The 230,686-nt window shown below is 39.5% G+C and carries 220 protein-coding genes and 1 tRNA gene (1 of these 221 running past the window's edge); 74 read left to right on the top strand and 147 right to left on the bottom strand.

The features are described 5' to 3' along the window. Positions 1-780, bottom strand: partial view of an LptF/LptG family permease gene (locus tag KA713_00250; GenBank protein ID UXE67070.1) — the 5' portion only. Its footprint begins 315 nt before the window's first position; 780 of the gene's 1,095 nt are visible here — the first part of the coding sequence; the start codon lies at positions 778-780; its stop codon lies off the left edge, out of view. Positions 781-855: 75 nt separating this feature from the next. After that, positions 856-1,986: a tRNA guanosine(34) transglycosylase Tgt gene (gene tgt, locus KA713_00255; GenBank protein UXE67071.1), complete on the bottom strand. Its 1,131-nt coding sequence runs from the start codon at positions 1,984-1,986 to the stop codon at positions 856-858. 212 nt (positions 1,987-2,198) lie between these two features. Here tgt and KA713_00260 point away from each other — a divergent pair, with 212 nt between their 5' ends. After that, positions 2,199-4,439, top strand: a complete 2,241-nt coding sequence (locus KA713_00260) for a carbohydrate binding family 9 domain-containing protein (GenBank protein ID UXE67072.1) — start codon at positions 2,199-2,201, stop codon at positions 4,437-4,439. A gap of 65 nt (positions 4,440-4,504) precedes the next feature. Then, positions 4,505-5,632, top strand: a complete 1,128-nt coding sequence (locus KA713_00265) for a ferredoxin--NADP reductase (protein UXE67073.1) — start codon at positions 4,505-4,507, stop codon at positions 5,630-5,632. Between the two features lie 9 nt (positions 5,633-5,641). Here KA713_00265 and KA713_00270 read toward each other — a convergent pair whose 3' ends face one another. The 6 genes from KA713_00270 to KA713_00295 form a co-directional block, all read right to left on the bottom strand. Further along, the gene (locus KA713_00270; protein UXE67074.1) at positions 5,642-7,249 is read right to left on the bottom strand and encodes an AAA family ATPase; all 1,608 of its coding nucleotides are present in this window, start codon (positions 7,247-7,249) and stop codon (positions 5,642-5,644) included. A 26-nt stretch (positions 7,250-7,275) separates the two neighbouring features. Further along, the gene (locus tag KA713_00275; protein ID UXE67075.1) at positions 7,276-8,769 is read right to left on the bottom strand and encodes a serine hydrolase; all 1,494 of its coding nucleotides are present in this window, start codon (positions 8,767-8,769) and stop codon (positions 7,276-7,278) included. Between the two features lie 28 nt (positions 8,770-8,797). Further along, positions 8,798-9,895 (bottom strand): beta-lactamase family protein, encoded by a 1,098-nt coding sequence (locus KA713_00280; protein UXE67076.1) that lies wholly within the window; start codon positions 9,893-9,895, stop codon positions 8,798-8,800. Between the two features lie 34 nt (positions 9,896-9,929). Further along, positions 9,930-10,610 (bottom strand): methyltransferase domain-containing protein, encoded by a 681-nt coding sequence (locus KA713_00285; protein UXE67077.1) that lies wholly within the window; start codon positions 10,608-10,610, stop codon positions 9,930-9,932. Continuing rightward, positions 10,610-10,855 carry a hypothetical protein gene (locus KA713_00290; protein ID UXE67078.1) on the bottom strand — a complete coding sequence of 82 codons (246 nt, stop codon included), beginning with the start codon at positions 10,853-10,855 and terminating at the stop codon, positions 10,610-10,612. The genes KA713_00285 and KA713_00290 overlap by 1 nt, the downstream gene beginning before the upstream one ends. A 100-nt stretch (positions 10,856-10,955) precedes the next feature. Then, complete coding sequence (locus tag KA713_00295) at positions 10,956-11,960, bottom strand: SMP-30/gluconolactonase/LRE family protein (protein UXE67079.1); 1,005 nt, start codon at positions 11,958-11,960, stop codon at positions 10,956-10,958. A 106-nt stretch (positions 11,961-12,066) separates the two neighbouring features. On the opposite strand from KA713_00295, the gene KA713_00300 reads away from it, so the two are divergent. Continuing rightward, complete coding sequence (locus tag KA713_00300) at positions 12,067-13,794, top strand: M3 family oligoendopeptidase (GenBank protein UXE67080.1); 1,728 nt, start codon at positions 12,067-12,069, stop codon at positions 13,792-13,794. 22 nt (positions 13,795-13,816) lie between these two features. Then, positions 13,817-14,236, top strand: a complete 420-nt coding sequence (locus tag KA713_00305) for a hypothetical protein (protein ID UXE67081.1) — start codon at positions 13,817-13,819, stop codon at positions 14,234-14,236. Positions 14,237-14,344: 108 nt separating this feature from the next. On the opposite strand, the gene KA713_00310 is transcribed toward KA713_00305, so the two are convergent. From KA713_00310 to KA713_00330, 5 genes are all read right to left on the bottom strand, one after another. Continuing rightward, a complete protein-coding gene (locus KA713_00310; GenBank protein UXE67082.1) occupies positions 14,345-14,794 on the bottom strand; it encodes a MarR family transcriptional regulator in 450 nt (149 codons plus the stop codon). Between the two features lie 58 nt (positions 14,795-14,852). Beyond that, complete coding sequence (locus KA713_00315) at positions 14,853-15,422, bottom strand: YceI family protein (protein UXE67083.1); 570 nt, start codon at positions 15,420-15,422, stop codon at positions 14,853-14,855. Between the two features lie 92 nt (positions 15,423-15,514). Further along, positions 15,515-17,740 (bottom strand): carbohydrate binding family 9 domain-containing protein, encoded by a 2,226-nt coding sequence (locus KA713_00320; protein UXE67084.1) that lies wholly within the window; start codon positions 17,738-17,740, stop codon positions 15,515-15,517. Positions 17,741-17,834: 94 nt separating this feature from the next. Next, positions 17,835-18,290 (bottom strand): hypothetical protein, encoded by a 456-nt coding sequence (locus tag KA713_00325; protein UXE67085.1) that lies wholly within the window; start codon positions 18,288-18,290, stop codon positions 17,835-17,837. A 114-nt stretch (positions 18,291-18,404) separates the two neighbouring features. Continuing rightward, positions 18,405-19,847 (bottom strand): redoxin domain-containing protein, encoded by a 1,443-nt coding sequence (locus tag KA713_00330; protein UXE67086.1) that lies wholly within the window; start codon positions 19,845-19,847, stop codon positions 18,405-18,407. A 118-nt stretch (positions 19,848-19,965) separates the two neighbouring features. On the opposite strand from KA713_00330, the gene miaA reads away from it, so the two are divergent. The 6 genes from miaA to KA713_00360 all read left to right on the top strand — a co-directional run bounded on the left by miaA (position 19,966) and on the right by KA713_00360 (position 26,482). Continuing rightward, positions 19,966-20,868, top strand: coding sequence for a tRNA (adenosine(37)-N6)-dimethylallyltransferase MiaA (miaA, locus tag KA713_00335; protein UXE67087.1), 903 nt, complete (start codon positions 19,966-19,968; stop codon positions 20,866-20,868). A gap of 170 nt (positions 20,869-21,038) precedes the next feature. Then, positions 21,039-22,325, top strand: a complete 1,287-nt coding sequence (locus KA713_00340) for a glycosyl transferase (GenBank protein UXE67088.1) — start codon at positions 21,039-21,041, stop codon at positions 22,323-22,325. Between the two features lie 26 nt (positions 22,326-22,351). Continuing rightward, positions 22,352-23,761: a lipopolysaccharide biosynthesis protein gene (locus KA713_00345; protein ID UXE67089.1), complete on the top strand. Its 1,410-nt coding sequence runs from the start codon at positions 22,352-22,354 to the stop codon at positions 23,759-23,761. Between the two features lie 26 nt (positions 23,762-23,787). After that, positions 23,788-24,549 carry a class I SAM-dependent methyltransferase gene (locus KA713_00350; GenBank protein ID UXE67090.1) on the top strand — a complete coding sequence of 254 codons (762 nt, stop codon included), beginning with the start codon at positions 23,788-23,790 and terminating at the stop codon, positions 24,547-24,549. A 17-nt stretch (positions 24,550-24,566) separates the two neighbouring features. Next, positions 24,567-25,430 carry a hypothetical protein gene (locus tag KA713_00355; GenBank protein ID UXE67091.1) on the top strand — a complete coding sequence of 288 codons (864 nt, stop codon included), beginning with the start codon at positions 24,567-24,569 and terminating at the stop codon, positions 25,428-25,430. A gap of 77 nt (positions 25,431-25,507) precedes the next feature. Next, positions 25,508-26,482 carry an FkbM family methyltransferase gene (locus tag KA713_00360; protein UXE67092.1) on the top strand — a complete coding sequence of 325 codons (975 nt, stop codon included), beginning with the start codon at positions 25,508-25,510 and terminating at the stop codon, positions 26,480-26,482. Here KA713_00360 and KA713_00365 read toward each other — a convergent pair. Both KA713_00365 and ruvC read right to left on the bottom strand, forming a co-directional pair. Beyond that, the gene (locus KA713_00365; GenBank protein ID UXE67093.1) at positions 26,479-27,639 is read right to left on the bottom strand and encodes a hypothetical protein; all 1,161 of its coding nucleotides are present in this window, start codon (positions 27,637-27,639) and stop codon (positions 26,479-26,481) included. The genes KA713_00360 and KA713_00365 overlap by 4 nt on opposite strands. Then, positions 27,636-28,235, bottom strand: a complete 600-nt coding sequence (ruvC, locus tag KA713_00370; protein ID UXE67094.1) for a crossover junction endodeoxyribonuclease RuvC — start codon at positions 28,233-28,235, stop codon at positions 27,636-27,638. The genes KA713_00365 and ruvC overlap by 4 nt, the downstream gene beginning before the upstream one ends. Positions 28,236-28,344: 109 nt before the next feature. On the opposite strand from ruvC, the gene KA713_00375 reads away from it, so the two are divergent. From KA713_00375 to KA713_00415, 9 genes are all read left to right on the top strand, one after another. Then, complete coding sequence (locus KA713_00375; protein ID UXE67095.1) at positions 28,345-29,454, top strand: glycosyltransferase; 1,110 nt, start codon at positions 28,345-28,347, stop codon at positions 29,452-29,454. Positions 29,455-29,505: 51 nt separating this feature from the next. Next, on the top strand, positions 29,506-29,865 hold the full coding sequence (locus KA713_00380; GenBank protein UXE67096.1) for a hypothetical protein: 360 nt from the start codon (positions 29,506-29,508) through the stop codon (positions 29,863-29,865). Between the two features lie 55 nt (positions 29,866-29,920). Then, a complete protein-coding gene (locus tag KA713_00385; GenBank protein ID UXE67097.1) occupies positions 29,921-31,141 on the top strand; it encodes a PP2C family protein-serine/threonine phosphatase in 1,221 nt (406 codons plus the stop codon). Beyond that, entirely contained in the window at positions 31,141-31,599 is a 459-nt protein-coding gene (locus KA713_00390) for a hypothetical protein (GenBank protein UXE67098.1), read from the top strand. Before KA713_00385 ends, KA713_00390 begins: the two co-directional genes overlap by 1 nt. Beyond that, a complete protein-coding gene (locus KA713_00395; GenBank protein ID UXE67099.1) occupies positions 31,600-32,280 on the top strand; it encodes a polysaccharide deacetylase family protein in 681 nt (226 codons plus the stop codon). A gap of 88 nt (positions 32,281-32,368) precedes the next feature. After that, a complete protein-coding gene (locus KA713_00400) occupies positions 32,369-33,427 on the top strand; it encodes a hypothetical protein (GenBank protein UXE67100.1) in 1,059 nt (352 codons plus the stop codon). A gap of 104 nt (positions 33,428-33,531) precedes the next feature. Beyond that, the gene (locus KA713_00405; protein ID UXE67101.1) at positions 33,532-33,885 is read left to right on the top strand and encodes a diacylglycerol kinase family protein; all 354 of its coding nucleotides are present in this window, start codon (positions 33,532-33,534) and stop codon (positions 33,883-33,885) included. Then, positions 33,885-34,664, top strand: a complete 780-nt coding sequence (locus KA713_00410) for a TatD family hydrolase (GenBank protein ID UXE67102.1) — start codon at positions 33,885-33,887, stop codon at positions 34,662-34,664. Before KA713_00405 ends, KA713_00410 begins: the two co-directional genes overlap by 1 nt. Positions 34,665-34,706: 42 nt before the next feature. After that, positions 34,707-35,771 carry an asparaginase gene (locus KA713_00415; GenBank protein ID UXE67103.1) on the top strand — a complete coding sequence of 355 codons (1,065 nt, stop codon included), beginning with the start codon at positions 34,707-34,709 and terminating at the stop codon, positions 35,769-35,771. A 143-nt stretch (positions 35,772-35,914) separates the two neighbouring features. On the opposite strand, the gene KA713_00420 is transcribed toward KA713_00415, so the two are convergent. Both KA713_00420 and KA713_00425 read right to left on the bottom strand, forming a co-directional pair. Continuing rightward, positions 35,915-36,193, bottom strand: a complete 279-nt coding sequence (locus tag KA713_00420) for a GIY-YIG nuclease family protein (protein UXE67104.1) — start codon at positions 36,191-36,193, stop codon at positions 35,915-35,917. A gap of 98 nt (positions 36,194-36,291) precedes the next feature. Continuing rightward, a tRNA-Ser gene (locus KA713_00425) sits at positions 36,292-36,376 on the bottom strand. Between the two features lie 218 nt (positions 36,377-36,594). On the opposite strand from KA713_00425, the gene KA713_00430 reads away from it, so the two are divergent. From KA713_00430 to KA713_00465, 8 genes are all read left to right on the top strand, one after another. Continuing rightward, positions 36,595-37,389 carry a MotA/TolQ/ExbB proton channel family protein gene (locus KA713_00430; protein ID UXE67105.1) on the top strand — a complete coding sequence of 265 codons (795 nt, stop codon included), beginning with the start codon at positions 36,595-36,597 and terminating at the stop codon, positions 37,387-37,389. A gap of 4 nt (positions 37,390-37,393) precedes the next feature. Then, complete coding sequence (locus tag KA713_00435; protein ID UXE67106.1) at positions 37,394-37,723, top strand: hypothetical protein; 330 nt, start codon at positions 37,394-37,396, stop codon at positions 37,721-37,723. Positions 37,724-37,744: 21 nt separating this feature from the next. Further along, positions 37,745-38,305 (top strand): biopolymer transporter ExbD, encoded by a 561-nt coding sequence (locus tag KA713_00440; GenBank protein ID UXE67107.1) that lies wholly within the window; start codon positions 37,745-37,747, stop codon positions 38,303-38,305. Between the two features lie 12 nt (positions 38,306-38,317). Continuing rightward, on the top strand, positions 38,318-38,788 hold the full coding sequence (locus KA713_00445) for a biopolymer transporter ExbD (protein ID UXE67108.1): 471 nt from the start codon (positions 38,318-38,320) through the stop codon (positions 38,786-38,788). Positions 38,789-39,008: 220 nt separating this feature from the next. After that, positions 39,009-40,310 carry an MFS transporter gene (locus KA713_00450; GenBank protein UXE67109.1) on the top strand — a complete coding sequence of 434 codons (1,302 nt, stop codon included), beginning with the start codon at positions 39,009-39,011 and terminating at the stop codon, positions 40,308-40,310. Beyond that, a complete protein-coding gene (locus KA713_00455; protein ID UXE67110.1) occupies positions 40,303-40,950 on the top strand; it encodes an ABC transporter ATP-binding protein in 648 nt (215 codons plus the stop codon). The genes KA713_00450 and KA713_00455 overlap by 8 nt, the downstream gene beginning before the upstream one ends. Further along, a complete protein-coding gene (locus KA713_00460) occupies positions 40,947-42,182 on the top strand; it encodes an ABC transporter permease (GenBank protein UXE67111.1) in 1,236 nt (411 codons plus the stop codon). The genes KA713_00455 and KA713_00460 overlap by 4 nt, the downstream gene beginning before the upstream one ends. Positions 42,183-42,219: 37 nt before the next feature. Then, positions 42,220-42,663 carry a hypothetical protein gene (locus tag KA713_00465; protein ID UXE67112.1) on the top strand — a complete coding sequence of 148 codons (444 nt, stop codon included), beginning with the start codon at positions 42,220-42,222 and terminating at the stop codon, positions 42,661-42,663. Between the two features lie 47 nt (positions 42,664-42,710). On the opposite strand, the gene KA713_00470 is transcribed toward KA713_00465, so the two are convergent. Next, positions 42,711-44,936 carry a TonB-dependent receptor gene (locus KA713_00470; protein ID UXE67113.1) on the bottom strand — a complete coding sequence of 742 codons (2,226 nt, stop codon included), beginning with the start codon at positions 44,934-44,936 and terminating at the stop codon, positions 42,711-42,713. 115 nt (positions 44,937-45,051) lie between these two features. On the opposite strand from KA713_00470, the gene KA713_00475 reads away from it, so the two are divergent. Beyond that, entirely contained in the window at positions 45,052-45,366 is a 315-nt protein-coding gene (locus KA713_00475) for a nucleotidyltransferase domain-containing protein (GenBank protein UXE67114.1), read from the top strand. Continuing rightward, the gene (locus KA713_00480) at positions 45,363-45,758 is read left to right on the top strand and encodes a HEPN domain-containing protein (protein ID UXE67115.1); all 396 of its coding nucleotides are present in this window, start codon (positions 45,363-45,365) and stop codon (positions 45,756-45,758) included. Before KA713_00475 ends, KA713_00480 begins: the two co-directional genes overlap by 4 nt. 34 nt (positions 45,759-45,792) lie before the next feature. On the opposite strand, the gene KA713_00485 is transcribed toward KA713_00480, so the two are convergent. From KA713_00485 to KA713_00500, 4 genes are all read right to left on the bottom strand, one after another. Further along, entirely contained in the window at positions 45,793-48,801 is a 3,009-nt protein-coding gene (locus KA713_00485; protein ID UXE67116.1) for a hypothetical protein, read from the bottom strand. A 32-nt stretch (positions 48,802-48,833) separates the two neighbouring features. Next, positions 48,834-49,121 (bottom strand): Asp-tRNA(Asn)/Glu-tRNA(Gln) amidotransferase subunit GatC, encoded by a 288-nt coding sequence (gatC, locus tag KA713_00490; GenBank protein ID UXE68983.1) that lies wholly within the window; start codon positions 49,119-49,121, stop codon positions 48,834-48,836. An 84-nt stretch (positions 49,122-49,205) separates the two neighbouring features. Next, complete coding sequence (locus tag KA713_00495) at positions 49,206-49,931, bottom strand: 1-acyl-sn-glycerol-3-phosphate acyltransferase (protein UXE67117.1); 726 nt, start codon at positions 49,929-49,931, stop codon at positions 49,206-49,208. 87 nt (positions 49,932-50,018) lie between these two features. Then, complete coding sequence (locus KA713_00500) at positions 50,019-51,743, bottom strand: ABC transporter ATP-binding protein (protein UXE67118.1); 1,725 nt, start codon at positions 51,741-51,743, stop codon at positions 50,019-50,021. A 155-nt stretch (positions 51,744-51,898) separates the two neighbouring features. Between KA713_00500 and KA713_00505 the strand changes: the two genes are divergently transcribed. Then, complete coding sequence (locus tag KA713_00505; protein ID UXE67119.1) at positions 51,899-54,088, top strand: penicillin acylase family protein; 2,190 nt, start codon at positions 51,899-51,901, stop codon at positions 54,086-54,088. A gap of 21 nt (positions 54,089-54,109) precedes the next feature. On the opposite strand, the gene KA713_00510 is transcribed toward KA713_00505, so the two are convergent. From KA713_00510 to KA713_00550, 9 genes are all read right to left on the bottom strand, one after another. Then, on the bottom strand, positions 54,110-54,430 hold the full coding sequence (locus KA713_00510; GenBank protein UXE67120.1) for a hypothetical protein: 321 nt from the start codon (positions 54,428-54,430) through the stop codon (positions 54,110-54,112). 63 nt (positions 54,431-54,493) lie between these two features. Then, complete coding sequence (locus KA713_00515; protein UXE67121.1) at positions 54,494-56,113, bottom strand: ATP-binding cassette domain-containing protein; 1,620 nt, start codon at positions 56,111-56,113, stop codon at positions 54,494-54,496. A 168-nt stretch (positions 56,114-56,281) separates the two neighbouring features. Continuing rightward, positions 56,282-57,151 (bottom strand): hypothetical protein, encoded by an 870-nt coding sequence (locus KA713_00520; protein UXE67122.1) that lies wholly within the window; start codon positions 57,149-57,151, stop codon positions 56,282-56,284. 6 nt (positions 57,152-57,157) lie between these two features. Next, on the bottom strand, positions 57,158-57,697 hold the full coding sequence (locus tag KA713_00525) for a sigma-70 family RNA polymerase sigma factor (GenBank protein UXE68984.1): 540 nt from the start codon (positions 57,695-57,697) through the stop codon (positions 57,158-57,160). Between the two features lie 106 nt (positions 57,698-57,803). Next, positions 57,804-58,232, bottom strand: coding sequence for a DUF2147 domain-containing protein (locus KA713_00530; protein UXE67123.1), 429 nt, complete (start codon positions 58,230-58,232; stop codon positions 57,804-57,806). A 7-nt stretch (positions 58,233-58,239) separates the two neighbouring features. After that, a complete protein-coding gene (locus tag KA713_00535) occupies positions 58,240-59,121 on the bottom strand; it encodes a hypothetical protein (GenBank protein UXE67124.1) in 882 nt (293 codons plus the stop codon). Positions 59,122-59,210: 89 nt separating this feature from the next. Beyond that, a complete protein-coding gene (locus tag KA713_00540; protein UXE67125.1) occupies positions 59,211-61,505 on the bottom strand; it encodes a sodium-translocating pyrophosphatase in 2,295 nt (764 codons plus the stop codon). A 242-nt stretch (positions 61,506-61,747) separates the two neighbouring features. Next, complete coding sequence (locus KA713_00545) at positions 61,748-62,452, bottom strand: T9SS type A sorting domain-containing protein (protein UXE67126.1); 705 nt, start codon at positions 62,450-62,452, stop codon at positions 61,748-61,750. 134 nt (positions 62,453-62,586) lie between these two features. Continuing rightward, positions 62,587-64,149, bottom strand: coding sequence for an Organic solvent tolerance protein OstA (locus KA713_00550; protein UXE67127.1), 1,563 nt, complete (start codon positions 64,147-64,149; stop codon positions 62,587-62,589). Between the two features lie 137 nt (positions 64,150-64,286). Between KA713_00550 and tilS the strand changes: the two genes are divergently transcribed. The 3 genes from tilS (at position 64,287) to KA713_00565 (ending at position 68,780) form a co-directional block, all read left to right on the top strand. Then, positions 64,287-65,600, top strand: coding sequence for a tRNA lysidine(34) synthetase TilS (gene tilS, locus KA713_00555; GenBank protein UXE67128.1), 1,314 nt, complete (start codon positions 64,287-64,289; stop codon positions 65,598-65,600). Positions 65,601-65,679: 79 nt separating this feature from the next. After that, the gene (gene mdh / locus KA713_00560) at positions 65,680-66,612 is read left to right on the top strand and encodes a malate dehydrogenase (protein UXE67129.1); all 933 of its coding nucleotides are present in this window, start codon (positions 65,680-65,682) and stop codon (positions 66,610-66,612) included. 137 nt (positions 66,613-66,749) lie between these two features. After that, on the top strand, positions 66,750-68,780 hold the full coding sequence (locus KA713_00565) for a serine hydrolase (protein ID UXE67130.1): 2,031 nt from the start codon (positions 66,750-66,752) through the stop codon (positions 68,778-68,780). Between the two features lie 14 nt (positions 68,781-68,794). On the opposite strand, the gene KA713_00570 is transcribed toward KA713_00565, so the two are convergent. The 3 genes from KA713_00570 to KA713_00580 form a co-directional block, all read right to left on the bottom strand. Beyond that, on the bottom strand, positions 68,795-69,229 hold the full coding sequence (locus KA713_00570) for a M23 family metallopeptidase (GenBank protein ID UXE68985.1): 435 nt from the start codon (positions 69,227-69,229) through the stop codon (positions 68,795-68,797). A 90-nt stretch (positions 69,230-69,319) separates the two neighbouring features. Next, positions 69,320-70,090: a class I SAM-dependent methyltransferase gene (locus KA713_00575; GenBank protein ID UXE67131.1), complete on the bottom strand. Its 771-nt coding sequence runs from the start codon at positions 70,088-70,090 to the stop codon at positions 69,320-69,322. Between the two features lie 55 nt (positions 70,091-70,145). Then, positions 70,146-70,469, bottom strand: a complete 324-nt coding sequence (locus KA713_00580; protein ID UXE67132.1) for a hypothetical protein — start codon at positions 70,467-70,469, stop codon at positions 70,146-70,148. A 93-nt stretch (positions 70,470-70,562) separates the two neighbouring features. On the opposite strand from KA713_00580, the gene KA713_00585 reads away from it, so the two are divergent. Further along, positions 70,563-71,603 carry an IS5 family transposase gene (locus KA713_00585; protein UXE67133.1) on the top strand — a complete coding sequence of 347 codons (1,041 nt, stop codon included), beginning with the start codon at positions 70,563-70,565 and terminating at the stop codon, positions 71,601-71,603. Positions 71,604-72,085: 482 nt separating this feature from the next. Here KA713_00585 and KA713_00590 read toward each other — a convergent pair whose 3' ends face one another. The 10 genes from KA713_00590 to KA713_00635 all read right to left on the bottom strand — a co-directional run bounded on the left by KA713_00590 (position 72,086) and on the right by KA713_00635 (position 84,580). Then, positions 72,086-72,880, bottom strand: coding sequence for a tetratricopeptide repeat protein (locus tag KA713_00590; GenBank protein UXE67134.1), 795 nt, complete (start codon positions 72,878-72,880; stop codon positions 72,086-72,088). Beyond that, positions 72,772-73,164: a hypothetical protein gene (locus KA713_00595; protein UXE67135.1), complete on the bottom strand. Its 393-nt coding sequence runs from the start codon at positions 73,162-73,164 to the stop codon at positions 72,772-72,774. Before KA713_00595 ends, KA713_00590 begins: the two co-directional genes overlap by 109 nt. A gap of 172 nt (positions 73,165-73,336) precedes the next feature. Continuing rightward, on the bottom strand, positions 73,337-73,513 hold the full coding sequence (locus tag KA713_00600) for a hypothetical protein (GenBank protein UXE67136.1): 177 nt from the start codon (positions 73,511-73,513) through the stop codon (positions 73,337-73,339). 3 nt (positions 73,514-73,516) lie between these two features. Continuing rightward, positions 73,517-74,041: a hypothetical protein gene (locus KA713_00605; protein ID UXE67137.1), complete on the bottom strand. Its 525-nt coding sequence runs from the start codon at positions 74,039-74,041 to the stop codon at positions 73,517-73,519. Positions 74,042-74,237: 196 nt separating this feature from the next. After that, positions 74,238-74,756 carry a hypothetical protein gene (locus KA713_00610; GenBank protein ID UXE67138.1) on the bottom strand — a complete coding sequence of 173 codons (519 nt, stop codon included), beginning with the start codon at positions 74,754-74,756 and terminating at the stop codon, positions 74,238-74,240. Between the two features lie 379 nt (positions 74,757-75,135). After that, complete coding sequence (locus KA713_00615; GenBank protein UXE67139.1) at positions 75,136-77,115, bottom strand: Dyp-type peroxidase; 1,980 nt, start codon at positions 77,113-77,115, stop codon at positions 75,136-75,138. Positions 77,116-77,124: 9 nt separating this feature from the next. Further along, entirely contained in the window at positions 77,125-79,638 is a 2,514-nt protein-coding gene (locus tag KA713_00620; protein ID UXE67140.1) for a pyruvate formate lyase family protein, read from the bottom strand. A gap of 12 nt (positions 79,639-79,650) precedes the next feature. After that, a complete protein-coding gene (locus KA713_00625) occupies positions 79,651-80,001 on the bottom strand; it encodes a nuclear transport factor 2 family protein (protein ID UXE67141.1) in 351 nt (116 codons plus the stop codon). A gap of 20 nt (positions 80,002-80,021) precedes the next feature. Then, positions 80,022-81,812: a hypothetical protein gene (locus KA713_00630; protein UXE67142.1), complete on the bottom strand. Its 1,791-nt coding sequence runs from the start codon at positions 81,810-81,812 to the stop codon at positions 80,022-80,024. Between the two features lie 92 nt (positions 81,813-81,904). Then, on the bottom strand, positions 81,905-84,580 hold the full coding sequence (locus KA713_00635) for a PHP domain-containing protein (GenBank protein UXE67143.1): 2,676 nt from the start codon (positions 84,578-84,580) through the stop codon (positions 81,905-81,907). A gap of 174 nt (positions 84,581-84,754) precedes the next feature. Between KA713_00635 and KA713_00640 the strand changes: the two genes are divergently transcribed. Continuing rightward, positions 84,755-86,077, top strand: a complete 1,323-nt coding sequence (locus tag KA713_00640; GenBank protein ID UXE67144.1) for an IS1380 family transposase — start codon at positions 84,755-84,757, stop codon at positions 86,075-86,077. 282 nt (positions 86,078-86,359) lie between these two features. On the opposite strand, the gene KA713_00645 is transcribed toward KA713_00640, so the two are convergent. From KA713_00645 to KA713_00775, 27 genes are all read right to left on the bottom strand, one after another. Next, positions 86,360-86,512 (bottom strand): hypothetical protein, encoded by a 153-nt coding sequence (locus KA713_00645; protein ID UXE67145.1) that lies wholly within the window; start codon positions 86,510-86,512, stop codon positions 86,360-86,362. Beyond that, positions 86,499-86,837, bottom strand: a complete 339-nt coding sequence (locus tag KA713_00650) for a hypothetical protein (GenBank protein UXE67146.1) — start codon at positions 86,835-86,837, stop codon at positions 86,499-86,501. The genes KA713_00645 and KA713_00650 overlap by 14 nt, the downstream gene beginning before the upstream one ends. A gap of 407 nt (positions 86,838-87,244) precedes the next feature. Beyond that, on the bottom strand, positions 87,245-88,786 hold the full coding sequence (locus KA713_00655) for an alpha/beta hydrolase (protein UXE67147.1): 1,542 nt from the start codon (positions 88,784-88,786) through the stop codon (positions 87,245-87,247). A gap of 740 nt (positions 88,787-89,526) precedes the next feature. Beyond that, the gene (locus KA713_00660; GenBank protein UXE67148.1) at positions 89,527-89,976 is read right to left on the bottom strand and encodes a DUF4375 domain-containing protein; all 450 of its coding nucleotides are present in this window, start codon (positions 89,974-89,976) and stop codon (positions 89,527-89,529) included. Positions 89,977-90,633: 657 nt separating this feature from the next. Then, a complete protein-coding gene (locus tag KA713_00665) occupies positions 90,634-91,245 on the bottom strand; it encodes a hypothetical protein (GenBank protein UXE67149.1) in 612 nt (203 codons plus the stop codon). A gap of 188 nt (positions 91,246-91,433) precedes the next feature. Continuing rightward, positions 91,434-92,117, bottom strand: a complete 684-nt coding sequence (locus KA713_00670) for an HAD family phosphatase (GenBank protein ID UXE67150.1) — start codon at positions 92,115-92,117, stop codon at positions 91,434-91,436. Between the two features lie 216 nt (positions 92,118-92,333). Further along, the gene (locus KA713_00675; protein ID UXE67151.1) at positions 92,334-93,137 is read right to left on the bottom strand and encodes a hypothetical protein; all 804 of its coding nucleotides are present in this window, start codon (positions 93,135-93,137) and stop codon (positions 92,334-92,336) included. Between the two features lie 160 nt (positions 93,138-93,297). Beyond that, the gene (locus KA713_00680; protein UXE67152.1) at positions 93,298-93,753 is read right to left on the bottom strand and encodes a hypothetical protein; all 456 of its coding nucleotides are present in this window, start codon (positions 93,751-93,753) and stop codon (positions 93,298-93,300) included. Between the two features lie 186 nt (positions 93,754-93,939). Next, on the bottom strand, positions 93,940-94,509 hold the full coding sequence (locus KA713_00685) for a hypothetical protein (protein UXE67153.1): 570 nt from the start codon (positions 94,507-94,509) through the stop codon (positions 93,940-93,942). A gap of 183 nt (positions 94,510-94,692) precedes the next feature. After that, positions 94,693-95,118, bottom strand: a complete 426-nt coding sequence (locus tag KA713_00690; protein UXE67154.1) for a hypothetical protein — start codon at positions 95,116-95,118, stop codon at positions 94,693-94,695. 517 nt (positions 95,119-95,635) lie between these two features. Continuing rightward, positions 95,636-95,812 carry a hypothetical protein gene (locus KA713_00695; protein UXE67155.1) on the bottom strand — a complete coding sequence of 59 codons (177 nt, stop codon included), beginning with the start codon at positions 95,810-95,812 and terminating at the stop codon, positions 95,636-95,638. 656 nt (positions 95,813-96,468) lie between these two features. Next, a complete protein-coding gene (locus KA713_00700) occupies positions 96,469-97,482 on the bottom strand; it encodes a nucleotidyl transferase AbiEii/AbiGii toxin family protein (GenBank protein ID UXE67156.1) in 1,014 nt (337 codons plus the stop codon). Then, positions 97,475-98,071, bottom strand: coding sequence for a type IV toxin-antitoxin system AbiEi family antitoxin domain-containing protein (locus KA713_00705; protein ID UXE67157.1), 597 nt, complete (start codon positions 98,069-98,071; stop codon positions 97,475-97,477). Before KA713_00705 ends, KA713_00700 begins: the two co-directional genes overlap by 8 nt. A gap of 88 nt (positions 98,072-98,159) precedes the next feature. After that, positions 98,160-100,817: an IS66 family transposase gene (locus KA713_00710; GenBank protein UXE67158.1), complete on the bottom strand. Its 2,658-nt coding sequence runs from the start codon at positions 100,815-100,817 to the stop codon at positions 98,160-98,162. Positions 100,818-101,247: 430 nt separating this feature from the next. After that, positions 101,248-102,897, bottom strand: coding sequence for a beta-lactamase family protein (locus KA713_00715; protein UXE67159.1), 1,650 nt, complete (start codon positions 102,895-102,897; stop codon positions 101,248-101,250). 68 nt (positions 102,898-102,965) lie between these two features. Beyond that, complete coding sequence (locus KA713_00720) at positions 102,966-104,180, bottom strand: AraC family transcriptional regulator (protein ID UXE67160.1); 1,215 nt, start codon at positions 104,178-104,180, stop codon at positions 102,966-102,968. 830 nt (positions 104,181-105,010) lie between these two features. After that, positions 105,011-105,472 carry a hypothetical protein gene (locus tag KA713_00725; GenBank protein UXE67161.1) on the bottom strand — a complete coding sequence of 154 codons (462 nt, stop codon included), beginning with the start codon at positions 105,470-105,472 and terminating at the stop codon, positions 105,011-105,013. A gap of 169 nt (positions 105,473-105,641) precedes the next feature. Then, positions 105,642-106,337: a hypothetical protein gene (locus KA713_00730; protein UXE67162.1), complete on the bottom strand. Its 696-nt coding sequence runs from the start codon at positions 106,335-106,337 to the stop codon at positions 105,642-105,644. Positions 106,338-107,613: 1,276 nt separating this feature from the next. Continuing rightward, positions 107,614-107,790, bottom strand: a complete 177-nt coding sequence (locus KA713_00735) for a hypothetical protein (protein ID UXE67163.1) — start codon at positions 107,788-107,790, stop codon at positions 107,614-107,616. Between the two features lie 322 nt (positions 107,791-108,112). After that, complete coding sequence (locus KA713_00740) at positions 108,113-108,511, bottom strand: hypothetical protein (protein UXE67164.1); 399 nt, start codon at positions 108,509-108,511, stop codon at positions 108,113-108,115. 338 nt (positions 108,512-108,849) lie between these two features. Beyond that, positions 108,850-110,280, bottom strand: coding sequence for a TlpA family protein disulfide reductase (locus KA713_00745; GenBank protein UXE67165.1), 1,431 nt, complete (start codon positions 110,278-110,280; stop codon positions 108,850-108,852). Positions 110,281-110,559: 279 nt separating this feature from the next. Then, positions 110,560-110,976, bottom strand: a complete 417-nt coding sequence (locus tag KA713_00750) for a hypothetical protein (protein ID UXE67166.1) — start codon at positions 110,974-110,976, stop codon at positions 110,560-110,562. A gap of 436 nt (positions 110,977-111,412) precedes the next feature. Beyond that, positions 111,413-111,928: a hypothetical protein gene (locus tag KA713_00755; protein UXE67167.1), complete on the bottom strand. Its 516-nt coding sequence runs from the start codon at positions 111,926-111,928 to the stop codon at positions 111,413-111,415. Positions 111,929-112,370: 442 nt separating this feature from the next. Further along, a complete protein-coding gene (locus KA713_00760) occupies positions 112,371-113,555 on the bottom strand; it encodes a hypothetical protein (GenBank protein ID UXE67168.1) in 1,185 nt (394 codons plus the stop codon). 733 nt (positions 113,556-114,288) lie between these two features. Then, a complete protein-coding gene (locus tag KA713_00765; GenBank protein UXE67169.1) occupies positions 114,289-114,837 on the bottom strand; it encodes a hypothetical protein in 549 nt (182 codons plus the stop codon). Between the two features lie 190 nt (positions 114,838-115,027). Further along, a complete protein-coding gene (locus KA713_00770) occupies positions 115,028-115,342 on the bottom strand; it encodes a hypothetical protein (protein ID UXE67170.1) in 315 nt (104 codons plus the stop codon). A gap of 262 nt (positions 115,343-115,604) precedes the next feature. Next, positions 115,605-116,117, bottom strand: a complete 513-nt coding sequence (locus KA713_00775; GenBank protein ID UXE67171.1) for an SHOCT domain-containing protein — start codon at positions 116,115-116,117, stop codon at positions 115,605-115,607. Between KA713_00775 and KA713_00780 the strand changes: the two genes are divergently transcribed. Continuing rightward, the gene (locus KA713_00780; protein UXE67172.1) at positions 116,116-117,393 is read left to right on the top strand and encodes an IS4 family transposase; all 1,278 of its coding nucleotides are present in this window, start codon (positions 116,116-116,118) and stop codon (positions 117,391-117,393) included. The genes KA713_00775 and KA713_00780 overlap by 2 nt on opposite strands. Here the strand turns inward: KA713_00780 and KA713_00785 are convergent. The 7 genes from KA713_00785 to KA713_00815 form a co-directional block, all read right to left on the bottom strand. Next, positions 117,387-117,992 carry a hypothetical protein gene (locus KA713_00785; GenBank protein UXE67173.1) on the bottom strand — a complete coding sequence of 202 codons (606 nt, stop codon included), beginning with the start codon at positions 117,990-117,992 and terminating at the stop codon, positions 117,387-117,389. The two genes, KA713_00780 and KA713_00785, sit on opposite strands and share 7 nt — an antisense overlap. A gap of 209 nt (positions 117,993-118,201) precedes the next feature. After that, the gene (locus KA713_00790; protein ID UXE67174.1) at positions 118,202-118,867 is read right to left on the bottom strand and encodes a hypothetical protein; all 666 of its coding nucleotides are present in this window, start codon (positions 118,865-118,867) and stop codon (positions 118,202-118,204) included. 163 nt (positions 118,868-119,030) lie between these two features. Next, complete coding sequence (locus tag KA713_00795; protein ID UXE67175.1) at positions 119,031-119,459, bottom strand: hypothetical protein; 429 nt, start codon at positions 119,457-119,459, stop codon at positions 119,031-119,033. Positions 119,460-119,802: 343 nt separating this feature from the next. Beyond that, complete coding sequence (locus KA713_00800; protein ID UXE67176.1) at positions 119,803-120,210, bottom strand: hypothetical protein; 408 nt, start codon at positions 120,208-120,210, stop codon at positions 119,803-119,805. Positions 120,211-120,448: 238 nt separating this feature from the next. Then, complete coding sequence (locus KA713_00805; GenBank protein UXE67177.1) at positions 120,449-120,673, bottom strand: hypothetical protein; 225 nt, start codon at positions 120,671-120,673, stop codon at positions 120,449-120,451. Between the two features lie 236 nt (positions 120,674-120,909). Further along, entirely contained in the window at positions 120,910-122,007 is a 1,098-nt protein-coding gene (locus KA713_00810; protein UXE67178.1) for an ionic transporter y4hA, read from the bottom strand. Positions 122,008-122,088: 81 nt separating this feature from the next. Then, positions 122,089-123,318 (bottom strand): amidohydrolase, encoded by a 1,230-nt coding sequence (locus KA713_00815; protein UXE68986.1) that lies wholly within the window; start codon positions 123,316-123,318, stop codon positions 122,089-122,091. A 297-nt stretch (positions 123,319-123,615) separates the two neighbouring features. On the opposite strand from KA713_00815, the gene KA713_00820 reads away from it, so the two are divergent. Continuing rightward, positions 123,616-123,834, top strand: a complete 219-nt coding sequence (locus KA713_00820) for a DUF308 domain-containing protein (protein ID UXE67179.1) — start codon at positions 123,616-123,618, stop codon at positions 123,832-123,834. A gap of 9 nt (positions 123,835-123,843) precedes the next feature. Further along, complete coding sequence (locus KA713_00825) at positions 123,844-124,200, top strand: DUF308 domain-containing protein (protein UXE67180.1); 357 nt, start codon at positions 123,844-123,846, stop codon at positions 124,198-124,200. Positions 124,201-124,413: 213 nt separating this feature from the next. Here KA713_00825 and KA713_00830 read toward each other — a convergent pair whose 3' ends face one another. Next, the gene (locus KA713_00830) at positions 124,414-125,613 is read right to left on the bottom strand and encodes an IS4 family transposase (GenBank protein UXE67181.1); all 1,200 of its coding nucleotides are present in this window, start codon (positions 125,611-125,613) and stop codon (positions 124,414-124,416) included. A gap of 206 nt (positions 125,614-125,819) precedes the next feature. Here KA713_00830 and KA713_00835 point away from each other — a divergent pair, with 206 nt between their 5' ends. The 21 genes from KA713_00835 to KA713_00935 all read left to right on the top strand — a co-directional run bounded on the left by KA713_00835 (position 125,820) and on the right by KA713_00935 (position 147,418). Continuing rightward, complete coding sequence (locus KA713_00835; protein ID UXE67182.1) at positions 125,820-126,302, top strand: hypothetical protein; 483 nt, start codon at positions 125,820-125,822, stop codon at positions 126,300-126,302. A gap of 182 nt (positions 126,303-126,484) precedes the next feature. Beyond that, positions 126,485-127,591, top strand: a complete 1,107-nt coding sequence (locus tag KA713_00840) for a carboxypeptidase-like regulatory domain-containing protein (GenBank protein ID UXE67183.1) — start codon at positions 126,485-126,487, stop codon at positions 127,589-127,591. A 176-nt stretch (positions 127,592-127,767) separates the two neighbouring features. After that, complete coding sequence (locus KA713_00845) at positions 127,768-128,259, top strand: hypothetical protein (protein ID UXE67184.1); 492 nt, start codon at positions 127,768-127,770, stop codon at positions 128,257-128,259. Between the two features lie 522 nt (positions 128,260-128,781). Next, the gene (locus KA713_00850; GenBank protein UXE67185.1) at positions 128,782-130,185 is read left to right on the top strand and encodes a site-specific DNA-methyltransferase; all 1,404 of its coding nucleotides are present in this window, start codon (positions 128,782-128,784) and stop codon (positions 130,183-130,185) included. Between the two features lie 76 nt (positions 130,186-130,261). Then, entirely contained in the window at positions 130,262-130,789 is a 528-nt protein-coding gene (locus KA713_00855; GenBank protein ID UXE68987.1) for a site-specific DNA-methyltransferase, read from the top strand. 4 nt (positions 130,790-130,793) lie between these two features. After that, positions 130,794-133,346: a DEAD/DEAH box helicase family protein gene (locus tag KA713_00860; protein UXE67186.1), complete on the top strand. Its 2,553-nt coding sequence runs from the start codon at positions 130,794-130,796 to the stop codon at positions 133,344-133,346. Positions 133,347-133,730: 384 nt separating this feature from the next. Next, complete coding sequence (locus KA713_00865; protein ID UXE67187.1) at positions 133,731-134,096, top strand: hypothetical protein; 366 nt, start codon at positions 133,731-133,733, stop codon at positions 134,094-134,096. A gap of 173 nt (positions 134,097-134,269) precedes the next feature. Further along, positions 134,270-134,686: a hypothetical protein gene (locus KA713_00870; GenBank protein UXE67188.1), complete on the top strand. Its 417-nt coding sequence runs from the start codon at positions 134,270-134,272 to the stop codon at positions 134,684-134,686. Positions 134,687-134,887: 201 nt separating this feature from the next. Next, positions 134,888-135,244 carry a type II toxin-antitoxin system RelE/ParE family toxin gene (locus KA713_00875; GenBank protein UXE67189.1) on the top strand — a complete coding sequence of 119 codons (357 nt, stop codon included), beginning with the start codon at positions 134,888-134,890 and terminating at the stop codon, positions 135,242-135,244. Next, positions 135,213-135,512 carry a helix-turn-helix transcriptional regulator gene (locus KA713_00880; GenBank protein ID UXE67190.1) on the top strand — a complete coding sequence of 100 codons (300 nt, stop codon included), beginning with the start codon at positions 135,213-135,215 and terminating at the stop codon, positions 135,510-135,512. The genes KA713_00875 and KA713_00880 overlap by 32 nt, the downstream gene beginning before the upstream one ends. Before the next feature lie 207 nt (positions 135,513-135,719). Further along, complete coding sequence (locus KA713_00885; GenBank protein ID UXE67191.1) at positions 135,720-136,127, top strand: hypothetical protein; 408 nt, start codon at positions 135,720-135,722, stop codon at positions 136,125-136,127. 860 nt (positions 136,128-136,987) lie between these two features. After that, a complete protein-coding gene (locus KA713_00890; protein UXE67192.1) occupies positions 136,988-137,386 on the top strand; it encodes a hypothetical protein in 399 nt (132 codons plus the stop codon). A 255-nt stretch (positions 137,387-137,641) separates the two neighbouring features. Beyond that, positions 137,642-138,103, top strand: a complete 462-nt coding sequence (locus tag KA713_00895) for a hypothetical protein (GenBank protein UXE67193.1) — start codon at positions 137,642-137,644, stop codon at positions 138,101-138,103. Positions 138,104-138,392: 289 nt separating this feature from the next. After that, positions 138,393-139,520 carry an FAD-dependent monooxygenase gene (locus KA713_00900; GenBank protein UXE67194.1) on the top strand — a complete coding sequence of 376 codons (1,128 nt, stop codon included), beginning with the start codon at positions 138,393-138,395 and terminating at the stop codon, positions 139,518-139,520. 242 nt (positions 139,521-139,762) lie between these two features. Continuing rightward, the gene (locus KA713_00905) at positions 139,763-141,304 is read left to right on the top strand and encodes an alpha/beta hydrolase (protein UXE67195.1); all 1,542 of its coding nucleotides are present in this window, start codon (positions 139,763-139,765) and stop codon (positions 141,302-141,304) included. A gap of 241 nt (positions 141,305-141,545) precedes the next feature. Further along, positions 141,546-142,331: a type I restriction enzyme HsdR N-terminal domain-containing protein gene (locus KA713_00910; GenBank protein ID UXE67196.1), complete on the top strand. Its 786-nt coding sequence runs from the start codon at positions 141,546-141,548 to the stop codon at positions 142,329-142,331. Between the two features lie 163 nt (positions 142,332-142,494). Continuing rightward, positions 142,495-143,082 carry a hypothetical protein gene (locus KA713_00915; protein ID UXE67197.1) on the top strand — a complete coding sequence of 196 codons (588 nt, stop codon included), beginning with the start codon at positions 142,495-142,497 and terminating at the stop codon, positions 143,080-143,082. 315 nt (positions 143,083-143,397) lie between these two features. After that, a complete protein-coding gene (locus KA713_00920; GenBank protein UXE67198.1) occupies positions 143,398-143,754 on the top strand; it encodes a hypothetical protein in 357 nt (118 codons plus the stop codon). A 180-nt stretch (positions 143,755-143,934) separates the two neighbouring features. Further along, entirely contained in the window at positions 143,935-144,456 is a 522-nt protein-coding gene (locus KA713_00925; protein UXE67199.1) for a hypothetical protein, read from the top strand. 1,243 nt (positions 144,457-145,699) lie between these two features. Then, positions 145,700-146,212, top strand: a complete 513-nt coding sequence (locus tag KA713_00930) for a hypothetical protein (GenBank protein UXE67200.1) — start codon at positions 145,700-145,702, stop codon at positions 146,210-146,212. Between the two features lie 684 nt (positions 146,213-146,896). Beyond that, positions 146,897-147,418: a hypothetical protein gene (locus KA713_00935; protein ID UXE67201.1), complete on the top strand. Its 522-nt coding sequence runs from the start codon at positions 146,897-146,899 to the stop codon at positions 147,416-147,418. Between the two features lie 928 nt (positions 147,419-148,346). Here the strand turns inward: KA713_00935 and KA713_00940 are convergent. Continuing rightward, positions 148,347-149,669, bottom strand: coding sequence for an IS1380 family transposase (locus KA713_00940; protein UXE67202.1), 1,323 nt, complete (start codon positions 149,667-149,669; stop codon positions 148,347-148,349). A gap of 55 nt (positions 149,670-149,724) precedes the next feature. On the opposite strand from KA713_00940, the gene KA713_00945 reads away from it, so the two are divergent. The 12 genes from KA713_00945 (at position 149,725) to KA713_01000 (ending at position 163,743) form a co-directional block, all read left to right on the top strand. Next, positions 149,725-150,123 carry a hypothetical protein gene (locus KA713_00945; protein UXE67203.1) on the top strand — a complete coding sequence of 133 codons (399 nt, stop codon included), beginning with the start codon at positions 149,725-149,727 and terminating at the stop codon, positions 150,121-150,123. 409 nt (positions 150,124-150,532) lie between these two features. Continuing rightward, positions 150,533-151,165: a hypothetical protein gene (locus tag KA713_00950; GenBank protein UXE67204.1), complete on the top strand. Its 633-nt coding sequence runs from the start codon at positions 150,533-150,535 to the stop codon at positions 151,163-151,165. A gap of 216 nt (positions 151,166-151,381) precedes the next feature. Further along, a complete protein-coding gene (locus tag KA713_00955; protein ID UXE67205.1) occupies positions 151,382-153,121 on the top strand; it encodes a carboxypeptidase-like regulatory domain-containing protein in 1,740 nt (579 codons plus the stop codon). A gap of 734 nt (positions 153,122-153,855) precedes the next feature. Further along, positions 153,856-154,752 carry a DUF4349 domain-containing protein gene (locus KA713_00960; protein UXE68988.1) on the top strand — a complete coding sequence of 299 codons (897 nt, stop codon included), beginning with the start codon at positions 153,856-153,858 and terminating at the stop codon, positions 154,750-154,752. Between the two features lie 427 nt (positions 154,753-155,179). Further along, on the top strand, positions 155,180-155,485 hold the full coding sequence (locus KA713_00965) for a helix-turn-helix transcriptional regulator (GenBank protein ID UXE68989.1): 306 nt from the start codon (positions 155,180-155,182) through the stop codon (positions 155,483-155,485). Further along, complete coding sequence (locus KA713_00970; GenBank protein ID UXE67206.1) at positions 155,482-158,577, top strand: N-6 DNA methylase; 3,096 nt, start codon at positions 155,482-155,484, stop codon at positions 158,575-158,577. The genes KA713_00965 and KA713_00970 overlap by 4 nt, the downstream gene beginning before the upstream one ends. A gap of 3 nt (positions 158,578-158,580) precedes the next feature. Further along, positions 158,581-160,422 (top strand): N-6 DNA methylase, encoded by a 1,842-nt coding sequence (locus tag KA713_00975; protein ID UXE67207.1) that lies wholly within the window; start codon positions 158,581-158,583, stop codon positions 160,420-160,422. 269 nt (positions 160,423-160,691) lie between these two features. Then, positions 160,692-160,889, top strand: coding sequence for a hypothetical protein (locus KA713_00980; protein ID UXE67208.1), 198 nt, complete (start codon positions 160,692-160,694; stop codon positions 160,887-160,889). A 56-nt stretch (positions 160,890-160,945) separates the two neighbouring features. Next, a complete protein-coding gene (locus tag KA713_00985; GenBank protein UXE67209.1) occupies positions 160,946-161,275 on the top strand; it encodes a hypothetical protein in 330 nt (109 codons plus the stop codon). Positions 161,276-161,595: 320 nt separating this feature from the next. Further along, positions 161,596-161,910: a hypothetical protein gene (locus KA713_00990; GenBank protein ID UXE67210.1), complete on the top strand. Its 315-nt coding sequence runs from the start codon at positions 161,596-161,598 to the stop codon at positions 161,908-161,910. A gap of 224 nt (positions 161,911-162,134) precedes the next feature. Further along, positions 162,135-163,301, top strand: a complete 1,167-nt coding sequence (locus KA713_00995) for an amidohydrolase family protein (GenBank protein ID UXE68990.1) — start codon at positions 162,135-162,137, stop codon at positions 163,299-163,301. Positions 163,302-163,602: 301 nt separating this feature from the next. Then, complete coding sequence (locus tag KA713_01000) at positions 163,603-163,743, top strand: hypothetical protein (protein ID UXE67211.1); 141 nt, start codon at positions 163,603-163,605, stop codon at positions 163,741-163,743. Here the strand turns inward: KA713_01000 and KA713_01005 are convergent. Further along, complete coding sequence (locus KA713_01005; GenBank protein ID UXE67212.1) at positions 163,732-164,916, bottom strand: hypothetical protein; 1,185 nt, start codon at positions 164,914-164,916, stop codon at positions 163,732-163,734. The genes KA713_01000 and KA713_01005 overlap by 12 nt on opposite strands. Positions 164,917-164,927: 11 nt before the next feature. Beyond that, complete coding sequence (locus tag KA713_01010) at positions 164,928-165,974, bottom strand: asparaginase (protein ID UXE67213.1); 1,047 nt, start codon at positions 165,972-165,974, stop codon at positions 164,928-164,930. 112 nt (positions 165,975-166,086) lie between these two features. Between KA713_01010 and KA713_01015 the strand changes: the two genes are divergently transcribed. Next, positions 166,087-167,286, top strand: a complete 1,200-nt coding sequence (locus KA713_01015; GenBank protein UXE67214.1) for an IS4 family transposase — start codon at positions 166,087-166,089, stop codon at positions 167,284-167,286. A gap of 162 nt (positions 167,287-167,448) precedes the next feature. Here the strand turns inward: KA713_01015 and KA713_01020 are convergent, their stop codons facing one another. From KA713_01020 to KA713_01125, 22 genes are all read right to left on the bottom strand, one after another. Beyond that, the gene (locus KA713_01020) at positions 167,449-168,198 is read right to left on the bottom strand and encodes a DUF4279 domain-containing protein (GenBank protein ID UXE67215.1); all 750 of its coding nucleotides are present in this window, start codon (positions 168,196-168,198) and stop codon (positions 167,449-167,451) included. Positions 168,199-168,791: 593 nt separating this feature from the next. Beyond that, positions 168,792-169,673 (bottom strand): CPBP family intramembrane metalloprotease, encoded by an 882-nt coding sequence (locus tag KA713_01025; protein UXE67216.1) that lies wholly within the window; start codon positions 169,671-169,673, stop codon positions 168,792-168,794. A 244-nt stretch (positions 169,674-169,917) separates the two neighbouring features. Next, complete coding sequence (locus tag KA713_01030) at positions 169,918-170,502, bottom strand: hypothetical protein (protein ID UXE67217.1); 585 nt, start codon at positions 170,500-170,502, stop codon at positions 169,918-169,920. Positions 170,503-170,640: 138 nt separating this feature from the next. After that, the gene (locus KA713_01035; protein ID UXE67218.1) at positions 170,641-171,057 is read right to left on the bottom strand and encodes a hypothetical protein; all 417 of its coding nucleotides are present in this window, start codon (positions 171,055-171,057) and stop codon (positions 170,641-170,643) included. Between the two features lie 930 nt (positions 171,058-171,987). Beyond that, on the bottom strand, positions 171,988-172,491 hold the full coding sequence (locus KA713_01040) for a hypothetical protein (protein ID UXE67219.1): 504 nt from the start codon (positions 172,489-172,491) through the stop codon (positions 171,988-171,990). A 62-nt stretch (positions 172,492-172,553) separates the two neighbouring features. Next, a complete protein-coding gene (locus tag KA713_01045; protein UXE67220.1) occupies positions 172,554-173,876 on the bottom strand; it encodes an IS1380 family transposase in 1,323 nt (440 codons plus the stop codon). Between the two features lie 34 nt (positions 173,877-173,910). Further along, on the bottom strand, positions 173,911-175,692 hold the full coding sequence (locus KA713_01050; protein ID UXE67221.1) for an ABC transporter permease: 1,782 nt from the start codon (positions 175,690-175,692) through the stop codon (positions 173,911-173,913). 635 nt (positions 175,693-176,327) lie between these two features. Next, positions 176,328-176,930: a hypothetical protein gene (locus tag KA713_01055; protein UXE67222.1), complete on the bottom strand. Its 603-nt coding sequence runs from the start codon at positions 176,928-176,930 to the stop codon at positions 176,328-176,330. Positions 176,931-177,270: 340 nt separating this feature from the next. Further along, complete coding sequence (locus tag KA713_01060) at positions 177,271-177,792, bottom strand: hypothetical protein (GenBank protein UXE67223.1); 522 nt, start codon at positions 177,790-177,792, stop codon at positions 177,271-177,273. A gap of 195 nt (positions 177,793-177,987) precedes the next feature. Continuing rightward, the gene (locus KA713_01065) at positions 177,988-179,685 is read right to left on the bottom strand and encodes a hypothetical protein (GenBank protein UXE67224.1); all 1,698 of its coding nucleotides are present in this window, start codon (positions 179,683-179,685) and stop codon (positions 177,988-177,990) included. Positions 179,686-179,776: 91 nt separating this feature from the next. Continuing rightward, entirely contained in the window at positions 179,777-179,941 is a 165-nt protein-coding gene (locus KA713_01070) for a DUF2367 domain-containing protein (protein ID UXE67225.1), read from the bottom strand. Between the two features lie 12 nt (positions 179,942-179,953). Then, positions 179,954-180,391, bottom strand: a complete 438-nt coding sequence (locus KA713_01075) for a DUF2752 domain-containing protein (GenBank protein ID UXE67226.1) — start codon at positions 180,389-180,391, stop codon at positions 179,954-179,956. A 169-nt stretch (positions 180,392-180,560) separates the two neighbouring features. Further along, a complete protein-coding gene (locus tag KA713_01080) occupies positions 180,561-181,364 on the bottom strand; it encodes an alpha/beta fold hydrolase (protein UXE67227.1) in 804 nt (267 codons plus the stop codon). A 156-nt stretch (positions 181,365-181,520) separates the two neighbouring features. Next, a complete protein-coding gene (locus KA713_01085; GenBank protein ID UXE67228.1) occupies positions 181,521-182,075 on the bottom strand; it encodes a DUF3096 domain-containing protein in 555 nt (184 codons plus the stop codon). Positions 182,076-182,239: 164 nt separating this feature from the next. Further along, positions 182,240-183,127, bottom strand: coding sequence for a DUF1669 domain-containing protein (locus KA713_01090; GenBank protein ID UXE67229.1), 888 nt, complete (start codon positions 183,125-183,127; stop codon positions 182,240-182,242). Positions 183,128-183,299: 172 nt separating this feature from the next. Next, a complete protein-coding gene (locus KA713_01095; GenBank protein UXE67230.1) occupies positions 183,300-183,869 on the bottom strand; it encodes a hypothetical protein in 570 nt (189 codons plus the stop codon). 159 nt (positions 183,870-184,028) lie between these two features. Then, positions 184,029-184,589: a hypothetical protein gene (locus KA713_01100; GenBank protein ID UXE67231.1), complete on the bottom strand. Its 561-nt coding sequence runs from the start codon at positions 184,587-184,589 to the stop codon at positions 184,029-184,031. Beyond that, entirely contained in the window at positions 184,579-184,971 is a 393-nt protein-coding gene (locus KA713_01105) for a hypothetical protein (protein UXE67232.1), read from the bottom strand. The genes KA713_01100 and KA713_01105 overlap by 11 nt, the downstream gene beginning before the upstream one ends. Then, on the bottom strand, positions 184,968-187,481 hold the full coding sequence (locus KA713_01110) for a DEAD/DEAH box helicase family protein (protein ID UXE67233.1): 2,514 nt from the start codon (positions 187,479-187,481) through the stop codon (positions 184,968-184,970). The genes KA713_01105 and KA713_01110 overlap by 4 nt, the downstream gene beginning before the upstream one ends. Further along, on the bottom strand, positions 187,478-189,073 hold the full coding sequence (locus KA713_01115; protein ID UXE67234.1) for a site-specific DNA-methyltransferase: 1,596 nt from the start codon (positions 189,071-189,073) through the stop codon (positions 187,478-187,480). The genes KA713_01110 and KA713_01115 overlap by 4 nt, the downstream gene beginning before the upstream one ends. Positions 189,074-189,077: 4 nt before the next feature. Further along, complete coding sequence (locus KA713_01120) at positions 189,078-190,916, bottom strand: AAA family ATPase (protein ID UXE67235.1); 1,839 nt, start codon at positions 190,914-190,916, stop codon at positions 189,078-189,080. Then, positions 190,913-191,218, bottom strand: a complete 306-nt coding sequence (locus KA713_01125) for a helix-turn-helix transcriptional regulator (GenBank protein UXE67236.1) — start codon at positions 191,216-191,218, stop codon at positions 190,913-190,915. Before KA713_01125 ends, KA713_01120 begins: the two co-directional genes overlap by 4 nt. Before the next feature lie 660 nt (positions 191,219-191,878). Between KA713_01125 and KA713_01130 the strand changes: the two genes are divergently transcribed. Then, the gene (locus KA713_01130; GenBank protein ID UXE67237.1) at positions 191,879-192,289 is read left to right on the top strand and encodes a hypothetical protein; all 411 of its coding nucleotides are present in this window, start codon (positions 191,879-191,881) and stop codon (positions 192,287-192,289) included. Positions 192,290-192,323: 34 nt separating this feature from the next. On the opposite strand, the gene KA713_01135 is transcribed toward KA713_01130, so the two are convergent. The 24 genes from KA713_01135 to KA713_01250 form a co-directional block, all read right to left on the bottom strand. Further along, on the bottom strand, positions 192,324-192,800 hold the full coding sequence (locus KA713_01135; GenBank protein UXE67238.1) for a DNA starvation/stationary phase protection protein: 477 nt from the start codon (positions 192,798-192,800) through the stop codon (positions 192,324-192,326). 494 nt (positions 192,801-193,294) lie between these two features. Beyond that, on the bottom strand, positions 193,295-193,708 hold the full coding sequence (locus KA713_01140) for a hypothetical protein (GenBank protein ID UXE67239.1): 414 nt from the start codon (positions 193,706-193,708) through the stop codon (positions 193,295-193,297). Between the two features lie 174 nt (positions 193,709-193,882). Continuing rightward, positions 193,883-194,323 carry a hypothetical protein gene (locus KA713_01145; protein ID UXE67240.1) on the bottom strand — a complete coding sequence of 147 codons (441 nt, stop codon included), beginning with the start codon at positions 194,321-194,323 and terminating at the stop codon, positions 193,883-193,885. Between the two features lie 195 nt (positions 194,324-194,518). After that, positions 194,519-195,121: an isoprenylcysteine carboxylmethyltransferase family protein gene (locus KA713_01150; GenBank protein ID UXE67241.1), complete on the bottom strand. Its 603-nt coding sequence runs from the start codon at positions 195,119-195,121 to the stop codon at positions 194,519-194,521. 684 nt (positions 195,122-195,805) lie between these two features. Then, a complete protein-coding gene (locus KA713_01155) occupies positions 195,806-196,273 on the bottom strand; it encodes an HIT domain-containing protein (protein UXE67242.1) in 468 nt (155 codons plus the stop codon). 230 nt (positions 196,274-196,503) lie between these two features. Next, positions 196,504-197,046 carry a hypothetical protein gene (locus tag KA713_01160; GenBank protein ID UXE67243.1) on the bottom strand — a complete coding sequence of 181 codons (543 nt, stop codon included), beginning with the start codon at positions 197,044-197,046 and terminating at the stop codon, positions 196,504-196,506. A gap of 229 nt (positions 197,047-197,275) precedes the next feature. Continuing rightward, positions 197,276-197,854: a hypothetical protein gene (locus tag KA713_01165; protein ID UXE67244.1), complete on the bottom strand. Its 579-nt coding sequence runs from the start codon at positions 197,852-197,854 to the stop codon at positions 197,276-197,278. A gap of 244 nt (positions 197,855-198,098) precedes the next feature. Next, the gene (locus KA713_01170) at positions 198,099-198,407 is read right to left on the bottom strand and encodes a hypothetical protein (protein ID UXE67245.1); all 309 of its coding nucleotides are present in this window, start codon (positions 198,405-198,407) and stop codon (positions 198,099-198,101) included. Positions 198,408-198,549: 142 nt separating this feature from the next. Next, the gene (locus KA713_01175) at positions 198,550-198,924 is read right to left on the bottom strand and encodes a hypothetical protein (GenBank protein UXE67246.1); all 375 of its coding nucleotides are present in this window, start codon (positions 198,922-198,924) and stop codon (positions 198,550-198,552) included. A 174-nt stretch (positions 198,925-199,098) separates the two neighbouring features. Continuing rightward, complete coding sequence (locus KA713_01180) at positions 199,099-199,542, bottom strand: hypothetical protein (GenBank protein UXE67247.1); 444 nt, start codon at positions 199,540-199,542, stop codon at positions 199,099-199,101. Positions 199,543-199,718: 176 nt separating this feature from the next. Beyond that, positions 199,719-200,390 (bottom strand): hypothetical protein, encoded by a 672-nt coding sequence (locus KA713_01185; GenBank protein ID UXE67248.1) that lies wholly within the window; start codon positions 200,388-200,390, stop codon positions 199,719-199,721. 200 nt (positions 200,391-200,590) lie between these two features. Then, complete coding sequence (locus KA713_01190) at positions 200,591-201,190, bottom strand: hypothetical protein (protein UXE67249.1); 600 nt, start codon at positions 201,188-201,190, stop codon at positions 200,591-200,593. Positions 201,191-201,967: 777 nt separating this feature from the next. Continuing rightward, positions 201,968-202,735 (bottom strand): hypothetical protein, encoded by a 768-nt coding sequence (locus tag KA713_01195; protein UXE67250.1) that lies wholly within the window; start codon positions 202,733-202,735, stop codon positions 201,968-201,970. 222 nt (positions 202,736-202,957) lie between these two features. Further along, positions 202,958-203,470, bottom strand: coding sequence for a hypothetical protein (locus KA713_01200; GenBank protein ID UXE67251.1), 513 nt, complete (start codon positions 203,468-203,470; stop codon positions 202,958-202,960). A 184-nt stretch (positions 203,471-203,654) separates the two neighbouring features. Further along, entirely contained in the window at positions 203,655-204,560 is a 906-nt protein-coding gene (locus KA713_01205) for an energy transducer TonB (protein ID UXE67252.1), read from the bottom strand. A 174-nt stretch (positions 204,561-204,734) separates the two neighbouring features. Beyond that, positions 204,735-205,361: a DMP19 family protein gene (locus tag KA713_01210; protein ID UXE68991.1), complete on the bottom strand. Its 627-nt coding sequence runs from the start codon at positions 205,359-205,361 to the stop codon at positions 204,735-204,737. A 184-nt stretch (positions 205,362-205,545) separates the two neighbouring features. Next, positions 205,546-206,544, bottom strand: a complete 999-nt coding sequence (locus KA713_01215) for an alpha/beta hydrolase fold domain-containing protein (protein UXE67253.1) — start codon at positions 206,542-206,544, stop codon at positions 205,546-205,548. Between the two features lie 255 nt (positions 206,545-206,799). After that, entirely contained in the window at positions 206,800-207,153 is a 354-nt protein-coding gene (locus KA713_01220) for a hypothetical protein (protein ID UXE67254.1), read from the bottom strand. A gap of 678 nt (positions 207,154-207,831) precedes the next feature. Further along, positions 207,832-208,410 carry a hypothetical protein gene (locus KA713_01225; protein UXE67255.1) on the bottom strand — a complete coding sequence of 193 codons (579 nt, stop codon included), beginning with the start codon at positions 208,408-208,410 and terminating at the stop codon, positions 207,832-207,834. 416 nt (positions 208,411-208,826) lie between these two features. Then, positions 208,827-209,471, bottom strand: coding sequence for a VOC family protein (locus tag KA713_01230; GenBank protein ID UXE67256.1), 645 nt, complete (start codon positions 209,469-209,471; stop codon positions 208,827-208,829). Positions 209,472-209,652: 181 nt separating this feature from the next. Next, the gene (locus KA713_01235; GenBank protein ID UXE67257.1) at positions 209,653-210,333 is read right to left on the bottom strand and encodes a hypothetical protein; all 681 of its coding nucleotides are present in this window, start codon (positions 210,331-210,333) and stop codon (positions 209,653-209,655) included. A 170-nt stretch (positions 210,334-210,503) separates the two neighbouring features. After that, positions 210,504-210,995 carry a hypothetical protein gene (locus KA713_01240; GenBank protein UXE67258.1) on the bottom strand — a complete coding sequence of 164 codons (492 nt, stop codon included), beginning with the start codon at positions 210,993-210,995 and terminating at the stop codon, positions 210,504-210,506. Between the two features lie 788 nt (positions 210,996-211,783). Then, on the bottom strand, positions 211,784-212,467 hold the full coding sequence (locus KA713_01245; GenBank protein ID UXE67259.1) for a hypothetical protein: 684 nt from the start codon (positions 212,465-212,467) through the stop codon (positions 211,784-211,786). Between the two features lie 237 nt (positions 212,468-212,704). Beyond that, entirely contained in the window at positions 212,705-213,160 is a 456-nt protein-coding gene (locus tag KA713_01250; GenBank protein UXE67260.1) for a hypothetical protein, read from the bottom strand. A gap of 94 nt (positions 213,161-213,254) precedes the next feature. On the opposite strand from KA713_01250, the gene KA713_01255 reads away from it, so the two are divergent. Beyond that, entirely contained in the window at positions 213,255-213,614 is a 360-nt protein-coding gene (locus KA713_01255) for a hypothetical protein (protein ID UXE67261.1), read from the top strand. Here KA713_01255 and KA713_01260 read toward each other — a convergent pair. From KA713_01260 to KA713_01350, 19 genes are all read right to left on the bottom strand, one after another. Beyond that, positions 213,532-214,014 (bottom strand): hypothetical protein, encoded by a 483-nt coding sequence (locus KA713_01260; GenBank protein ID UXE67262.1) that lies wholly within the window; start codon positions 214,012-214,014, stop codon positions 213,532-213,534. The two genes, KA713_01255 and KA713_01260, sit on opposite strands and share 83 nt — an antisense overlap. 347 nt (positions 214,015-214,361) lie before the next feature. Continuing rightward, positions 214,362-215,141 carry an alpha/beta hydrolase gene (locus KA713_01265; protein UXE67263.1) on the bottom strand — a complete coding sequence of 260 codons (780 nt, stop codon included), beginning with the start codon at positions 215,139-215,141 and terminating at the stop codon, positions 214,362-214,364. A gap of 206 nt (positions 215,142-215,347) precedes the next feature. Next, the gene (locus KA713_01270) at positions 215,348-215,761 is read right to left on the bottom strand and encodes a hypothetical protein (GenBank protein ID UXE67264.1); all 414 of its coding nucleotides are present in this window, start codon (positions 215,759-215,761) and stop codon (positions 215,348-215,350) included. A 161-nt stretch (positions 215,762-215,922) separates the two neighbouring features. Then, entirely contained in the window at positions 215,923-216,540 is a 618-nt protein-coding gene (locus KA713_01275) for a hypothetical protein (protein ID UXE67265.1), read from the bottom strand. 132 nt (positions 216,541-216,672) lie between these two features. Continuing rightward, positions 216,673-217,530: a hypothetical protein gene (locus KA713_01280; GenBank protein ID UXE67266.1), complete on the bottom strand. Its 858-nt coding sequence runs from the start codon at positions 217,528-217,530 to the stop codon at positions 216,673-216,675. Positions 217,531-217,709: 179 nt separating this feature from the next. Further along, entirely contained in the window at positions 217,710-218,288 is a 579-nt protein-coding gene (locus KA713_01285) for an RDD family protein (protein UXE67267.1), read from the bottom strand. A 182-nt stretch (positions 218,289-218,470) separates the two neighbouring features. Further along, positions 218,471-218,905, bottom strand: coding sequence for a hypothetical protein (locus KA713_01290; protein ID UXE67268.1), 435 nt, complete (start codon positions 218,903-218,905; stop codon positions 218,471-218,473). A gap of 191 nt (positions 218,906-219,096) precedes the next feature. Then, complete coding sequence (locus KA713_01295; protein UXE67269.1) at positions 219,097-219,651, bottom strand: DUF3096 domain-containing protein; 555 nt, start codon at positions 219,649-219,651, stop codon at positions 219,097-219,099. Between the two features lie 161 nt (positions 219,652-219,812). Then, on the bottom strand, positions 219,813-220,142 hold the full coding sequence (locus tag KA713_01300) for a hypothetical protein (protein UXE67270.1): 330 nt from the start codon (positions 220,140-220,142) through the stop codon (positions 219,813-219,815). Between the two features lie 168 nt (positions 220,143-220,310). Next, the gene (locus KA713_01305; GenBank protein ID UXE67271.1) at positions 220,311-221,054 is read right to left on the bottom strand and encodes a hypothetical protein; all 744 of its coding nucleotides are present in this window, start codon (positions 221,052-221,054) and stop codon (positions 220,311-220,313) included. Positions 221,055-222,193: 1,139 nt separating this feature from the next. Continuing rightward, positions 222,194-222,757 (bottom strand): hypothetical protein, encoded by a 564-nt coding sequence (locus KA713_01310; GenBank protein ID UXE67272.1) that lies wholly within the window; start codon positions 222,755-222,757, stop codon positions 222,194-222,196. A gap of 181 nt (positions 222,758-222,938) precedes the next feature. Then, a complete protein-coding gene (locus KA713_01315; GenBank protein ID UXE67273.1) occupies positions 222,939-224,600 on the bottom strand; it encodes an AAA family ATPase in 1,662 nt (553 codons plus the stop codon). 644 nt (positions 224,601-225,244) lie between these two features. Next, positions 225,245-225,622 carry a hypothetical protein gene (locus KA713_01320; protein ID UXE67274.1) on the bottom strand — a complete coding sequence of 126 codons (378 nt, stop codon included), beginning with the start codon at positions 225,620-225,622 and terminating at the stop codon, positions 225,245-225,247. Positions 225,623-225,799: 177 nt separating this feature from the next. Next, positions 225,800-226,279 carry a hypothetical protein gene (locus KA713_01325; protein ID UXE67275.1) on the bottom strand — a complete coding sequence of 160 codons (480 nt, stop codon included), beginning with the start codon at positions 226,277-226,279 and terminating at the stop codon, positions 225,800-225,802. A gap of 262 nt (positions 226,280-226,541) precedes the next feature. Further along, positions 226,542-227,201, bottom strand: coding sequence for a hypothetical protein (locus KA713_01330; protein UXE67276.1), 660 nt, complete (start codon positions 227,199-227,201; stop codon positions 226,542-226,544). Between the two features lie 178 nt (positions 227,202-227,379). After that, positions 227,380-227,883, bottom strand: coding sequence for a hypothetical protein (locus KA713_01335; protein ID UXE67277.1), 504 nt, complete (start codon positions 227,881-227,883; stop codon positions 227,380-227,382). A 310-nt stretch (positions 227,884-228,193) separates the two neighbouring features. Further along, on the bottom strand, positions 228,194-228,619 hold the full coding sequence (locus KA713_01340; GenBank protein UXE67278.1) for a hypothetical protein: 426 nt from the start codon (positions 228,617-228,619) through the stop codon (positions 228,194-228,196). A gap of 227 nt (positions 228,620-228,846) precedes the next feature. Continuing rightward, complete coding sequence (locus KA713_01345; protein UXE67279.1) at positions 228,847-229,359, bottom strand: hypothetical protein; 513 nt, start codon at positions 229,357-229,359, stop codon at positions 228,847-228,849. A gap of 261 nt (positions 229,360-229,620) precedes the next feature. Then, positions 229,621-230,214 carry a hypothetical protein gene (locus KA713_01350; GenBank protein UXE67280.1) on the bottom strand — a complete coding sequence of 198 codons (594 nt, stop codon included), beginning with the start codon at positions 230,212-230,214 and terminating at the stop codon, positions 229,621-229,623. Positions 230,215-230,686: the final 472 nt, after the last annotated feature.

The following is a 230,686-nucleotide window of genomic DNA, read 5'->3' on the forward strand; positions in this document are numbered from 1 at the left end:
TTTTTCATTTAGTTCGGTGATGGTCATGCCCGCATACATCTTGCTGTCGTTCTCAAAATCTTTTGGGGTAATCACCAAAGTGGTATCTAAATTTTCTCCTTTTTCGAGCGAACTGATTTGGTTGGGTTTCAATTGAAAGAGTTCGTCAATTTTTTTTCGTTTCCAAATGCGCAGTGTCCACTTGTGCTTGGTAGAATCCCATTGAATATTCTCGGCAGAAAGTTTCTCTGTCAATAAGCCATTATTAAAACGCTCCAATGAGAATTGATATCCGGTGTTGGATTGATTGTTGTAATTCTGAATGAACAAATAAACATTGGGTGCTACCTGCATGTGCACATTTCGTTTATCGTAATAATATTTATTTTGAAAATAGGTCATTTCAAAAACCAATCGATTGTTGTTTGACCTTGGGATGACCCATCCGTTTAGAAAAAAGCTAATGACAGCCAAAATGGTGGCGGCATAAAAGTAAGGTCTTAAAAATCTTCGGAAACTTGCACCACTGCTTAAGATGGCAATGATTTCGGTGCGTGAGGCCAAACGGGAGGTAACAAAAATTACGGCAATGAAAATGGTGATAGGAGAGAGGAACCCCGCAATCCAAACGATGAAATCAAAATAATAAACAAGAATAGCCTTGGTGCTGAGTTTGAACTGAACGAACTTATCAATCTTCTCGGTAACGTCAATCACACAAATAATGGCCTCAAGAATCAATACCACAAAGAAAAACGTGGACAGGATTTTTTTGAGGATATAGCGATCGAGGATGGTCATTTAGTGGGACTTGGGTAGTAGGGCATTTGGGGCATTAGGGATTGGGCATTAGGGATTAGGACGTAGGTTTCAAAATCATAGTCGGGTGGTTACACGTTTTACCATTTCGTTTTTCCATTCTGCAAATGTGCCTTCTTCAATTTTTACCCTTGCTTTTCGCACCAGCCAAAGATAGAAGGTAAGGTTGTGGATAGAAGCAATTTGCGCGCCTAAAATCTCTTTGGAGATAATTAAGTGGCGCAAGTAAGCCTTGGAGTAGAAAGTACTGGCATATCCACCGATGGCCGGGTCGATAGGGGTAAGATCATCTTTCCATTTTTCATTTCGGATGTTGATGATGCCTTCGCTGGTGAACAACATGCCGTTGCGCGCATTCCGGGTGGGCATAACACAATCAAACATATCAATGCCCAAAGCAATGCACTCCAAAATATTTTCAGGTGTGCCCACGCCCATCAAGTAGCGGGGTTTATCAGTCGGTAAAATGCCACAAACCAAATCGGTCATTTCATACATCATTTCGTGTGGTTCCCCCACCGACAGTCCGCCAATAGCGTTGCCTTGTTGTTGTTGGTTGGCGATAAATTCAGCCGATTCTTTTCGCAGGTCTTTGTACACACTTCCTTGCACGATGGGAAAAAGAACTTGCTTGTATCCATACTTTGGTTGTGTGCTATTTACCCGATCTACACAACGCTTCAACCATCGATGCGTAAGATGCATGGATTTTTTGGCGTACTCGTATTCGCAAGGGTAAGGCGTACATTCGTCAAACGCCATGATGATGTCTGCCCCAATGGTGCGTTCAATGTCCATTACTCCCTCGGGCGTAAACGTGTGCTTCGATCCATCGATATGCGATTTAAAGATTACACCCTCTTCGGTGATCTTCCGGTTGGCACCTAACGAGTACACTTGGTAGCCACCGCTATCGGTAAGAATGGGCCTGTCCCAACCATTGAATTTATGTAGTCCGCCAGCTTGCTCCAGTATTTCCAAACCCGGACGCAAGTACAGGTGATAGGTATTCCCCAAAATTATTTTGGCATCGATGTCCTCTTTCAATTCTCGCTGGTGTACTGCCTTTACCGATCCGGCTGTGCCCACGGGCATAAAGATGGGAGTGGGGATTTCCCCATGATCGGTAATGAGTTTTCCGCTCCGGGCTTTTGAGCGTGGATCTACTTTAGATAGTTGGAATTGCATGTGGGTGCAAAGGTAATGGATTGCACTATTTTTAAATGGATGTGTTTTTTGATTTGCGGTGAGCGTTTTGCCTGATTTGGCGACAGTTTCAATTCATTGGTCTTAACAACTTCTTAACTTCTTGATGTCGCACAAAAAACGGTTGGAAAGTTTAGTTTGAATATCTTTGCGCTCTTCTTATGCGCGGTGTTATAGCTTTTAGTCTCTTATTGATGTCTTTGTCTTCTCTAGGGCAAAAGAACAAACCTGGTTTGCCCTTGTTGATAGGCAAAGCGAGCGAGCCTATTGTACTTGATGGGCAACTTAGCGAGCCCACTTGGCAAAAGGCCGATGTGGCTAAGAATTTTTATTTGAACTTTCCGGTAGATTCACTTCCGCCCACGTATCAATCAGAAGCGAGATTAGCCTACGATGATCACTTTTTGTATGTATCGTTTGTGTGTTATGATGATGCCAAGCCCAACATTATGCAATCGCTGCGTAGAGACGTGGATTGGGAATTAAACGATAACATTGGTATTTTCTTAGATTCTTATAACGACTATACCAACGGGTTTTATTTTACCATTACTCCTTTTGGTGTGCAGTCAGAAGGGGTGATGTCGGGTGGAGGACAAGATGATGATTCGTTCAACGGAAGTTGGGACAACAAATGGTATTCAGAAGTGAAGCGCTCGCCCGATAAATGGGTGGCTGAGTTGGCCATTCCGTTAAAGTCGTTTCGCTACAATCACCACTCAAAAGAGTGGAACGTAACCTTTCTTCGCCAAGATTTAAAACACAATCAGGTAAGCAGTTGGATCGCCACTCCTATTCAATTTATACCTGCTTCATTCGCTTACTCGGGCAAGTTGGTTTTTGAAAATCTGCCTCCCCATGCCGGTGCAAATGTTTCACTCATTCCCTATGCTGCCAGTGTTAACCAGCAAGACCTGGAGAATAACAAACCTATTAGCTCCAGTGGCGCTATTGGTATGGACGCCAAGGTCGCCATTAGCCCTTCCCTAAATTTAGATCTAACCGTAAACCCAGATTTCTCTAATGTGGAGGTCGATCAGCAAGTAATTAATCTTACACGATTTGAATTTCAATTTCCAGAAAGGAGACAATTCTTTTTAGAGAACAGCGATTTGTTTTCAACCCCAGGCTTTCCTGATACGCGGCCTTTTTTTTCGCGGAGAATTGGTTTAGTACTTGACTCTACAGGTTCTGCTCGACAAGTGCCCATTCAATATGGAGCGCGCATCAGCGGCAAGATTGGTAAGGATTGGCGAATTGGTATTTTAAACATGCGTACAGCCGAAAAGGAATCGATTGGTTTACCCTCTCAAATGTATTCGATGGCCATCGTACAAAAGCAGATTTTTTCCCGCTCGAATATTGACTTTTTTATTGTCGACAAACAATCGCTGGGGCTGGGGTCTTATAACAAGAGTAAGCGGTATGCTCCAGGCATCGTGCGCGATGTGATTAATGGAACGGATACCACCAAGCGGTTGAATCTCTACAACCGCGTCATTGGTTTTGATTTTAATCTGATTACCAAAAGCAACCGATGGAGTGGAGATGTTTATTATCACCATTCGTTAGATGATTTCAGCTCGGACAAAAACTATTCAACAGGCGCATTTATCGGTTACAATACAAGGCACTTCAATGCTTTTGTGGGAAACAATGCGGTAGGCAAAAACTATAATGCTGAAACAGGTTTTGTTCCAGCACTTAGTGTTTATCCGGGATACCTCAATGGATTTGGCAGGGTAGAAGGAAGGTTCTATCCGAAGAATTCTCCCATTGCTGTAATGGGTCCAGGTGCCGAAATCAATTATGTGTTTGTGCCAGGAGGCAAGCTCACCGACAGAACGTATTCGGTTGATTATCTTTTCAATTTCTTAAATACATCTTTTTTGGCAGTGTCTGCCACACACATTTTTCAGCTTTTACCTAAAGAGTTTAATCCGCTCTCGCCACGCGTTGGTGTTCCATATGCGGCTGGCAAAGAATTTCAGTGGACCGAGTTTGAATTGAATTATAATTCGAACACACGGAAAATTTTTAATTTTTCAGCGCAAGCAAGTGGTGGGCAATTTTACTCTGGCACACGGCTTACCGCAGGGGGTACACTCAATTATCGCTATCAACCGTATGGAAGCTTGAGCCTCACCGTTAACTACAATGATTTACAATTGGGGCAACCGTATGGCAGTGCTGATTTTTTGTTGATTCGCCCGCGATTGGATTTAACGTTGTCTACCAAACTATTTTTCACCAGTGTGTGGCAATACAATACACGCTTTGAATCGACCAGTTTCAACGCGCGCTTGCAGTGGAGGTTTAAGCCTGCATCGGACATTTTTTTGGTATATAACCATAACAATAATCTCTTGCCAACCGATGGCCGTGCCAACGACCAAGCCTTGGTACTCAAGTTTACGTATTGGCTTAACCTATAAAATTTTTTCACCGTTTTATAAGTACATTTGCGTTTTGATTTGTTATAGTACGATAAATTGTTTTTATGGCGTTTGGACTGTTCCGCAAAAGCGAAAAGAAAGAAGAGAAAAAAGGGGAGGGCAAAGAGGAATCTGGCTCTCATTATCATGAGTTGTTGGTTAAGAATATCATCCAAGAAACGAAGGATGCCATTTCCATTGTGTTCGAGCAGCCTGTTGCCAAACTTCACTATAAATCAGGTCAATTTTTAACGCTCATTGTGCCTGTTCAAGGCAAAGAAGTGCGCAGAGCCTATTCACTTTGCAGCTCACCTTTTATAGATGCTGATTTGGCCGTAAGCGTAAAGCGAGTTGAAAAAGGATTGATGTCAAATTGGTTACCCGATAATTTGAAAGTGGGCGCCAAGGTAAAGGTGATGGAGCCGATGGGGCAATTCACCACCGAATTTGCGAAAGACAAAAAGCGCCACTTGGTGATGTTTGCGGGTGGCTCAGGCATTACTCCGATGATGTCCATCATTAAAAGTTTGCTGACGCAAGAGCCAGATAGTATTTGTTCATTAATTTATTGCAACCGCGATATCGACAGCATCATTTTCAAAACGCAGTTTGAGCAACTGCAAACCCAGTACGAAGGTCGGTTGCACGTGATCCATATATTAGACAATGCCCCCATGAACTGGCAAGGCTTGTCAGGATTGTTGAACAAAGAAATGTTGGTAAAACTTTTTGAGCGGATTCCTGATTGGGGATTGGACAAAACAACCTACCTGATGTGCGGCCCAGAGGGCATGATGAAAAATGTGGACAGTCTATTGGCGGAACATCAAATCCCCAAAGAAAAAATTTTTAAAGAGAGCTTTGTAGCGGGTGTGTTGGATAAACCAAAGAAGGAAGACGAAAAAGGAACTGAAAAGAAAACGCGCGATGTTGTCATTCGTTATGATGGCAATGAACACACCATCGCTGTTCCGCACAATAAAACAATTTTAGAAACTGCTCTCGACCAAGGCATCGACTTGCCTTACTCGTGCCAAAGTGGCTTGTGTACCGCTTGCCGCGGAAAGGCATTGTCGGGCCAAGTGAAGTTGGATGAGGAAGAAGGTTTATCCAAAAGTGAACGTGCGGAAGGCTATGTGCTCACGTGCGTAGGCCACCCGATGACGGATGATGTAGTGATTGAGATTGGGTAATCTGGATTTTTAGCCTTTCCCTACTATTTCTTCTATTTTTTTCTTAAACCAGCTTGTTTGACTCAAAGTGGCTTTGCTTATGTTAAATTTTTCTAAGTACGTTTTATTAAATTTTTTCATGTCAAAAAACTTGTAAAAAGTTTCAAAATCCTCACTTTTAAGCGATTGAGTTATTTCATCTTCATTTTTAGACTTGATTTCGTCAGTTTTAAACTCCTCATAATTATTTCTAGTTGCCTTCAAATTAAGTAATACGCTCTCGTACTTTCCTTCCTTATGTTTTCTAATTTCTTGGATGTAAGCAGGTTTGTCAAAACTGTCTAGGTTAAGTTCAGCTATATTTTCAGGATGGTATAAGTAGTTTTCAAAATTGTAATAGTTAAGTATGTATAGATTTGGATAGAGATTTTTAAGTTTTTGAATTTCAGAACTCATCAAATAGTCCCTATCCCTTAGTGCATAGGAGTTTTTGTCTCTTTTTATTTGAAGAAAAACTTCCCGGGAACCGTCAAGCCCAACGAAGAGGCAGTCCTTTATATTCAATAGTTGATAATATTCATCATTTTGGTTTTCGCAAAATATTACCCTCTTGCCTTTCAAAATGTCGAATAGCAAGTTCTTAGGAACAGCTATTTCATATAACTCAAGACTTTCTTTAGATTGAGGAACAACAACTTGTGGCTCATCAAAGTTGAGTTGATCTAGGTCAATTACCGAAGCTTCTTTAGATTTCCTAGCGTAGTCAATGAAACCAAGGGCGTGAGATGCAGTCCACAGTTGAGAGTTGTGAGGAATCCATTTGGTTACAATTTCATTTAGAAGATTGTATTGTAGCGATGTATTTAAATGACAATCCATTTCATCAATAAAAATTATTGTGTTTTCATAGAATTTCTTTCTTACAATAAAATTTAGCAAAAGAATAATTACCTGCTTTTCTCCATGACTTAAAAGTTCATAATTGATCTTGGACTGCCCTTTTTTAAAAATTAACTTAGCTGGTGAAGACGAGGTAGAATTTTCAAATTGGGCAATTTGAAGCTGGGTGGTTTGGTCACCACCAAAAATATTAATTAATGAATCATTTAATGGCTTAATTAAATCCTGAAAAATCTTTAACACGTCAACTTGTTCTCCTCTAAAAACAGGTTCCCTAAGAGCCATGTCGATTTGATTAATGTAAAGATTAATGTCATTTAAAAACCGGACATCGTTATCAATATACGTGCTAGGACTATCGTTATCTGTCGATACAGAAGAAACATCAGATTGATTTGATATCCTCGGCACTATCCTAATGCTACTTCTACCAATGAATCTTTTTACTAATTCCCTAGGACCAAATAGGGTCATATCTATCTTCCTAAGCTGTATACTATCAGAAAATTCAAGGAATATGGTTGACTCTTTGCTAGGGTCTTTTCGATAATATGAATTCTCAGTTGGCACTCCCTTAAAAATTCCCTTAGAAAGCCAATCAAATCCATCGAAAATGCTGCTTTTCCCACTGCCATTGGCTCCAATAAGAAGAATCAATCTTGATGATTCTGGTATGCCGCTAATTGAGAGGTTAGTGAACCTCTTAAAGTTGATTATTTCTAGTTTTGAGATTTTCATTCCGTAAAGTTAGCTAATTTGGAATTCTAACGAGCCTTCTCCTTCACAAACTCCATACCCTCAAAATTTAATTTTTCAATCTCCCCTGTTGCATTCAAACTAAATAATGCGACCGCTTTTCCGTACCAACCTTTTTCATAATCACCACGGAAGACATCGAAATGCCAGTGCTGGACTGTGGCCGTCAAAAAATTGTTGGTGGTGATTTTTAGACTTCCATCCACGATTCTCACTTCAGCTTCTCCATAGAGTTTATCTGTGTATTTGCCTTCGTAGGATGATAGCGGTAAAGATAGTTTTGTGTTGGCCACACGCTTCGCTTCAAAATCTTTTTCTGCTTTCTCACCTTGGGCTTTTAAGTCACTATACAATTTCAAAAACTCTTTGCTCCAATCGCGGTTGCCACCAAGCGCAAACAAGTCAAAAGTTTTATAGACCAATGCATGGCGCACTTCGGCATGATCGTAGTTGCCAAAAAAATAAACACCCAATTTGGCATCAGGCAGTTGAGCATGAATGGCTACTTCACCCGCCAAACTTCCGGTGTGGTAATTAATTTTCTTTCCTTTGTAATCGTGCTGAAACCACCCCAATCCATAGGTCGTCCAATTGGGTTTTATCAATTGCATGGTGGGGTAAAACTGTGAAGCGGGTACAATGGTTTGAGGTCTAAGCATTTCCGCCCATGTGTTGGGTTTTAACAAACGGCCACCAGCATATTTGCTGCTATCAATCATCGACTGCATCCATAAACTGATATCGTCAATACATGAATAAATACTTCCGGCCGCGCCCACTTTGTCGGCACTGGTGGGTGTGATGGCGCGAATGGCATTGTTGTAAAAATAATGTGGTTTCGATTGATTGACTTCTTTTACGTTCGCTAGCAGAGAAAAAGTGCGGTTCATTTTTAATGGATTGAAAATCCGCTCAACAATGAATTGTTCCCACTTTTGGCCGGAAACTTTTTCAATCACCTTACCCGCAACCACATAGAAAATGTTTTGGTAAATAAAGCTAGAGCGGAGCGAGTAACTTGGCTCGACTAACTCCATTTTCTTCAGAATTTCCTCAGATGAAATATCCATCACGCTCCACAAAAAGTCAGCATTGCCCACGCCACTGTTGTGGATGAACAAATCCCGAATTTTCAATTCACGCGTTGCGTGTATGTCATAGAGTTTAAAATCGGGAAGGTATTTTGTTACGGGATCATTCCAATTTACTTTTCCTTCATCTACTAACATGCCCATGCATACAGCTGTCATCGCTTTGGTGGTGGATCCGCAACCAAAAATGGTTTGCGTATCAACTAAATTAGTTGTCCCGATTTCACGCACACCATACCCTTTCTTAAAAATGATTTTTCCGTCTTTCACTACCGCTACGGCCAATCCCGGTACTTGCCATTCTTTGCGGGCATTTTCCACATAGGTGTCAAATTCTTTGAGTTGTTTGGTAAGGTCTTGGCCAAAACCAATGTTTGCGTTGAGGAGAAGGAGTAGAAAAATCTTTTTCATATGTTTCTTAGTAACTTAATGGTAAAAATTATTCCATCCAATTATACTTCTTTAACGAAGCTAAAACTTTCTTTCTTAAATCCATGATGGGTTCTGGTCGGTTGCAAAGCAGAACATAAATTATTTCCTTTTCTGGGATGCTTACATAATCGCTGCTGAATCCCCCTTGCGAACCTGTGTGTGATACAATTTTTACAGAATCACTAGGCTGCGACAAAAACCAACTGAAGCCAATGAACGGTGGCTCTTTCGATTTCCAGTTTTCATAAGCGGTGATGGTGCGTGAGCGTTCGATCGTTTCTTTTTTCAAGAATACCGATTTGCGCAACGCGATTTCATACTTGGCCAATTCTTCTACCGAACTCCACACTCCGCCATTGCCAGAAGCGGCAAAAGTAGGCTCTTCACCATAATCTAGTTCTTTCCACTGACCATCTTTGTTGACATAAGCATGCGATACACCCTTGTCGGGGAACGAACTATCGGTAATCAAGCTATTAACTATGCCCGCGGGTTTGAATATTTTTTCAGCAATGACCGATTGCCATTTTTTGCCTTTTATTTTTTCGATGATTAATGCTAGGCCATTGAAGGCGGGATTTGAATACTCAAACTGAGAACCGGGCTCAAATAGCAGTGAATCATTCTGTTTGATAGGGGCAAAGTTCTCTTCATCTTTGGCTGTAATCAAAAATTCCTCACTCAGCAACTTCCACCGATTATCGGGTAAACCCGAAGTGTGCGTAAGCAAATGATGAATCTGTACTTTTTGGGCAATGGACTTGTTTTTAAAATCAGGGAAATATTTACCCAAACTATCCAGCAATGAAAGTTTCCCTTCATCTACCAATTGTAAAATCGCATTCGATACAAAGGTTTTGGAAATAGAGCCGGTATTGAAAAGTGTTTGGGTGGTGATTTTTTCTTTTGTGTTTAAATCGGCCAAGCCGTATCCTTTTGAGAAGATGATTTTTTCTCCTTTCATGATGAGAATGGCGCTACCGGGTTCGGTTTCTTTAAACTCTTCGCTAAAGAGCAAATCAACTTCTTTGGCGAGTTTGCTTTCTGGTTTTGGTTGGCAACAAAATAGAAGCATTGTAATGACTAACGGAAGTACTATTTTCATGATATTGAAGTAATTTATTTGACCTCTTTTCCATTCATTTTTTTACACCCACTAACTTTACCAACCGATTTTGCTTTAATCCGTAATCTGCAATCCCTATCTCTTCTGAATAACGAACAATGGATAACCCACCAGCTTTTAGTATTATCTTTTTAACAGAATTTGAGATGCATCCAAAATCGGGACGGTTAATTTGCAGCCCAGCCTCTCGATGGAAAAACTCGAATACAAAAATACCTCTAGGTTTTAGGGACATTATGATTTTCTGAATCCTTTTCTCATCGTCTAAACACCCTTCATAAACATGCACAATCAAATCCCATTTGTTTACACCAAACTGAAATTGTTCTATTGGAATAAGTTCTGTAGCAATATTTATTTTTTCTTCTTTCGCTCTAGTGTTCGCAAAATCAACGGCTTCATTTGCAATGTCAATTCCGGTAACATCCCATCCCACCTTTGCCAAGTAAATGGTATTTCTACCTTGTCCCATGCCTAGGTCAAGCGCCTTGCCTGGTCTTTTCCCTTTTATTGATTCGACTAAAAGCTGATTCGGATTTTTATTGAATTTATAAGCGGTATCTTTTGTCAACGACCTGTTCCAGCGAATTCTTTCTCGTTCGAGTTGAGTAGAATCAATTTGTTCAACTTGAGCATAACCACTTTTGCTCAGCAGAAGTAGGAATAGATAAAATAGACACTTTCTAATCTCCATTAGTCTTTTGGTTTCCCATTTCGCAATAATGAACTAATCGCAATTACCACCCATACCGAATTGATAAATGTAAAGGGGTATGCTTCTTTGTAAACACTATTGATGATGAGCAAGATTCCACCAATCAAGTTTATTAATTGAAAAGGTAGTGAATCTGATTTTATTTTTTGATAACTGTTGAGAGCGTAAGCACCAATCACTAGGACTGAGCCAATCCAACCAATTGTTTCTATTAGAAGTTTCATGTTTTTAGTTCCTAGTTGCCTGTTCCTTGTTCCTAGTTGCCTGTTCCTTGTTCCTAGTTCTTGTTTCCCGTAACCAGCAAACGGCAACTGGTAACCGATTTCAATCCCTTAACTTTATTTTCAGCACCAACATGTCATTGGTAACGAACAGCGTCTTTCCATCAGCAGTAAGCGCGCAGTTGCTGGTCGCCTCTTCCAATTTTATTTTACCAAGCAGTTTTCCATCTCCACTAAAAATCCAAATACCACCCGGGCCAGTCGCAAAAATGTTTCCTTGCGCATCTACTTTCAAGCCATCAGGCAATCCTTTTTCTGTTTTGGCTTGCTCGGTGGCGTCCCACACAATTTTTCCACTGGTAATTTTTAACGAATCGTTGATGGAGTATTCATACCAACGTGCCTTTTCTGAATCTGAATTGGCGACATACATTTTTTTTCCATTTGGTGAAAAGCCGATGCCATTCGGGCGAGTCAAGGAATCAATCATTAACTGTACTTGGCCTTCGGCAGGAATGCGGTACATACCTTGAAAGGGTAATTCTTTTTTCGGGTCATCCATCTGTTTTTCCAAGCCATAAGCAGGGTCGGTAAAATAAATGTCGTAATTGTGGAATACTAAGTCGTTGGGACTGTTGAATCTTTTTCCATTGTATGTATCGGAAATAGTAGTGAAATCAGAAGCAGGTTCAGCAAGCGAAGTGTTCATCATGGCGATGCGCCTATCGCCATGCTGGCACAAGAGCAAATTGCCCTCGACATCCAACGTCAATCCATTCGAACCAGGTTCCCCACCGCGTGGTGCTTCTCCCGTGTAGCCGCTGGGTGTTAAATAAATCGAAGAGCCTTTTTCTTCCGTCCATTGATAGATGGTATTGGTGGGCACATCCGAGAACAATAATTTTTTGTCTCCTTCCAGCCAAAGTGCACCTTCCGTCCATTCGTAACCGCTGGCGATGACAGAAACGGTCAGTTGGTTTCCCACAATCGCATTTAATGCTGGGTCAAGCTTTTCTACGGAAACAGTTAGGCTGGTTTGTTGGGTTTCTTTTTTAGAGCCACACGCGATGGCAAGAGCAATGAAAAGAATTAATAATACTTTTTTCATTTTGGTGGAGTTAGGTTGGAACTGTTGAATACTTACGGTCAATTACCAGCAACCAGTATCAAGTATCCATCATCTCTATTATCTTTCGCCTTTAAATATACAAAACATGAGCGAAGTGATTGAGATACCCAAGCGGCCTGCAAGAACTTTTTTACCAGAAAACTTCAGCGTTACCAATTGGTCGGATTTAAAACCCTATTTCGATAAATTGTTAGAGCAGCCCATTACTTCGGCTGCCGATTTGAAGACATGGCTTCAGCACCGCAGCGAACTAGAGTCCGTCATCAGCGAAGAAGGAGGCTGGCGCTACATCCGCATGACATGCTATACTGACAATGAAGATTACACCAAAAGTTACCAAGATTTTGTTCAGCAAATTCAGCCAGAGATTGCACCCTATTCAGATTCATTGAATAAAAAAGTGTTGGAGTCTGCATGCTTAAAAGACTTGGAGCATGAGTCGGGCTATGGTATCATGATTCGCAATTTGAAAAAGGAAGTGGAGTTGTTTCGGGAAGAGAATATTCCGTTGGTGACCGAAATTACCACCGAAACGCAAAAGTATGCAGCAATCTCTGGTGCGATGATGGTGGAGCTAAACGGACAAGAGCTCACCCTCCAACAAGCGGGCGTTATTTTACAATCGACTGATAGATCCAAGCGAGAGGAAGTGTATCACAAAATATCTGAGCGAAGACGAACGGACAAAACGACCTTAGATGATTTGTTTACGAAACTGATTGGACTTCGCCATCAGGTTGCGTGCAATGCTGATTTTGAAAACTTCCGCGATTATATGTTTAAAGCATACGGGCGTTTTGATTATACCCCAAAAGATTGTTTTGCGTTTCACGAAGCCATTGCATCAGAAGTGGTGCCGATTTTGAATGAACTGTCCATCGATAGAAAAGAAAAATTGAAGGTAAGTCAACTTCGCCCGTGGGACAAGGCTGTGGATGCCGAAGGGCGCGAGGCGCTCAAAGCATTTACCGATGGAAGCGACCTTACTGAAAAGTCGATTCAGTGTTTTCAAAAGTTAGATCCATACTTGGGCAATTGCCTTTCAGTGATGAAAGAAATGGGGCACTTGGATTTGGAATCGCGGAAGGGAAAAGCTCCTGGCGGCTACAATTATCCTTTGGCGGAAATTGGCGTGCCGTTTATTTTCATGAACGCCACCAGCACCATGCGCGACATGACGACTATCATGCACGAAGGCGGCCATGCAGTGCATAATTTCCTGACCAAAGACTTAGAACTCAACGATTTTAAGTCTCCCCCGATGGAAGTGGCCGAGTTGGCGTCCATGTCGATGGAATTAATTTCGATGGATCAGTGGCAAATTTTCTTTTCGAACGATGACGAACTAAAGCGAGCCAAGCGCGACCAACTGGAAGATATTATTGAGACTTTGCCATGGGTAGCCACGATTGACAAATTTCAACATTGGATTTACGAAAACCCTGCACACACCACCGAGCAACGCAAAGAAAACTGGAACCGAATATTTGACGAGTTTGCTGATACTGTTACCGATTGGAGCGGATTGCAAGAAGCCAAGGATTACTTATGGCAAAAGCAGTTACACTTGTATGAAGTGCCATTCTACTACATTGAGTATGGCATGGCACAGTTGGGTGCTATTGCTGTATGGCGCAATTTCAAACAAAACAAAGCGAAGGGATTGGAAGGGTATATGAATGCGTTAAAGCTTGGTTACTTGAAATCAATACCAGAGATTTATCAAGCCGCGGGAGTCAAATTTGATTTTAGCAAGAGTTATATAGAGGAGTTGATGGAGTTTGTAAGGGCAGAGCTAAAAAAGCTTGATTAGCATAAGTTTAATAGTTTAGTCGATGGCAATGATTAAAGGCGAGTATAAAGTTGATACTGAGCGAATCCGCATTTTCTATAGGAAAGGTTTACTTAGAGCCATCAAAATTAGTGGGGCTGTTTGTTTGATTTTTATTTCATCTATTCTATTAATAATTGAAGATGGGCGTGTAGTAAAGATAGGCAAGGGTTTAAGAACTGTAACTATTAATTACAGTGATATTGGCAGAGTAATTAAATTGTCAAACGGAATTGTAATTGTAAAACGAGGTTTTTGGCCAGTTTTTAACCTCTACTTTAGGTATAGTAGGGCTACAGATCCATTAACTTTTTTGAAGAATGTTATTTTTATCCCGATTATGATTCAAAATTATGAAAGAATCAAAGGATACTTTATAAACAAAGAATATCTTTTGTCAAGAGAGGATAAAAACCAAATTTGAGGAATTTTAGATGATTTAAAATGCTCAGGCGACTGCATAAGCAAGGAGAGGTCTTTAATTGAATTCTTGTCTACTGCTTACTGCTAACTGGCTACTGCCTACTCTTAACTACCCTCTACTCTTATCCAATAACTGACTCAACTGCTCTGCCTCTTTTGCGCTCAGGTTCATCACATCGTTATCTGTCTGGTCCATTTTTTTGTCGATTTCGGCAAGCAAATCAAGGCCAGATTGAGTAATGATAACATCGGCTGCTCGCTTGTCATTGGGGCACTGACTTTTTTCTATCAGTTTTTTGACAATCAGTCGATCCAATAGTCGGGAGACGTCCGAGTTTTTATCAATCATACGGTTTTTGATTTCGGCACCCGAAATTTTGGTCGGATGTTGTCCACGTAAAATCCGGAGGATGTTGAATTGTTGGTTGGTTATGCGGTACGATTTAAAGAAGGCATTGTTTTTATCGATAAGCCAATTGGCTGTATAAAGCAGATTGATGACTGCCTTTTGGTGGGCGTTACGAAATTTTGGTTGCTTTATTTCGTCTTCTATTTTCATTTCCTAAAAAAAATCCACGGCTAAAAGATAGCCGTGGATCTATTTTGTTTTATTTCGATTAGTCTTTTGTAAACTCTGCGTTAGCTGTGATAACCACTTCTTCACTTAACATTGCACTGCCATATTTTGCTCCGAAATTGAAATCAGATCTTTTAATTGTTCCTGAAACTTTAAAGCCCGCCACTGTCTTTTTGTTATAGGGGTGAGCTACAGGGCCATTTACTACCACATCTAAAGTTACCGGCTTGGTTACACCGTGCATAGTAAGGTCGCCAGCCAATTTGTATTTTTTTCCGTCAACTTTAGTTAAAGATTTACTTTTGAAAGTAAGGTTTCCGAATTTCGGTGCATCAAAGAAATCCTCATTCTTTAAATGCTTATCACGGTTTTCGTTGTTGGTATTAACGCTATTTACGTCTGCAGAAAATTCCACTACTGCATCACTGAAATCTTCTTTTGCCGATGTTAGTTTTGCATCGAACGAGTTAAATGAACCCTCTACATCAGAGATCAATAGGTGGGTAATGCTAAATCCAACTTTTGCGTGAGCTTTATCAAGCGTCCAGGTTTGTGCCATTGCGGTGCTCGCTACGAACAGGGCAATGATTAGAGTATTTAATTTTTTCATAGTTATTTGATTTTTGTGCAATGATAAACGAAGTTGATAAATATATGTTTAAACATATATTATTTTTTTGTTAACATACTGATTATCAATAACTATAAATTTAGCCAATAAGTAAACTTAAGAACAATGGCCCTAAGTTTTGGCTGCCAACTTTGGTATTGAACACCATCTTTGAACTCATCGCTAGCGAAATAATTATCGGTGTAAGAGATAAAAAGATCGGAAACGGGTCTAAAGCGCCACTGCAACCTTGAGTTAATATTGATGTTATTAATCTGATTATTATACTGCACAAATGTTGTCCAGAATAAGCTACGCGAAAAAGTAAAGTCAAAGCGAGGGCCAATCAAAATAAGGTCAGCGCTTTTGTAAGGTGCCGGCAAGTTTATCTTGTTATAACTAAAATTGAGCGAAAGCACAGCATAGGGTTGCGCACGATAGTTAAGGGTGCCCACCAAATTCAATCGTGTTCCATTAAAGTATTCTCCTGAACGAGTAGAGAGATCAAAAAATAATTTCTTGCGAGCATCCGAAGTGAAATTAGCGACAATTACTTTGTTGGTATAATCAGTTCCCTTTTCTAATTCAAGTCCTTTGGTGTTGGTAGGGTCGAAAGCCGAAAATAAGTACACATACTCTTGCCGAAGCCGAATACTGAATTGGGCAGTATTTTGAAATCGGATTCGGTACATGAAGTTAAAATCGTAGTCTGTAGTACCATACTTTTTGTTTCCAATCACATCAAAATCCAAACCAGGGCCGTGGCTATTGACTACTTTTGATTTTGGATAGAAGTTATACCAAATGGTGGGAGCCAATCGGAGATAATCTTTTCTACGCGCGAATCCAACCTCAGGATTGTAATTCGCACCAATGTTCATAGCCGTTCCAGAGATATCCCAGCGAAGGGTATTGTAGGCGAGCCTTGTCGACATTGCAAATGCAGAGTCAGTTTGTTCGTTACTTATTGACCTGTGATAATAAAACTTCCCATTCCAACGGTTGTCTTTACTCGCCAGGTTATAATCAAGGCCAATAACCCGGTTGTATTTTTGTGGACTGATTAAGAAATCGCCTTTGACGGAGTCTTGAAAGGCTTGTTTGTTAATGAAAATCATTCCAATGTTTGATCGGGCAAAAACTTTGCGTTGAAAGGTAGCAACAGTGTAATTGGTGGATGGAAGCTTGTTTGCCTTATCCTCGCCTCCCTGCATTGAAAGCAAGCCTACACGCAAATTGTTGTTTACCTTACCACTGAGCCGCGCACCAAAATAGATTGGATTTTCAATGTTCTGCCCGGTGTTCTGATCGCGCGTAACTCCAATCCTACGGGAGAAGAAGGGCCGCATCCCTTCTCCACCAAAATCAGAAAACAGGTCTGCGTTTTCTAAGAAAAATTGCCTTCGCTCGGGAAAGAAAATTTCAAAGCGATCCAAGTTTGTTACCTGCTGATCGACTTCTACTTGAGAAAAATCTGGATTAACAGTGAGGTCTAAGTTTAGCGCTGGGCCGATGGCAACCTTTGCATCACCGCCAATAGCACTTGCTTGGTCAGGTGGTTTCCCCACTACAAAATCTTGGTTGTTGCGCGTGGCCAAATAGGGAATGATCGAAACATTTCTTCCGGGCTTATCTAAGGGCTTGTCCCAAATTAACTGCCGCATAAATGCCAATGCAATCAACGGAAAATTTCGAGGGATTGGAGACCATGTTGACCGTTCGGCATTTTGGCTATCAATACGATAAAAATTGATGTTCCATGAGCTTAGCCCATCTTTATACCGAATTGATTGGAATGGAATCGCGAACTCGCATACCCAGCGGTCTTCCAACATCTGGGCTTCCGAAAACCATTTGTTATCCCAATTCAACGACAGGTCACTTTGGTTGGTGCTGCCCCCGTTGGCGACTAAGCCTTCGCGCTGCACCCCAAACGGATTGATACCAAATTGAAACGAGTTGGTATTGTCTTTAAACGTATCGAACTGCACCACAAACGAGTCGTTGGCTTCGCCTCGAAAATCTCTGCGCAGCGAGGGGGTCACATATTTGCGTGGCCCCAAATTGTGCATGGTAGCGAACACATAGATGAAATTTTCATCGTAGGTCATGCGCACTTCCGTTTGTGATTTGGCATACGAAGAATCGAACGGAAAAAACTGCTTGAACTTGGTGGCCACTTCCGAATCTTTCCACACGGCCTCATTCATCTCCGCATCGATGGTCATTTTTTCGCTTGTCTTTTTAATGTGCAGGCCTGGCAATTGTGCCGAAGAAACCAATGAGCAAAAAAGAAAGCCGATCAGTAGATATTTCACAAATTCGAATGACTACGAATCTACAAAAGTGCTAAAAAAGAATTTGTGCAAGGAATGAATTTGATAGAAGGGTGATTTTTAATGTGGTACGCAGCTACTTTACGCGTCCCCGTCCTGCCTCCATCACCGCATAATCGCGAGCTATCTGAAATGAATCTGAAGCTAAGTGCTCAGCGGCAGGGCCTGTTTGTTCAGGTACAAACCCACCTTCGCTGGCCCACCATTTTTTCGCATTCTCGCGAGCCACGGTTTTGTCTACTTCAAAGTAGTTGATGATGGAATCAGAAACTATCCACGGCTTGGCAATGGTGGCATATTTATCAAAAATCATGGACCGCATTTGCGTGCCGCTCGGTTGGTTCTTAAAATGTGAAACTGTGTACGACATGGTTTCGGGTTCGGTCATCACCATGTCCCAATACTTTTTAGATGTAATCACATCTTTGGTCGTCAATAAATAGCCAAATCCATTTTCAATGGGTTCTTTGGTAATCTGGCAAGTGGCCTTTAATTCTTTCTTTTTTTTACCAAACAATGACATCAGTGACATGGGTAGTAGGTTTTATCTAGTAGATACTCCAAAGTAACCAAATAGTTGCACTAAAGGATGTAAAAAGTTGTAACGAATGACATTAAATGTTACTATAAAGCCTTGAAGTGTAGATTACGACCCCTTACCCTGGGCCTTTTTCAACTTCTCAATTTTCTCATGTTTGCTCAAAAACTCATCCAATTGCTTTACCGGCAGTTTTTTGGCAATGATTTTCTTTTTGTCATCTAAAATGTAAATGGTAGGCGTGGTTTCGGCATGATAGAGCTTCATATAATGCTCTTTAATATAGGTGCGAGGCCCGTTTACGGTAATCCAAGGGGTTTTAAATTCTTTGATAAAGTTCTTCATTTTAGCCAAAGAACTATCCTGTGCTACAGCAAACACTTCAAAATTGTATTTTGCTTTGCTCTTGGTGTAAAACTCTACCAGCTTGGGTGTTTCTTCTCGGCAGTGGCCACAATCCGGATCAAAGATGTATAAAATGGTGTACTTATTTTTGATGTCATACATCGAGCGTGGCTGCAGGTTTTGATCTTGCATGATCAGATTGGCACCCGTGCGGCCAATCATGCTTGAACGGATTTTATCGGCATGATCTTTTAAATTTTTCTTCACAGGCGAGGTAATCCAAAAATCCATTTCGCCAGAAGCATAATATTTGTCATACAGGTTGACAAACACTTCATCGAGTCCCATAATTTCGGGCTGTTGGTACATTACCATACAGTTGTAGATAAAGTATTTGTAGGTCTCTTGATTTTTTTTGGTAATCGCTGCCAATTGGTTGATCACTTTGGTGATGGTATCGGGGGCGGGCAAAAAGAGTTTTTCTAAGTATTCTTTTACTTTTTCTTGATAAAAAGGGCTAGGCATACGGATGAGTGCATCATCAGCTAAATCGAAGTTATCAAAGAAGTGCTGACGGTAATATTTCAATTGAAAAGTGGAGTCTATGCTGCCATCGGCTTTTTTAGGTGGGGCGGGAACATCGATTTGTTTGGTGGCTTTCAATAAACGGGCAGTAAGAGAAGTGGGGTGCTTTTCAATGACGGCCGATTGATACGCCATTACCTTATCATTGATTTTAGAAAATTCTTCGCGGGCTGCTTTTTTCTGTTCATCTTTAAGTAGGCTATCTTGAAGGATTTTGATAAAGGGCTCTGCTTCTTGCCTTCGGTCACCCAGAAATAGCAGGTTATCAAAGTACAGTTTATTGTCTTCATCATTTTTAACCACCATATTTTTGATGTAATCATCAGCGTTGGTCTCTAAAGCAAAGAAGGTATTTTTCCCGACTACAAAATCAAACAGCTTCGTTTTGTTCAATACCAAAAAGTAAACGCCTTGCGCCAATGGTTTTTTGCCATCAAAAACAAACTGCCCACCTTTTACTTGGGCAGTATCACGCAGGTGCGTGCTTTCTCCATAATAATTGCCCAAATAGGCCGTGGTATCTTTCCAACCCTTTATCTTAAACTCGATTTTGTATAAATTCTGCGCGTAACCGACACTTGAAAAAGCAATTAACAGAGACATGAATGCACTTCTTCTCATAATTTTCAGATTAACGTACAAATTTCAGCAATAAGTTGATTCAATACAATCGCAATTAATAGGCCAAGATAGGGGGTGGTAACAGATAAAATTCTTAATGGTTTGTTAATTTATATTTTTGTGTGTGCAGAACAGAAAGTTGATTGTTATCGTTGGTCCCACTGCCGTGGGTAAAACCGCTTTGGCCATTCGCGTGGCTAAACAGTTGAAAACGGAAATTCTATCGGCCGACTCAAGGCAAATTTATAAAGAGTTGGAAATTGGTACAGCCAAACCTACCGCAGCTGAGTTGGCCGAGGTGAGTCACCATTTTATCAATTCACATTCTATTCAAGAGACTTTCAACGCAGCCAATTTTGGAATACAAGCATCAAAATTATTGGAAGAACTGTTTCATCAGCATGAATATGTAGTGGTATGTGGAGGTTCAGGATTGTACATAAAAGGATTGTTAGAAGGGTTTGATGAGATGCCGCAAATGCAGAATGGAGTAAGGGAAAAAATTATTCACGCATATCAGCAAAACGGGTTGGCTTGGCTCCAAGATCAAGTAAAGAAACTGGATCCTGCTTATTTTGAAATCGTAGATGTACAAAATCCGCAGCGGTTGATGCGCGCATTGGAGGTGATTGAATCAACGGACAAACCATTTACGGCTTGGCAGCTAAAATCTAAGAGAATATTGCCCTATCAGGTGATCAAGATCGGCTTAGAATTGGAGCGAGATCAGTTGTATGCCCGGATTGATGCCCGGATGGATGCCATGATTGAGGGTGGGTTGTTTGAAGAGGCAGCCAAATTTTATCCGCAAAAGCAATTGAATGCATTGCAGACGGTTGGCTATAAAGAGATCTTTGATTTTATGGATGGATTGTATGATAAGGCAGAAGCAGTCCGGTTATTGAAAAGAAATTCAAGGCACTATGCGAAGCGACAACTTACTTGGTTTAAACGCGATGAGGAAATTAAATGGTTTGGTTCTGCTGATGCTGCTTGGGAGTTCTTGGTAAGTGGTAACTAGTAAGTGGTGGTTGGTAAGTGGTATTCGGTCATCGGTATTCAGTTTTCAGTTTTCAGTTTAGTGGTAGGTAGGCCGCGTAACGTACTCCTTAATCCTTACTACTATCTCCTAACTCCAAATATTCTGACTTCTGACTTCTTTTTAACAACTTTGAGATTCTAATTATTCACGTGAACAAAGTTTTAATTGTAACTTATTACTGGCCTCCCTTTGGCGGAAGCGGTGTGCAGCGCTGGCTAAAGTTTGTCAAGTATTTGCCTTCATTTGGCTATCAGCCATTTGTCTATACCCCTGAAAATCCATTTGTGGAAATTCAAGATGCGTCTTTATTGAAAGATGTTCCAGCGGAGGCGGAGGTTATCAAACTTCCGATTTGGGAGCCCTATCAATTATTTCATAAATTCAGCGGCAAAAAGAAGCAAACTGATTTTGTGAGTACGGGCAAAACCTCCTTCTTCCAGAAAGCGGCCTTGTTCGTTCGCGGTAATTTTTTTATTCCCGATGCCAGAAAGTTTTGGGTGAAGCCATCGGTATTATTCTTAGATGATTTTTTAAAGAGCAATCAAATTAACACCATCATTACCACGGGGCCACCGCACAGCATGCACTTGATTGGACTGAAATTAAGGCAGAAAAACCCAACCCTAAAATGGGTTGCAGACTTTCGTGATCCGTGGAGTGAATGGGATCTGCTGGACACTTTCTCGCTCACCGATTGGGCAAGAAAACGACACCAGTTGTTGGAAAGAAAAGTATTGACTACAGCCGATGAAGTAATCACCATTGCGCCTTATCATCAACAACGGTTGGAGACTCTAAGCGGACGAAAAGTGAATCTGATTACCAACGGTTTTGATGAAGATGATTTTAAAGACATCGCACATCAACCTACTGTAAAATTTACTCTCCGACACATTGGTGTGGTTGATGAACTGCGCGATCCACGGCCAATAATGGAGGTGCTCAGAGAATTAATCAATCAAGGTCAACTATCAAAAGACGAGATTATGGTGGAGTTCATTGGTAACGTCAACTCCCGATTTGTAAATGACATACAACAAGACCAAGTATTGCATTCAATTACTTCATTTGTTCCACATCTTCCGCACAGCGAAGTATTGAAACGATACGGGACTACAGATGTTCAGTTGTTGGTATTGGCACACACCGCCATTGCCCCTGGCAATTTGCCCGGGAAATTTTTTGAGTACTTAGCTTCTGGCAATTTCATCATTGGCATCGGCCCGGAAGATGGGGATGCAGCAGCAATACTTAAACAAGTAGGCGCGGGGTCGATTATGGAACGGACCAACAAAAAAGATCTGAAGAAAATTATTTTAGAGAGATATGTCCAATGGAGAAATCCAGTTACTAAAAATAAGCTCCATGCTTCGGTTTTTTCTCGTAAGAGCCTAACGCAGCAGTTGGCAAAAATCTTAGCATCTTTGCGCGCGTGATCACCAAAAATTTCATTAAGAGCTCTATGATTTATACACTGGCGGGGGCATTGCCCATGGCCAGCGCGATCATCTTGATGCCTTTTTATGGGAGTTTACCACCCGATGTGTATGGTTCGTTCTCCATTTACCTCGGGTTTTCGTTACTGGTGCAAATTGTTGTTACCTATAGTTTTGACGCGTCTATTTATTTAAATTATCACGAGCACAAAAGCGACCCGAAATCACTCGGCATATTTGTCAGCAGTGCTTTCTTGTTCATTCTTTTGCTCAGCGCGGGCGTAGGGTTGTTGCTTGCACTGCTCGGTAATTGGATTTTTGATTTCGTATATGGAGCTGGTAAAATTCCGTTTTTACCATTTGGTGTACTTTCCGTAGCAACGGGTATATTTCAAGCAGTGTTTAAGGTGAACAATAGTCTTCTGCAAACACAGGGCAAAGCATCTACTTTTTTGTGGATTAATGTGTTCTCTTTTTCCGTCATTGCGGGTCTCACTATTCTTGGTTTGACTTTTTTACCGAATACCCTTTGGGGACCGGTGGGGGGTAAGTTGTTAGGTGCATTGATTTCGGCAGCATGGGTTTTGGGCAGTGTTTTTCGACAATTTGGTTTTCATTTTCATTGGAAGTCGTTGAAGCCAACTTTTGAGTTCAACAACTCTTCGCTGATTTATCAGATTCAGCAATGGTTTATTAACTACTATGATCGCATCATTATTTTGATGGTTATCTCAAAAGCAACCGTGGGCTATTACGATGTAGCCCTCAAATTTTTGCTTGCCATTGATTTTGTGCTAACGGGTCTAAACGCCACCATTCATCCAAAGGTGCTTGGTAAAGTTTACGACCAATCAAAAAAGTCAAGTACGGTCGAAATCAACCGATATTATAATGGGTTAACAGGTGTTGCAATTTTGGCCGTGACGGGCAGCATTTTACTTTTTCCGCCCGTGATTGAAATCTTCTTCACCAAGCCATACCAGGCGGCTATTCCGCTTATTCCATTTGCTGCATTGGTTTACTTGCTTCGGCCATTGCGCTTATGGGTGGCCATGCCCTACGCAGCGTTGAAGTATTCAAAGCCGTTGCCGTACTTTTACTTGTTGGTAGCTATTGTTAAGATCGCGTTGTTATATTGGCTGGTGCAGCAGTGGGGAGTGTGGGGAGCGATTATTTCAACAATAGTGAGTTATATGGTGGAGATTTTAATTTTGTTTTGGGGTATAAGAAATCGGTTTCATTATAAGTTTAATGCCTTTAAGTTGATAGTTGCTCCCTTATTGCTAGGGGTAAGCATTTTATTATTGGAGCCATGGTTGGGTGTTGACTACCCTTGGCAGCTTCACGCATTCTATGTTATTTTGAGTGGCTTCGTATTGTTGTGGGCGTATAGAAATGAGTTGAAAATTTTTATTACAGGTCAAATAGTAAAATAGAACCTACATATAATTGATTAATCTGCATGAATGATCTTGAATCATATTTTGTTAATAATTCTGGAAGGCAAATCTTTAAGTGGCATCATTATTTCGAAATCTATGATCGCCACTTCAAAAGATTTAGAGGTAAGGAAATCGTAGTTGTAGAGATTGGGGTTTTTCAAGGAGGCAGTTTACAAATGTGGAAAAATTATTTTGGATCTGCCGCAAAGATTTATGGCATTGACATTAATCCACGGGTAGAAGAATTACGTGAGGAAAACATTGACATTATTATTGGGTCTCAATCCGATAAGAATTTTCTGAGAAAACTGAAAAATGAACTTCCGCCAATTGATATTTTGATAGACGATGGAGGCCATAAGATGAAACAACAAATTTTTACCTTTCAAGAGTTGTTTAGCAAAGTAAAACCAAATGGTGTTTATGTGTGTGAGGATTTAGCCACCTCTTACCACTTGGGTTATGGAGGAGGATATAAGAGAAGAGGCACATTTATTGAATTCTCAAAGAACTTGATTGATAAACTAAATGCATTTCATTCTGAGCAAAAATCATTTCAGGTGAATCAATTGACAACGTCAATTGATTCCCTTCACTATTATGATAATGTGTTGGTGATTGAAAAACGACTAAGAGACAAACCGATAGCAACAAAAACAGGCGTACCTGTTTTGGGCGATGATACAACCTTTCCCACAAAAGGTTTTGCCTATGATGTTTTGTATTTCGTTAACAAGATTTTGCAATTCTTGAGGTTGCCAAGTTTTAAGCTTAACAAATAGTATTTATTGAGTTTAAAATGAATTTTTCACACTTCTTACTCACTCAATTCAACCTAAAATATTCCCCCAAACTTTCAGAGGAATCATACAAGGAATGGATAAGTTGGACAAGAAATCGGATTGAACTATTCAAGAATTATTGCCTTCCTTCAATTTTAAATCAATCAAACAAGGAGTTTATGTGGATTATCTTTTTCGATAAAGATACCCCATCCGAATTTTTTTCATTCAAGAAGGAGCTTGAACGCTATGATTTTATCAGAATCTGCTATTTGAATGGAATGGAGGATTTCTTTCTTAATTATATAAAGGAGGTAAAGAACTACGCAGAGCCCTCGGATCAATGGATAATGACCACTCGACTGGATAATGACGATATGCTTCATCGCGATGCCATGAAACTAATCCGGGAGAATTTTATTCCAAAAGATAAATTCATGATTTCATTGGCGTCAGGCTATGTATTGGACATAGACCGAAAAGTGTTATCACATTATTTTTATCCAATGTCTCCTTTTATCTCCTTGGTTGAGTCTCTGTCAAATTCTCCTGTTGGTATTTTTGTAAAGCCGCATACTCAATGGAATAACCTCCGACTGTTTGTATTTAACGAAATCTATTTGGATATACTTAATCCAACGAAGAGATTAGCCCGATTTATTTTGGAAAAACCAATGTGGATCCAAACGTTTCATGGAAAGAATGTTAGTAATAGTTTTTACCGGGGCCTCCCGGTGCGTAAGGACAAAGTGCTAAATGATTTTGGAATTGGCCTAACTTCCGTGGGAATGAAATTGAGGGAGTTGCCAAAGTTTGCCAATTATGTAATATGGAAACGATATTTGAAATCATTCATAGTTAAACTCATTCTTCAAAAGTAGATATGTCATTTATAGGCCGAATTTTACAGTCAAATTTCCCAAAAGTTTATACAATTGTAACTTCTGGTATAAACAAAATGATCTTACGCTCTCGGCCTTACTCGATATATATTACAGATGGGTTGGGAGGTAGCTTCAAAGATTATCTTGTGAAGTACGATATGCCTCTTAAAATCAACTTGCTTAAACGCGACCTTGATCCGGAATCAATTGATCTTGTTGATGTGATAACAAAAAGGGTAATGAACTATCCCGATGAAGGTAATAAGCAACGCATACAAAAGAATGCTCCGATTATTGGTGGGTTATTGCCGGTAGAGACAAAATCTTCTCAGCAATCTATGCGACAGCAAATTCATATAGAGACAAAGGAAATTCGTTTACCAACTCAAATGATGGAAGAGTCAGTTTTTTATTTTTATCATGGCTTGCGGCTACTGCCAACCAAGGTAATTGAGTCCATTAGAGGTCAGCATTTTATTGATGTGGGGGCGTATATTGGGGATTCTGCCATTGCGTTATATAAATATCAATACAGCAAAATATTTTCCTTAGAGATTTCTCAAAAGTCAATCGATAGATTTCAATTGAACCTGCGCAATAACAAAATCCCATCAGAAAGATTTTTGGTTATTAATACAGGAGTGGCATCTTCTGATAAAGAACCACCCATTCAAATGTTTGATACGGGTTCCGCTGGATTTAGTCCCTATCGGATAACGGGTAGGTATGATAAGATAGAAGTGCAAAGGAAATCAATTGATTCAATAGTCAATCAATATTCAATCGAGCCGAAATTCATAAAAGTAGATATTGAAGGAGCGGCCATGGACTTTGTGAAAGGAGCTCAGAAAACGTTGTCAAAATTTCGTCCTGTTTTATCAGTTGCCATTTATCATAACCCTATCGAATTCTTTGAAGTTAAGCCAGCGCTGGAACAATTACTTATGAATTATACTTTTTTGATCAGGAAGTTATCATCGCAGGTAAAGTTTAATCAGATTCATTCAGAAGTTGTGCTTTTAGCTTATCCTAATGAGTTACTAAATTAGTCTTTTGTAATTTTTTGGTCAATTAAACTTGCCACAACTGATAAGAACAAATTTCTGTTCTTTTCGGCCGTAAGTTCTATAGCTGCTGTTCTTGTTTGTTGCTTTAAATAGCGTAGCTTTTCTGCGGTAAGAGTATTTAGCTTTGCCGCTAATGTCATCGGTGTGAAGTCTTCTGATACAACTCCAATATCATACTTGTTCACAATCTCTGCCATTTCGGGTGTTGGGCCAATCGCAATGGCCAACTGCGCCTGAATGAAGTCAAATAGCTTATTCGGCAACGTGTTGGCGTAGTTGAAATTAACAGGTGGCAATAAAAAAACGCCAATGTCATACTGATTGATGAATGGCACAATCTCGCTGCTTTTGAGGGCAGGCAAAAAACGAATTCGTTTATCGTTACTTGCCAGCGATTTTAGGTAGTCGATATACCCTTTTGTTTTGTTCGAAGCACTGGGCGGCACTATCAGCATTAAATCAAGCTCAAAGCGTTCGTCCAAGTGTTTCATCATCTCAATCATCAACTCCAATTTGCGAGAGGGTGTGGAACCACCGTGATGGATCATCCGTATTTTTTCGGTTACGGGGCTTGGTTGAATAGCATAGTACCAATTCGCATTCGTAATAACGGTAGGTTTTACGCCAAAATTCTTTTCGTATTCAACGGCCAATCCTTTTCCAACGGTGGTCATGGCCGCTACTTTGGGAATATATTTCTTGCACAGATAAGTATTGAACCCTTTGAAAAAAATCCGCCAACTTAGGCGATCCTCGAAATGCCGGGGGGCATATTCGTGGGCGTCAAATAAAACTGGAGTACTTGAATAAAATTGAAATGCCCAAGGCAACGATTCAATATCGTTGGCAATGACCAAATCAAACTTTTTATTTAGTAGCAAACTTTGTGCTTGCTTGGATGGGTGTAAGATTCGGAAAGCCAGATTATAAAATCGGGCAACTAATAAAAAAGCAGAAACAATTTTCTTGAAAAGACCTAGTACCGGTTTACTGATTTTTATAAACTCGTATCCATCATTTTCTTTTCCACCAAAAGCCAAAACATACAGTTTGTAATTTTCTTTAAGAAAAGCAATTTGCCTGGCTACTCGGGCATCGTGCTGAATATCTGAAAAGACGATAATGAGTATCCGCTTCATTTCACAACAGCTTTTAATCTCTTAGGATTCTCCTTCAAAAAGGCACCCCACGATGCAACTTTTTTTCGATTGCTGGCTGCAATCCCTTTGGAATAGTGATGGCAAACCGCTACCGCCAGTGCATCGCTGGCGTCTAATAGTTTGGGCAATTCTTTGATTGAAAAAATCTGCATCAGCATTCTGGCTACTTGCTCTTTGCTGGCATTTCCATTTCCGGTTACGGATTGCTTTACTTTTTTAGGTGCGTATTCAGTAATGGGCACTTCTCGGTAAAGTGCGGCAGACATCGCCACCCCTTGCGCGCGCCCAAGCTTGAGCATAGATTGAACATTTTTCCCGAAGAAAGGAGCTTCTAGCGCTACTTCATCCGGCTTGTATTCGTCTACCAGCCCGAGCACACGGTCAAATATTTTTTTAAGCTTCAGCGCATGGTCGCCATACTTGCCCATGTTGATAACACCATATTGTAAAAGCGTTAATTGATTGCCTTTGATAAGAATGATGGCATAACCCATTACATTCGTGCCGGGGTCGAGCCCTAAAACAATTCGCTCCTTTGCAGACTTCAGGTTTTCTTTGATTGTTTTTTTCTCCATTTTGCTGGGCAAGTTATAGTTATATGACGCTTTTACAAAACAAGGTTAGCCAAAACAGGCGAGTAGGTTGCCCTGCCAACGGCCAACTGCCAACTGCCGACTATTTCCAATGACTCTCTACTTTTTAATCATATTCGGAATCTACTTCGTGCTCGTGCTTGCCTTTCTGGTTGGCTGGTTTATAGCGATTCAATCCGATACCAAAAATTTAGTTGAGGGGCGTTTCATCACCGTCATTGTGCCGTTTAGAAACGAGGAGAAATGTATTTTAGATTTACTTAACTCCATTGCCAAACAAACCTATCCTCCAAATTTATTTGAAGTGATTTGTATAGATGATGATTCTACTGATGCTTCGAAATCAAAAGTAGAACTCTTCTGCCAGCAACATTCAAATTTTAAATGTATCCAGTTGGGTGATGGAATGGTTGGGAAAAAGAAAGCCATCACGCTGGGCATACTACAAAGTAAGGGAGAGCTTATCGTCACAACAGATGCAGACTGTACGGTAAGTCCTCAATGGTTGGAAAAGATAAATTCAAAATTTTCAAATCAAACCCAGCTATTGATAGGTGCCGTTAAAATTGAATCGAACGGTACTTTCTTTTCGAAATTGCAGGCCACGGAGTTTGCCAGTTTGATTGGGTCAGGTTTTGCCACATCGGCCTACCAATTACCCACCATGGCCAATGGTGCCAACCTAGCCTTTCGAAAGCAAGCATTTGATGAAGTAAATGGCTATGCGGGAAGTTTTGAGATTGCTTCGGGAGATGACGAGCATCTGATGCGTAAAATTAAAATGGCTTTCCCTAATTCCATTCAGGTATTGGCACAACCTGAAGCAATTGTTTCAACCCAGCCACAACCTTCTTTGAATGACTTTGTTCAACAACGTGTTCGGTGGGCTGGTAAGTGGAAGTTCAATCAATCGGTCTTTACTCGACTTTTGGCGGTATTTGTTCTACTATTTCAAGTTAGTTGGTTGGCACTGATTTTATTTTTTGCTTTTGGAAAAACGAACTCACAAGTGAGCATGGGATTGATTCTTACCAAAATATTTCTGGAGTTTCTTTTTTTATATGCCGTTCAGTTGTTTCTGAAAATGAAATGGCAGTGGATGCCTTTTTTTGCGTTGCAACTTCTTTACCCGATGTATGTTGTGTTTGTGGCGGTTAGATCTAATTTCCTCCATCCAAATTGGAAAGACCGAACGGTTTAGGTTGTATTTTTTTCATTCAAATTGTTTACCTTCGATAAAATTTCAATTCCTATGAAATCTGAGGAGAGAATCATTGAGCTTTTGGCAGAATGTCTGAAAAAAACTGATCAACTTCTTGATAGGATGGATCGTACTGACAAAAGCGTTGAAATAATGAGCAGAGCGCTTGCGGAAGACGGCATAAAATTTAATCAGATGAACGAAAAGTTCAATGAGATGAACGAGAAGTTCAATGAGATGAATCAGAGATTTGATGAGAGGAATCAAAGATTCGAAGAAAAGTTCACGCAAATGAATAGCAAATTTGATACGATGAACGAAAAATTCGACATCATAAATCAAGACATCAAGATTATGCTTGGCGAACTTATCTCTCTTTCAAAAAGAGTGTCTGTTATAGAAGAGAAGTAGCAAAGAACATCAAATTACCCTTTCTCGTACCAACTTCGCTTCGTATTTTTACACCATGCCCGAAGCTGCCCTACGTAAAAAATTAGAAAAGAAAGAACTGGAACTCAATTCTTTGCTGGAGATAACACAGGCTATTAATAATAACGTTTCAGAAGATTCCCTTTATAAGATTTTTAAGTTCACCCTCCGTTCAAATTTGCAACTTACCAAGTTGGCTCTTTTTGTGCGCGATCAAATTTGGAATTGTAAAGTAAACTTTGGCACCACGGCCAACTTTATGAAATCGAAGCTGGACAGCCGTTTTGAAATGGTGAAGCGCATCCACCAGATGACGGAGTTTGAACAATGCCCATTCCACGAGTTTGACATGGTCATCCCCATCGCGCATAAAGGCGAAACACTTGCATTGGTTTTTGTGGGTGGATTAAACCATCAACCCAATTCACCAGAGTTGGAAGAGAACGTGAAGTTTATTCAGGCACTAAGTAATATCATTGTGGTGGCCATCGAGAATATGAAGTTGGCCAATCAACAACTACAACAAGAAGCCTTTCGCAAAGAATTGGAGATCGCCAGCGATGTACAGCAGTTTCTTTTTCCAGAAAAATTACCAAATACCGAACACCTAAAAATTGAAGCCAGTTATTTGCCTCATGATATTATTGGTGGCGATTATTACGACTACATCCCCATCAACAAGAATCAATTTTTGATTTGCGTTGCCGATGTCAGTGGTAAGGGAATTCCTGCCGCACTGATGATGAGTAATTTTCAAGCTTCGTTGCGAACACTATTGCGACAAACACCTAACCTCACTGAAATTGTGGAAGCACTTAATTACCAAGTGTTCGACAATGCGAAAGGCGAAAAGTTCATTACTTTTTTTGGGGCGATTTACGATATCAATTTGCGAACAATGGTCTATGTCAATGCTGGCCATAATCCGCCCCTATTATTCGATAAGAAAAACGGTGTGCGATTGCTTGAAGACGGCAGCACGGTGCTTGGTGCCATGCAGTCGTTGCCTTTTATCAACGAAGGTTTTATTACAGATTTGGCTGAATTTACGCTATTGGCCTATACCGATGGTGTAACAGAAACTAGCAACGATGAGGGAGTCGAATTTGGCCAACAGGCTTTGATTGATTATTTTGAAATGAATAACCAAAAAGAGTTGAGCACCATCCACCAAGACATTATTGTACAGCTAGATGGCTTCAAGGGCCGTAATAGCTACCGCGATGATATCACCTTGTTGACTTGTCGAGTTGAGTGATGAACAAAGCCCCCTTAAGCAGAAACCAAAAACTAATTCTACTGATCCCGCCTTTGTGGGCAAGCCTATTTGATATTGTTGTTACCATTGTTCATCAGCCTCAGGAATATTGGAGTGGCAAACTAACTGCCGCCAACGAAGGCAATCCCATTGGTAAATTTATGATGACCAATCATGTCAGTGGTATTTTTATCATATCTATATTCTGGTTAGCACTTATTGCTGTGTTGGGATATTACCTATCAAGAATGCTGTCACGAATCTTTCTTGTTTTTGTTTTGATTGTTCATTGTTGGGCTGCCTCCACTTGGATAAGTCCTCGATATGGATTTTGGTCGGTCATTGTTTTAATGGCTTTCAATTCGATTTTGTTTTGTTGGATGGATGCGTTAGTAGCTAAGAATCACAAATCACCAATCCCTGCCCAGCGCCTCGCAGGGACAAATCAACAATCATAAATGCTTATATACCGCACCCCTTCCTTCCTTCCATGGATATTCTCCAATCTTCTATGGCGAGTGGAAACCAAAGCCAAAGAAATTTATCTCACGTTCGATGATGGCCCCATACCCGGCCCAACTGAATTTGTGTTGGATACATTGAAGCAGTTCAATGCCAAAGCAACTTTTTTTTGCATTGGTGAAAACATTAGTAAGCATCCAGAAATATTTCAACAAGTTATTATCGAAGGCCATGCCGTAGGCAATCACACCTTCAATCACATGAAAGGATGGAGTACTTCTACAGAGAAATATGTTTCCAATGTGGAGCTGTGTGCCAATGAAATCAGAGAGAAGTTACCAATTGCTGGTTACCAATTGCCTGTAACCAGCAACAAGCAACTTGAAACTAGCCTTCTCTTCCGTCCTCCTTACGGTCGAATTCGCCCAAAGCAAATTAAAATGTTGAAAGGGAAATATCAGATTGTGATGTGGGATGTGTTGACTTCCGATTACAATATATCACAATCGCCAGAAGGATGTTTGAAAGGCAGCATCAAAGCCACCCGACCTGGGTCAATCGTTGTGTTTCATGATAGCCTAAAAGCGGAGCGAAATATGAAATACGCATTGCCGAGATATTTGGAGTATTTCGTGAGGCAGGGTTATATTTTTAAGGAATTAGCAGACAGGAGATAGTAGGTAGGAGATTTTTGCTACTGAATACGCTTACCAACCACCACTTACCAATGACTACTGACCACGTACCAACAACAATTCATCGACCTTGAAAACCCTAATCACTCCACTCGACTGGGGCCTCGGCCATGCCACACGCTGTGTACCTGTTATTCGTGCACTGATGGATAAGGGGCATGAGGTGTTTGTTGCATCGAGCGGAAGTGCATTGATATTGTTAAAGCAAGAATTTCCTACGCTTCAATTTTTTGAATTACCATCTTATAATCCAATCTATTCTTCCAAGAGTTGGTTAGTTATAAAGTTGTTGAGTCAAGTATTCAAATTTGTTAATGCGATAAAGAAGGAGCATCGGCAAATTCAACACTTAGTAAATGAACATCATTTTGGTTTGATTATCTCCGACCATCGATATGGTTGCTATTCGAAAAATGTAAAAAGTATTTTTATCACCCATCAAGTTAACTTTTTGTTTTCTGGATTTTGGAAATGGGGAGGATGGTTAGTGAATCGATGGCATCATACAAAAATGAAAAATTTCCATTCAATTTGGATTCCTGATTTAGCCGATAGCTTTCTTTCGGGTGGTCTATCAAAATCGAACTTAGAAATGGTTACGTTCATTGGGCCGCTCTCCAGATTTTCTATTCCTGTAGAAAACTCTCAAAAAAAATACGATTTGTTGGTTTTGATTTCAGGGCCAGAACCACAGCGAACTATTTTTGAAAGGTTAGTTAAAAAGCAATTAGAAAAGAAAACCTTGAGGAGTTTAATCGTTAAAGGTAAACCTAACGGTCGAGAAGAGTTATCACCGGAAGCGAGTATAACAGAAGCAAACCATCTTTCTGCGGCTCAACTTCAACAAACTATTGAGCAATCGGAGTTTATTTTGTGCCGCTCGGGTTATAGCACCGTGATGGACTTAGCAAATCTTAAGAAAAAGAATGTCATTTTTGTTCCAACACCCGGCCAGCCCGAGCAAGAATATTTGGCTTGGAAGTTTAAGTCAGAGGGAATTGCCCATTCGATAGAACAAAGGGATTTAGCGATTGAGAAGGATATGAAACTGGCAAGGGGTTTTAAGGGTTTTTGTTTTTCGAGTAGCAATGACACGCTAATTAAAGCAATAGAGAAATTGGGGAGTTAGTGGGAAGCATATAGGAGTTAGTAATCAATAGACTCATTACCGCTTACTACTTACCGCTTATCGAACACCGAATACTGATTACCACTTACCAACCACCTCTCACTATGAACCACTTCTTCAAAAGTTTTCAGTATGCCTGGCAGGGATTAAAACTTGCCATGGCCGAGCAGCGGAACTTGCGCTTTCATTTGGTTATTGCTTTGCTGGTAATCGTTCTAAGTTTTGTTCTTCAAATTTCCTTTATTGAATGGTGTATCATTATTGTCTGTATAGGAATGGTCATCTCAGCAGAGCTTTTTAACTCTGCCATCGAAAAGTGGGTTGATGTGGTCAGCCCGGAGCGAAATAAAAAAGCAGGCGACATCAAAGACATTTCCGCGGCAGCGGTTTTGATATTAGCCATCATGGCAGTTATTATCGGCTGCATTATCTTTGGCAAACAGTTACTTTTGCCATAATGGACTTGAAAAACATTTGGATTGACACCCATGCTCATATTTATTTAGACGAGTTTAGAGTTGATAGAGACGATATGCTCCATCGAGCAGACGCGTTGGGTGTAAAAAGAATCTATATGCCCAACATCGACCACACCTCCATTGATGGCATGTTGGAATTGGAAGAAAAAACCAAAGGTACCTGTATTGCCATGATGGGCTTGCATCCATGTTATATCAAAAAAGGTTTTGAACGCGAACTTTACTTGGTGGAAGAATGGCTGGCGAAAAGAAAATTTTCGGCCGTGGGAGAGATTGGCACAGACTTGTATTGGGATAAGACTTTTTGGGAGCAGCAGCAGGAAGCATTTAACTTGCAGGTTACTTGGGCAAAAAAATACCAACTGCCAATTGTCATTCATTGCAGAGAATCCATTGACGAAACCATTGCCCTGCTCGAACCACTTTTGGATGGAAAATTGAAAGGCGTATTCCATTGCTTTTCAGGAACGATTGAGCAAGCAAGGAAAATTACATCCATGGGTTTTTACTTGGGATTGGGAGGAGTGGCCACTTTTAAAAATGGTGGCATGGATAAAGTGATTCCGGATTTGGACTTGGATAATATAGTGTTGGAAACGGATAGTCCGTACTTGGCGCCCGTTCCGCATCGTGGTAAACGCAACGAACCTTCCTTCATCCCATTGATTGCCCAAAAAATTTGTGAGTTGAAGAAGGTAACAACAAATGAATTGGCATCCATCACTACTTTAAATGCTACCCGACTTTTTGAACCATGATCCCGTAACTAGTATCCAGCATCCAGTAACCAACATCTAGCAATGTCCTACAAGAAAATCAATATCAACACGGCATCACCAGGTCAAGCACAAGCCAAGGTAATGATAGTGTACACGGGTGGCACGTTTGGCATGGTGCGAAACAAAGAAGGTGCACTGATGCCATTTGACTTTGCCTTGATTTTAGAACACCTGCCCACCTTGCGAAATCTGTATTTGGATTTGACAGTGGTGTCTTTTGATGAACCGATTGACTCGTCCAATATCCAACCATCGCATTGGCAAACCATCGGGCAAATCATTTTTGATCATTATGTTGAGCAAGATGGTTTTGTAGTGTTGCATGGAACCGATACGATGTCGTTCACCGCTTCGGCATTAAGTTTTATGCTACAAGGGTTAGCAAAGCCAGTGGTGCTCACGGGTGCTCAACTGCCCATCAGCGAGCCGCGTTCGGACGCGCGCGAGAATTTGATAACATCATTGGAGATAGCAGCCGCAAAAAAAAACGGACGCCCGGTTGTGCCAGAAGTCTGCTTGTTTTTTGATTATGAATTGTTGCGCGGCAACCGAAGCAAGAAAGTGGAGAGCCGCCATTTCGATGCCTTTGAATCGAGCAATTACCCTCCGCTGGCCAAAGCTGGAGTAATGATTGACTATAATAATGGACAAATACACGTTCCACAAAAAGAAAGACCATTCAAACTTCGCACCCATTTCGATACCAACGTGGCCATTCTTAAATTCTTTCCGGGGATTAGTGAAAACGTAGTCAATTCAATTTTAAAAACAGAAGGATTAAAGGCATTGGTAATTGAAACCTATGGTTCGGGCAATGCTCCAGCGATTCATTGGCTAAAGAAATTGTTAAAGACTTCAATCGACAACGGTTTGTTAATACTTAATATTACCCAATGCCCGGGCGGTCGAGTAGAACAAGGAAAGTATGAAACCAGTCAGTGGTTAAAGGAGATTGGCGTTGTCAGTGGTGCCGACATGACCCTAGAAGCTGCGGTAACCAAGTTGATGATTCTATTGGGCGAACAAGGAGTGGAAAAAGCAAAGGAGTTGATTGGGAAACCAATAGCGGGAGAGATTACTATTTAAGTAATTTTGGTATTCGGTATTCAGTGTTCAGTATTCTGATTACCGCTTACCGACCACCGCTTACCTACAATCAAGCGCCATCAAGCGGAGAGGGAGGGATTCGACTCGTCCTCCGTAGTTTAAGCGAAGGAGGACATTTTCAATTAATCTTTGTTTCCATCTAATGAGGGTGTAGGATTCAGTTGAGATAGGAAGTGTTTATTTCTAAAAGCTATTCCAGAACCAGACTTTAGGTACTTTTCAAAAGCAAAAGCATTTTCTTTGGTCTTAAAGCCGCAATAGAAAACCAATTCGATAGGAAGCCTTGTTTTGGTGTATTCAACATATCCCTTACTATGTCTTTCTAGACGTGCATCTAAATTATGTGTGCATCCAGTGTAGTAGGTGTTGTCAGAGCATTTTAGAATGTAAACGATTTGCATTAAGATAGAAAAGGTTAAGCTAAGCTAAAGCATCTAGTTAGTATGATCACTCATAAGTAATGTATAACCCTCCTTCGCTGAAGCTACGGAGGGTGAAGCGGAGAGGGAGGGATTCGAACCCTCGTTACCTTGCGGTAAACACGCTTTCCAAGCGTGCTCGATCGGCCACTCTGACACCTCTCCGAAAAAAAGCCCACAAAGAAATGGATTAATCCCAGCAAAACATCCCTTTTGTTCAATTTCTATCACTTTTTCCGTGACTTCACGTCCAATTTGGTATTGTAGACCCAGATGTTGAAAAATAAGTGCACTGTTTTTCAGTTTTTTTTTCAAAATCTTGCTAAGAAATCGGTAAAACCTTTAATTTTGGCCACTTCAAGTTTTATCATAAACCTTAAACCATGAAAAAATTAGTAACGATTTTAGCTTTTATTGGAGTGCTGGCATTTGGCGCTACCAAATCAATGGCACAAGTAACAGACAGTGCCTCTCAAACAGCCGCTCCTGCTGCAACTGTAACTGAAGCAGCTTCTGACGCAGTACCGGCAGAAGAAGGAGAACGCACATTTCATCAAGAACTCAAAAAGCAATTCATTGATGGCGATCCAAGATACATGTGGCCAATTTTGATTGTGTTTATTCTTGGTTTGGCCATAGCAATTGAGCGTATTATTATGCTTAACCTAGCTACTACTAACACTAAAAAATTATTGGGCCAAATTGAGGATGCATTGTCGAAAGGTGGAATAGAAGCTGCCAAGGAAATTACTAAAAATACACGTGGCCCTGTGGCCTCTATCTTTACGCAAGGTTTGATGCGCTCAAGCGAAGGTGTGGAAATGGTAGAGAAATCAGTTGTTTCTTATGGCGGTGTGGAAATGGGTCGCTTGGAGTCTGGTTTGATCTGGATTTCATTGTGTATCTCATTGGGCCCTATGCTTGGTTTCTTCGGAACAGTTGTTGGGATGGTGGGCGCTTTTGAGGCTATTGAAGCGGCTGGTGACATGTCACCATCTATTGTAGCCGGTGGTATGAAAGTGGCCTTGATCACAACTGTGGGCGGTCTAGTAGTAGGTATGGTGCTGCAAGTATTGTATAACTATTGTGTATCAAAAATTGATAGTTTGGTGAATACTATGGAGAATGCCTCAATTTCATTGATTGATATTTTAGTGAAACATAAGTTAACAAAATAAATTTATGACTGAAATGATTTCCCCAGGTTTATACCTGATGTATGGTTTAATGGTGGTGGCCTTGATAGCTTCTGTTGGAATGCCGATTTATTATGCTATCAAACATCCAGCCGAACTAATTAAATCTTTGGTCGGTATTGCAGTGCTTGTAATTTTGTTTGGTGTATCATATGCCTTTTCTGGATCTGAGGTATCTATCAAAGCAGCATCTATGGGCATAACTCCACAAAGTTCTAAGTTAATTGGAGCCGGTATGATTATGTTTTACATAACGATGCTAGTTGCTACTGTTTTGATTGTTTTTTCTATGATACGAGATGTTATTAAAAATTAATTAAAGTAATAATAAATAACGATGCCACGCGCTACTCCAGAAATACCTAATGCATCCATGGCCGATATCGCTTTTTTGTTGTTGACCTTCTTTTTGGTTACCACAACAATCAATAACGATAAGGGCTTGAGCATTGGTTTACCTCCTCCTCCTGATCCTAACCAGAATCAGGAAGTGAAAATGCAGGAGAAGAATATTTTTAAAATCCAAGTCAACTCTTCTGACAACTTGCTGGTGGAAGGCGAGCCCATGACGGACGTGACGGATTTGAAGGAAATGATAAAGAAATTCATCACCAACAATGGTGCTGACCCCGCCAGCTCAGAAAACCCTGAGAAGGCTATCATCTCTTTTAAAACGGATCGCGGTACCAGTCACAAGCGATTTGTGGAAATATTGGATATCTGCCAAGGTGCCTATTATGACATCTATGCCGAGCAAGCTGGTGTTTCAAACAAAGAGTTTAGAGACGCAGCTTCTCTTATATCATCTGACCCTGAAAAGAAAGCTTTGTACGAGAAAGGCAAAGCAGGCTATCCAATGAACATTTCTATTGCGGAGCCAACCAAAGTTGGAAATTAAACCAAATACGATATGTCAAAGTTTAAGAAAAAAGCAGAAGTAAAGCAGGACATCCCTACCTCATCAATGCCCGATGTGGTGTTCATTTTGCTATTCTTCTTCATGGTGACCACCGAAATGCGCGAAACCACCATTAACGTGAAGCAACAATTGCCGCGAGCTGCTCAGCTCCGAAAATTGGAGCGAAAGACATTGGTGGCCAGTTTGTACATCGGTCAACCAACCAAAGCCAGCGATGGTACTGACGAAAAAATTCAAGCCAACGATGTTTTTATTGATACCCGCGATATCATTAAGTGGGTAAATGAGGAGAAAGCAAAGTTGGATGAAGTAGAGCGTGAAGCAATCACCATTTCCCTTAAAGTGGATAGTGAGGCCAAGCGCGGCATTATCGCTGACGTGGAAACGGAACTGCGAAAAGGAAATGCACGCAAGGTTCTTTACACGGCATCCGAGAATGCAGCAAAAAAACTACTGAACTAATTTTTCAAGGTTATTCTATAACAAAAGCCCTGACGCACACCGTTGGGGCTTTTGCTTTTAGTGCCTACTGTGTAGCTTGCTTTTCCGATTACTTGAACTTCGTTAGTATTAGCTATGTCAGTGTAAAAAGGGTTTAAAAAAGAAGGACATGAAAAGTAAATGTAACGTTAATAGATTCAGTCACCCCCTCGCCTTTGGAGAGGGGGCAAGGGTGTGAGGTATGACCGCAATCAAAAATAATCCCCGTATTATCCGTGCTTGGTGTGCCTATGATTGGGCAAATTCAGTGTATTCATTGGTCATCACCTCGGCTATTTTCCCAATCTATTATCAGGCCATGGCCAAAGGGGAGAATGGCAGCGATATCGTGTCTTTTTTGTTTTGGTCAGATATCCCAAACTCTGCATTGTATTCCTATTCGCTTTCTTTTTCCTTTCTCATCATCACACCTTTGCTCCCCTTGTTATCAGGCCTGGCAGATTTTGCTGGCAAGAAAAAATTTTTCATGAAAATGTTTTGTACCATTGGCAGCATGGCCTGTGTGGGAATGTTCTTCTTTGATAAAACAAATTTGGGTTGGGGCATTGCTTGTATCATTTTTGCAAGCATCGGTTATTCCGGCAGCTTGGTTTTTTACGATGCTTTTTTGCCTGAGATTGCCACCGAAGACCAATTCGATCGGATCAGCGCCAAAGGGTACAGTTGGGGGTATTATGGTGGAGTGGTGTTGTTGGTAATGTGTTTGGCACTCATCCAATTTCACGAAGCCATTGGTTTTAAAGATAAACAAGATACAATGGTTCGTTTTTCATTTTTGTTGGTAGGTGTTTGGTGGATTGGTTTTGCACAAATTCCGTTTGCCTTATTGCCAGAAGAGATGCGAAAGGCAAAAGCCACCATTGGACAAGGTTACCGAGAGCTTGCCAACGTATGGAAAAGCTTTGCTGAAAATCAGGATTTAAAGAAATATATTTTAGCGTTTTTCTTTTTCAACATGGGTGTGCAAACGGTAATGTACATGGCCGCTACCTTTGGTGCGAAAGAATTAAAACTAGCGGACAACAAATTGATTTTAACTGTTTTGCTAATCCAATTGGTAGCGGCAGTAGGCGCCCATGTGTTTGCACGATTGTCGGGGAGCATGGGGAACAAAAAGGTTTTGATCATGATGATCGTCTTTTGGGTTTTTATTTGCATTGATGCCTACTTCGTTTACACCGAATGGCAATTTTATGCCTTGGCTTGTGCGGTAGGAGTGGTGATGGGCGGCATCCAGTCGCTTTCGCGAGCAACTTACACCAAACTAATTCCCAAGGGCTCCATCGATACGGCATCGTACTTTAGTTTTTTTGATGTCACCTTTAATCTTTCGATTGTGGTAGGCACATTTACCTATGGGTTTATTGAACACCTTACGGGAAGTATGCGAAACAGTACCCTGGCGATAGCCGTCTTTTTTGTGTTGGGTTTGTTGCTGTTGACTCAGGTAAGGTCTCCATCAATTATGAAAAAGAATGATTAAAGTTTCCAATTTGCTGTATCAATACAAAGGTGCCGATAAGCAAATACGGTTTCCTGATTTTGAAGTGCCCACAGGCGAAACCTCTTTGTTGCTGGGTGAATCGGGCAGCGGTAAAACGACTTTGTTGCATCTGATCGGTGGGCTTTTGCGTTCGCAAGTAGGAAACATTTTAATAGCAGGTAGTAACATCGCCCAGCTAACTGAATCAGCGTTGGATCGCTTTCGCGCCAAGCACATAGGGTTTATTTTTCAAAGGAATCATTTGATCAATGCCTTATCGGTGAAGAAGAATGTGGCCATGGCTCCTTACTTGGCAGGCGAAAAATCAATGGACCAGCGAATAGAGGAAGTATTGCTTCAATTAGGTTTGGCAGATAAGCAACACGCTAAAATCAATCAGTTGAGCGTAGGGCAAGCACAACGTGTGGCCATCGCTCGAGCGATGGTAAACAAACCCAATCTGATTTTGGCCGATGAACCAACTTCGGCCTTAGATGATACCAATTGCGAACGTGCCATTCATTTGTTGATAGACTTGGCAAAGGAAAATAATGCAACGCTTTTGGTGGCCACCCACGATCAGCGCTTGAAGTCGATTATACCCAAACAGATAGTCTTACCTCAAATCAGTAGCACGTGAATTTAGTTGTACTTGTTTGGAATTACTTAAAAGCAAAACCGCTCAATACATTGTTGAATGTTTTGCTGTTGGCATTGGGTATTGGCGTGATCATCGTGTTGCTGCTTTTTAAGAATCAGCTATCAGAAAAAATTGGAGGTGCCACCAAGGGTATCGATTTGGTAGTGGGTGCGAAGGGTAGTCCACTTCAACTAATTCTGTGCAATGTTTTTCACATCGATTTCCCTACCGGCAATATCAATTTACAAGAGGCTGAAAGATTGGCAAAACACCGATTGATTAAGCAAGCTATTCCCTTGGCACTGGGCGACAGCTATCAAAATTTTCGGATTGTGGGAACCACGCAAGCGTATCCAGATTTATACAATATCAAATTAAGTCAAGGTAAGTGGTGGAAAAGTGATTTAGAAGTAACGGTAGGAGCAACGGTTGCAGCGCTCATTCCATTGAAGGTAGGCGATACTTTTGCCAGTGCGCATGGCCTTTCAAAAGAGGGGCATGCGCATGATGAAAATCGGTATCGTGTGGTAGGTGTATTACAATCTTCAGGTACGGTAGTAGACAATCTGATCTTAACAAACGTGCCGAGCATTTGGAAAGTGCACGAAGAGGATGCTGCAAACGAAACGGATGCTTTACCTCAAGTAATCTCCAAGCTATTGGGTGGCGATGTTAGGGTGGATAGCACCAAGGAAATTACTTCGGTGTTGATTAAATATAAAAATCCAATGGCAGCCATTCAACTTCCTCGTTTGGTAAATGGACAAACCAACATGCAAGCCGCTTCTCCCGCTTTTGAAACAGCAAGATTGTTCACGTTATTGGGCGTAGGCACCGAAGTGCTGATGGGCTTTGGTTATGTGTTGATTTTTATTTCGGCCTTGAGCATTTTTATTGCCCTCTACAATTCCCTGAAAGAGCGCAAATACGATTTGGCCATCATGCGCAGCATGGGTGCGAGCAGAAGCAAATTGGTTTTTTCTGTTTTGTTGGAAGGAATTATACTTACGTTGATTGGGGCCTTGGTGGGTTTGTGCTTAGGCCATGCCGTGCTTTGGATTTTTACGCTTACCGTGGAAGAAAGTTCGCGAACCGGTATGACTGCCTTAGTTTTTTATACGGAAGAGTGGATGGTATTGAGCGGCAGTTGCCTGTTGGGCGTAATCTGTGCCTTGCTTCCCGCTTGGCAGGCCTACCGAACTGATATTCATAGAGTGTTAGCGGGTGGTTGACTGTTTAGTTAAACGTTTCAAGTTTGTATCTTGCAATATGAAAAAGTTAAAAGGGATTATTTTTGTTGGACTGTTTCTTTTAGTTCAAACATCGTATGCCCAAACAGAGGGCTGGAGCTTGTTTGCCAAAACAAAGTTTGAAACGAAATACAATGAAAAGGCAGCCGAGTATTTTTTGATGCCTAATTTTCCAGCCGAACTAAAAGCAATGGTAGGAAAAGAAGTTGATCTGGAAGGCTATTATCTTCCCATCGATGTAGCAGGTAATGCCTACATTGTATTGTCAAAATTTCCATACAGCCAATGTTTTTTTTGTGGCGGTGCCGGCCCAGAAACCATTGCTGAAGTTTCCTTCAAAGTAAAGCCCGAAAAATTTGATGCCGATCAGTTCATTCGAGTGAAAGGAAAATTGAAACTCAACGAATCGGATATTGACCATGTAAATTTTATGGTAGTGGATGCGGTGTTGGTGAAAAAGTAGATTTTAGCTAGAACTTATACGTTGAACTCTGAACCAGAATCTAGAAACTATTTAATCGTCCACCTTACACCAAGCATCCCTCTAATTCCCTGCATCGGTGCATAATTGTAACTCGCGTCAAACGTATATCCGTTTGGATTGTCAATAGCCACATTTTTATCGAAAGGATCGAAGGGGCGCAACAGCGGATTTTGGGGTAAAAAAATCAGCAGGTTCTTTACACCCAAATACATTTCCAAGTTTTTGTTGATGGGCTTGCTCACCTGAATATTTATAATGCTGAACCAAGGAGATTCAGGAGGCCGAAAGTCGTTGGGCACAGTTGGCAACAGCATCGGTCCATTCACTCTACCCGTTAGGTCAAATGCCCAACCCGATTTGGGCAAAGCATAACTGATGGCGAACGTTCCGGAAAAACGCGGAGCGAGAAGCTGCGGGATTTTTTGGTTGGTTTCATTCATTAAAAATACATCCATCCACGTTCCTCCGGCCAAAATTTTCAGCCCATTGGTGAACGCCACATCAGCATTAATAGTGATCCCTTGCGATACGGCATATCCTATTAAGTTATCGTAAATGATTTTATTAGGGTCGGTCAAAAAATCGCCCACAATCTTGTTGGTGAAATAAGTGTAAAAAATACTGCCATCCAGATTTACATACCCATGTTGAAAGGTCATGTTTTTGGCATAGTTCAGATTTACATTCCATGAACGCTCGGGCAGTAAATCATTTTTTACTTGCACTTGCCGAAAGCCCGATAGCGCAGCGTGTTCTTCGGTAAATAGATTGACTACGCGGTAACCACTTCCACTGGTTAACCGAAGGGTATTGGTACTGTTGTGAGAATATTTGAAACTGACGCGCGGTGTTATAATTGAACCGTGTACATTGTGATGATCGTAACGAACGCCAAACAAAGTGGTCACTTGTTTTGAGATTTTGATTTCATCTTGTAGGAATATGCCTGGTAGGATAGTCTGTGTGGGTTTGTTTGATCCATCGATAGCAGCCGTGCCTGCGGTGTTGTCGTCATAAGTAGAAAAACGAAATGGCAATCCGGTGAGTAACTCATGTCGCCCTATTTTCTTGTTCCATCGTGCTTGCAGGAATGAAGTGTGTTGGTCGCCAACAAAATAGGTTTTCCCATAGTACGAATCTTGAAAATGATGATTGTAGGAGAAATCCAGTTGAATATCTTCTTTGGTGTTGAGTTGATAGGTGCCAATCAATTCACTTCGATTGGTCCGAATCGATTCTCCGTAGTAAATATCCGTTCCACGGTATGCTTCGGTCCATTGCAGTTCTCCGCCCCAGCGATCTTCCAAAATATACCGTCCTGCCACTGAAAACTTTTTGCCCGAAGGCCGATAAAAGTTCCATTTATTGAAAAGCGAGATTCTGTTTTGAAGTGTTACATCCGTAAAGTTATCGTTGTTCACATCCCACTTTTGATTGAAGTTAAAATAGTTGACACCTACCATTGCGTACGATTGCCCTAATTTGAATGCTGTAGAAACATCGGCATTGTATTCGCCCATACTGGTGCCAAATACATCTACTTTTAATGTCGGGGCGGTGCTCGGGTCTTGTGTGATGATGTTGATCACACCGGCCACTGCTTCCGATCCGTACAGTGTAGAGCCTGGTCCTTTCACTACTTCAATGCGTTTGACCAGACTATTGGGAATACCGAATAATCCATACACGGTTGCCAAGCTGCTCACGATTGGCATGCCATCGATCAAAATCATGGTATAAGGACCTTCCAGGCCATTGATGTGTATATCACCTGTATTGCACACATTGCAATTGATTTGAGGCTGCACCCCGTTGATCATGCTGAGCGATTCAAAAATATTGGGTGTCGGATTTTTGGTGAAGAGGGAAGGGGCATACACTTCTACCGGAATGGGTGAATTCATTTTTGTCACTTCTTTCATCGTGCCGGTGATTACCACCTCGTGGAGCTGCTGCGCATCTTCTTCCAGTTCAATAGAGAGGTTTGCAATATCTGCGGTAACTGTAATTTGTTTGGTAAGAGCGATGTATCCAATCGAAGTAACCTTTAGTTGATACGTTCCCAAGGGGATGTTCTTTAACAAAAATTTCCCTTCGGCATCTGCATTGGTGCCAAGGGAAGTGCCGTCCAATTGAACGTTAGCAAACTCAATGGGGTGTTTTCGATGGGTAATATGGCCTGCGAGCGATGCCGTTTGGCCAAAGCCATTCCAGCCCACTAACAAAAGCCCATAGAGTACCCATTTACCCATTTTTATTATTTAGATGGGCAAATTTAATAAATTAGTTCAATAAAAATAAAAATTTAGATTAATCTAAAAAAACAATGAGTGAAATGAACCCGAAAATTGATAAATTTGACTTCATATGAATCGAAAAATAGTTCTTGATAGAATAAAAGGAATCGTATTGGATAAATACCCAGAGGCCAAAGTGTACCTCTATGGATCTCGAGCGCGGGGAACAATGAAAGCGGATTCTGATTGGGATTTGCTGATTCTTTTGAATAAAGATAAAATTACTACCGAAGTTGAGCGAAGCATTACTTATCCTTTATATGATTTAGAATTTGAAATTGGTGAGGTAATTAGTCCGTTGGTCTACTCTGAAAAAGACTGGAACTCTAAATACAGCGTAACTCCATTCTACTCGAATGTGATGAAAGAAGGTAAATTGTTATGACCAACTTCAATGCAAATGATTATGTAAGCTATCGTATACGAAGGGCTAAGGAAACGATTCCCAAAACCAAGATTTTAATAGATAACAAACTTTGGAACACAGCCATTAACAGAATGTACTATGCTTGTTTTTATGCAGTTGGAGCACTGCTCGTTAAAAACGGGGTCGAGACTTCAAGCCACTCAGGTAGCCGCCAAAAATTTGGGCAATTGTTTATTCAAACTGGAATGATAAGTAAGGAACTTGGTAAACATTATTCAGAATTATTTGAAAAAAGACAGAAAGGTGACTATGATGATTTTTTTGACTTTGATGAAGAAGCAGTAGTAAAACTATATCAACCATCGGTTGATTTTATTAACGCGATTGAAGAACAAGTGCTTCAAAAGTAGCTAGTGATTTACATCTGATTTTGATTGTGTGGAATTAATTGTGGCTTATCTCCCTACTCACCTCAAAAAAATCCGGATTCTCACGAACATATTGATTGAATGCAATAGGTGACAGTAGTTTCTTCAGTTTTTCCAAGGCTTGTTCAGATTCTTCGTCAAAGCCTAAGATGGCAGCTTCCTTAACATAGACTTTCAACAGTTTTATTGAGTTTGGCTTCGCTAGCAAACCATTTAAGATAATGGAATAGGGTTTCAACCGATCGGTGCTGTCCCTCAAAAAATACCGAGCTGCACCCAACGCAATTTCTTCGTCTTGCACGGTAGCGCGACTGAGGTAATCAAATTTTTTTGCTGCCTCGGCCAGGTTGCCCTCCGCTTCGGCCACCAAGGCTTCAAAATAGATTTTGTTGTTGGGGCGCCCTTCAAAATGTACGTTTGCCATTTGTGGCTTCAGCGCATTCCAGTTTTCTAGCTTGGCAGTTAGTTGCAAACTGAAATGTTGAATTTGTTCATAGATTTTTTTATCGGTAAGGGGCAACCCTTTAATGCGCTGCAAGAGTTTTACAGATTGATCGATTTGATCTTGCGTAAAATATTTTTTGCTTCTTGCTAACAGCGATGCCGCCCGAAGATCAGGTGTTTGCAATTTGTCGAGCAAACGATTAAAAGTAAGTGTATCCGTTAGTTTTACTCTGTAGCGGAGGTAAGTGCTTATGTTTGTTTCATTTTCTTTCGGCACTTCGGTCGCTGTCAAATTTAATATCCTCCCTAGCTGAAATGCTTTCTTGGCTTGGATTGTATCGGGTTGATTGGCCAGTTCTGTTAGTAACGGCATCGCTTTTTGTATGCTGTCCGCCTCCAGCCAACTTAGGGCTTGGTACCACAAGGCATTCGCAATACTTTTTTCGGCTGCTATTTTAAAATACCGCGCTGCAGTTGCTGGGTTCTCTTGTTCCAAAAGCCAAACCCCCAGCAAATGAAAATATTTTCCATTAGCCGTTCCGTAGGCTACCTCCCTACCTATCTCGCCCGCCAGCTTGGTCATGCCCTTTTCGTAGTAGCACGAAGCGACTGCCATCAATAACTCATGCTTAAATGTTTCGTTGCTCGACTTGTGCGCCAGCGAAATGGCTTGACTCAACATTGTGGTGTCGATTCGGCTTAGTTGATTGTGGAGGTAGTTGATCAATAACACTGCTTGCTTTACGGAAAGTGTAGTGTCAATTGGTAGTTGATACGTAATCGAGAGGGGAAGTTGCTGCACGTTGGCCAACGCGAGCGCATTGCTTTTGGCCGATTCTTTATCTGACTTCAACAATGCCAGTAAGGAATCAGCTGGAAAAGAGAAAGAGAACTTTGCACTGGCTGCAAGCAAATTTGTTTCCGCCATTTCTTTCATTTCTCCGGCTGCTCTCGATTTTTCAAAAAATACTAAAGCAGAATCTTGCCGACCTAGCTTAACGTACGATAAACCTTGTGCATTGAGTAGACGTGCACTTTGCGGAAATTTCTTTATACCCTCACGCATGATCAGTGAAGTGGAAAGATGATTTCCATTGGCTCCGTATAGTTCCCCCAAATTGATGAAAGCCATTTCGGAGGGACTGTTTTCGCACGCACTAGCCAATTCATAGCGTGCTTTTGCCGGATCTAACTGTCGGGTGTAGAGAGCGCCCAAGGCATAGTGCGCATGAAGGTTTTGATTTCGGTACACCACCGATTTTTTATAGTATCCTTCGGCTGCAACAAGATCACCTTGTCCCCAATACAAGTCACCATGCGCATTGTAGTAGGCTGCATAGGCTTGATTGACATACGCGCCCCACGTAGAGGCAAATGACAAAAATGCAAACGCAGCAATGGCGGCTCCAAACCGAAACGTGAAAAATAGCATAGTATCGGGTTTGTATAAAATTTTATACACCGGCAAATTGGCCAAAAGCATTGGAGAAAAATTGGCGGTAACGTATACAATGAAAATCAAGCCGTAGCCCATGTGCGCATACAGTGTGATGTCCACAAAGGTTTCCGTCATCGTAGTGTTGCCCGTAGCAATAAAAAGCGCACAAACTGAAAAGCAGATGGCCATCAAACCCAAACAAGCAAACACCGCTAGGGCAGGGGATGAAAGAAAATCTCGGTACAACGGTTCTCGTCTATTGAAGCCCCAAATGCCCAGCACCGCAGAAATGGTTAACAACAAAAACGAATTGATAACCCAGAAAGGGATGTTCAAATAACCTTCCTTAATTAAGTACGATAGAAATAAATTGATAAAGTAGATAGCCGATAGCACATAAAAATGTTGCGCGCTTTTGCTTGGGTTTTTTGTTTGCGTAACAATGTCAATGAAAGAAGCCACAATTTCGTGGGCAACCAATAAAATAAAAACGATGCCCAGCACCATGCCTGCAGTAATGCCGTTAACCGCTAAATGTAGAAACGGATTCGCCACCTGACTTCCAACAGCAAATGTTAGTGCCAGTAAAAGCCCAATAGCCAAAAAGGTAACTAGCCTTACTGCGAAGGTGGTTTCGGTTCGAAACGATTGAAAGTAAAATGCCGTTCCGCACAAAAGTACCAAAATGGAAATGGTGGCTATTTTGTTGGTCAGTCCAAAAAGTTGCAGTGTTTCTAGGTTAAAGCTGATGACGCACAAGATTAATAAGCTCATGCCTATGAAAAACGAGAATCGTTTTAATGTGCTGATGATTGTGAGCAAGGTGAAGATGCCCAACGTCAAGCAAACCAAAAAAAAGTAATAGAAGAAATTCACCGGATGATAATCTCCACCTATCAGTGCCTCAAACAACACTAAGCTATTGGAAGGAACGTTTATAGCAAATGAGCCAACAGAAAAAGTGCGTGCGGTACTGTCAATGGCTTCTAGTTGTTGCATCGTTAGCCACGGAAATACGAACGCGGCATCTTGAAAGTAGGTGAACCAAAGTAGCCCCACAGAAACAAAGGCTATGGCACTGAACAACCAAAAAATGTATTGATAGGGTCTTGGCCAATTTTTCCAAAAAGAAAGTGATTGCATAATGTGGATACTTGATGAAGGATACAGGTGTGCTATTCTAAAACCTTTGGAACTCTAAAATAATGAGCGTCTCTTTTAGGGGCGCCTTCCAAAGCTCGCTCATGATCCAAGTGTGGTTTCAGGTCATCTTCGCGCAAGGCATTTATTTCATGGCTCATGGTGGTGAGTGGTTCTACGTCTTCCGTATTCACCTCTTTCAACTTTTCTACAAATTGCAGCATGTTGTTCATATCGCTCAGCATCTTGTCGGTATCTTCCTCTTTTAGTTCAAGCCGTGAGAGGTGTGCAATTTTTTGTAGTGTTTCTTTGTCGATCATTATTTTAAGGGAGATAGGAGTTAGTAGAAATGCTGAATACTGGACACCGAATACTGATTACCGACCTTACCACTTACCACTTACCACTCACCTATTCCACGTCCTAAGTTCATTATCAATCACATTAAACACACGCTCTTTCAATTCATTCACCTGTTCCAGCTTCATTCCTGTGGTTTCAATGGGTTCATGAAAGATTACATGCACGCTGCCACGTTGTAGTATCAGTTTGTCGTCCGGTAAAATTATCCAATTATTGGGTATCGTCACGGGCACAACTGCAATTTGTTTTTCAATGGCTGCGCGAAAAGCGCCATCTTTGAAAGGCACCATCGCGGGAGGCTGTTTGGTGATAATCCCACCTTCGGGATAGATCACCAAGCTCTTGCCTTCTTCTAACGCCTTCATGCTTGCAATTAGTGTAGTCGAGCGGCTCTTTAAACTTTTGCGATCCACCGTAATATGTAGTTTATGATACATAAATCCAAAGAGTGGAATTTTCTCCATGTCGTTCTTTCCCACAAAAATAGTATTGATTGGACTCAGCCCCATCGTGGGAATATCCAAGTATGAAAAGTGATTCGGGCAGAAAACGTATTGCTTTCGTTTGTCTAACGGTGCACGGCAAGCTATTCTAACCGGCAGCAAACAAAGCGCAAACATGGCCTTCGCCCACCACCGGTTGAAGACGCCCACTAACCGAAACTGACTTGGCAGTGCGATGGGTATGAGCAAGAGTGGAAAAAACAACAGAAACAGGAGCGAGAAAACAACAAATCCGTAAGTGGTGTGAACGATTCGTACCCAGTGCATAAACAATAATCAGCAACTTACTACTTGCAAGTTTTTGATACAAGTGACCAGCCTGTAAAATTGATGTAAGCGAAGCACCAAAATTTACTAAATCCTTGCCTGATACGTGTACAATTCAAAGTACCGTCCTTTCTTTTCAATTAATTCTTCGTGCTTGCCGCGCTCCACAATTTCGCCATCTTCCACTACCAAAATCTGATCAGCTTGGCGGATGGTGCTCAGTCGGTGGGCAATCACAAAGGTGGTGCGGCCTTGCATAAGCGTCCGTAGACTATTTTGAATGTAGCTTTCGCTTTGCGTATCTAAGTTGGAGGTAGCTTCATCCAAAATTAAGATCCGCGGGTTCGCCAAAATGGCACGGGCAATGGCAATGCGTTGACGCTGCCCGCCTGATAGTTTGACGCCTCGCTCACCAATTACAGTATCAAGACCCAATTCAAAGCGATCGGTAAACTCATGGACAAACGCAGCTTTCACTGCTTGTTGCAATTCGTTTTCGGTAGCGTTTGGTCGAGGGAATAGAATATTTTCACGGATGGTGCCTTCAAACAGAAAATCATCTTGCAACACCACACCCAACTGACTGCGGTAGCTATCCAATGAAACTTTGCTTTGGTCAATGCCATCGATCGATATCAAACCAGAATCGGGATTTAAAAAAGTGGCGGCCAATCCGGCAATAGTAGTCTTGCCTGAGCCGGAGGTGCCCACCAAAGCAGTGACTGAACCAGACGGGGCCAGGAAGCTTATATTTTTCAATACTGGTTTTCCTTCTTCGTAGGCAAACGTAACATCGTTGAAAGCGACATCACCTTTCATTTTATCGAGCTTTACAGTGCGGATAGTGCCATCGTCTTCGATAGGTGTGTTCATCAATTCTTCCGTGCGATCCAATCCCGCAAAGGCTTCTGTCAATTGACTGCCAATGTTGCTCATTTGCACAATGGGCGCAATCATGAATACCATAAACATAGTGAACTGTAAAAAATCTCCGGCCGTTAAATTAAAATAGCCGCTGAGGCCCATGATGCCTACACTTGCCAAGCCCACTAAAAATGTTCCGGAGCTGGTAACCAAACTGGTAGAAGTCAAACTCTTTTTTACATTTTGAAATAATTGGTCAACACCTTTTTCAAAAACTTTTATTTCTTGAGGTTCGGCATTGAACCCTTTGATAACACGAACGCCATTCAGTGTTTCGGTCAGTCGGCCAGTGACTTCCGCAGTTATCTTTCCACGCTCTCTAAACACGGGGCGGATGATCGAGAAGGCTTTCAAGGTAATCACACCGAAAATTGACATCGGCAGCAAAATAAAGAGCGTCATCCACGGATTGATGTGGATCAGAAACCCAACTGAAATGATGGCTGTTAAAATTCCACCAATTAATTGCACCAAGCCCGTGCCTACTAAATTTCGCACGCCTTCTACATCGTTCATTACCCGCGACACTAGCGCGCCCGATTTTTGGTTATCAAAAAAACGAATCGGCAACCGGAGTAAATGCTTTTGTACTTTCGAGCGAAGCTGAGAAATTAAGTGTTGTGCTTCTACGCTAAGTATTTTTGTTAACAAAAAGGAGGTGACCGCTTGCAATAAAATGGAGGCTGTCACCAGGATGAGCAAGTTGGGCAATTTAGATAGATCATGGTTGACTAAAATGTCGTCCATAAAAGGCTTGGTGGCCCAGGGTGGTACTAAACCAGCTGCTCGGCTGATGATGATTAAGATTAATCCAACGAGCAACAGATTTTTGCGAGGCCAGATGATGGTTTTGAAGACGTGGCCAATGGTCACTTTTGATTTAGGCATAGAAGTGGTAGAAATGATGCAATACTATTTTCAGGAGATTTTAATCCAATTTTAACCCTATGGACGTAAAGTAAGTTCATTTTAGTGTAAGTAGTTTGTATTTTGTTACTTTGAATGATTAAAGAATTCTAATTCATTTTAAGCCTTTATTTTCTATGTCCCTGTCAAATCAACTAGTAAGGATAATCGCTTTTGCATTGGTTACAACAACCGGTTTTTGCCAATCTTTCGCACCAGCGGAAATAGCAGCCTGGAAAAAACAAGCAAATAACATCACTATCCTTCGCGATAAGTGGGGTATTCCACACGTGTATGGAAAAACGGATGCCGATGCAGTGTTTGGTTTGCTCTATGCACAATGCGAAGATGATTTTGAACGCGTGGAGATGAATTACATCACCGCGCTGGGCAGGCAAGCAGAGGTAGAGGGTGAGGCAAAGTTGTATCATGATTTGAGGATGAGATTGTTTCAAGACAGCACAGTGGCGATAGCTATTTACAAGGAAGTGAAAGGAGAAATGCGCGAGCTCATGCAGGCCTTTGCCGATGGACTGAATTATTTTTTATACACGCATCCTCAAGTACGACCAAAGCTGATTAAACGGTATCAGCCGTGGATGCCGCTGCTTTTTAGTGAAGGAAGCATTGGTGGAGACATAGAAGCAGTTTCGTTAACAAAGCTGCGTGATTTTTATGGTGATGGCTCAAAAGCAAAAATCGATGAACTGAATACAGATGATGGCATTGAACCAGAACCAAAAGGAAGTAATGGTTTTGCTATCGCACCTTCGCGCAGTGCATCGGGCAACGCACTGTTTTTAATCAATCCGCATACATCGTTTTACTTTCGGCCGGAAGTGCACGTAAATAGTGAGCAAGGTTTGAATGCATACGGGGCCGTTACCTGGGGCCAATTTTTTGTCTATCAAGGCTTCAATCAATATTGTGGATGGATGCACACCACCAGTCAGGCAGATGCCATTGATGAATATTTGGAAACCATTGTGAAGAAAAAGGATTCGTTGTTTTACCAGTTTGGAAAAGTAGCGAAACCTTTAAAGATAAAAACTATTACGTTAAAAATAAAAAAGGAAAATGGCTTGGAAGAAAAGACGTTTACCGTCTATCATACCCATCGAGGGCCGGTCATTTCAAAGTCAGGCGACAAGTGGGTCAGCATCCGTATGATGCAAGAACCATTGAAGGCATTGACACAATCCTACCAACGCACAAAATCAAAAGGCTTAGTCGATTTCAAAAAAGTAATGGACTTGCGCACCAATACATCGAACAATACCGTCTATGCTGATGCCCAAGGAAACATTGCCTACTTCCATGGCAATTTTATGCCCAAGCGAAACATACAGTTCGATTACAGTAAACCCGTTGACGGAAGCAATCCAGAAGTAGATTGGAAAGGCCTCCATGCCGCCACCGAAACCGTGCAATTGGTTAACCCGTCTAGCGGCTGGTTGCAAAATTGTAATTCAACGCCCGTTACCGCTGCTGGCCCGAATAGCATCGACAAGAAAAAATATCCAGCCTATATGTGCCCGGATATTGAGAACCCACGAGGTATTAATGCCGTGCGAGTGCTTTCGCGCGAAAAATCATTTACATTAGATAAGCTCATTACGGCAGCATATGATCCGTACTTATCTGCATTCGAGAAATTGATTCCTCCGTTGTTGGCGGCCTATGCGCAACAATCGAAAGGAAATGAAATGATGAAGTTAAAATTGAAGGATGCTATTTCCATTTTGCAAAGTTGGGATAAAAGCTATGCCCTTAATTCAGTAGCAACCACAGTCGCCATTTTTTGGGCGATGGAATTGCGCCAACAAGTTTCATCTACTGGTAGTCAATGGGACCCCATCGAGGCGATGACCAATACAACACCGGAAACAAAAGTGAATGCCTTGGTAAAAACTCTTGATGATTTGAAGCGCGACTTTGTCACGTGGCAAATGCCATGGGGAGAAGTCAATCGCTTCCAGCGTTTGACTGGAAAAATCAACGAAACATTTGATGACAATAAGCCAAGTTTGCCTGTTCCCATGGCATCTTCCTCTTGGGGATCGTTGGCTTCCTTTGGCAGTCGCAGGTTTGAAGGCACTAAAAAAATGTATGGCTATGTGGGCAATAGTTTTGTGGCCGTGGTAGAGTTTGGTAAAAACAAAGTGACAGCTAAATCACTATTGGCAGGAGGAGAGAGCAGCAATCCAAAGTCGCCTCACTTTGTGGATCAAGCTGCTTTCTATTGCCAAGCAAAGTTTAAAGAGGTGCTGTTTTATAAAGAAGATGTGCTCAAAAACCTGGAGCGGCAATATCAGCCAGGAAATTAGTCAACGGCCATTCAGAATGCCTCAAGCACTTCTCCGCAACCGTTCCCACTCTTCCATCTTTTTTACTTTTTTTTCTTCGTCAAGGGTAAACGAGTTGCGGGCATAGCTCTTTTCCTCTGCTTCTTCAATGCTCAAAAAGAATCGCAATCGATAGGTGAAGATGGTTTTGCTGCCAATAGCCATTTTGAATTCGCGTAGTTTTGCCAAATTATCTACCCAAAAAAGTGATAAACCCTGTTCTTCTGTTCCGGGCAAGAACGAAAATCCAGATTTTTCTAGTTGATGAATGACTTCGCGCTCAAATCCTTCTTTTCCTTTAATATAAACAGTACTCCAAATCATAGTGCTAGAGAGAACGAGTACACATTAAAAATAGTTGCAAAAAAATAGTGATGGGCGTATTCGTTATGCGTAAAGAGCTTCCTTCTGTTGTGCCACCTTATCATTTTCAATGTATTCATCATACGTCATCAATTTATCAATAAACCCATTGGGTGTGATTTCGATGATTCGATTTGCAACGGTGTGGGTAAACTCATGATCGTGCGAAGTGAACAAAACTGTTCCCGGGAAATCTTTTAATGCATTGTTGAACGAAGTTATGGATTCAAGATCTAAATGGTTGGTGGGCTCATCAAGCACCAGCAAATTGGCGCCAGGCATCATCATGCGCGAAATCATGCAGCGCATTTTTTCACCACCCGATAGCACTGTACATTTTTTAAAAACCTCTTCGCCACTAAAAAGCATTTTGCCTAAAAATCCCCGGATGTACACCTCGTCTTTATTTTCATCATCGGCAAACTGGCGCAGCCAATCAATCAAATTATCGTTCGATTGAAAAAAGCTCTCATTGTTCAAAGGCAGATAGGCATTGGTAATCGTTTGCCCGAAAGTAAATTTTCCGCTAGTGGCTTTTAACTCACCCACCAAAATCTGAAACAACGAAGTAATCGCTAAACTTTCTTTGCTCAGGAAAGCAATCTTATCTCCTTTATTTACAAAAAAATCGAGACCTTTAAAAAGCGTGCTTCCATTTTGTACACACGAAAGATTTTCTACGTGCAAAATCTGGTCGCCTGCTGTTCTTTTTTGCTGAAAAATAATGGCAGGATATTTTCGGTTCGATGGTTGGATGTCATCCACATTAATTTTCTCCAACAATTTTTTACGACTGGTAGCTTGCCGCGATTTAGAAACGTTTGCGCTGAAGCGTAAAATGAATTCTGTTAACTCTTTCTTCTTTTCCTCTGCTTTTTTGTTGGCCGATGCACGCTGTGATGCTGCTAATTGACTGGATTGATACCAAAACGAATAATTGCCTGTGTATAATTTAATGGCACTAAAATCCACATCCACAATGTGCGTACAAACAGTATCCAAAAAGTGCCTATCGTGCGAAACCACAATCACTGTATTCTTGAAATCCAATAAGTAATCTTCTAGCCATCCCACCGTTTGCAAATCCAAGTCGTTGGTAGGCTCGTCCAAAATCAAAATATCAGGATTGCCATAAATCGCTTGAGCCAACAGCACGCGCACCTTTTGGTTACCACTAAGTTCTTTCACCAATTTGTAATGGTCTTCTTCTACAATGCCCAAACCACTTAGCAATGCAGCCGCATCCGATTGAGCGTTCCATCCATTCATTTCGGCAAACTCGGCTTCCATTTCCGATGCCTTCACGCCATCTTCTTCCGAAAAATCAGGCTTGGCATATATAGCATCTTTGTCCTGCATCAACTTCCACAATTTTTGATGGCCCATCATCACCGTATCCAACACCGGGATATCATCAAACTCGTAGTGATTTTGTTTTAGCACTGCCATGCGCTTGCCGGTGTCTACACTGATATGCCCGCTGGTGGGATCAATTTCCCCGGAAAGGATTTTCAAAAAGGTAGATTTGCCCGCCCCGTTAGCACCAATTACCCCGTAGCAATTGCCCTCGGTAAATCGTAAATTAACGGAATCAAATAAAATGCGTTTGCCAAAGCGAAGCGAGATGTTGTTAGCTGCAATCATGATTTTTGAAAATGAGCCGCAAAGATAAGAGAAAGAGTTGATACGGATCGATATAAATCAAGGAGGGTGGTGCCATTATAAAACTTCCAAAAAAAGAAACCCTCTCTGGCAGGAGAGGGTTTCAACCCGAAAACATAAACCCAAAAAATCCTTTCAAGAAATTGACAATCAGCGGCCGCGATACTCCTTCAGCTTCGAAAGTAATTTCTTGTCTTTGATTGGCTCTAACAAGGTAATGGCCAATTGTTTTTCATCTAGTAGGTAATACAATTCTTTGTAATACATAAACACGGTGTGGCTATCTCCATTCACTTCTAAGATCTCGTATAGTCCTTTATCAAAATTTCCATACAGGTGTAGCTTCCCTTGGCTAAACTGATAGTGAAATCCATATTTTTTATTGGTCGCATCGGTTTCTACCAATATATGAGAAACGGACACAAGTGCCTTTTTATTTTCACCCGCTGTATTTTTTTCTGCTGTAGAATTTTCAGCCAATTCTTGTGTAGGGTCTACCATCTCAATTTTTGGCTTTACCGCTTCCGCGGAATGATTGTTTGCTTTTTTCTCTGTCTCTTTTTTTTCTGCTTTTTCTTTTGCAGCCTCTTTCTTTGGCTCTTCTCCTGGAGAAATGTTTTCTTGATTTGGTTGAGAAGGCGTTTCTTCAGGTGCGTTGGTAGTGTTATCAGGTTGGTTTAATGAATCTTCAATAGAGGAAGAAAAATTGGTGGGGTTTAAAGCTTGATTACTTTTAAAGTAAAAAGTCAAACCGGCAACCAAAATACCTGCACCCACAATGCCGGCAGCAATCTTTAATGCAGACCACTCCATGGAAACACTTGCGCCCAAAGGCAAATTGTTCAACATGGCTTTTAATTCTGCTGCACGTGCTTTTTTCACGCCTTCAATCGCCAACTTTTGTATGGCCACCTCGGCTTTAAGTGCCGTATTGGTGTCCAACTCTTTTTCAAAAGCAGCTTTCTCTGGCGCGCCTAGGCGGTTGGTTAAAAAATCATCTATTGATTCAAAATTGTTCATGCCTGTTTAATCTAAAAAATCCTGTTCACTATACTGCGCTTTCACCAATTCATCCAGCTTTTGTTTGCACTTATACTTTTTTGTTTTGGCGGTATCGGTGTTCGCAAAGCCCAGTTTCTCGGCTATCTCTTGCATTGACATCTCATCAAAATAATAATACATCAATACTTTTCGGCAGGTTTCGCCCAATTGATCGAGGCACTTGGCCATTATCTTTTCTCGTTCGGGGCTATCCATGTCAATGGAAGTAGGCGTATCCTTTTCTTCGTTTGACAACCGCTTTTTTCTATCCAATTCTTTCCGCCACAGATTTTGGCAAATACTGTAGATGAAAGTGCTCATTTTGGAGGTGAGAACCAAGTTGCCGGATCGTGCCTTTTGCCAGAATACAACTAGTGCATCTTGGTAAACATCGCGAGCCTCCTCTTCCGTTCCACTATTGGTGATTACCAGTTTGGTCATCATCCGATAGTACTTCTTATAGATAATTTCTAGGGCTTTTTCGTCCCCTTTTTGTATCCGATCGAAGATTTCCTTCTCGTCTATTTGCGAACTTGTTTTGAATACTCGTAGTGCCACGTGTGGTAACCTTAGATTAACGTTTAGATAATTAATGAAGGGTTGAATGTCGGAATTTTTCCGATGAAACGTGCTATGGCACTCGTTGCCAAGTTTGAGTACGAAAAAAGGGGCCTAAGTAACCCCTTACCTTAAGGGTTCCTTCCTCAATCCATAACTTGCACCGATAGATTTTGCCGACTTCCGGATCTAGGATGTGGCCTCCCGTATACTCATCATCGTCCTTTTTCATATCCCGAATGATTTCCATGCCCAGTATTTTTTTGTTGTAGCGATCATCTTCGGTTGGACATTTAGTACACACCGGGTCTTGATCTTCATTGGGCTTGGGGAAAATTTTAATGATTTTACCGAATAGCTTTGCACCTCGTTCTGTAATTTCTACGATGGATTTTACTTCGCCCGTCTTATCATCAATGCTTTTCCATTTGCCCGTAATGGTCTGGGCAGGTAAGGAGGTCACCAATAGGATAGAAAACAGTCCAAAAAGATATTGCTTCATGGGTTGGTTAAATTTGGGAAGGGAAAGTTAGGGTATTTTTGAGATTTAAAAATGCTTCCGCAAATCGTTCTGCTGCCCCTTGGCTGTAGTGAAAAAACAACTCGGGTTCAATCAGCTCTAATTCCATCAAAATAAATTCGCCATCACGGATAACTCCATCGACCCGCGCATAAAGCAAATCTTCTTTTATGTACGATAGGATACGTTGTGCGGTGGCAATCATGGATGGATCTGGGCTAAAAGGAAGGGTAGTCCCTCCATGATCGGCCTGTACTCGAAAATCCCCATGGGCAGCTTTTTTCAATACTGCGTGAGAATATTTTTTATCAAAAAAGATCAATGAGACTTCACCAGTGGTTTGTATTTCTGACATAAAGCATTGAACCAATAAGTCTCTCTCTTTGGCAATTGGCTTGTACTTGGCTTCTATTTGGTTGATTTCATTGATCGAGAAAGATTCCGTCAAGAAAGCATTGGCAGACACAGCAGGCTTAATAACGATTTTGTCCCAACCCTTGATGGCTAATTCTTTCAAGGAGAAGCTGTTCGTCTTTTTGATAAAAATGGTAGGAATAATTCTAACGCCTTGTTTCTCCAATTCTTCCAGATAGAACTTGTGCCGATTCCAGTTGACAATTGAAAGTGGGTTGAATATTGGCACTTGAATTTTCCCTACCATCTCCAACCATTCAAAAAAAATTTCAACATGCAAGTGATAATCCCAAATGGAGCGGAGCAAAAGGCAGTCAAAGTTTTTCCAGTCGATCGAGGTGTCATTCCATACCAGGGGTACGGCTTCTATACCGTGATTTGCCAAAAGTGAAATCAACGTTTTTTCGGGCTCGGTAAGGTGAGGGTAATCGCTGCAGGTGACGATGCCAATTTTCATTTTTTTGGTATTACTTCGGTGTTGTCAATAATGAAAAAGAGACTGCCCTTATCAGACAGTCTCTCTTTTTTTGTATCTAAGCAAAACGATTAGTGAGCAGGAGCGGAAGGCTCCTCCACTTTGATTACAGATTCAATGGTTGGTTTCACTTCATTTTTAGCAGTTGGTTTTTCTGATTTAACCAACAATGGGGCTATCACCAATGCCACAATAGACATCAACTTGATCAAAATATTCAACGAAGGGCCAGAAGTATCCTTGAATGGATCGCCTACCGTATCGCCAGTAACGGCTGCTTTGTGTGGCTCCGATTTTTTGTAGTACATCTTGCCGTTGATTTCCACGCCTTCTTCAAAGCTCTTCTTGGCATTGTCCCATGCACCGCCCGCATTTGATTGGAAAATTGCCATCAAAACACCCGATACGGTTACACCTGCCAACATCCCGCCAAGGGCTTCCACCCCGAAACCAGGAAGGAAAGCAATCACCACTGGTACAATCACGGCCATCAAACCTGGAAGCACCATTTCTTTCAACGCAGCTTTGGTAGAAATTTCCACGCACTTGCCATACTCGGCAGAACCGTCTGCATCATGGAAAGTTTTTTGGTCTTCTGATGACCAATCTTTCATGTCTTTATCACCATTTCTCTTCATTACGGCAAGGGCCGCTTTCAGAAGAGGAATGTCATTGAATTGTCTCCTCACTTCTTCAATCATAGCCATGGCTGCACGACCTACCGCGCCCATTGCCATGGCCGAGAATACAAATGGCAACATACCGCCAATGAACAATCCTGCCATTACGTTTGCCTTCGATATGTCAATCGAATTGATTTGAGCCGTAGTCATAAATGCACCGAACAAAGCCAACGCGGTAAGCGCAGCAGATGCAATCGCGAAACCTTTACCAATGGCAGCAGTAGTATTACCAACAGCATCTAATTTATCGGTGCGTTGACGAACTTCTTTGGGAAGCTCAGACATTTCCGCAATACCACCGGCATTGTCTGATATAGGGCCGTATGCATCCACTGCCAATTGAATACCTAAATTTGAAAGCATACCTACCGCTGCAATAGCGATACCGTACAATCCACCAAAGTAGAAAGCACCGATGATAGAGAATGCAATCACTAACGTTGGCAGCATGGTTGACATCATGCCTACTCCCAAGCCTGCGATGATGTTAGTAGCCGCACCGGTAGAAGATTGTCTGACAATGGAAAGCACCGGTTTCTTGCCCATAGCTGTGTAATATTCAGTAATCAAGCCAACGAGCACACCGCCCACAAGGCCGATGATGGTTGCCCAAAATACACCCAACGCGGTCATGGTTCGAACAGTTGGATTACCGGCTGCGTCTCTGTAAAGCAAATCGTTATACGTCCACTCTGCCGGAAGCATCCACGTGATAATAAAATACGAAGCAATGATCATCACAATAGACGAAGAAAACTCGCCCATGTTTAATGCTCTTTGCGGATCGCCACCTTCTTTTACTTTTACGAAGAACGTTCCTACGAACGACATGATAATACCAACTCCTGCCAGTACTAATGGCAGCAACACAGCAGAAAGTCCATTGAAATTATCGCTGAAGCCAGGTACCATAAACGCAGCTCCCAATACCATCGTACCAACAATAGAACCTACATACGATTCGAATAAATCGGCACCCATACCCGCCACATCACCCACATTGTCACCCACGTTATCGGCAATCGTTGCAGGGTTCAATGGGTGATCTTCAGGGATGCCAGCTTCTACTTTACCCACTAAGTCTGCACCTACATCAGCAGCTTTTGTATAAATACCTCCACCCACACGTGCAAACAATGCGATAGAGGATGCTCCAAATGAAAATCCTGTAATGATGGTGATTACTCTCGTTACATTTTCTTGCGTATCCAAGCCAAACATATTTCCATACACAATCAAAAGAATGCTTAAACCCAACACGCCAATACCAACTACACCCATGCCCATTACCGAGCCACCCACAAAGGCTATTTCCAACGCTTTGCCTAAACTTGTTCTAGCCGCATTGGTGGTGCGTACGTTAGCTTTGGTAGCCACCCTCATACCTATAAATCCTGCTAAAGCCGAGCTAAACGCACCCAACGCAAATGACACACCTACCAAGGGAGATGAAGTGGTGCCGTTGGCCGTAACGGCCAGAAGAACTGCCACACAAGCTACAAAGATGATCAGCACTTTGTATTCTGCTTTTAAGAAAGCCATAGCGCCTTCGGCAATGTGACCGGCTATTTTTTTCATTTTGTCCGTGCCGGCATCTTGATTGGCTACCCAGGCACTTTTCCAAATAACATACAACAAGCCCAGCACTCCGAAGAAGGGCAATACATACAATAGGTTTTGCATACAGGTTTTTAGGTTTATAATTCTCGCCCCATTACCAAACAGGGGCTTAAAAAAGTGTCGCAAAGATAGAAGAACTTGGCCATTGGGCAAATCCAGAAAGTCATTATGGAATTAGGGCTAGGGGCTCTTTATTTTAGCCATAAAGGGCTACTGATACGGAACTTTAGCAACAAACCAAAAGCAGACTTTAATCACAGTAGATTGTTCCGATACTACTAAAAATAATAGCGCATTGGACCGGGCTATTTCCTCACCACTAATTTGCGGGTAAGGATGCCGCTGTTGTTTAAGTAAACAGTATAGAAATAAATCCCAGGCACCAATTCATCGGCAGAGATTTTTACCCTGGTTTCCGTGCTCGGAAGTTCGTAATCCCCCATGGGCTTGCCTAGCACATTGTGCAAAACAATCTTTGCTTTGGAGGTTTCGTGGTGAAGCTTGTATTCAATAATGGCCTGGTCTTGCACAGGGTTGGGGTACACATCTTGTATGGTGATTTCTTTCGATTGAAAGATGAATGATCTCCCTGGTTTTTCTTCTACTACCAAAGAGACAGGTCGCTCAACCACTTCGGTATGGGATCCTTTCGGGAAAACTTCGATTTTAATAGCAGACTGCATTGCTTGCATGCCACTTTCAAAAGAATAGCTAAGGTCGGCAAGGGTTTCGCTAGGTTCTAGGCGTCTAGAAAATTCTTCTACAGTAGCGTCCAAACAATTATTACCGAAGCAGAAATACCCTTTTTGCGTATCACCTAAGTCATTTTTTGTTACCCGTACCGTGTAAATCTGCGCTTTGTCGCTTGTATTCTTTAAGCGGAGCGGAATGCGGAGAATTTGGTTGGGCGAAATTTGATAATGTTCGGCAGTTTCAGATAATTCGAAGCTCTGTGAGAAAGCTTGGCATCCCCACACTAAAAAAAAACCAAAAAAGGTCAATCGCTTCATTTGTGTTTCAACATGTTTCCAGATTTTTTGATTGAATACACTTTTCAATTGAAAAGTATCAAAAAAAACTGAAATTCTACACAAAAGAATTAAAAAAGTTCAGATGTGATACAATTTTGGATGTTATCATATCGTTATGCCTTCCTTTTTTTCACCACCTCATTCCTTCTGGGTCTATCTTTAATTCGCCAGACAAAGCCTTTTAGCGTCTCGTCATCGGGCTTCAGTTCATGCACCGGTATGAGCTTGGCATCGGGCTTTACATAAAAGCTCACATTGTTCACTTTGCCTTGCTTGAAATTGATGCGCATGTTGCTGCAAATCATTTTGTTCATGCCCATCGTAATGAGCAGTTTTACTAATAGACTATCAGTTTTTAAAACGTCTTTTTCTTCCAACGCATAATAGAGGCTTTCGCCATTGCCCTTTACAACTACATGATGAATACTTTTCCCCTCAAAGTAAGAAGTCATGAGTCTGCCCTTGATTTGGTTAAAGTTCCGCATCGAGTCTTGCGAAATCACAAACGAGTTGTTGACCATGTAAATGCGGTTTATCTTTTTGTTTTTGAGCAGCACCCGAATGGAGTCGGCTGTCATCTGGTTTCCATCGCTCCATAAAACGGGATCTCGATAAAAATAGAGTGTGGAGTCTGAATTGACATACACGAGCGAATCGGCCGAGCCTTGCATGTTGCTTTTGAAAATCTTTACGTGATGATAAGCCAACAGGCGTTTCTTTTTGGGGTCAACACTTTCTACCGAAGTGAGTGTATCGGCAGACAAAAAAAGTGTATCGCCATCGTCATCCACCTTTGCGAGGTATGCATGACCGTACACTTTTGAGATGCCCTTCTTCTTATCATAAAAGGCATCGTCACCATAAATCGTCATGTTATCTTCTTTGGAGGTCATGGCCACACGCCCCTTGGACCGGTAGAGTTTTCGTTTGTCGTCTAAAAAATTTTGGTCGCCCTTCATCCGGTAGGTAGGTGTTTCAAACAGCCCTCTCTCTAACTGTGATACTTTTTGGATAGTGTTGTATTCACCACTTACGTAGATTGCTGTTTTTCCGTCTTTGGCCGTAACGGTGGTAGAGTCTCTAAAATAAACAATGCGTGTTTTGGAATTGTACTGCAGCGTGTCGGAGGCTAGGGTATTGTCTTCGTTGACACCCACTACATTTTTTTTGAAAGAAGCCAAATTGGTGTTTACATCATAATAGCCCTTCCAACTGGTAAGCGTGTTGGTAGTGTCTACCAGTTTGCCACCGTTAAAATAGCGGGCCTCATTTTGTAAGCGGTAGTAATCCAAAAAATCGGTGTAAAGAGTGGCCAGCCCTTTTTTTACAAACACTACATTTTTTCTGAGCTTGGCGATTTTGGTATTGCCATCGTAGGCGAGGCCCTTTGCCGTAATATCAACTGAATCGCCATCCACAATATGAACATTGCCAAAGGCATTCAATTCATTTTTTACTTTGTAAAAATGTGCAGAGTCGCAATAGATGGTGGTATTATTTTGTTCAAACACCACATCGCCCACCAACCGATCGAACCGCTGGCCGTCTTTTAAACTACCGTAGGCGGTGTTGGCTTTCTTGAGGTTGATTTTCTTTTGGGAGAAAGCTGGCAATGCCAACAGCGCTGCCACCATTAGTAAGCCCAGTTTTTTGTACCCGCATCGCTGGTTAGGCATAAATACTCGAAGGCATCTGAATATTGTGTGAATAGAGGTAGCCACTATCATTTCATCAAAATCGTAAAATTCAAAATAGCACCTACAAAAATCATGGTAATCAAGTCAATCATTCTAATCATCGTTTACCTTTGTGTGTGCTTCAAGCCTTTCAGCAACATATTGAGCAAAAAAAACTGTGCAAAGCTACCGATAAAATTCTTGTGGCCGTAAGCGGAGGATTGGATTCGATGGTGCTGATGCATTTGTTTCAAGAAGCGGGTTATCAAATACGTGTTGCCCACGCCAATTTTCAATTGCGCGGTATTGAATCGGATGGAGATGAAGAATTTGTTCGCCATTGGTGTAGCCGATTAGGGCTCTATTTTTATAGCCAGCGCTTTGAAACCAATAACTATGCCACCAGAAAGGGCATCTCTACCCAAATGGCTGCCCGCGAGCTGCGGTACCACTGGTTTGAACAGGTGGCGAACCAAGAAAAGTTTGATTGGATTGCCACCGCCCATCATGCAGATGATTCCGTGGAAACGGTGCTGTTAAACCTAACAAAAGGTGCGGGCATCGAAGGGCTAACGGGTATTGAGGTTCAGAACCAAAATATCATCCGTCCACTCTTATTTGCTTCACGCGAAAGCATTGAAGAATTCGCAGCTGCGAAAGGCATCGCTTGGCGCGAAGATCAGAGCAACGCATCCGATGACTATCAACGCAACTTTATCCGACACCAGGTAGTGCCTCGATTAAAACAACTCAATCCTTCTTTTGCGGAGTCTATTGTTCGGTCGATTACAAAATTGCAAGGCACCGAAGTGCTTTCGCAGATTGGGTTAAGGCAATGGAAGCAGCAATATGAAGTGGTTAAGGGCAATGAAATTCACCTTTCTAAATTGGGATTAAAAACACTGGCGCATCCTGAATCGGTTTTGTATGCGCTCATCAAAGAGTATGGGTTTAACCTCGCCCAATGCGAAGACATTATAAAATCGCTGGATGGGCAATCGGGCAAGAAATTCAGTGCCGAAAGGTATGGCCTCGTGATCGATCGAACAGAAATCATCCTTTATAAGTTCTTTAACGCAGAAGAAGTTTTTATCACGAATGAAGCCAACCATTACCAACTGGGAAGTTTGAATCTTTCGGTTTGGTCCGAATCTCTACCTAACATTTCGAAAGCAAAAAATGCTGCGAGCTTGGATGTTTCTAAGTTAACCTTCCCATTGAAATGGAGAAAATGGAAGCCGGGAGATTCTTTTCAACCGCTTGGCATGAAGCAGAAAAAGAAGCTGAGCGATTACTTTATTGACGAAAAATTGACCTTGGCTGATAAAGAACAGGCTACCGTTATTGAAAGCAGGGGAGAGATTGTTTGGGTGGTAGGCCAACGCATTGACGACCGCTATAAAATTACCGATGAAACTACCAATTCTTTCATTTTAGATTGTGGATTTTAAATTTAGATTTGCACCCTGAATTTGCCCGGATAGCATTAGATACTTTTCAAACAACTCCCATAACTTAACAGATCATTTCATGAAAATTACTGTAGTAGGTGCTGGTAATGTAGGCGCCACCTGTGCCGATGTATTGGCGTACAAAGAAATTGCCAACGAAATTGTGTTGGTAGACATTCGCGAAGGCTTTGCTGAAGGCAAGGCATTGGATATTTGGCAAAAAGCGCCCATTGATTTGTACGATACCCGTACCATTGGCTCGACCAACGATTATGCAAAAACTGCCAATTCAGAAGTGGTGGTGATCACTTCTGGTTTGCCGCGCAAGCCCGGCATGACGCGCGATGACTTGATCGGCACCAATGCAGGAATTGTAAAGTCGGTAACCGAAAATGTGGTGAAGTACTCACCCAATGCCATCATTATTGTAGTGTCCAATCCATTGGATGTGATGACGTACCAAGCACACATTACTTCCAAACTTCCACGCACACGCGTGATGGGTATGGCGGGTATTTTGGATACGGCCCGTTATCGTGCTTTTTTGGCCGAGGCGTTGAACGTTTCCCCTAAAGATATTCAAGCGATGTTGTTGGGTGGCCATGGCGATACAATGGTGCCACTTCCTCGCTACACTACTGTGGGCGGCATTCCGGTAACGGAATTGATTGCGAAAGATAAATTGAACGCCATTATTGAGCGCACCAAAGTAGGCGGTGGTGAGTTGGTAAAACTGATGGGCACGTCTGCGTGGTATGCCCCGGGCTCGGCTGCCGCACAAATGGTGGAAGCAATTGTGCGCGATCAACGCAGAGTGTTGCCTGTATGTATGCAACTAGATGGCGAATACGGGATCAAAAATTGTTACTTGGGCGTGCCCGTAATCTTGGGCAAAAACGGTATCGAAAAAGTGATTGAATTGGAGTTGAATGCCGAAGAGAAAGCGCTCTTGGAAACCAGCCGCCAGCATGTGACGGAGGTGATGGAAGTATTGGAGAAGTTGGGGAAATAACGAATTAGTTTTTTAGCAAAAAGGCACAAAGACGTCAACGTTTTTGTGCCTTTGTTTTTTTATGTGATTTTTCTTCGAGATCAAAGAACTATTTGGTATGCTTTCCTCATCCCACTAATCAGTAAACTCCAGGTAAAATGTTCAAAATCGCCTTTACGATACTTCTCAGCATTCAACTGGGGTATTCACAAATTACCGTAAAAGGAAAAGTAGTCAGTCAAACGGATCAGAAGCCTATTGCCTACGTCAATGTTGGAATAGTAAACACCGGGTTCGGGACGATTTCCAACGAAGATGGTTCGTTCTCACTGCAAGTGCCCCAACTCAATTTGAAAGACACGCTTCGTTTTTCTGGAATTGGGTATGGTAAAAGAAGTATTCCGATTCAATCATTTCTCACAAAAGACGTCATCGTTTATTTGAAGGAACACGTTACACAATTGAACGAAGTCACCGTCACCTCAAAAAAAGAAAAGAACAAAACGTTTGAATTGGGAAATAGAAAGTCGCGAGGGGGAACACTTGAAACCGACACGATTTATGCAGGTTCGGCAACGGCTCTCTTGATTGAAAACAAAAATCCCGTACAAAAAGGCTTTTCATTTCCAGTTTACTTACAAAGTGCAAGCATCCGGATTTTCAGAAACAATTTGCCAGCCTTCAAAATGCGCGTTCGGCTGTATTCAGTTGATAAAATTACAAAATCGCCTGATGAAGACCTTCTAAAAAAAAGCGTTGTAGTTGAATCGACCATGCGAAATGGTTGGTTGACGTTTGACCTTTCTGAATTTCAGTATCTAATCAAGGAACCTTTCTTTATCGCCTTTGAGCAAATTCTTACCAAAACCGATAGAGCCCAGGTTGCAAAAGGCTACCAAGACTTTATCAAAAAGCACCCCGACCGGTTGCGCATTGACACGGTTGTCTTTGAGGGTAAAAAGCAAGTGCGGCAGCGAGTGGGGATGAGTGGTATTGACTTGCCCGGAACATTTATTGGAATAGCTCCGGGCGAAGCGGCCAGCAAATTATATAGCTGCTTTACTCGAAACACGAGCTTTGACAAGTGGGAAAAAGTGCGCGGGACTTTAGCTGCCACTGTAACGGTGAGCAACCAGCCTCCAGCCTCCCAAGCAGTTTCCACTATCGCGCCAGAAAAGCCTTGCCAAGAAAGCAGTGCGGCATGTGCCGCCATAGAAGATTGCAACAATTTTTTAGGCGAATCAAACGTAAATGGTTTGCAGCTTTGCGTAAGCATAAAAGGCAAAATAAAACTATCGCGAGGGTTTGGATTGGCTGACGTTGAAAACAAACTGCCAGTAACCCCTAACACTCGCTTTCGCATCAACAGTGTATCAAAAGCGGTAACCTCGGCCGCGCTGATAAAACTGTTATCTGAAAATAAATTGGATTTGGATGCGCCTATACAAAAATACATTCCTTCATTTCCATTGAAGAAATATTCATTTACTACTCGCCAACTGGCTGGACACTTGGCTGGTATTCGAGATTACCACGAAAATGACTTGAGCGACTTAGTTCGTACCGAACATTATGAAACGGCCACTCAAGCTATCAAGATTTTTGAAAATGATAGCTTGCTGTTTAAGCCTGGCTCACAATTCCACTATTCTACATTTGGTTGGAATTTGATTGGAGCCGTGATTGAAGGCGCGAGCGGCCAAAACTATTTGGATTACATGCAGGAACATATATGGAAGCCAATGGCAATGATGAATACGGGTGGTGATGACAACACCAAAAACATTTCCGAAAGAAGTAAGTTTTATGACGCCACGGGAGAAGAGAATAACTATGGTGATTTTAGCTACAAGTACCCAGGCGGTGGACTTTTATCAACAGCCGAAGATTTAGTAAAATTTGGCAATGAATTATTATATGGTAATACGCTCAATCCCACGCTGACCAAAAAGCTATTTGAAACACAATTTACTTCATGGAATAAGGTAACTGACTATGGAATGGGTTGGTACATTGGGAAGGATAAGAATGGCCATCGCATTTGGTACCACGCAGGCGATATGTTGAGCAGCAGTTCATATTTAATTATCTATCCGGACGATGACATCGTTATTGCTTTCTTGGCCAATTCACAAGAAGGAGTTTTGTTTGATATGGAGAAGATTGGGGAGATGTTTTATACCAGATAACGGAAATATCTTTTTCATCTTTTAAAAGAATCAATTGGGTTAAGATAAAACATTTTCTTCCAACCCTGCTGAGATCCATCAATTCTCCAAACATAAGGTATCAAAGTCACGATTGAATAATGGAGATGTGGCTGTTTTCCTATTGCATTGCCAGTAGTGCCTACCGTTCCCAACTTCTCACCAACGCTTAAACACGAAAACGAACTCGTAGATATATTCTCCAGATGTGCAAAGTAATGCACCTTCCACTTTGGCCCGAGCAGCAACACCACATTGCCGCCAAGCAGAATATTGCCTGTGTACAAAACTATACCAGAAGTTGAGGCTATTACTGGCGTTCCCTGCTTAGCAAAGATATCAACCCCTTTGTGCGTGCCCGACTTTCCCCACGGATAATACCAATACGAATTAGGGTGATAGCTTTTGGAATTCGCTCCTTCCACCGGCATGTTAAAATTTTCTGGAATCAAAAAGCCAATGGCGAGAAATAAGATCAGTGAAAAAATAAGCTTATGTCTGGTCTTAAATCTTGACATCGCTCAACCTTTCTTCCCCACATACAAAACCTCCTTGCGCTCTACGCCAAAATACGTTGCCTTTTCTTCCGTGAGGTCGGCTGCGAATGTATTTTGTGTAGCATGCAGTCCGGCTTGTTCTATTCTTTTGGAATAGTCTTTTCCAAACTTGCGCACATGGTCATCTTGGCCGAAGGCTTTTTCGCGGGCGCGTGGGTCGGTGATGGAGTTGTCTTCGAATGTCACTTCTGGAATGGGATGAAAAAAAGGAACTTGCAAAATGGCCCAGCCACCTGGCTTTAGCACACGGTTGATTTCGCTCATGGCTTTGATGTCGTTTTGCACATGCTCCAACACGTGGTTGCACAGCACGGCATCAAAATGATTTTCACCAAACGGTATTTGATGGATGTCCATCTTTACTTTGGCTAGAGGAGATTCTATATCTGCTGTGATGTAGCCCTCACCATGCAGCTTCTCGAAAGGTTTCATAAAGCAAGGTTCGGGTGCGATGTGCAGCACCTTCAATTTTGCAGAAAAGAAATTCGTTTTATCGCGCAGGTAAAGCCAAATCAACCGGTGGCGCTCTAAACTTAAACAATTAGGACAAAGTGCGTTTGGTCGGGGATTGATTCTGCCATACGGCAAGAACGAGCGGTATGGATGGTTGCAGATGGGGCACTCTACATTTTTGCCTGCATAAAAAATACCCAATACTTTTAGGCCAATACCACTGAGCCGCTGCAAATATTTTCGGGGCACAAAGCGAATGACCCACGCGATAACTTTTTTCATTGGGGGCAAAGATAGTGGTTATGGGAAGTAAGAAGGAATGTAAATTGGGAGATGCCTAAATTTTTGTAGGAATTCCTTCAGTGTTGTCCATGATATCAAGATTAAGCTTACTTGCTATTTTTTTCATTTCGTGAATCAAATCATTCTTGTTCTCTTTGGTCATCAAATGTATTTTATCGTTCTCAGAAAATTTCAAATATCCATCAAAAACTTCTTTTTGAATAGTGGTTGACCTTGCTCGCGAGTTCATGGTTTGAGTCACTTTACTTTTTATGATGGATAGATAATCGATGGATTCAAACTTTTCTTTTTCACCGTGCTTCATTCCCAAAATCCACAAATAATCATGATAAAGCTTATCATCAAAATCAATTGTCAATCGATAATGAGTGGTGAATATTATTAAGGGTATCTCTAAAAACCCTACGAAATTATCTATAAATTTTGTTTCTTGAGAAAAAGGAGAAAATAGATGAAAAATAAATCGAGAGGATTATTTGATGAGCAGTTTCGGTTGGATAAAATCGGTAAGCAAAACGATCCATTGTTAAAATTGCAAGCCCACATTGACTTTGGGATTTTCCGCAAACCCTTGGAGGCACATTTTGAATCGGGAAAAGACAGAAGCCAAGGCGGTCGCCCTTCCTTTGATTATCTGATGATGTTCAAAATATTGATTTTGCAGCGCTATTATAATTTAAGCGATGACGGCACGGAATATGCGATTTTAGATCGTTTATCGTTCATGCGTTTTTTAGGGTTGACCATATCTGATACGGTGCCCGATGCCAAAACAATCTGGAACTTTAAAAATGAACTTGCCAAAGGCAAGATGGTGGAGAAATTGTTTTCCTTGCTGGATAAAACCTTGAGCCAACGGGGTGTAATTCTTAACAAAGGCCGAATGATAGATGCCTCCATTGTGGAAGTCCCTATTCAACGAAACAGCCGCGATGAGAACCAACAACTCAATGAGGGGATTATTCCCCCAGATTGGAAAGATAAAGAAAACAAGCTACGCCAGAAAGATATTGATGCCAAATGGGTTACGCACAATGGAAAAAGTTACTATGGGTATAAAGACCATGTGAAAGCCGATGCGCGCACCAAACTCATTACGGGTTATAAGGTAACCCCTGCCAATGTTCACGATAGTGAAATGATTGGACCATTGATTGACAAAAGGGATCGCGGACAAAAAGTATATGCTGATAGTGCTTATCGGAGTGAGAAAATTGAAAAAGAGTTGAACGGAAAAAATATGACCTCCATGATCCATGAAAAAGGATACCGCAATAAACCCCTTACCAATGCGCAGCAAAAGCGCAACAAGAAGAAATCAAAGACAAGGGCAAGAGTGGAGCACATTTTTGGGTTCATGACCAACTCGATGAACCGAATGTATATCCGATGCCGAAACTTTGTGAGGGCCAAAGCAACGATTGGTTTAATGAACCTCACCTACAATTTGTTCAGGCTAACGCAGATAAAAGTGAACTTGAATGGCCGATAGTTTGACCAAATGGTCAATCATCATCCTGCCAAGGGTGAAAAGAAAAAGTCAAAAGAGCCCTTAATCACTATTTTTTAAGATTGCAAAGAAAAAATTCGATAAACTAGGAAGTGAAAAAATTTAAAACGGGTTTTTAGAGATGCCCTTAATTGACTCGTAATCTTAACCCTCATTACTAACACGCATCTATAAAGATAATATTTTTTATTAATTGGACACATTAATTCAATATAAAGTTGGAATGCAGATTGGCTCTTTTGCTTGCTTTGGTCTCGCGTGGAAAGTGCGGCAAGCAAATGTGCCAATGTTCGAAGCGCTGAATCTGTCCCGCGGCATTGTGCATAACGTTTCATGCTTAAGTCAGTAGCGGGATTTTGAAACTGCGTCCTGTCCCGCAAGCACAACTAAATTTAAGTAAACGAAACGAACTTGCCAACACGTCACCCCGCTATTGCATAAGCATAGTGTTGTGGGTAGTGCTTTCACTCACAATATTTTTTTAAGGCATCTAATATCATCGGTTTATTGTCGCCAAGCTCTAAACCTTTCTTTAGGTCAGAGCATATTTTTATTTTCTCCTCTTGAGGTATTTCTACTTTGTCCTTTGCTGCTAAAACTGTAACTCCACTATTTTTACTCAAAGTTCTTCTGTCTTTGAATTCATACTTCCTAAGTCTCGCAAAAGCTCGGTTGCTCAACGATTCCATGTACATTGGTTCGAGATCAACCGCTTTATCATAATCCTTTATCGCTTCGTCAAACTTGAAATTGTATAGATATGCTGTCCCACGATGAAAATATGCGTCACTATAATTTGGATTAATTTCAATTGCTTTCTCATAAGACTTTATTGCGCCTTGATAATTCTCCTCGTTAAACATTTTAATTCCGCTCGACAAATATTTGTGAAACTTGTCATCTTCCTTGGTCGCGCCTATTACTTCGCCTAGTTTAAAACTTGTCTGCCGCTTGAGTTGGCCTGTCGAATACCACTCTTTCCAAAGCCCATCGTCTTTTCCATTCACGAAATTTCCTTCCTGATGAAGTGTCCCGTTCATAAAGTACTCTTTAGATTCTCCTGTTTCACCGCCATTGACATAATGAGTAAAATAACTCAAATTTCCATTTGGGTAATAAACATTTCTTCGACCTTCAAGTACACCATCTTTCAGCGTTCCGTCCCCTTGTTTTTTTCCATTGAAAAAATAGTCAATGAATTGTCCAGAATAAGGAGAAGCCGATTTGGAGAGATACCATTTTCCGCCTTTCCTCTCCATTTGCTTCGTGTCGGAATTCTCTTTACTTCCTCTGGTCGCTTGAAGAACTCCTTAGTTATAATGAAAATAATTTTGTCAATGTCGTTGTAACCGTGCTTTGCAATTTCTTCCTTTTTTGTCACGACCGTCAGAGTTTCAATATCCGTCTCGGCAAGTGTTCCTTCTTTCGGGTCAGGATCTTTTAGCACGGGAATAGAGTCCACGATATACAAGACCTTCTCTGACCCTTGGCCATAAGTTGTCAAGGTGAAAATTGTCAAAGTAAAAATTATTAGTCCCTTCATTAGATGTCTACATTTTCTTGAAAGCATTACCCACAACGTGAGTATTTGCGTTCGAGCGGGGCTTTCGAAGCCGCGTGGTGTCCCCGACACTGAACGCATTAAAGATACGAAAACGTTGGATTACGCGTCAACCCCGCTTGAAGCAAATACAGTTGTTGTGTGTAGTGCCGCATTAACTCACTTTTATTCGTGGACGTCTCTTTTGACTTTTTTTAATTCGGTCAATCATGTTTGCTTTTTTTAATTTGTCCGCCTTAATAAAGTCGCTAATCATTTTTCTTTCTTTCTCTGTCAGTGGTCTAGGGTCAACTACAAAGTCTACGTTTAAAGGTTCTTTAATCAGTCCCATATGTCAGTCGTTAAAGTATTTGTCAATAAGTCTTAATGAAGTCTCGGGTGTAATAACCATAAGAGTCCCTCCAAAGTGAACGGCACCTAATGATTTAATGTAATGCTCGATTAATTGAGTTTTAGAGTTAAACGAAAGGTATCCACCGCCACCTCTTTGGTATGAAACCCTACAAGCAAAGGCAACTAAATTGCCAGGCACACCTAAATATGCCTTGTCTTTTCCTTTATTGAATGGGGCACTTTCAATTAAGTGCATGTAAACATGGTCGTCTCTGAAGGTTATGCTAATCAGTCCTTGGATATTAGTACTTCCCGAAATTGTCAGTTTATAGACCTCTTTTTCCGGAGCCTTAAGTTCTGATTTCCAGTCAAATAACCACCCACTTTTCTTGGTTATTCCTTTTATTTCGTCTCTCGTCAATAAGGAAACGTCAGTTTTAAAGCTGTCGCCTGTTTTTACGTTTTCAATCGAATTTGTTAGCTTATCTATAACAAAGTCGAGATGGTTAACTTTTACTTTTTTCACTCCACAATTTACAAAATTTTCTCCTCTTTTTCGATAGGACTTAATTGTCCCGCGGCATTACACACAACGTAAATATTTGCGATCGGGCGGGAATTTAAAACTGCGTCCTGTCCCCAGCGCGAAACGGAATAAAGATAACAAAACTTTGAACTGCACGTCAACCCCGCCTGGCGCAAATATATTGTTGGGCGTTCGTTTACTTTCTCAACCTAAACGTGTTTAAAATTTCCTCTCCGATTTTTTTATAGCTGTCGTACTTTTCAATTTCAGAAGTGAATGTCACCAAAAAGGCTTTGTCATTTTTTATAAAGCATTTTGAAGAAATTTTTAGTTTCAGTTTACCTTGAGTCATTGCGTAAGTTGTCCTATAAAAGCTTTCGTTGCCAGTCTTTACAATTTCAGACTCCGAGACTTTAGCGTCAAGGGCAGCATTCTCCAACTGCTTGTCTGTAATTAGCTTATATTTTTCAAGGTCGATGTTTTGTCCGGCCAAGTTTTGAATAATAATGTTCACATTCTCCCTAAATTTGTCTGATTCGTTTTCTAATGGCGCAAAAAGAAGCAAGTCAGTGCCCATTGTCTTTGAGCTGTCCAACTGCCAATTTTTTGGGTACTTAATTTGATAAATTTTATTAACAAATTCGATGTCCTGAATTGTCTGCGAATAGCTAAGAGTCGTAAGTGCAAGAAGTAATGTTACCAAAATTATTTTCATATCGTGTCTTTAAATGACGCCCAACGGTTTGCGGCTTTGCGAAGAAGCGGATTTCGGAGTACAAAACTGTCAATATACCACAAAAGTTGATGCGAGGTAGGATGTTCAATTAATCACTGAACCCGCTTTTTTGCAAAACCGCTGTTACCTGCTGGCCTTCTGATCACCGTGTCGCTGTATGCCTTGTAAATATTGAGTTTCTGTCTCATTGTCTGCTGTGTATGTCGGGCTGTGTGTTGGAGTATTTTTATTTTTTTGAAGCGTTGGGAAATTTTTTAAAAACAATTTTTGTTTGCGTTTGCAAACCAAGCTCTTTTGCAATTTTTGGTCTGTGCGTTGGCTTGTGCGAATTGCAAATGTGCTTGCTTTTAGGGTTGGCTTATTCTTTTCCTATCAATTTCATTTCTCCTTTATGGTTTACATGATAAGCATAGAATTCTATTGGATCTGTTAAGTCATCCAAGAAATGGTTTTTTTTGATTAGCTCAATAAGACCCGAATCTAATGACCTTTTAATAGTTAGGAATTCATCAAGATTGGCTTGATTATCATCAATTAGTCTAACCCTTCTATATTTACCATCTTTCAAGTAATCCAATACGATTTTCTTCTTTTTCTCAGCAACAGTTCCTGTCAGGAGATTTCCTGACCTTTCAACATACATTCTTGAAGAATCTATATCAATACCGTACTTACGGAAAGTATTCAAAAACTTTTCCTTATTATCAAAATCGCTACGTGCCGTCAAAAACACAATTCGACTTCCTTCTGAATTTGAGGAAATTATATTGAGTATCTTTTTAATCTCCGAAACTATCGTAATAATGGGTTTCGATGTTTTTAAAAAGGTATCAGAGTCTCTAAACTCGCCAAAATCAAAAGATTCTCCTTCTTGCAATTTGTAATCATTAAACTCTCTATTATCTAATAATTTTATAACAACGCTATCTTTTATTACTCTGATATTGGCGAAAGTATTAAAAATTGTTTCGTCAATATCAACAAATGTTATTCCGTAGCCATAAATATGTTGTGGTATTTTATAGGGAGTTTTTACATATTCTTCAAACAAACCCGATCCAACAAAATCATCTTTTGTTTTTCTTGCTGGGGGACAGAAGTAGTAGCCTCCATCTATACTTTTCAAAACATCTTTTGCATACAAAGCATCTATACCTGTTCCTTCTACAGGAAAATTTGGATTCATTTGCCACATATTCGTTACATGCTCAAATTGATTTTGAATACTTTTCATAAATGCTAAGAAGTGAAGTCCATTGATTGATTTTCCACTTTCGTCAACTCCGTCAAAAAAAGGATATGGCCTTCTTAAGAATCTTCTGTTTAAATCATTTTCTCCAAATAGGTCGGGAGTTGGTCTCCTTGGTTGAACCTTTCTAATGTGAGAATTCAATGGACCATCTTTGGGGTCTGTAGGATTAGGATAAACAGGTGTTAAGTTATTTATCCCTTCTTTATTTCTGGAAATAGGTAAACTACTATCTTTTTCTCTTCCGATAATACCTTCTTGGGTTGATTTCGAAAATGCCTCCCATACTGGCATCATTTCTCTAATCTTTTTATAAACCAAATAGGAGCCCCCGATACACCATTCAGGTTCATTGCAATTTTCATCTACATATACTAATTTTTCTAGGTCGATATTTGCTCTAAGATTGTCTATGCCATCATTGAACTTTAGAAACTCCTTAGAATCGGGACGACCAAAACCCTGTTGTACACATATTACTTGAAAAACATTCTCTATTTGGTTATTGCTGATTTTAGCTGCAAATTTCTTGTTGACATATTCGGCAAGGGTTCTAGTAATTGCTACATTGACGTAAGGATGATCGCTAGACACCAATATAAGTAAGTCAGAAACTGAGTTAAATGGGTCAAATTCGTCCCCAGGAAATTTCGGTATGATTTTTAAGTTTTTCGGTTTTCTAAAACTTAAACCGAATCTATCATTACCGAATTTATCAACAAATAGAGAATGACCGTATGCAATAGTGAATGTCACACGCCACGATTCAGGTATCTGTGCTAATGAATTTGGAATTCTTGCTAAATCTTCCTTTTTATCAGATTGCGGTGTTCTAGTCATTTCATAATAAGCTATATCTGATAATAACTGAAGTAAAATTCCTAACTCAGATTTATTTTTAACTGCAACATTTGCCTTCAGTATTGCTGCAAAACCCTGTTTGTCTACCCGCCCACGGAACAATTCATAGTCTTTATCATCATCCAATTCTTTAGGAGAAAGCAGTGGAAACTGAGGATCAGAAATACCACTTTGGTATGGACTATCTAATATTGGCAGTGGTCTTGGTATAAATTTATTTTTTTCCATGATATAATTTTATTTAAACAATGGCCTTCTTTTATGTTGTTCTTGTAGGGCTGGGAATAATGAAATAAAAAATTCCGTCCATCCGCCCATTCTTACTCTTAGCAAATTGTAATCATCAGGATTATCCTGAGCATTTTTAAAAGATTCAGGATCACTAACAGTTATCGTAAGCATATTGCCTCCATGACCTTCGGCAAAGGACTTTATTATTTTGGTCAAAGCAACCTCATCAAAGTCTTCTTTTATATTAAAATCAGGTGGAGCACCATCTGAAAGTAGATTTATTGAGGAATCAGAAAAGCTTTCCAAACCATCCATAAATTTTATTGTTGGTGTTTGAGGAATTGGTTGGTCAGAATGGTGGGGTGCCGGGGATAAATCGGAAGCTATAGAGTCAAAGGCATATCTACCGTCTGGTGTTGCCCCAACAAACGAACCTGAAAAGTTATACTGCTCAAATGTTCCTACTCCTGGAGCTAGTAAAATTTCAAATTCTTTACCTTCTATGTGATACAGATTGTGAATTCGTTTCCAATTTTCTTCATGTACTTTATCTGTTCTTGCCACTTGAAGAGAATCATAAAAAGATGTTATTAATTTATGTGCAATTTCATCTACATGCTTATTTCCTTGCCCAAACTTAGGTTGATTAATGCACAGGTTTCTAATTTCAATAATTCTTTCATCTGATATCTTGAGTCCAACTACCTCTTTATTTCTTCCCCAGTTTGTTCTCAAACATGAAACTAATTCCTCAAGCGAAAACAGTTTATCTCCAAAAACAAGATTCTTAATTACGAATAAGGAATCTGTTGCTGTACTTATTCCAGTCATTAGAGGCGAAAACAAATGATACTTCGAACCACCGCCAGCAAGGTCTCGTCCAGTTTCAATGCAGCCATTAATCATGGCAGACAATAATGGGGATGGAGATACACCTTCTTTGCTTCCATAAGCAGAAAGAATACCATGTAAAAATTTGTGACACCCTAATAAAAGATGTTGCTCAAATATTGACCAAAAATCTTCATAAGTAGAAATATCTTTGGCTTGTTGGGATCTAATACTTCCTTTGCTACCTCTTAAAAAAGTTCCACCTGAAAAAGCAAAACCCGCCCCACTATTTAAAGTTTTTTCTAGGACATCTAATGCACCAACAAAACCAAAACTAAACTCTGTTTCACCAGCAAATAGAGTTTCGTAACATCCATCACATGCATAATTCCTTGCACTCTTAAGTTCAACTGTACCCCCAGTTTTATTTTGCAGTGCCGGAATAATTTTGTCATCATTCATTAGAATTGGATGTGCCCCACCACTTAATATGGTTTTTGCAGCTGCGGAAAATAATTTATCATTGCTTTTAGAATGAACCCTTAAATCAAGAGTTGGGCTATTCAAAGGCAATCGTCTTGCAGATTCCATGCACATAAAAGTAATTTCATTTACAGCATCTGTTGCAATGTCTTTATTATCGGCTATTACTCCACCAATAGTAACTTGCTGCATCCACTGGTTGACCAATGCACCTTGGTCAAAGTTACTTGGGCCTCCTGTTCCTAGTAATGCTCCATCTGATGAAGTAAATCTATCTTCGATAAATCTTCTGTTGTGAACTACTTTTTCATCCAGTTTTATCCAAAAGCAATCAAGGATTTCTTGTGCTTTAGCTTTAGTAACAATTCCCCTTTCTAAATCTCTTATGTAAAACTCATTAAGTAATTGGTCAAGTCTACCTATGGGTACAATTTCACCAGAAAAATGAAGTGCACAATGCATTATGTAAATAGATTGCAATGCATCTGTAAAAGTTTCGCATGGCTTGGCTGGATATTCTCTAAGTCCTTCTGAAATTGATTTTAGACTAATAGCCTTTTCGTCATTTGGATGAAATGATTTTGAAAGTTCAAACGCATAATCTGCATAAGCATTAATGTAAAACAGGACTCCTTCTAACGAATCAATAACTGATTGATAAAACTGCTTCTGCTTTGTTTGTTGATTTGATAGAAGATCTTGCTTTGTTTGACATTCTGTTATTATCCCTAATATTCCCTTCTTTAAAACCACTTCATGGTCAGGTACTATATGACCGAATGGCGACCACTCGTTGAAATACCTCAATTCCCAATATAGCCTTTCTTCTTCTGTTAAATACTTTACTAATTCCTTACCTTGACCCACAGAATATGGAGGAAGTGTTCCTACAATTAATTCTAATGGATTAATCTCCATTGTCCCCTTCGATTCTCTGTTTATTGGGTCAGAAATAAATTCAAAAAGTTTTTTTACAGCTAATCCTTTTCGTTCAGCCACAGACAAAGATTTGACTTTGGAAAGTTCATCATTCTTGTAATAATCGAAAAGATGACCCATTTCACCAAAGCCAATCCATTTTGGTTTTGTATGCCATTTTTCAAACGCTTCTTGCAAAAGAATGCAAACTCTTGGTGTAAGTCTATCTGTGTGACCATCTGGTAAGGATTCCAAATGTTGCCAAAATGAAAGAATATTTTTATGCATAGTTTCTATTTATTATTTTACCTTACTAATTACTGTGCCTCTCACCGTCTGAGCAACAATAAATCCATCTCTAATTACAAACGTATCAACTCCATCTGCGATATAAATTGATGGTGTGTCTGCAGTCCATTCAAAGAATACGATTTCCCCTTCAATAGTTTCGCTAACTATTTTTGATGTTGAACCTACCTCTAATGATTTGAAGTGGTTGTCGTATTGCTTATAAATATTTTCTTTCCCTTTAATGACTTTATTTGTTGTTACGTAAATAGCATCATCAGCAAAATCAAACATTACGTCATCAATATTGGCATTGGCAAAAGCAATACAATGATGTTCCCATACTTCTTTAGTTGTTCTCATATATTTATATTAAATGTAAATTAGAAAATGAACCTATCCCGATTTATAAACCCGGTTTCATCGAAATAGTAATCCATCCATTCATCACTTTCACTAAGATCGTTCCATTCCTTTTTAAGGACAACCTCTTTTTGTGCAAGAGTTTTTGCTCCTGCCTTAAGTATTTTATCTTGAAGTTTATACCGCCATTTAAAATGATTGACTATATCCAATACATGTGTTGCATAAGCTTGTGCAATAGCTTTATCTTTCTTAATTATTAGCATATTCTCATCATTTTTATAAGAAGCTGCATAACCTAAATTATGACTACCTGTTATAACAACACAATCATCACTAAAAGGGTCAATAACCAATAGCTTATCATGTATTGTAGAAAAACCAAGTTTTAAAAGTTCTCCCTCAAAGTAGCTAAATGGGCCAGGAATTGCTGCTACACCTGTGACCCTATCAAAATAATATGTAGCAGGTTTCTCAAGTATATCACTTGATACAATATTTGTAGTAACACTCTTTGCTATCTTTGCGTCAGATACCGCTCCTCTTACAAATAGGGGTTTCCCTTCGGGTCTTTTGGAAGCTACTTCCTTGATTTTATCAATTATACTTGGGCTTCCTGGATTAAATACTAAATATAAAACGGATTCTTTGGCTTTTTCAATTAGATCAAATACTGCCTGCATATCAATGGGAGTAGCAGGATTTTTTGGTTTGGACTTCTGCACAGTATTGGGAGAGAACCAAAGAGTTAAATTCGCATTTTTATTCATTTTATTTGTTGTGCTATTGGAGGCACACCACTCTCGAAAATCGGCTCCCTGTTTTTCATCTCTCTCATATTCTAATTTCATTTGATCCCAATAATCTTTGTACTGAGTTGCAATTTTCTCAGAATTAATGATTATCATGTTATTTGTTTGACCGCATAAACCAGTTGGAGTCCAATTTGTGCTACCTGTAAGTATAGATTGTGGAGTTCCTTCATTATCTACATAAATCACAAACTTATTGTGTCCAATATGTGAACCCAACATCCTATCATATACTTTTATTTTTTTGTTTGAATGAAGATTCATTCTGGTTGTTTCATTGGTTCCATCATTAATCGTGATTGTCTTTTCCTTACCATTTACAATTTTAGTCTCTGACTTATTTGCATTGCTCAAGATGATTTCGGTTCCTTTATTTTTCGTCAACTCCTTTATTAAAACATCATCTGTAAGTTCATACAAAGCGGCATAATATTTACCGCCATTTTCTGATGCTTTTTTGAAAAATGAATTTACATTGAATAGCATCTGCCCACCCAATCTCTTTCTCCATATGCTTGAAGGGTTTGTTATAAACTCTTTAGCTTCCGCTTTCGTTACGGTTTTACCTTTTTTTCCTGATTTAGCAAATGCTTGCGTAGATAATATTCCTCTATTAAAGATTACTTTAGCTTCTCCATATTCTTGGGTTCTTTTTGTAGATTCTGTTATTATGCTATTTATTTCATCCTTCTCTAAATTATCCCAAGTACCAATCATAGGATAGATTTTATACTTTATTTCTTTATTATGTGGGGCATATAAATCCTTCCAATTAAAGCTTTGTATTGGCCATTCATCTGTTGTTTGAGGTGATTTTCGAGAATCCTCTTCTTTATTGAATCCAACGGTTGCGTATAAACCTGTTGGTTCTTCAACATTATCAACTATCCTGTGAATACTGAATCCCAAACAATTATCTATCTTTTTGGGTAAACTCCACCACAGATAAATCAGGTCATTATTTGCCAGAACTACAGATTTTGTTTTTGCTTTTGCCATGATAATTACTTTTAAATTTGCCTACTCTAATATGGATTTTCGGCTTACTCCATTTGAATATTATTTGGAAATTCCTTTTTCAATATTGTTAATTATACTCCATATATTTCCTTCCTTTTAATGAATGCCTTTTCTCCCCCTTCTAATATGGCACAAGTAACTTTCTTCGTTGCAGAATTATCAATTGAACCTCGGTCAATTACATGTGTTTTATCACTGGTACTTTTCAAGGGAACAATTAATTCTGCATCTCCCAAAACTGCTATGTTTGCGTTGTGTGTTACAATTATTACTTGCCTGTGTTCTTTAATCCTTCTTAGATTTTTCACAAGTGTTTTGTAAATAAATTCACTATCCAAATTATCCTCGGGTTGGTCAATTAGCAATGGACAATTCCTATTTGAGAAAAGCAATATTGACAAAAGAATTGATTGTTGCTGCCCAAGAGATAGCTTTGAAAAATCCTTTTTTATGTAAGCATCTTTACCGTCTTTGTCAGTGTATTTCCTAGTCAAGGTAATTGTAGAAACATCTTCAAACGAACATCTTTCAATTTGTGATAGAATAGAAGGAGAAGATAGAACCGAAATAATTTGGTCTGCATCCGACTTAGAAAAAACAAATGAGCCGTCTGATTTAATTGCTTGAAGTAAAGTTGAGTTTTTCTTTTTTATTGAATCTAAAAAATCGTTGTATGAAATGCTACTAACAATAATATCAGCCTTCGGAACTTGAGATGTTCGCCAACCCATTGAATCTTTAATTATAGTTGAAAGTGACGGAGAATACAAGCCTTGATAAATCTTTATGTCAATGTTGAAATCAACTACAGTTGCCTTCAAATTTTCATTAACCCTATAAACGAATTCATATCGCTTTCTAAATACATTCTGTTTTATTTCTTTCCTTTTTTCTAAAAGTCCTTTTCTTTCCTCTGTCAATTTTAAAAGCTCCGCTTTCTTCAAATTCAACTCGCTCAACTTCATTGCATAATCACTCGCATCTTTGGTTACTTTTCTAATGAACGCTAGGTCTAATTTACCACCTTTAGCTTCAATCTCTTTTCTTATTTCTTCAATTTTATTTTGAGAAGTGCTTTCCTTTTCCTTCCAAGTATTTAGTTTTTCATTTATCAGATTTACAACGGCTGTTGAATCAGTTGTAATAGTTGCTGAATGGTTATCAATATCCTTTGAGAATTTTTCCACTATGCTTTTTACGTCCTTAAATTCTTCCTTTCCTATGATTATTTTGTCCTCCTTAAAACTAATGACTAAATCAAAAACTGTTTTATCTGCTAGACTTTTTGTGATGCCTTTTATTAAAGTATTAAGGTGTGTCACAAGTTCACTTCTTAATGATTTTTCATTTGCAAGTCCTTCTTCAAGCTCTACAACTTCTTTAGCATTTTTTGCTTTCAATGCTTTAACTTGTTCGTCAGCATTGTTCTTTGCCTTTTCAATTTGCGGGATAGTATTAATGTCAATTGTTAATCTTTCTATTGATGTTTGATTATCCAAAAGTTCTTGGCATATTTCATCATCTTCATCTTTTAGATTTCCAAAATCAACAAAGCCATCAAAAAAGTTTATCAATACGCCCGGGTCTTTATCACAATGCTGAATTGTTTCTGCTGTTTCGCCTTGGCCAAAACTTTCAATTTGAATTTCAGTTATTCCATTTGCAGGGTCGGTTGCATTAATTACATCCTTTTGTTTGTCCTTTACCAGTATTTGTTGACGACCGCTTTCATCTTCATACAACAATGAGATCCTTTCGGGCCAAACTTCATTGTCTACTAAGCTTGCTCTGCAAGTATTGCCAGATGCTGCTCTTATTGATTCCAAAACTGTTGATTTGCCCGCACCTCTTCCGCCTATAATGCAAGTTAGGTTCTTGCTCAATTTTACCGTTTGAGTGTCGAGAAAACCACCATCAAATTTTAATCCGACAAAATGAGGAACAGTAGGTGGGATCAAATCTTCTATCCTAACTCTTGCTGTAGAATCAATTAAAGCAATTTTGAATGAAAGAAAATTCAATTCATCCATTTTTAATCGGGTAATTTTTTTATTGCCTACTGCATTTTTTCCTAGTGCAGTCAATACATGAGAATCAGAAGACATCAACTTTGCAATATCATAAGTGTGGTCTTCGTTAATCGCTGTTCTTCTGATGTTGATTAATCCTTTTCTTTCAGGCGATGTGTCCCTATCAGTAAACCAATTTTCATTAGCTGCTAATGAAATTTCTAGTCCAAGTAAACTCGGATGCTTTAATACAGCTTCTTTGAAAGGTGTGTAGCCTTTCATGTATAATTCAAATCCACTGTCCAAATCAATGTGTGCTGCAACTCCAAAACCGCCCAATGCTTGGGCGAAGCCCAAACATTGGGTTATTGTATGGTTGCACATTTTTTTGTCGGCAGTAATGTTTAACTGTCCATAAAAAGTTCGTAACGATTGAAAGTCGGGAAGATAAACTAACAAGTGTCCTTCAGTTGTCGAAAGTTCAACACCTGATAAAACAAGAATTGGTTTGCCAACTGCATAGTCAATTGTCGGTTTAACGTTGTTGATTTCATTATGGTCTGTAATACTTATGACTTGAATATTCTCTTGTATAGCTAAGTCAACAATATTTTGAGGCGTCATTGTCGTGTCCTTCACATCATAAGAACCATTTTCACCAAAAGTGTGAATATGTAAATCAGCACGAACAAATTTTGCTCCGTCAGAATTAATGTCTATTTCTTCTTTTAAACTCATGCTGTCAGTTGTATTGGTATAGCGTTGGCAAAAAATGGCTCTTTTGGTTTTGCGAAGGGTCGGCTTGTGTGGCGGGCAAATCCAAATGTGCCATTTGTGCGGCTGGCTAAAATTGTTTTTAAACCCAGATTTTGCAGTAGAATGAAATAGTGACAAGGTGTCTTATATTTGAATATGGAACACCACTATACCGATAAATTAGTAACAGCGTGGGGCGGGATGAAAGAGATGAAAATATTGATTGACCAAACTGGGATCAGCAAGAAGTTGGCCGAGCTTGGTTTGCCTGAGAGCAAGAGTAACAACCGGATAGATGCCGTGGGTATAATAGAGAGTTTTTGGGTGGGCATCTGGATTGGTTGCTTTCGTTTTAGTCACACAGCGGTGGTGCGGGTTGATGAAGTGTTGCGCCAGATATTTGGATGGAAGCGGGTTGCTTCGGGGACCACCTTCGGGCGTTTCTTTAAAAAGTTTACGCCCTCAATGAACCACCAAATTTTCATTGAACTGTACACGTGGTTTTTTGAGCAGATCCAATTCGACAATTACACGTTGGATATGGACAGCAGTGTGATCACCCGTTACGGGGAACAGGAAGGCAGCAAAAAAGGGTACAACCCCAAGAAGCCTGGCCGTGGCAGCCATCATCCCTTGTTTGCTTTTGTCAATGACATACGCATGGTGGCCAATTGCTGGAACCGCAGCGGCAATACAGGGAGCAACAGCAACTGCATCCATTTTTTAGAAGAGACCTTTGCCATCCTCAAAAACAAAACAGTAGGGTTGTTCAGGGCCGATAGTGGGTTTTGTACCGGTACAGTCTTGGATTTCATTGAGCAGAGAAATATCCCCTACGTCATTGCCTGTAAGCTGTATGCCAATTTACAAGCCAGCATTTATGGTATCACCCAATGGAATGCGATAGGCGAAGGCTTATGGGTATCGGAAATAAACTACCAGCAAGGCGGCTGGGGCAAAGCCCGTAGGATTGTGGTCATCAAACAAAGTGAAGAAATCAGGGCCAGGGCAACGGGTAAGAAGCTCAAGACATTATTCAGCAGCGTGGGCATAGCGGACGAAAAAGTGTACCGCAAAAGGTACCATGCCTTTGTCACTAACCAAGCCCTGCCGGCAACAGAAATATGGGAACAATATAAGCGCAGGGGTGATGCCGAAAACAGGATCAAGGAGTTGAAAGAAGATTTCGGTACAGAAGGCTTTTGCATGGATAGTTTTTGTGCTACTGAAACAGCTATGCGCTTTGTGATGGTAGCCTATAATTTGATGAGCCTGTTCCGCCAAATAACCCATCAAAAACAGCCACAGCCCAAGCTTTCCACATTAAGGTTCAACTGCTTTGCAGTTGGAAGTTGGGTGGAGCAGGAAGCCCAAAAATGGGTACTGAAAATGTCCGTCCCACTCAAAAGAAGGCAATGGTATGATGGATTATTCTCAAATGTCCAAAAAATAAACCTGCCACTAAGTCTGACTGGATAGTTCTACTGCAAAATCTGGGTTAAAAAATGTGCGGTGGGAAAAAATAAAAATACAGAAGCGTTGGCTTTCGGGTCGGCTGTCTGATGGTTCATTTGTCCAGTCACTTGTTTATGTTTTATTTTGTCGTTCATTGTTGCACTGTCGTCTTTTAGGCTTGCAGGTAACGGTTAGCTTATTGCTGGCGGGCAATTAAAACCTGCGCCCTGTCCAACGTGATAAAGATAAATAAAGAACTACAAACTTCAATGACGCACTGTCCCGCCCGCTTGCAATAAGCTTTTGTTATGCACAGGGCTTATTGGTCGTCTCTAATTTACGTCTTTTGAAGTATTCAATGATTTCATCCTTTGTCATCTTCGATAACTTCTCGCTTAATTTGTCGCGTTGCTGTCTCATAAAATCTACAGCGTCAAATTGTTTCTCAATCGTCTTCATATTTTTCAAATTCTCTAGGTGAACGTATCTCAATTTGTCGATAACCATTCTTTATGTTAATGGAATTGTACCCACGAATTCTTTGCACATTAACAATGTGTTTGAAATTCCAACTTATCAAAAAGTCAGCTCGATTTATTGTCGCCAGAGCAATGTGCAAACAATCAGCAAAACTGGTTTGACCTACCACTTTTTCTGTAATATACTCTGTTGCCAATTCTACTGCTTCGGCTGTCGTGTCCAAAAACTCAGTCGACCCGATTTTAAGGCCTCTTACAAGTTCTTTTACTTTGGCAGGAGCATTTTCAAGCTCATCTTGCGTCACTGTCTAAAATAACAAAGTGAACTCCTCGTCTCTTAGTCGGTCAAAGAGGGGAATTGTATGATCGGAAAACTCCTCGTCAAAGTAACCACCAAAAACAGATGTGTCGATATATATTCTTTGTTTCACGGCTCGAATTTACGAAAAATAGTCCTAAGTCGCCTAGCAGATAAATACTGGTCTTGATGCTTGAAGTTTTCCCTATCAGATGAGGAAAATCTGTCCCCAAGCCTTGTGCATAACGTGAGTATTTGCGTTCGAGCGGGGCTTCCGAAGCCGCGCGGTGTCCCCGACACCGAACGCATTAATGATACGAAAACGTTGGATTACGCGTCAACCCCGCTTGACGCAAATACATTGTTGTAGGCAGCCCCATTAACCTGCACTTTTTTCGAACACCATAATCGTTGTCATTTCTGTCCCAATTTCCTAAGCTTCTCAATAGCATTTTGGTTTTGAGGATCTAATTTAAGCGAGAGGTTAAAATTCTTCTTAGCCAATTCGTTGTTACCCTGAACTAAATACCCCTCTGCAAGACTATCAAAGCCGTTTGCGGAATTTGGGTAGAGAATAGTATTTAAACTTAGAATATTTACTCCCTCTTGGACTTTTCCCTTGAATAAAAGTTGAAGTCCAAGATTGTTTAATTTCCATTCTTGAAGTTCAAAGTCAGTATTGTTCCGCTTTAGAGTTTTGACTAACCCTTCTAAATCTTTATAATCTTGTTCCTGAGCAGCTACATTGAAATCTTGAAAACTCAAACTTCTTTTTGTTGGAATTTTCGATTTAATCGTAATTGAATTCCCGGGGACTCCATTTGAGGTTGGGTCGTTGTCCAAAAATTGTTTGGATAACTTGTCATTTTTTAGGAATGCATTTAGGAAATGCAATGTGTAATTAGTCATCCAACCATAAGAGGAAATTATTTCCTTGTCGCTTTTATCTTGCCTTGGGTCGCGGTCTTGGAAAAGAACGCCCATCGAACTAAAATAAGAATGAGTCAAGTCATTAAATTTTAAGTAATATGCTTGACTGTGTTTCAATGAGTCGTAGAAGTCGAATCGTTTGTTCAATGTTGTATCTATTTTGTCCGCAATCATTACAGGCAAAGGTATGTCCTTTTGTGACATGAAAATGAATGGGACATTGACCCTTGATAAATTAGCGTAGCTCGATGTTAAAATTTTTTCAAATTGATATTTTATACTACCATCTAGACATACTAACGCTTTTATTCGCTCATTTTTCATTTGTGCTAACACATTTGAAATGCCGCCAAAACTAAAACCGATCACGGATAACTTGTCCAAGTCAGCATTTACTAAAGTCGAAGCTTCACCGATTAAAAACTCTATGTCGCTAGCTTGCGTCTCAATATCTCTAGTTGTTCCACCATCAAGAAACCTGTTTTCTGTTCCACGGCTGGGACAAGAAAGGACTATGTATCCATGACTGGCCAGAAATTCACAGAGAGCAAAGTTCTCCACGGACGATGCTTGATAGCTTGGAGCATAGATGACCACAGGAAATTTCCCGGTGATTAGTCGAGTATTAAAATTTGCTTTTGTTTCTAATTCTAATTGTCCTCTGTTATGCTCATTGTCTGAGTAATAGAACCAACTTAGTATCCTCTCATCTGGCAAGCTTTCCCATTCCTCTTCTTGCTTTAAGATGGTCATGTAGTTCTTAACTTTCAAAATAGTCTTTGTTGAAGTCTTTTCGGTAGGATACCAAATACTGATAGAAATTGGTCTGGCTAAAACTTTGTTGTCCCAGTCGTAGATACGTCTGTATGATCTGGTATTGTCGTCTTTTTTATAGTTTCTAAAACCAACTTTATATTTACCATAGACCAAATTTAAATTGTCCCCAAAGACCTGAGCCATTGTCACGTCTCCAAAATGGATAAATATTATTGTCGTAAGTGCCGTAAGAAAGTTAATTTTGCTCATTGTTGGTTGCTTTATTAAAAGACAACTAAGTTCAGGTTTGCCCCCATTGTCCCTTTACACAGTACCCTTTGTTTCGATAGGCAAAAATGTCGAAATGGGGTTGCCTACAACGATTTGGCTTGCAGAAGGCGGGCAATTAAAAACTTGCGCTTTCTCCCACGTGATAAAATAAATAAAACGCACTGAACTTTCCTAACGCACACTCCGCCCGCTTTTCTGCAAGCTAGTGTTATGGCCAGTTTGCAACCGAGCTTAGGTTTTTAATGTCGACCGAGCAAAAGGAAAAATGTCCACCGATAAGTTTTGCGAACAAGTCGTCCAGCGCAAGAACTTTGTCGTCCGCCAGAAAGTGTCGTTAAGAGTTGTCGCGCGAGAATGGGTCGTCCGATTGCTGCAAATGTTTCCGAGGCGAGTCGTTAATGAGCAAAAAATGTCCACAAGGAAAAAAGTTTAAACAAGTGTGGCTTTGACTTTTTAAATTTCCTGTCTGTCGTTTGAAGCAAAGTCCGCGGAATATTGATGAATTGTCAACTAGCAGAAGTCAGTCGTATACAAATTAGTCGTCAGCGAAATTGGGGACGCACACTCGTCCCGCAAATTGGCCATAACGTTTAGCTTATTGCTGGCGGGCAATTAAAACCTGCGCTCTGTCCAACGAGATAAAGATAAATAAAGAACTACAAACTTCAATGACGCACAGTCCCGCCCGCTTGCAATAAGCTTTTGTTAGCGGGCGTTTTTTAGTCCATAAACTTTTCAATATTGTCAAACACGAATTTTTGTCTTAAGGGATCAATGTCGTCCAGTTCATAATACTTATCGTCACAGGGCGTCAAGTTAGGATTTCTTTCTTCAACGAATTGTTCCTTCTGTTCATTAAAAATCTTTATTGCTTCATTTAATATGTCTAGGTGTTTGTCCGCCCTAATTTCCTTAAGACCGACTAAGGCTGAATCGGTTAAGTCGTCTGAATTTAAAAAAAATTGGTCAAACCCACCATTTCTAACTTCAGCGTCCAACACGGATGTCGCAAGTACAGCTTTTAACAAATTGTCGTTTTCTGTGTCTTTAAATTTCTCACCAAATGTCCCTAAGTAAATGTCGCTCGCTTTGTTATAAACAAGCTCGTCTAATTGTCCTATGTCCAAATTCTTAATGGTGTCAGGATTTATTTTTGTCTTGATTATCATGTAGGTCTATCTTTAAAATGCCCGCTAACGGTTTGGCTTGCAGAAGGCGGGCAATTAAAACCTACGCCTTCTCCCACGAGATAAAATAAATGAAACGCACTGAACTTTCCTAACGCACGTTCCGCCCGCTTTTCTGCAAGCCTGTGTTATGGCCAGTTTGCAACCGAGCTTAAGGTTTGAGTGTCGACCGTGCAAAAGGAAAAATGTCCACCGAGAAGTCTCGCGAGCCAGTCGTCCAGCGCAAGAGTTTTGGTCGTCCGCCATAAAATGTCGTTAAGAGTTGTCGTGTGCGAACAGGTCGACCGATTGTAAATGTTTCGGAGTCGAGTCGTTAACGAGCAAAAAATGTCGACAAGGAAAAAAGTTTAAACAAGTGCGGCTTTGATTTTTAAATTTCCCGTCAGTCGTTTGAAGCAAAGTCCGCGCAATGTTTATGGATTTGTCAGCGGGTCGAAGTCAGCCGTCTATTAATTTGTCGTCACCGAAATTATGGAGTAGCACTCGTCCCGCAAATTGGCCATAACGTTTGGCTTGTGGCAGGCGGGCAATTTAATACCTGCGCTTTGTCCCACACGCCAAGATAAATAAAGAACTGCACACTTCAATGGCGCACAGTCCCGCCCGCTTGCCACAAGCTTTTGTTAGCAGCTGGTGCATTTAGTCCTCACTTTTTACTCCAGTCCAAAGCAACTTGTCAATGAATCTATTTAGTCGAATTGTTTCAAGGTCTCGAAGGTCGTTCTTATAACTCGATTCAATGTCGTTTAAATAGGTTTTCATCGACTCAAATGTCTCGATAGCAAAGTCCAAATTCTCTTTCTTGAATTTTTCCATCCTCGGAATGTAGTCGGAGTAAATATTAGTCCTCTGTCCCAAAGATTTCTTAGCTAAGTTGTCGAAAGGGAAGATTGTCCAAGGGTCATTAAGGAATGATATTTTTGATGACAACGAAGTCATGATTTTTTCATGAGTCAGTCCACGGTCGCAAAGATGTCGAGCAAATTTGTCCACGTTAATGGCGGCCGAGCCAGCAATCCATGTTTTCGTCTCAGTCAAAAGTTCTCCAACCTTTTCTTTTTTTACATTTCTCATTACTCGAAATTCAATCAAGAACTGATAAAAAGTCCCCGTTGACTTTTTTAAATAGTCAGCCGTTGTCAGCCTGTCGCTCTTAAAGTTTTGAAATTGTCGAATGTAGTTTAAATCCGAGTTGTAAGTCGATAAAAAGTTTCCAATGCTTTTAATTCTCTTATTTCTGTCTGTCGTCATTGTCCAAATGCGCTTGCTGCTAACGTTTGTGTTTCTTCAGTGGTGCGCTTCCGAAGCCGCGCCCTGTCCCCGACACAAAACGTTGAACGAAGATATAAACTTTGGATTACACCTCACCGCACCATTGAAGAAACATTTTGTTGGCGGTTCGTGCTTTTTCCACTCTGTCTGGCGCATTTGCTTTTACGTCAGCCAAAGTTTGACGTGGCAATAAAGCTAAAGTGTCTCGCGTTTAATATTTTTGGTAGCTCTTCAAAGTCGTAAAAGACTATCGCTCCTTCGTCCGCCAATAATTTTGAATTGTTTTGGTTGGCAAAACCAAAAACGTTAAAACCACCTTGCTTTGCTGCAACGACCCCCGCTTTACTGTCTTCAATTACAATACATTCGGCTGGCGAAAATCCCATTTCTCTAGCCGCATAAAGAAATATATCGGGTTCAGGCTTCCAACTATTGATTTGATAAGAACTAAAGACATTGTCACCGAACCTTTTATAAAGTCCAGTTACGGTTAAATTATTTTTAATTTTTTCTACTGGTCCACTTGACGCCACGCAATACGGAATTGATAAATCCTCAATGAATTTCTTTACACCTTTAATTGGTTTTAATTCCGTCTTAAAGGCAGAATAAGTTCGAATTCGATATTCCTTTTCAAAGTCCGAAGTCAATTTCCCATCAATTTTACTTTCGATTTGTTGGAGAATGTCTTTAAAACTCCTACCGCTAAAATTCCTTATTGCTTCTTGCATTGACATAACAAGTCCGAATTCTTTTGTCATTTCAAGCAGGATTCTGTTACTAATTTCTTCGCTGTCAACTAAGACACCATCGCAGTCGAAAATTATCAAGTTAATTTTCTTATTCTTCATTTCATCTGTCTTCCCGAGTTGCTAGTCGTGCTAGTCGTTGTGATGTCCCGTGAAGCATGACCGCCAACGTGAGTATTTGCGTTCGAGCGGGGCTTCCGAAGCCACGCCTTGTCCCCGACAACGAACGCATTAAAGATACGAAAACGTTGGATTACGCGTCAACCCCGCTTGACGCAAATACATTGTTGGCTGCCGTATCTACATGCGTGTCTTCGGCTACTTTAATCCGTACATTATTTCAATATCTTCAACTTCAGTATCTGTCAACCATAAAGGAAACGAGTCTATGAACTCTCGAATTCTATTTTTTTGATTTTCGTCCAGATTAAAAAGGGAATTGGCGTTGACATGTTCGAAGCGAGCTGAATCATTTATTCTTAGTTTTAATAGAATCGGTCCACGCGCTAATTTATTTTTTAGTCCTGTGAAATTGGAAGCATAAAACAAGTAAAGTCCCAAGTCACTAGGCAAAATAAATGGGACGTTATTGTCATCCTTCCACTTTATCGTTGAATAATAGTTTGAATTACCGGTGTATAGCATGGAATTACTTGCATTATTTGTTGATATTAAATTTCCAATACCAACTTTGTACACTTCGTCTTTATTGATTTCATGCGGTACCCGTTCAGCGAGTTCTATGGCCAGATTCTGATTTGTTAATTCTCTGTCAATGAAAACTTTCCTAAATTCTTGATCAATGTAGTGGATTCCGTCCTGTGTTCTAATCGTGATGGTAACCGCAGGAAATTGTGCAGGAAATTGATATACAAAAAAGTCCACCAAAAGAATATCTCCGGTAGACTGTATCTTGGTCACAATTTCAAATCCCTTTTTCTCAAAGACTTCGCTTACTTTGACTTCAATGTCCCTTGCGGATGTCCTAGCTGTCACGAACCTCTCGCCTCGAAGAATATTTGCCTTAATAAGGACTTTTGATGTCCCGTATGAGCTTAAATATGACAAGCTAAGAATTAGAACTAAGAATTTTTTTGTTACTACTAAATTTAAGTCTCTCATCTTTGTCGTTTGATATGGCAGCCAACGTTTAGCTTATTGCTGGCGGGCAATTAAAACCTACGCCCTGTCCAACGAGATAAAGATAAATAAAGAACCACAAACTTCAATGACGCACAGTCCCGCCCGCTTGCAATAAGCTTTTGTTGGGCGCTGGCCATTATCACTTGGTCTTTATTCCTTGTCCAATCTGAAATGATTCAAAGTGAGCAATATAAATTATCCAGTCCCAGTTCTTATGAATAACAACAAGGTCGTCCGATGAAGGATAAAAGAAGTCGTCCCAATTGTCTGTAAATGTTTTCAAGTCGATTAAAAGAGTATGTTGCGCTGAAAACCAAGTCAACACAATGTTGTCATTTGTTTGCGCTAATTCTTTCAATCTTTTAGTTACCGAGTCGTAATTGTCGGCAAACTCTATTGTTTCAAAAGTATCGAACCTGTCCTTGTTAAGTGCGTAGTCCGTAATAAAATTGCCCGTATTAAGTCTGTCCCAAATTAAACTCGCTGCTGCTTCGTCAATGACTTTGATTTTGTTTAGGACGTCTAACTTGTCGTCAAAACGCCAGTAAATGTGCGGCTTGTCAAAGGTTATATGTTTCTCTAAATCGTTTATCACTTGTCTGTCCTTAACGGCTTGCGCCCAACGGTTAGCTTATTGCTGGCGGGCAATTAAAACCTGCGCCCTGTCCAACGAGATAAAGATAAGTAAAGAACCACAAACTTCAATGACCCACAGTCCCGCCCGCTTGCAATAAGCTTTTGTTGTGCGCTGGCCTACTATTAAGTCCTGTGGTTATTAAAGTCATATTTTTTTGAAATTAATCTTTCCACAATGAATTTCTTTGTCGTTAATTCTATAAAAAAGATTTTCCCCTTTTAAAGTAAACCCTGTTCGTAATGTACCATCTACCCCTCTATTGAAGAGTGTCACGATATAAAATGCATTTGATTCCTTTGGATTAATAGTTTTCTTTAATGAAGATTTTTTTCTTATATTTTTATTTAAAAAGAATTCTAAATCTGATAGACCATAATTAAATAATTTTTCTTTCTCAAGTGTCATTGTATCAGAAGGAAGCAAAAGTTTAAAGTATCGTCCTGCTGAAGATGCAAGCTCAAGTGAATCTGCAGGAAAATCAATCGTTAATGTAAAAGGATTATCTGTTTCATTTATTATACGAGTCCAAAATACAGCATAAATGTACACCTTACCTTTTTCGTCAGTATATTTTAGTCCACCTTTTGGTAAGCTGTTTTGAATTATTACTCCTTTTACGTCCGAACGAGTGTACTTTGATTCAGTGTCAATAGAAGTTTGTCCTATTGCAGTCAACCAAACCGTCAATAGCGTGATAGTAATCAATATTCTCATAAGTCTGTTGTTAATCTGTCCTGAAGGCTTGCGCACAACGTTAATATTTGCGATCGGGCGGGAATTTGGAACCGCGTCCTGTCCCCGACACCGAATGGAATAAAGATAACAAAACTTTGAACTACACGTCAACCCCGCCTGGCGCAAATATATTGTTGGGCGTTCGTGCATTTCTCCGCGCAATTAATCGTAGTCAATAACTTTCGTTATGTCTTTATACAAAAAATAAGTGTCGATTGAATCTCTTTCTAATGAAAATTTTAGTCCAACTAGCTCCGCTCCCGAATAAGCATGTCCTTGTGTTTTTTGAATTCCTTCCATTTTTGTCCAGTCGGTCACACGAACAAGTGCGTTAGCACAGACTTTGTCGCCTGAAATTTGTATGTCGATAAATTCTCCTTTTTCATTTTTTAAGTATTTATTAAGCCAAAAGTCTATTTTATCATATTCTAACTCCATTAATTTTACGATTTCGTTTTGATATTCAATTTGGTCAGGCTTATACTCCTTAAAAATCTGATTTGTATTCACGCAGTCAGGTTTTCCACAACGCACAATTGTCAAAATACATAAAGTTATTAAAATCGGTGCTCTGAAAACAATTCTCATTATTCTGGTTTTTTTTATCAATAATTCATTTAATGTGCGTCTCTAGGCGCATGACGCCCAACGGCTACGTGTGGGCGCAGGTTGATAAAAACATTCACACCCCTCCCACGAAATAAATTAACTAAATAAATTCAAACTTTCCAACAGCAAACCCCACAACTTGCGCCCACACAATGTTAGGGGCGGTTTCTCGTCTTCCCACGTGCGGGAGGAGCGCACTAGACCGTGGCTTCGTCAGGATGAACGGAGGACGCCAGAAGTCGTGATCGTTGATGAGTTTTTTTTCCTGCGAGGCCTGCGGGCCGCGCGGTCGGCCGTGCGATGGGTTGCCACCTGCACATTTTCAAGAACGATCTTAATTCCCAAATCGCCCCTAACGTGAGGCTTGCAGAAGGCGGGCAATTAAAACCTGCGCCTTCTCCCACGTGATAAAATAAATGAAACGCACTGAACTTTCCTAGCGCACACTCCGCCCGCTTTTCTGCAAGCTAGTGTTATGGCCAGTTTGCAACCAAGCTCAGGTTTTAATGTCGACCGAGCAAAAGAAAATATCGTCTACCGAAAAGTCTGCGAGTAAGTCGTCCAGCGAAAGAGTTTGGTCGTCCGCCAGAAAGTGTCGCTGAGAGTTGTCGTGTGAAAGGTCGTCTGATTGCAAATGATTCCGAGGCGAGTCGTCCACGAAGAAAAATGTCACCGAAGGAAAAAAGTTTAAACAAGTGCGGCTTCAATTTTTAGATTTAATTCAGTCGTTTGAAGCAAAGTCCGCGGAATATTGATGAATTGTCAACGAACAGAAGTCAGTCGTCTACTAACTAATCGTCAGCGAAATTGGGGACGCACACTCGTCCCGCAAATTGGCCATAACGGCTACGTGTGGGCGCAGGTTGATAAAAACATTCACACCCCTCCCACGAAATAAATTAACTAAATAAATTCAAACTTTCCAACAGCAAACCCCACAACTTGCGCCCACACAATGTTAGGGGCGGTTTCTCGTCTTCCCACGTGCGGGAGGAGCGCACTAGACCGTGGCTTCGTCAGGATGAACGGAGGACGCCAGAAGTCGTGATCGTTGATGAGTTTTTTTTCCTGCGAGGCCTGCGGGCCGCGCGGTCGGCCGTGCGGTGGGTTGCCACCTGCACATTTTCAAGAACGATCTTAATTCCCAAATCGCCCCTAACGGTTTGGCGCTTGGCGAAGAAGCGGATTTCGAAGAACTAAACTGTCTGTCAGCACTGAACTTGACACGAAGCACAAAGCTTCAATTAAGCACTAAACCCGCTTTTTTGCCAAACGCCTGTTATGCCTTCGTTCTTCTTTCGTCAGTATCATCGTCAGTTAAGGTTATCGTTATATTGCATTTATTCGCTTTTGCAATTCAGTCAGTCTGTTTATAAGTTGATCAAAATCTAATGGGTTATCGTAAATCATACTCCCTTTCATTTCTTCATAGTCAGCTTTCCACATTTTTATGATGGAGTCGGGCGGAATAAATTTAATGTTTTCAGGATTATGTTTTGCATAATCAATTCCTGAAATAGCTGTGAATTTACTACGATGTCTTACGATTGTGTTGTATAGTTCCCTATCTTGCAATGCAATTTCTGCGTATTCAGTTTGGCAAAGTTTTTCAATGTCGTAAAGGTGTCTACTAAGACGTTCAACTCGTATTTTACCAAACGGTTTCTGAAATTCTTCGTGCAATAAAAATATCTTTTCTAAAAATGTCCGTTCAGGATTTACAATAGGAATTGTTATTGGTTTGTCTGTAAAAGGATTATCTGTGTAGATTTCAGAAATAAATGTTCCGAAAGTTCTTTGCGTAAACGGTTCTTTTAATGAACGGCTACCCACCTCAACTAAAACACCGGGTTTCAGATATGTGTCTGTTTCCGTGAGTTTGTTGTAATAGATTTCAATAATTAAAGGGTCTTGGTCGTGATTTTCTACTTCTCGAGGTTTTACGGTTAGATCTTTGAAACCCAATTCGACAAATTTATTTTTCAATTCTTCGGTAAAAACTTCCGAGATAAATTGAAACGATTTTCTTCTAAGTTTTCTGATTTCGCCTTTTGTGAGTTCGCCCGAAAAACCAAGAAATTCTCTATCTAATGCCAAATCAATATCTTCTGAAAATCTGTGTATAACGTTCCAACCTTTGCTTAGCGAAGTTCCACCTTTGAAAATCAAGGCGTTTGCACAATCCATTGAGAAAATCACGGATAAGGTATGTACTACCCACCAATCTTTTTCTGCGGCTGATGAAGAAGGCAAGCCGATTTGTCGGCTTGTTTCTGTAAACAATCTGATTTTGGTTTCATCGGGTAGCTGAAACCATTCTTGTAAATGTGTGAACTTATTCATTGTCTGTCATCAATTTTCGAATCCAAACAGGTGCTAATTGCAAATCGTGTTGCAAGTGTTTTGGATTTTCATTTTTCAAAATCTTCTTTATCTGTTTTATTTCTTCGGCTGTTGCTTGGTCTTTGCCGATTGTCCGCAATGCCTGAATTGTCAATGTGCTGATTTCGCCAACAAACGCCAAGTTTTTAGAGCTCGCTTTTTTAAATGTAATGGTTTGTTTCCCGATTTTGATTTTTCGTGCTGAAGTGTCGGAATAAAAAACAATATTTAAAGGAACTTGCATTGTCAAACCCAATTTATACATTGCATAACTGCCTGTCGGTATTACGGTTGCTCTGTCCCTTTTCGCAATGGCAAACGCAATTTGCTCAATGCTCGGAAATACTTTTCCAATGTAATTATCAATTACAGGTCGAACATAAATACCTTGTGCAACTCGTTCTATTTCTCCCGATTTTACTAAGCGTTCCAATGCCTTGTTTGCCGATTTGGTGTTGGCAATTTTGGTAAAACTGTCCACAAAGAAAAGTGTTCCTCTTGGGCTTCGCTTTATCTGGTCTAATACTTGTATTTCAATGCTTTTTGACATTTTTACTCTTTAATCTTGTCGCAAATTTAGTAAATATTTGCGACAAGGAAACGAATTGAGAATGATGTTTCTATAAATGTTGAAACGGTTACTTTTCTGAATATTCATAAATGCTTTTCTCGCCAGATTTTAAAAACTCAAAGAAATTTAGCCCTTGATATTTGCAGGTTTGAAGTATAGAAAGTAAAATCAAGTGATGTTCTATATTTTTCTTTGTAAGGCTTTTACTGATTTTTTTTCTCCATTTAGCAAATGGCTTTATAGAGTGTTCTGCATTATTGTTGTTCCAAGGAATGCCATCGTGATTTAAAAACAAAAATAATTTTTCTTTATATTTGATAAATCGTTTTTGATATGAAATGGCTAAGTCAGATTCAAATTCTTGTAAGATGACTTTCTTGTAAAATTTTTCTACCTCTTTTTTATGCTTGTTCAAATGAATTTTTTTCAAACCATATTTGTCAATAGTTGCAATTATATTCCTTAGAAGGTTTCCAAATTCTGATATTATCTGTTTAAATTCTTCATCCAATTGATGTTTCATAAAATCTTCATTCAAATCACGAATCAGATGAACTAAACATTTTTGTTGTTCGCACTCCATAGAATCATATCCTGTATAAAAATCAGAAACTAAAACACCTTTAAAATCTTGTAATAATTCTTTCAAAAAATTAGGTTCTCGTGTTTCCCTGAATTGATAATAAACGCTATCATAATTTGCAAAAACCCATACATATCCATCAATTTCATTAATTCGGGCAATGGTTTCATCAATATGAATAAGTTTTGACTGGCTCATTTTCTTGATAATTTCATTGTACGTTTCTTCATATTTTGTGGCAATAATTTCTTTGAAACGTGTCATTTGGGTTGCAGATGACTTTATAGAGAAAGAGTCTTTTAACACATTTACAATACTCTCTGTACTTAGTTTATATTGTATTTTTTGATTCACCGACCACAACATTAAATTATGTCCATAGGTTGGCAATCTTCTCATATCCTCTACCATAAAGTTTTTTCTGCATTTTTTGCAAAAGTATGCTCCACCTTGATATTCTATGACTTGTTTCTTTATTCCCGACTTCATAAATACCAAATCGATTTGTGGCTTTTTGCTACTTCTGATTATTTTAATGTCTTTGTTATTGCATTTTATACATTTATCAGGAAATAGGTTGATTCGTTTGTCAATGCGATTGTATTGCTTTGAAGTTTGTTTGGTTTTAGAAATGGCTGTATAAACTTTTCGTTCGGTTCGTAGAAAAATATGTTGTCTTTGGTAGTCGAAATACGCTTTTGCATTGATTTCGTTAAAATGTTCAAGAGCAAAAACAGTTACACCCCATTTGAAAATATTTTGCTGTTTAATACTATTTGCTAAAACCGTTTTGTCATTATTTTCGGAAAGTGAAATAAGCCATTCCTGAACTTTTATCAATGCCTTGCAATCTTCAATATTATAGGTCGTCAATTTTTCTTTCAGGTTGCTTGTTGGATTCAATTCCCAATTATACCTCCAAATAATGCTTAGCAGTCCCGATGCTTTTTCGTCTGTCCAATTAAATTCCAAATAGTTTGCTATATCTTTTAATCCGTTGGTGTATGTTGGAATGTATATATCGTTAGAAAATAGTGTAAGCACATTGAACGAGTTTTCAATGATTTTATTTATTCTGTTTTGATAGAGCGAAGGAAGTTTCTTGGCAATTCGTTTTAAAGTCTGAATTTCATAAGAACCGTAATGATAAAGAATAAAATCATTTTGAGTGTTCATCAAATCAATGAATTGTATGAAAATATCTTGTTGTTCGGTAGCATCATTTGCCCAAAACGAGTATTCTGTTGCTAAATTTTCCGTTTTGACGATTACTCCAATCAAGTAATAAAAATCTCTGTCTGGAATTCCCTCAATATCAAAAAATATTTTAGTTGTTTTTTTCTCTAGTTCAGGCAACTTTTGGATAAAAATTTTTTGTTCCCGAATTGCCAATGCCTTCAATTCAGGAAGAAACTTACGTCTTCGGTATGGATTTTTTTTTGGTCGAAAAGTATACGATAACTGCTTTACTGAAAAAATACCTCTGTTGTTTTTCTGTTCAATTTCTTTGGGTTTTAAATTTCCTAAAAGGCTCAAATCATCTCTTTCTTTTAACTTTTCCGAACATATAGGGTTAAACTCACAAATTTGACAATGGCTGATTTTATAAAATAAGAGAGGTGTTTTACTTTTTTTGATTTGTTCAATCGTAGTAATGGCTCTCTTTATATCTTTTGCTAGGTTGCTCAATTTTACTTTTGTGCTTTTCTGCTGATTGCCAAATATTATTTTGGCTTCCTCAATTTTGAAATTGAAGTTTTGTTTTAGATAATGGGATTCTAACGCAATGAATAGTTTATCAGATTTTTGGACTTTCTCAAACGGAGAAATAAGAATAGGTGTAAAACTGTTTCTCTGGTTGTAATAAATTCCGTCCAATCTTAAATCTACTTCCGTGTTTTTGAATGAAATTTGAAGTTGTATTTTCCCTTTTTCAAACTTTAAATCAGACGAATAATCAATATTGTGGAAATTTGAATCTAATGAAAGCTTTGTTTGGATTACCGATTGTTGTTTTTGTTTTAGTGTTTCAAAAACAGTTTGAAATTCTGTTTTAGGTAATAGATTTTCCTGAACCTTTTTTAAAAAGGCTTTTTGGTTGCAATGAATAATGGCGTGTAGAATTTCATTGGTTATTTTCATTAAGCCAAGTGTTTACATTTTGGTTAGCCTTTTGCTTTATGTTATTGAATTCGGGTCGGTCATTATAGAATGAGGCATAACGTGAGTATTTGCGTTCGAGCGGGGCTTCCGAAGCCGCGTGGTGTCCCCGACACCGAACGCACTAAAGATACGAAAACGTTGGATTACGCGTCAACCCCGCTTGACGCAAATACATTGTTGGCAGTAGTAGAGCCTTTCTCCTCACTTCATTCGAAGCTGTGTCTTTCGTCACACGTTAATGTTACACCACTCTTCATTAGTCAGTCGTGCGGTGGGGCATTTTTCATTGACAACATTTTCCACTTACACGACACTGAGCACACTCTTTGGCTGGCTTGGATGCGGGTCGGACGTGTGGCCTGCCAAAGTGTGTGCGATTTAGGTCTTATCATTTCACGAGGGCTCTGTTTTAGTCCTGTCTGAGGAATTTAACTCTTTCAATCCTGTCGGCACTCAACAAAAACATTTTTGGTGCACTCGCATTGTCAATGTCAAGCACATAATTGTCAACTAGTAACTTTGTTGGTGAGATTAAAAGCCCCTTGGTACTTCTTTGACTGCCAGCTTTAATATTATAACTTTTGTCGCCTACAAATTTAATTTTTATTGCTACGTTAGTTTCTGAATTTATAAATTTCCCATTTAGTGCCTGATAATTGTAACCTGTCCAGTCGCTATTGGACTTTGTCAAGGTATAGGGTGAGTGAGAAGTATAGTAGGCAGTGACTGTCATTTCTCCTTTCTCATTTCTGTTAAACTCTTGCTTAAAGTCCGGGTCATAAGTTTGATGCAAAATGTTATCTGCTTCTCGTTCTAGTTGTACATCGTTGCGTCCAATACGCTTCAAATATAAATTCCCCTCTCGTTTCTCAAATTGAAAAGTAAAATTATCCTCCGTTAGATATATTCCAATCATATCTTCATCACTTACAAAACTGCCCACTTTGTCTGGTTTGGTTATAACATAGGTTGCATCAGCGTTTAGATTAAAAATGACATCAGCCATTTGGCGTGTCTGTGTGTTTGGTGTTGATTTACCTGTATTTGTGAGTGTTATAATAGAAGTCTCTTTGTTGGGAAACCTAATAACCGTGGCTTTCCATGCTCCTGTAGCTCCTTCGTGGAATTTATAATCGAGTCCTTTGTATGTGCCAAATTCTAGTCCATAACCATAATTCTTGATTGTTGAGTTGTCAGTCAATTGTTGGCTCCTTTCTAATATCTGTCTTTTGATATTGTTATCTGTACTTCCCTGAAGAATTTGTTCCCATTGAAGTTGATCCGCCAATGTTGAGAAAATATTCCCATCACCGCAGGCATTCCAAATCCAATTATAAGTTGTCCATTTGTTAAAATTGAAATAAGCTTTTGCTAATGGTCCACGAATATTTTTATAGTTGTCTTCAAAGGACGTGTTGGGCATATTTAGTTTTTTGAACAAGTCATTCGTGTAGGCAACAAAAGATATTCCTGTAACTTTTTCTATAATTGCCGTTAATAGAATATAATTAGTGTTACTATATGAATATTTTGAGCCGGGATCAAAGTTTAATTCCTGCTGTTTCTCTATTAGTTCCAAAGCATCTTTATTGGTAAATGAATGTTCCCACCAAGTCAATCCCTTCAATGACCATAAATCATAAACGTCTCTGATGCCGCTTGTATGATTAAGTAAGTTTTCAACTGTAATCTTTGAATTCTGTCTAGGATAGATAGTCGGCAGATACTTTCTTATATCGTCTGTTAGGCTAATTTTTTTCTCGTCAATCAAAACAAGAATTGCTAATGCTGTGAACTGTTTGCCGTTGGACGCTATGTTAAACCGTGTGTTTCTTGTAATCAAAGTGCTGTCAACCAAATTGGCATATCCCGCGACCCTTTCGTAAACTATTTTTCCATTATTAACAATCCCAGTTGCAATTCCAGGTGCGCCCTTCGGGACGTCCTGTGTCGCAATGGAGTCAAGTCGCTTTATTTGGTTTAGTGTATAAGTGTTTTCGGTTTGCGCAGGGGAAACACTATAGCAACAAATTAAAAGTAGCATTAATAGCAATCTCATTTTCTTTCTTTTTTGCGCAAATCTGCACTTTGGCAAAGTTCAATTCGCCCTAAATCCTGATTTGACACCTACTTTGGGTAGTGTTTTTGAATATATTCCTTTGGACTCAAGGTTGTGTAACGTTTAAAAGCCCTGTTAAATGTTGATTTTGAGTTAAAACCACATTCAAAAGCAAGGCTCAATAATGTTTGAATATCATGTTCTCTCTCTTCAAGTTTTTGCATTAATGCCTTTATTCTATAGAGATTTACAAAGTCGTTGAAGTTCAAATTGAATCCTTGGTTTATTACTTGCGATACTTTCTTGGAGTGAGTACCTAATTTGTTACTTAGGTCTGATATCACAAGTTCCGGATTCTTATACATCTGGTCAACAAGCATTAGTTTTTCAACCTTTTCTTTCCAATTATTTAAGTCCGGTATTTCAACTTTTTCTTCTGATGGCTTATCACTATCTCTGTTAGGTAACTGGTTGTAAGTTTTTATGTCTTCAATGAGCTCAGATTTTAGACTGGAATCAGAATTTGCTTTCAACCCATTAAAAGCGGTGATTGAAAATATATAGTTTGCATAACCACTTATTGATATGTAGTAGAATAGTACTGAAAAGCATAAATAATACCAGAACTTTTTTCCAAATTCATCCCACTCGGGGTTTAGGATAAAGAATAAAATTCTGATGGCTATCAGTATCAAGAATGCTATTAAAAATCGTTGAGCCCATTTAAACATAACAGACTCTGCAAAGCTTATACTATTGTATGTTAGCGTCTTATATTCATTATAAGTTTTGAGACTTTTTATCAAATAGTAAGTTAATGATAGTAGCCCCGCAATTTGATACCAGATTGAAAAATCTTTGTCTTTGCCATCATCATAGAAATAGTATTCATTATAAATTACTTTGTCAGTCAGAAAAACGACAATAGAGTAAATTAGATAGAGTGTAGCTGGTACAAAATGTAAGTAATCACGCCTAGTGAAAATGAACGATTTGTCAAGCAGCGTTTTATAATAAAAATATAGAATAGGTGGTAGCAAAAATAATTGCTGAAATGGGGTGTAAAATAGAATGTCTCTATAAACATCTCTTGAGTACCAACCTGCATATCCCAACATAAAAGGCGCGATATACAGAGAGCATAGCAGTGTAAATAAGCTGAGCCAAGTGCTTGGTTTGTCTTCTGCTTTTAAACCCTTTAAAAAAAGTAAAATAGAGAAGATTAGCCCATGCAAAAAAAATAATAATAGTACGGAGCTTTTAGGGCTGAATGAAAAAAACATTATTTCTTACTTGATTTAGGATTTTCTTTATCTGGTATTTATCTACCTTCTCTATGAATTAGGTTTCTAAAATACCGAAAATATCCTTGTCTCTTATTTTTTAGTGTCCTTGGTGTGGTAGGATTTGGCTCTTGCCATAGCTTTGGTGTCGCGGTGGGCTTGAGCGGCTATGGCATGTGCCAAATGAGAGTGAACTTTCGGAGGTCGACTCTTCTTAAAAATGCGAAGGGTCGGCTGTATTATTTTTGTTCTATCCCACGTTTTTTCAAAGTCCAAGTTGTCCCGAAATCGTTCACTGTCCACGTGGGGAATCTTTGTTAGTAAAATGTCACCCGTTAGATGACAAAAATGTCCGGGCCCTATTACTGCCAACGGCTACGTGTGGGCGCAGGTTGATAAAAACATTCACACCCCTCCCACGAAATAAATTAACTAAATAAATTCAAACTTTCCAACAGCAAACCCCACAACTTGCGCCCACACAATGTTAGGGGCGGTTTCTCGTCTTCCCACGTGCGGGAGGAGCGCACTAGACCGTGGCTTCGTCAGGATGAACGGAGGACGCCAGAAGTCGTGATCGTTGATGAGTTTTTTTCCTGCGAGGCCTGCGGGCCGCGCGGTCGGCCGTGCGGTGGGTTGCCACCTGCACATTTTCAAGAACGATCTTAATTCCCAAATCGCCCCTAACGTGAGTATTTGCGTTCGAGCGGGGCTTCCGAAGCCGCGTGGTGTCCCCGACACCGAACGCACTAAAGATACGAAAACGTTGGATTACGCGTCAACCCCGCTTGACGCAAATACATTGTTGTGGGCTGTGCGACTGTCAACCGTTACTTTGTTCGTTTACACTCCGTATTCATAATCCAGATTGTCGATGCTTCTCTGTCGAGTTCAATTGTCTCCTCGTCCACCATTTTAAGAATACTTTCGTTCTTCAACGAGTCAAAGAAGTCTTTATACGAATAGTAAAACTTCAATCGAAACTTATCATTCAACTTAGTCCATTGTCCTGAAGCATTAATGTTCCCAGGTACTTTGGTAAAAAACCCCAACTTGTCCTCAAAAAAAGATTTTATTGCAAACTTGTTTGATTTGTCAAGGTACAACGCCCAAGTCACTGAGTCGGAATTTGTTCCAATCCATTTTATATAGTCGCCATAAACTGAGTCGTATGATAAAATGTCTCTTTCTGCAAAGTCTAATGAGTCAAATGGTTTATTTCTCCACGTGTCGGTTTTTGTCCCACATGAAAAAGTAATAATGAAAAGTCCAAGGGTTAATATTCTTGTCATCTGTCTCGGAGCATTGCCCACAACGTTTAGCTTGTGGCAGGTGGGCAAATAAAAACCTTCGTCCTGTCCACAGTGATAAAGATAAATAAAGAACTACGCACTTCAATGACGCACAGTCCCGCCCGCTTGCCACAAGCTTTTGTTGGCTGCAGGTTTTCTTTCTCTGTACTTAATAATTAGTCCTGTCAATTATAGTCCTGAAAAAACTTTCGATGTCGTTGCGCCATAAAAAATTCGGATGATACGTTCTGAATGCAAAGTCCACGTTTGGTATTTGTAGTTGAGATAACCACCTTTCAGAATATGGCGCAAGTGCTTCATATTTTATTTGTCCAAAATTGTCTTTGACAATGCTGTCGTAATTAGGTCCACTAAAGAAGAGAACAAGGTTAGGTTTAAGAATTTGTAACTCGTCATTGACTACAGAAAAATAATTTCTTTCTATCTCGTAGATATAGTCGGGGGGAAATCCTTTGTCGCCTGACTTACCGATCTTCACAATATTATTCCAAATGAAACGAATTTTCTTCTCAGGGTATTTTGCTTCGAGCATTTTCCAAAATTTGCTGAATCCAAGCCAAAATTGTCCACCGTAGCTCCAACATTCTCCCCTGTTAAAGAATTTGTCGTAACAATCTAAGATTGGATTAATGTCAGCTATAAAGTCACCATACCAACCATTTGTCTCTTGGCCATAAATCACCACACGGATGTCTGCCATTACAAAATCTTCTTCTTTATCAACCTGAAGGAGCAATGGATTTGCTGGCTTTATTTCGAGTCCATCTTCGTCATTGATTTGTTTCACTGCCGAACATAGGTTGTGCCACTTGGAAGAATATAGCTCGAAAAGTTTATCATTCATATTTACAATTTTGTCCACTGGTGCGTACCGCTTGAAGGGCAATTAAATGATGACGGGGAGTTTTTCGATTTAATTAGGATGCCGCATTTTTTGCACTGATAATTATTTACTCCGACTTCTCCAAGGTCTGTCCATTGATGCATGCCACCGTCAGGGCAGTTAAAACTGCTTGGTGATTTGTCACTTGTTAAATGAGTTCCGCATTTTTTACATTGATAATTTTTCATAGTTAGTTTTTGGTTTATAGTTTACTCTCCGTGTTGTCCAGGAAAACTTGCAGCCAACGTTTAGGCTTGCAGAAGGCGGGCAATTAAAAACCTGCGCCTTCTCCCACGAGATAAAATAAATGAAACGCACTGAACTTTCCTAACGCACACTCCGCCCGCTTTTCTGCAAGCCTGTGTTATGGCCAGTTTGCAACCGAGCTTAAGGTGTTAATGTCGACCGTGCAAAAGAAAAAATGTCAACCGAGAAGTCTCGCGAGCAAGTCGTCCAGCGCAAGAGTTTTGGCCGTCCGCCATAAAGTGTCGCTAAGAGTTGTCCCGCGAGAATGGGTCGTCCAATTGCAGATAATTCCGAGGCGGGTTGTTAACGAGCAAAAAATGTCCACAAGGAAAAAAGTTTAAACAAGTGCGCTTTGATTTTTAAATTTCCCGCCAGTCGTTTGAAGCAAAGTCCGCGGAAAGTTGATGAATTGTCAGCGAGCAAAAGTCAGTCGTCAACTAATTTGTCGTCACCGAAATTTCAGATGCACACTCGTCCCGCAAATTGGCCATAACGGCTAAGTTTGTGACGGCTGCGGTCTTCGGAGCGTGTCCCTGTCGCACGTGGCCGAGCTAAATTAAGAAAAACAAACCGAATAACCACAACCACCCCGCAGCTGGCATAAACTTTTTGTTATGCGAACAGCCCCAGAAACTGTTCAGGGGACGAAAAACCGTCCAACGTGGCGGGTGCGCCTGCGTCCCTGTCCCGGAGCGGTGAAGCGTGGCGCAGTGAAGAAATTGTCGACCGCGTCACCGTCCCCACGCAATGCTGAACCAATTTGAAAAGCTGCAAAACAAGTAAGCAAAGGCGCGGGATGAATTTCATTTTGCGGTTTCAAAATCCTGCGCGTTCGCGGGGCTTGCGCATAACGTGAGGCTTGCAGAAGGCGGGCAATTAAAACCTGCGCCTTCTCCCACGTGATAAAATAAATGAAACGCACTGAACTTTCCTAGCGCACACTCCGCCCGCTTTTCTGCAAGCTAGTGTTATGGCCAGTTTGCAACCAAGCTCAGGTTTTAATGTCGACCGAGCAAAAGAAAATATCGTCTACCGAAAAGTCTGCGAGTAAGTCGTCCAGCGAAAGAGTTTGGTCGTCCGCCAGAAAGTGTCGCTGAGAGTTGTCGTGTGAAAGGTCGTCTGATTGCAAATGATTCCGAGGCGAGTCGTCCACGAAGAAAAATGTCACCGAAGGAAAAAAGTTTAAACAAGTGCGGCTTCAATTTTTAGATTTCATTCAGTCGTTTGAAGCAAAGTCCGCGGAATATTGATGAATTGTCAACGAACAGAAGTCAGTCGTCTACTAACTAATCGTCAGCGAAATTGGGGACGCACACTCGTCCCGCAAATTGGCCATAACGTTTAGCTTATTGCTGGCGGGCAATTAAAACCTGCGCCCTGTCAAACGAGATAAAGATAAATAAAGAACTACAAACTTCAATGACGCACAGTCCCGCCCGCTTGCAATAAGCTTTTGTTATGCACAGTACCAATCCCTAAACTGTTCTTCGTCACAAAATCAATACTCGTAGTTTAGTCCGTCCCCTGATCTTTATCTTATTGCTTATCAACAATTTTGCAAGAAGTCCAACGCCAACAATAGATCCGCTCACCGCCATTGTGTTCCGGTTTAATTTTCCCGTATTGATGATGTCCAACGCTAGATAACCCGTCCCAGTTATAAATGATAGTTGAGCAATTTTATATCTTAACCACCATTTTGTCTTTTCGTCAATGTAAAGGCATTTGATTTCAGAAACTTTAACCTCGTAGCCTTGAAATACGATAACACTGTCTTTGAAATCAATGATTTGTCCAGTAATTTTTAATCTCCGTCCCTTTACTTGAAAAGAAATAATATCGCCTTTTTCATAAAATACGTTCTTGTTCTTATTCTTTTTCTGTAGCATTAAAAAACTTCTCTGCTCAGTTCTCTTTACCTTTTTATCCGTCCGCTGTGAAAGAGCGCAAGTGATAAAAAGCAATGTCGCAAGTAATACAAGAAACGTCAATCTCATTCTCCAAGGTTTAGGTGACCTTCAGATGATGCATTGTCGGCAAGAATAGTTGAATAGTAACACTGTCAATATCAAGGGACGTCCACGGTATTGTGCATAACGATTTGTGCTTATGTCAGTAGCGGGATTTTGAAACTGCGGCCTGTCCCACAAGCAGAACGAAATTAAGAAAACAAAGCGAAGAAACAACACGTCACCCCGCTATTGCATAAGCACAGTGTTGTGTGCCGTTATCTCTTCTGTCTGTTTATAATCCCATTAAGGTCGTCCAGCGTTAGTAAACTGGCGCGTCTAAAATTATTATCCAATACGAATGAATTACTGTCTAGTAGTAGGCTTTTTGGCAAACTGTTAATGTCAAAGTCCCTGCTTATAGACTTATATTGGTCAGGTGATGAAAAGAGGTTGATTGTTGTCAGATTTTTTACTTTTGAAACTGATCTCCATTGATTTATGTCCGAGTCAACGCAAATATTGACTACAAATAGTCCTTTTTCTTTATATTTTTGATGTATTTCATTGTCATAAGGAAACTCTTTAATACAGGGACCGCACCATGTTGCCCAAAAATTGACGATTATAAAATTTCCCCTGTAATCTATGATTGAAACATTTTTTCCTTCCCTATCAATCAGGGTAATTAGTGGTACCGTTTTTCCAACAAGTGGTAACCCGAATTTTGCTTTTATTAAAGAGTCTAATATTTTCTTTTTACTAAAATCTGAAAAAGTGGTACTTTGATAAAGGGAATCGTATTTACGTTTAGATTCAGTATGTATGAAAGATAGTCTCTGCATTTTTAAAATATCCCCGACTTCCTTTGAGCCATACAAGCTATCAATAAGTGAAATCTGAGGGTCGTACTTCCCTGTCGATATCAAGTTTTTCGTCTGTTCCCTTAAAGTAAAATGTGTGTACCATAGATATTCTGTATTAAGAATCATATCCCGGCTTTCCAAAGGCAGGTCACGCGCAAAAGAAAAATAGTCTTTACTTACATTAATCTTCTGTCCACCATAAAATTCCTTGGTAAGAGGCACGTTGTACTTTAAAAAACCTGAAAGATACTTCAATCGCCAAGACTCATGTTTCCTAAACCAATCTGGCAATGCCTTATCATACTTGGACAAAAAAGTTAAACTCAATCGGCTTACTGAGTCTGCTATCGTGGGGAATTTATTAAAGTCCTTCAAGGTATCCCCTGTTATGAAATAGGGTCTATTTTGTTCAAGCTGATTTCCCATTTGATTATGATAAGCCAAGAAGTAGTCATTGATATCCGAGAAGTCACCGCTGAAGGCAATGTTTGCTGATTTAGATTCAAAACTTGATATGTCGCAATACAATATCCTGCCTGGACCATTAAAAATTCTCAAATAGTGGGGGCTATCAAAATAAATATTATCTGGGTATGCAAAATTGAATTTTAATGTATCTTTTTGGTTTGGTGCAATTGATACTTTGAATGGGGTTGCATCGTATGGCAGATAATTGAAAAATTCCCCAGATAGGTTAATTGTATCCAAAGTAGAGTTTTTTATTATTGTCAGTCCTTCTCTTTGCTTTAGATTTACGAAACTATCTGAGATGAATAGACTTTTATCCCTGTCCGAACAATTGAACAGAATGATTAAGATGCAAATAATTTTTATCTGTTTCATAATTCTGATTAACATTTTGTAAAGTGTTATTTATCAGTACCCATTTTGTCGTCTCTAAGCTATATTTTTTTCTTCGACTTTTCCCCAAACGTTAGCTATCAAAATTGATTCCCGTCTCGGGGATGGGTGGAATGGCACACAACGTGAGTATTTGCGTTCGAGCGGGGCTTTCGAAGCCGCGTGGTGTCCCCGACACCGAACGCATTAAAGATACGAAAACGTTGGATTACGCGTCAACCCCGCTTGACGCAAATACATTGTTGTGGGCTGGCTGGCCAGTCACAGGTCATTTACAATTACCTGTCCCCGTACCCATTCAATCATCTGTTGTTTTTTAAAGTCAAACCATTTCTGTCGGTAGAGTCCAGAGTTATCAATGTCAAATTTAAAGTTTGCAAATGGTTTTGGGCGTCTTAATGCCTCTTCAAGTCTGTCATGCAGCGGTACGTTGTCGATCGTATCTATAAATTTTTCCAATAGTCGAAATGATTCATGGCTGTCCATTTTTTCAATTTCCACATAACTGTCAAAATTGTTTTCGATTTCTTCATTTGCCTCGTCCCACCATTCTGAGTCGCTGTCGGGATTGTTTATTGTGTCGGGAGTCGTCACAATTGTCTTTTTATCCTTGTGAACAAAACACCTTAATCCAGAGTCCAAGTTGTCTGCGAGTTCGTTTATTTGTTCGTCAGTCATTAGTTGTCGAAGTTGTCACGCCAGCTTGCCCACAAAGTTTGTGTTTGCGCAGTGGTGGGCTTCCGAAGCCGCCACTGTCCGCGTGGGCAAACATTGATCGAAGATAACACTTATAGCTTACACGTCACCCCACCATTGCGCAAACATTTTGTTATGCACTCGGGCGAGCAACCATTAACTCTTCTACAGCTTGTCTCAAGTCGTTCGTTACCTATTTTTGGCGTGTTCGAGTCCATCGTTAAAAAAACGTAGCCGTGTTTAGTGTCGTCCTTACGCGGTGTAGAGAAGTGGTAAAGCGACAACGCTCTCTCCGCGGGGAATATTTGTCGTCCTGATATTATTTTGATTTTGCGTCACCGTATGCCTGTCGGCATACAAGTCTGCGAAACCAAACGTTGTGTCGTGTGCCGTGCCCCGTCTGCGGTGACGGTTTACCCTATTTATTTTTGTTCAATCCATAAATAGTAGTCTGCATACCCGCAATTTTCCATTGTCCATTTACTTTTTCCATGAGCCTTGTTTCTCGTTTTAAACCACGTAGTGAATCCTGTTGTTCAAAACTTACCCAAGCTCCGTTTTTATATAAGCGAACATCAATGTCGTCAACCAATTTTGGTACGGGCTCAGGTTTAGGATGTTTTTCAATAAATGTTTTGACAAAATTGCTTATGTTGTCCCAGCCAACAGATTCGGAAAAACTGCTGTCCACAAAGTTTATGTATGTCTTGGTGATGTTTGGGTCATGAACCCAATATTCTTTCCATTTGTCATAATTTCTTTGAAAAGCGGCTTCGGTTTCATCATGTAAAGTTTCTAAAATTGCGGCCTTTTCCTTATCAAAGCTGCCCGTTTGGTCAGTTGTATCTTTTGATTTCTCATTTGTTACTTCTTTACAGCTAATTATACATAGCAAAGTCGAAAAAGAGAGAATAATTAATATTTTACTATTCATGTCTATATTTTTTAATTGTACTTAATGATGAGATGATATCTTTAATGTCACACAGAATTTGAAGTAACTCGCCTTCAGTATGACATATAACGACCACATATTTGTGACGGGCGGAATTTGAAATAAATCCCTTTCCCATATGACGAACTTAATGCAAAACCACAAACTTTCAAAACGCACTGCACCCCGTGTCTCAAACATAGTGTTATAATATGTGAATTTTCCCTTCATACGGCAGAAACCAAACGTTGTGTTGTCTACCACGTCCCGTCTGAGGTGACGGGGTCGCGCGCCTGGTGCATAACGTTTTGCAGATTTGCGATGGGCGGGCTTTTCACCACAAAAGTTTATGCGGAGACATGAACTTTCTTTAACCACAAAACTGTCTGCGGAGTACGAAACCCCGCCTATTGCAAATGTGCTGTTATAGGCTGGCAATTTATTAGAATGGTAATTCATCTTTATCTTCTGAAATGTCAACTGGCATCCAAGGATACTTTTCTGTGTCTGTAATAAAATTTCTTGATGAACTGCTAAATGTCCCCCAGAATTCTACTGGACTTCCTTCATCAAATTCCGTCTCAAAAACTTTCCCGTCAAACACTAGATATTCACTATTGTCTTGATTTCTAAAACGACAGTTTACTACTTCAATAAGTCTTCCTCGTGCAAGATTGTCTTCGCTTATTAATGAAATTTCCTTGGATATATGTAGTAAGATTTTTTCAATCTCTGCTTTTATGATACCGTAGTTTTTTTCCAATGATTTTCTACTAAATGTGAATCTTATTTGCTTTGTTAAAGTAACTGATTCTGGTGTTTTAGTGTAGGAAGATGGTGTAACTTCTGTAACACAAATAGTATGTTTTGATAATTCAGGATAACTAATTAATATTTCATCTGTTTTTAGGTTTGCTGTTTTTATTGAATAGCCAAAATAATCTTTCTTTCTTTGAAAGACTGGAGAGTTGAAGGATAGTATAAGTTTTATCCATTCTTCCTTTTTGCTTTGTTTGAATGATATTTTACATTCTTCAATTCCTAAAGTAATAATTTCTTTATACCAATTTTCTTCCGTGTTAGTCGGGACTATGTCTGGACAAGTAATAAAATCTCTCATCATTTTTTCGATTTCTGTCAAAGTATGAATTGAGTTTTGTTTAACTAAATCAATGTCCCCTTTCTTGATTGGTCGAAAATGAGCTAAAGAATTTCTCACATTGCCGATTTCATCCAATTTGTTTTTCATTATTTCTCTAGAGCCTGGGAAATAACTTTTAAACAATTTCCAATATGCGTCTGAGGTTATTATTCTTATGAGTTCTCCACTTGTCAGATGGAGCAATGGACTATTAATTACATATCCTAAATAAGCATAATTTTTATCTTGTGATAACCTTTTTTTTGCAATTGCTCCGAGTGTAGAATTTTCAGCGTCATCACTTGTTATTGATAAGTCCTTCCGTTTGTCTTGAAACTCATTTTTGAGAATAATGAATACAAAAACTCTAAGTGAATTCTCGATTCTGAATAATATATTTAATGCTTCAAAATACTCTATCTTCAACCAGTCTCCAGGAAGGTCATATAGGTTTTTTTCAGTGTTTTTTGATTCTTTCCAATTCATATGTGTGTCGTTTTTTTTGCTTGCCTATAACGTTTGGCTTGTGGCAGGCGGGTAAATAAAAACCTTCGTCCTGTCCCACGTGATAAAGATAAATAAAGAACTACAAACTTCAATGACGCACAGTCCCGCCCGCTTGCCACAAGCTTTTGTTAGCACCAGTTTTTTTTCCACTTTAGAAAGTCCAAAAACTTTTGTCCAAGTTCAATGCCAGGGCATTTTACTGTCCACAGTATAGCGTTTGAAGAGTCGTCCGCAGACTCGATTAAGTCCCAGTCCGAATATTGTAAAGTGAAAAGTTCAGTCGTCTTGTCGAAGGAAATCGCTAGCGTCTGCTGATAGTTTAAATAACCGTCTTTTGGCTTACTGATTAACAGTGTTCCCAAACTCGAGCCGGGAAATAAAATGGTAGCGTAGATTGTCGTCTGAATGTACCGGATGAAGTCCAAAATGGAAAAGTGTGTCCAACCAGATTTTGTTAAAGTTGTGAAATATTCTAGTTGCCCGTCCCAACAATGTTTAAGCAGGTCACGGCTATAAAATGCTTTTTCAAAGTCCGCAGTCATTTTATGCTTTTGTATCATGTCCCAAAAATTGGTGCTAACGTCTGTGTTTATTGCGTGCTGGGATTTAAAAGCTGCGTCTTGTCCCCGGCACAAAACGAAATTAGAAAACAAAACTTTGAATCAACTGCTCGCCCCAGCATGTAATAAACATTTTGTTGTGTGCCGTTTTTCTATTTCGCTTTTAATTTCTCATTCAGTTTTATCAAATACTCTTGTCTCTTTTCCTTTTTCTTTTCCAATTTGTCAAATTCGTCAGCAAGTTCGGGAGCTTTGCTTCTAAGAAATTTTGAAACATAGTTTGCCGTTCCGTCCTTATACTCTCCACCATCATCAATAATTACGAGGTGTCCAGGAACTGCCATTGCTGTTAGTCCTACTCCATGAGTCTCGTAGTTGAAAAAAGAGTACGGTCCAATATACTCTGCCTTGCAATAACCGCCCATTCTTAATCCTTTGAAGTAGACATTTGTCCCGTCACAGAAACCATAGACCTTACCAACTTTTGTCCCGTCTTTAATCTCAAAGTCCCATGGACTGCCTCCTCGAGTTGTTCTTTTTTCCTTAACAGTAAATTCATTAGTTATCGAAGGAGCGTTGTTAATAAATTCATCATAAGTTTTATAGAGTCCCTTTTTTAATTCCTTGGCATTGTAGATTTTTTCTTGTCCGCACAGGATCGTTGGGATTAGAAATAAAAGAAATAGCACTAGTTTTTTCATAATTGTATTTGGTTGGTTAAACGTTCTCGGTCAAAAATGGCACACAACGTTAATATTTGCGATCGGGCGGGAATTTAAAACTGCGTACTGTCCCCAACACGAAGCGCAATAAAGATAACAAAACTTTGAGCTACACGTCAACCCCGCCTGGCGCAAATATATTGTTGGCAGTAGTTACTTGTCCATGCGTCTATTTAACACTCAAGTATTCTTTACTGCACTTTTGTATTATATCTTTAACCTTGGACTCGTCCAGATAACTAGCAATATTTTCCCACTCTTTTCCGATTTGTCCCTCTGCAAAATAACCAAACTTTTTCCCATGTTCAGCCATTTCAATGTCAACGGGATCTATGTCCGGGTTCTCAGATATTGAAAACGTCCATGTGTTGTGTCTCGATCTAAAATAGAATGGAAAGCCTTTTACAGTTCCTTCAGCTTGAACAGGACCGTATCCGTATATCTTGCCTTTCAATTTTAATTCAGTGTTCTCAAATTCTTGCATTGTCGCAAAGTCTGTTAGTAATTCTGATTAACATTTCACCAGTCATTGATTATAAGTGCTCGTTTTTTAGTCACTATCCTCATTTTTAACCTTCGATTTGTCCCCGACCGGTTAATTACTGCCAACGTGAGTATTTGCGTTCGAGCGGGGCTTTTGAAACCGCGTCCTGTCCCCGACACCGAACGGAATAAAGATACGAAAACGTTGGATTACGCTTCAACCCCGCTTGACGCAAATACATTGTTGCATGCCGTGTTTACCTTTAATTTGAATTTAAAATTTTCTTTTTTTCCTTTTCAAATTCTTCTTTTGTAATAATACCCTTGTCGAGCAACTCTTTAAGCTTTAATAACTTCTCAGATGAGTCTAGTAGACTTGTTGTCTCGCTCGTCTTTGTCACCTTGGTAATCTTATCGTCCAAATTATCCGTCAACACGATATAAAAGCGGCCTTCAATAAATTTCAATTCTCTACAGTAGCCAGTAAGTGGGAGTTTACTGCCTTTTTTTGCACTAACGAGTCGATCGGAATTAGTGTATTTTGTTATTGTAAATTTCACCTCAGATAAATCAGGGTCTGTCATTAGATTATAGCCATTTGCTACATAGTTTTCCTCATATGTCAGACCGTTATCACTACTTTTATTCCGCTTAAGGTCGATAAATGTTGCATTCCATGAAACATTATTACTGTCATCCGAGTAAAATGAAAAGGCGGAGGTATTTCTACTGACCGCCTTTTTTATGATGTTTAAGTTACCAAGCCAAAACATCATGGACAAAAATATCAAATTATCAGGTCAGCCCATTCTGTGTCAACTGTTTTCTTTCATCCCTGACCATTTGATCGAACAGTCCGTGGCCATGCATAAATCCGATCATTATTATAAGACCATGACCACACGCAAGCAGTTGGCCTTTATTTTATATGGTGTAATAACGCGCTGTCATTCCCTTCAGGGCTTGTGTAAGAGTTTACTTTTTCTGGACAACAAACTCCTTTACATCGGCATTGATAAACTTCCCCCACCCAGTACGCTTAGTGATGCTAATATCAATCGTAACAGCGAGGTATTCGGAGAACTTTATGGGCTGCTTTACAAGCAGTACAAGAGGTATTTGTCGGACAGCTGTTTTTCACTGCCCATTAATGGAGAGGTGGACGCTGCCCAGGTAAAACTTTTTGATGCCACCACTATCACGCTATTCGTGGATGTGTTCAAAGGGGTGGGGCGCAACCCATTAAATGGCAAGCGTAAAGGCGGCCTCAAAGTGCAGGCGCAAATGCCCCTGTCGGGTTTTGTGCCGGATTTAATCACCATAACGGAAGGGGGTCGCAACGATAAGAATTTCCTCGGACAGCCCGCCCCCGCCCCGGGCACGATTTACGTCTTTGACAAAGGCTATGTCAACTTTTCGGTTTTTGATCAATGGACACAACAGGGGATCTATTTTGTTACACGCCTCAACGATAACGCGGTGTATGATGTGGTAGAGCCCAAGGTTTATGATATAGAAGAATTTGCAGGGGGTGGTGTGATCAGGGATGAAATTATCCATCTCAGACTCCCAGATCGTAACCAATGCTTTAAAGCGCGGCTGATCACCTACAAAGACCCACTGACAGGTCATGTGCTGAAGTTTTTATCCAATATGTTCCTCTATCAAGCCATCACCATCACCTTACTTTACAAAAACCGTTGGGGCATGGAGGTATTGTTCAAACGCCTCAAGCAAAATTTTGAGCTCAGTTATTTTTACTCGGACAGCTCAGAAGGAATCAAAACTCAATTGTGGATTGCCCTGATAGCGCACCTGCTTTTTACTGTTATCCATAAGCAAGTGAAAGAATGTGAACAGTTTATGACCATGGTCAGCATGGCTTCAAACAATTTAGGTTCCTACATCTGTTTTGTATCCATGTTATCCATGCGAAATAAATTATCGGCCCCCCAGCGTGAGGTTAATAAAATCCAGCTTGATATGTTTGTGGCTATTAAGGGGGGGTGTTTTTCAAAGCATAGAAAAATCCCCTTAATTTTAACCTATTGACCCTTTATAACACTTACTGAAAATTGGTCGGATGACAGTAAAACATTATTATCTTTTAAATAATTTTCAAACCATCTTTCACCAGCTAGTTCTGACGCCTTTGAATAAAAAATAGAATTAACATCCAAGTCTTGAAAGAAGTTCTTTTGAGCCTTTGTAATCTTAGCCGTATCAGCTAATGCGTTTCTAAAAAGGTCAGCAATCTTTATTCTTTCTAATTCTTCTGGACCAAATATAGAAGCTGACGCAGAAAGCCATGCTCCAAGCGTGTTGTCGTACTTTTCTATTCCAAATAGGAAAACATCCATATTTTTGTTTTCATCTATTTTCAATCTTATCAAAGCTCTTTTTTGTGCAAATAGCGCTGAGTAATTGTAGAATGTACTTATCAACTCACCGTTGAAAAAATCAAAAGATGCAATAGAAATTGTGTTACCAAAAAGTACTTTCGCAATAGGGAAGGCTGTTTCTGGAGTAGCGTTTTCAACGGCCTTATAGGTTGGAGTTGGCTTTTTCTGCTTCTTTTGAGCAAATAAATTGCTTGCAAGAAAGAGACCCACTAAAAAAAATACCAAATAAAAAAGATAACAACGTCTCATATAGATTTATTTATGGTTTAATTATGTAATTCTGTCAAAAGTATCTATTTATTTAGTCGTTCAAAACATGGCATGCAACGTGAGTATTTGCGTTCGAGCGGGGCTTCCGAAGCCGCGTCCTGTCCCCGACACCGAACGCATTAAAGATACGAAAACGTTGGATTACGCGTCAACCCCGCTTGACGCAAATACATTGTTGTGTGGCGTTTTCATCCACTCTTTATTTTCGTCAGCTTGTCCAACGTCTCTTTACCAGTTCTTACAAGTCCAACGGTTTTGTGTCGGTTAAACTGTGGGTCAGTTATTTTTGCTATTTCCAGCGCTTTGTCCGCGTACTGCCTTGCTTCATCTGTTTTCCCCAGTTTGTCACATAGGTCTGCAATTACTCTTGCGTAGAAAAATCTTTCGTCATTCAGGGAGAGACTGCCCCCGGTTTTTTCAAAGTCAACCGTTAATAACTTGTAAGCCGCGTCAAATTTGTCCCGCTGGTCTGATTCTAAGATAGTTTCAACCAACTTTATGTCCGCAACTCCACTTGTCCCACCTCTGTTACTTATTTTATAATGGTCCGCGACTTGTCGGTAATAGTTTTCTGCTCTTTCGTAGTCACCATTTGTAAAAAAGTAGTCTCCGAGTTGTTCTTTGCCGAATATGGTTGAGAAGTCCTCAGATGGAAAGTCTTTTATTAATCTTTCCATTAACTCAAGTCCAACGGTTTGCAATTTCTTGTCTGTCGAGCCTAATAAGTAACTCGCTTGAATTCTTAAGTACTGTGCTTTGTGATAAGCTCCTCTCGAACGTTTGAGTTTGGTCTCAAATAACCCACTGGTCTCCCTGTCCCAATTTGTATTTCTGTACCAGTCGTCTTGTCCCATAGTTTATGTTGTCCCGAAAATGCCACACAACGTGAGTATTTGCGTTCGAGCGGGGCTTCCGAAGCCACGCCTTGTCCCCGACAACGAACGCATTAAAGATACGAAACGTTGGACTACGCGTCAACCCCGCTTGACGCAAATACAGTGTTAGCGCCTGTATTTTCTACGGCTTTCTATAAAAGTCAGTCAAGGAATTTGAGTATAAGCAATAGTCAATTTTACTCGACACTTCAAACAGTCCAGGATTCTTGGCTCCTATGGGAACTAACATTAATTTGGCCTTCTCTTTAACTTTTAGTCTTTCGTTTACCGGTTCGATTCTGTTGTCGAACGATATGTCAAAATAATACAAGTATTCGTTTATGAAACCTAGATACTTTTTAGACGACTTTGATTTTAGTGTACCATTATTGTCGACCAATGTAAGTTTATCACGCTTTGAAATTGCCTTTTGAAACTCCACGGCATTCAATGGCAAGTTGTCCAGTGTGGGTATTACGTTAAATTGCCCGTCTGCCATTATCCATTTGTCTAAACCAGTTAAATATGTTTCAACAACTACGTGCCCAGCTCCATATTTTCTCGTTTCCACGTCTTTTGTTTTTAAGGCAAGGACTCGCGATTTCAAGCCAACTGCGTTTAATGCGGCACATAGTACATAGCTATACTCTACGCATCTAAACTGTTTACCTTGTTTAGCTTCTTTTAAAATTGTCAATGAGCAGATGTCAGTCGTCTACTAATTAGTCGTCAGCGAAATTGGGGACGCACACTCGTCCCGCAAATTGGCCATAACGTAAATATTTGCGATCGGGCGGGAATTTGGAACTGCGTCCTGTCCACGACACCAAACGCAATAAAGATAACAAAACTTTGAACCACACGTCAACCCCGCCTGGCGCAAATATATTGTTGTGGGTCGTTCGCGTCCACCGTTAACTTGTCAACGGTTGAAATTTTAAAATTCTTTGAAGCTTATTGTTAATTCGTTGTCCAAAGTCGGCATTAATCGTTGTCATTAAGTCTACTTGCTTTGCAAAAAGTTGAAGTCGAAAGTCCTCGTTTTCTTTTCTATTCTGAACCTCCCACTTTGTTGCCATCTCAAATGTCAAATTGTCGAATACCTCGTAAAGGAGTTCGTCAATGTCAAACGGCATTTTTCTAAATATTTCTTCTCCTCGCTCTCGGCATACATAATTGTAGCCATGTCCGTCAAGTTCGATAAAGGGTTTTGCAAAGTCGTTCGAGTGGTTGATTTCCGGAAGCAATTCAATGTCCCCGTTTACTTTCCTTAACTCGGTCACAAGCCTCTTTTGTAAGTCGTCAGGATTTAATGTCGGCATAGTCTAATTTGTCCAAGCGAATGACCCACAACGTTTGTGTTTCTGCAGTGGTGCGCTTCCGAAGCCGCGTCCTGTCCCACGAAACCAAACGTGGAACGAAGATAAAAACTTATAGCTTACACGTCACCGCACCATTGCAGAAACATTTTGTTGGTGGCTGTGTGGCCTTGTCCTCACTTCATTCGAAGTCTTCTCGTCCGTCCTATAGGTCTGCCATCATTAATTTTATGGAGTCAACTTATTTTCTAAACATTTCTAATAATGCTCCTGCTCCTAAATATGTGTAGTATGGTATAGCAGCTAAATCAACTTTAAAGTCACCGTTATGATTAAAATATGGAAATTGTTTACCCTCCTTTCTTGCATTCGTAACATCTTTAGGACTTGCAACTCCAACTAGAAAATAGTCATATACTTGCTTTTTAGCAGGAACAACCAAGTGTTGAAAATCTTCAGAGCCCATTACTGGTGGCATGCCTTGGCAACGGGAAGGGGAGGTAGACCTTACCCGTGTGTGAAGTAAGGGAGGAGCGTAAGCTTCTCCCTTTTTTTAGTTGCTTTAGGTCCACAAAGGCCTTTTCGATCGGCCACTTCCAAGCTAAGTGATCTATTAATTTAAATGCACATCAGAAGATTCTCTGTTATCTTTTTCGTTTGATCTAATAATACCTTTTTAAATGTGGTGCTCTTGCGAGGAACTTACGGAACAAAGTTCACTAATAGATAAACAGAGAAAATAACCAGGAGTACGATGCCTTGCAAAATTGTTGTTTTACCAGTGCTAAGCGAAAGCACAATAATAAAAAGTGAAAGTAAAAAAAGTACCATCATTTCAGAACTCAAGCCTAGTGAAATGGGAATCCCTGTAGCAATTGAAATGAATGAAACAGTCGGTAAAGTAAGTCCAATCGTTGCTAAAGAAGAACCAAGCGACAGGTTAAGGCCTTGCTGTAGTTGATTTTTTCTGGCCGCATTAACAGCCGAAATTCCTTCCGGTAAAAGGATGATGCTTGCGATAAGAATGCCAACTATTTCTCTTGGCGCTCCAATCTCCTCAATAAATGATTCTAACGGATGTGCCATTGATTCAGCCAGCAAAACAATAACGACCAAAAAGATCACAAGCAATAACGCACTTGTAATCGTTTCCTTTTTTGAAGGAAATAAATCTTCTGATTCTATCGCCTCATCATCGGAAATAAAGTCATCCTTGTGCCTGATGGTTTGAACAAACAAAAAGCTCCCATAAAGAATTAGTGTTACGAATGCAACAAACGCTAATTGCTCTGTGCTATAAAAGGGTCCTGTGACGGCAAGTGTAAAGTTTGGTAAAATCAGCGTTAAAACCGAGATAGCAACCAGCACTGTTATGGCAGCCTTTGCTCCATCTATCGAGAATGTTTGGTTCTTAAATTTAATTCCTCCAATTAAAATCACAAGGCCTACCATGCCTGTCAGAATGATCATTACCGTTGCAAAAACGGTATCGCGCGCAAGCATTGATGAATCAGCTCCTGCTTCGAACATCAGTGAGACTATAATGGAAACTTCAATTAAGGTGACTGCTAAAGCCAAGATCAGGGCGCCATAAGGTTCACCAACTTTTTTTGCAACAACCTCCGCATGATGAACAGCATTTAATACGCCAACAATCAGCGCCAAAAAGGAGAGAATATAGAACGGAACCCAGTGGACAATCTCACCAATAATAAAAACACCCCAGACCAAAACTGGTACCAGAAAGGTCCACACGGAAAAACCGTAAATATTGTTGGCATTCTTGGAGAGCTGACTCATTGTTTTTGCTTCTTTAATTTACAGATGCTGCTAATGTATTGTACGGCCTAACGTTGAGGCTACGCTAATCGGAAAAATAATTCATTTCTTAAACGCTTCCAACACCATTGCTGTTCCAACAGCTGTTCCTAAAGGAATAGCGGAAAGATCTACTATGAAATTACCATTGTGATTGCTGAACGGGAATAGCTTTCCATCCTTTTGTGCTTGGGCAAATAACTCCGGAGGCGCAACGCCAATAAGCATGTAGTCATAAGGCACATTCGGATAATCTCTAACCAATACGTGAAAATCTTCCGAACCCATCACCGGTGGAAGTGGCAAGTTCTTGCCTGGGCCGAATATCTTTTCCAGAGCGATGTTCATTTTCTCCACCAGCTTCTTGTCATTATTTAGCGGACCCAATTTTTGCTTCTGTTTAAATGTGGGGTACAAATTCTTTGGCAATCCATTGGCTACAGCAATACCCTCATTAATACGATTTATTCCATCCACCATAATAGATCTGTCCTTTTCTGAATACCATCGCAAGTTTAATTTTAGGGTTGCACTAGCTGGAATCACATTATTATCAGTGCCCGCACTTACAGCACCCACTGTTAAAACTGCAGGATGCTGTGGGTCCATATTACGGCTGATCAAGGTTTGATATTGAATGATTGCATTCGCTGCCATTACAATTGGATCCTTGGTTTGTTCGGGGGTAGATCCATGCCCGCTGATTCCATAAAAAGTAATATCAATCTGATCGGCTCCCGCCAAACGATCCCCAGGCATGTTGAGGTATAATCCAACTGCGGCAGGTCCTGTATGCATACCCAGCAAGTAATTAGGTACGGGCACACCTTTGGTGTACATCTCATCGGCCATAGCAATTGCGCCAAAGCCAGTTTCTTCCGCAGGCTGACCTATTAATACAAGTGTCCCTTTCCATTCCTTCTTTAGATTCACCATCATTTTGGCTATGCCAAGCAACCAGGTGGTGTGCGCATCGTGGCCGCACATGTGCCCCAGAGGCACCTCAATCCCTTCGGTATTCTTTGCGGTTTTTGTACTGGCGTATGACAAGCCTGTTGTTTCTTTTACTGCATTGCAATCCATATCGGCCCTCCGCATTACTATAGGTCCGTCACCATTTTTTAAAATACCGGCTACACCTGTTTTCGCAATGCCTGTTATTGTAGTGAAGCCAAGTGCTTTTAGCTCCTTGGCAACAATACCAGCCGTACGCACTTCCTCAAATGCCAATTCAGGATTTTGATGAAAGTCTTTGAAGATTTCAATCAACCTTAACCCGTCCGCGTTAGCCATTTTCTTTAATTGATCAGGAGTAGTTTGAGCATGCAGATGCTGGGTTGCCAGAAAAACGAGAAAAAACAGTTTAATCTTTTTCATTTAAGGGTTGATAATTATTAAACATTTTCAGTTAAACAATAATGGTAACAGTAAGGTAATATTGATTTGGTAAAATTTACTTTTAAAGGTGTATATTTATAAGCCAATAAGCAAACCAATTACGCCTTTCACTTCTAGCATAACTGAAATAATATTCTTTCTCCACAAAAGATCACACTCATTTCTATTATCTCAAACTTTATTCTCCAAACAATGGAAAACCAAGTTATTAAAACTTTTAAAAGCGCAATCAACTATTGGTACTTATCGTTGATACTCGGCATTCTTTTCATCATTTCAGGAATCCTGGTTTTACGTACACCGTTAGAATCGTTTCTGGCACTTTCTATCATATTTAGTGTCACATTTTTTGTTCACGGTTTCTTTGAAATCGTTTATTCCATAGCCAACCGCAAGCAAGTAGAAAACTAGGGCTGGGTATTGTCTAGTGGTGTTGTTGATTTGCTGTTTGGAATGTGGCTAATATCAAGTCCATTGGTTTCGATGGCTGTATTACCATTTTTTGTTGGGTTTATGTTGTTGTTCCGCTCTTTCACAGCAATAGGTTTTGCAATTGATTTAAAATCTTTGGGTGTTAAAGAATGGAGATGGTTATTAGCCCTTGGCATTTTAGGCATGCTGTTTTCTTTTATCCTGCTTTGGAATCCCTTGCTTGCCGGATTAACCATTGTGATCTGGACAGCATTAGGATTTATAACCCTTGGTGTCTATAGAATATTTCTATCGTTTAAACTTAAGCAGTTGCATACTCTTTCGAAGAAATTGTCCTTTGGCTAGTTAGTATTAAAAAAATGAGTTTATCACTATTCTTGGCTGTCTCCGCTTTTTTTTGAATTAAGTTTAATAAATGTCAAAGGCTAAGGTTGAACATAAAAGATTTCTAAAAACCTAAAAATTAACATTCTTGTCCGACTAAACTAGTCTAAAAAGTCATATTTCCGTAGGGGAATTAGGTCTTAAAATGACGCTTCGTTTTTAGGGGTAGTTGCCTTACGCGATGAACAAAGGAGGGTCGCTGCTTTTTCGCCAAGCGGTATACGTATCTTTGATGAAATCGAACAAGGCAACATAACTCATCAAATGTAGCCGTATCACAGTAATCATATTGGCAAATGATTTTTTAGTCTGTGCTTTTTTGCGGATAACGACCATTAATAGTTGAGCTATGAGCACTGCATACACTTGTATTTTAATCGCATTCTCGCTGTTACCCCAGAAGTAGCGCAGTGGAAAATTTTGTTTGATTTGTTTGAACAAGAGCTCAATCATCCATCTACACTTGTAAATCAAAGCGATTTGCGCACAGGGTAGCGTAAAGTTGTTGGTTATGAAGATGAACACTTTGCCATCATCGGATTTGAAAGTAATCCGTCTGAGTTTTAATCGCAAGGTCTGCTCTGCGGTTTTGTAGCCCACTGTGACGTACTGCTCTTTGAGAACACCCTTTGCATTTTTCCTTTGAGTGTTGTCGATAATTACTTTGGTGACATGGTACACGGCATTGCTTTTCATGCGTGTTACGAACCATACTTTTTGATTTGTCCACTTTACAAATTGATGATACAGGTTATACGCCTTATCAAATACGACAAAGCTATTGGCCGGTAACTTAATGTGGTAGAGGAATTTACGGTCATGTACCTTGGCTTCGGTCATTCTTACAAATTCAGCCACACCTGAAAAGGCATCCATCAAGGCATGCACTTTGATACCACCTTTCTTGCGTGAACCATCCAGCGGATTACGACCAACTCCTCGTAGAATGTCGCTAAACAAGCGGATGGTAGTACTGTCTATGATTTTCAAGTTACGTATACTGAGACCTTTCAACCGGCTGTCCGAGATAAAACTGTGATATTGCTTGAGTAATTTGAAGTAGATCGTTTCAAATACCAGATAACTGCGATTGTTGTTTGCATCGGATAGCGTACTACGAGCGGGAGCCTGATCGAAACCAAGATGTGTCAGCTTTCCTTCGCAGGCCAATATGCCCTCACAAAGCTCCCGAAGGCCATTACAATAACTGAAAACACCGTATAAAAGACTTACCAGATGAACTCGTACTGGGAGACGTTTATAATACCGATTGCTTCGATGTTGCTTGCTGGACTGCTTGATAATATCCGTGGATATGCAAGAAAGTATTTGAGAAAGAATCGGCTGTCCGACAAATTTTTTACCTTTATTCATGGCTATGTGAAGTGTGGTAACTAAACGTAACCATAAAGGGTGACCTTAAAAAGGACGCCCTTTAAAAATTTTAGTCGGACAATAGTGTTTTGTTATCTTTATTCCGTTCGGTGCTGGGGACGGGACGCAGTTCCAAATTCCCGCCCGATCGCAAATATTTACGTTGTGCGCAAGTTGATAAGACGCCACGACACAAGACAATGAGAATGACAAGAATATTAATTACAGTTTTACTACTTGGGCTTTCAATCAATTCTTTCGGACAGAAATACTATTATTATAAACCGTGGAAAAATTTCAGTATCCAGGCTGACAAAATCATTTTGACCATTGACACGGTTAAATCAAAAGAAGAAAAAGAGTTTCTTGACAAAATTGCCGCTCAATTATCTAGACAACTTAATTCACATGGACTTGAGTGTGTTGTAACTGACATTACTTCAACCAGTAGCGATAAGAAAACCATAAAGATAAAATTGTCATTATTAACGCCCGCATATGTGAAACTAGAAACCCTAGGCGCAAAAATACCGCTTTGTAATCGAGTGACTTTTCAACAAATTGAGCCAAAGACGGACAAAAGAATTGACACGACTTTAAACATATCAGTTGACAAGGAAGAAGATGCGATTTCTCTATTGACTGACGACTTGACAAAAAGAATTTTAAAACAATTGACTAAGAAGTGAGGACTGATCCACCAGCGCACAACAAAATGTTTGCGCAATGGTGGGGTGACGTGTTAGTTCAAAGTGTTATCTTCGTTCAACGTTTAGTTTTCGGGGACAGGACGCGGCTTCTAAAGCCCACCACTGCGCAAACACAAACGTTGTGGGCAAGCCTCTGAAAAGATTCAGACCTAACCAAAAATATGATACATAGACTATTGGGACTTATTTTCTTAACGTTTCTCTCGACAAATACCTATTCTCAGGAAAATCATTTTTTTAAGAGTAAATTGGTTGAAAAAGGAACGAACAACCCTGTTCCCTTTGCTAATGTGACTATTGCAAATACTACACTGGGGACAGCCGCTAACTTGAACGGAGACTTCGTCATTAAAATTGATAAACGCTACTATGGAGAAAAACTCAAAATATCTTGTGTTGGATTTATTACACGGACTATCTCAATTGACAGCGTTTTAAACCAGCCATTAACTTTGATTGAACTAAATCCTGATGTTAGCCTTTTGGACGAAATAATCATAAGTCAAGCTCCATTAAACCCCGCTGAAATTGTTAAAAAAGCGATTGAATCAACGCAGGACAATTATTTAAATACTCCTTTCAACATGGAGTTTTATTCGGAAATAGTCGCGACTGACAATACCACTAATAAAGAGTTCAAACTTGAGACTGTTTTATTTGGATACTGTGAGGGATATTCTACCTCTAAACAAAAGAAATTTGAAATACTGCAAAGAAGGACAACTGGAGAAGACCATTTAAAGGCACTTGACTATCCATACTGGCCAACATTTGAAATACATAACGTTGATCAGATTTCAAGTTCCTTTAGACAGGGAGTACTTAACTCAAAGCATTTAGATAAATTTAGCTTAAAATATTTAGGAGCGTCAATATTTGATAATGATACGGTTTATAATATTGAATACTATGCACCCAAGCCGACAAAGGAGATTACTGGGTATGGAATAGTTCCCAAAACCTATAAAGGCAATATTTACATAACGACAAATACTCACGCAATCGTCAAACATGAGATTGTAACTGACCAATTCTCATACATGATAATCTATAAAAAGCAAGACGACAAATATTTTCCGTATCTAATTATTGGTGACAGGTCACCGACAGCGATTAGAATGTTCAGCAAAGTTCGTAATTCTTTGATTTTAAAGTACATTGAAGCGAAGAACGTAAAATTGATTGATTATAAAACGAACGAGTTTGAAGACACAGATAAAGTAAGTTATGACGAGACTTTTTGGACAAACAATTATCCCAAGAATTGAGATTGAGTTTGCGGCCAGCCCACAACAATATATTTGCGATAGGCGGGGTTGACGTGTAGTTCAAAGTTTTGTTATCTTTATTGCGTTCGGTGTTGGGGACAGGACGCAGTTTCAAAATCCCCGCCCATCGCAAATATTCGCGTTATGTGGCATTTTGTAAGACAGACCAGACGACAATGAAAAATCAATTAGTGAAGGGATTTGTAGATTTCATTTACGGGACAAGCCGAGTTAAAGAAAAATATCAGATTGACAACCCAAGTGAGACAGTTGTAGCAGCAGACGCTTCAAAGGGCATAGTGACAACTGACAATCAAGACGTAAGACGCGGTATTGATTGGGTTAATTCGCAGCGAGCAGTGATAATTATGACAACCGAGAAAATTGTTTGTGGCAAGTGGACCATCCCAATTGACAACATTTCAACTGCTCAACTTGTGAAAATTAACTCTTTATTTGGAGGTGGACAAGTCCTAAAAATAAGGACACTTGACAATACCAATTACCAGTTTGGAATGCAATTAAATGATGACTGGAGTGTTCAAAGAGTTCTCCCACTGACGATTGAAAATGCGCAGACTAAGTATTCGACATTCAGCATTATCATGCGACTATTTGCAATTGGCTGTGTACTTTACGGACTTTACTTAATGTTGACCGAAGACTAGGATTCGTTAAAAAACGCCACATAACAAAAGCTTATTGCAAGCGGGCGGGACTGTGCGTCATTGAAGTTTGTAGTTCTTTATTTATCTTTATCTCGTTGGACAGGGCGCAGGTTTTAATTGCCCGCCAGCAATAAGCTAAACGTTGGTAGCAATAGGGCCCGGACAAATTTGTGTTTCAAAAAAAAACGGACGACAATTTTCTAACAATGATTCTCCATGTGGACAAGTGAACGTCTCCGCAGACAACTTGGACTTTGAATGAATTAAAACGTGGGACAGATTAAAAAATAATACAGCCGACCCTTCGCATTTTTAAAAAGATTCTCCTCCGAAGTCCCCGCGCATTTGGCACATGCCATAGCCGCGCAAACCCAACGCGCCACCAAAGCTATGGCAAGAGCCAAACCCACCACCACAACGACAAGTAATTCATTGGATTCTAAAGACTTAACTTTTGAAAACAATTTAGGCCAAACCGACCTAAAAAAGTAAATTTGATGATTAACGAATGATAAAAGGCAGATGAAACTGTACGAGATTTTAAATCAACAATTAATAAAAGAACCCAACTTCGTAACTGACAATGGGGAACTGAAAAAGTGGGTAGTACTCAACAAAGCACAAAATTTTGACGAAGAACTTATTGGATTGTTGCTAGACAATGCAGACCTAAAAGACAAGTTTTTTAAAACCGTAAAAGGGACGTTGATTTTTAACCAAAACTTGTTTGTTCAGTTTTTAGAGCAGAAAAACTATCTGAACAACAGCTATACTCAATACAAAAACAAAGTTGGAATAACGATTGACGGAAAATACCTGAAGCAACGCAACGAAGTCTCTTTAGTTTGGCCCTTTAAGGACTGCATTTTAGAAGGTGGACAAAGCCGAGAGGAAGAGAAAAGAGAAGAAATTTTCTTCAATGAATTTTTGGCACAAGATGAAATTACCCAACTTTTAGAACCCAAAGTTTTTACTAACGCCAAACGCATTGACAAAGACGGAGAAAAACCACTTGACCAATTTAGCCGAAACGAAAACGGCACTATAACCGACAACCTGAATATAAAAGGCAACAACCTTTTAGCCTTGCACACTTTAAAAGAAGAATTTACAGATAAAGTAAAACTGATTTACATAGACCCTCCATATAATACAGGTAGTGACAGCTTTAAATACAACGACTCATTTACAGAGTCAACTTGGCTAACTTTTATGCACAATCGTTTAAAAGTCGCTCATAGTTTACTTCATAAATCAGGTGTTCTTTTAGTTCAGATTAATGACCACAACCAAACATATTTAAAAATATTGCTTGATGATGTTTTTAGAAAAGAGAATTTTATCAATATTATTTCTGTGCGCACTAAATCTCCATCAGGCTTTAAAACTGTAAACTTAGGATTGTTCGAAACGGCAGAATATATATTGATGTATGGCAAATCAAAGAACGATTTCAAATACAATCCACAATATGTTGATTCAGGATATGATGAGAATTATACAGGATATATAACAAACATTACAGAGGAGCCGGAAAAATGGATTATAGATGATATTCGAAAAATAATTTGTAGAAAAGAAGGAATTGACCCAGACACAACAAATCAACCCTACAGTAAGGTTAAAGAAAAAATTGGAGAAGGTGTTTACATTCAAAAATTGTCAGACTTTGCTCTTGCAAACGCAGATTCAGTTTTCCGTCTTACAGCAATTGGTGATGATGCGGGGAAGGAAACACTCGATGCAAAGAAAAAATCTCAAAAAAACCCTGATAAGGTTTTCAAAGTAACAAGAGAACAAAATGATTCCAGATTCATTTTGAACGGTCAAGAGATTGCATTCTACTCAAAGAAGATAAAAGAAATAGATGGCAAAAGCATACCAACAACAATTCTTACAAATATTTGGTCTGATATAAGCCTATGAAGGCATTGCTTCTGAAGGGGGCGTTACACTAAAGAAAGGTAAAAAGCCTGAGAAACTTCTTAGAAGGATTATAGAAATGACCACCAATAAAAAGGATATCGTTTTAGATTACCATCTAGGAAGTGGAACCACTTGTGCTGTTGCCCATAAATTGGGAAGACAATACATCGGATTAGAGCAATTGGACTATGGAGAAAATGATAGCATAGAAAGGCTCAAAAAAGTAATAAACGGTGACGCAACAGGTATTTCCAAACCAATTAATTGGCAAGGCGGTGGCTCATTCGTCTATCTCGAACTTAAAAAATACAATCAATCTTTTATTGAGCAGATTGAAGAAGCCAAAGACACTAAAAAGCTTTTAAAGATTTGGGAACAGATGAAAGCCAAAAGTTTCCTTAATTACAATGTTGACATTAAAAAGCAGGACGAGCATTTGGATGAATTTAAAGCGCTGAGCCTTGCCGAGCAAAAGCAACACCTTTGCGAACTATTAGACAAAAACCAACTCTATGTAAACCTCTCTTCTCTCAATGATGCCGACTTTGCATGCACCAAAGAAGAAAAGAAAGTGACCAAAGATTTTTACCAGATAAAGAAGTAAGCAAATGGCCGTTCTACACGAAATATTTAATAATCCATTTGCTAAAAGAGCCTTGGCACAGGTTAATGTGCCTATATGGATTAGTGACAATTTAAAACCCGGATTTGGTCAGAGACTTTATCAAATTGAAGCATTCAAGCGATACATATACTTAGACCAAGAAGATTTAGAAGAAAAGCCAAGAAAGCCTTACCACTTGCTTTACAATATGGCAACCGGGAGCGGAAAGACTTTGATAATGGCAGGTTTGATGTTGCACCTTTATCAAAAAGGCTATCGCAACTTTTTGTTTTTCGTCAACAGCAACAACATTATTCAGAAAACCAAGGATAATTTTCTGAATGCAAAAGCTTCAAAATACTTGTTTAGCGAAAAAATTGTCATTGAAGGAAAAGAAGTCTTAATCAAAGAGATTGAAAACTTTGAAGAAGCCGATAATCAGAATATCAATTTAAAGTTTACTACGATTCAACAACTTCACACTGACCTGAACAACACCAAAGAAAACAGTGTAACCTACGAAGACTTTAAGGACAAGAAATTAGTTTTGATTGCCGATGAAGCTCACCACTTGGTAGCAGGGACAAAGTCGGGTAATTTGTTTGGCAGTTGGGAAGACACCGTGAAGAAAATACATGATTCCAATTTTGAAAACATCTTACTTGAATTTACTGCAACTATAGATACAGACACAGCGGCATTAATAAGCCACTATCAGGACAAAGTAATTTTCAAATACGACCTAGCCGAGTTTCGTAAAGACAAGTATTCTAAAGAAATTAATCTTATCCGTTCTTTGTATGATGAGCAAGACCGAATAATTCAAGCCTTGATTTTAAACTTATATCGTCAGGACTTAGCAACTTCGAACAATATCAATCTAAAGCCTGTAATTCTGTTTAAAGCAAAAAAAACAATCAAAGAATCGGAACAGAACAAAGAAAGCTTTCACAAATTAATTGACGGTTTTTCAGTGACAATGGTTGATAAAATCAAAAAGACGTCCACCGTTGCAATCGTTCAAAAAGCTTTCAAGTTTTTTGAAGCAAAGGGAATTTCATCCAACGAAATAGTAAAACGTATTCAAGCAAATTTCAGAATTGAAAATTGCTTAAGTGCAAACAATGACGCAGAAGCCGAGCAAAACCAAATCTTGCTCAATACATTGGAGGATGAAAATAATCCAATCCGTGCCATTTTTGCTGTGCAGAAACTTAATGAAGGTTGGGACGTTTTGAATTTGTTTGATATTGTTCGCCTTTACGAAGACCGAGACGGTAAAGACGGAAAGCCAGGGAAAACCACTCTATCAGAAGCACAGTTAATTGGTCGTGGCGCAAGGTATTATCCTTTTTCGTTAGAAGATGGACAAGACGAGTTTACCAGAAAATTTGATGATGATATCTCTAACGACTTGAAAACGTTGGAAGAATTATATTACCACACTAAAGAAGATAGCCGTTACATATCGGAATTGAAGAAAGCCCTTGTGGACTCGGGTATTTATGAGGATGATGAAAATCTTATAACCAAACAACTGACTTTAAAATTGGACTTTAAGGGAACAGATTTTTACCGTGACGGTCATGTTTTCTTCAACAAGAAAATTCCAAAGAGTTTTGACAACATTAAATCTTTTGCTGACTTAGGGGTTAAGAAAACTAATTACCGTCACACTTTATCTTCGGGTGTTGGAAAAATGTCAGGGGCTTTTGCAGAAACCGAAACTTCAGGAACAGAAGCAATCAAAACCAAAGATGTAAAACTGACTGAAATTTCAAAAAACACCATTCATTTTGCATTGAGTCAAAATCCGTTTTTCTATTTCGACAGTTTATCGCATTACTTTCCAAGTGTATCTTCAATTTCAAACTTCATTGACAGCAAAGACTATTTAGCGGGTTTAGAAATCACGTTTAACGGCACCGCAAACAGACTGAACGAAATCAACCATTTCGACTATTTGCAAGCCTTAATCGGACTTTTGCAAAGAATTGAAGCAGACATAAAGGGCAATTCAACCGAATACGAAGGTTCTGACTATATCAAAGAGCCAATTCACAAAGTTTTCAAAGACAAGGAAATAAAGGTTTCAAAAAACAGCCAGCGTGCAGACGGACAAGAAACGTTGGTAGCAAACGAGCCTTGGTATGTATACAATGCCAACTACGGAACAAGTGAAGAAAAGAAATTTGTAGAACTCTTTGCAAGACGCTTTGAGGGTCTGAATCAGAAGTTTGAGAATATTTACCTAATTCGAAACGAAAGAGAAATCAAAATCTTCGACAAACTTGGACGAGCTTTTGAGCCAGACTTTTTGCTGTTCTGCAGACAACGTGAGGTAGAACAATTAACCTATCAAGTTTTTATTGAGCCTAAAGGTGGAGTGTGGGCACCAAAAGACAAATGGAAGGAAGACTTTTTGAAAGAAATCCGAACCGAGAAAAAGACTATCAAAATCCACACTGACACATATAAGATAACAGCAGTGCCATTCTATAATTACAACAACGAAAATGAATTTAAGACGACATTAGAAGAAGTATTAAACGAATAAAAAAGTGTCCAAATATATTCCACGAAGTCGCACACACATTGCCTGGCCGCACATACCGCACACATCCAAAGCCAGCCAATAAGTGTGCTCAGTGCAGTGTAAGTGGACAAATTAGTAAATGAAAAATGCCCCACCGCGCGACTAACTAAAAAAGATTGGTGTTCATTAACGCGGGACAAAAGACAAGGCTACGAATGAAGTGCGGACAAGGGCCCTACAGCTACCAACAAAATGTTTGCGCAATGGTGGGGTGACGTGTAAGTTCAAAGTGTTATCTTCGTTCAACGTTTGCCCACGCGGACAGTGGCGGCTTCGAAAGCCCACCACTGCGCAAACACAAACGTTGGCGGCAAGGCGTTTGGACAGTGACGACCAATTAAAGAAATGACTGACGACAAAAAACAAACCTACGACTTCATTTGCTTTACAGACTTGGCTTACGAGTTTGACCTTTCCGAGAAGAAAGAAATTGAGAAAAAAATTAAAAGACGACTGAAGTATTACAACCTTGGGGACTACAATCAGGACCGTGTTGACTACATCCGACAATTGAAGAACGATTTATATTTAGAAATATCCCAGACGACAAAATCAAAGTACTTTCATAAGTCAAAATCAAACTACGCGGACTTAGCGGACTTTAATATTGACCGAATGACCACTGACTACAATAAAAAATATGACAAGGTGGACAAGGACGAGCTAATGGGAATGATAAACTTTGCAATTTATTTGTACCATATGAGATAGAGTGAAACGCCCTGCCGCCAACAATGTATTTGCGTCAAGCGGGGTTGACGCGTAATCCAACGTTTTCGTATCTTTAATGCGTTCGCGGTCGGGGACAGGACGCGGCTTCGAAAGCCCCGCTCGAACGCAAATACTCATGTTGTGGGCAAGCTAGCGTGCAACTTCAACAACTAATGACTGACGAACAAATAAACGAACTCGCAGACGCCTTGGACTCTGGATTAAGGTGTTTTGTTCACAAGGAGAAAAAAGCAATTGTGACGACTCCTGATACAATAAACAATCCCGACAGCGATTCAGAATGGTGGGACGAGGCAAATGAAGAAATCGAAAACAATTTTGACAGTTATGTAGAAATCGAAAAAATGGATAGCCATGAATCATTTCGACTACTGGAAAAATTTATAAACACGATCGACAACTTACCACTTCGTGACAGACTTGAAGAGGCATTGAGACGACCAAAACCATTTGCAAACTTCAAATTGACCATTGATAATTCTGGACTCTACCGACAAAAATGGTTTGACTTTAAAAACGTTCAATTGATTGAATGGGTAAAGGGACAATTAATAGTAAATGACCTGTGAATAGCCTGCCCACAACAAAAGCTTATTGCAAGCGGGCGGGACTGTGGGTCATTGAAGTGTGTGGTTCTTTATTTATCTTTATCTCGTTGGACAGGGCGCAGGTTTTAATTGCCCGCCAGCAATAAGCTAAACGTTGGCAGTAATGCCGTTCGACAGAAAAAAAGAGTTGTCCATTTGGACTACTTTTCTTATCTTTGACCCGTGAACAAAAAACGTGACCTCCTTTTCTACAAGACCTACTTTCAGGACTTCTATGACGACCAGACGACCAAAGTTCAAAAGAAAATCCTTTGGACTCTGAGAGTAATTGAAGACCTAGACAGGATTCCAGAAATATATTTCAAGCACTTGGAGAGCACAGACGGACTTTATGAAATTCGAGTTCAAAGCGGTAGTGACATTTTTAGAATTTTCTGTTTTTTTGACAACAATAATTTGGTTGTAATCGGACATGGTTTTCAAAAGAAAACTCAAAAGACACCTGACAGAGAAATTGAGAGGGCAGAAAAAATTAAACGAGAGTATTATGAAGAAAAAAAACGTAACAACCCTAAGTGAGTTTATTGACAAAAAAGTTGGTAAGAAAGGGACAAAGAAAAGAGATGAATTTGAATCTGATTATGAAGCATTCAGACTTGGAGTCCTCATTCAACAAGCGAGACAAGAAAAAGGATTGACTCAAGAGCAAGTTGCAGAATTGTCGGGGACAAACAAGTCGTACATTTCAAAACTAGAGAAAGATTTAAAAGATGTTCGATTTTCGACACTTCAGAGAATTATAACTGAAGGACTAGGCGGACACCTTGAAATTTCGATTAAGTTTTAGTTGCACTACTGCCAACAAAAGCTTGTGGCAAGCGGGCGGGACTGTGCGTCATTGAGTTTTGTAGTTCTTTACTTATCTTTATCACGGTGGAAAAGGAGAAGGTTTTTATTTGCCCGCCTTCCACAAACCAAACGTTGTGGGGCATGGCCAAGCGACTAGACAGCTTACAACCAAGTGAGCGTTTTTAGTGTCTAACGATATAAAAGCATGAAGACGTTTCCTCTATTTGGACTGTTAATTTTGGTTTGTAGTTGTGAGTACAACGACATTTCAGAAATTGATGTCAACAAAGAGATTGATGGCGTTTGGACATTGGAGCAAATATATTCCAATGAGTATTGGGGAGGGCCATTTTCGTGGAGAGCACCTTATTTTAACAAACAGGTTAAATTTACCTCTGACTTAAAATATTTTTCGAAAAAGGAAGGAGATTTTGAATTAATTGGCACATATCAAAAACTTTCAGACACTGTAATATTAGTAACATGGGACAAACCACCAACATCTAATCTTACATTCAAATTGAACTATAGCATTGGAACGACTGGACGCCTTACCATTCAGACAGGATTAACGGGTGGGACAATTCTTGAGAAATACAAGAGAACGAAATAAAAAGAGTGCAGGCCACGACCCCACAACAAAATGTTTCTTCAATGGTGCGGTGAGGTGTAATCCAAAGTTTATATCTTCGTTCAACGCTTTGTGTCGGGGACAGGACGCGGCTTCGGAAGCGCACCACTGAAGAAACACAAACGTTGGGCTATATTGCGAGTGCGAATTTCAGAGATCGCCTTTTACAAAGTTCTGTTTTCCCTATTTATTTACAAAGTCGCTGAAGGCACGTTGGAAGAAAGACGTTAGGATTTCTTTTCAAGTCTTTGCGGTGAGACCGTGAAAGTTCGCACTTTCAAACGGGTGACCCCGCTTTCAAAGACTTGGGGACGAAGTTAATCGTTTGGTTTGACAGTATCCAGATGTCAAACGATTACAAACGTTTAATTACGGCTAACGTGCCGAAGTGTGCCGTGTTAAAAGGGGGTAAATAACAGGGAAATGAACTTCGGCAGTCCAAGTAACGTGCGCATAATTTTCTTTTATACGCAATGACTTGGCCATAAAAGGCGAACTCGAAATTGCAACACCGCCCAACATAGGGTTGCCGAAAGTGGGGCTAAGTGCGTTAGGAAAACGTTCCTCTTTCTATTAATTTTATCTTATGGGGAAAGAGCGAAGTTTTTAATCCCACCTTCGGCAACCCTCATCGTTATGCACAATACCGTGGACGTCCCTTGATATTGACAGTGTTACTATTCAACTATTCTTGCCGACAATGCATCATCTGAAGGTCACCTAAACCTTGGAGAATGAGATTGACGTTTCTTGTATTACTTGCGACATTGCTTTTTAGCACTTGCCCTCTTTCACAGCGGACGGATAAAAAGGTAAAGAGAACTGAGCAGAGAAGTTTTTTAATGCTGCAGAAAAAGAATAAGAACAAGAACGTATTTTATGAGAAAGGCGATGTTATTTCTTTTCAAGTAAAGGGACGGAGATTAAAAATTACTGGACAAATTATTGATTTCAAAGACAGTGTTATCGTATTTCAAGGCTACGAGGTTAAAGTTTCTGAAATCAAATGCCTTTACATTGACGAAAAGACAAAATGGTGGTTAAGATATAAAATTGCTCAACTATCATTTATAACTGGGACGGGTTATCTAGCGTTGGACATCATCAATACGGGAAAATTAAACCGGAACACAATGGCGATGAGCGGATCTATAATTGGCGTTGGACTTCTTGCAAAATTGTTGATAAGCAATAAGATAAAGATCAGGGGACGGACTAAACTACGAGTATTGATTTTGTGACGAAGAATAGTTTAGGGATTGGTACTGTGCATAACAAAAGCTTATTGCAAGCGGGCGGGACAGTGCGTGATTGAAGTTTGTCGTTCTTTATTTATCTTTATCTCGTTGGACAGGGCGCAGGTTTTAATTGCCCGCCAGCAATAAGCTAAACGTTGGCAACAATTGGGTTAGCTCCGTAGACAGTGACGAGTAAACCGATAAAGTGGCCGACTGAAAACAAAATGAATTCGACCTTTCCTAAATATCTACTGATAGATGACAAAAATATTGCTAATCGGACTTCTACTGACAATTTTTTCTTGTGTAACAAAACAAGACACGTGGAGAAATAAACCATTTGATTCCTTAGACGATGTTGAAAAAGAGATTCTGTCTTTGGACTCAGTGTATGGCGATTACATAAAGTGGGTTGGGACAAATTCTGACTCGGTGACTTGGGCGTTGTACTTTGACAAATCAAGTAAATTTGCAATAAAATCTTTTTATAGTGACAAGACTAGGTTTTTTACGAAAGTTCCTGGAAACATAAACGTTTCTGGACAATGGACAGAATTGCCTGACAAGTTTCACTTGAGATTTTACTATTCTTATGACGGCTTCTTCGACTCTTTGATGAATGACATGATTCTTAAGACAATTGACAATGAAACAATTGAACTCGACAAAAAAGCATCGACAATCTGGATTATGAATACAGAGTGCAAGCGGATAGAGTAAAGCGAAAATCTTGTAAATATCGTGTTGAGTTTCGTTGACCGTGGACTACTCGCGGACAATAACTTATCGACTGAGAAAAAATGAAGAGTACGTTTAACTACAACGGACGAAACCCAACTGTTGCCAACACTGTGCTTATGCAATAGCGGGGTGACGTGTTGACTTTACGTTTTTGTTTTCATAATTTCGTTCTGCTTGTGGGACAGGGCGCAGTTTCAAAATCCCGCCCGATCGCAAATATTTACGTTGTATGCCATTTTTGGACGACCTTAAAAACAGAAAATAAAATATGAAAATAGGAATTATCGGAGGTGGAATTGGAGGTTTGGCTTTAGCAAACTGTCTTCAACATTTTAGCATACCTTATACTTTGTTTGAAAAATCTTCTCATTTTGGGGAAGTTGGAGCAGGAATTGGCATAAGTGAAAGTGCATATACTATTCTTAAAAAAATCGGCTTAGGAGATGACATAAAAGCAAAAGGATATTTTGTTGAAGATGCTATAATTGTAAATAAAGACTGTGAAACAATTAGAAAACTACCTGTCAAAAATGGTGGCTTTTGTATCCATAGAGCCGAATTGATAAATATTTTGTCATACAAAATCGGCTCTTTAAATGTGAAATTTGATGCAGAATTAGAAAGTTTTATAACTAAAAAAGACAGTGTTGAATTGACTTTCAAAAATGGAACATCAGAAGAATTTGACTATGTTTTTGCTTGTGACGGCATTAATTCTATATTCAGAAAACAGTTGTTTCCCCAAGTAAAGAAACGCTACTCTGGTCAAACTATTTGGCGTGAAATAGCCACTTGCACTTTACCAGTCAATTACCATACAGCCTACCTTGAATTTTGGGGAGAAAATTTACGATTTGCAACAATTCCATTAAATAAAACGCAATACTATTGGTATGCTTGCAAGATTTCAAAAGAAAATTTGCAAGACAATAAAGAAACTTTAAAAACTGACTTGAAAAACCTTTTTGAAAAATTCTGCAAAGAAGTGGCAGAAGTAATTGACAACACGGAATTGATTATAAGAAATGATATGTGGGATTTAAAACCACACAAAGAGAAATGGAATAAAAACAGTGTCATTTTTTTAGGGGATGCAATACACGCAACTACACCGAACCTTGCACAAGGCGGTTGCCAAGCGATAGAAGATGCCTTTACTCTTGCAACGCTAATTAATCGAAAAGGATTTGCTCCTGAAACATTTGAAAAGTATTACAAATTGAGAAATGAGAAAGTAAATTATATTGTCGAACAATCTTGGAATTATGGTAATATTTCTCATCAAAGCAATAAGTTGAAGGAATTTGTAGTTAAGAATGCTTTTAAATATTTGCCGAACAGAATATTTGAAAAACAATATCAGAAACTAATAGACTTAAATTATCTTAATGAGTAAAACGGCATACAACAGCAGTTTGGCAAAATGGCGGTTTTACTGCTAAATTGAGCATTCGGAATTCTAATAAACATTAATGCTAAATTGAAAGTAAGTGCATCTAATCCCGCCACTTCGCCAAGCTGCAAACCGTTGTAGGCAACCCCATTTCGACATTTTTGCCTATCGAAACAAAGGGTACTGTGTAAAGGGACAATGGGGGTAAACCTGAACTTAGTTGTCTTTTAATAAAGCAACCAACAATGAGCAAAATTAACTTTCTTACGGCACTTACGACAATAATATTTATCCATTTTGGAGACGTGACAATGGCTCAGGTCTTTGGGGACAATTTAAATTTGGTCTATGGTAAACATAAAGTTGGTTTTAGAAACTATAAAAAAGACGACAATACCAGATCATACAGACGTATCTACGACTGGGACAACAAAGTTTTAGCCAGACCAATTTCTATCAGTATTTGGTATCCTACCGAAAAGACTTCAACAAAGACTATTTTGAAAGTTAAGAACTACATGACCATCTTAAAGCAAGAAGAGGAATGGGAAAGCTTGCCAGATGAGAGGATACTAAGTTGGTTCTATTACTCAGACAATGAGCATAACAGAGGACAATTAGAATTAGAAACAAAAGCAAATTTTAATACTCGACTAATCACCGGGAAATTTCCTATGGTCATCTATGCTCCAAGCTATCAAGCATCGTCCGTGGAGAACTTTGCTCTCTGTGAATTTCTGGCCAGTCATGGATACATAGTCCTTTCTTGTCCCAGCCGTGGAACAGAAAACAGGTTTCTTGATGGTGGAACAACTAGAGATATTGAGACGCAAGCTAGCGACATAGAGTTTTTAATCGGTGAAGCTTCGACTTTAGTAAATGCTGACTTGGACAAGTTATCCGTGATCGGTTTTAGTTTTGGCGGCATTTCAAATGTGTTAGCACAAATGAAAAATGAGCGAATAAAAGCGTTAGTATGTCTAGATGGTAGTATAAAATATCAATTTGAAAAAATTTTAACATCGAGCTACGCTAATTTATCAAGGGTCAATGTCCCATTCATTTTCATGTCACAAAAGGACATACCATTGCCTGTAATGATTGCGGACAAAATAGATACAACATTGAACAAACGATTCGACTTCTACGACTCATTGAAACACAGTCAAGCATATTACTTAAAATTTAATGACTTGACTCATTCTTATTTTAGTTCGATGGGCGTTCTTTTCCAAGACCGCGGCCCAAGGCAAGATAAAAGCGACAAGGAAATAATTTCCTCTTATGGTTGGATGACTAATTACACATTGCATTTCCTAAATGCATTCCTAAAAAATGACAAGTTATCCAAACAATTTTTGGACAACGATCCAACCTCAAACGGAGTCCCCGGGAATTCAATTACGATTAAATCGAAAATTCCAACAAAAAGAAGTTTGAGTTTTCAAGATTTCAATGTAGCTGCTCAGGAACAAGATTATAAAGATTTAGAAGGGTTAGTCAAAACTCTAAAGCGGAACAATACTGACTTTGAACTTCAAGAATGGAAATTAAACAATCTTGGACTTCAACTTTTATTCAAGGGAAAAGTCCAAGAGGGAGTAAATATTCTAAGTTTAAATACTATTCTCTACCCAAATTCCGCAAACGGCTTTGACAGTCTTGCAGAGGGGTATTTAGTTCAGGGTAACAACGAATTGGCTAAGAAGAATTTTAACCTCTCGCTTAAATTAGATCCTCAAAACCAAAATGCTATTGAGAAGCTTAGGAAATTGGGACAGAAATGACAACGATTATGGTGTTCGAAAAAAGTGCAGGTTAATGGGGCTGCCTACAACAATGTATTTGCGTCAAGCGGGGTTGACGCGTAATCCAACGTTTTCGTATCTTTAATGCGTTCGGTGTCGGGGACACCACGCGGCTTCGGAAGCCCCGCTCGAACGCAAATACTCACGTTGGTGGCAAGCAGCTAAACGAGTTTCGTTTACTATATTAGGAGAAAGATAATGACGACTTAAACAATAACTTATGATTTCGACAAGCAAGACAGAGAAAATGCTATTAGCATTGAAGGACTACAAGAAAAGGTATTTAACCAAAAACCTAACGGACTTGGACGAATCAGGGACGAGGATAATGATAAATACCTTTTTGACTTCGATTCTGGGTTATCAAGAATTGGAAGAAATCAAGACTGAGTACATGATTAAAGGGACTTATGCTGACTATATTGTGCAAATTGGTGGCAAACGACATTTTCTTGTTGAAGTAAAAGCGTATTCCATCGACCTTTCCGACAAACATTTAAGACAAGCAATCAACTACGGTGCAAACGAAGGTATTGACTGGGCGATATTGACTAACGGGAGACAGTTTCAAATGTACAAGGTACTTTTTGAGAAACCCATTGGAGAAAGATTAGTTTTTGAAATTGACTTTACCGCAGACGATTTTAACATTAAGAACGCGCTAGAACAGTTATCATATCTACATCGTGACGCGATAGTTAAAAACAGTCTGGCTGACTTATGGTCAAGATATTCAGCTTTAGAACCGATCAGTATCGCTGGACTATTATTCTCACCGCAAGTAGTTTCCTTTTTGAAAAAAGAACTGAAGGGAAAGTTTGACACAAAGTTTGAAGACGATGAAATAATCGAGTCGTTGACCGAGGTTGTTTGTGGAGCAATCCCAGCTGATAAATTGAAGATACCAAAGTTTAAGCCGACAAAAAAGAAGACCCCAAAAGCTTCAATAGATAAAGCCGCGGACTCGTCATCAACGACAACTGATTCGCCTTCGCAAGAAAGTTAACTGTAAGCTGCCAGCCACCAACAATGTATTTGCGTCAAGCGGGGTTGACGCGTAATCCAACGTTTTCGTATCTTTATTGCGTTCGCTGTCGGGGACAGCACGTGGCTTCGGAAGCCCCGCTCGAACGCAAATACTCACGTTGTGGGTAATGCCGCCAAGACAGATGAGACTTCGAATAACAATTATACTATTGACAGTTCTTGGTTGTACCGACCGACAGAACCAAGAGACAAAAAAACTGAACTTTGAAGAATACAAAGTTGTAGTTCCTGACACTTGGAAAACTTTGGACTTCAGAGCTTTCACCATTCAAGTACCACCGACATGGAAACAAGTTAAGGTAGATGGGATAGATTCGTATGTCGGACTAATTGCGCTTGACAAAGGTGACACTGCATCGTTTGATTTCGGTTGGTATTCAAACTCGCTTGACGATGAATCAATATTCATTAACGGTAGTGACGTCAATTTAGTAGACGAGAAAGGCAATCTAAAATTTTACGGCAAAATCGACACTGTTGACATCGAAAAACTTAAAAAAGATACAAGTAGGTGGACGACTATTGACGGTAAACGAGCTAAGATTGTTCAACCAAAGCAAACTAGAATTGGAGTGACCGGTGTTTATTTCGACAGTCTCTGGACGAAAGGTTCTGGAACTGACCGTTTGCAAATAAACGGGAGAAACTTACAACCTGATAATGAGAGACAATTACTCCAAGCATTCGGGACGTTGAAGTTTAAGGAATAAGGTGAAGTGAAGGCGGCACTACCCACAACAATATATTTGCGCCAGGCGGGGTTGACGTGTAGTCCAAAGTTTTGTTATCTTTATTCCGTTTCGTGCTGGGGACAGGACGCAGTTTCAAATTCCCGCCCGATCGCAAATATTCACGTTGTAGGCCAGTTTTATGAGAGTTGAATCAACGACACGACTGACAAGTAAGTTCGACACTTCGGGACAGTTGGGACGACAACCGCGACTTTAGTCTGTACTGGACTGCTGACGTTCATGATTTGTGTTTGGGCATATGACCTAGAGGACATCGGACTGTTTCAAAGACTGATGATTACATTTTTTCCTTTGTTAGTAATGCCATTACTGTGGAGAGTTGAGATGCCAAAAATAAAAAGAATTGAAATTGATGGAGACGGACTGACACTAATAAATCCTTTTATCGGTACAAGGACAAAATTGCTTTGGGACAATTTGGATGGCTACAAAACAATGACGCATGTGACACGAGGCGGACTAGTAAACGAATTAATAATTGTATCAAACGGGACGGAGATATTTGACATCTCATCCTACTACTACAAAAACTTCAGCGAAATAAGAAGATTAGTTACAAGAAATTTGAGTAACGTTGGACAAAAGGACTTTAAATACTGGGACTATTTCAAAAGGAGTGTGTTCAAATAAAACCGGCCTACAACAATGTATTTGCGTCAAGCGGGGTTGACGCGTAATCCAACGTTTTCGTATCTTTATTCCGTTCGGTGTCGGGGACAGGACGCGGCTTCGGAAGCCCCGCTCGAACGCAAATACTCACGTTGGCTGCCATACTGTGGGACTCGACAAAACGACTAAACAATTTTGACAATGGAAACTATAACTTGGAAAAATTCGGACCTGAAAGGAAACACTTTTGACTTCGAAATTGGTAATCAATTATTGGGGACACTGACTCTATTGAGCCCGTTGAGTTCTAACGCAAGCTTTGACAGTGAGAAGGAACAAATAAGATTTAGTAGAGTTGGTTTTTGGGACAACAAAGTTATCTTGAAAAGGAACAATGAGTTCGTAGGAGAAATTGGTAATAGACTCGTGGGACAGACATTCCTAAAACTTAAAAGTGGTAAGACTTACAAGCTTTCGTCAAACTTAATCGGACGCAACTTAAAATGGATTGACTCGCAAGGAGTTCCCGTTGTAGAGTATTCTTTTGCGACTTTAAAATCAATGAGAAAAGGTTTTATCGTGACGAGCAACGCAATTGACGCAGACGAAAAGGATATTCTTATCAGTAGCGGACTAATCGCAGGTTGGTTTAACGCATATCGTTTGACTATTGGACTACTTTTTGTTGCTCTAATCTTGAACCTAATACCAAGACTAGTTTAAGTACGGCAGCCAACAATATATTTGCGCCAGGCGGGGTTGACGTGTAGTTCAAAGTTTTGTTATCTTTATTGCGCTTCGTGCTGGGGACAAGACGCAGTTCCAAATTCCCGCCCGCTCGCAAATATTCACGTTATGGCCAATTTGCGGGACGAGTGCTACTCCATAATTTCGGTGACGACAAATTAATAGACGGCTGACTTCGACCCGCTGACAAATCCATAAACATTGCGCGGACTTTGCTTCAAACGACTGACGGGAAATTAAAAATTAAAAGCCGCATTTGTTTAAACTTTTTTCCTTGTCGACATTTTTTGCTCGTTAACGACTCGACTCCGAAACATTTACAATCGGTCGACCTGTTCGCACACGACAACTCTTAACGACATTTTCTGGCGGACGACCAAAACTCTTGCGCTGGACGACTGGCTCGCGAGACTTCTCGGTGGACATTTATTTCTTTTGCTCGGTCGACATTAAAACCTAAGCTCGGTTGCAAACTGGCCATAACACAGGCTTGCAGAAAAGCGGGCGGAGTGTGCGTTAGGAAAGTTCAATGCGTTTCATTTATTTTATCACGTGGGAGAAGGCGCAGGTTTTAATTGCCCGCCTTCTGCAAGCCTAACCGTTGTAGTTAACCATCCTCGGACAATTTTGAACTTCGATTAAAAATGCAAATGGAACAGTGTCCAATATGTTATAGTGAACTAGAGGTTCGGGACTGTGCGCCATGTGACGACTGTGGTTGGAAGCCACAGGAAATTGAAGATCTGAACGACAAAATACACACGTACGCGACTTACGACATCTATAAAGGACTACGGCTGACGCTTTGTGATTTTTGCCGCGTGGACTTTGGATCGTACAAATCTGAGTACTTAGGCTTTAAAAACGGGAGACGACTAGACCTTACTGACTTTAACTTTGTAAGCCAAATCGAACATCCTCAGGTGACAATGGACAAGTTTTGCCCTGACTGTTCTGCCAGACTTAGGTTTCTAAATTTCTTATTGCAAATCCGACTTATAAATAAAAGTGAAGACGTAAAAGCTGACTCTTAAAAAGTGTTGCGTAGGGCTGGCTACCTACAACAATATATTTGCGCCAGGCGGGGTTGACGTGTAGTTCAAAGTTTTGTTATCTTTATTCCGTTCGGTGCTGGGGACAGGACGCAGTTTCAAACTTCCCGCCCGATCGCAAATATTTACGTTGGCGGTAATACCTCGACAGAGAAAACATAGGACAAATGAAATTTATTCTTCGACTTAAACACTGGCAATTATTTTTGTTGACGATTGGAGTACCAATCTTGGCTGACATCTTAGGTGTTTCTGGACACGGACAAACTGGGTACGCTGACGTAATAGTAGGAATGATAACTGTTTCGACAGTGTTTAGCTGGATTTGGACAATTCCAAATGGACTCTATAAGCTATTGCCCGTTGGACACAACTTCCGACTTTGGAGATTTAGAGTTGCATTTCTATTGGCGCTGACACTCTTAATTTTTATTTTCTGGTTAACAGAAAATGAAAATTTTTTGAGTGGTGACGACTTTTTAATCTTAGTATTCACCGGAGTTCCAATCTATTTGGGACTAATGGTTTATTCTGTGTTATTCGCAGCTAAGACACTTAAAACAATTGAATTGGGACGACTTGCAAAGATTAACGAATATGCCGTAGAGGCATTTCTAATATGGATGGTTCCACTTGGAGTTTGGTTCATTCAACCAAGACTCAACGAACTGGCAGATTAGTAAACAGTCAGAGATGGTACTACCGCCAACAAAATGTTTGCGCAATGGTGGGGTGACGTGCAAGCTATAAGTGTTATCTTCGTTCAACGTTTGCCCACGCGGACAGTGGCGGCTTCGAAAGCCCACCACTGCGCAAACACAAACGTTATGGCCAATTTGCGGGACGAGTGCTCCTCCAGAATTTTGGTGGCGACAAATTAATAGACGACTGACTTCTGTTCGCTGACAATTCAAAACACTACGCGGACTTTCCTTCAAACGACTGACGGAAAATTTAGAAAATCAAAGACACCTTTTTAAATTTCTTCCTGGGGACATTTTTGCACGTTGACGAACCGTCTCGGAATCATTTGCAATCGGGCGACCTGTTTGCGCGCGACAACTCTTAACGACTCTTTCTGGCGGACGACCAAAACTCTTGCGCTGGACGACTTGCTCGCGAGACTTCTCGGTTGACATTTCTTCTTTTGCACGGTCGACATTAAAACCCTAAGCTCGGTTGCAAACTGGCCATAACACAGGCTTGCAGAAAAGCGGGCGGACTGTGCGTTAGGAAAGTTCAGTGCGTTTCATTTATTTTATCTCGTGGGAGAAGGCGCAGGTTTTTAATTGCCCGCCTTCTGCAAGCCTAAACGTTGGCTGCCATACTGTGGGACTCGACAAAACGACTAAACAATTTTGACAATGGAAACTATAACTTGGAAAAATTCGGACCTGAAAGGAAACACTTTTGACTTCGAAATTGGTAATCAATTATTGGGGACACTGACTCTATTGAGCCCGTTGAGTTCTAACGCAAGCTTTGACAGTGAGAAGGAACAAATAAGATTTAGTAGAGTTGGTTTTTGGGACAACAAAGTTATCTTGAAAAGGAACAATGAGTTCGTAGGAGAAATTGGTAATAGACTCGTGGGACAGACATTCCTAAAACTTAAAAGTGGTAAGACTTACAAGCTTTCGTCAAACTTAATCGGACGCAACTTAAAATGGATTGACTCGCAAGGAGTTCCCGTTGTAGAGTATTCTTTTGCGACTTTAAAATCAATGAGAAAAGGTTTTATCGTGACGAGCAACGCAATTGACGCAGACGAAAAGGATATTCTTATCAGTAGCGGACTAATCGCAGGTTGGTTTAACGCATATCGTTTGACTATTGGACTACTTTTTGTTGCTCTAATCTTGAACCTAATACCAAGACTAGTTTAAGTACGGCAGCCAACAATATATTTGCGCCAGGCGGGGTTGACGTGTAGTTCAAAGTTTTGTTATCTTTATTGCGCTTCGTGCTGGGGACAAGACGCAGTTCCAAATTCCCGCCCGCTCGCAAATATTCACGTTGGCGGTCATTTTGGCCTGGACAGTGAAGTGCTAACAAAAATGACCAAGGACAACAACGACTGACCGATGAACAAGAAACCGATAAAGGATTAACGACATGGGACTACTCCTTGGACTGATAATTCCGACCTTGACAATTTTTACACCTTTGACAATTCTCATTCTGATTGGACGAAGGAAAAATAGAATCGACCGGACTGACTTTGGAGTTGCAATTCTCGGATGCTTTTTGGTCGGACTGATTGTTCCCATTGTCGCGACATTTCTTTCTGCTCGTGGACTTGCTTACAATTTCGGACCAGACGACCCAAAATGTGTGACTGGAGCAGCCGTGTTTATCTTCTTCGGGTACCTAATAAACTTAATTGGTGTACCTATTGCTGGGATAGTTTTATTTCCACCAAAACGGTTGACAAAGAAATTGGGGTAAGGCCAAAACGAACCGCCAACAAAAGCTTATTGCAAGCGGGCGGGACTGTGCGTCATTGAAGTTGTGTAGTTCTTTATTTATCTTTATCACGTTGGAAAGGGCGCTGGTTTTAATTGCCCGCCAGCAATAAGCTAAACGTTATGCACAATACCGTGGACGTCCCTTGATATTGACAGTGTTACTATTCAACTATTCTTGCCGACAATGCATCATCTGAAGGTCACCTAAACCTTGGAGAATGAGATTGACGTTTCTTGTATTACTTGCGACATTGCTTTTTAGCACTTGCCCTCTTTCACAGCGGACGGATAAAAAGGTAAAGAGAACTGAGCAGAGAAGTTTTTTAACCCAGATTTTGCAGTAGAACTATTCAGTCAGACTTAGTGGCAGGTTTATATTTTGGACATTTGAGAATAATCCATCATACCATTGCCTTCTTTTGAGTGGGACGGACATTTTCAGTACCCATTTTTGGGCTTCTTGCTCTACCCAACTTCCAACTGCAAAGCAGTTGAACCTTAATGTGGAAAGCTTGGGCTGTGGCTGTTTTTGATGGGTTATTTGCCGGAATAGGCTCATCAAATTATAGGCTACCATCACAAAGCGCATAGCTGTTTCAGTAGCACAAAAACTATCCATGCAAAAGCCTTCTGTACCGAAATCTTCTTTCAACTCCTTGATCCTGTTTTCGGCATCACCCCTGCGCTTATATTGTTCCCATATTTCTGTTGCCGGCAGGGCTTGGTTAGTGACAAAGGCATGGTACCTTTTGCGGTACACTTTTTCGTCCGCTATGCCCATGCTGCTGAATAATGTCTTGAGCTTCTTACCCGTTGCCCTGGCCCTGATTTCTTCACTTTGTTTGATGACCACAATCCTACGGGCTTTGCCCCAGCCGCCTTGCTGGTAGTTTATTTCCGATACCCATAAGCCTTCGCCTATCGCATTCCATTGGGTGATACCATAAATGCTGGCTTGTAAATTGGCATACAGCTTACAGGCAATGACGTAGGGGATATTTCTCTGCTCAATGAAATCCAAGACTGTACCGGTACAAAACCCACTATCGGCCCTGAACAACCCTACTGTTTTGTTTTTGAGGATGGCAAAGGTCTCTTCTAAAAAATGGATGCAGTTGCTGTTGCTCCCTGTATTGCCGCTGCGGTTCCAGCAATTGGCCACCATGCGTATGTCATTGACAAAAGCAAACAAGGGATGATGGCTGCCACGGCCAGGCTTCTTGGGGTTGTACCCTTTTTTGCTGCCTTCCTGTTCCCCGTAACGGGTGATCACACTGCTGTCCATATCCAACGTATAATTGTCGAATTGGATCTGCTCAAAAAACCACGTGTACAGTTCAATGAAAATTTGGTGGTTCATTGAGGGCGTAAACTTTTTAAAGAACCGCCCGAAGGTGGTCCCCGAAGCAACCCGCTTCCATCCAAATATCTGGCGCAACACTTCATCAACCCGCACCACCGCTGTGTGACTAAAACGAAAGCAACCAATCCAGATGCCCACCCAAAAACTCTCTATTATACCCACGGCATCTATCCGGTTGTTACTCTTGCTCTCAGGCAAACCAAGCTCGGCCAACTTCTTGCTGATCCCAGTTTGGTCAATCAATATTTTCATCTCTTTCATCCCGCCCCACGCTGTTACTAATTTATCGGTATAGTGGTGTTCCATATTCAAATATAAGACACCTTGTCACTATTTCATTCTACTGCAAAATCTGGGTTTAATGCTGCAGAAAAAGAATAAGAACAAGAACGTATTTTATGAGAAAGGCGATGTTATTTCTTTTCAAGTAAAGGGACGGAGATTAAAAATTACTGGACAAATTATTGATTTCAAAGACAGTGTTATCGTATTTCAAGGCTACGAGGTTAAAGTTTCTGAAATCAAATGCCTTTACATTGACGAAAAGACAAAATGGTGGTTAAGATATAAAATTGCTCAACTATCATTTATAACTGGGACGGGTTATCTAGCGTTGGACATCATCAATACGGGAAAATTAAACCGGAACACAATGGCGATGAGCGGATCTATAATTGGCGTTGGACTTCTTGCAAAATTGTTGATAAGCAATAAGATAAAGATCAGGGGACGGACTAAACTACGAGTATTGATTTTGTGACGAAGAATAGTTTAGGGATTGGTACTGTGCATAACAAAAGCTTATTGCAAGCGGGCGGGACAGTGCGTGATTGAAGTTTGTCGTTCTTTATTTATCTTTATCTCGTTGGACAGGGCGCAGGTTTTAATTGCCCGCCAGCAATAAGCTAAACGTTGTGTGGCATATTAGTATGAAGTTTACGGTTTCAATATTCTTGACTCTAATCCAATTCAGTTTACTTGGACAACCTAGTGAATTGGACAAGGACGTCATTAAAAAAAATAAAGTAAAGGACGTTCTAGTATACACACGCGTACCAAAGACTAATCCGGACTATTTTGTAGAACCAAAGGGACTAATGCTAATTTCTGAAACGAATTTTGACAAGGAAGGAAGAGTATCACAAAGTAATTGCAAGAATTGTTACATAGTGACACATAGAGAAGAAGGTTGTTGCGCTGACGTGATCCAAAAATTCTTTTATAAGAACAACAGACTACTTAGAATTGACGAAATGGATTTTTACAAAAGCACATCACTATTTTTCTATGACTCAGTAAACAATAGAAGATTAGTCATAGGACTTGATAGAAATGATGAAAGGAATAAAACCAAAATCGAATACTTCGACAATCAAGGAAGAGAGATAACGACAATGGAGATTGACTTCGACAATATCTTGATAAAGGGAGACACGGTATATCAGGTTTTCATAAGAAGGATTCTAACTAGTTACAAAGGGCAGACAAAGACGACAGAGGAATTCGGACGAGGATTCGGAAGTAACATTGAAAGGGTAAAATTTGACACATTCAATAAATCCAATGACATTGATGAAATAGAGAAAATATTTCAATCTCTCGACCTAAGTTTTCTTGAGTCCCGTAGCAAATTGACGACTCACTATGACGACAAAGGTAGGGAATTAAAAATAGTTGACGAAAATGACGGGACTACACTTACGACATATACTCGCAATAAGAATGGACTTATTAAAAAAGAGGAGAAGGTAATGCCAAAGTTTACGTTTGAGTACGAGTACCATTATAGATTCTGGAACTAATACGCCACACAACAAAATGTTTCTGCAATGGTGCCGTGACGGGTTGGTTTTAAGTTTTATCTTCGTTCAACGTTTGGTTTCGTGGGACAGGACGCAGCTTCGATAAGGCACCACTGCAGAAACACAAACGTTACCGCCAATGCCCTTGGGACGGTGATGTGCCAAACGAAAAGGTTTCGTTGACATGGAGTTTGATTTATCCACCAGTTGACTAATATGAAGATGTACCGAGAGATTGTTTGTTTATTCGTATTCAATGCTTTCGTAAGCATCTATGGAGTGGCACAAGATGATGGTCATATTACTCTTCAAGGTATTGTTCGGGACAACGAAACAAAAGAAGGACTTGCTGGTGCTTCTATTCGAATATCGGGTTCTTCAATTGGGACACATTCTGATTTATCGGGACGTTTTAGTCTGGGTATTTCCAAACCAAATCGTGATGACTCTTTGATAGTTACGTTTGTTGGCTATAAGAAGTATTCTGAAGCCCTTTCAAATTTGACAAGTTCAACAGGCTTGCAGATAATAAATATGACAAATCAACTAACTAGTCTAAAAGAGGTAGTGGTTCGAAGTGAGTTCTGGTTGAAACAGTATTCGCCAAAAGATTTAATGGAAGACTACACAAAGTTTTACACGATCATGGAGAAGGTTCACACCGGTCTTTTTAACTACCTGTCTGAACGTGAATGGCAAGCCTTAAAAGATAGCTCTCTGCAACTGATTAAATACCCGATGACTCATAGTGAATTTTACCAGTTGATTGCTTTGCATGTTGGGAAAGTTAGGAACATTCATACACGATATGGAGTTACCGATTGGTGGATTAAGCAAAAGCAAAACATTTTTCCCTTTAAAGTCAAGTATTTTGATGATAGGCTGTACATCTCCGAATCTTTATTGAAAGATCAGGCATTTCCAAAAGGTTGTGAAATACTTGAGATCAATGGAAAAACTCCAGGGGAAATCAAAACTATGATTTGGCCCTATATACCTGCGGACGGTTTTATTCAAACAAGCAAAATTGCCGATTTGAGTGACTATTTCTCTTGGTACTTTTCAATGTTTGTCGAAGAAGCGGATAGCTATAAAATCAAGATAAGAACATTGACCGGAGAAGAAGAAACAATAACTACGCAAGGACTTAGAGACTCATTTCGACATTTAATATTTCAACAAGAATGGAATGAAAAAAAATCATCGCTTGAATTAAAAATAAATGGAACAAGTCATACAGCCTATTTTCGTATTGAAGATTCTCGAATCTTTAAAGATTCACTGCAGACCTATTTTCAGAGAATCGTTAGTCAAGGAATACAATATCTAATTATTGATCTGCGTGGACGAGGCGGTATTCGAGAAGGAGAACAAGTGGCAGAACTGTATTCATACCTAGTAGATAAGCCTTTTCGTGCTTATGAAAAGCTAGAGGTTAAATCAAATGATTACACTTTATTTGACAAGGATTTTACGTATAAGCCTTACGCCAATTCTTTAAGGGAAATAAAAGAGCAGTTTTTTGATAAACTGATTGATTCAGATGATGGTTATTATCTATGGCAAGAGGAGTCGATGAAGAAATTGAGCCAGCCTGCGAGTCTCCATTTTACGGGAGCAGTCTATATTCTCACGGATGGCAGGAACTACTCTGCAAGCACATCCTTCACTTCTTTGGCATCTCAGCTCGACAACGTTTTTGTAATTGGAGAAGAAACAGGAGGTGAATATCGTTCTTATGTTAGTGGTGCGATGTTTGGCTTGGTTCTTCCTAATAGTAAGATCGGTATAAAGATCGCAACATGGAAATCGATACTTGACATAGAAGAAAAACCATCGAACAGGGGACGAGGAGTAATTCCAGATTACCCAGTTCCATTTTCGATACACGATTTCATTAACGGGACAGATGTTGTAAAGGAGTTTGCTTATAAATTAATTTCGACTAACAGATAAATAAATTGACATCACCTTGTGACGAGTCTGAAATGACAATCACCTGAGTAGAGAAGGGCACAGGCGGTAACAAAATGTTTCTTCAATGGTGCGGTGAGGTGTAATCCAAAGTTTATATCTTCGTTCAACGTTTTGTGTCGGGGACAGGACGCGGCTTCGGAAGCGCACCACTGAAGAAACACAAACGTTATGGCCAATTTGCGGGACGAGTGCGAACCCTGAATTTCGGTGACGACAAATTAGTAGACGGCTGACTTCTGCTCGCTGACAATTCAAAAACATTCCGCGGACTTTGCTTCAAACGACTGACGGAAATTTTAAAAAATCAAAGACGCTTGTTTAAACTTTTTCCTTGGTGACACTTTTGCTCGTTGACGACTCGTCTCGGAAACATTTGCAATGGGATGACCGATTCTCGCGCGACAACTCTTAACGATACTTTCTGGCGGACGACCAAAACTCTTGCGCTGGACGACTTGCTCGCGAGACTTTCTCGGTTGACATTTTTTCTTTTGCTCGGTCGACATTAAAACCTGAGCTCGGTTGCAAACTGGCCATAACACAGGCTTGCAGAAAAGCGGGCGGAGTGTGCGTTAGGAAAGTTCAGTGCGTTTCATTTATTTTATCACGTGGGAGAAGGCGTAGGTTTTAATTGCCCGCCTTCTGCAAGCCAAATCGTTAGCAGCAAATTTTGACGACACCTATACCACAAAATGACACTCAAGAAAATTAATATGCGGACACCAAAAATAATTCTAGGCCTTGGACTTTTAATTTTAACTTTTAGTTGCAGCAGACAGGGGAGAGAAGAAGCGGAAAAAGGCACAGTTGCTGACAGTATTTCCAATACTTTTATTTCTTCATCAGCCGCAGTAGAAAATGGAAAAGACTCGACAAGACGGTTTATCCGAACGGCTGAACTTAAATTTAAGGTCAAAAGCGTTATCAAATCGACTTATGACATAGAGGACATCACGAATCGGCAAGGAGGTTTTGTAACCTATACCAACTTGACCAGTGACATAAATAATGTGACAACTATAGCTGTGAGTGCCGACTCTACTCTTGAAACGACATATTACACAGTTACGAATTCAATCAAAATAAGGGTTCCAAACACAAAGCTCGACACGACCTTAAAGGAAATATCTAGAAACATTGATTACTTGGATTATCGTATAATAAAAGCAGAAGACGTTGCATTACAAATTTTATCTAACAACTTGATTCAAAAGCGTTCTGCTAAAAATCAAGAGAGACTTGCGAACGCAATCGACAAAAAGGGAAAAAAGTTAAATGAGACAACTAATGCCGAGGAATTACTACTAGACAAACAAGAACAATCGGACAACGCGAAAATCTCAAATCTTTCGTTGACAGATCAAATTAAATTTAGCACCATAAATATTTCTATTTATCAACGACAGACTTTTAAGAGAGAACTTATTTTGAATGACAAAAACGTTGATGCCTACGACCCAAGTTTTGGGAGTAAAGTTCTTGAATCATTAAAATTTGGTTGGGACATTCTTGAAACGTTTTTAGTTTTCTTAACAAGGTTATGGGGCTTGTTTCTGTTTGCTATTTTAGTTTACATCATTTACAAAAAGTATGGTCATAGGCTTAAGTAGTCGACAACTCACAAAATTGACGAGAATAAAATCTGCTGCTAACAATATATTTGCGCCAGGCGGAGTTGACGTGTGATTCAAAGTTTTGTTATCTTTATTCCGTTTGGTGCTGGGGACAGGACGTAGTTTCAAATTCCCGCCCGATCGCAAATATTTACGTTAGCACTCACCCTAAAAGACCGACACGTCCGACAATAAACTGACTGAAAAGGAAGACGAAAATGCCAACGCTTCACAAAATTAAAAGAGGTGTTTTGCCATCGCATTTGTCGACCCAAAAACACCACATTTAATTTTGCCCAACCGCACCCAAAGCCCACCCATCACCCGACAAGTGGAATGTTGAAAATTTGGAGGCAACTTTTGACGTTATTTATAAAAATAATTTTTACATTTGCCAATATTTGTCAAGTCAAAAGAAAGCACATTGAAAACAATTGGGACGACATTACGAGAATTACGAGAAGCAAAAGGACTATTGCTTAGAGAGGTTGGAGCAAAACTATCGCTTGACCCAACAATCTTAAGTAAAATCGAGCAAGACAAACGTATGCCGACAAAAGAGCAAGTAAAATCACTTGCCAACTTCTATAAAGACCAAAAGAATGAGGTAATCATAGCTTGGCTTTCAGACAAACTCTATTACGAAGTTCAAGACGAGGACTTGGCATTGCAAGCTATGCAAGTGGCAGAAGAGAAAATCAAATATCAAAGTAAAAAGAAAAATAAATGAGTTTTGAAATAAGAAAACAAAGACTTACAGAACTCATTGCTCAGTACAATCAGTTCAAAGAACAAGGAAGACTCGACCTTACTTCGGAAGAGACTATTAGAACTTGGTTGAATGAGTTATTGACCATTTTTGGATGGGATGTTCGAGATACCTCTCAAATTTTACAAGAAAAAGTCTTGTCAAAAGCAGAGAAAGAAAGGTTGAATGAAATTGGTTCAAAAAATACAAGACCAGATTACACTTTCAAAATAGCAAAACAAAAATTAACTTTCCTTGATGCCAAAGATATTACGGTAAGTATTGAAAAAGATGTTGAAGCGGCATTTCAAATTAAATCTTACGGTTGGTCGATTTTGGCTCCTTGTGCTTTCATTTCAAACTTTGAAGAGTTCGCAATTTATGATTGCACATACACACCAGAGCAAGGACAAGCTCCAAATATTGGAAGATTGTATTTTACAATCAATGATTACGTTGACAATTTTGAGATTCTTGATGAGCATTTACTAAGAGAAAATATTTACAAAGGAAAGTTAAATGAAATTTATTCGGCAACTTTAAGGGATAATAGGTATTTGGAGAAAATTTCACCTGACCTCAAGTTTGCTCAGCAACTATCTGATTTTCGTTTGCTACTTGCAGGAGATATTTTAAGAAATAACGCTGCTTTTATTCAGAATAATTCTGCCAATCTTAGTTATATAGTTCAGGTAATTATCAATAGAATATTATTCATTCGAGTATGTGAGGCAAGAAAGGTTGAAGAAGAAGGTTTACTAATAACATACAGGGAAAACGGATTTTGGGATACTTTTAAAAATTCATCCTATTTTGAATTTTATGAGCATTATGATGGGCCGTTGTTTGAACGAATAAATTCAATTCACGGCTTAACAATATCAAATGAAGTATTTGATACTTTGTTACAACATTTATATTACCCCTCTCCTTACCGATTTGATGTAATTCCCACCAAATTATTAAGTGACATTTATGAGATTTTCTTGTCTAAAAAATTAATTATTGAAAATGGAGAAGCAAGAGATGAAATCAAAAGCGAATATCTAAAAACAAGAGGCGCAGTAAGTACACCGCAGTATATTGTTCAGGAAATAGTAAAAAGAACAATTCCTAAAAGAAAACTTTTAGATGAAGGGATTGAAAATTTACTATCAAACAGAATTTTGGATATTGCTTGTGGAAGTGGTGTTTTTGCAATTGAAGCTTATGACTATTTAGAAGATATTTTCAAGGAGTTGTTTATATCTACTCTAAATCCAGATTTTGCTCAGTATTTTATTCAAAACGATACGAATTTTTTCCTGAATTTGAAGGGCAAAAAAGCAATACTGGACAACTGTATATTTGGAGTTGATATAGATGCAGAGGCGGTTGAGGTTGCTAAGATGTCTCTATCACTAAAAATTATAGACTCTTCTGAATTCCCTGAATCATATAATGAAATTGGACTTTTTGGTCGTAAAATTTTAAATGGAATTGGAAACAACATTCGTTGTGGAAATTCTTTGGTTGAATCAGATATTTTAGAAATTTTCCCTGACCTTTCTGAAAACGAAGAAGAACTTTTAAAGACGAATATATTTGACTGGAATAGTGAATACGGCTTTAATGAAATATTTGAGCAAAAAGGAGGTTTTGACTACATTGTTGGAAATCCACCCTATGTTGAGGTAAAAAACTACAATGTTGATTTGCCATTTATGCACGCATACATTAAAGAGAAATTTTCCTCTTCGAGAAACGGAAAGATTGACCTTGCAATTCCTTTTATTGAAAAGTCAATAGAATTACTTAACCCACAAGGAAGATTAGGATTTATTGTTCAAAAACGATTCTTTAAAACTGATTATGGAAAGAAAATTAGAGAGATAATTTCTAATTCTCAACTATTATCCTCTGTTGTTGATTTTGAAACAACCTCAATTTTTAAAGGTAGAATGACATATGTTTCGATTTTACTTTTGGACAAATCTATGCCCGAAAATTTCTCTTTTAAGTTGTTCAAGGGCAACATTGAACTTCTTCCGTCACAACTTCGAGAATCAAACACGCCTGATGTTTCTCCTGAAAACTACACTATCTTACCTTCAACAGCAATTACAGACAACCCTTGGAGTTTTGATGATAGTGAATTAATATCTATAAAAACAAGGCTCTTAGCAAACATTGGGACTCTAGGTGATTATGCAAATGTAAGAGTTGGGATTCAAGCATTGTGGAATGAAGCGTACCATATCAGACCAATTGAAATTGTAAACGGAATCATTACTGGAAAGACGCATTTAGAAAACAATTTTCAAATTGAATTGGACGCTTGCTGTGCCTTGTTACCAAACGAAAATTTTTATCCGTACAGAGATGACATTCCTGAAACATATTGCATTTTCCCATATCGAGTTGAAGACGGAAAAGCTTACGAAATCCCTTTTACTGATTTTTGCGACCAATACCCTTTGGCAGGTGAATATTTAACCCGAAATGAAGAGATAATCAAACAAAATGTAGAAACTTTCCCTGAAGAAAGATGGCACGTTTACACGAGGGCTAACAATATTGCTAGAAACTTCCCTAAGGTTTACATTCCTATGACAGCACTTGACACTTTTGCTGCCGTAACTTTTTCTGATCGGCATTATTGTGATAACGCAAATGTAAACTATGTAGAATTACCTGAAATAATTGAAGTAAACCTCTACGCTTTAGCTTCAATTATCAACTCTACTGTTTATTCTGTATTAGCAAGGTCGATTGCAAACCCACAGTCAAATGGCTATTTCAAGTTCAATAAACAATTTCTTGAACCAGTTCCCTTTCCAGTAGAAAACTTCAGAGTAAGAGAAGATTTAAAAACTCAGCTTTTTGATATAACGAGAAGAATCGAAGGATTGCAAGTAAGGTATAAATCTTCATCACCCACCCAAAAAAGAGGTATCAAAACATTGCTTCAAAGGCAATGGGATTTATCGGATGATATATGTTATCAACTCTATGGGTTCAATGATGAGGAAAAAGCCTTCTTCAATGAAAGAGGGCGAAACATTGACAGAATTCTAATTCTAAATAACAATTGACAAATGAACAAGGATTTAAAAAATATTATTAATCAATTCAGTGATGATGAAAACACATTGAATAAGATTCTTGTGTCTATTTACATCAATTCAAATTCGTTAAAAGTTAAAAACAATAAGCTAATCAAGGATTTAATCCTGAGTAAGAATTCGCCTTTTTATCATCATATCGTTTTTGCAACATATAAATTCTCCTTTGATGAACTAATCGAATCATTTGAATTAGCAATTCCATCACAGGATAAAGTTGTTAACGGAGCGGTTTACACACCAAATTATATAAAATCTTTTATTGTAGAAAACAGCCTGTCTAAAGTAAAAAAGCCACTTGCTGAAGTTAAATCGGCAGACATTTCTTGTGGTTGCGGAGCTTTTCTTTTCACTGTCGCAAACAAACAGAAGAATCAAACACAAAGACCCTTTAGCAAAATATTTGAAGAAAATATATTTGGTTTAGACATTTGTCAGACTAGTATAAAAAGAACAGAAATCCTTCTTACACTATTAGCTATTTCACAAGGTGAAGATGAAAAGGAATTTAAATTTAACTTGTTTTGCGGAAATGCACTTTCATTTAATTGGAAATCTAATTGCAGTGCAATCAATACTAATGAAGGATTTGATTTAATTGTTGGGAATCCTCCTTATGTAAGAGCAAAAAACATTGATTTAGAGACTAAAAATTTACTGATTAATTGGTCGGTAACAAAATCGGGAAACCCCGATTTGTATATACCTTTCTTTGAGATTGGTCTAGAAAATCTTAATAAAAACGGTATTCTTGGCTATATAACTGTAAACTCATTCTTTAAAAGTGTAAACGCTAGAGAATTGAGGAAATACTTGCAGTCTAACAAATATGAGTTAAGTATTATTGATTTTGGTGACGAAAAATTATTTGAAAGTAAATCAGCTTACACTTGCATCTGTTTTTTATCCAAAGAAAAGTCAGAATACTTACTCTTTAAAAAAGAAACAAGTAAAACCCTACAAAAAAACGGATTAGAAAAGTTTAATAAAATTCCTTTTAAAGATTTGGACTTTCAGAGAGGCTGGATAATTAACAATAAACAAATCGTTGAAAATATCAAACGAATTGAGAGTGCTGGGGAAAGTTTAGGAACTAAATACAAGATAAAAAACGGGATTGCCACGCTTAGCAATGATATTTATATTTTTAAACCGATTTCAGAAAATGAAAACTATTATACATTAATTCGGAACGGAAAAAAATTCGAAATTGAGAAAGGTATTTGCAGAGACATAATCAAGCCAAACATTCTCAAATATGAACACGAGATAGAAACCATTAAAGAAAAGCTAATTTATCCATATACAAATGGTATAACGCCTTTGTCTTTGATGAAAGAGGAGCAACTAAAATCAAACTTCCCAAAAGCCTACAAGTATCTTTCCTTTCATAAAGATGATCTTCAAAAAAGAGATAAAGGAAACGGTGATTATGGAGCTTGGTATGCGTTTGGAAGAACTCAGGCTTTAACAGACAAAGGATATAAATTACTCTTTCCTTATATGGCAAAAGACCCTCATTTTGTATTTACTGACCAAAAGGATATGATGATTTATTGTGGTTATGCCATATTTAATGAATCAGTTGAAGAACTAAAAATTCTAAAAAGAATTTTAGAGTCAAAGGTTTTTGATTACTATATGCAGAATACAAGTAAACCCTACTCTTCTGGTTATTTTTCGTATGCAAAGAATTATGTCAAGAATTTTGGAGTATGTGAACTAACTAAAAATGATAGATATTTTTTGTCAAACGGAGCGACCAAAGACGAGGTTGATAAATTTTTGATAGAAAAGTATAAAATACAAATTTAAAAGCCAACGCATTTGGTGGCACATTTGCAAAACAGCACAAGCCCCCGCTAAAGCCAAGTTTTGCAAAAGAGCCACCAAGCCAACGCACCAAGACAGACAAGAAATGACAACGAACATCAACGACAGAAAAGAAGGGCGAAGTGCTAACAGCGGTTTTGCAAAAAAGCGGGTTCAGTGGTTCATTGAACATTCTGCCTCGCATCAACTTTTGTGGTATGTTGACAGTTTAGTGCTCCGAAATCCGCTTCTTCGCAAAGCCGCAAACCGTTGTGGCCAATTGGGTTGGCTCCGTGGACAGGGACGAACAAACTGGCAGTATTTCGGTCGACAAAAAAAAGTTGACTTCTCCATATGCAGTCTATAACACATTGACAAGTTACATCTCCGCAGACGGTGGAGAAAAAAATAAAAAGGGAAAATTAGTATCCACTGACGAATCAATAAAGGTGGACTTAAAAAGCAAATAGACTCGGCAATGCAGAACAAATTAAGTTAAAAGGAAACAAAACACAACTCAAAAAAAATGAGACCACTATTGATAACCTTAATTTTTGTCGGACTACTTGGATGTCAGAAAGACCAGCTAACATTTACAGGCCGACTAAATGTGACTTTCACTAACAGTTCCGAGCTTACACTTGGTTCTAAAATTTATGAACTAAGTAATCTGAATTATCCCTTGTTTGAGAACCTTGCCGCAGATTCAAAAGGTAATTTGACCATTGAATTGAATTATGGTAATTACTTAATCGAATATTTTCGACATGACGATTTAAACGGAGGAAATTTCTCGCAACGGAGAGCCTTTCAGATAACCCCCGACAAGACAACAAATTTGACAATTAATCTTTAGTGACGGTTGACGATTTCGGACAAAACCCAACTGGCCACAACAATGTATTTGCGTCAAGCGGGGTTGACGCGTAATCCAACGTTTTCGTATCTTTAATGCGTTCGTTGTCGCGGACAAGGCGTGGCTTCGGAAGCCCCGCTCGAACGCAAATACTCACGTTGGTGGCAATGTGGCCGGACAAAAAAACTAACGGGCGACACTCTACCAACAAAGATTTCCCACGGGCACAAATGAACGGCTTCGCGAGAAAATAGAATCAATAAAATAAGCTACGTTGGACAAAATGTAAGTAAATTGACAGACCCCTTGCACAAGAAACTATGGACGATCAACTAAAATCATATCGCCAACCACTGGTAACGGCAACTGGAATAATCTTAGGATTCCTACTTAACTTTGCATCTGACTTTGTAAAAACAGACACGCAAAACAGCTCATCAGCCTATTTCATTGGAATTTGTATTTTGTCCGGGGTGGTTTGTTTGATAATTGTTTTAAGCAGAGTTCTACGGATGCGATATCCAAAAGATAAAGCAGAAGGATACTATAATAAAACGCTGAATTATTTTATTTTTGGGGTTAGTATTTCATTTGTTGGGGTGACAATAAAAATGATTGAACACTTTAATTCTTAAAAGAATCACAAACAAAAATAACCTACACTTTAACAGAAAATATGAAAAAGATAATTTACCTCTCGACATTTATATCAATACTATTATTTACAGATACACGGGCTCAAAAACTGGCAGAGCCTTCCACAAATGTAATCCTAATTAACAACGTCCAAATCTTTAATGGCAAGGAAGAGAAAACTATTGTTGGCAATGTCCTCATCATTAATAACCTCATCAGCAAAATTTCAACAACACCTATCTTAACCAATAAAAATGGTAACACAAAAATTATTGATGGCAAAGGAAAATTTTTGATGCCCGGATTAATTGATGCACACACCCATATCATGTTTGCTGGAATAACGCAACAAGTAATTATGACAGCGGACATTGGTTTTGTAAACCTAGTAGCCGGCAAAACTGCGGAGCAAACTTTGTTAAGAGGTTTTACATCAGTACGTGACTTAGGTGGACCTGTGTTGGGTCTTAAAAGAGCAATTGACCTTGGTATTAGCACTGGCCCTCGCATTTGGCCGTCAGGAGCCTTCATTTCGCAAACTGGAGGGCATGGAGATTTTCGTTTACCGAATGAAGTACCTCGCCTGTCGAACACGGGACCCAGCTATGCAGAGCGAGTGAATGCCGCCATAATTGCGGACAATCCAGATGAGGTGCGCAAAGCAGCACGTGAACAACTAATGTTAGGTGCTAGCCAGCTGAAACTGATGGCGGGTGGAGGAGTAGCCTCTTCCTATGATCCATTGGATGTAAGCCAATATACTGAAGCCGAATTTCATTCTGCCGTTGAAGCTGCTGAAAACTGGGGCACTTATGTAACGGTTCATGCATACACACCGAAGGCCATACAAACTGCAATTGCAGGAGGAGTGAAATGCATTGATCATGGACAGCTTGCAGATGATGCAACGGCTCAGCTCATGGCATCAAAAGGTGTGTGGTGGAGTTTACAAGTATTTCTTGACGATGAAGATGCAAACCCTCAACCGAATCCTGAAAACCGAAAAAAGCAAATTGAAATGTCCGCTGGCACTTCGACTGCGTATTCATTGGCAAAAAAATATAAAGTAAAAACAGCGTGGGGCTCGGACTTTTTATTTGACCCTACGGCACGGGTACAGCAAGGAAAACAAATTGCTAAAATGGCAAAATGGTACACTTCGTTTGAAATATTAAAAATGGTAACGGCTGACAATGCCGAACTTCTGAATATGGCTGGTAAGCGCAGTCCCTATCTGGGAAAATTGGGCGTAATAGAAGAAGGCGCATTAGCTGATATTTTGCTAGTGGATGGAGATCCACTAAAGAACATCAATCTAATTGCAGAACCTGAAAATAATTTTGTGCTGATTATGAAAGATGGAGTGATCTATAAGAATACGATAAAGTAAACAGATAATTAAAAGATTGAGCGATGCTGAAAACGTTGTATACTCCAGACAATCTATCAATGTATACAGTAGGTTGTTTAGCGTAGTTTAACATGAAAGCAGACTCTAAGCATTGAACAAAAAATCATCATCATTTCGCACGGAATTCTATTTGTCGAGCAATAGGTGGTGCACCAATAAAAAACGATTGGTATGATTCCATTCCCTTCCCTTCATTGCTGATTTGCATTGCGATGAATAGAAACTTGTTGAAAAAAATTAACTAAGGCCATGTAGATGTGCACGCATGCAACAAGCGAATATGGCACTTCAAGTTTTCACCATTGTAAGCATAGTACCGGAAGGCATTAATATTAGACAAAATGATGGCAATAGCGACCAGATTGCGTTGTTAAGTTTTGCACAGCTACGGCCTGTTCCCAACTGGTTGCTAAAGTATTAGCAAGGGAGAGACAAAACCAAAAGAAATTCTCGATGTATTAAAATCGGCAGCGCCAAACTGTTGGGTAGCGTATGGAGTGTAGTCATATACGCGTTGAACATACGTGGCAAAGAAACGCAAATTCACCTTTTCAAATGGATAATATTCAACGGTTGGATTGATTCCCAGTGAGGTTCGTAAATGCGAATTCCCTTCTACTTGCTGATTGCCAAACCAATAAGCATTACTCATCATCCCTACCACTTGAAAACTCCATTTGTCCGCTAACCGATATCTCAGTTCAAGCCAATGCTCCACATACCGAACATCAAGTGCTGCATAAGGATTAAAGCTATCGGGCACAATGCTAGTGACGATACCCGTTCTGTCAATATCCTGTGCACTCCATTTAAAATCATAAACGATGGTCAGCTTTTTTAAATTTAACTGATTACCCAAAGCGAGGTAATTCATCGTTTTTCGTTTGGCCTCCAAGAACACACTGTAAGACCACAACGTAGTAAATTTCCCTTTCCCGAAATTACCCCTCCAATTTCCCACAAAAGCTGCGGGAAATTTGGACTCGTCCACGCCAGGGATGGAGCCGTATAATTCAGCAAATGTTTTCGTGCGCGAGTTCAGAACTTGAAAAGTATATGCATGTTTGGGAGATGAAACATATTGAGCCTGCATTCCTGTTAAGAAGTTGTCGGAGTTTTCTATCAAGTCATTATATTCAAATATTTCCACAGGATTTTGATCAAACTCATAGCCACCCCAGTCGGCACACATTTTACCAAACTGAAAATTCCATTTGGGCGAAGCATCAACTCTAATAAAGGCCAAATCTACCGAGCGACTAATTACATCTCTTGATTGTGGATCAGGCAGCCGTGTATACCGGTCGCGGAATCGGAAGTAAACCTTATCACTTACTTTGCCTTTGATTTCCAACCGAAACTGATTCATTGCAAAATTGGACTCCGAATAATTACCGTTTGCAAAGCGATTATACTGGTTAAACTGCATGTTGGCCAGCACGTCAATATCATTTAACAGCTTAACCCTATCTGTAGAGATGAGGGCGGCATGATTTCTTGCAGTACTGTCGTATTGTTTCTCTACTTGTGCCAGGCTAGGAAAAATTCCAAAAAGCAACACCACTTGCACGAGTATCCCGTAGCTACCTTTCATAACAGTCAGACTCAATAGGTGTAAAAGAACTCTTGAATTTTCCTGCGATCTTTAGTTTGTGTCAATGACAACATTAACAACACTCGCGCTTTTTGTGGCGAAAGATCATCGGAAACAACGGTGCCCATTTCATCTTCCTTTGCATCATTTTCTAAAACCACTCTGCCAGTCGTTGTCCGGCTTGCCCGTACGACTGCTATCCCTGATGCCGTGGCGCGTTTAATGGCTTCCTTATAGGCTTTATTAAAATTTCCATTGCCAACACCTGCAATAACTATCCCGTCCACTTTTTTCGAAACCAGAAAGTCAATCATATCGCCTGAAGCATCGGCATACATATAAACGATATCAACGCGTGGCATAACCGTAGCGTTGGTAATACTAAAGGGCAGCGTAACATTTACTTCGCGCATACTCGCTAGGTAAAATTCAACCTTTCCATCATACACCTGGCCGACTGGACCCGTGTTTGGCGAATAAAAAGCATTCACTTTAGTCGTACTCATCTTCATTACTTCGCGTGCATCATAGATGCTTTCGTTAAAGCAAACCAGCACTCCCTTTCCTTTTGATTTGGGGTTTGCCGCTACCGTTATGGCATCATACAAGTTTTTTGGGCCGTCTGCATTAACTGCCGTGGCTGGTCTCATAGAACCCGTAAAGACAACTGGCTTTTCTGACTTAATCAAGAGATCAAGAAAATAAGAAGTTTCTTCTTGGGTGTCGGTGCCGTGCGTCACAACAATTCCATCGGCCAGGTTCTTGCTAAATATTTCGTTGCACCGAACTGCCAGTTTCTTCCAAATTTCAATTGTCATGTCTTCGCTGCCGATGGCTGAGATTTGTTCGCCACTTATGTTAGCTACTTTTTTAATCGATGGGATCACGCCAATTAAATCTTCAATCGGCACTTTGCCAGGCTCGTAATACGCTCGGTCAGTGCTGGTTTGCTGTCCGGCTATGGTGCCCCCGGTTGCCAGAATAATGATACGTGGAAGTTGCTGAGCGTACAGGTCAGCACAGTTTAGTAGAATGATAGCAATGATTAATTTTTTCATAGAATTTATTATTTATTTAATTTTTCACTATTGTCCGACTAAAATTTTTAAAGGGCGTCCTTTTTAAGGTCACCCTTTATGGTTACGTTTAGTTACCACACTTCACATAGCCATGAATAAAGGTAAAAAATTTGTCGGACAGCCGATTCTTTCTCAAATACTTTCTTGCATATCCACGGATATTATCAAGCAGTCCAGCAAGCAACATCGAAGCAATCGGTATTATAAACGTCTCCCAGTACGAGTTCATCTGGTAAGTCTTTTATACGGTGTTTTCAGTTATTGTAATGGCCTTCGGGAGCTTTGTGAGGGCATATTGGCCTGCGAAGGAAAGCTGACACATCTTGGTTTCGATCAGGCTCCCGCTCGTAGTACGCTATCCGATGCAAACAACAATCGCAGTTATCTGGTATTTGAAACGATCTACTTCAAATTACTCAAGCAATATCACAGTTTTATCTCGGACAGCCGGTTGAAAGGTCTCAGTATACGTAACTTGAAAATCATAGACAGTACTACCATCCGCTTGTTTAGCGACATTCTACGAGGAGTTGGTCGTAATCCGCTGGATGGTTCACGCAAGAAAGGTGGTATCAAAGTGCATGCCTTGATGGATGCCTTTTCAGGTGTGGCTGAATTTGTAAGAATGACCGAAGCCAAGGTACATGACCGTAAATTCCTCTACCACATTAAGTTACCGGCCAATAGCTTTGTCGTATTTGATAAGGCGTATAACCTGTATCATCAATTTGTAAAGTGGACAAATCAAAAAGTATGGTTCGTAACACGCATGAAAAGCAATGCCGTGTACCATGTCACCAAAGTAATTATCGACAACACTCAAAGGAAAAATGCAAAGGGTGTTCTCAAAGAGCAGTACGTCACAGTGGGCTACAAAACCGCAGAGCAGACCTTGCGATTAAAACTCAGACGGATTACTTTCAAATCCGATGATGGCAAAGTGTTCATCTTCATAACCAACAACTTTACGCTACCCTGTGCGCAAATCGCTTTGATTTACAAGTGTAGATGGATGATTGAGCTCTTGTTCAAACAAATCAAACAAAATTTTCCACTGCGCTACTTCTGGGGTAACAGCGAGAATGCGATTAAAATACAAGTGTATGCAGTGCTCATAGCTCAACTATTAATGGTCGTTATCCGCAAAAAAGCACAGACTAAAAAATCATTTGCCAATATGATTACTGTGATACGGCTACATTTGATGAGTTATGTTGCCTTGTTCGATTTCATCAAAGATACGTATACCGCTTGGCGAAAAAGCAGCGACCCTCCTTTGTTCATCGCGTAAGGCAACTACCCCTAAAAACGAAGCGTCATTTTAAGACCTAATTCCCCTACGGAAATATGACTTTTTAGACTAGTTTAGTCGGACAAGAATGATAACAAAACTTTGAACTACACGTCAACCCCGCCTGGCGCAAATATATTGTTGCCAGCAGTAGTATGAAACTCAATCTTCTTTGAAAGAATTACCGTCAGCGTATAAGTCGAAGTCCACTGATAAATTCAAGTCGGCAAGCCGCTTAACTGTTTGTCGGTCGATGTGCGGTCCACCAAACATTCCGTTGCCGTCATGAAATGTCATTGCTACTGAAATTCCACAGTCTGCTTTGTCAACGAGTCTTTTGATTCCTTCTTTGTCTGTTTCAAGCAAGTCCAAAAGTTTTACGAGTTTATCTTCAAACTCGTCAGGTTCTGGATTAGGTTCAAGTCCAAAAGAACTAAATGAATAATTACTTTTTCCAAATTTCCTTGTGTCCCCTTTGTTCCAACCGTCAGTTGCTTTAAGAGTCGTCATGTATGCTAAGTCCGATAAAGTCAACTGTTGAGAAGTAGCTCTGAAATAAACTTGGTTCTTTGACTCTGTCCCGATACTCTTAATATTTAAGTCTTTCTTATTGTCAAAATAGATTGCCATAAAAAACGGCTCGTCTTTCACTGGCAAATAGGCAATAACTGTCCCGTCAACTTTGTCGGTGTCAATCCTTTCAATTTTTGGTCGCCCACTAACAATTACTATATCGTGAACTTGCAAGAATTGCTCGGTCACACCCCAAGTCTTGTCGTTGATCTCTTGTCCAACTTTTATTGAAACTTGCTCGTCAAACATACTATTGCTGGCAACGTTTGGCTTGTGGCAGGCGGGCAAATAAAAACCTTCGCCCTTTCCCACGTGATAAAGATAAATAAAGAACTTCACACTTCAATGACGCACAGTCCCGCCCGCTTGCCACAAGCTTTTGTTGTGTGCAGGGCACCTCAGCCGTTAGTTGTCCCACGTCACCAGTACTAAATTGTTGATGGCACCGTCTCCTCCAATTTGTCGGCCGCGCATTTGTCCGCGAGATTTAGTAAACGTCCACCGAGAATGTGATTAGTCAACGCTTACTGATTTCGCAGTCCAATTGAAAGCGCAACAAAGAAGTAAATCCAAAAAGCCACGTTAAGTAGCCCTCCTAATATTAATCCCCGTCCATAATTTCTCTTTGTCTTTAAATTCCGGCTACCCAGAATTATTGAAACAACCGTTAATATCAATGGTGAAATTGTCGCACCTAGCATCTCTTTTGAAAAAAGTCCTCTCGCTAAAAGGGAGATTGAATTGATTAAAAAGAAAGTGATAACCCCAGTTATTGTAATCTTAATATAATTTGGCCGATTGTTTGAATTACCATTCGTCATCTGTCAGAATCATTTAATTGTCTGGCACCGCCTTGCACACAACGTTTAGGCTTGCTGCAGGCGGGTGATTAAAACCTGCGCCCTTTCCCATATGCTAAGATAAATAAAGAATCACACACTTCGATGACGCACAGTCCCGCCCGCTTGAAGCAAGCTAATGTTGTGCGCTGGCTGTCTCCACCAGTTCCGAAGTTTCGTGAATAGCGTTTCGTTTGGATTTTTGTTTATAATTAAATTAGTCCAATTTATCGCCATCTTATTATTTCTTGTCCGTGAGTGTCTAATGGTTATGTAAACTGAAAGAAGTATTGTCATTAATCTAAATACATTGGCAGTTGTCCCACCCAATGCATTATGAGCAACGTCAAAAATATACCAATACGCATTCATAAGAAAATGTACACCTATGGAAATCCATAGATTATAATCCCACTCTGCATAAAGCCAAGCAAACCAGAGTCCGCCAAAAAAAGTAACAGCAAAAATTCCGAGTGCCTGCGAAATGTCGTTAGCTTGATGTAAATGTATAAGTCCGAATAATAATGCCTCAACAAATTCCGCAAGAATAATTCCCCATTTAGCACGTCTAAATAGTTGTCCAAACAAAAAACCTCTAAAAAGAACTTCCTCACCTATACTTGCCAAAAGGCAATAAGCAATTAACTGGTTAATAGGCAGACTCATTTTAAAGAAGAACATATATCCAATTAGCATTGGAGAGCACATCAGGAAAGCAATTCCAAATCCAATACGAAAGTTACGCTTTAAACCAAGTTCAGCGATTGGACTATGATTGCGATGCAACAATGCTGTAATTATTATTGGGAGAGTAATAAATATTAAAACCATTCTAACGGAATAGCTCATTTCATCATTTACAATAAATCCAGTTACAAATTCCCGCGTAGTACGGAATGATAATATGGCAATAGCAAAAGTCACTAAAACTATAGCTGAATGTTGAATTCGCTTTATCGTAATAATTTTATTCATAGTCTTGAAAGGTTTTAAAATAATCGTTTTTATCAATACGCTTTTGATAAATTAAAGTTCCAAACTTCTCACCTGTCGGCTAATTCTTATTCTTTGCATAGCTTGCGCACAACGTGAATATTTGCGATCGGGCGGGAATTTGAAACTGCGTCCTGTCCCCAACACCAAACGGAATAAAGATAACAAAACTTTCAACTACACGTCAACCCCGCCTGGCGCAAATATAGTGTTATGCAACGTTTTCTCATTTTGAAAAATAATACCAGTTTTCTTTTATCTTTTCTAGTTCTCCAAACTGATTCCTTAAGTTGAAAATATTCTTTGTACTATAGATCAAACCGGTTTCTCCGTGCATTGCCGAGACGTCCCAACGATAATTTATAAGTAATGTATCACGTTCGCTCCGAACGATATCATTGATTCCTAAACTCTTCATTTTATGAATTATGTCAAAGACATGCGCACTGTCCAAATGAGAGTTAGTTAAGTCCAAAATCTCGTTGATTTTCATGTACTTGTTTTTAGAACCGTCCTTATAATATTCATTATAAAAACCCAAGTCAGGCTCTTGTCCATAAGTCCTTTTAATAAAGTTTATTACAATGCCATTGATAACAATAAAGGAAGTGTCTGGCAATAATGCAACGTTCTTTAAGCTATCCTCAGCATTAATTGCTTTATGCAAATCTTGAAATTCGATTTTATTAATAATGTCCTTTATCTCATACTCTTTACTCGAACATGAAAAAGTCACGACTGCGATTAGTCCGAAAAGCATAAAATGTCTTGCAGTCATTTGATTAGTATTGCGTGTCCCAAAATGTTGCATAACGTTTGTGTTTCTTCAGTGGTGCGGTTTCGAAGCCGCGTCCTGTCCCCGACACAAAACGTTGAACGAAGATATAAACTTTGGGCTACACTTCACCGCACCATTGAAGAAACATTTTGTTGTGGGCTGGCTGGCTATTCACAGGTCATTTACAATTACCTGTCCCCGTACCCATTCAATCATCTGAAGTTTTTTAAAGTCAAACCACTTCTGTCGGTAGAGTCCAGAGTTATCAATGTCAAATTTAAAGTTTGCAAATGGTTTGGGTCGTCTTAATGCCTCTTCAAGTCTGTCATGCACCGGTACGTTGTCGACCGTATCTATAAATTTTTCCATTAGTCGAAATGATTCATGGCTGTCCATTTTTTTAATTTCCACATAACTGTCAAAATTGTTTTCGATTTCTTCAGTTGCCTCGTCCCACCATTCTGAGTCGCAGTCGGGATTGTTTATTGTGTCGGGAGTCGTCACAATTGTCTTTTTACCCTTGTGAACAAAACACCTTAATCCAGAGTCCAAGTTGTCTGCGAGTTCGTTTATTTGTTCGTCAGTCATTAGTTGTCTGAGTTTTCACGCCAGCTTGCCCACAACGTGAGTATTTGCGTTCGAGCGGGGCTTCCGAAGCCGCGTGGTGTCCCCGACAACGAACGCATTAAAGATACGAAAACCTTGGATTACGCGTCAACCCCGCTTGACGCAAATACATTGTTGCCAGCATGTGCCATTTCTAAAATCTCAATTTGTGTCGGTCGCAATACCAGTTTGGGTCACAGTCGGTTATTACGCAACCTCCTAGATAAACTTTACTTCTATTCGCAATTCTAAAGGTTCGCCTTGTTGGAAGTCCATAGGAAATTGGAACAATTTTGTCCTTGTGCGTCATAATTGGGCAAACTTTTGTGTTTCTCGTCAAATTATATTGGCAACTTTTAGGTGGGTAATTGATTGAAAGGTTTGTAAACGGTTCACCTGTCACAGTGATGATGAACGATGTGTCATAGTATGCGATATGATGTAAACTAACATAGTATTCCCCCTTTTCATTTAGAGTCAAGTAGAATTCAAGCTTGCTATTAGTCACAGTCGAGAAAGTCGAATCTTTAGAGTTGCTGATTTTTGTCGCGGTGATGAAAACATTGGTGTCAACAAATATTTTGTCAGTCCAGCTAATTTTTCCTTGAATTTCTTGTCCAGCAAGGTCAACTGAGATTAGGCTCAGTACTATTATTAGTCGTCCAATAGTTGAGTGTCTCATTTTTTTTGGCATTGCTGGCAACGTTTGTGTTTGCGCAGTGGTGGCTTTTCGAAGCCGACACTGTCCGCGTGGGCAAACGTTGAACGAAGATAGCACTTATAGCTTACACGTCACGCCACCATTGCGCAAACATTTTGTTATGCACATGTGCCGCAGTCACCGTACCTAAACCACACGGATGCCAGTGCTTTGGTTGAGTGTCGGCATGTGTGGCACTGGCATTGGTGTGGTTATTCAGAACGCAAACTCTTTGTCGGGTTTACCCTCGCTGCTCTGAACGCTTGCGAACCGACCGTAAGCCATGTAATAAACAAAGCAACTAAGCCAGCAACAATGAAATACCACCATTCCAAAGATATCCGATAGGCAAATTTGTCCAACCATGCTTTTGATAAAAAATAGCCAATGGGCAACGCAATGATCACTGATGTCAAAACCATTTTAGTAAAGTCAACGGAAAGTAAATAGACAATACCGAATTCAGTCGAACCCAGAATTTTTCGAATCCCAATTTCCTTGGTTCGTCTTTCTGCTGTGAATGAGACAATCCCGTATAGTCCCAGACATGATATAAGTATTGCAATTCCTGCAAAGTATAAGGCCAAATTTGCAACTCGTTGCTCAGACCTGTATAATGCCTCATAGGAATCATCTAGAAACCTATATTCGAATGGTATTCCCGAATTGAAACTATGATAAAGGTCCTCTATTTTGGCAATAGCTTCCCTTTCCATTCCAGATTGTATTTTGATAATAACATTGTCCCCTTTGTTTGAACCCAGATTTTGCAGTAGAACTATCCAGTCAGACTTAGTGGCAGGTTTATTTTTTGGACATTTGAGAATAATCCATCATACCATTGCCTTCTTTTGAGTGGGACGGACATTTTCAGTACCCATTTTTGGGCTTCCTGCTCCACCCAACTTCCAACTGCAAAGCAGTTGAACCTTAATGTGGAAAGCTTGGGCTGTGGCTGTTTTTGATGGGTTATTTGGCGGAACAGGCTCATCAAATTATAGGCTACCATCACAAAGCGCATAGCTGTTTCAGTAGCACAAAAACTATCCATGCAAAAGCCTTCTGTACCGAAATCTTCTTTCAACTCCTTGATCCTGTTTTCGGCATCACCCCTGCGCTTATATTGTTCCCATATTTCTGTTGCCGGCAGGGCTTGGTTAGTGACAAAGGCATGGTACCTTTTGCGGTACACTTTTTCGTCCGCTATGCCCACGCTGCTGAATAATGTCTTGAGCTTCTTACCCGTTGCCCTGGCCCTGATTTCTTCACTTTGTTTGATGACCACAATCCTACGGGCTTTGCCCCAGCCGCCTTGCTGGTAGTTTATTTCCGATACCCATAAGCCTTCGCCTATCGCATTCCATTGGGTGATACCATAAATGCTGGCTTGTAAATTGGCATACAGCTTACAGGCAATGACGTAGGGGATATTTCTCTGCTCAATGAAATCCAAGACTGTACCGGTACAAAACCCACTATCGGCCCTGAACAACCCTACTGTTTTGTTTTTGAGGATGGCAAAGGTCTCTTCTAAAAAATGGATGCAGTTGCTGTTGCTCCCTGTATTGCCGCTGCGGTTCCAGCAATTGGCCACCATGCGTATGTCATTGACAAAAGCAAACAAGGGATGATGGCTGCCACGGCCAGGCTTCTTGGGGTTGTACCCTTTTTTGCTGCCTTCCTGTTCCCCGTAACGGGTGATCACACTGCTGTCCATATCCAACGTGTAATTGTCGAATTGGATCTGCTCAAAAAACCACGTGTACAGTTCAATGAAAATTTGGTGGTTCATTGAGGGCGTAAACTTTTTAAAGAAACGCCCGAAGGTGGTCCCCGAAGCAACCCGCTTCCATCCAAATATCTGGCGCAACACTTCATCAACCCGCACCACCGCTGTGTGACTAAAACGAAAGCAACCAATCCAGATGCCCACCCAAAAACTCTCTATTATACCCACGGCATCTATCCGGTTGTTACTCTTGCTCTCAGGCAAACCAAGCTCGGCCAACTTCTTGCTGATCCCAGTTTGGTCAATCAATATTTTCATCTCTTTCATCCCGCCCCACGCTGTTACTAATTTATCGGTATAGTGGTGTTCCATATTCAAATATAAGACACCTTGTCACTATTTCATTCTACTGCAAAATCTGGGTTGAATAAGAAAAAAAGAAAGGCATTACCTTTTCATATAATGATTCGAAGTGAAAATCTTTAACGATGCCAATAATGTGTACTTGTTTGCCCCATCGCTTGACGGTTTTACCTATTGGATCTTCAAGTCCCATTGCTTTAATCGCTGTCTCATTGAAGATCACTGCTGAACTGTCAGAGCTAAAATTAGGGGAAAATGAACGCCCTTCAATTATTGGCACACCCATTATCTCTATTAAATCGTGATCAACCTCAAGGGTCGCAAATTCGACCCTTTGTGTTTTTCCTTCCCAATCAATACCGCCACCCTCACCGTGGTTCTCCAACAAATCGCCTTCCATATCAGATGCATTGATTACACCTGGGATATTCTTTGCAGCGTTGATGAACGATGGTAAATTCACGTTCAATCCTCCTTGCCGTTTAAATGAGATGATATTGTCTTTGTTATATCCTAGGTTTTTGGATTGTACGAAATTGATTTGTTTGTAAGCAATCAAAACGGAAATAATTAAAAGAGTTGATATGCAGAATTGGAATATCACCAATCCTCTTCTAGCCAATACTTCTCCAAGTGTAGTATTCAATTTACCTTTTAAAACTTCGGAAGGTTTGAATCCTGAAAGATATAGAGCTGGATAGCTGCCAGATATAAGTCCTGTAGTTAGGATTATAACCAAGATACCGCATAACAGTTTCCAGTCCCAGTTAATAGTAAGGTCTTTGCCAGCCATCAAATTAAACTGTGGAAGCAACGAGAAGGCAATAGAAAGTGCTACAATCATGGACAAAAATGTCAACACCATGGATTCTCCCATGTATTGAAAAATTAATGCTTTCCTGTCTGCCCCAACAACCTTTTTTATGCCTACCTCTTTCAACCGTCTGGATGCACGGGCTGTAGATAAATTCATGAAATTAATACATGCTATTAGCAGGATAAATAGTCCAACTATAGAGAAAATTATGACGTAGGAAATTCGTCCACCGGTTTGTACTCCATTTTCATAATGATTGAAAAGGTATTTGTCTGAATATGGTCGGAGAAAAAGCTGGCCGACCCACTTCAAATTCGCTGTTCCATATTGCGCTTTGAATTTTTCCTTTACGAAGTCCTTTATTTTGGCATCGAACTGTACCACATCAACACCCTCCTTTAAAGTGAGATAAGTATGAACAGTATTACTGTCCCAATGGGCATCCATTGCATTCTTTTCCAAAAACATTTCATTAGTTCCTATGAAATCAAAAGATTCTGATGATTCTCTACTTTTTTTAAAGCAGCCACTGATAATGTACGTGTCACCAAATTGTTCTTCATTGAGAATTATCGATTTTCCCATAGAGTTTTCAACTGACCCAAATAGATTCTTAGCTACTTCATTTGATATAACAATTGAGTATTTATCATCAAGGACATGATCTTTATCTCCATGTGTAAGTTGAAATGAAAATATGTTAAAAAAGTCTTTTCCAGCAAATTGTCCCTTTGCTTTAATGCTTTTTTCGTCAGTAGATAATAACCCGTTTGGAATTGTCTCTGAGACAGGAACGATATTCTCTATCTCTGGCAATTCTTCTTTTAAGGCTGGCGCTAAAAAATCTGAATTATTGTCAAAAGTTACAATGTCATTTTTGTCTTCTGTAACATTTCTCATAACCTGATACAAACGGTCATCCTTTTCATGAAATCTGTCTGTCGACAACTCATTAGATGTCCAAATGTAAATTAGAAGGACGGAAGCAAGACCAATTGAGAGTCCCACTACGTTGATGATAAATGAGCTCTTATAACGTTTAAAGTTTCTGAATGAAAGAATCAAAGCATGTCGGATCATAGTATTTAGGCTTGTGTTCAGTGTTTCGTTGTCAACAATGAGGCCAAACGATCTAGGTCAACAATTTAGAATAATTTCTCCTGATGGATGTCCGTAATTGGAATCCAATTGTCCGATTACATAAATGTTTCTCATGTCCGCCATTCTAATTCGAGGTCGAGGTTGGGAAGGTTGGCTCTTTTGCTTGCTTTGGTGTCGCGGTGGAAAGTGCGGCAAGCAAAAGTGCCAACGTGGGTCGCTACTCTGTCCCGCGGCATTGTGCATAACGTGCAAATGTTTGCGTCAGTGGCTGGATTTAAAAGTAAATAATTGTCGAACGAAATAAAAACAAACTATGAAAAACAAAACTATGATTAACGATTTACCCAGCCATTGCGCAAACATGGTGTTATGGGTTAGTGCCGCCTTGCACAAATTTAAGGCACGGATGGCAATGCTTTGGTCGAGCGGTCGCAAGCGTGGCATTGCCATTGGTGCCGATGAGGATCACCTATTGTATTTAAATGTAAAAGAGGACCCCTTATCGTATGTGAATGTTAAATTAAAATCCATAAAAGGAAAATTCAATTTGTACTTGTGGTGTCTTGGTTTTTTGATTGTTCTAATGTCCGTAACCGCTTCTCAAATAACTCTATCCTTTGTTTTAAAGAGTCGCCAGGAAGAGCGAATGATTTTGGAGAGGGGGATGGAGATGCGGATTCTCGAAGACCGTTTAAAATCGATGCAACAGAGATTAAAAAAGATAGAACAGCAAGAACAAAACTCCAAATGATCAATTTTCTACCTGTAGATTTTTCAAACTCTTTTATCTTGACCTCAGCTAGGAGAACCCGTTTGTTCAATTGGTCAATATGCACTTGTTCATTTCTTTCTTTTTGCTGTTCCTCAAATTCTTTAGTAAAGCCTCCTTGGTTTAAAAACATTTCCGTCAAGTCGGTTGCCTCAAAGAATACCTCAAAGTTTCTTATTTCATCGCTTCTGATGTGCGATGTAACAATGTCTTTATACAAAAGTGTTTTTAGAACAGCATACAGAATTTGCTGTTTTTGGTCGGGATATACTTGCTCCCAAATTCTATATGAAGAAATAGGAACTCCTTTCTCCCTGTTGTCAACTAGGAACTTTAGAATTTTGTCCTTTGCCTCATGTTCAGTTATTATGTCCATCTATTGTCACGTGTTATCTGTCTTTTATGTGCGTCTGCAAAGGTTGGCTCTTTTGCTTGCTTTGGTGTCGCGTGGCATTGCGCGGCAAGCAAATGTGCCAATGCGCGTCTGGTATGTCCCGTGCGCTGGCTTGCCTTGCATGTGCGTTGGCACGTGTCCGTCCGCGGGGGCAAGGCAACTCCGCGGGCTGTCAGGCGGCATTACCCATAACGTGAATATTTGCGAGCGGGCGGGAATTTGGAACTGCGTCTTGTCCCCAGCACGAAGCGCAATAAAGATAACAAAACTTTGAACTACACGTCAACCCCGCCTGGCGCAAATATATTGTTGGCTGCCGTACTTAAACTAGTCTTGGTATTAGGTTCAAGATTAGAGCAACAAAAAGTAGTCCAATAGTCAAACGATATGCGTTAAACCAACCTGCGATTAGTCCGCTACTGATAAGAATATCCTTTTCGTCTGCGTCAATTGCGTTGCTCGTCACGATAAAACCTTTTCTCATTGATTTTAAAGTCGCAAAAGAATACTCTACAACGGGAACTCCTTGCGAGTCAATCCATTTTAAGTTGCGTCCGATTAAGTTTGACGAAAGCTTGTAAGTCTTACCACTTTTAAGTTTTAGGAATGTCTGTCCCACGAGTCTATTACCAATTTCTCCTACGAACTCATTGTTCCTTTTCAAGATAACTTTGTTGTCCCAAAAACCAACTCTACTAAATCTTATTTGTTCCTTCTCACTGTCAAAGCTTGCGTTAGAACTCAACGGGCTCAATAGAGTCAGTGTCCCCAATAATTGATTACCAATTTCGAAGTCAAAAGTGTTTCCTTTCAGGTCCGAATTTTTCCAAGTTATAGTTTCCATTGTCAAAATTGTTTAGTCGTTTTGTCGAGTCCCACAGTATGGCAGCCAACGTTTGTGTATGAAACGTGGCTGGGTTTTCGAAGCGGTGTCCTGTCCCACGTGACCAAAAGTGATTTGAAAAACTAAACTACAATTTACACTGAACCCCAGCCATGTTTTATACACTTTGTTGTAGGCCGTACCGTTCGTCAGCCGTTAATTATCGTTTAACTTTAAGTCGTCAATATCGTTGTCGAGGAGATTTGTCTCTTTAACTGGTGGCTTAGTTAAATTCGATAAGTTTTTTATGTTGTTAATGTCTCGACTATTTGATATTCCTGCAATTTGAGATTTACCTGAAATATGTTCCGCTAATGACTTTGTCAAATATGCAACGGTCTCATCGTCTTTGTCCAATGATACGATATAGCGTGGCGTATGATCGAATGGATTGGATTGTCCGATTTGCATAAAACTAACAGATACAATTTGTGTACTTGCAAGTTGTAACGAAATACTTGCTCTTGTCACTTCGTTTTTGGATTCAACATTATCATGAATCCCTCGTCCTGCTGTTACTTGTGAGGATTTGTATTCTCCGTTTCCAACAACTGTAGTTAGTGTCGATTCAAAAAGAAATTCAGATAGAAATAAGTTACTTAGATGAATCAGTTTTAGTCCAAAGTTTATAATTCCTAATGTTGCAACTGTTGATAGCAGTAGGCCAACAAATGTTGTCGATATGCCTGTCAAGATTAGTAAGAGAATTAATCCAACGCTTGCACCAATAAAACCAATCTGTGAAAGGCGGTTTGCGCTGTGAGTTAAAACAGAGTCTTTTATCGTGTAACGAGGAATAGGCTGTGTTTCATGCATCATTGTCATTTTGAATGCACCTTGATCTGCTATGTACTGGTCGTAATAGATTCTATTTATTAGATTTGAGTTTCCTAAATCAATCATTCGCCTCGAAATTATTCGATGAATTTCGTCTGGATGTATGTCGAGGTCAAAATCTTCTTTCAAGACCGTAATACTGTCATTTGTCCCCTCAATTTCAATTCTTCTCTTCAATAGAAAAAAAAATGCGTAAAATATTCCGGCACTTAGTGCGGTAAAAATGAATGCTACGAAGAATACGCTTCCTGATATTTCTGGTAGTTCGTAATTCATGTATGTCGTCCTGACAATTAGTAATGTCCCTATGGAACATAATGATAAGACTATTGCCTTTTGATTTATCTTGTCATTATTCGTAATTGGGCTAAACGGACTCCATGAAAACAAGACCGAAATTGTGATTAGTAGCATTATCCATTCAAACCTGTTACCGGAAAAAATATCTATGATTTCAAGGTAGTTAAAGAATAAGGCAATAAGTAAGATCAAAAAGGGAGCGGTAGAGGAAACAATGGAATTTAAAAAATTCTGGGAAACGTTGAAATATCTAGGAGGCAAATTTTTCAGGCCGGTAAATATTCTTGTTGTTATGTTTTCAATTAACGTTGTCGGCTTAATGAGTTCCAAAATTTTTGATTGTAGAATCTTGAACAATGAACCTGCACTATATACGTAGTATATCTGGTCACGTTCCTCTTGTACTTCTTTAGCTAAATTTTCTGTCAATTTTTTGTCAGGGTCATATTTAAACAACGCAGATAGAGAAACTCTCAGATACTTTACTCCGAGTCCTAGTAACGTTATGCCACTAAATAGTTTTAGTAGGAATTTCCCTGCGGGAACAATTTGTTGTCCATCTTGGCTCATCAAACTTAATCTAAGATTTTGGAAATCTCCTTTTGTCATTAATAATAAAATCACACCTCCGATTAGTCCAAGAGCAGAGAATATTATCCAAAGTTTTCCTGTATTCTTAAAAGGGTTCTCAATTGTCACTGTTTCCTTTAGCTGCATAATGATTTCATATTTACACCCAAGAGTCAGAAAACCTCTGATTGCTTTACGGGTAAAGCGATCAGAGGACTATTTAACGTAATTGAAGGTTTTATTCCCAAATGAACCCGCATGAAAAACAATTATTTGGCTTCCTGCTTGCCAATAATGCCAGCAGGCCAATTGGGAAAAAACAAATCGCTACAATAATTTGCCAAGTGTGGTATCCACCTTTTGTAACTGGTTTAGAACATTTTGGGCACGAGATGACAGCCATTTTTAAATTGGTTTATAGGTTGGTAATGAGGTTTAATAAATACGCTACAAACATACTTACTGTGACAATTATATTAATTTTAGTGGAAACAAAAAATAGAGTTTTAGATTTCGCCATGTCCTGCAAGGCAATCAACCCTATTGGTATCTTGATTACGATTGCAATAATTATTAATACACTTGCTGGATTGTATTCAAACGCACTTACTAAGTCCAGTCGCCCCATGCTTATCAAACCTCTTGTCACACCACAGCCAATACAGTCGAAACCCAGAAAGTGTTTAATTAAGCAAAAATGTGGGAGTGAATTTATTATCTGTGGTAGGGTCCGCGAAAACAAAAAAATAATCAAGATTAAAAAAGTATGAGAGATTATAACATTCAGGTGATGCCCAGTTGTCCAATCGCTATGTTTTGGCATCAGTGTTCGAGGAACTATTTTAATGTCCATTGAAATTTTGAGTCAACGTGTTTTAAGTCACTGTTTGGGTATGGCCTACAACGTTTAGCTTATTGCTGGCGGGCAATTAAAACCTGCGCCCTGTCCAACGAGATAAAGATAAATAAAGAACCGCAAACTTCAATGACGCACAGTCCCGCCCGCTTGCAATAAGCTTTTGTTAGCGGCTGGCAGTCCTATTTAGTAGGTCGTAAATTATTTTTTCAAATTCTTCGTCCCCTAAAATAGTTTGATGTGTCGCTCCTTTTATGTCAAAATATTGGTCGTCTGGTTTCAATAATTTTTTAAGTTCGAGGGCGTCTGGGTGAAGATCACTCTTTGTCCCAGAAATAATAGCGATTTCACTTTTTGTTTTCGGAATATCTAGATCAGTCCTAAACAAGAACTTGTTAATTTTCGGAAGCGGAAGAAAAAACGCGTCCAGGTACTTGTCGACAAAGTTCTCCCGAGGTTCTATCAATATTGTCATCAAGGGGTTGTTATCGATGGCCAGATGCGATGCAATGCTTGTCCCAAGTGAGTAACCAACAATTACTATTTTGTTTTCTGGGTATTTCGATTTTAAAAAATCATATACTGTTTGAGAGTCGGAATAGAAATTGTCGAGCGTAATTTCTCCCGTGCTCTTTCCGTGTTGTCTGTAGTCGGTAATAATTATGTCGTAGTTGCATTTTAAAAACATTGGAGCCATAAGTCCCCACCTGTCAAGAGTCCCACCATTGCCTTTCCAAAAGCAGATTACTCCACGTGAGCTGTCCCTCTTAAAAAACAGCGAATTTATTTGTCCACCGTCTTTTGATTTAAAATTTAGTTCTTCGAAAGGTTCGTCAAACTTGAATTTAAAGTCCGATGGTAATTTAACAGATTTATTAAACCTGTCCCCTTGTGTTGAATAGAAATAGAAGTACAGTCCGAGGTAGCTTATGATTCCTATTCCAAATATAATTGTTAACACTTTTCTCATATCGAAGCCTTGCTTGCCGCTAACGTGAGTATTTGCGTTCGAGCGGGGCTTCCGAAGCCACGCCTTGTCCCCGGCAACGAACGCACTAAAGATACGAAAGCGTTGGATTACGCGTCAACCCCGCTTGACGCAAATACATTGTTGTGTGCTGGCCCGTCAACTTAAACTAGTTTCTTGTCTTAAGAATTCTTTGATAAGTCTGTTGTCGTCCTTTATCAAATCTGTCCAATGTATAGAAATAATGTATTCAATAAGTTCGTCAACCGTGTCGCAGGGAAGTCTGTTCCTTTTGAAAATAAACATGAAATATGAAATCGGTATGCCTGTCAACGTGATAATAATTCCAATTATCGGAAGATCCCAAAGTACGACCATAAAACGAAAGTACTTTGTCACCAAAGTAAAGACCAATAAAGAAACACAAACCAAGTAAAATGCAACGATGTAGTTAAGAAACTTAGGCATTTTCATCATCGGCATTGGCAACCCAATACTATTCAATTCTTCCCAGTCGGTTTGAATAGTCTTAGCACTTAAAATTGTTTTTAATTCTGTGTCCCGTGTGATCTTTATATTTCTTTTGGCAAAGAATGTCTCTAGTCGTTTATAAAGCGTCAGATAAAGAGTCAATCTTAGTTCTCTTTCAGAATCTAAAATCTCAATATTTGATAGATTCGCATCGTTATTGTCGTAAGTGACGTTCTTGTCCATGTAACTTATCTGTCAAAAGGGCTTGCACACAACGTTTGTGTTTGCGCAGTGGTGCGGTTTCGAAGCCGCGTCCTGTCCCCGACACAAAAACGTGGAACGAAGATATAAACTTTGGGCTACACGTCAACGCACCATTGCGCAAACATTTTGTTGGCGGTAGTATTTCAGTCACCACTATTTGTCGCGATATAAAAGTCCTTTAGTCGTTGGTGTTCCTCCTGTGTCACAGGAAATTCTCTTTCAATGTTTCCTATGCATTCAACATAAAAACCGTCAATTGATAGAATATAAATTTGCCTGTCGTCACCTACTAAGTCTTCTGTCCTAACGACTTTCCCCTCTTCACCAATCAGCTTCTTGTCGCGGAAGTCAAATGAAAATTGACCGTCCTCAACATGATAATGATAGATTGGATTCTCTATTTTATTTTGTATTTCACTTATTCTTTCCTTTACGTCTGAGTCTGAGGTGTACAATTGTTCGACTTTTTTCAAAGTGTCAAGTGACTCCTTTAAATTCCCCTTTCTCTCTTGCGTCTTTGATTTATTTATCAAGTCAGTCTTTATAAATACATTAATGTCACTCTCAATATTAATTTTTGGTTGAATCGTTATTTTGTCCTTTTGATGCTCAGATTTCGATTTTAGTTTGTCGAACTCTTGAATAAAACATTTGACAAGTTCTTGGTCATTACTCATTATTAAATTTTCGTCATTTCTGAATTCAGCATTGTAAGTCCAATTGTAAGAACCCGAAACAATTTTTTTGTCGTCAATTATTGCAAACTTATGATGCATTAGTGAAGAACTGTCGGCAAAATAAAATTTTCCGCCTTGTTTGATGAATTTATTAAAGTCAAGTCCCGTTTCTCTGTTATTGATTCTGTCATTCACCACAATCAATTCAACTTTAATCTTCCTTTCAAGCATGGTCATCAAATAGTCCAAAATGTTGTCATTCGTAAACCAAGCCACCGCAATTGAAACTTTCTCTTTCGAGTCCGAGAGTTCGTTAATCAGGTGTCTACAAATTTGTCTAAAGTGAACCGTCATCTTTTTTGAAATATTACCGCCAACGTTTGGCTTGTGGCAGGCGGGCAAATAAAAACCTTCTCCCTGTCCACCGTTATAAAGATAAAAAAAGAACTACACACTTCAATGACGCACAGTCCCGCCCGCTTGCCACAAGCTATTGTTAGCGGTAGTGCGACCTCGTCAGCCGTATCTATCTCTTCGTCCCTGTTTTTCTTTCTCTTAAATATTTACTCATTGTGTTTGTATATCTCCCGTCAAACTTTACAATAGTTATTAAGTTAAACGGTATTTTGGTTGGCTCTTTGTCCAAGTAGCCTTGTGAGTCAAAGTAACGAACATAAACGGAAGTCTTGGTAACTTTTGTTATTGGTCCAACGTCAAATGATTCGTCACTTGGGTCTTCATTCTCAACAATTGGGTTTAAACCTAAAAGCCTGATTGACTTAAAGATGGATGTCCAATTGGTCAAATCAATTTTGTGTTTTTTAACAACCCTATCTGTCAAACCTTCTAGATGCATTATTTTGTCATAATGCTTATCTGTGTTTTTGAATTGAATGTCTGCAATGGTCTTGATGGGGAAAATTGAATATCCGTCTAGTTCAAAGTCGTCACTGTCGTTTAGTAGAATAAAATCTTTTGAAAAACCAACAATATATCCATGACTTTTTTCAAAAACGTCTTTTGAAACTTGTCGTTGAACTTTAAAGTATTTTTTCTTGTCCCTGTGGTATTTTATTTTGTCAATCATCTTTTTCATCGGTCTCATCGAGCATTGCCGCTAACGTTTAGCTTATTGCTGGCGGGCAATTAAAACCTTCGCCCTGTCCAACGAGATAAAGGTAAATAAAGAACTACAAACTTCAATGACGCACAGTCCCGCCCGCTTGCAATAAGCTTTTGTTGTGTGCCGTTGCGGTCACCCAATCATTTCAAATGAACCAATTTTTAGTTTTTTAATTCCTTGCTTCTCAATTGTCTCAATTAGTTCCATAACTGAGTCCGTGTCGGCTGAACCAAAGTCCACCGAGAATTTAGTTTCATTGTCAGTTGTCGATGCCGGGCGAGTCACGTTGTGGATTACACCAGAAAGTCCGTTTGTGCCTGTCGGTTTTTTATCTTCTTCGTCAATCCACTTCTTTGCCCAGCTTAGTAGCCAGTCAATGTCGGTTAGTTCTTGATTGAAGACGAAGTCGCAACCATGCCAAAAGAATGGATTTAATTCAATACTCAATTGTCCGAATTTGTATTTTGTCGGTTGGTGATTGAGGTAAGTGTCAGCCCCAAACTCTCTCGGCTTTCCTTCTCCTTCAACTTGTTCATAGTAGTCAAGTCTGTATAGTTTGAAAGTCCTTTCTTTTTCGTCTCCGTTAAGTTCAAGTAAAATCTCTTTGGCTCCAGTCGTACGATCCGAATAGAATTTTGTCAACTGTTTCAAATATGTCTGTCGCTGTCGCTCTATTATTTCTCTAATGTCCATGAGTTAATATTTTGTAGAGCAATGGCACACAACGTTTTCGGGCTTGGCGAAGGTGGCGATTTTCACCACAAATGTTGATGCGGAGAACAAAACTTTGATTAACCACAAATGTGTCTGCGGAGCACTGAACCGCCACTTTTGCCAAACCCGTGTTACCAGCTGGCGTTCTGTCTGTCGGGTTGCTGTAGTCCTTATCTGTCGTGGCTTTCGCTGTCTTTTGTGTCGGCTGTGCGGTCGCGGTTTTAAAAAATTTTAGAAGGGAAGGAGATTTTAAAAAATAATTTTTCTTGGTCAGGTGACTTACAAGCTCTTTTGCAATTTTTGGTCTTGCGTTGGCTTGTGCGAATTGCAAATGTGCTTGTAAGTGTGGGCTGCCTGTCATTGCATTAATTGATTTATTTTGTTTTGCCACTCATCCTCAAACACTACTTGAAATTCAAAGTCGTGGTCTGGAAATTCGTCAAACAACTCTTTCCAAGCCTTCTTTGCACCAAGTTCGTTACAAAACGCAAATACATCTTGTTTGTATTTAGTGTCCTCATTTTTTAAGTGAATTCCTTTTGTCTCCAAAACGTAAACTGTTCCGTAATCGTCCTTTGCTTCCTGTTTGTCTGTTGCAACAAAGTCAGGATATATTTTATTCCGCTTCCAACCTTGTATATGATAGTCTTGTCGGCTCATATTGCGATACCACCACAATAATTTTTCTTGCTCGTCAAGATATATAGCAACTGATTTTTCAAGGTCGTTAATGTTCTCTTCGGGAACATAGTCGAACAATGATTTTTGAATTGGTGTATTGTCTGCACGAACCAATTGTTTGTTGCTTTTTACTTTAATTCTTGATGGCAACACAAAACCGCCTTTGTCTGTGATAAGGAAGAAACAGAGTTTCTTTTTCTCTACCATTTGTCTGAAAACCTGTTCCGCTAAACGATTGCGTTCTTTGTCTAAAATCTTTTTAAGTTCTTCAATTACAAAAACAAAATTTGTTGCAACTGTTTCACGGTCATATTTTTTTAAAAGCATTTTTATTGCCTTTTCTCCGAGTTGGAAACAATGCCAAGGATTTGGAACGATGTCTGTAATTTGTCTTGTCAAAAACACTTCATCAATTTCTAAAGTGCCTGATTTTTCAGCACCATAACTTGCCTTTAGCAATTCCTTTTCTTCATTGCTAAGTCCTAAAACAATTTCTTGTTCTTTGTTTATTTTGTTTTGTAAGGATAGATTTTTAAGTTCATCAATGTTGATGCTTTCCCAATCAATGGCACTTAAAATATCTATCTCAAAATTCATATCACGCCAACTTTCCTTTTCTTGAATTACGAATTTTGGAAGATAAATTTTGCCTTCGAATTTTTTGAAGCCATCACGATATTTTATTTCTCTTTCCTTTAAACCGCCTGTGTCTGTGCCACCATCATCACTTACAATTCTTCCTGCAATGTCGCCCAAGCCTTCATCTTCCAGTCCTGATTTTATTTCTCTTACCAAAGTGCTTGCATTTTGACGGAAAGTATAAACATAACATTCATCCAATTCCCGAATTTTGGTTTTACGTGCAAAAGGTTGTCTTAAAATACGACCAACCAACTGTGTTATTCCTGTTGCTGATGATGGATTTGTAAGAACTGTAAGAATATAAGCAAATGAACAATCCCAACCTTCTTGTAAGGCTTGTTTGGTTATGATGTAGCGTATATCACAATCATTCGCAAATAAGTTTATTCCTTCAATGTCGTCTTTTTCGCTACTCTTAATGGCAATATGACTTTTAGGGACATTACATTTTTTAATTAAATATTCTTTCGCATCTTCTGCGTGAATAAACTTTTTATCTCTCTGGTCTTTTCCTGTTCTCTCAACTTGTATCAAACAAATTGGTCGAATATATTCACCTGTGTTACCCTCGTATTCTTTGGCTTTCTTTTCTAACTCGTTTCGTTTTTCATAGCTTGCCAATAACGTGTCTTGCCAATCTAAACTTGTTTTGTTGGTTAAGTGAATATCCAACTTAATCATTTCCTCTTCGTGCAATTCACGCCCTGTAATTTTTACCAACTCATTGCTGTTTGGCGGGGGAGTAGCCGAAAGTTCAAGTATAAACGAAGGGTTGAAATTTCTTACTGTGTTTCTTGCCAATTCTCCGTAAGCTCTATGTCCTTCATCAATTACAACAAGTGGACGCAAAACTTTTAAAGTATTACCAAGCGAAGTTTTTATTTGCGTTCCAAAAACTTCCATTTCTGTTGTGAAGCAATCCAAATTCGGAATGAGTTCTTTTAGTTTTTTATGTCCTTCAAAATCATCTTCTCTTGGAAAAAAGTCTGTAAACCCACCTTGGTCTCTGAAAACCTTTAGAGTGTCTTTATTTTGACGATTTGCCGAAGGCAACATTAACATCAACACAACCAAATGTTCATCTATATCCAAACGATTAAACATTTCGTTTTTCTCTTTGATTAAGGTTCTGCCACCACTTGAAATGTCTAAAATTTGCCTGTACGGATGCTCTCTATTTTTGAGTGCTAAAATAGTTTGACGATAAATTTGAGTTGACGGAACAATCCACAACACCAAACCAGTTTGTTTTTTTAGAAATGTCTTTTGAATGTTGTCAATAGCGTGGCAAGCCAATAAAGTTTTACCGCCACCAGTTGGCACTTTCAAATAAATGTCGGGCAATGGTTCTTGTAAACCATTGGTTTTAGAATGATAAATTGCTCTGCCTGTGGCTTGTTCGTATGCTCTTTTGGGAAAGTTGTAATCCTTTGCCATATCAGCATCAAACTCCAAAGCCTTTTCGTATTTGACATTGAATTCTGAAAGAGAAACTAAATACTCTTTCAGTTCTTTTAAAACCTTTTCCTGATAGTGCTTTAGTCTCATTTTTGAATTCTATAAATTTCGTAAGGCAATTGGCAAAAATCAATTCGGAAATCAAGCAAAGTATGGTCGTCAACATATTTTGCAGGAGCAAAAACTAAACGCTGTTTGTTTTTAAATTTTGGCAACGATTTACAAAGTTCCAATGTCAAAGCATTTTTCTTTAACCAGTCAATGTCTGCTTTGTAGAATAAATAGGCTTCGTAATTTTTACTTTCACCAATGAAGCCAGTTTTTTCATTTACCGATTTTTCATTGAATTCTTCGCCAGTTGCTGTGTAAAATAAGTATCGGGCAAACTCGGTAAACGAAGGTAGATTTTTGCCTTTCAGCAAACTTTCCATTTCAATAGTATTACCAAGTTCAAAATAACTGAAAGACCCAGCAGTTCCCTTTTTTAGAAGTTCGTTTTTAGCTGTTTTTACTCCTTTTATGACTTTTCTAATTCTTTCGGCAGTTATTGTATTTGCGTAATCTTCTTGTTCAACCAAAATAAATTGTCGGTTACTACCTTCTTCCTTATTCAGCTCTAAGACTGCGTGACCAGTTGTTCCAGAACCCGAAAAGCTGTCGAGAACTAAGTCATTTTCTTCCGTTGAAATTTTGATTATTTGTTTTATTATTTCTACTGGTTTTGGTGTCTCAAATGGAGCTTCGCCACCAAATAGTTCTTTCAATACACTTTTCCCATCTCTTGTTGTGCCTACGTCTTTTCCAAACCAAATGGTTTCAGGAACCCTGCCCTGAACATCTTTTAAATATATTTTAAGAATTAATCTTGTTTCGTCAGCATTAAAGACAACTTGCTTGGCTGCAATTTTCTTGTCCATTGTTTCCTTGCTAAATCGCCAACCATTTGCAGAAGGTTTGATAATTTTTCCACTTGGAGTTTTTACATCATAAATTAAATTAGGACGGTATAAAGCATTTCTAATATCACCAGTTCTCCAATCTCCATTTGGGTCTTTATCGGGATTAGAGTAGTTTTTGTTGTTTTCCTCTGTTCTTTCTAATGTTGATAAAGCAAAATCTTCTGATTTTTGATAAATAATTAAATGATTGTGGTGAACTGAAAACTTTTCAGAATATCCTTTACCTTGAATGCTATGCTGCCAAATAACATTTGCGACAAAATTCGTTTCTCCGAAAAGTTCATCCATTAGAAGTCTTAAACGATGTTGTTCGTTATCATCACAAAAAATAAATATTGCACCATCCTCACTCATCAGTTCTCTTAATAGTTTAAGGCGTGGCATCATTAAGCAAAGCCATTTGTCGTGCCTTGTTAAATCTTCTTTATCGACTGTTGAGCCGAGCCATTCTTGCATCATTGGACTATTTACATTGTCATTGTATTTCCAATTTTCGTTTCCTGTATTATATGGCGGGTCGATGCAAACACATTTAACTTTCCCTGCATAAGTCGGAAGTAATGCCTTCAAAGCTTTAAGGTTATCGCCTTGTATAATTAAGTTGTCGTGCAAAGAAACTTTGTCCGTCAAACTCAATTCTTTTTTTGGCAACAATTGATGATACTTAACCGCCAAATGGTGGTTTTGCACAAATGTTTTTCCTTTAAAATGTATTGTTGGCATATCGTTAATTCAGTTTAGCAATTATTGTGTTGTAAAGATTTATAAATTCATCGTTTGTTCCATCAAACCAAGTCATTCGCAATTCATCGAAAGTTAAATTGCAATAATGATGTTCAGCAACTTTGCTTCCACCTAAATGTCCTCTAATTCCGCTGTCAGGATAGCTTTTGCAAAAGTTTTTAGCGTGGTCAAAATCTGTGTAAGTAATAACAGAGCCAGGAACAAGTCTTTGCAATGCCGTTGGATGGATATAGTTTTCTAAAAGTCGCTTTTGAGAAATTGCAAAATCAGTTCCATTTGTTAAGCCATAATCAACAAGGTTTGTTTCGTTTGGCGAAACGGCTACTGCATTGTCTTTATCGCTATCAAGAAAGATGAAAAAAGGTTTTTCAAGTTTTGTAAAAAGGTCAAGATTAACCCAATGTTTTACGCCACCACAACCACCAATTGGAATTATGTTTATACTTAATTCCTCAAAAATATGTGGAATTAAACCGTTTTGTTTGTAAAGGTTGGCTTTGTGATGCATTGCATTTGCATCATCAATACCCTCAACAAGAAATAAAAGTCGTGAAGTTGAAAACAAAGGAGTAAATGTGTTGTCGGGCTTTATTCCTAAATCTTTTGCCAGTTCCTTGTAATCAATACCAGTTTGATTAACCGTGTAAACATTGGCAGGTTTAGAAATGTGAATGATGTTATTCCGTTTTGTATTACCAACAATGGTTGGCGAATGTGTTGATGTAATTACTTGATAACCGTTGTCGGTTAGCAAATTCAATTTATCAAATAAACTGTCTTGGGCAGATGGATGTAAAAATGTTTCGGGTTCTTCAAAACCGAAAATAATTTGTTGTGTTCCGTTTGTCCTTTGAGTTTCGGCTAAATACTCAAAGTAAGACATCATTGTTATTCTTCTGAAACCATCACCTCTGGAGCTTAACGGAATGTTATTACCGTTTGCAGTGCTAACAAAAGATGTTGAAATTAATTTGCTCCAATCAAATTCAACCTTCGGTTCAACTCTTTCAGTTGATTTTAAAACGTCATTAATTTTATCAGTTACTTTTTGAAGCACACCGCCAAGTTGAGTTTTAATGGTTTCTTCCATTTCGTCAGTATCAACTTCATCTTGGATTAGCTTAAACGCCATATCCTTAAAATATTTCTGAATTGTTGCATCTGTATCAGAAAGGGAAGTGTCTGCTTTAAAATATTGGAATGATGGCAATGCTTTTTTAATGGCATCACCAATCGCTTTTAGTTTTGTTGTTCCTGAACTTGGTATTTCTTCGTATTCGTAAGTAAAGGCAACATTATTTTGTTGGTTGAATTCCCTTAACTTCTCTCGTTTTTCTACATTATTAAAAGCATCACCGTTACCTTTTGCAGTTGCAATTGCGTTTGCAGTGCATTGAGCAATTAATTGTTGTTCTGTTTTAAAAATAAAATCGCTTGTTCCGTTGTATTTTTTTCTAACGATTGAAGTCTTCGGTTTAGCAACATTTGTATCTGTAACGTTCCAAGTTTTTTTCCAAACTAAATGATTGTCTTGATTAGTTAATTCTTCGGCTTCAATAGTTGTCGGTATTTCTTCACCAAGTAAGTATTGTTCGTTTTGACAATCAAAGAAGAGTTCAACAGAAATAATATTTTCTGTTGCTTGAACATTATAATCTGACCTTGTAAGATTTGTTTCGTTGAGGGAAGCATCTATTGCTTTAAGAATAGTAGATTTTCCAGCATCATTTTGTCCTACGATGCAATTAAACAAGTCGAAATTAACGGTGATTGAACCGTTAATTCCCCTGTAATTACTTATGATTGCTTTTCTTAAAATCATTTTTTGCTTTTACTTTTTTGATACTTTACTTTTTCTTCTGCTACCTGCAATGCTTTTAAAGCCACTTGTTCATCTGCTACTTCATAAACCAACTTGTCCGAAAGCCAAGAAACAAGTAAATCACTTTCTTTAATTTTAAAATACTCTGCAAGTTTCACAACCTGTTCTCGGGTCGCATTTCTTTGTCCTCGTTCTATTTTGCTTAAAATAGCTTGGTCTATGTCGAGAAATGCAGCAACTGTCCGCAAGGGTAATTCCTTTTCTTCTCGTAGTTTTCTTATCGTTTCTCCTAAGTTGTCCATTTTGAACAAAAGTGTTTTGACTATTCGTGTCAAAAATATAAAATGAATTCTGAAAATGCTCTAAAAAAGTGTTCAAAGTTTTCAACAGATTACCAATGTCAGGCGGGTCGGCAAAATTGGCTCTTTTGGGGTTTGCTTTTGTGTCGGCTTGTGCGGTGGGGCAAACCCCAAATGTGCCAATGTGGGGAGGCATAAAATTATTTTTTAAAATGTGCGGTGGGAAATTTTTTTAAAACCTTTTGGCTCGGCTTGAGTGTCGGAAAAGTCAGGTCGGTTTGTGTCAAGGAACAGCGAAATTGTCTGTCGAATTAAGGTCGTCTGTTGGTGGTCGTGTCGGTCGTCCTACGCTTGCTGGTAACGTTTGTGTTTGCGCAGTGGTGGGCTTTCGAAGCCGCCACTGTCCGCGTGGGCAAACGTTTAACGAAGATAACACTTATAGCTTACACGTCACCCCACCATTGCGCAAACATTTTGTTACCGCCAGTACCCCTTTGTCTCAAATCAAATTATTTGTCTGTCAGTATTTACCTTTTTCTTCATGAATCCTCCTAATTGAAGGTTAGCCAATAATACATGATAATCGTCATTTTTTAGTGTCAGTAAATCGTCTAACTTAGGCAATGTTAAGATATGACCTAATTTATGCAAACAGTGAATTATATGAAAACTAATAGTGACTTTACCTACGCAAGGGCGATTACATATGGGGTGTTAACCGAGTTATTATTGGTTTTAACACAATTTATATATTTAAAATATTATGCTAATAATAATCCCGAAGTTGGATTTGTTTTTACCTCTGACTACATGATCAATCGAGGGTTTTATGTTTTCCAGATTATTGGTTTTTTTGTCTACACGGTTGTTGTTTTTGTTCTGATAAGGAAAATAAAGGTTAATACTTTTAAAAAAATACTGGCATTGATTGTCACAGGAGCAGTCATAGAATTAACTTTCTATGCTATTGTGCCCGCAGACTATGAGTTAGCGTTCTTTTTCTCTGTCCTAGATAAGTTTATTGCAGGTATTTTTGGAGCTATTGTCTATTTCTATTCCTCAGATTCTGAATAGTTTCAGTATGAATTTGTTAAATTCTATGTAAAAGTCATTTGTTTAGTACTGCGGAGTACATCCACACCATTTTTTCTTGTGCTCTCAAATAGTCGCTCATTAATGCATTTGTCCCGTCATCATCTGCCTCGGAAGACAAATTGAGTAATTCTCTTTGAAGAGTAATAATTATTTTAAATGAATTCAAAATATCTTCAATGGCTTTTGTTCCGTCCGATACATGGATACTTTCAGTAATTTTTGATACTCTCGTGTATTCAGAATATTTGTGATTAGGCGAATGCCCTAGTGTTAAAATTCTTTCAGCTATTTCATCAATTTTTAAAAGCAAGTCATTATAAAGTTCTTCGAACTTAATGTGCAGTTCGAAAAACTTTTCACCTTTTATATTCCAATGATATCCTCTGGTGTTTTGATAAAACATGGAATAGTTCGCTAACAATTCGTTTAGTTTGACTGCTATCTGTTCTGATTTAATTTTATCAAGTCCAATTGCGTTTAGATTTTTCATGCTTTTTTTATGAAGTTACTGACTTTTAATCACTTTGACAGTAACATTTGTCACATTAAAAATTAAACTATCTTGTTTCAAGTGTCAGAATTCGTTTTCTATATCTTATTAAGCGGATGCTAGCCGGGGGGTATTGGCGGTAACGTGAGTATTTGCGTTCGAGCGGGGCTTTCGAAGCCACGTCCTGTCCCCGACACCGAACGCAATAAAGATACGAAAACGTTGGATTACGCGTCAACCCCGCTTGACGCAAATACATTGTTGTGGGCTGGCTGGCTTCACTACAGCTCTCTTAATAGAACAGCCAGTCCACCGATTATCATAACAATTGCTAGTACTACAATTTCTCCACGTGCTGCTCTTGCTGATGGATTCCCTGATTCGTTTTTCACTGGTCTATTTCTAAATCTTACAATTAGTATTAGTCCACCAAGTACAATTGTCAACGAAGCGATAATTATTGTTAGTGTTCTGTCATTCATTACCAAGTCAATTCAATTTGCTACGATTACCTGTCCCCGAACCCATTCAATCATCTGTTGTTTTTTAAAGTCAAACCATTTCTGTCGGTAGGGGCCAGAGTTATCAATGTCAAATTTAAAGTTTGCAAATGGTTTTGGTCGTCTCAATGCCTCTTCAAGTCTGTCACGCAGCGGTACGTTGTCGACCGTGTTTATAAATTTTTCCATTAGTCGAAATGATTTATGGCTGTCCATTTTCTCAATTTCTACATAGCTGTCAAAATTGTTTTCGATTTCTTCATTTGCCTCGTCCCACCATTCTGAGTCGCTGTCGGGATTGTTTATAATATCAGGAGTCGTCACAATTGTTTTTTTCTCCTTGTGAACGAAACACCTTAGTCCAGAGTCCAAGTTGTCTGCGAGTTCGTTTATTTGTTCGTCAGTCATTAGTTGTCGAAGTTGTCACGCCAGCTTGCCCACAACGTGAGTATTTGCGTTCGAGCGGGCTTGCGAAGCCGCGTCCTGTCCCCGACACCGAACGCAATAAAGATACGAAAACGTTGGATTACGCGTCAACCCCGCTTGACGCAAATACATTGTTGTAGCCAGTGCGCCCTTACGCTAATTTATTATTCCGTTCTCAAGTCCCTTAAGGTCAGTCTCGAATTTTTCAGATTGATCTCTCAAAATAAAAACTAAACTGGAATACAGTATTACATATAATACCCCCGATACGGTGTAAAGCGTTGTTGGTGCTTTTGCAAAGTAGAGTGTCAAGATGTAGATTACTGGAATCAGTCCTACGATGATTAACGAAAACTCTGTGATGGCGAATTTAATTCGTATTCGTCCGTCTTCTTGTTTTTCATTTTTTATTTCAATCTTACAAGTCGGTACTCTGTCCAAGCTGATTTTAGTATAACTGTCCTTTAGACAATAAAGACTAATTTTTTGGTTGTCAATAAGACCCAGTTTGTAATTAGTCCCGACTTTTCTTTTTAGTCCGTCTTTAAGTTCATTAAAGTCCAACGTTGTATAATAATCTCTACTAAGGTTCATCATATATATTTCAAAGGTCTAAATTGTCCGGGGCGCATTGGCTACAACGCTAATATTTGCGATCGGGCGGGAATTTGGAACTGCGTCCTGTCCCCAACACGAAGCGGAATAAAGATAACAAAACTTTGAACTACACGTAAACCCCGCCTGGCGCAAATATATTGTTGGCAGTAGTGCTTTCCTGTCCACTGTTGGTTTTTAAATTAGTCGTCTTACGTTTTGTTTATAGTCTGTATATTTTTGTCCGTGTTGTCCTGTCAAGAATTCCTCTTCAAGCCTGATTTGTATTTGAATAAGTACATAGCCTAAAATCAAAAAAAGTCCTGTCAATGCGTTTGGTGTCGTTAGGAAAAGTCCGACTAAACTAATTATCATTCCAAAAAAAATTGGGTTTCGTGAATGTCTAAAAAGTCCTGTCGTAATAAGTTCAGTCATAGTTTCAGTGTCTATTCCAATTCTCCAAGAGTTTTTCATATGTCCTTGTGCGATAATTGTCCAAATGAGAGCAAACGCTAAAAGTCCAAGTCCCACATATTTGATTGTCGATGTTTCAAGCTGTTGAATTGGTAAAAAATTACCGTAAAGTGTCGGTATAAAAGCAAACACTAAAACATAAATGAACATAAAAATCATTGTCAGTTTAAAGTAAGAGCCAATTAGTCCGTATGCACTGTCGTCTTTCGGTAAGACAAGTGGATTTTTTCCGATTCGTTTCGCAACAATTACACTTTTTGCAACAAATGCAATTCCGAAGTAAACAATAAAATATGTCGGTAAAAATATTCTTAGGATTTCATTCATTTTGTCTGTCGGTCAATGTTTACGGTGTCGGTCACAGCATTACTGCCAACGTTTAGGCTTGCAGAAGGCGGGCAATTAAAAACCTGCGCCTTCTCCCACGTGATAAAATAAATGAAACGCACTGAACTTTCCTAACGCACGTTCCGCCCGCTTTTCTGCAAGCCTGTGTTATGGCCAGTTTGCAACCGAGCCTAGGGTTTTAATGTCGGCCGTGCAAAAGAGAAAATGTCCACCGAGAAGTCTCGCGAGCAAGTCGTCCAGCGCAAGAGTTTTGGTCGTCCGCCAGAAAGTTTCTTTAAGAATTGTCGCGCGAGAATGGGTCGTCCGATTGCAAATGCTTCAGAGAAGAGTAGTCAACGAGCAAAAGTGTCCCCAAGAAAAAAGTTCAAAAAGGCATCTTTGATTTTTTCAAATTTTCCGTCAGTCGTTTGAAGCAAAGTCCGCGCAATGTCTATGAATTGTCAGCGAGCAAAAGTCAGTCGTCTACTAATTTGTCGTCACCGAAATTATGGAGGAGCACTCGTCCCGCAAATTGGCCATAACGTGAATATTTGCGATCGGGCGGGATTTTGAAACTGCTTCCTGTCCACGACACCAAACGGAATAAAGATAACAAAACTTTGAACCACACGTCAAACCCGCCTGGCGCAAATATATTGTTGGTGGCTGGGCCGTTCTGATTTACTATCCTGGCGGCCATCTTAATTGTCGCCCTGATAAAATGTGAATATGTAAATGATAAACAGTCTGGGCGCCTAAAGGATTTGTATTTATTACAATTCTAAATCCTTTGTCTTTAAACGCATATTTCTCAACTGTCTCATTCATTAATTGAAACATTTCTTTCAATGTTTGTTCGTCCACCTCGGTTATATTTTGAAAACGTTGTTTGGGTATAATTAGAAAATGTAGAGGGGCTTCTTTTTCGTCACAGTCAACAACGAATGCAAGTTTGGATTCTAAAATCCATTGGTCTTTGGGAATTAAAAGGAATGGACTTTGTTCAATCAAGGATTTCCTTTTGATTTTCGGTATTTCATTTTCTGCTATTTTCCAATACATCCAGTCGATTGGCTTCAACTGTCCTATACAAAGTCCAACAAGGAAAACAATTCCGATGAATGTCTTAGGATAGCTTTTAAGAATTTTCAATGTTCTCTCTGTTAAGCGTTAAACTATTTTGCCTTGCCACCAACGTGAGTATTTGCGTTCGAGCGGGGCTTCCGAAGCCACGCCTTGTCCCCGACACCGAACGCACTAAAGATACGAAAACGTTGGATTACGCGTCAACCCCGCTTGACGCAAATACATTGTTGTGGGCCGTTTTTTACACCCGAATTTTTACTGGAAGTCCAAATATTTGCCAGATGGCCGCAGTGGTACTATTCGTTCGTTAATTCGTCCTTTAAGTTTGTGAAGTCAATATGTCGTATTACTTGCCCTTGCCAGTCACAGTCACCTCGTAACCAAGCCGTGAAAATCTTATTCTCTGAATTGGTAATTTCTATTTTGTACGGAACTAATGTGTCCGAAACTATTTTAATGTTTATGACACCTAGTCCAAGCAGTCGTGGCCTTATTTTTTCGATGTCGATTGGATTTTGCATAAATAATTCTTTCATAATATTATCAAAGTCCTTACGATAAAATAACGAGTCGCACTCTGTCGAGTTGATTCTATCTACATCTAATGAGAAGCCTTTGCCTACTACGTCTTCTAATAAAAACCCATAAAATGTCTTAAGCCCATTTTTGTTGTCGTGCTCGAACGTCCAATAGCCACAAGTGTCCCATATTGTATCACATTCAGCCACGTTCATTTTGTTATGAAACTTAAAGTCCTTGTCAAACGGGTCGAAATCGTCATTACTTGATTTACAACCCAAAGCAATTAGTCCGACAATAAAAAGCGTAAATAGTCTCATAGTATCATCAGTCCAAAACGTAGTCTTTCCAAAGTCCGATAGCTAATTTTTATCTTGTCAATAGTAGTCCCGTTAATCGAAAAAAAATGGCCCACAACGTTTGTGTTTCTTCAGTGGTGCGCTTCCGAAGCCGCGTCCTGTCCCCGACACAAAAACATTGGACGAAGATATAAACTTTGGGCTACACGTCACCGCACCATTGAAGAAACATTTTGTTGGCAGCTGGCCGTTACTTCAACTTATCTTTTAAGTCCGTTATGCGGTTACTAAATATCTTGTCCGAGAAGTCGATGGGTTCTCGTGAACCTCTCGTCTGAATTACTCTCTTCTTGTCATTGAACCCAAAACTAAAACTAGTGTCAGACTTGTCCTCGCGTTTTTGTTTCAGTCCACCTAAAAAGCGTATCATTTCGTTTTCTGAAAAAACTAGTAAAATGTGGTCGTACCAGTCCGTCTGTTTAATTCTTTTTGATTCAATTTCATTTGTCGGGTTTGTGATGAAAAGTCCGAATAAAATATAGTAGTCTGCAAGTCCTTTCTGAATACTGAATTTGTTGAACCACGTGTAGTTTTTGAATTTCTCTTTTTTTGACTTTCGTTTGGGTAGTGTCGGGTTATAAGTCCTTGAACCTTTTATTTGGATAGTCAGGCACTTATTTGTCTTTTTATTGAAGACTACGAGGTCAAATCCCTTTTGTTGTCTAGTCGAAGGAATAAGAATAGAATAGCCGTCTTTCTTTGGAAACTTTTTCTCCAATTCGTTAACGACCATGTTCTCAGAAAAAGGCAATACTAATATTGGGTCCATATCTTTTTTCGGCTTGCTGCCAACGTTTGGCTTGTGGCAGGCGGGCAAATAAAAACCTTAGCCCTGTCCACCGTGATAAAGATAAATAAAGAACTGCAAACTTCAATAACGCACAGTCCCGCCCGCTTGCCACAAGCTTTTGTTGGCAGCTGTATTATTTAACCCAATCCCTTTTCGTCCGAGAATATTTTCTTTTCTCTTTTACATCGTGTACCCCGTCAAGCACTAAACTGTCAACCGTTAACTAATCAATTTTATTGACCATCATTTTATTTCCGTACTGAGTCACTGTCACAAGCGAATTGTCCTTGATGACATAATCTAAAGTAAAAACCGTATCAACGTTATTGTCTACGGAAACTGTTGTGTCGTCAAATGTTAGAGTATGATAGGTCGTCCACTCGTTAAGGTACCAAGTCCCCTTGATGTCAGCTGGCGAGATTTTATTTTCAGTCCTGCTACAGGCGACCACTACAAAAAGTGTCAATATAATAGCTGTCGCGGGCCATGTTTTTTTTAAGTTTTTTATTTGTCTGTGGTTCGAGGTCCTCATTGTCCAAAATAATATTGCTGCCAACGTGAGTATTTGCGTTCGAGCGGGGCTTCCGAAGCCGCGTCCTGTCCCCGACACCGAACGCAATAAAGATACGAAAACGTTGAATTACGCGTCAACCCCGCTTGACGCAAATACATTGTTAGCGGCTGTTTATTTTTCTCTGAACAAAAAATACAATCTCCCAACAAATTAATGTCGTCAATATCATGCTCAAACCACCAATACTGAAGTTGCCGTCAGTAAGTTTTTTTATTGTCAATTGAAAAAATGTCAAACCTACTAAAGACACAAAAATTGAAGTCAGAACATTTCTTATTGAAAATTGTCCAACTGTCAGCCGTGAAAAAATGTTATTAGCTATTGTCAAACCCAATAGAATTGAAAGAAAAAAGATGTCGTCTGGTCCAATGTCTAGGATGTCGGATAAAGTGGCTAGGGTCAAATATGGAATCGCAATTAGTCCTACGGACAAAAAGAAATAGTAGCCAAGTCGTTCAATAAAATCTAGTTTCATTAGTTCTCCGGTCTGTCCGAAATAAATTGCCGCTAACGTTTATGTTTATGACGGATTGGGTTTTCGAAGCGCGTCACTGTCCCACGTTGCTGAACGAAATTAAGAAAACAAAACTTGATAGCAACACTGAACCCCAAGCTGGCATAAACATTTTGTTGGGCGTTCGTGCTTCACTCATCTCTTTTTCTTTTTAGTCGTTAGTTTGGTTATAATTTCGTCAGCCATTGCAAGATAGTCCTTTGTTGATTTGTCCAAGTCTGCGTCTGTGATTTCCGTTTTTATTTCTGTCGTTGATTCGTCAACGTTCCCAAAATTTTTATTTAAATATTTTTCAATTTCCTCCATTGCTTTCAGAACGCTGATTTTGCTTTTCTGTCCGTACTTTTCTGTCCACCATTCATTGAATTTTTCAGTTGTCCGAAGTCTCTTATCTTCTTCAATTATGAGTCCGATGCGTTTTAGCTTCGTTGTCCCAGTTACAAATTCTGAATTTGTCATGATTGAATGGTTGATGTAGTCCGCAGCTTGAATGATGTCGGTCAAAGTAGAACCTTTGTCACCTTTTTCTGAAAACTTAATTGCTTCAAGTAACCATGCGTCAGAATACTCAAATGTCATTGTCTGTCCGTTAGTCTGAATGTTAAATAAGCATGACGCCCAACGTAAATATTTGCGATCGGGCGGGAATTTGAAACTGCGTATTGTCCCCAGCACCAAACGGAATAAAGATAACAAAACTTTGTGCTACACGTCAACCCCGCCTGGCGCAAATATATTGTTGGCCGCATGTGCCCTTAACGTACACCAATTATTCCGAGTCCTTCTTTTAAGTCCTTACGCTGGTCTAAGGTTGTTGGATTTATTCCCCAGTTCTCCGCTATTTTCATTACGAGTTCTTCGTTGGGTATTATTAGTCCTTCTTTTTCAAAGTAGTCGGCCTGCTTTGCTGCTTCGGAAAAAGTGTCTACAAGGTCAAATTGTTTTTCAAACTCTGTCGGTTCACCTGTAACAATTAAATTCTCACCACTTTCTCCAAGATAACTGTAAGCTCGTTTTGTTTGTCCTTCAATTGACTTCATCCAACCATGAAGTTCAACTACTCGATGTGTCACAAAATAGTCTGCGTGACCGAATTTGGAACTCAACTCGTTAAGTAGCTTTGTCGCTGCTATAATATTGTCTTCTGTGTCCAGTCCGGGCAAACTTAGTCCAACCACAAAGATTAGACTGTCAACCGATGGAGAAACAAAAATCTTATCCGTATATGCTCCGTCAATTCCTTGAGTCCAGTTAGTTGGTTGCTGATTTTTTAGATTTATAAAGTCCGCAACTTCTTTTGGGTCATTTGCTTTCACAGTCAACCAAATACATTTGTATCCAAATGAGATTGGTTTGTCGGCTGTTACTTGATTCGTTTGCTCGTTTTGTTTTTTGAAACACGAAGTCAACCAAGTCAGTAGTGTCATTATCAATATAAATTGTCTCAATTTCATTTTTAATCAGTTGTCGAAATTGTCCGGTGGCATTGCGGCCAACGTGAGTATTTGCGTTCGAGCGGGGCTTTCGAAGCCACGCCTTGTCCCCGGCACCGAACGCATTAAAGATACGAAAACGTTGGATTACGCGTCAACCCCGCTTGACGCAAATACATTGTTGTGGCTCGTTTTCATTCCAATCCCTTTTTGTCCAAATTATATGTTTTTCTTATAATAGTCTCTTTGTCGTCTTTGAAGCAAATTTCAAGTCTATTGTTGTCCAAGAATTTTGTGTCGCACCGCCACCAAATGGAAGATACACTCATTGAATAAGTATTGATTGGAAATGGTGATATGTCCTCAAGCATATGTCGTTTTATTAAGTCTCCTTGATTATCATAATATACCATTACGTCAACTCCATATCCCATTGAGTGCCAATTGTCAAATGTCACAAGGTATCCTGCGTTATTTGAAACAAACGCACTTACAGGAGCCGTTTGATTTATTAATTTTTTCTTCCACACTAAGCTATCCCCGTTTTTTGTCTTTTTGTACATGATTGCATGACAAGGAATAATTGTAGCGTCAGCCGGGCTAAAACGGTCTTTCTGTCGTGGCTTTGCATTCATCCATTTCCAGAATTTCTCTGGTACAGTCCTCGGTACAATTCTTACAAAGTACGTCCTGTCCTCATTGTAATAATCTTTCGTTTTTGGTGGAGCCCATGAGTCCGCCATAACTATAAACGATCCAAAGATTAAGATAGATGTCAGCCAAATATTTCTCATATAATCGTCTTGTCTTAGTCGTCCGGAAAATGAGCCACAACGGTTAGGCTTGCAGAAGGCGGGCAATTAAAAACCTGCGCCTTCTCCCACGTGATAAAATAAATGAAACGCACTGAACTTTCCTAACGCACACTCCGCCCGCTTTTCTGCAAGCCTGTGTTATGGCCAGTTTGCAACCGAGCTTAGGGTTTTAATGTCGACCGTGCAAAAGAAAAAATGTCAACCGAGAAGCTTTGCGAGCAAGTCGTCCAGCGAAAGAGTTTTGTCGTCCGCCAGAAAGTGTCGTCAATAGTTGTCGCGCGAGAATGGGTCGTCCGATTGCAAATTTTTCCGACACGAGTCGTCAACGAGCTAAAGTGTCCCAAGGAAAACGTCTTAAAAAAGCGTCTTTTCTTAAATTTTCAGTAAGTAGTTTGAAGCAAAGTCCGCGCAATGTTTATGAATTGTCAGCGAGCAGAAAGTCAGTCGTCTACTAATTTGTGGTCAGCGAAATTGGGGACGCACACTCGTCCCGCAAATTGGCCATAACGTGAGTATTTGCGTTCGAGCGGGGCTTCCGAAGCCACGTGCTGTCCCCGACACCGAACGCATTAAAGATACGAAAACGTTGGATTACGCGTCAACCCCGCTTGACGCAAATACATTGTTGCCAGCAGTGCGCTTACTTGAAAATTGAAAAGTCAGTCAGTTGTCGTCTCTGCCAGTATTGCCTGTCTGGCTTCGTCAAACTTTAAAGACTCTCACGTGACTCACTCATCCCTAACACCACTTGCTTTTTTAGAATGCTTGCATTGTATATTTGATAGAATCGAGATGGGTTTTACACCCAAAAACATAATAAATAAATTCCCCATAGCCTTTTTTTTCTGAGTATTCTCCAGGTAGATTGAATATGTACTTCATGTCCTTTTTACAAATGTCACATTTTACAAATTCTCTGGATTGAATCCATTGCAATCCGTCACCGATTCTTATTTGAAATAAAGGCTCATAATAATTTGTCAGAGTAGGTTCGTTGACTAAGATTGAGGTCAGTAAGTCTGCATGTCTGTCCGCAATAAACGACTTTATCAATTTTTTTAATTCTTTGTTTCTTCCAAGCAGATTTCTAGCCGACCAAGTGTTATTTATTTTACCACTTTTTGTAATAACTCTAGGAATCAATACCGGAATAAATTTTGTCTTACCTAGAACTGAATAATCATTTTGATAGTCAACAATCTTTATTTCGATGTCGGGGTTTTTTGGATCTTTACTAAAAGCAATCTTAAATGTTTTTCTTCTCCACTTATTATCTAGTTCTTCTGGAACTGTAATAAATAAATCTCGCTCCTCTGTCACGCCAATTGGGGCTAAGATTGCTCCAGTGTGAGGTTTGTCTGTATACGTTGATATCAATTTGAAAACCTCCATTCTTTCATTTATTGAAAGTCTTTCGAATGCCTCCTTTACTGGCTTTAATTTGGTTTTGTACCTAATTTTAAGGATTAGCAATAACAATCCAATTAAACTGATACCTCCAACTAGAATATATATCAATGTCATTCCTTGCTTTTACTTCGTTAGTTTAAAGTTTTTACTCAACAACAAACCTGTCCACGAAGCCAGCGCATTGCTGGCAACGTTTGTGTTTGCGCAGTGGTGGGCTTTCGAAGCCGCCACTGTCCGCGTGGGCAAACGTTGAACGAAGATAACACTTATAGCTTGCACGTCACCCCACCATTGCGCAAACATTTTGTTGGCGGTAGTACCATCTCTGACTGTTTACTAATCTGCCAGTTCGTTGAGTCTTGGTTGAATGAACCAAACTCCAAGTGGAACCATCCATATTAGAAATGCCTCTACGGCATATTCGTTAATCTTTGCAAGTCGTCCCAATTCAATTGTTTTAAGTGTCTTAGCTGCGAATAACACAGAATAAACCATTAGTCCCAAATAGATTGGAACTCCGGTGAATACTAAGATTAAAAAGTCGTCACCACTCAAAAAATTTTCATTTTCTGTTAACCAGAAAATAAAAATTAAGAGTGTCAGCGCCAATAGAAATGCAACTCTAAATCTCCAAAGTCGGAAGTTGTGTCCAACGGGCAATAGCTTATAGAGTCCATTTGGAATTGTCCAAATCCAGCTAAACACTGTCGAAACAGTTATCATTCCTACTATTACGTCAGCGTACCCAGTTTGTCCGTGTCCAGAAACACCTAAGATGTCAGCCAAGATTGGTACTCCAATCGTCAACAAAAATAATTGCCAGTGTTTAAGTCGAAGAATAAATTTCATTTGTCCTATGTTTTCTCTGTCGAGGTATTACCGCCAACGATAAATGCTTATGCCAGTAGCGGGATTTTGAAACTGCGCCTTGTCCCACAAGCACAAATAAATTTAAGAAAACAAAACGAACTTGCCAACACGTCACCCCGCTATTGCATAAGCACAGTGTTGGCGCCAGTGCTTTCGTCCACTGTCAAAACTTTATTGGAAACGTGAATTGACTCCTGATTGGTTGTCCATCGTCAACTTGAGCAGGTATCATTTTCGGCAACCTTTTCAATACTCTAATGACTTCGTCCTCTTGGTTCTTTGCTCCCTCAATTGTCTCAATTACTTTTATGTCGTCCACGAGACCGTCTTTTCCAATAACGATATTGAGTACAATTCTGCCTGTCTTAAAGTCCTTCTTTCTTGGAGCTTTATATTCTTTACTAAAGAATTCCGAAATCTTAGAATGTGTACATTTTTCTTGTTCTTGATTTGAAGAAATATTTTCGCAACCGTATGCCACAAAGTTTTTTTCTTTTATTTCTTTGTTTGGTCTAGCAAATAAAAATAGCTCTCCATTCACATTCATTCCGACCATTCCAACTCCTCGTTTGTAAAATAAGTTATAGTACGAAGACATCTTATCTTTAATTTCATTTTGAGGTTCGGCTTTTACTTGCAATAAGTTTTTAAACTCACAAAAAGGTGTCGCTAAGAAACTTACAGTGTCTATTATTGTGTATTTCCACGTCTTGTCGTATTTCTCCCAAGTTGTCCCAGGAGTCAGATTATTTACTAGTTCGATTGACTCCGTTTTTTTTTCAGCGTCATAGAAATAAATAACTCCGTTTTCTTCTCTCCAGTAACTCGTTTTAGTCTTTCCGCTGGCATACTCTTCAATCTCTTTTAAATAATACTTGTCACCCGCTTTTAAACTGTCTCCATTAAAATATGATATGTATGATTCTCCACGAGAGAAATACTTAATCTTTGTCCCAACTTTTATTGGCCAATATGTCCCAGTAACTTTCTCGAAACATAAGTCCCCCTGTCCGAATATTGTCCCAGTTGTTAAAATTAGAATTAGTGTCGTAAGTTTTATTTTATTCATTGTCTCACTTTGTCTTAAAAGCATTGGCGCCAACGGTTAGCTTGTGGCAGGTGGGCAAATAAAAACCTTCACCCTTTCCACCGTGATAAAGATAATTAAAGAACTGCAAACTTCAATGACGCACGGTCCCGCCCACTTGCCACAAGCTTTTGTTAGCGGTTCGGGCTTACCGTCTCACTTGTCTACAAATTGATTTCTGTTTTTCCTGATGAAGTCCACTTGAAGTCGTTGCAAGTTTTCCGTCTTATACAATTCGTAAAATTCCGTGTCAAAGTCGTTTAGCGGATTGTCTTCATAAGATTTACTGAATCCTTCAATTGTTCCATCTTGGTGCTTTGTTATTTTATCATTCTCCTTTTCAAAGGTCTTGTTTGCTCTTTCGGTCAGGTCAGCAAATTTATTAGCTCCAATAAGTCTCAAAGCATCTGGCAAGTATTTGTAAAACTGTCCGCTGGAATTAAAGTAAAATTGGTTGTATCCACCATTATTAACTTCTGCTTCTAATAACCAAATCATATAAATAGCTTGTCTTGATTTGTTCCAAGACATTACTGCTTCAAATTCTTTTTCATAGTTGTCCGTTTGCTTTTCAGAAAGATTGTCAAACACTATCTGGAGCAAGTTATCGTCCGATGTTGTGTCAATAACCTGTCCAGTCAATTCTCTATAAATCGGTCTGTTCTTAAATGCGTCAATTGATTTGGCAAGTTGGTCTTCGTCCGCTTTGGATAATTTACGGTCATCTTTCTTTGTCTGTCCCGAACAGCCAAACAAGTCCAAGATTGTCGTTATAAGTCCCATAATTATAATTCGTCTTTTCATTGGTTGTGGTCTTTTAGCCTGACCGCTAACGTTTTCGGGCTTTGCGTTCGGGCGGGTTTCGGAGCACAAAACTGTCAACCTGCACTGAACTTGAATAGAAGCACAAAGTTTCAAGTTTGCACGTCACCCCGCCTGACGCAAAACCCGTGTTATGCGTTCGTATTTATTTTTCGTTTAACCATTTTAGCCAATCGTTTGCTACTTTGTCCCAATTGAATATATTATAATCTGGTTTATTGTCTTCTGTCAATGGGAAAAAGTTGTGTTCTGTGCCAATGTATGCTTTAAAGGTAAAATTCCGTTTGTTTTGTCGGATTATGTCCACTCGCAAAAAGTCGTTATATGGCGAACTCCAATCCTTTGTGCCATAAGTAACTAAAACAGGAATTTTCAATTTTTCCAAATAAGTAATCATTGGTTCAGAAAATTCATAAGTGCCTTTGTAAGTGTCGCCTTGTAAACTACTCATATCATTTTTGTTTGCCACAATGTCCGCCCAATAGTTTATGTTGTCTTCTCCATATTTTGTGCTGTCTGTGTCTGTTTCGTATGCTCTATTCTGTTCAATGATAGACAATATTCTACCCATTGGATTACCACCTGAATAAATTAAATGTGTTACATTTTTTAACTCAATTGCCATTTTTGTCGCAATTGTACTACCTTCTGAGTGGCCTGCAATAACAAGTTGTTTCGTTGATACCCAAGTCTGCTGTTGTAAATATTTTACGATTGCAATGTTTCTCGGAACGTAATAGCTCAATAAATTTCTGTCACTGTAATCTTTTGGGAATTTGCCAGTACTGTCAGCATAAGTGAAATCAGGTTTCAGAAATGTTACATCTGCTATGAGTGGTATGTATGGTTTACTAACAATAACCAAATGATATTTATTAGATAGGCTGTCTGGGTTAAACGGGAAAGTGCCATAAACATCCTTTCCTTGGAACAATATTAACGGTATTGGCAAACTGCCCTGACAAAAAAAGAAGAGTGGTTTAGGAATGTTTTCTTCCCCTTTTTTAGATTTGATTAAAACATCAACGTTATCTGTTTTGTATTTGTAAACAAGATGTTTAAAGCCAAAGTCTTGTGCTGTCTTAGTTTGCCCAAAAGCTGAAAAATATGTCAAAAGGCAAAGTATGTAAATAAGTTTTTTCATTGTCTACTAGTTGTTTTGTAATATGACGCATAACGTTTTGCAGCTACCCGAAGGGCGGGACTTTTACCACAAAACTTGATTTGAAAAACTAATGTTTCATTAACCACAAAACTGTCTTTGGAACACGAAACCCCGCCTTTTGGGTAGGTGCTGTTAGCTGCTGCCCATTCTGTCCTTTGGTTTTTTGAGTTCTGTCGTTACATTATTGCTGTCTAATTATAAGATGCTATGGAATATAGATTTTTGATTGTCATCCTAAACGATTAAGTCAAGCAGTCCACATAAGCCTGCACCAATTATAATTGTCCAAGAAATCCAATCTTTAAACTCATTGTTTTTGTGTTTAAGAAACAAAATATGAAGCCCTAAATGCACAATCATAAAAATATTAAACCCCTTTATAAACGCTTCTATGTCTTGGCTGTGTGTCAGCTGCCAAAATATAAAGTAGAATAAAGGAATATGTGCGAAAACAAATATTATGTGTCCAAGTTTGTCACTGAGCATTGAAAGTCCTGGAAAAATTCGCCATTCTCGGCAACGAATTGCGTCCATTTCGTGCATTGTCAAAAGTGAAAGTCCTAAATAAAAGAATATGTGTCCTGTCATAATATTTTGTCTTATTAATTTTATGTCTTCTCGTGTCTATTTGGGTTGCAGCTAACGATTAGGCTTGCAGAAGGCGGGCAATTGAAAACCTGCGCCTTCTCCCACGTGATAAAATAAATGAAACGCACTGAACTTTCCTAACGCACAGTCCGCCCGCTTTTCTGCAAGCCTGTGTTATGGCCAGTTTGCAACCGAGCTGAAGGTTTTAGTTTCGACCGTGCAAAAGGAAAAATATCCACCGATAAGTTTTGCGAACAAGTCGTCCAGCGAAAGAATTTGGTCGTCCGCCAGAAAGTGTCGTTAAGAGTTGTCGCGCGCGAACGTGTCGTCCGATTGCAAATTTTTCCGAGTCGAGTCGTTAACGAGCAAAAAAAGTCCACAAAGAGAAAAGTTTAAACAAGTGCGGCTTTGATTTTTAAATTTCCGGTCAGTCGTTTGAAGAAAAGTCCGCGTAATGTTTATGAATTGTCAACGAGCAGAAGTAAGTCGTCTACTAATTAGTCGTCAGCGAAATTGGGGACGCACCCTCGTCCCGCAAATTGGCCATAACGTGTGTGTTTGCGCAGTGGTGCGGTTTCGAAGCCGCGTCCTGTCCCCGACACCAAACGTGGAACGAAGATATAAACTTTGGGCTACACGTCAACGCACCATTGCGCAAACATTTTGTTGTGGCCAGTGCTAGTAGTACTCATACTCGTATTTGGAGATTTGTTTCATATTGTCATACGGTTCATACCAAATATTCTCTACTCTGAGATTTTTGTCATTATACGAGGTTATAAACTTTTGAGTCGGTTGTCCATCGATAGAAAACCTGTGTTCCTCAATTTCATTTCCTCTTTCATCATATTTATACTTCGTCACAAAACGTTTGTTCTGGACATTGTCTATCACTGACCACTCAACTATTTGATTGGTTTCATTAAACCAATACTTATTTTGATACTTTAAGTCTCCAGATGGCGACAATAAAACTGATGTATAAGTACGAGCCACCGAATCGTATTGAGATTCTGTCTTGGCAGTTACTTCCCCCTTGTCATTAAAACTAGTAGTTCCATCGTTAGTTGGTTTGTCCTGAATGTCTTTAATTGAGGATAGTTTTCCGTTTGTGTCGTAATACTTAACTTTTATTAATTTGCCGTTGTCGTCATATTCATACATCAGAGTCTGACGAATTTGTCCAGAACCATTTTTACTTGTCATTTTCGTTTCCAACCCTTTGTCATTGTACTCAGTTTCGTTTATGATTGTCATGTTTGGGAAATATGTACTACTCTTAACCGATTTACCTTTTTTATTATAAATCTCCTCACTTCTTAACTGTCCCTTTTTACTTACTTTCCCTTTGTAATCAACAGGATATACATACATTCTTACAATCCTTACTCCTTGATTGATTCTATTTTGCTTTACCCTGTCATTTCGCTCTTTGAACGGGTCAATATTTTGTCCGAAGACGTCCAGAAAAAATAAACTCAGAATGATAAATAGTCCGTTTCTCATATGATAACTCAGTCGCTCTTTAGCATTGGCCACAACGCTAAAGTTTGCGTCAGGGCGGGAATTAAAACCCGCGCCCTGTCCGCAAGATAAATGAACTAAAAAAACGCGAACCTTACAAGTCACACGTCCGCCCCGCCTTGCGCAAACTTATTGTTGTGCACAGTTTTTTAATACTCGATTGTTAATTTTAAGCCCGCAAAATACTCTCTGTGTCCTTGTTTGTTATTGTCAAATGTAAGCGTCATTCCATAGTCCTCTGAAACAGTAAAGTCAATATTTGATTCTTCGCTAAAAAAGTTAAGATACTTGTCTGTCTGCGAGTTTTTGTAATTGAAATTCACTTTCGTCAATCTCTTTATTCCGTTCTTATGATTTTTTGGTTCTTTTTCGTTTTTCTTTTGTCCCTTAAACGGCAGTCTAAAAGTCCATGGTAGCTGAGGTTGATTCTCATTTCTAAGAATTTCAATTGTCATACCGTTTGGAAAATAGTCCGGCTGATATTCAAATGAATTTTCAAACAGTCCGTTATTGTCGTCACTTTTTACGATGCAAAGTCCGTACGGTGAAAACTGGTTTCTTTTATAGTCAGCGCGTTGCCAAAGTCCAATAGGTTTAACTAAGTCACTTTTTATTTCTTGCTCGTTGTGAACCCAAAGTATTTCCAGGAAGAAATTGTCAAAGTAAAACTTTCTATTTGTAGTTCCTTGTCCCACGTGAACTCTATTGCTGCCCTCAACGAGTCCAAACTCTACAAGTTTGTCAGCAATTTTGCCGTTGTCGTCTGTGAATATAAAAATGTGGTCAATGTCCATTTATAGTTAAGTCTACTCGTCAATAAAAAATTGTGCACAACGTTTGGCTTGTGGAAGGCGGGCAGTTAAAACCTTCGCCCTATCCAATGTGATAAAGATAAATAAAGAACTGCAAACTTCAATGACGCACAGTCCCGCACGCTTGCCACAAGCTTTTGTTATGTGCTGTAACTTCTTGTCTTTAGTCATGGCTAACAAGAGTCTCAATTTTTTTCTTTGTCCGCGAAAAATAGATCATAGAGCCGCCTTCATCACAGTCGTAACAAGCGATGTCCGCTACTACTATTGTCGTGTCAGACAATATTTCTTTCAATACAGTTTTGTCCACGTCATCCCATCCGTTAAGTTGTTCTAAAACTTCTTTCGTCACAAAAGTCCCATCGAAAAAATGATCAATTCTCTTTTTTATATGTCGATCATACTGCTTTTGAGTCAATGACATTTTATATTTTTTTAGATACTGATCATATGAACCTTGCTCAGCAGTAGGAACAGAATCCGGCACAAAAACTCCTCGAGTAAAATAAAATGAATCAAAAACTTGCTCATAAATCACAACACCTTCACTAGTAATGATTTTAAAATCGGATTTTGAGTTGTTAATTAAACCAGGATAAATTGTGAGCTGGAAAATGTCCTTTGTTTTGTTTTCAGAGAAGTAAAAAGATTTTGAAATTTCTAAAGTATCATTTAACTTGTACTTCAAATCTTCTCTGGAATCATCGTATTTTAAGCTACCACCCGCATTGATATTTGAACTGTCCTGCTGAATTGTGTCAGCCGTATTTTTTGAATCATTATTTGTTTGTCCACCACAGCTGGTTAAAAGAAGGCTTACTGCAGCAACACGTAGATATTTCATACTCTTTATTTTATAGGTGGTCGGTTATAGCACATAACGCTAAAGTTTGCGCAGGGCGGGAATTTAAAACCTGCGTTCTCTCCCACATGATAAAAGAACTAAATAACCACCGACTTTGCAAGCCACACGTCCGCCCCGCCTTGCGCAAACTTGTTGTTGGCGGGTCGTTGTTACCTCCTTTTCCTTTTATAATATTGAATAAAGGCCTCCGTGAAGTCTTTACAGTCGTCACAATAAAGTATTGATTTCTTGTCAGGCGCGCAAACCAAATGATTGTCGTAGGAGAATTGTTTTAATTCTTTCATGATAACGAGTTTGAGATTTATTTCGGTATTCTCCCTCGTCCTCTCTATTTCTCTTTTTGCGTAATCTTGAAAATCTCCGATCTTCTTTTGAAATTCATTTACTTTGTCCTCTAACTTCCTCTTGAAACTTGAGTCGGACATTAAGGTCTGAGGGTAATCACCATCAAAATATTTTTTTATATCGTAAGCTAGAGAGGCAAGAGTGTCATTTAATTGCTTTGTTCGTTCACCAACTTCTCTTTGTCCAGCAGCATATTGAGGGAATATCATTTTAGCTTTTTCGTAGTCGATGTAGCCCTGACCTGTCTGTCCATTGACGATCTGTCCAAATAGCAGTCCTAAGATTAATAGTTTCATCTTCATTTTTACAATGCCCGCCAACGGTTAGGCTTGCAGAAGGCGGGCAATTAAAAACCTACGCCTTCTCCCACGTGATAAAATAAATGAAACGCACTGAACTTTCCTAACGCACACTCCGCCCGCTTTTCTGCAAGCTAGTGTTATGGCCAGTTTGCAACCGAGCTTAGGTTTTAATATCGGCCCTAGCAAAAGAAAATATCGTCCACCGAGAAGTCTCGCGAGCAATTCGTCCAGCGAAAGAGTTTGGTCGTCCGCCAGAAAGTGTCGTTAAGAGTTGTCGCGCGAGAATGGGTCGACCGATTGTAAATGTTTCGGAGTCGGGTCGTTAACGAGCAAAAAAAGTCCACAAAGAAAAAAGTTTAAACAAGTGCGGCTTTGATTTTTAGATTTCCGGTCAGTCGTTTGAAGAAAAGTCCGCGTAATGTTTATGAATTGTTAGCGAGCAGAAGTCAGTCGTCTATTAATTTGGCGGCACCGAAATTCTGGAGGAGCACTCGTCCCGCAAATTGGCCATAACGTTTGTGTTTCTGCAGTGGTGCGCTTCCGAAGCCGCGTCCTGTCCCCGACACCAAGCGTTGAACGAAGATATAAACTTTGGATGACACTTCACCGCACCATTGAAGAAACATTTTGTTGGCGGCTGCTGGCATTGATTTTCAACATCGTCTACGAAGTCGAAACTTGTCCACTGTGAATAAACTTGTAACGAAGTTTTTCTCGAAATATTTCTTGTCTGTCTGCGAAATTGAATTTACTTACATGTTGAGATATGTCCGCAAAGCCATTTAATGCAGTTCAATCTTTACTATAAAATTTGGGTGAGAATATTCTGCTTGTCCACTTTCATAAATTTGTTGAGCGATTTCTATAGACTCAAAACCTGTCGCAACATTTTTAACTTTAAAATATTGAGTAGAATACTTTGCATTAATCAATTCCAGATTCTTTGTCTCGGCATAATCTTTAAAGTCAGATTCCGAAACAATATTCTCGTCATGCTTTGTTAGAACTTCACTTAAAACAACAAAATATGAATTTGGGTCGTTCTCATTTGTGTAAAATATTGGGGTAGCTGAAAATATTTCATCGTCTTTGTTTAATTCTTTTAAGTAATCATTGACTTGAGTGCAGTCAGTCAAGGTTTCATTGATTCTTCCCCAAATTTCATGGTAGTTATTGTTACCTGCTTTGGTGCTATTGGTTATGAAGGGATATTTACTCAATATAGAATCTGCTAACCCTTTTGTTACTTCTTCTTGTTTAAACACAATATAAATCTCGGACAATGATTGTTTTCCAAGATATATTTTCCCTCCTCCCGAATAGTAGAAATTTCCATTGTCTGCGCATAATCTAATTTTTGATTTCGGTTCATCTTTTTCACATGAGATTAATAGTGTAAATCCTATGGTTGCGAATATGAAGAATACACGTAATCTTTTCATTATTTCTTTTTTGTCGTTAGACACACATTATTGTCAAATGGTTGTTAACCCTTTCAATTTTACGTCACGAAGCTAATTCTTTCAGTTTAACGCTCTCTTTTTGCTGTGCGCGCCAGTTGCCGCCAACGTTTAGCTTATTGCTGGCGGGCAATTAAAACCTACGCCCTGTCCAACGAGATAAAGATAAATAAAGAACCACAAACTTCAATGACGCACAGTCCCGCCCGCTTGCAATAAGCTTTTGTTGGGCGCTGGCCATTATCACTTGGTCTTTATTCCTTGTCCAATCTGAAATGATTCAAAGTGAGCAATATAAATTATCCAGTCCCAGTTCTTATGAATAACAACAAGGTCGTCCGATGAAGGATAAAAGAAGTCGTCCCAATTGTCTGTAAATGTTTTCAAGTCGATTAAAAGAGTATGTTGCGCTGAAAACCAAGTCAACACAATGTTGTCATTTGTTTGCGCTAATTCTTTCAATCTTTTAGTTACCGAGTCGTAATTGTCGGCAAACTCTATTGTTTCAAAAGTATCGAACCTGTCCTTGTTAAGTGCGTAGTCCGTAATAAAATTGCCCGTATTAAGTCTGTCCCAAATTAAACTCGCTGCTGCTTCGTCAATGACTTTGATTTTGTTTAGGACGTCTAACTTGTCGTCAAAACGCCAGTAAATGTGCGGCTTGTCAAAGGTTATATGTTTCTCTAAATCGTTTATCACTTGTCTGTCCTTAACGGCTTGCGCCCAACGACAAATGTTTGCGTCAGTGGCTGGATTAAAAGTAAATAATTGTCGAACGAAATAAAAACAAACTATGAAAAACAAAACTATGATTACCGATTCACCCAGCCATTGCGCAAACATGGTGTTATGGGTTAGTGCCGCCTTGCACAAAATTAAGCACGGATGGCTTGGCGTTGGTCAGCGAGGTGGAAAGCGCGGCCATGCCATTGGTGCGGATTCGAAGCCTGAAAAACAATGGAAAAAAGTTTATGAATTTGTCAATAAGGATGATTATGATAATGAATTTGGCTGGGTTGTCGAATACGGATTTTATTCAATTGAAGAATACTTTTTTTTGAAAGGTCGGACTATTCAGTTTGAGCTGGATTCTTTCCTTGGCCAAGGAAATCAAGCAGCAAGTCAGAACTTTTCGGAAAAGTCATTCTTATAAAACCATTTTTTTCATCTTCACTTTTAAAGTCAGCGTTTTGTAAGTAGAAAAGGATGAAGTCACCATATTCTTTAATGATGTCATTATATTTTGGAATTATTTGTCGCTCAAGAACAGCACCCCATTCCTTTCCTAATTTATTATTTGTATCTAAAATTAGACGTCTTCTAAAGGCTTCGTTTTCTTGTTCCATTAACTTCTTTTTTGTTTCCAATAATTTTAAAACATTGTTAGGCTCGATTATCTGCGTTAACTGCTTAAAAAGTGTCGTGTATTTTTCTAATTCATTTAGTTTTTCTGATTGGTCTTTGATGATTTGTCGTTGGTGTCTAACCATATAAATTAACCAACTACTGCCTATTAGCGAGGTCAAAATGTTTATGATGATAAGAATTTCCATATTTTTTATTTACTTTTTTAATAGTCTTTCTTGTGCGTCTGCAAAGGTTGGCTCTTTTGCTTGCTTTGGTGTCGCGTGGCATTTGCGCGGCAAGCAAATGTGCCAATGCGCGCTGGTCTGTCCCCGTGCGCTGGCTTGCCTTGCATGTGCGTTGGCACGTGTCCGTCCGCGGGGGCAAGGCAACTCTGCGGGCAGTCAGGCGGCATTACCCATAACGACAAGTGTTTATGACGGCTGCGGCTTTCGAAGCGCATAACTGTCCCACGTGCCGGAACGAAATATAAAAACTAAACTTCAAATAAACACGTCACCCGCAGCTGGCATAAACACAATGTTGGCAGTAGTTGTTATTTCTCGTTCAAATATTTTTCTATAAAGTCGTTCATTATTTTTCGTTCAGTTGTCGTTGCGTCATCGTCCATGCTGCTATGATTTATTTGTGTTTGTTGAATTACTATTCCATATTTTATTTGCTCGTCAATAGTCGGTAAAACTTGTTCGTCTGCTGGAAAATCGTTTGAGCGTAATGTGTAAACTTTAGGTTTAGAAATTCTTGGCAAGGGCATTCTTCTATTGTCCATTGAAATAATTTTATATGCCAACTCTGGATGTTTGTGAGCAAATAAAACTGTCATATCGGCTCCATTAGAATGTCCAATTAAAGTTAGGCGTTGATAGTCTAAATCAGGCTTTATCTCTTTCATTTTTTTTAGCACAAACAAAATGTTTTCAGCACCTCTTTCCCAATTTGATCTTCTTGTTATTTGCAAATTCCCGTCCATTGGCAAAAGTTCATCTGTCGGCAATTCGTGTTGAATGCTTACAACATAATACCCTTTTGATGCTAAATTTTCTGTCAAGTAGGAGTAACACAAGTTGTCGCCACCTTTATTTTGTCCGTAGCCATGGCTAAAAATAACAACTTGCTGATTTTTAATTCTCTTGTCAGGTTTAGGTTGGAAAAACGCAACAGGTATTTTTCTGTTACGAGAATTGTCAAACATTTCTAAACTGTCCAACCTGAAGTCATATGTTTTTGTGTCTAAATGTAACGTTGATGAAGGTTTATTTGTCAAGCAACTTGTCAGGAGTAGAGTTACTGAAAAAATAAAGAAAATTTGTTTCATTTAATATTTGTCCTATGTCAATGCGGTCGGCTCGTTACAATTACTGCCAACGTGAGTATTTGCGTTCGAGCGGGGCTTCCGAAGCCACGCGCTGTCCCCGACACCGAACGCATTAAAGATACGAAAACGTTGGATTACTCGTCAACCCCGCTTGACGCAAATACATTGTTGGCACTCGTTTCTTTCACCGTCCCAGTTTAAAATACTCAAAATCGTTTCCAACTAAAGTTCTTGGGTAGGCAATATATTTCGAGTATTTTATGTCCTCTAAATTTAAAAATTAAGTATTGGTCGACAGGCTCGGATTTAAAACCTCTTAGACTCTGTTCAACAATATAGATGTCATTTATTTCAGTCTTTCCCAGAATTGTAATTTCTCCGCTCATTTCTTTGGATTTAAATGCGTCTAAGTGAGTTTTTTCTATTTCTGATTTTGACTTTTCCCTAATCATGTCTGGAAATGCTACTATTTTGGCTGAGTCGTCAAAAAGAGCTACAAATTTTTCTATGTCCCTCTTGTTAAATGAGTCAACATACTCTTTAATAATGTCATCTTTACTTTGTCCGAATGCAAACATTGTCAGTGTTAGAAGTGGAGCCAATGTAAAACTAGTCTTCATGTAGTATTGTCGTAATTGTTCCTTGTCCAGAAATGAGTGCCAACGTTTGTGTTTCTTCAGTGGTGCGCTTGCGAAGCCGCGTCCTGTCCCCGACACTAAACGTGGAACGAAGATATAAACTTATAGCTTACACGTCACCGCACCATTGAAGAAACATTTTGTTAGCGGCCGGTTTTAAACGTCACCAATTCCGTTCTCCGTCCGTAGTTTAGTCTGGCGTTAATTGAGTCAGTCGTTGCACCTAGTATTTCTATTCCTTTTATTTCTCCGTCCCTGTATTCTGTTTTTCCAATTTCTTTTTCAGTCAGCCAGTTCTTTTCAATCAAAATAATTTGTCGGGGAGCCATAGGTCCGCTATTATTCCTTAATTCAAACTTGTGGTCTTTGTAGTAAGTCTCAGGTAATATTAATGAAACCAAAAATGGACTTGCAAACAATACAAACATTATCCTGTCAATGAGAAATGTTGTCGCTGCGATTAGTGGATAGAACAAGTAAGTACCGAAGTAAATTTTAGCCAAAATAGTTCTTCCTTTAAATAAGGCAAAAAATAGTCCACCGCTGATAAATAATCCCCAGAAAACAATTCTGTCGAAATATATTCCCCTGAAAGTCAGTCCGCCTGTCGTGAGTAATATTATCTGAATGATAGTCAGTCCCACGAAAACAATGTGTCCGCGTACCAAAATGGTTCTGAAAGTTGTCGGCCAGTCCTTCTTAACGAAATTCAACACTAATGTCGTTACGTAAATTAGTCCAAGTACAATTGCTGTCTCCATAAAACTGGCCGCTAACGTAAATATTTGCGATCGGGCGGGAATTTGGAACTGCGTCCTGTCCCACACACCGAATGGAATTAAGATAACAAAACTTTGAACCACACGTCAACCCCGCCTGGCGCAAATATATTGTTATAAGCCGTTTTTAGTTAATTGTTTGATGTATATTTTTTTTGTCGGCTTTGATTGAGAAAGCTCATGTTCAAGTTGCAAGTCCATGTCCTGCGCGAAGTCCCAACCAGTCGTGATTGACGGACGAAAAAGATAACCTCTCCCGTCAGGATTACTATTGTCATATTCAAATTGAGTATCTAAGTTACCTATCAGTTCATTTAAATTTAGGTAGAGTGTGTAATAAAAGTCAGGCATGTGCCAGTAGACTTGCGTCTCCTCAAACCAAAAACCTCCAAATGATTTCACAAGTACTTCCGCATTTCTAAAATCGTCAAGGACTGGTTTTTCTCTTTGATTAAGTCTAGTTGTCGCAATTAGATTGCAACCACTTTGAGCATCTTTATCTGCTTCAATTACAACAGCACCTCCATAATTTCCGTTTTTCAACTTGAAAGTCAAGCAGTCACCCGCCATAAATATTGCACTTTTAACTTTTGTCTTTACACGGGGCTTTGGCCTTGGTCTGTCGGACTTTAGTTTTTGTAGGAATTTATCAAGGGCAATTTTTCTTTTTTGTAGGTCTTTCTCAGTTACACCATTTGTTTTCCATAAAATTAAATCAGCACCTGATTCAATAATATTTTCAACAGTCAAAAGCACATTGTTATCAAGTGATTTTGTTTCCCATTGAGCTAAAGCAAGTGCAAACCAAAAATCATTTTTCTCTTCCTCGATGTTTAAAAGCTCAGCATAGTCAGACATTATTTCTTTCGAGATATCGTCAGGCTTGCCGCCTTTGTTATACTTGTCAAAAAACTCGTGATAGACGTCTGCAAACGAATCACTGTCTCGAATTGCTGTTCCCCAACTTCCCATGTTCGGTCTGGTCAAAATGGCTTATAACGTAAATATTTGCGATCGGGCGGGAATTTGAAACTGCGTCCTGTCCCCGGCACCAAACGGAATAAAGATAACAAAACTTTGAATCACACGTCAACCCCGCCTGGCGCAAATATATTGTTGTGGGCAGTGTTTTCTGTCAACTCCTTAATATTCTAGTCTTTTACTACTGTCGTGTTTGATAAATGGTCGTGAAACCCGTTGGCCATGAAAAAATATGAAACTCGGTCAAACGGTATGAGTCGACAAGCTGTTCGTCTAATTATGTCACCAGTCTCTGGCTTTTTACCGTCTGTCATTATTACTTTAGTCTTTGTGATGAATTTTGCAATTGTCTTTTGATACTTAGTTTCCATGAAAACATAATAACCGAAATAGGAAACTGCTAACAATAAATATCCAAGAAGATTTTGATCAGAACCTTTCAGCCAAGGGTCAAAGAGAAAGCCAATTATTGTTATAAATATCAACCATACAAATGTGTCAATAACAAAATGCAGAAATCTCGTTGGCAAGTTTACCTTTTTACTGTCGATTTGTTTTTGTTCGTCCGCGAGTTTAGTAATAACAGTCTTTAGTTCCTCAATTTTTTGAACGTCAATGTTCCTTTTTCCTATTTCTTTTTCGGCTGCCTCAATTGCCGTTGATTGATACCCGTCTCTGTCAACAGTCACTATTTTTACAAGCTCTTCATTTGTCCGCTTGGACATTATCTCTGTAAAATTGTTTTCCATTCTCTATCTTTTTTTAAACTCCTGTCAGTCGCAAAATATTGCCCACAACGTGAGTATTTGCGTTCGAGCGGGGCTTTCGAAGCCGCGTCCTGTCCCCGACAGCGAACGCACTAAAGATACTAAAACGTTGGATTACGCGTCAACCCCGCTTGACGCAAATACATTGTTGTGGGCTGCCGCATTTATCCCTCTCTCCATATAACCCAGTGGCCAGAGGAATTGTCGGCATGAAGTACTCCGTCTTCGTCCTCTTGAAGCATTGGTATTTCCCATTCACCCTTAAATTTTTTGTCGCTGTCGTCAAACTTGCCGTTGTAGTGTACAACGGTTGGGTTTTCGCTCTCTATGGAAACCAACTGATTATTTTCGTCTAGGTAGTGTTCTAGTGTGTAGTACTTTGTGAATTCAATCTCGTTACCATTTTGTCGCCCTTTTATTACAATGTCGTCATCAATTCCACCAAACTTTGCTTCTTCGAAAATTCGTCCAACAAACTCATATATGCCTCTTTCAATTGTTAGGCGAAATGGTATTCTCTGTTCTTTGTCCCAGTCGTTATAGCCATTGTCAAATGTATAATAGCCAATCCAGTCTCCCTTTATTTCAATACTTTCCATCTCAACAAGTAGTTCCTTGGTTCGTTAGTCGTTAGTTGTCTGATGCGGTTGCCCACAACGTGAGTATTTGCGTTCGAGCGGGGCTTCCGAAGCCACGCCTTGTCCCCGGCAACGAACGCACTAAAGATACGAAAGCGTTGGATTACGCGTCAACCCCGCTTGACGCAAATACATTGTTGTGTGCTGGCCCGTCAACTTAAACTAGTTTCTTGTCTTAAGAATTCTTTGATAAGTCTGTTGTCGTCCTTTATCAAATCTGTCCAATGTATAGAAATAATGTATTCAATAAGTTCGTCAACCGTGTCGCAGGGAAGTCTGTTCCTTTTGAAAATAAACATGAAATATGAAATCGGTATGCCTGTCAACGTGATAATAATTCCAATTATCGGAAGATCCCAAAGTACGACCATAAAACGAAAGTACTTTGTCACCAAAGTAAAGACCAATAAAGAAACACAAACCAAGTAAAATGCAACGATGTAGTTAAGAAACTTAGGCATTTTCATCATCGGCATTGGCAACCCAATACTATTCAATTCTTCCCAGTCGGTTTGAATAGTCTTAGCACTTAAAATTGTTTTTAATTCTGTGTCCCGTGTGATCTTTATATTTCTTTTGGCAAAGAATGTCTCTAGTCGTTTATAAAGCGTCAGATAAAGAGTCAATCTTAGTTCTCTTTCAGAATCTAAAATCTCAATATTTGATAGATTCGCCTCGTTATTGTCGTAAGTGACGTTCTTGTCCATGTAACTTATCTGTCAAAAGGGCTTGCACACAACGTGAATATTTGCGATCGGGCGGGAATTTGAAACTGCGTCCTGTCCCCGGCACCAAACGGAATAAAGATAACAAAACTTTGAATCACACGTCAACCCCGCCTGGCGCAAATATAATGTTAGTGGCAGTTCTATTGTTCTTCAATTAATTTAAAGTTGTCGTCCAGAGTCACGACCTTACCAATTTTGCAGTCCTTTATCTGGCTTAGATAGTCTTTCAAGATTTGGGAATATTTATCTTTCTCGTCAGTACTTAAAGATGTCACGTCAGCAAGTTTGTCAAGTACCTTATTTTCGTCAAGGTCAACTCCGGTGTAAATTACCAGTCCAAAGTCGTAAACCATCTTACTCTTAATTCCAATCAGTCTACTTTTGTCGTCAAACACGTCAGGAATTAGAAATTCGCTTTTGCATTTCTGTCCATTTATTTTCTTGTCGGTATGGATAAACTTCTTTGTCATAGAGTCTCACTTTTGGAGCAGGCTAAATTGCCACTAACGTTTGTGCTTCTGCAGTAGCGCGCTTTCGAAGCCGCGTCCTGTCCCCGACACCAAACGTTGAACGAAGATAACACTTATAGCTTACACGTCAACGCGCTATTGCAGAAGCATTTTGTTGCCGGCAGTTTTTCACTCCTTGCTATAGTCTCCAGGTTTGTTGTCTCCGAACGTCTTCATTTTCTGAGGAGATATTTTGTCCGTCACTTTGTGATTGTCCTTAAAGAGGAATTGAATCATTATTGGGTAGCCAAATCTTTCATTTTGACTTACTAAATCTCCGTCCTCAAAATCGTATATATTGAAAGTCCAGTAATTATGGTTTTCATGTCCTTTTAATGTCATTGTCACGATTTCGAATTTGTTATCATTGTCAAAGTCACGCTCGGTCATATGAACTCCCATTTTGTCCATGTAGGATATTTTTGTAAAAAGTCCGTCACCTTTTTGAAATAAGTAAATGACCCTTTCATTCAATGATGCAAGTCCGTTACCCATATAAGGAATCAACAATTTAATATCCGTTTGATTGTCCCCGTTAACGTCCAGAGTCCTTATTGAATTATGTGGTACATTCATGTCCGTGAAGAACATTGGCTCAAATGTTTTTTGAATCTGTTTTTTGTTTCTAAATATTCTTATGTAAGAACTGTCCCACTTAGCTTCGAAAGATGTTAGTTGAATTGTTAGGGAGTCTTTATTAGCGAAAAAGTTGGGAATCGTCAGTGTGAAATCTATTTTGTCAGTCCTTTTGTAAACTTTCCAGTCCTTAAACTCTGCGAATTTTATTTTTTGATATTTTTCGAATGGATATTGCTCTTGTCCGAGTGAAAGAGTCGTTGTCGTTACGAATATAATTGTTAGCAGTCTCTTCATTAAAAATTGCCGGCAACGGTTAGGCTTGCAGAAGGCGGGCAATTAAAAACCTACGCCTTCTCCCACGTGATAAAATAAATGAAACGCACTGAACTTTCCTAACGCACACTCCGCCCGCTTTTCTGCAAGCTAGTGTTATGGCCAGTTTGCAACCGAGCTTAGGTTTTAATATCGGCCCTAGCAAAAGAAAATATCGTCCACCGAGAAGTCTCGCGAGCAATTCGTCCAGCGAAAGAGTTTGGTCGTCCGCCAGAAAGTGTCGTTAAGAGTTGTCGCGCGAGAATGGGTCGACCGATTGTAAATGTTTCGGAGTCGGGTCGTTAACGAGCAAAAAAAGTCCACAAAGAAAAAAGTTTAAACAAGTGCGGCTTTGATTTTTAGATTTCCGGTCAGTCGTTTGAAGAAAAGTCCGCGTAATGTTTATGAATTGTTAGCGAGCAGAAGTCAGTCGTCTATTAATTTGGCGGCACCGAAATTCTGGAGGAGCACTCGTCCCGCAAATTGGCCATAACGGTTAGGCTTGCAGAAGGCGGGCAATTAAAAACCTTCGCCTTCTCCCACGTGATAAAATAAATGAAACGCACTGAACTTTCCTAACGCACAGTCCGCCCGCTTTTCTGCAAGCCTGTGTTATGGCCAGTTTGCAACCGAGCTTAAAGTTTTAGTGTCGACCGTGCAAAAGAAAACATTGTCAACCGAGAAGTCTCGCGAGCAAATCGTCCAGTGCAAGATTTTTGGTCGTCCGCCAGAAAGTGTCGTTAAGAGTTGTCGCGCGAGAATGGGTCGTCCGATTGCAAATGTTCCCGAGACGGTTCGTCAACGAGCAAAAGTGTCCCCAAGGAAAACGTCTTAAAAAAGCGTTTCCTTGATTTTTTAAATCTTCTGTCAGTCGTTTGAAGGAAAGTCAGCGCAATGTCTATGAATTATCAGCGAGCAAAAGTCAGTCGTCTACTAATTTGTCGTCACCGAAATTTCGGATGCACACTCGTCCCGCAAATTGGCCATAACGTTTGTGTTTGCGCAGTGGTGCGGTTTCGAAGCCGCGTCCTGTCCCCGACACAAAACGTGGAACGAAGATATAAACTTTGGGCTACACGTCAACGCACCATTGCGCAAACATTTTGTTGGCAGTAGTTGGTTCATACACTAATCTTTTTCAATTGAACCAACTCTGTCACCGTCCCTCGTTTATCAATGTCCCAGTTGTAAGCATGTTCGCAATCTTTAACTTTTAATTCTTTTCCATTATTGTCCGTCTGTGTTTTTGAAGTTTTTGCTACTTTAAAATCGTTGTCGTAAAGTTCAATTATCGTTTCAATAACTGCTCCGTCAGTACAGTCCACGTTGAAATAAGAGAGTCTTTTCTCAAATGCTATTAGTTTTCCGTTGTCTCCGAAGTAGTGTTTTAGTCCCAAAGACCAATCTCCACTTTCGCTTGTCGGAAACTCTCCAAGGTAAATAATCTGTCCGCGTTGGTTTTTCAGAATATTGTAAGTCGTCTCAATGTCGTCTGGCCAATTTTGTTCAATTACTTTTATTAAGTCTGTCTGTCCCGTTACCTTAACTAAAACGACTAACTTATTTTTGTCGTTCGCTATCTTGTTTTCAATTTCAATTCTTTCCTTTTCGAGTTGGTCAGTAAGTGTCCGCTGTCCACAGGAAAAAGTTAAAAACGCTATGAATATTATTGTTGTGTATCTCATGTGTCCCGAACCAATTACTGCCAACGTTTTCGGGCTTGGCGAAGGTGGCGATTTTCACCACAAATGTTGATGCGGAGAACTAAACTTTGATTAACCACAAATGTGTCTGCGGAGCACTGAACCGCCACTTTTGCCAAACCCGTGTTATAGCCAGTGCTTCTCTGTCGGTTTAGTTTTATTGTCATACTTGTGCTACTGGTTGTTTAAGTAAAACACTTGGTGTATTGTCTTGCAATAATTCAATCGCTTCTGTCATTTGTGTTACCCAATTCGGAACATTGTCGGCTGTTAAAATATTTTGTTTGATGTGTTTGTAGAGTTTCAAACCTTTTTTTGCTGTTGCTATTCCTAAGTTTTCATTCAATGTGTCTAAAAAGCCAAGATGTTTTTCGTGAACTAAATTATCTGGAAAGTCTGCGGTTAAACCAAATAATGAAAGTAATGCTTGATTTTTGAGAATTGTGTCTCCTTCGTCAGCTGTTCCAACGTGTTGGTGGTCACCGTCAAAAATTACAAAGCAAGGAATGCCAAACTCTGTGTATAGTCTGTAAAATCGGTCTAATTCACTTTTGTCTCCGCAACGAACTATGGTTATGCCTTTACCAATATAGTCGTAGCCGATTTTTTCAAAAAAGTATGGAAGTAAAAGTGTTTCGCTTTGTCCTTCAACTAAGATTATTTTTTTAGCAAAAAATGCTTCATTAGCTTTTTGAGTGTCGCCAGTTTCTTCATAGGCATTTTTGTAATGAAGCATAATTTCATCGTCTGATGAAACAATGTTTTTTCTTACGGCTAAGTCTTCTACGAATGACTGAGGTTTTGAGCATCTTACATACGTTCCATCTGTTGCGTTTTTGCGAACAATGAATATTTCATTAAATCTACCGACATTTAAAAAGTCGGGGGAATGTGTTGTAAAGAATATTTGTGTCCCTGCCTCTGCTAATTCACAAAGAACTTTATAAAAATTTCGTTGAGCTTGAGGATGAAGAAATAGTTCTGGCTCGTCTATAAATAATGGTGTGCTATTTTGAAGTTTGATTTGTGAATATGCTTTTAATATCGCTATTGAAATTGATGCTTGAACACCCATTCCAAGATTGGAAGCCTGAAAGGATAGGTTTGTATCATTCTCGCAAATTACGAGTTGAAGTGTCCTGAAAAAATTCCAAGGGTCATAAAGATTTAAGTCAACTTTTAGTTCATTCTCAGGTCGGTTTAATTGTTTAGCTGTTTCCTTTTGAAGAGTTTCAATGAATTTCTTCATTACTTGTATTCCATTTTGGTCTTCAACTGTAAACAGTATTTCGTCCCTTATCTTTTCAATTTCCGTCTTAAAAATATCAGTCTTTTTTTGAACTTCTCCAGTTTCTTCGTTCACTACTTCTTGTTGCTTAAACATTTGGTTTATGTCAAGAAGAATACGTCCCATTAATGACCACCTGTTTGAAGGTGAATAATCTAAAATTGACCTATCAACTCCGAGATATGCAGAACAATATTTTTGTCTTTCAATGTCTGTAATGTAATTTGCTGATAAGTTTAGCCCTGATTTTTGATTTTGTCTTTGGTCAATCCAATTTTCGGCAAGTTGTAAATATTTTCCATCGTCAAAACACAATGTGATTTTTATGTCGTTAGAAGTGTCGCCCATAAAATGGTCCTGCGGAAGTGTCGAGTTGAAAGAAGGGTAAACGGGTCCAAGCGACCAGTTAATTGCGTCAAAAATATTGCTCTTACCGACACTATTCTCTCCAATGAAAGCATTTATTTTTGACGAACAGGCAATGTCAATATGCTTGACGCTCTTAAAATTTCTGATTACAATTCTTTCTATTTTCATTGTCGGTGTCGTCTTTTAGCATTGGCTATAACGTGAGTATTTGCGGTCGAGCGGGGCTTCCGAAGCCACGCGCTGTCCCCGACACCGAACGCAATAAAGATACGAAAACCTTGGATTACGCGTCAACCCCGCTTGACGCAAATACATTGTTGTGCGTCCGTAGTTTATATTCTCAAATGTTGTTTAAAAAGTCGTTCAAGTTCGTTCAGTTTTACTTCGTCAAAGTCCCCGACCGATTCGTATGGGAAGTCGTCTCCCGAGGTCGTATTCTCTAACGAGATAAAGTAATGGTCCTCTTGTTTGTTTTAAGTCGAAATATAGAAAAGGTACTTTTCCGAGTTGTCAGAAAGTCCTATTGCACATAAGTCTGCGTCCCAATAGTCTCTGATTTTAAAACAGTCGTCACCAAATTTGTCAAAAAGGTATTTTACAATTTCTAAAATTCTGTCGTCCTTTTGTAAATCTTTATAGCTCATGTCTAAGTAGTCCGGAAACTATGGCGCACAACGTTTGTGTTTATTCAGTGGTGCGCTTTCGAAGCCGCGTCCTGTCCCCGACACAAAACGTTGAACGAAGATATAAACTTTGGGCTACACCTCACCGCACCATTGAAGAAACATTTTGTTGTGCGTTCGTTGCCTCTCTCAGTACTTATTCAACCACTTTAAGTAATCCGTCCAGTCGTCCAAATACGCGTTCTTTTCTTCAACCTCGTCCATATCGTCAAAGTCGTCCTTGTAAGTCCTTGGATACTCGGCCTGCATTATAACGTCCCGAAAGTCGTTGTTACACACTTCTATTAATGAGTCAATCTTGGTCAAGTCTCTGTCCGCAAGTTTAAGAACTGCTGCCGCAAATCTGTTCTTACCTTTCTTTGAGTCACTTTCAATTAATTCCAGTTTCTTTTTTATTTCATGAAAGTCGTTAGAGTAGTCCTTTTCGATTATTCTGTCCAAAATCTTGTCGGTGATATTAGGTGTCGGTTGGTCCCCGAACATTTTAATTTTCAATTTCTCAAACATGTCTGTCCGATTTTAGGCAATGACGCACAACGTAAATATTTGCGATCGGGCGGGAATTTGAAACTGCGTCCTGTCCCCAGCACCGAACGGAATAAAGATAACAAAACTTTGAAATACACGTCAACCCCGCCTGGCGCAAATATATTGTTGGCAGCTGTGCCATTTCTCACCAAACGACTAGTCGATTCTCTTGTATTTGAAAAGTCGGCCTAGTGACGTCAATTGCATTTTAACTCTGTCTCCAGTACTCAATTCCATAAAATGATAAGTCCGCCTATAAATTATAATATTGAAAGGTATAAAAATTATTAGCTTTCTTTTAAAAACAAGTTTTGTCTTAAGTAGCACCTTTCCCTCAACAATATTTTTTGGCCCGTCTCTTAGTTCGATTTTCTTAATTATCCAGTTGATAATTGGAGGAACAACTGCGAGTAACCCTATTATCATAAATGGAATTAGGCGGGTGAAATACTCGTCCATGTCCTTTGGCGGAGTCTCGGGTCTCTTTTTCCAACCGGTATAAGGTATGAATGGTATTACGAAGAATGAATAAAAGAGTCCGACAGCAAAAGTCGCGTTATAAGCAATGTTATCAAGTCTTAAGAGATTTAAATTCTCTACAAGTCTAATGTCATCTTCAGTTAATTTTTCTGTCATGCGGCCTTACCCAAAACTTATTCGTCCATTAAAATTAGTCGTCTCACAATTTGTCGGGCGGCATTGCTGCCAACGGGAATATTTGCGATCGGGCGGGAATTTGAAACTGCGTCTTGTCCCCAGCACGAAACGCAATAAAGATAACAAAACTTTCAACCACACGTCAACCCCGCCTGACGCAAATATAGTGTTGGTGGCTGTGTGGCATTCTCCTCACTTCATTCTTAGCTGCGTCTTTCGTTCTCTTGTTCGTCTGAAGAACTTATTTTTTAGTTCTATATTCTCCTTCTTTAAGTATCTCAAGTCCAATTTCTCTCCTTGCTTTATTTGTCGTTTCAATATCGTCTACAGTAGGAGGCATTTCTTTCATTAGTTCTCTACTAAATTCAATATTTGTCCCATATAACTGACTCTTTCCATGCTTTAATCTCATGTTGTCAACGAACATACCAAATTGATTAGGGTCCATTCTCTTCTCCTTTACTTCTTTAAGTAAAAGTGTCTCCATTGACTCTATCTTTTTTGTCGGTGTATGAAAAAGCAGTACTTCGGCCGAAATTTTGTCGCCAAGTCTATTGTCTGATGGCCAACCATATTTTGTCACGATTTTTTCAAGAGCTATTATGTTTTCCAAGTCTAAGTTATTTTGCATCGTCCATAATGAGTCGGATATGTTCTTGGCCAACTTCTTCTTATTACTCATCATGAATTTCATTTGCTCATCATTTGATAAACTTTTGATACTGTCAGCTGTCTCTTGTCTTAATGTCCCGTAAGATAATAATGAACGATACTTTTGGTCGCTTTTTAACATTCTTTGTATTTCGGTCTTTATTAATTCCTTGTCTTCGTTTTTTAAATCTTGTCCATAAGTCAAGGTCATAATTACTGTTACTAATCCTGTCAAAATAAATTGTCTCATAGTTACTTTTTTATTTGTCGTCTCTTTTTAGCCACATGGCCACCAACGCTAAAGTTTGCGCAGGGCGGGAAGTTAAAACCTGCGTTCTCTCCCACATGATAAAAGAACTAAATAACCACCGACTTTGCAAGCCACACGTCCGCCCCGCCTTGCGCAAACTTATTGTTACCTGCCGTATTTAATCAGCCTCTAATAAAACATCTCTTATTTCTGAATTTAAATTGTCGCCATAAATGAATTGTCTATAAAACTTGTCAGAGTTCACCTCGTATTCTGTGTCAAAATTTACTGTTAGCAAAAAATAGTCGTTTTCCCCTGTCAAAATTGATGCAATATCAGCTTGATCTCTATTTTGCACAACGTCTTTGAGAATTTCATTTGTCTTGTGGTTTGGAACGAAGTAGAGTCCTGCTGTAGATTGGGATCCAATGTCCAGAAATAAGCTGTCAATACGATGTCGGTCAATAACCTGAACAAGTCCAGATTGTCCGGGCACAAAACTCAAAAGAAAAGTCCACCAAGAATTGCTGCTAAAGTCTGTCCACAATAAATCTAAAGATTTTTCTGTTCGCAGAGTCCTGTAAAATAATTTTGTTTGTCCGCCCATTCCATGAATTAAGACAGTATGCTTTTGTGAAAAAAAAGTCGGCAGCGATGGAAGAGTCACTATAATCTTCTCCATTTTCGCGATTGAGATTTCCCCCTCTATTTTGTTTTGGTTGGGCGTCATTCTATATGGCAGGTAACGTGAGTATTTGCGTTCGAGCGGGGCTTCCGAAGCCACGCCTTATCCCCGACACCGAACGCAATAAAGATACGAAAACGTTGGATTACGCGTCAACCCTGCTTGACGCAAATACATTGTTGGGTGCTGGGCGTTTCGGTCTACCGTTATATTTTACAGAGCCCCGATCGTTCGTCCAAGTTAATTAGTCTACGTGTCAAAGTCGGCCAATAAGTTACGGTCAAACGGAAATGTCCAGTGCCCACATTCAATTTGTGCGGGGCCTGTACTTTAATTCCCAATATTTATTTGTCTCCACAGGCTCGTCTTCTTCTCTTTCTTTGGTGTAAAGTATCAAGTTGGAAAGTTCTAATATGGTTATGATGTATGTCTTTTGTGGGATGTCATTATAGAGCGTTTTAAGCTTGATTTCCTTGCCAATTTTATTCCAAGTCCAAGTACCTTTGATAACAATACTATTACAGTCATTGGTTCTTTTATATTGCCCATCAGATGTGAATGTATAGGATTCACCGCAAGTCGTCAGTGTATAGTAACCCGAAGGATTATGTACAATTTCTGGTTTACCCCAAGCTCTTGATGTTAAGAGCTGGTTTTCATTTGCATCATTGTCCTTGTCACAGGATATCAATATTGAAAAAAGTCCCAGAAATACAAATAGCCCAATTTTCATACATTTAATTTATGTCGGTAAATCTGTTTCTATAAACCAATTGTTCCCTTTGTCCGAAGCGGTGTCCACGCCTTGCACCCAACGTTTGTGTTTGCGCAGTGGTGGGCTTTCGAAGCCGCCACTGTCCGCGTGGGCAAACGTTGAACGAAGATAACACTTATAGCTTGCACGTCACCCCACCATTGCGCAAACATTTTGTTGGCGGTAGTACCATCTCTGACTGTTTACTAATCTGCCAGTTCGTTGAGTCTTGGTTGAATGAACCAAACTCCAAGTGGAACCATCCATATTAGAAATGCCTCTACGGCATATTCGTTAATCTTTGCAAGTCGTCCCAATTCAATTGTTTTAAGTGTCTTAGCTGCGAATAACACAGAATAAACCATTAGTCCCAAATAGATTGGAACTCCGGTGAATACTAAGATTAAAAAGTCGTCACCACTCAAAAAATTTTCATTTTCTGTTAACCAGAAAATAAAAATTAAGAGTGTCAGCGCCAATAGAAATGCAACTCTAAATCTCCAAAGTCGGAAGTTGTGTCCAACGGGCAATAGCTTATAGAGTCCATTTGGAATTGTCCAAATCCAGCTAAACACTGTCGAAACAGTTATCATTCCTACTATTACGTCAGCGTACCCAGTTTGTCCGTGTCCAGAAACACCTAAGATGTCAGCCAAGATTGGTACTCCAATCGTCAACAAAAATAATTGCCAGTGTTTAAGTCGAAGAATAAATTTCATTTGTCCTATGTTTTCTCTGTCGAGGTATTACCGCCAACGATAAATGCTTATGTCAGTAGCGGGATTTTGAAACTGCGCTCCGTCCCACAAAACGAAACGAAGTTATGAAAACAAAACTAAATAACAACACGTCACCCCGCTATTGCATAAGCATAATGTTGTGTGTTCGTGCCGCAAAACCTCCATGATGTGAGCCACACGGACTTGTCGAGCTTTGGTCGAGCGTGGAATGTGCGGCTTGCAAGTTGGTGTGGCGTGAGGTCATTTCTTTTCCTTTTTGTCAACCTTTAATTTCAAATTCAATGAGTCGTTTTGATGCTTTGCTTTATCAGTTGAGTCGGCAGTTGTTATCTTTTCTGAAGGCTCTTTTTGTTGTATTTCTTTTGTCTGGGTGGGTATTCTTTTTGATTCATCTGTACCACCTAGCCACATCTCATAAATAGTCGCAAATCCAAAAAAACTTAGTATGGCGAAAATTGCTAATATCCATTTACCCGCAGGACTGTCGATGAATAGTGGTTTTTCATTGGCAAGATATTTTCTGTCTCTGTATGCTTCACTTACTTTTACATGGTCAATATTTATGCCGATAGTCCCGCGAATACTATTTTCGAATCCAGGTTTTTTCATGACTTTACCAAGTCCGTCCATTGTAAGGATCGCGCATAGTCGACTTATTTCATCTACTGTTATCTTGTTTTTGAAAAAATTTTGCTTAAAAACATTCAATAATTCCTCATGTGTATATGTTGATTTTCGTCCATGAGTTATAGTAATAGGTTCTGTGTAAATAGTAATTGTCTGAACCTTAGACATAAATTCTAAAATCTTATGAAGTTTTTCTCCGTCCGACATGCCATTTAGTATAACCAAATATAAAATAGTAATTGCACATAGGTCTGCTATGTGTCAGTTGGTCGTCACACGTGGCTTATTGCCTTGCTTTGGTCGCGCGGTCGCAAGTGCGGCAAGGCAATGTGCCACTTCTCCCTTGCGGGTCGGCTTGCCCCGTGGCGCGTTGGGTTTGAGCCCGTCCGCGAGCAGGGGCAACCTTGTTAGCGTGTCTAGCGGCATGACACACAACGTAAGTATTTGCGTTCGAGCGGGGCTTCCGAAGCCGTGTGGTGTCCCCGACACCGAACGCATTAAAGATACGAAAACGTTGGATTATACGTCAACCCCGCTTGACGCAAATACATTGTTGCGTGCAGTACGGATTTTAGTCTGACCGTTACGTTAATGAACGATAAGCCTAATCGCGTTGTGACTAAGACCTGATTATTTTTCAATTGAAGTCTACAGTTGCTGTATAGTCAGACGAATCCGT

This window comes from Chryseotalea sp. WA131a, from assembly GCA_025370075.1.
In the GTDB taxonomy this organism is placed as follows: Bacteria; Bacteroidota; Bacteroidia; order Cytophagales; family Cyclobacteriaceae; genus ELB16-189.

Excerpts from the sequence above, each read along its gene's own strand:
- KA713_01015 (UXE67214.1), top strand. The coding sequence starts at position 166,087 with ATGAATAAAGGTAAAAAATTTGTCGGACAGCCGATTCTTTCTCAAATA.
- ruvC (UXE67094.1), bottom strand. The coding sequence starts at position 28,235 with ATGGAGAAAAAAACAATCAAAGAAAACCTGAAGTCTGCAAAGGAGCGA.
- KA713_01235 (UXE67257.1), bottom strand. The coding sequence starts at position 210,333 with ATGAAATATCTACGTGTTGCTGCAGTAAGCCTTCTTTTAACCAGCTGT.
- KA713_00895 (UXE67193.1), top strand. The coding sequence starts at position 137,642 with ATGACAAAAATATTGCTAATCGGACTTCTACTGACAATTTTTTCTTGT.
- KA713_00925 (UXE67199.1), top strand. The coding sequence starts at position 143,935 with ATGGAAACTATAACTTGGAAAAATTCGGACCTGAAAGGAAACACTTTT.
- KA713_00300 (UXE67080.1), top strand. The coding sequence starts at position 12,067 with ATGAGCGAAGTGATTGAGATACCCAAGCGGCCTGCAAGAACTTTTTTA.
- KA713_00395 (UXE67099.1), top strand. The coding sequence starts at position 31,600 with ATGCTTATATACCGCACCCCTTCCTTCCTTCCATGGATATTCTCCAAT.
- KA713_00930 (UXE67200.1), top strand. The coding sequence starts at position 145,700 with ATGAAATTTATTCTTCGACTTAAACACTGGCAATTATTTTTGTTGACG.
- KA713_01200 (UXE67251.1), bottom strand. The coding sequence starts at position 203,470 with ATGAAATTTATTCTTCGACTTAAACACTGGCAATTATTTTTGTTGACG.
- KA713_00595 (UXE67135.1), bottom strand. The coding sequence starts at position 73,164 with ATGAAGGGACTAATAATTTTTACTTTGACAATTTTCACCTTGACAACT.
- KA713_01350 (UXE67280.1), bottom strand. The coding sequence starts at position 230,214 with ATGTCGGACGGAGAAAAACTTCATAAGATTTTAGAATTTATGTCTAAG.
- KA713_01135 (UXE67238.1), bottom strand. The coding sequence starts at position 192,800 with ATGAAAAATCTAAACGCAATTGGACTTGATAAAATTAAATCAGAACAG.
- KA713_01065 (UXE67224.1), bottom strand. The coding sequence starts at position 179,685 with ATGCAGCTAAAGGAAACAGTGACAATTGAGAACCCTTTTAAGAATACA.
- KA713_00520 (UXE67122.1), bottom strand. The coding sequence starts at position 57,151 with ATGAACAATTTTGAATCAATAGATGATTTTTTAACCAACCGCCTAGGC.
- KA713_00960 (UXE68988.1), top strand. The coding sequence starts at position 153,856 with ATGCGGACACCAAAAATAATTCTAGGCCTTGGACTTTTAATTTTAACT.
- KA713_00470 (UXE67113.1), bottom strand. The coding sequence starts at position 44,936 with ATGGGTAAATGGGTACTCTATGGGCTTTTGTTAGTGGGCTGGAATGGC.
- KA713_00675 (UXE67151.1), bottom strand. The coding sequence starts at position 93,137 with ATGAGAGACTTAAATTTAGTAGTAACAAAAAAATTCTTAGTTCTAATT.
- KA713_00290 (UXE67078.1), bottom strand. The coding sequence starts at position 10,855 with ATGAAACTTCTAATAGAAACAATTGGTTGGATTGGCTCAGTCCTAGTG.
- KA713_01185 (UXE67248.1), bottom strand. The coding sequence starts at position 200,390 with ATGACACTACTGACTTGGTTGACTTCGTGTTTCAAAAAACAAAACGAG.
- KA713_01095 (UXE67230.1), bottom strand. The coding sequence starts at position 183,869 with ATGAAAAAGATGATTGACAAAATAAAATACCACAGGGACAAGAAAAAA.
- KA713_01215 (UXE67253.1), bottom strand. The coding sequence starts at position 206,544 with ATGAAAAAACTTATTTACATACTTTGCCTTTTGACATATTTTTCAGCT.
- KA713_00450 (UXE67109.1), top strand. The coding sequence starts at position 39,009 with ATGACCGCAATCAAAAATAATCCCCGTATTATCCGTGCTTGGTGTGCC.
- KA713_01225 (UXE67255.1), bottom strand. The coding sequence starts at position 208,410 with ATGACAATCATAAACGAAACTGAGTACAATGACAAAGGGTTGGAAACG.
- KA713_00260 (UXE67072.1), top strand. The coding sequence starts at position 2,199 with ATGTCTTTGTCTTCTCTAGGGCAAAAGAACAAACCTGGTTTGCCCTTG.
- KA713_01305 (UXE67271.1), bottom strand. The coding sequence starts at position 221,054 with ATGAAGAGACTGCTAACAATTATATTCGTAACGACAACGACTCTTTCA.
- KA713_00430 (UXE67105.1), top strand. The coding sequence starts at position 36,595 with ATGAAAAAATTAGTAACGATTTTAGCTTTTATTGGAGTGCTGGCATTT.
- KA713_00740 (UXE67164.1), bottom strand. The coding sequence starts at position 108,511 with ATGCTACAGAAAAAGAATAAGAACAAGAACGTATTTTATGAAAAAGGC.
- KA713_01040 (UXE67219.1), bottom strand. The coding sequence starts at position 172,491 with ATGGAAAGGGAAGCTATTGCCAAAATAGAGGACCTTTATCATAGTTTC.
- KA713_00545 (UXE67126.1), bottom strand. The coding sequence starts at position 62,452 with ATGAAGCGATTGACCTTTTTTGGTTTTTTTTTAGTGTGGGGATGCCAA.
- KA713_00985 (UXE67209.1), top strand. The coding sequence starts at position 160,946 with ATGAGACCACTATTGATAACCTTAATTTTTGTCGGACTACTTGGATGT.
- KA713_01075 (UXE67226.1), bottom strand. The coding sequence starts at position 180,391 with ATGGACATTAAAATAGTTCCTCGAACACTGATGCCAAAACATAGCGAT.
- KA713_01110 (UXE67233.1), bottom strand. The coding sequence starts at position 187,481 with ATGAGACTAAAGCACTATCAGGAAAAGGTTTTAAAAGAACTGAAAGAG.
- KA713_00935 (UXE67201.1), top strand. The coding sequence starts at position 146,897 with ATGGAAACTATAACTTGGAAAAATTCGGACCTGAAAGGAAACACTTTT.
- KA713_00465 (UXE67112.1), top strand. The coding sequence starts at position 42,220 with ATGAAAAAGTTAAAAGGGATTATTTTTGTTGGACTGTTTCTTTTAGTT.
- KA713_00270 (UXE67074.1), bottom strand. The coding sequence starts at position 7,249 with ATGAAAATCTCAAAACTAGAAATAATCAACTTTAAGAGGTTCACTAAC.
- KA713_00775 (UXE67171.1), bottom strand. The coding sequence starts at position 116,117 with ATGATGTTTTGGCTTGGTAACTTAAACATCATAAAAAAGGCGGTCAGT.
- KA713_00915 (UXE67197.1), top strand. The coding sequence starts at position 142,495 with ATGAGACTTCGAATAACAATTATACTATTGACAGTTCTTGGTTGTACC.
- KA713_00455 (UXE67110.1), top strand. The coding sequence starts at position 40,303 with ATGATTAAAGTTTCCAATTTGCTGTATCAATACAAAGGTGCCGATAAG.
- KA713_00755 (UXE67167.1), bottom strand. The coding sequence starts at position 111,928 with ATGAATAGTAAAATATTAATTATTCTCTCTTTTTCGACTTTGCTATGT.
- KA713_00420 (UXE67104.1), bottom strand. The coding sequence starts at position 36,193 with ATGCAAATCGTTTACATTCTAAAATGCTCTGACAACACCTACTACACT.
- KA713_01205 (UXE67252.1), bottom strand. The coding sequence starts at position 204,560 with ATGAATAAAATAAAACTTACGACACTAATTCTAATTTTAACAACTGGG.
- KA713_00885 (UXE67191.1), top strand. The coding sequence starts at position 135,720 with ATGAAGACGTTTCCTCTATTTGGACTGTTAATTTTGGTTTGTAGTTGT.
- KA713_01315 (UXE67273.1), bottom strand. The coding sequence starts at position 224,600 with ATGAAAATAGAAAGAATTGTAATCAGAAATTTTAAGAGCGTCAAGCAT.
- KA713_00345 (UXE67089.1), top strand. The coding sequence starts at position 22,352 with ATGATTTATACACTGGCGGGGGCATTGCCCATGGCCAGCGCGATCATC.
- KA713_01170 (UXE67245.1), bottom strand. The coding sequence starts at position 198,407 with ATGAGGACCTCGAACCACAGACAAATAAAAAACTTAAAAAAAACATGG.
- KA713_00705 (UXE67157.1), bottom strand. The coding sequence starts at position 98,071 with ATGTCAAAAAGCATTGAAATACAAGTATTAGACCAGATAAAGCGAAGC.
- KA713_00975 (UXE67207.1), top strand. The coding sequence starts at position 158,581 with ATGAACAAGGATTTAAAAAATATTATTAATCAATTCAGTGATGATGAA.
- KA713_00615 (UXE67139.1), bottom strand. The coding sequence starts at position 77,115 with ATGGAAAAAAATAAATTTATACCAAGACCACTGCCAATATTAGATAGT.
- KA713_01240 (UXE67258.1), bottom strand. The coding sequence starts at position 210,995 with ATGAAACTATTAATCTTAGGACTGCTATTTGGACAGATCGTCAATGGA.
- KA713_01085 (UXE67228.1), bottom strand. The coding sequence starts at position 182,075 with ATGGACAAGAACGTCACTTACGACAATAACGATGCGAATCTATCAAAT.
- KA713_00380 (UXE67096.1), top strand. The coding sequence starts at position 29,506 with ATGAAATCTGAGGAGAGAATCATTGAGCTTTTGGCAGAATGTCTGAAA.
- KA713_00325 (UXE67085.1), bottom strand. The coding sequence starts at position 18,290 with ATGTCACTGATGTCATTGTTTGGTAAAAAAAAGAAAGAATTAAAGGCC.
- KA713_01150 (UXE67241.1), bottom strand. The coding sequence starts at position 195,121 with ATGAATGAAATCCTAAGAATATTTTTACCGACATATTTTATTGTTTAC.
- KA713_00305 (UXE67081.1), top strand. The coding sequence starts at position 13,817 with ATGGCAATGATTAAAGGCGAGTATAAAGTTGATACTGAGCGAATCCGC.
- KA713_01300 (UXE67270.1), bottom strand. The coding sequence starts at position 220,142 with ATGACAAAGAAGTTTATCCATACCGACAAGAAAATAAATGGACAGAAA.
- KA713_00625 (UXE67141.1), bottom strand. The coding sequence starts at position 80,001 with ATGAGAACAACTAAAGAAGTATGGGAACATCATTGTATTGCTTTTGCC.
- KA713_00440 (UXE67107.1), top strand. The coding sequence starts at position 37,745 with ATGCCACGCGCTACTCCAGAAATACCTAATGCATCCATGGCCGATATC.
- KA713_00810 (UXE67178.1), bottom strand. The coding sequence starts at position 122,007 with ATGAGTCAGCTCTCCAAGAATGCCAACAATATTTACGGTTTTTCCGTG.
- KA713_00575 (UXE67131.1), bottom strand. The coding sequence starts at position 70,090 with ATGAAAAAAGTTATCGCGTGGGTCATTCGCTTTGTGCCCCGAAAATAT.
- KA713_00720 (UXE67160.1), bottom strand. The coding sequence starts at position 104,180 with ATGTTTTTTTCATTCAGCCCTAAAAGCTCCGTACTATTATTATTTTTT.
- KA713_01030 (UXE67217.1), bottom strand. The coding sequence starts at position 170,502 with ATGCAACATTTTGGGACACGCAATACTAATCAAATGACTGCAAGACAT.
- KA713_00435 (UXE67106.1), top strand. The coding sequence starts at position 37,394 with ATGACTGAAATGATTTCCCCAGGTTTATACCTGATGTATGGTTTAATG.
- KA713_01180 (UXE67247.1), bottom strand. The coding sequence starts at position 199,542 with ATGACATTTGAGTATTCTGACGCATGGTTACTTGAAGCAATTAAGTTT.
- KA713_00865 (UXE67187.1), top strand. The coding sequence starts at position 133,731 with ATGACTGACGACAAAAAACAAACCTACGACTTCATTTGCTTTACAGAC.
- KA713_01270 (UXE67264.1), bottom strand. The coding sequence starts at position 215,761 with ATGAAGACTAGTTTTACATTGGCTCCACTTCTAACACTGACAATGTTT.
- KA713_00970 (UXE67206.1), top strand. The coding sequence starts at position 155,482 with ATGAGTTTTGAAATAAGAAAACAAAGACTTACAGAACTCATTGCTCAG.
- KA713_01230 (UXE67256.1), bottom strand. The coding sequence starts at position 209,471 with ATGGACATTGACCACATTTTTATATTCACAGACGACAACGGCAAAATT.
- KA713_00670 (UXE67150.1), bottom strand. The coding sequence starts at position 92,117 with ATGAAGAATAAGAAAATTAACTTGATAATTTTCGACTGCGATGGTGTC.
- KA713_00415 (UXE67103.1), top strand. The coding sequence starts at position 34,707 with ATGTCCTACAAGAAAATCAATATCAACACGGCATCACCAGGTCAAGCA.
- KA713_00510 (UXE67120.1), bottom strand. The coding sequence starts at position 54,430 with ATGATTTGGAGTACTGTTTATATTAAAGGAAAAGAAGGATTTGAGCGC.
- KA713_01165 (UXE67244.1), bottom strand. The coding sequence starts at position 197,854 with ATGGACCCAATATTAGTATTGCCTTTTTCTGAGAACATGGTCGTTAAC.
- KA713_01140 (UXE67239.1), bottom strand. The coding sequence starts at position 193,708 with ATGACTGACGAACAAATAAACGAACTCGCAGACAACTTGGACTCTGGA.
- KA713_01265 (UXE67263.1), bottom strand. The coding sequence starts at position 215,141 with ATGAAACAAATTTTCTTTATTTTTTCAGTAACTCTACTCCTGACAAGT.
- KA713_01090 (UXE67229.1), bottom strand. The coding sequence starts at position 183,127 with ATGACGGTTCACTTTAGACAAATTTGTAGACACCTGATTAACGAACTC.
- KA713_00635 (UXE67143.1), bottom strand. The coding sequence starts at position 84,580 with ATGAGTTTAAAAGAAGAAATAGACATTAATTCTGACGGAGCAAAATTT.
- KA713_01335 (UXE67277.1), bottom strand. The coding sequence starts at position 227,883 with ATGGAGAAGATTATAGTGACTCTTCCATCGCTGCCGACTTTTTTTTCA.
- KA713_01220 (UXE67254.1), bottom strand. The coding sequence starts at position 207,153 with ATGACAGGACACATATTCTTTTATTTAGGACTTTCACTTTTGACAATG.
- KA713_00920 (UXE67198.1), top strand. The coding sequence starts at position 143,398 with ATGATTACATTTTTTCCTTTGTTAGTAATGCCATTACTGTGGAGAGTT.
- KA713_01325 (UXE67275.1), bottom strand. The coding sequence starts at position 226,279 with ATGACAGAAAAATTAACTGAAGATGACATTAGACTTGTAGAGAATTTA.
- KA713_01285 (UXE67267.1), bottom strand. The coding sequence starts at position 218,288 with ATGGAAAACAATTTTACAGAGATAATGTCCAAGCGGACAAATGAAGAG.
- KA713_00500 (UXE67118.1), bottom strand. The coding sequence starts at position 51,743 with ATGCCTAAATCAAAAGTGACCATTGGCCACGTCTTCAAAACCATCATC.
- KA713_01145 (UXE67240.1), bottom strand. The coding sequence starts at position 194,323 with ATGATGAACCTTAGTAGAGATTATTATACAACGTTGGACTTTAATGAA.
- KA713_00480 (UXE67115.1), top strand. The coding sequence starts at position 45,363 with ATGACCAACTTCAATGCAAATGATTATGTAAGCTATCGTATACGAAGG.
- KA713_01000 (UXE67211.1), top strand. The coding sequence starts at position 163,603 with ATGGCACTTCAAGTTTTCACCATTGTAAGCATAGTACCGGAAGGCATT.
- KA713_00485 (UXE67116.1), bottom strand. The coding sequence starts at position 48,801 with ATGCAATCACTTTCTTTTTGGAAAAATTGGCCAAGACCCTATCAATAC.
- KA713_00640 (UXE67144.1), top strand. The coding sequence starts at position 84,755 with ATGGAACACCACTATACCGATAAATTAGTAACAGCGTGGGGCGGGATG.
- KA713_00315 (UXE67083.1), bottom strand. The coding sequence starts at position 15,422 with ATGAAAAAATTAAATACTCTAATCATTGCCCTGTTCGTAGCGAGCACC.
- KA713_00375 (UXE67095.1), top strand. The coding sequence starts at position 28,345 with ATGACTCTCTACTTTTTAATCATATTCGGAATCTACTTCGTGCTCGTG.
- KA713_00310 (UXE67082.1), bottom strand. The coding sequence starts at position 14,794 with ATGAAAATAGAAGACGAAATAAAGCAACCAAAATTTCGTAACGCCCAC.
- KA713_01255 (UXE67261.1), top strand. The coding sequence starts at position 213,255 with ATGAAAAACAAAACTATGATTACCGATTCACCCAGCCATTGCGCAAAC.
- KA713_01045 (UXE67220.1), bottom strand. The coding sequence starts at position 173,876 with ATGGAACACCACTATACCGATAAATTAGTAACAGCGTGGGGCGGGATG.
- KA713_00685 (UXE67153.1), bottom strand. The coding sequence starts at position 94,509 with ATGAGAATATTGATTACTATCACGCTATTGACGGTTTGGTTGACTGCA.
- KA713_00955 (UXE67205.1), top strand. The coding sequence starts at position 151,382 with ATGAAGATGTACCGAGAGATTGTTTGTTTATTCGTATTCAATGCTTTC.
- KA713_00785 (UXE67173.1), bottom strand. The coding sequence starts at position 117,992 with ATGAGACGTTGTTATCTTTTTTATTTGGTATTTTTTTTAGTGGGTCTC.
- KA713_00570 (UXE68985.1), bottom strand. The coding sequence starts at position 69,229 with ATGCCGGTGGAAGGAGCGAATTCCAAAAGCTATCACCCTAATTCGTAT.
- KA713_00910 (UXE67196.1), top strand. The coding sequence starts at position 141,546 with ATGATTTCGACAAGCAAGACAGAGAAAATGCTATTAGCATTGAAGGAC.
- KA713_01260 (UXE67262.1), bottom strand. The coding sequence starts at position 214,014 with ATGGAAATTCTTATCATCATAAACATTTTGACCTCGCTAATAGGCAGT.
- KA713_00855 (UXE68987.1), top strand. The coding sequence starts at position 130,262 with ATGACCACCAATAAAAAGGATATCGTTTTAGATTACCATCTAGGAAGT.
- KA713_00905 (UXE67195.1), top strand. The coding sequence starts at position 139,763 with ATGAGCAAAATTAACTTTCTTACGGCACTTACGACAATAATATTTATC.
- KA713_01175 (UXE67246.1), bottom strand. The coding sequence starts at position 198,924 with ATGAAACTAGATTTTATTGAACGACTTGGCTACTATTTCTTTTTGTCC.
- KA713_01105 (UXE67232.1), bottom strand. The coding sequence starts at position 184,971 with ATGACAGGCAGCCCACACTTACAAGCACATTTGCAATTCGCACAAGCC.
- KA713_01345 (UXE67279.1), bottom strand. The coding sequence starts at position 229,359 with ATGAAATTTATTCTTCGACTTAAACACTGGCAATTATTTTTGTTGACG.
- KA713_01080 (UXE67227.1), bottom strand. The coding sequence starts at position 181,364 with ATGAGAAAAGTGTTAACAATTATATTTGGAATAGGAATCATAAGCTAC.
- KA713_01280 (UXE67266.1), bottom strand. The coding sequence starts at position 217,530 with ATGGGAAGTTGGGGAACAGCAATTCGAGACAGTGATTCGTTTGCAGAC.
- KA713_00940 (UXE67202.1), bottom strand. The coding sequence starts at position 149,669 with ATGGAACACCACTATACCGATAAATTAGTAACAGCGTGGGGCGGGATG.
- KA713_00850 (UXE67185.1), top strand. The coding sequence starts at position 128,782 with ATGAAACTGTACGAGATTTTAAATCAACAATTAATAAAAGAACCCAAC.
- KA713_00860 (UXE67186.1), top strand. The coding sequence starts at position 130,794 with ATGGCCGTTCTACACGAAATATTTAATAATCCATTTGCTAAAAGAGCC.
- KA713_00515 (UXE67121.1), bottom strand. The coding sequence starts at position 56,113 with ATGATTGCAGCTAACAACATCTCGCTTCGCTTTGGCAAACGCATTTTA.
- KA713_00770 (UXE67170.1), bottom strand. The coding sequence starts at position 115,342 with ATGCAAGAATTTGAGAACACTGAATTAAAATTGAAAGGCAAGATATAC.
- KA713_00365 (UXE67093.1), bottom strand. The coding sequence starts at position 27,639 with ATGAAGCGGATACTCATTATCGTCTTTTCAGATATTCAGCACGATGCC.
- KA713_01310 (UXE67272.1), bottom strand. The coding sequence starts at position 222,757 with ATGAGATACACAACAATAATATTCATAGCGTTTTTAACTTTTTCCTGT.
- KA713_01120 (UXE67235.1), bottom strand. The coding sequence starts at position 190,916 with ATGATTTTAAGAAAAGCAATCATAAGTAATTACAGGGGAATTAACGGT.
- KA713_00540 (UXE67125.1), bottom strand. The coding sequence starts at position 61,505 with ATGCAAAACCTATTGTATGTATTGCCCTTCTTCGGAGTGCTGGGCTTG.
- KA713_01160 (UXE67243.1), bottom strand. The coding sequence starts at position 197,046 with ATGAGACTATTTACGCTTTTTATTGTCGGACTAATTGCTTTGGGTTGT.
- KA713_00725 (UXE67161.1), bottom strand. The coding sequence starts at position 105,472 with ATGACAAGAATATTAACCCTTGGACTTTTCATTATTACTTTTTCATGT.
- KA713_00645 (UXE67145.1), bottom strand. The coding sequence starts at position 86,512 with ATGAAGACGATTGAGAAACAATTTGACGCTGTAGATTTTATGAGACAG.
- KA713_01070 (UXE67225.1), bottom strand. The coding sequence starts at position 179,941 with ATGGCTGTCATCTCGTGCCCAAAATGTTCTAAACCAGTTACAAAAGGT.
- KA713_00585 (UXE67133.1), top strand. The coding sequence starts at position 70,563 with ATGAAAAATAAATCGAGAGGATTATTTGATGAGCAGTTTCGGTTGGAT.
- KA713_00385 (UXE67097.1), top strand. The coding sequence starts at position 29,921 with ATGCCCGAAGCTGCCCTACGTAAAAAATTAGAAAAGAAAGAACTGGAA.
- KA713_00835 (UXE67182.1), top strand. The coding sequence starts at position 125,820 with ATGACAAGAATATTAATTACAGTTTTACTACTTGGGCTTTCAATCAAT.
- KA713_00945 (UXE67203.1), top strand. The coding sequence starts at position 149,725 with ATGCTGCAGAAAAAGAATAAGAACAAGAACGTATTTTATGAGAAAGGC.
- KA713_01190 (UXE67249.1), bottom strand. The coding sequence starts at position 201,190 with ATGAGAAATATTTGGCTGACATCTATCTTAATCTTTGGATCGTTTATA.
- KA713_00890 (UXE67192.1), top strand. The coding sequence starts at position 136,988 with ATGCTGCAGAAAAAGAATAAGAACAAGAACGTATTTTATGAGAAAGGC.
- KA713_00780 (UXE67172.1), top strand. The coding sequence starts at position 116,116 with ATGGACAAAAATATCAAATTATCAGGTCAGCCCATTCTGTGTCAACTG.
- KA713_00610 (UXE67138.1), bottom strand. The coding sequence starts at position 74,756 with ATGAAAATAATTTTGGTAACATTACTTCTTGCACTTACGACTCTTAGC.
- KA713_00495 (UXE67117.1), bottom strand. The coding sequence starts at position 49,931 with ATGCACTGGGTACGAATCGTTCACACCACTTACGGATTTGTTGTTTTC.
- KA713_00820 (UXE67179.1), top strand. The coding sequence starts at position 123,616 with ATGGAAAACCAAGTTATTAAAACTTTTAAAAGCGCAATCAACTATTGG.
- KA713_00285 (UXE67077.1), bottom strand. The coding sequence starts at position 10,610 with ATGGAGATTAGAAAGTGTCTATTTTATCTATTCCTACTTCTGCTGAGC.
- KA713_00550 (UXE67127.1), bottom strand. The coding sequence starts at position 64,149 with ATGCCTAACCAGCGATGCGGGTACAAAAAACTGGGCTTACTAATGGTG.
- KA713_00505 (UXE67119.1), top strand. The coding sequence starts at position 51,899 with ATGTCCCTGTCAAATCAACTAGTAAGGATAATCGCTTTTGCATTGGTT.
- KA713_00295 (UXE67079.1), bottom strand. The coding sequence starts at position 11,960 with ATGAAAAAAGTATTATTAATTCTTTTCATTGCTCTTGCCATCGCGTGT.
- KA713_00760 (UXE67168.1), bottom strand. The coding sequence starts at position 113,555 with ATGAATTGGAAAGAATCAAAAAACACTGAAAAAAACCTATATGACCTT.
- KA713_00530 (UXE67123.1), bottom strand. The coding sequence starts at position 58,232 with ATGAAGCAATATCTTTTTGGACTGTTTTCTATCCTATTGGTGACCTCC.
- KA713_00845 (UXE67184.1), top strand. The coding sequence starts at position 127,768 with ATGAAAAATCAATTAGTGAAGGGATTTGTAGATTTCATTTACGGGACA.
- KA713_00815 (UXE68986.1), bottom strand. The coding sequence starts at position 123,318 with ATGGCTAACGCGGACGGGTTAAGGTTGATTGAAATCTTCAAAGACTTT.
- KA713_01005 (UXE67212.1), bottom strand. The coding sequence starts at position 164,916 with ATGAAAGGTAGCTACGGGATACTCGTGCAAGTGGTGTTGCTTTTTGGA.
- KA713_00590 (UXE67134.1), bottom strand. The coding sequence starts at position 72,880 with ATGGAGAGGAAAGGCGGAAAATGGTATCTCTCCAAATCGGCTTCTCCT.
- KA713_00870 (UXE67188.1), top strand. The coding sequence starts at position 134,270 with ATGACTGACGAACAAATAAACGAACTCGCAGACGCCTTGGACTCTGGA.
- mdh (UXE67129.1), top strand. The coding sequence starts at position 65,680 with ATGAAAATTACTGTAGTAGGTGCTGGTAATGTAGGCGCCACCTGTGCC.
- KA713_00710 (UXE67158.1), bottom strand. The coding sequence starts at position 100,817 with ATGAAAATAACCAATGAAATTCTACACGCCATTATTCATTGCAACCAA.
- KA713_00750 (UXE67166.1), bottom strand. The coding sequence starts at position 110,976 with ATGACTGACGAACAAATAAACGAACTCGCAGACAACTTGGACTCTGGA.
- KA713_00535 (UXE67124.1), bottom strand. The coding sequence starts at position 59,121 with ATGAAAATTGGCATCGTCACCTGCAGCGATTACCCTCACCTTACCGAG.
- KA713_00900 (UXE67194.1), top strand. The coding sequence starts at position 138,393 with ATGAAAATAGGAATTATCGGAGGTGGAATTGGAGGTTTGGCTTTAGCA.
- KA713_00275 (UXE67075.1), bottom strand. The coding sequence starts at position 8,769 with ATGAAAAAGATTTTTCTACTCCTTCTCCTCAACGCAAACATTGGTTTT.
- KA713_00690 (UXE67154.1), bottom strand. The coding sequence starts at position 95,118 with ATGAGAATTGTTTTCAGAGCACCGATTTTAATAACTTTATGTATTTTG.
- KA713_01035 (UXE67218.1), bottom strand. The coding sequence starts at position 171,057 with ATGACTGACGAACAAATAAACGAACTCGCAGACAACTTGGACTCTGGA.
- KA713_00600 (UXE67136.1), bottom strand. The coding sequence starts at position 73,513 with ATGGGACTGATTAAAGAACCTTTAAACGTAGACTTTGTAGTTGACCCT.
- KA713_01340 (UXE67278.1), bottom strand. The coding sequence starts at position 228,619 with ATGAAAATTGGGCTATTTGTATTTCTGGGACTTTTTTCAATATTGATA.
- KA713_00730 (UXE67162.1), bottom strand. The coding sequence starts at position 106,337 with ATGAATGATAAACTTTTCGAGCTATATTCTTCCAAGTGGCACAACCTA.
- KA713_00280 (UXE67076.1), bottom strand. The coding sequence starts at position 9,895 with ATGAAAATAGTACTTCCGTTAGTCATTACAATGCTTCTATTTTGTTGC.
- KA713_00565 (UXE67130.1), top strand. The coding sequence starts at position 66,750 with ATGTTCAAAATCGCCTTTACGATACTTCTCAGCATTCAACTGGGGTAT.
- KA713_01130 (UXE67237.1), top strand. The coding sequence starts at position 191,879 with ATGAAAACTAATAGTGACTTTACCTACGCAAGGGCGATTACATATGGG.
- KA713_00830 (UXE67181.1), bottom strand. The coding sequence starts at position 125,613 with ATGAATAAAGGTAAAAAATTTGTCGGACAGCCGATTCTTTCTCAAATA.
- KA713_00355 (UXE67091.1), top strand. The coding sequence starts at position 24,567 with ATGAATTTTTCACACTTCTTACTCACTCAATTCAACCTAAAATATTCC.
- KA713_00700 (UXE67156.1), bottom strand. The coding sequence starts at position 97,482 with ATGAATAAGTTCACACATTTACAAGAATGGTTTCAGCTACCCGATGAA.
- KA713_01010 (UXE67213.1), bottom strand. The coding sequence starts at position 165,974 with ATGAAAAAATTAATCATTGCTATCATTCTACTAAACTGTGCTGACCTG.
- KA713_01060 (UXE67223.1), bottom strand. The coding sequence starts at position 177,792 with ATGGAAACTATAACTTGGAAAAATTCGGACCTGAAAGGAAACACTTTT.
- KA713_00790 (UXE67174.1), bottom strand. The coding sequence starts at position 118,867 with ATGGGACAAGACGACTGGTACAGAAATACAAATTGGGACAGGGAGACC.
- KA713_00390 (UXE67098.1), top strand. The coding sequence starts at position 31,141 with ATGAACAAAGCCCCCTTAAGCAGAAACCAAAAACTAATTCTACTGATC.
- KA713_00475 (UXE67114.1), top strand. The coding sequence starts at position 45,052 with ATGAATCGAAAAATAGTTCTTGATAGAATAAAAGGAATCGTATTGGAT.
- KA713_01295 (UXE67269.1), bottom strand. The coding sequence starts at position 219,651 with ATGGACAAGAACGTCACTTACGACAATAACGAGGCGAATCTATCAAAT.
- KA713_01210 (UXE68991.1), bottom strand. The coding sequence starts at position 205,361 with ATGGGACTTATAACGACAATCTTGGACTTGTTTGGCTGTTCGGGACAG.
- KA713_01115 (UXE67234.1), bottom strand. The coding sequence starts at position 189,073 with ATGCCAACAATACATTTTAAAGGAAAAACATTTGTGCAAAACCACCAT.
- KA713_00800 (UXE67176.1), bottom strand. The coding sequence starts at position 120,210 with ATGCCGACATTAAATCCTGACGACTTACAAAAGAGGCTTGTGACCGAG.
- KA713_00660 (UXE67148.1), bottom strand. The coding sequence starts at position 89,976 with ATGATAATCAAGACAAAAATAAATCCTGACACCATTAAGAATTTGGAC.
- KA713_01100 (UXE67231.1), bottom strand. The coding sequence starts at position 184,589 with ATGGACATTAGAGAAATAATAGAGCGACAGCGACAGACATATTTGAAA.
- KA713_00265 (UXE67073.1), top strand. The coding sequence starts at position 4,505 with ATGGCGTTTGGACTGTTCCGCAAAAGCGAAAAGAAAGAAGAGAAAAAA.
- KA713_00665 (UXE67149.1), bottom strand. The coding sequence starts at position 91,245 with ATGACGACAGACAGAAATAAGAGAATTAAAAGCATTGGAAACTTTTTA.
- KA713_00745 (UXE67165.1), bottom strand. The coding sequence starts at position 110,280 with ATGAAACAGATAAAAATTATTTGCATCTTAATCATTCTGTTCAATTGT.
- KA713_01025 (UXE67216.1), bottom strand. The coding sequence starts at position 169,673 with ATGAATAAAATTATTACGATAAAGCGAATTCAACATTCAGCTATAGTT.
- KA713_00840 (UXE67183.1), top strand. The coding sequence starts at position 126,485 with ATGATACATAGACTATTGGGACTTATTTTCTTAACGTTTCTCTCGACA.
- KA713_01055 (UXE67222.1), bottom strand. The coding sequence starts at position 176,930 with ATGGACATAATAACTGAACATGAGGCAAAGGACAAAATTCTAAAGTTC.
- KA713_01290 (UXE67268.1), bottom strand. The coding sequence starts at position 218,905 with ATGGAAAGTATTGAAATAAAGGGAGACTGGATTGGCTATTATACATTT.
- KA713_00620 (UXE67140.1), bottom strand. The coding sequence starts at position 79,638 with ATGCATAAAAATATTCTTTCATTTTGGCAACATTTGGAATCCTTACCA.
- KA713_00765 (UXE67169.1), bottom strand. The coding sequence starts at position 114,837 with ATGAAAAAACTAGTGCTATTTCTTTTATTTCTAATCCCAACGATCCTG.
- KA713_01195 (UXE67250.1), bottom strand. The coding sequence starts at position 202,735 with ATGACATTGATATATATTCTAGTTGGAGGTATCAGTTTAATTGGATTG.
- KA713_01320 (UXE67274.1), bottom strand. The coding sequence starts at position 225,622 with ATGTTTGAGAAATTGAAAATTAAAATGTTCGGGGACCAACCGACACCT.
- KA713_00715 (UXE67159.1), bottom strand. The coding sequence starts at position 102,897 with ATGAGATTGCTATTAATGCTACTTTTAATTTGTTGCTATAGTGTTTCC.
- KA713_00655 (UXE67147.1), bottom strand. The coding sequence starts at position 88,786 with ATGAGCAAAATTAACTTTCTTACGGCACTTACGACAATAATATTTATC.
- KA713_00360 (UXE67092.1), top strand. The coding sequence starts at position 25,508 with ATGATCTTACGCTCTCGGCCTTACTCGATATATATTACAGATGGGTTG.
- KA713_00805 (UXE67177.1), bottom strand. The coding sequence starts at position 120,673 with ATGGGCTCTGAAGATTTTCAACACTTGGTTGTTCCTGCTAAAAAGCAA.
- KA713_01125 (UXE67236.1), bottom strand. The coding sequence starts at position 191,218 with ATGGACAACTTAGGAGAAACGATAAGAAAACTACGAGAAGAAAAGGAA.
- KA713_00405 (UXE67101.1), top strand. The coding sequence starts at position 33,532 with ATGAACCACTTCTTCAAAAGTTTTCAGTATGCCTGGCAGGGATTAAAA.
- KA713_00990 (UXE67210.1), top strand. The coding sequence starts at position 161,596 with ATGGACGATCAACTAAAATCATATCGCCAACCACTGGTAACGGCAACT.
- KA713_01275 (UXE67265.1), bottom strand. The coding sequence starts at position 216,540 with ATGGAGACAGCAATTGTACTTGGACTAATTTACGTAACGACATTAGTG.
- KA713_00445 (UXE67108.1), top strand. The coding sequence starts at position 38,318 with ATGTCAAAGTTTAAGAAAAAAGCAGAAGTAAAGCAGGACATCCCTACC.
- KA713_00350 (UXE67090.1), top strand. The coding sequence starts at position 23,788 with ATGAATGATCTTGAATCATATTTTGTTAATAATTCTGGAAGGCAAATC.
- KA713_00880 (UXE67190.1), top strand. The coding sequence starts at position 135,213 with ATGAAGAAAAAAAACGTAACAACCCTAAGTGAGTTTATTGACAAAAAA.
- KA713_00630 (UXE67142.1), bottom strand. The coding sequence starts at position 81,812 with ATGGCAAAAGCAAAAACAAAATCTGTAGTTCTGGCAAATAATGACCTG.
- KA713_01330 (UXE67276.1), bottom strand. The coding sequence starts at position 227,201 with ATGAGACAATTTATTTTGACAGGATTAGTAACAGTAATTATGACCTTG.
- tgt (UXE67071.1), bottom strand. The coding sequence starts at position 1,986 with ATGCAATTCCAACTATCTAAAGTAGATCCACGCTCAAAAGCCCGGAGC.
- KA713_00330 (UXE67086.1), bottom strand. The coding sequence starts at position 19,847 with ATGAGAAGAAGTGCATTCATGTCTCTGTTAATTGCTTTTTCAAGTGTC.
- KA713_00410 (UXE67102.1), top strand. The coding sequence starts at position 33,885 with ATGGACTTGAAAAACATTTGGATTGACACCCATGCTCATATTTATTTA.